192 protein-coding genes, 3 tRNA genes, 1 other RNA gene and 3 pseudogenes (2 of these 199 cut by a window edge) are annotated in these 230,686 nt (G+C 60.7%); 97 read left to right on the forward strand and 102 right to left on the reverse strand.

The window, feature by feature from the left end:
• Positions 1 to 1,612, reverse strand: the 5' portion of a protein-coding gene (locus ACVI9W_RS03745) for an aminopeptidase P family protein (protein WP_461529233.1). 200 nt of this gene lie to the left of the window's left edge; 1,612 of the gene's 1,812 nt are visible here — the first part of the coding sequence; its start codon is at positions 1,610 to 1,612; the stop codon falls past the left edge of the window.
• A 56-nt stretch (positions 1,613 to 1,668) separates the two neighbouring features.
• Positions 1,669 to 2,829, reverse strand: coding sequence for a cysteine desulfurase family protein (locus ACVI9W_RS03750; RefSeq protein WP_461529234.1), 1,161 nt, complete (start codon positions 2,827 to 2,829; stop codon positions 1,669 to 1,671).
• Between the two features lie 254 nt (positions 2,830 to 3,083).
• Here ACVI9W_RS03750 and ACVI9W_RS03755 point away from each other — a divergent pair, with 254 nt between their 5' ends.
• Entirely contained in the window at positions 3,084 to 4,193 is a 1,110-nt protein-coding gene (locus ACVI9W_RS03755) for a DUF3182 family protein (RefSeq protein WP_461529235.1), read from the forward strand.
• On the forward strand, positions 4,180 to 4,950 hold the full coding sequence (locus ACVI9W_RS03760) for an alpha/beta hydrolase family protein (protein ID WP_461529236.1): 771 nt from the start codon (positions 4,180 to 4,182) through the stop codon (positions 4,948 to 4,950). Before ACVI9W_RS03755 ends, ACVI9W_RS03760 begins: the two co-directional genes overlap by 14 nt.
• On the opposite strand, the gene ACVI9W_RS03765 is transcribed toward ACVI9W_RS03760, so the two are convergent.
• The gene (locus ACVI9W_RS03765) at positions 4,926 to 5,309 is read right to left on the reverse strand and encodes an antibiotic biosynthesis monooxygenase (protein WP_461529237.1); all 384 of its coding nucleotides are present in this window, start codon (positions 5,307 to 5,309) and stop codon (positions 4,926 to 4,928) included. The two genes, ACVI9W_RS03760 and ACVI9W_RS03765, sit on opposite strands and share 25 nt — an antisense overlap.
• 88 nt (positions 5,310 to 5,397) lie before the next feature.
• Between ACVI9W_RS03765 and soxR the strand changes: the two genes are divergently transcribed.
• Positions 5,398 to 5,868: a redox-sensitive transcriptional activator SoxR gene (soxR, locus tag ACVI9W_RS03770; protein ID WP_461529238.1), complete on the forward strand. Its 471-nt coding sequence runs from the start codon at positions 5,398 to 5,400 to the stop codon at positions 5,866 to 5,868.
• 33 nt (positions 5,869 to 5,901) lie between these two features.
• Here the strand turns inward: soxR and ACVI9W_RS03775 are convergent, their stop codons facing one another.
• Positions 5,902 to 6,879, reverse strand: coding sequence for a GlxA family transcriptional regulator (locus ACVI9W_RS03775; protein WP_461529239.1), 978 nt, complete (start codon positions 6,877 to 6,879; stop codon positions 5,902 to 5,904).
• Between the two features lie 106 nt (positions 6,880 to 6,985).
• Between ACVI9W_RS03775 and ACVI9W_RS03780 the strand changes: the two genes are divergently transcribed.
• Positions 6,986 to 7,555 carry a cysteine hydrolase family protein gene (locus tag ACVI9W_RS03780; protein WP_461529240.1) on the forward strand — a complete coding sequence of 190 codons (570 nt, stop codon included), beginning with the start codon at positions 6,986 to 6,988 and terminating at the stop codon, positions 7,553 to 7,555.
• On the opposite strand, the gene ACVI9W_RS03785 is transcribed toward ACVI9W_RS03780, so the two are convergent.
• Complete coding sequence (locus ACVI9W_RS03785) at positions 7,552 to 8,115, reverse strand: helix-turn-helix domain-containing protein (protein WP_461529241.1); 564 nt, start codon at positions 8,113 to 8,115, stop codon at positions 7,552 to 7,554. The two genes, ACVI9W_RS03780 and ACVI9W_RS03785, sit on opposite strands and share 4 nt — an antisense overlap.
• 83 nt (positions 8,116 to 8,198) lie before the next feature.
• Between ACVI9W_RS03785 and ACVI9W_RS03790 the strand changes: the two genes are divergently transcribed.
• The 7 genes from ACVI9W_RS03790 to ACVI9W_RS03820 all read left to right on the forward strand — a co-directional run bounded on the left by ACVI9W_RS03790 (position 8,199) and on the right by ACVI9W_RS03820 (position 15,356).
• Positions 8,199 to 9,146 carry a DMT family transporter gene (locus tag ACVI9W_RS03790; RefSeq protein ID WP_461529242.1) on the forward strand — a complete coding sequence of 316 codons (948 nt, stop codon included), beginning with the start codon at positions 8,199 to 8,201 and terminating at the stop codon, positions 9,144 to 9,146.
• 149 nt (positions 9,147 to 9,295) lie between these two features.
• Complete coding sequence (locus tag ACVI9W_RS03795) at positions 9,296 to 12,211, forward strand: monovalent cation/H+ antiporter subunit A (RefSeq protein WP_342622751.1); 2,916 nt, start codon at positions 9,296 to 9,298, stop codon at positions 12,209 to 12,211.
• Positions 12,211 to 12,555, forward strand: a complete 345-nt coding sequence (locus ACVI9W_RS03800) for a Na+/H+ antiporter subunit C (RefSeq protein ID WP_010224297.1) — start codon at positions 12,211 to 12,213, stop codon at positions 12,553 to 12,555. The genes ACVI9W_RS03795 and ACVI9W_RS03800 overlap by 1 nt, the downstream gene beginning before the upstream one ends.
• A complete protein-coding gene (locus ACVI9W_RS03805) occupies positions 12,552 to 14,234 on the forward strand; it encodes a monovalent cation/H+ antiporter subunit D (protein WP_461529243.1) in 1,683 nt (560 codons plus the stop codon). Before ACVI9W_RS03800 ends, ACVI9W_RS03805 begins: the two co-directional genes overlap by 4 nt.
• Positions 14,231 to 14,719 carry a Na+/H+ antiporter subunit E gene (locus ACVI9W_RS03810; RefSeq protein WP_461529244.1) on the forward strand — a complete coding sequence of 163 codons (489 nt, stop codon included), beginning with the start codon at positions 14,231 to 14,233 and terminating at the stop codon, positions 14,717 to 14,719. The genes ACVI9W_RS03805 and ACVI9W_RS03810 overlap by 4 nt, the downstream gene beginning before the upstream one ends.
• Entirely contained in the window at positions 14,716 to 14,994 is a 279-nt protein-coding gene (locus ACVI9W_RS03815; protein WP_038612978.1) for a K+/H+ antiporter subunit F, read from the forward strand. Before ACVI9W_RS03810 ends, ACVI9W_RS03815 begins: the two co-directional genes overlap by 4 nt.
• Entirely contained in the window at positions 14,991 to 15,356 is a 366-nt protein-coding gene (locus tag ACVI9W_RS03820) for a Na+/H+ antiporter subunit G (protein ID WP_461529245.1), read from the forward strand. Before ACVI9W_RS03815 ends, ACVI9W_RS03820 begins: the two co-directional genes overlap by 4 nt.
• 3 nt (positions 15,357 to 15,359) lie before the next feature.
• Here the strand turns inward: ACVI9W_RS03820 and ACVI9W_RS03825 are convergent, their stop codons facing one another.
• Together ACVI9W_RS03825 and ACVI9W_RS03830 are read right to left on the reverse strand one after the other, a co-directional pair.
• Positions 15,360 to 15,569 carry a hypothetical protein gene (locus ACVI9W_RS03825; protein ID WP_461529246.1) on the reverse strand — a complete coding sequence of 70 codons (210 nt, stop codon included), beginning with the start codon at positions 15,567 to 15,569 and terminating at the stop codon, positions 15,360 to 15,362.
• Positions 15,566 to 16,036, reverse strand: coding sequence for a hypothetical protein (locus tag ACVI9W_RS03830; RefSeq protein WP_038612983.1), 471 nt, complete (start codon positions 16,034 to 16,036; stop codon positions 15,566 to 15,568). The genes ACVI9W_RS03825 and ACVI9W_RS03830 overlap by 4 nt, the downstream gene beginning before the upstream one ends.
• A gap of 316 nt (positions 16,037 to 16,352) precedes the next feature.
• Here ACVI9W_RS03830 and ACVI9W_RS03835 point away from each other — a divergent pair, with 316 nt between their 5' ends.
• Positions 16,353 to 16,565, forward strand: coding sequence for a hypothetical protein (locus tag ACVI9W_RS03835; RefSeq protein WP_157193296.1), 213 nt, complete (start codon positions 16,353 to 16,355; stop codon positions 16,563 to 16,565).
• An 8-nt stretch (positions 16,566 to 16,573) separates the two neighbouring features.
• Here the strand turns inward: ACVI9W_RS03835 and ACVI9W_RS03840 are convergent, their stop codons facing one another.
• A complete protein-coding gene (locus ACVI9W_RS03840) occupies positions 16,574 to 16,789 on the reverse strand; it encodes a hypothetical protein (RefSeq protein WP_038612987.1) in 216 nt (71 codons plus the stop codon).
• A gap of 168 nt (positions 16,790 to 16,957) precedes the next feature.
• The gene (locus ACVI9W_RS03845; protein WP_038612989.1) at positions 16,958 to 17,362 is read right to left on the reverse strand and encodes a TraR/DksA family transcriptional regulator; all 405 of its coding nucleotides are present in this window, start codon (positions 17,360 to 17,362) and stop codon (positions 16,958 to 16,960) included.
• 435 nt (positions 17,363 to 17,797) lie between these two features.
• Between ACVI9W_RS03845 and ACVI9W_RS03850 the strand changes: the two genes are divergently transcribed.
• A complete protein-coding gene (locus ACVI9W_RS03850; protein WP_461529247.1) occupies positions 17,798 to 22,330 on the forward strand; it encodes a hypothetical protein in 4,533 nt (1,510 codons plus the stop codon).
• A 49-nt stretch (positions 22,331 to 22,379) separates the two neighbouring features.
• On the opposite strand, the gene ACVI9W_RS03855 is transcribed toward ACVI9W_RS03850, so the two are convergent.
• The 8 genes from ACVI9W_RS03855 to ACVI9W_RS03890 all read right to left on the reverse strand — a co-directional run bounded on the left by ACVI9W_RS03855 (position 22,380) and on the right by ACVI9W_RS03890 (position 34,700).
• On the reverse strand, positions 22,380 to 23,153 hold the full coding sequence (locus ACVI9W_RS03855) for an enoyl-CoA hydratase (protein WP_038612991.1): 774 nt from the start codon (positions 23,151 to 23,153) through the stop codon (positions 22,380 to 22,382).
• Positions 23,154 to 23,167: 14 nt separating this feature from the next.
• Positions 23,168 to 24,295, reverse strand: a complete 1,128-nt coding sequence (locus ACVI9W_RS03860) for an acyl-CoA dehydrogenase (protein ID WP_461529248.1) — start codon at positions 24,293 to 24,295, stop codon at positions 23,168 to 23,170.
• Positions 24,296 to 24,303: 8 nt separating this feature from the next.
• Positions 24,304 to 25,497, reverse strand: coding sequence for an acetyl-CoA C-acyltransferase (locus ACVI9W_RS03865; RefSeq protein WP_157193299.1), 1,194 nt, complete (start codon positions 25,495 to 25,497; stop codon positions 24,304 to 24,306).
• 17 nt (positions 25,498 to 25,514) lie between these two features.
• Positions 25,515 to 26,282 (reverse strand): SDR family NAD(P)-dependent oxidoreductase, encoded by a 768-nt coding sequence (locus ACVI9W_RS03870; protein ID WP_157193300.1) that lies wholly within the window; start codon positions 26,280 to 26,282, stop codon positions 25,515 to 25,517.
• A gap of 12 nt (positions 26,283 to 26,294) precedes the next feature.
• Complete coding sequence (locus tag ACVI9W_RS03875; RefSeq protein ID WP_461529249.1) at positions 26,295 to 27,947, reverse strand: AMP-binding protein; 1,653 nt, start codon at positions 27,945 to 27,947, stop codon at positions 26,295 to 26,297.
• Between the two features lie 128 nt (positions 27,948 to 28,075).
• Positions 28,076 to 32,665 (reverse strand): NEL-type E3 ubiquitin ligase domain-containing protein, encoded by a 4,590-nt coding sequence (locus ACVI9W_RS03880; RefSeq protein WP_461529250.1) that lies wholly within the window; start codon positions 32,663 to 32,665, stop codon positions 28,076 to 28,078.
• Positions 32,666 to 32,740: 75 nt separating this feature from the next.
• A complete protein-coding gene (locus ACVI9W_RS03885) occupies positions 32,741 to 33,766 on the reverse strand; it encodes an AraC family transcriptional regulator (RefSeq protein ID WP_461529251.1) in 1,026 nt (341 codons plus the stop codon).
• Between the two features lie 70 nt (positions 33,767 to 33,836).
• A complete protein-coding gene (locus ACVI9W_RS03890) occupies positions 33,837 to 34,700 on the reverse strand; it encodes a LysR substrate-binding domain-containing protein (protein ID WP_461529252.1) in 864 nt (287 codons plus the stop codon).
• Positions 34,701 to 34,812: 112 nt separating this feature from the next.
• Between ACVI9W_RS03890 and ACVI9W_RS03895 the strand changes: the two are divergent.
• Both ACVI9W_RS03895 and phnX read left to right on the forward strand, forming a co-directional pair.
• A pseudogene (locus tag ACVI9W_RS03895) lies at positions 34,813 to 35,920 on the forward strand (2-aminoethylphosphonate--pyruvate transaminase).
• A gap of 30 nt (positions 35,921 to 35,950) precedes the next feature.
• Positions 35,951 to 36,778, forward strand: coding sequence for a phosphonoacetaldehyde hydrolase (gene phnX / locus ACVI9W_RS03900; protein WP_461529253.1), 828 nt, complete (start codon positions 35,951 to 35,953; stop codon positions 36,776 to 36,778).
• Positions 36,779 to 36,875: 97 nt separating this feature from the next.
• On the opposite strand, the gene ACVI9W_RS03905 is transcribed toward phnX, so the two are convergent.
• On the reverse strand, positions 36,876 to 37,430 hold the full coding sequence (locus ACVI9W_RS03905) for an NADPH-dependent FMN reductase (RefSeq protein WP_461529254.1): 555 nt from the start codon (positions 37,428 to 37,430) through the stop codon (positions 36,876 to 36,878).
• A gap of 145 nt (positions 37,431 to 37,575) precedes the next feature.
• Between ACVI9W_RS03905 and ACVI9W_RS03910 the strand changes: the two genes are divergently transcribed.
• Positions 37,576 to 37,794 carry a hypothetical protein gene (locus tag ACVI9W_RS03910; RefSeq protein ID WP_157193308.1) on the forward strand — a complete coding sequence of 73 codons (219 nt, stop codon included), beginning with the start codon at positions 37,576 to 37,578 and terminating at the stop codon, positions 37,792 to 37,794.
• Here the strand turns inward: ACVI9W_RS03910 and ACVI9W_RS03915 are convergent.
• From ACVI9W_RS03915 to ACVI9W_RS03930, 4 genes are all read right to left on the reverse strand, one after another.
• The gene (locus ACVI9W_RS03915; RefSeq protein WP_461529255.1) at positions 37,778 to 40,039 is read right to left on the reverse strand and encodes an Orn/Lys/Arg family decarboxylase; all 2,262 of its coding nucleotides are present in this window, start codon (positions 40,037 to 40,039) and stop codon (positions 37,778 to 37,780) included. The genes ACVI9W_RS03910 and ACVI9W_RS03915 overlap by 17 nt on opposite strands.
• A 77-nt stretch (positions 40,040 to 40,116) precedes the next feature.
• Positions 40,117 to 40,866, reverse strand: coding sequence for a DNA polymerase III subunit epsilon (gene dnaQ, locus ACVI9W_RS03920; protein WP_461529256.1), 750 nt, complete (start codon positions 40,864 to 40,866; stop codon positions 40,117 to 40,119).
• A gap of 85 nt (positions 40,867 to 40,951) precedes the next feature.
• Positions 40,952 to 41,398 (reverse strand): ribonuclease HI, encoded by a 447-nt coding sequence (gene rnhA, locus ACVI9W_RS03925; protein WP_038613019.1) that lies wholly within the window; start codon positions 41,396 to 41,398, stop codon positions 40,952 to 40,954.
• A 50-nt stretch (positions 41,399 to 41,448) separates the two neighbouring features.
• Entirely contained in the window at positions 41,449 to 42,207 is a 759-nt protein-coding gene (locus ACVI9W_RS03930) for a class I SAM-dependent methyltransferase (protein ID WP_038613021.1), read from the reverse strand.
• A gap of 79 nt (positions 42,208 to 42,286) precedes the next feature.
• Here ACVI9W_RS03930 and gloB point away from each other — a divergent pair, with 79 nt between their 5' ends.
• The 7 genes from gloB (at position 42,287) to ACVI9W_RS03965 (ending at position 52,105) form a co-directional block, all read left to right on the forward strand.
• Positions 42,287 to 43,066, forward strand: coding sequence for a hydroxyacylglutathione hydrolase (gloB, locus tag ACVI9W_RS03935; protein WP_461529257.1), 780 nt, complete (start codon positions 42,287 to 42,289; stop codon positions 43,064 to 43,066).
• Between the two features lie 99 nt (positions 43,067 to 43,165).
• Complete coding sequence (locus ACVI9W_RS03940) at positions 43,166 to 44,587, forward strand: transglycosylase SLT domain-containing protein (RefSeq protein WP_461529258.1); 1,422 nt, start codon at positions 43,166 to 43,168, stop codon at positions 44,585 to 44,587.
• A 127-nt stretch (positions 44,588 to 44,714) separates the two neighbouring features.
• The gene (locus ACVI9W_RS03945; protein WP_461531791.1) at positions 44,715 to 46,544 is read left to right on the forward strand and encodes an extracellular solute-binding protein; all 1,830 of its coding nucleotides are present in this window, start codon (positions 44,715 to 44,717) and stop codon (positions 46,542 to 46,544) included.
• Complete coding sequence (locus ACVI9W_RS03950) at positions 46,541 to 48,394, forward strand: extracellular solute-binding protein (RefSeq protein ID WP_461529259.1); 1,854 nt, start codon at positions 46,541 to 46,543, stop codon at positions 48,392 to 48,394. The genes ACVI9W_RS03945 and ACVI9W_RS03950 overlap by 4 nt, the downstream gene beginning before the upstream one ends.
• A 1-nt stretch (position 48,395) precedes the next feature.
• Complete coding sequence (locus tag ACVI9W_RS03955; RefSeq protein ID WP_038613031.1) at positions 48,396 to 49,469, forward strand: microcin C ABC transporter permease YejB; 1,074 nt, start codon at positions 48,396 to 48,398, stop codon at positions 49,467 to 49,469.
• Between the two features lies 1 nt (position 49,470).
• Positions 49,471 to 50,490 carry an ABC transporter permease gene (locus tag ACVI9W_RS03960; protein WP_038613033.1) on the forward strand — a complete coding sequence of 340 codons (1,020 nt, stop codon included), beginning with the start codon at positions 49,471 to 49,473 and terminating at the stop codon, positions 50,488 to 50,490.
• A gap of 1 nt (position 50,491) precedes the next feature.
• Complete coding sequence (locus ACVI9W_RS03965) at positions 50,492 to 52,105, forward strand: ABC transporter ATP-binding protein (RefSeq protein ID WP_461529260.1); 1,614 nt, start codon at positions 50,492 to 50,494, stop codon at positions 52,103 to 52,105.
• 50 nt (positions 52,106 to 52,155) lie between these two features.
• On the opposite strand, the gene ACVI9W_RS03970 is transcribed toward ACVI9W_RS03965, so the two are convergent.
• From ACVI9W_RS03970 to ACVI9W_RS04000, 7 genes are all read right to left on the reverse strand, one after another.
• Positions 52,156 to 54,027, reverse strand: coding sequence for a SurA N-terminal domain-containing protein (locus ACVI9W_RS03970; RefSeq protein ID WP_461529261.1), 1,872 nt, complete (start codon positions 54,025 to 54,027; stop codon positions 52,156 to 52,158).
• Positions 54,028 to 54,222: 195 nt separating this feature from the next.
• Positions 54,223 to 54,495: an HU family DNA-binding protein gene (locus ACVI9W_RS03975; RefSeq protein ID WP_038613039.1), complete on the reverse strand. Its 273-nt coding sequence runs from the start codon at positions 54,493 to 54,495 to the stop codon at positions 54,223 to 54,225.
• A 148-nt stretch (positions 54,496 to 54,643) separates the two neighbouring features.
• Entirely contained in the window at positions 54,644 to 57,040 is a 2,397-nt protein-coding gene (gene lon / locus ACVI9W_RS03980) for an endopeptidase La (RefSeq protein WP_038613040.1), read from the reverse strand.
• A gap of 150 nt (positions 57,041 to 57,190) precedes the next feature.
• Entirely contained in the window at positions 57,191 to 58,474 is a 1,284-nt protein-coding gene (gene clpX / locus ACVI9W_RS03985; protein ID WP_422415942.1) for an ATP-dependent Clp protease ATP-binding subunit ClpX, read from the reverse strand.
• 107 nt (positions 58,475 to 58,581) lie between these two features.
• Positions 58,582 to 59,223: an ATP-dependent Clp endopeptidase proteolytic subunit ClpP gene (gene clpP / locus ACVI9W_RS03990; RefSeq protein ID WP_038613044.1), complete on the reverse strand. Its 642-nt coding sequence runs from the start codon at positions 59,221 to 59,223 to the stop codon at positions 58,582 to 58,584.
• Between the two features lie 91 nt (positions 59,224 to 59,314).
• Positions 59,315 to 60,625 carry a trigger factor gene (gene tig / locus ACVI9W_RS03995; RefSeq protein ID WP_422415941.1) on the reverse strand — a complete coding sequence of 437 codons (1,311 nt, stop codon included), beginning with the start codon at positions 60,623 to 60,625 and terminating at the stop codon, positions 59,315 to 59,317.
• Between the two features lie 274 nt (positions 60,626 to 60,899).
• Positions 60,900 to 61,202, reverse strand: coding sequence for a DUF6388 family protein (locus ACVI9W_RS04000; protein ID WP_461529262.1), 303 nt, complete (start codon positions 61,200 to 61,202; stop codon positions 60,900 to 60,902).
• Positions 61,203 to 62,332: 1,130 nt separating this feature from the next.
• Between ACVI9W_RS04000 and ACVI9W_RS04005 the strand changes: the two genes are divergently transcribed.
• The 4 genes from ACVI9W_RS04005 to ACVI9W_RS04020 all read left to right on the forward strand — a co-directional run bounded on the left by ACVI9W_RS04005 (position 62,333) and on the right by ACVI9W_RS04020 (position 64,635).
• Entirely contained in the window at positions 62,333 to 62,557 is a 225-nt protein-coding gene (locus ACVI9W_RS04005) for a hypothetical protein (RefSeq protein ID WP_461529263.1), read from the forward strand.
• A gap of 39 nt (positions 62,558 to 62,596) precedes the next feature.
• Positions 62,597 to 62,851 carry a hypothetical protein gene (locus tag ACVI9W_RS04010; RefSeq protein ID WP_461529264.1) on the forward strand — a complete coding sequence of 85 codons (255 nt, stop codon included), beginning with the start codon at positions 62,597 to 62,599 and terminating at the stop codon, positions 62,849 to 62,851.
• Positions 62,852 to 63,040: 189 nt separating this feature from the next.
• Positions 63,041 to 63,427 (forward strand): hypothetical protein, encoded by a 387-nt coding sequence (locus ACVI9W_RS04015; RefSeq protein ID WP_461529265.1) that lies wholly within the window; start codon positions 63,041 to 63,043, stop codon positions 63,425 to 63,427.
• The gene (locus ACVI9W_RS04020; RefSeq protein ID WP_461529266.1) at positions 63,415 to 64,635 is read left to right on the forward strand and encodes a hypothetical protein; all 1,221 of its coding nucleotides are present in this window, start codon (positions 63,415 to 63,417) and stop codon (positions 64,633 to 64,635) included. The genes ACVI9W_RS04015 and ACVI9W_RS04020 overlap by 13 nt, the downstream gene beginning before the upstream one ends.
• 202 nt (positions 64,636 to 64,837) lie before the next feature.
• On the opposite strand, the gene ACVI9W_RS04025 is transcribed toward ACVI9W_RS04020, so the two are convergent.
• Positions 64,838 to 65,881, reverse strand: coding sequence for a phage portal protein (locus tag ACVI9W_RS04025; RefSeq protein ID WP_461529267.1), 1,044 nt, complete (start codon positions 65,879 to 65,881; stop codon positions 64,838 to 64,840).
• The gene (locus ACVI9W_RS04030) at positions 65,881 to 67,635 is read right to left on the reverse strand and encodes a terminase ATPase subunit family protein (protein ID WP_461529268.1); all 1,755 of its coding nucleotides are present in this window, start codon (positions 67,633 to 67,635) and stop codon (positions 65,881 to 65,883) included. The genes ACVI9W_RS04025 and ACVI9W_RS04030 overlap by 1 nt, the downstream gene beginning before the upstream one ends.
• 151 nt (positions 67,636 to 67,786) lie before the next feature.
• Between ACVI9W_RS04030 and ACVI9W_RS04035 the strand changes: the two genes are divergently transcribed.
• From ACVI9W_RS04035 to ACVI9W_RS04045, 3 genes are all read left to right on the forward strand, one after another.
• Entirely contained in the window at positions 67,787 to 68,734 is a 948-nt protein-coding gene (locus ACVI9W_RS04035) for a GPO family capsid scaffolding protein (RefSeq protein ID WP_461529269.1), read from the forward strand.
• A 98-nt stretch (positions 68,735 to 68,832) separates the two neighbouring features.
• Positions 68,833 to 69,999: an Arm DNA-binding domain-containing protein gene (locus tag ACVI9W_RS04040; RefSeq protein WP_461529270.1), complete on the forward strand. Its 1,167-nt coding sequence runs from the start codon at positions 68,833 to 68,835 to the stop codon at positions 69,997 to 69,999.
• Between the two features lie 54 nt (positions 70,000 to 70,053).
• Positions 70,054 to 70,554: a GNAT family N-acetyltransferase gene (locus ACVI9W_RS04045; protein ID WP_461529271.1), complete on the forward strand. Its 501-nt coding sequence runs from the start codon at positions 70,054 to 70,056 to the stop codon at positions 70,552 to 70,554.
• 127 nt (positions 70,555 to 70,681) lie between these two features.
• Here the strand turns inward: ACVI9W_RS04045 and ACVI9W_RS04050 are convergent.
• From ACVI9W_RS04050 to ACVI9W_RS04060, 3 genes are all read right to left on the reverse strand, one after another.
• A tRNA-Leu gene (locus tag ACVI9W_RS04050) sits at positions 70,682 to 70,766 on the reverse strand.
• Between the two features lie 53 nt (positions 70,767 to 70,819).
• A tRNA-His gene (locus ACVI9W_RS04055) sits at positions 70,820 to 70,895 on the reverse strand.
• 41 nt (positions 70,896 to 70,936) lie between these two features.
• Positions 70,937 to 71,013 (reverse strand) — tRNA-Arg (locus tag ACVI9W_RS04060).
• Positions 71,014 to 71,298: 285 nt separating this feature from the next.
• Here ACVI9W_RS04060 and folD point away from each other — a divergent pair.
• A complete protein-coding gene (gene folD, locus ACVI9W_RS04065; protein WP_157193355.1) occupies positions 71,299 to 72,153 on the forward strand; it encodes a bifunctional methylenetetrahydrofolate dehydrogenase/methenyltetrahydrofolate cyclohydrolase FolD in 855 nt (284 codons plus the stop codon).
• A 117-nt stretch (positions 72,154 to 72,270) separates the two neighbouring features.
• Here the strand turns inward: folD and ACVI9W_RS04070 are convergent, their stop codons facing one another.
• The 6 genes from ACVI9W_RS04070 to ACVI9W_RS04095 are packed head-to-tail and all read right to left on the reverse strand — an operon-like array spanning position 72,271 to position 78,207.
• Positions 72,271 to 74,010: an ABC transporter substrate-binding protein gene (locus ACVI9W_RS04070; protein ID WP_461529272.1), complete on the reverse strand. Its 1,740-nt coding sequence runs from the start codon at positions 74,008 to 74,010 to the stop codon at positions 72,271 to 72,273.
• A 50-nt stretch (positions 74,011 to 74,060) separates the two neighbouring features.
• Positions 74,061 to 74,333 carry a DUF2160 domain-containing protein gene (locus ACVI9W_RS04075; protein WP_422415916.1) on the reverse strand — a complete coding sequence of 91 codons (273 nt, stop codon included), beginning with the start codon at positions 74,331 to 74,333 and terminating at the stop codon, positions 74,061 to 74,063.
• A gap of 11 nt (positions 74,334 to 74,344) precedes the next feature.
• The gene (locus ACVI9W_RS04080) at positions 74,345 to 75,145 is read right to left on the reverse strand and encodes a carbohydrate ABC transporter permease (protein ID WP_038613054.1); all 801 of its coding nucleotides are present in this window, start codon (positions 75,143 to 75,145) and stop codon (positions 74,345 to 74,347) included.
• A 10-nt stretch (positions 75,146 to 75,155) separates the two neighbouring features.
• Positions 75,156 to 76,019 carry a carbohydrate ABC transporter permease gene (locus ACVI9W_RS04085; protein ID WP_038613055.1) on the reverse strand — a complete coding sequence of 288 codons (864 nt, stop codon included), beginning with the start codon at positions 76,017 to 76,019 and terminating at the stop codon, positions 75,156 to 75,158.
• Positions 76,016 to 77,113: an ABC transporter ATP-binding protein gene (locus ACVI9W_RS04090; protein WP_461529273.1), complete on the reverse strand. Its 1,098-nt coding sequence runs from the start codon at positions 77,111 to 77,113 to the stop codon at positions 76,016 to 76,018. Before ACVI9W_RS04090 ends, ACVI9W_RS04085 begins: the two co-directional genes overlap by 4 nt.
• The gene (locus ACVI9W_RS04095) at positions 77,113 to 78,207 is read right to left on the reverse strand and encodes an ABC transporter ATP-binding protein (protein WP_422415926.1); all 1,095 of its coding nucleotides are present in this window, start codon (positions 78,205 to 78,207) and stop codon (positions 77,113 to 77,115) included. The genes ACVI9W_RS04090 and ACVI9W_RS04095 overlap by 1 nt, the downstream gene beginning before the upstream one ends.
• A 248-nt stretch (positions 78,208 to 78,455) precedes the next feature.
• Between ACVI9W_RS04095 and ACVI9W_RS04100 the strand changes: the two genes are divergently transcribed.
• The 3 genes from ACVI9W_RS04100 (at position 78,456) to ACVI9W_RS04110 (ending at position 82,057) form a co-directional block, all read left to right on the forward strand.
• Positions 78,456 to 80,249 carry a sigma-54-dependent Fis family transcriptional regulator gene (locus tag ACVI9W_RS04100; RefSeq protein ID WP_461529274.1) on the forward strand — a complete coding sequence of 598 codons (1,794 nt, stop codon included), beginning with the start codon at positions 78,456 to 78,458 and terminating at the stop codon, positions 80,247 to 80,249.
• Between the two features lie 165 nt (positions 80,250 to 80,414).
• Positions 80,415 to 81,461 carry an ornithine cyclodeaminase gene (locus tag ACVI9W_RS04105; RefSeq protein ID WP_422415919.1) on the forward strand — a complete coding sequence of 349 codons (1,047 nt, stop codon included), beginning with the start codon at positions 80,415 to 80,417 and terminating at the stop codon, positions 81,459 to 81,461.
• A 101-nt stretch (positions 81,462 to 81,562) separates the two neighbouring features.
• Positions 81,563 to 82,057 carry an Lrp/AsnC family transcriptional regulator gene (locus ACVI9W_RS04110; RefSeq protein WP_038613062.1) on the forward strand — a complete coding sequence of 165 codons (495 nt, stop codon included), beginning with the start codon at positions 81,563 to 81,565 and terminating at the stop codon, positions 82,055 to 82,057.
• Positions 82,058 to 82,069: 12 nt separating this feature from the next.
• Here the strand turns inward: ACVI9W_RS04110 and ACVI9W_RS04115 are convergent, their stop codons facing one another.
• From ACVI9W_RS04115 to ACVI9W_RS04135, 5 genes are all read right to left on the reverse strand, one after another.
• Entirely contained in the window at positions 82,070 to 83,122 is a 1,053-nt protein-coding gene (locus tag ACVI9W_RS04115) for an AI-2E family transporter (protein WP_461529275.1), read from the reverse strand.
• Between the two features lie 11 nt (positions 83,123 to 83,133).
• Entirely contained in the window at positions 83,134 to 83,931 is a 798-nt protein-coding gene (locus tag ACVI9W_RS04120; RefSeq protein WP_461529276.1) for a DUF4892 domain-containing protein, read from the reverse strand.
• A gap of 115 nt (positions 83,932 to 84,046) precedes the next feature.
• On the reverse strand, positions 84,047 to 84,901 hold the full coding sequence (locus ACVI9W_RS04125) for an alpha/beta hydrolase (RefSeq protein WP_461529277.1): 855 nt from the start codon (positions 84,899 to 84,901) through the stop codon (positions 84,047 to 84,049).
• Entirely contained in the window at positions 84,898 to 85,692 is a 795-nt protein-coding gene (locus ACVI9W_RS04130) for an alpha/beta fold hydrolase (protein WP_461529278.1), read from the reverse strand. Before ACVI9W_RS04130 ends, ACVI9W_RS04125 begins: the two co-directional genes overlap by 4 nt.
• Before the next feature lie 92 nt (positions 85,693 to 85,784).
• Positions 85,785 to 86,132, reverse strand: a complete 348-nt coding sequence (locus ACVI9W_RS04135) for a hypothetical protein (RefSeq protein WP_461529279.1) — start codon at positions 86,130 to 86,132, stop codon at positions 85,785 to 85,787.
• Positions 86,133 to 86,381: 249 nt separating this feature from the next.
• Here ACVI9W_RS04135 and ACVI9W_RS04140 point away from each other — a divergent pair, with 249 nt between their 5' ends.
• The gene (locus ACVI9W_RS04140) at positions 86,382 to 89,360 is read left to right on the forward strand and encodes an RHS repeat-associated core domain-containing protein (RefSeq protein ID WP_461529280.1); all 2,979 of its coding nucleotides are present in this window, start codon (positions 86,382 to 86,384) and stop codon (positions 89,358 to 89,360) included.
• A gap of 26 nt (positions 89,361 to 89,386) precedes the next feature.
• On the opposite strand, the gene sixA is transcribed toward ACVI9W_RS04140, so the two are convergent.
• The 3 genes from sixA to ACVI9W_RS04155 are packed head-to-tail and all read right to left on the reverse strand — an operon-like array spanning position 89,387 to position 91,224.
• Entirely contained in the window at positions 89,387 to 89,839 is a 453-nt protein-coding gene (gene sixA, locus ACVI9W_RS04145; protein WP_461529281.1) for a phosphohistidine phosphatase SixA, read from the reverse strand.
• Positions 89,836 to 90,183: a DUF4389 domain-containing protein gene (locus ACVI9W_RS04150; protein WP_038613076.1), complete on the reverse strand. Its 348-nt coding sequence runs from the start codon at positions 90,181 to 90,183 to the stop codon at positions 89,836 to 89,838. Before ACVI9W_RS04150 ends, sixA begins: the two co-directional genes overlap by 4 nt.
• A gap of 15 nt (positions 90,184 to 90,198) precedes the next feature.
• Positions 90,199 to 91,224 (reverse strand): NAD(P)H-dependent glycerol-3-phosphate dehydrogenase, encoded by a 1,026-nt coding sequence (locus ACVI9W_RS04155; RefSeq protein ID WP_461529282.1) that lies wholly within the window; start codon positions 91,222 to 91,224, stop codon positions 90,199 to 90,201.
• A 171-nt stretch (positions 91,225 to 91,395) separates the two neighbouring features.
• Here ACVI9W_RS04155 and ACVI9W_RS04160 point away from each other — a divergent pair, with 171 nt between their 5' ends.
• The 5 genes from ACVI9W_RS04160 (at position 91,396) to fabB (ending at position 98,282) form a co-directional block, all read left to right on the forward strand.
• A complete protein-coding gene (locus ACVI9W_RS04160; protein ID WP_461529283.1) occupies positions 91,396 to 93,507 on the forward strand; it encodes a TonB-dependent receptor plug domain-containing protein in 2,112 nt (703 codons plus the stop codon).
• The gene (locus tag ACVI9W_RS04165; protein ID WP_461529284.1) at positions 93,507 to 94,400 is read left to right on the forward strand and encodes an ABC transporter substrate-binding protein; all 894 of its coding nucleotides are present in this window, start codon (positions 93,507 to 93,509) and stop codon (positions 94,398 to 94,400) included. Before ACVI9W_RS04160 ends, ACVI9W_RS04165 begins: the two co-directional genes overlap by 1 nt.
• Positions 94,397 to 96,322: an ATP-binding protein gene (locus tag ACVI9W_RS04170; RefSeq protein ID WP_461529285.1), complete on the forward strand. Its 1,926-nt coding sequence runs from the start codon at positions 94,397 to 94,399 to the stop codon at positions 96,320 to 96,322. The genes ACVI9W_RS04165 and ACVI9W_RS04170 overlap by 4 nt, the downstream gene beginning before the upstream one ends.
• Before the next feature lie 212 nt (positions 96,323 to 96,534).
• Entirely contained in the window at positions 96,535 to 97,050 is a 516-nt protein-coding gene (gene fabA, locus ACVI9W_RS04175; RefSeq protein WP_028945338.1) for a 3-hydroxyacyl-[acyl-carrier-protein] dehydratase FabA, read from the forward strand.
• A gap of 11 nt (positions 97,051 to 97,061) precedes the next feature.
• Positions 97,062 to 98,282 (forward strand): beta-ketoacyl-ACP synthase I, encoded by a 1,221-nt coding sequence (gene fabB, locus ACVI9W_RS04180; RefSeq protein ID WP_038613087.1) that lies wholly within the window; start codon positions 97,062 to 97,064, stop codon positions 98,280 to 98,282.
• Between the two features lie 117 nt (positions 98,283 to 98,399).
• Here the strand turns inward: fabB and ACVI9W_RS04185 are convergent, their stop codons facing one another.
• From ACVI9W_RS04185 to ACVI9W_RS04200, 4 genes and pseudogenes are all read right to left on the reverse strand, one after another.
• Positions 98,400 to 99,476: a methyl-accepting chemotaxis protein gene (locus ACVI9W_RS04185; RefSeq protein WP_461531792.1), complete on the reverse strand. Its 1,077-nt coding sequence runs from the start codon at positions 99,474 to 99,476 to the stop codon at positions 98,400 to 98,402.
• Positions 99,477 to 99,530: 54 nt separating this feature from the next.
• Positions 99,531 to 100,025: pseudogene (locus ACVI9W_RS04190) on the reverse strand (MCP four helix bundle domain-containing protein); the annotation flags it as partial.
• Positions 100,026 to 100,163: 138 nt separating this feature from the next.
• Complete coding sequence (locus ACVI9W_RS04195; protein WP_191832719.1) at positions 100,164 to 100,628, reverse strand: DUF3859 domain-containing protein; 465 nt, start codon at positions 100,626 to 100,628, stop codon at positions 100,164 to 100,166.
• Positions 100,629 to 100,713: 85 nt separating this feature from the next.
• Positions 100,714 to 101,719: pseudogene (locus tag ACVI9W_RS04200) on the reverse strand (amidohydrolase family protein).
• 115 nt (positions 101,720 to 101,834) lie between these two features.
• On the opposite strand from ACVI9W_RS04200, the gene ACVI9W_RS04205 reads away from it, so the two are divergent.
• A complete protein-coding gene (locus ACVI9W_RS04205) occupies positions 101,835 to 102,695 on the forward strand; it encodes a pirin family protein (RefSeq protein WP_461529286.1) in 861 nt (286 codons plus the stop codon).
• A 108-nt stretch (positions 102,696 to 102,803) separates the two neighbouring features.
• Here the strand turns inward: ACVI9W_RS04205 and ACVI9W_RS04210 are convergent, their stop codons facing one another.
• The 4 genes from ACVI9W_RS04210 to ACVI9W_RS04225 form a co-directional block, all read right to left on the reverse strand.
• A complete protein-coding gene (locus ACVI9W_RS04210) occupies positions 102,804 to 103,529 on the reverse strand; it encodes a dienelactone hydrolase family protein (protein WP_461529287.1) in 726 nt (241 codons plus the stop codon).
• Positions 103,530 to 103,585: 56 nt separating this feature from the next.
• The gene (gene htpG, locus ACVI9W_RS04215; RefSeq protein WP_461529288.1) at positions 103,586 to 105,490 is read right to left on the reverse strand and encodes a molecular chaperone HtpG; all 1,905 of its coding nucleotides are present in this window, start codon (positions 105,488 to 105,490) and stop codon (positions 103,586 to 103,588) included.
• A gap of 105 nt (positions 105,491 to 105,595) precedes the next feature.
• Positions 105,596 to 106,057 (reverse strand): PaaI family thioesterase, encoded by a 462-nt coding sequence (locus ACVI9W_RS04220; protein WP_461529289.1) that lies wholly within the window; start codon positions 106,055 to 106,057, stop codon positions 105,596 to 105,598.
• Positions 106,054 to 106,530, reverse strand: coding sequence for a PaaI family thioesterase (locus tag ACVI9W_RS04225; protein WP_461529290.1), 477 nt, complete (start codon positions 106,528 to 106,530; stop codon positions 106,054 to 106,056). Before ACVI9W_RS04225 ends, ACVI9W_RS04220 begins: the two co-directional genes overlap by 4 nt.
• Before the next feature lie 156 nt (positions 106,531 to 106,686).
• On the opposite strand from ACVI9W_RS04225, the gene ACVI9W_RS04230 reads away from it, so the two are divergent.
• Positions 106,687 to 106,953 (forward strand): hypothetical protein, encoded by a 267-nt coding sequence (locus ACVI9W_RS04230; RefSeq protein WP_157193381.1) that lies wholly within the window; start codon positions 106,687 to 106,689, stop codon positions 106,951 to 106,953.
• 73 nt (positions 106,954 to 107,026) lie between these two features.
• On the opposite strand, the gene ACVI9W_RS04235 is transcribed toward ACVI9W_RS04230, so the two are convergent.
• The 11 genes from ACVI9W_RS04235 to sdhC all read right to left on the reverse strand — a co-directional run bounded on the left by ACVI9W_RS04235 (position 107,027) and on the right by sdhC (position 120,922).
• Complete coding sequence (locus ACVI9W_RS04235; RefSeq protein ID WP_461529291.1) at positions 107,027 to 107,770, reverse strand: DUF599 domain-containing protein; 744 nt, start codon at positions 107,768 to 107,770, stop codon at positions 107,027 to 107,029.
• A gap of 187 nt (positions 107,771 to 107,957) precedes the next feature.
• Positions 107,958 to 109,271 carry a branched-chain amino acid transport system II carrier protein gene (gene brnQ / locus ACVI9W_RS04240; RefSeq protein ID WP_038613105.1) on the reverse strand — a complete coding sequence of 438 codons (1,314 nt, stop codon included), beginning with the start codon at positions 109,269 to 109,271 and terminating at the stop codon, positions 107,958 to 107,960.
• Positions 109,272 to 109,583: 312 nt separating this feature from the next.
• Positions 109,584 to 110,468, reverse strand: coding sequence for a succinate--CoA ligase subunit alpha (sucD, locus tag ACVI9W_RS04245; protein ID WP_038613108.1), 885 nt, complete (start codon positions 110,466 to 110,468; stop codon positions 109,584 to 109,586).
• On the reverse strand, positions 110,468 to 111,634 hold the full coding sequence (sucC, locus tag ACVI9W_RS04250) for an ADP-forming succinate--CoA ligase subunit beta (RefSeq protein WP_038613110.1): 1,167 nt from the start codon (positions 111,632 to 111,634) through the stop codon (positions 110,468 to 110,470). The genes sucD and sucC overlap by 1 nt, the downstream gene beginning before the upstream one ends.
• Before the next feature lie 174 nt (positions 111,635 to 111,808).
• Positions 111,809 to 113,245 (reverse strand): dihydrolipoyl dehydrogenase, encoded by a 1,437-nt coding sequence (gene lpdA / locus ACVI9W_RS04255; RefSeq protein WP_107025469.1) that lies wholly within the window; start codon positions 113,243 to 113,245, stop codon positions 111,809 to 111,811.
• Positions 113,246 to 113,339: 94 nt separating this feature from the next.
• Positions 113,340 to 114,560: a 2-oxoglutarate dehydrogenase complex dihydrolipoyllysine-residue succinyltransferase gene (gene odhB / locus ACVI9W_RS04260; protein ID WP_157193386.1), complete on the reverse strand. Its 1,221-nt coding sequence runs from the start codon at positions 114,558 to 114,560 to the stop codon at positions 113,340 to 113,342.
• Between the two features lie 42 nt (positions 114,561 to 114,602).
• Positions 114,603 to 117,434, reverse strand: a complete 2,832-nt coding sequence (locus ACVI9W_RS04265; protein ID WP_422419139.1) for a 2-oxoglutarate dehydrogenase E1 component — start codon at positions 117,432 to 117,434, stop codon at positions 114,603 to 114,605.
• Between the two features lie 246 nt (positions 117,435 to 117,680).
• Positions 117,681 to 118,385: a succinate dehydrogenase iron-sulfur subunit gene (locus ACVI9W_RS04270; RefSeq protein WP_038613118.1), complete on the reverse strand. Its 705-nt coding sequence runs from the start codon at positions 118,383 to 118,385 to the stop codon at positions 117,681 to 117,683.
• A 12-nt stretch (positions 118,386 to 118,397) separates the two neighbouring features.
• The gene (gene sdhA / locus ACVI9W_RS04275) at positions 118,398 to 120,170 is read right to left on the reverse strand and encodes a succinate dehydrogenase flavoprotein subunit (protein ID WP_038613120.1); all 1,773 of its coding nucleotides are present in this window, start codon (positions 120,168 to 120,170) and stop codon (positions 118,398 to 118,400) included.
• 3 nt (positions 120,171 to 120,173) lie between these two features.
• Complete coding sequence (sdhD, locus tag ACVI9W_RS04280) at positions 120,174 to 120,542, reverse strand: succinate dehydrogenase, hydrophobic membrane anchor protein (protein WP_028945358.1); 369 nt, start codon at positions 120,540 to 120,542, stop codon at positions 120,174 to 120,176.
• On the reverse strand, positions 120,536 to 120,922 hold the full coding sequence (gene sdhC / locus ACVI9W_RS04285; protein WP_174446946.1) for a succinate dehydrogenase, cytochrome b556 subunit: 387 nt from the start codon (positions 120,920 to 120,922) through the stop codon (positions 120,536 to 120,538). Before sdhC ends, sdhD begins: the two co-directional genes overlap by 7 nt.
• A 350-nt stretch (positions 120,923 to 121,272) precedes the next feature.
• Here sdhC and gltA point away from each other — a divergent pair, with 350 nt between their 5' ends.
• Positions 121,273 to 122,562 (forward strand): citrate synthase, encoded by a 1,290-nt coding sequence (gene gltA / locus ACVI9W_RS04290; RefSeq protein ID WP_038613122.1) that lies wholly within the window; start codon positions 121,273 to 121,275, stop codon positions 122,560 to 122,562.
• A 177-nt stretch (positions 122,563 to 122,739) separates the two neighbouring features.
• On the opposite strand, the gene ACVI9W_RS04295 is transcribed toward gltA, so the two are convergent.
• From ACVI9W_RS04295 to ACVI9W_RS04335, 9 genes are all read right to left on the reverse strand, one after another.
• Positions 122,740 to 123,345 carry an START domain-containing protein gene (locus ACVI9W_RS04295; protein ID WP_461529292.1) on the reverse strand — a complete coding sequence of 202 codons (606 nt, stop codon included), beginning with the start codon at positions 123,343 to 123,345 and terminating at the stop codon, positions 122,740 to 122,742.
• 32 nt (positions 123,346 to 123,377) lie between these two features.
• Positions 123,378 to 123,632 carry a YkgJ family cysteine cluster protein gene (locus tag ACVI9W_RS04300; RefSeq protein WP_038613126.1) on the reverse strand — a complete coding sequence of 85 codons (255 nt, stop codon included), beginning with the start codon at positions 123,630 to 123,632 and terminating at the stop codon, positions 123,378 to 123,380.
• A 128-nt stretch (positions 123,633 to 123,760) separates the two neighbouring features.
• Positions 123,761 to 124,249, reverse strand: coding sequence for a translation initiation factor 2 (locus tag ACVI9W_RS04305; protein WP_461529293.1), 489 nt, complete (start codon positions 124,247 to 124,249; stop codon positions 123,761 to 123,763).
• Positions 124,250 to 124,324: 75 nt separating this feature from the next.
• Entirely contained in the window at positions 124,325 to 125,770 is a 1,446-nt protein-coding gene (locus tag ACVI9W_RS04310; protein ID WP_461529294.1) for an aminotransferase-like domain-containing protein, read from the reverse strand.
• 201 nt (positions 125,771 to 125,971) lie between these two features.
• On the reverse strand, positions 125,972 to 126,763 hold the full coding sequence (locus ACVI9W_RS04315) for an OmpA family protein (RefSeq protein ID WP_157194783.1): 792 nt from the start codon (positions 126,761 to 126,763) through the stop codon (positions 125,972 to 125,974).
• Between the two features lie 14 nt (positions 126,764 to 126,777).
• Complete coding sequence (locus tag ACVI9W_RS04320; protein WP_461529295.1) at positions 126,778 to 127,131, reverse strand: DUF4398 domain-containing protein; 354 nt, start codon at positions 127,129 to 127,131, stop codon at positions 126,778 to 126,780.
• Between the two features lie 9 nt (positions 127,132 to 127,140).
• Complete coding sequence (locus ACVI9W_RS04325) at positions 127,141 to 127,965, reverse strand: substrate-binding periplasmic protein (protein ID WP_461529296.1); 825 nt, start codon at positions 127,963 to 127,965, stop codon at positions 127,141 to 127,143.
• A gap of 115 nt (positions 127,966 to 128,080) precedes the next feature.
• Positions 128,081 to 129,010: an electron transfer flavoprotein subunit alpha/FixB family protein gene (locus ACVI9W_RS04330; RefSeq protein WP_157193391.1), complete on the reverse strand. Its 930-nt coding sequence runs from the start codon at positions 129,008 to 129,010 to the stop codon at positions 128,081 to 128,083.
• Positions 129,011 to 129,760 carry an electron transfer flavoprotein subunit beta/FixA family protein gene (locus ACVI9W_RS04335; RefSeq protein WP_009396278.1) on the reverse strand — a complete coding sequence of 250 codons (750 nt, stop codon included), beginning with the start codon at positions 129,758 to 129,760 and terminating at the stop codon, positions 129,011 to 129,013.
• Between the two features lie 545 nt (positions 129,761 to 130,305).
• On the opposite strand from ACVI9W_RS04335, the gene ACVI9W_RS04340 reads away from it, so the two are divergent.
• The gene (locus ACVI9W_RS04340) at positions 130,306 to 131,970 is read left to right on the forward strand and encodes an electron transfer flavoprotein-ubiquinone oxidoreductase (RefSeq protein WP_461529297.1); all 1,665 of its coding nucleotides are present in this window, start codon (positions 130,306 to 130,308) and stop codon (positions 131,968 to 131,970) included.
• A gap of 62 nt (positions 131,971 to 132,032) precedes the next feature.
• Here the strand turns inward: ACVI9W_RS04340 and ACVI9W_RS04345 are convergent, their stop codons facing one another.
• The 5 genes from ACVI9W_RS04345 to ACVI9W_RS04365 form a co-directional block, all read right to left on the reverse strand.
• The gene (locus ACVI9W_RS04345) at positions 132,033 to 132,434 is read right to left on the reverse strand and encodes a type II toxin-antitoxin system MqsA family antitoxin (RefSeq protein ID WP_461529298.1); all 402 of its coding nucleotides are present in this window, start codon (positions 132,432 to 132,434) and stop codon (positions 132,033 to 132,035) included.
• The gene (locus ACVI9W_RS04350) at positions 132,431 to 132,733 is read right to left on the reverse strand and encodes a type II toxin-antitoxin system MqsR family toxin (protein WP_461529299.1); all 303 of its coding nucleotides are present in this window, start codon (positions 132,731 to 132,733) and stop codon (positions 132,431 to 132,433) included. The genes ACVI9W_RS04345 and ACVI9W_RS04350 overlap by 4 nt, the downstream gene beginning before the upstream one ends.
• A gap of 101 nt (positions 132,734 to 132,834) precedes the next feature.
• Positions 132,835 to 134,160 (reverse strand): MFS transporter, encoded by a 1,326-nt coding sequence (locus ACVI9W_RS04355; protein WP_461529300.1) that lies wholly within the window; start codon positions 134,158 to 134,160, stop codon positions 132,835 to 132,837.
• Between the two features lie 107 nt (positions 134,161 to 134,267).
• Complete coding sequence (locus tag ACVI9W_RS04360) at positions 134,268 to 134,753, reverse strand: histidine kinase (RefSeq protein ID WP_461529301.1); 486 nt, start codon at positions 134,751 to 134,753, stop codon at positions 134,268 to 134,270.
• 187 nt (positions 134,754 to 134,940) lie between these two features.
• A complete protein-coding gene (locus tag ACVI9W_RS04365; RefSeq protein WP_038613140.1) occupies positions 134,941 to 135,417 on the reverse strand; it encodes a sigma-70 family RNA polymerase sigma factor in 477 nt (158 codons plus the stop codon).
• Positions 135,418 to 135,686: 269 nt separating this feature from the next.
• Here ACVI9W_RS04365 and ACVI9W_RS04370 point away from each other — a divergent pair, with 269 nt between their 5' ends.
• The 3 genes from ACVI9W_RS04370 to ACVI9W_RS04380 are packed head-to-tail and all read left to right on the forward strand — an operon-like array spanning position 135,687 to position 140,243.
• Positions 135,687 to 136,865, forward strand: coding sequence for an efflux RND transporter periplasmic adaptor subunit (locus ACVI9W_RS04370; protein ID WP_461529302.1), 1,179 nt, complete (start codon positions 135,687 to 135,689; stop codon positions 136,863 to 136,865).
• Positions 136,866 to 138,833 carry a MacB family efflux pump subunit gene (locus tag ACVI9W_RS04375; protein WP_461529303.1) on the forward strand — a complete coding sequence of 656 codons (1,968 nt, stop codon included), beginning with the start codon at positions 136,866 to 136,868 and terminating at the stop codon, positions 138,831 to 138,833. It abuts the gene before it with no gap.
• Between the two features lie 3 nt (positions 138,834 to 138,836).
• Positions 138,837 to 140,243: an efflux transporter outer membrane subunit gene (locus ACVI9W_RS04380; RefSeq protein ID WP_461529304.1), complete on the forward strand. Its 1,407-nt coding sequence runs from the start codon at positions 138,837 to 138,839 to the stop codon at positions 140,241 to 140,243.
• An 80-nt stretch (positions 140,244 to 140,323) separates the two neighbouring features.
• On the opposite strand, the gene pvdP is transcribed toward ACVI9W_RS04380, so the two are convergent.
• Positions 140,324 to 141,946: a pyoverdine maturation tyrosinase PvdP gene (gene pvdP, locus ACVI9W_RS04385; RefSeq protein ID WP_461529305.1), complete on the reverse strand. Its 1,623-nt coding sequence runs from the start codon at positions 141,944 to 141,946 to the stop codon at positions 140,324 to 140,326.
• A gap of 145 nt (positions 141,947 to 142,091) precedes the next feature.
• On the opposite strand from pvdP, the gene ACVI9W_RS04390 reads away from it, so the two are divergent.
• Positions 142,092 to 143,057 carry a siderophore-interacting protein gene (locus ACVI9W_RS04390; RefSeq protein ID WP_461529306.1) on the forward strand — a complete coding sequence of 322 codons (966 nt, stop codon included), beginning with the start codon at positions 142,092 to 142,094 and terminating at the stop codon, positions 143,055 to 143,057.
• A gap of 95 nt (positions 143,058 to 143,152) precedes the next feature.
• Here the strand turns inward: ACVI9W_RS04390 and ACVI9W_RS04395 are convergent, their stop codons facing one another.
• From ACVI9W_RS04395 to ACVI9W_RS04405, 3 genes are all read right to left on the reverse strand, one after another.
• The gene (locus ACVI9W_RS04395; RefSeq protein ID WP_461529307.1) at positions 143,153 to 144,565 is read right to left on the reverse strand and encodes a diaminobutyrate--2-oxoglutarate transaminase; all 1,413 of its coding nucleotides are present in this window, start codon (positions 144,563 to 144,565) and stop codon (positions 143,153 to 143,155) included.
• 119 nt (positions 144,566 to 144,684) lie between these two features.
• Positions 144,685 to 146,007, reverse strand: a complete 1,323-nt coding sequence (locus ACVI9W_RS04400) for an ATP-binding protein (protein WP_461529308.1) — start codon at positions 146,005 to 146,007, stop codon at positions 144,685 to 144,687.
• Positions 146,004 to 146,687, reverse strand: coding sequence for a response regulator (locus ACVI9W_RS04405; RefSeq protein ID WP_422417968.1), 684 nt, complete (start codon positions 146,685 to 146,687; stop codon positions 146,004 to 146,006). Before ACVI9W_RS04405 ends, ACVI9W_RS04400 begins: the two co-directional genes overlap by 4 nt.
• 172 nt (positions 146,688 to 146,859) lie before the next feature.
• On the opposite strand from ACVI9W_RS04405, the gene dsbD reads away from it, so the two are divergent.
• The 4 genes from dsbD to ACVI9W_RS04425 all read left to right on the forward strand — a co-directional run bounded on the left by dsbD (position 146,860) and on the right by ACVI9W_RS04425 (position 150,733).
• Positions 146,860 to 148,572: a protein-disulfide reductase DsbD gene (dsbD, locus tag ACVI9W_RS04410; RefSeq protein ID WP_461529309.1), complete on the forward strand. Its 1,713-nt coding sequence runs from the start codon at positions 146,860 to 146,862 to the stop codon at positions 148,570 to 148,572.
• Complete coding sequence (locus ACVI9W_RS04415; RefSeq protein ID WP_461529310.1) at positions 148,572 to 149,429, forward strand: TlpA family protein disulfide reductase; 858 nt, start codon at positions 148,572 to 148,574, stop codon at positions 149,427 to 149,429. The genes dsbD and ACVI9W_RS04415 overlap by 1 nt, the downstream gene beginning before the upstream one ends.
• Positions 149,414 to 150,178: a thiol:disulfide interchange protein DsbG gene (dsbG, locus tag ACVI9W_RS04420; RefSeq protein WP_461529311.1), complete on the forward strand. Its 765-nt coding sequence runs from the start codon at positions 149,414 to 149,416 to the stop codon at positions 150,176 to 150,178. The genes ACVI9W_RS04415 and dsbG overlap by 16 nt, the downstream gene beginning before the upstream one ends.
• A gap of 75 nt (positions 150,179 to 150,253) precedes the next feature.
• Positions 150,254 to 150,733: a YkgB family protein gene (locus tag ACVI9W_RS04425; RefSeq protein WP_461529312.1), complete on the forward strand. Its 480-nt coding sequence runs from the start codon at positions 150,254 to 150,256 to the stop codon at positions 150,731 to 150,733.
• A 3-nt stretch (positions 150,734 to 150,736) separates the two neighbouring features.
• On the opposite strand, the gene ACVI9W_RS04430 is transcribed toward ACVI9W_RS04425, so the two are convergent.
• A complete protein-coding gene (locus ACVI9W_RS04430) occupies positions 150,737 to 163,681 on the reverse strand; it encodes a non-ribosomal peptide synthetase (protein WP_461529313.1) in 12,945 nt (4,314 codons plus the stop codon).
• Between the two features lie 338 nt (positions 163,682 to 164,019).
• On the opposite strand from ACVI9W_RS04430, the gene ACVI9W_RS04435 reads away from it, so the two are divergent.
• Positions 164,020 to 164,550: an RNA polymerase factor sigma-70 gene (locus tag ACVI9W_RS04435; RefSeq protein ID WP_038613161.1), complete on the forward strand. Its 531-nt coding sequence runs from the start codon at positions 164,020 to 164,022 to the stop codon at positions 164,548 to 164,550.
• 53 nt (positions 164,551 to 164,603) lie between these two features.
• Here ACVI9W_RS04435 and ACVI9W_RS04440 read toward each other — a convergent pair whose 3' ends face one another.
• Both ACVI9W_RS04440 and ACVI9W_RS04445 read right to left on the reverse strand, forming a co-directional pair.
• Positions 164,604 to 165,617, reverse strand: a complete 1,014-nt coding sequence (locus ACVI9W_RS04440; protein ID WP_461529314.1) for a GNAT family N-acetyltransferase — start codon at positions 165,615 to 165,617, stop codon at positions 164,604 to 164,606.
• Between the two features lie 59 nt (positions 165,618 to 165,676).
• Positions 165,677 to 166,480, reverse strand: a complete 804-nt coding sequence (locus tag ACVI9W_RS04445; RefSeq protein ID WP_461529315.1) for a substrate-binding periplasmic protein — start codon at positions 166,478 to 166,480, stop codon at positions 165,677 to 165,679.
• A gap of 169 nt (positions 166,481 to 166,649) precedes the next feature.
• On the opposite strand from ACVI9W_RS04445, the gene ACVI9W_RS04450 reads away from it, so the two are divergent.
• Positions 166,650 to 167,201, forward strand: a complete 552-nt coding sequence (locus ACVI9W_RS04450; RefSeq protein WP_461529316.1) for a 3'-5' exonuclease — start codon at positions 166,650 to 166,652, stop codon at positions 167,199 to 167,201.
• A 70-nt stretch (positions 167,202 to 167,271) separates the two neighbouring features.
• A complete protein-coding gene (ppnP, locus tag ACVI9W_RS04455) occupies positions 167,272 to 167,556 on the forward strand; it encodes a pyrimidine/purine nucleoside phosphorylase (RefSeq protein ID WP_010225980.1) in 285 nt (94 codons plus the stop codon).
• Positions 167,557 to 167,669: 113 nt separating this feature from the next.
• On the opposite strand, the gene ACVI9W_RS04460 is transcribed toward ppnP, so the two are convergent.
• Positions 167,670 to 168,359: an alpha/beta family hydrolase gene (locus ACVI9W_RS04460; RefSeq protein WP_461529317.1), complete on the reverse strand. Its 690-nt coding sequence runs from the start codon at positions 168,357 to 168,359 to the stop codon at positions 167,670 to 167,672.
• A 49-nt stretch (positions 168,360 to 168,408) separates the two neighbouring features.
• Here ACVI9W_RS04460 and ccoN (ACVI9W_RS04465) point away from each other — a divergent pair, with 49 nt between their 5' ends.
• From ccoN (ACVI9W_RS04465) to ACVI9W_RS04540, 16 genes are all read left to right on the forward strand, one after another.
• On the forward strand, positions 168,409 to 169,833 hold the full coding sequence (gene ccoN, locus ACVI9W_RS04465; protein WP_422417989.1) for a cytochrome-c oxidase, cbb3-type subunit I: 1,425 nt from the start codon (positions 168,409 to 168,411) through the stop codon (positions 169,831 to 169,833).
• 10 nt (positions 169,834 to 169,843) lie between these two features.
• Complete coding sequence (ccoO, locus tag ACVI9W_RS04470; protein WP_038613174.1) at positions 169,844 to 170,452, forward strand: cytochrome-c oxidase, cbb3-type subunit II; 609 nt, start codon at positions 169,844 to 169,846, stop codon at positions 170,450 to 170,452.
• Positions 170,453 to 170,457: 5 nt separating this feature from the next.
• Positions 170,458 to 170,655, forward strand: coding sequence for a cbb3-type cytochrome oxidase subunit 3 (locus tag ACVI9W_RS04475; protein ID WP_038613176.1), 198 nt, complete (start codon positions 170,458 to 170,460; stop codon positions 170,653 to 170,655).
• Complete coding sequence (gene ccoP, locus ACVI9W_RS04480) at positions 170,652 to 171,599, forward strand: cytochrome-c oxidase, cbb3-type subunit III (protein WP_422417991.1); 948 nt, start codon at positions 170,652 to 170,654, stop codon at positions 171,597 to 171,599. The genes ACVI9W_RS04475 and ccoP (ACVI9W_RS04480) overlap by 4 nt, the downstream gene beginning before the upstream one ends.
• Positions 171,600 to 172,086: 487 nt before the next feature.
• Positions 172,087 to 173,529, forward strand: coding sequence for a cytochrome-c oxidase, cbb3-type subunit I (gene ccoN, locus ACVI9W_RS04485; protein WP_038613180.1), 1,443 nt, complete (start codon positions 172,087 to 172,089; stop codon positions 173,527 to 173,529).
• Positions 173,529 to 174,137 carry a cytochrome-c oxidase, cbb3-type subunit II gene (gene ccoO, locus ACVI9W_RS04490; RefSeq protein WP_038613183.1) on the forward strand — a complete coding sequence of 203 codons (609 nt, stop codon included), beginning with the start codon at positions 173,529 to 173,531 and terminating at the stop codon, positions 174,135 to 174,137. Before ccoN (ACVI9W_RS04485) ends, ccoO (ACVI9W_RS04490) begins: the two co-directional genes overlap by 1 nt.
• 5 nt (positions 174,138 to 174,142) lie before the next feature.
• Complete coding sequence (locus ACVI9W_RS04495; protein WP_010225992.1) at positions 174,143 to 174,340, forward strand: CcoQ/FixQ family Cbb3-type cytochrome c oxidase assembly chaperone; 198 nt, start codon at positions 174,143 to 174,145, stop codon at positions 174,338 to 174,340.
• Positions 174,337 to 175,317 carry a cytochrome-c oxidase, cbb3-type subunit III gene (gene ccoP, locus ACVI9W_RS04500; RefSeq protein ID WP_157193414.1) on the forward strand — a complete coding sequence of 327 codons (981 nt, stop codon included), beginning with the start codon at positions 174,337 to 174,339 and terminating at the stop codon, positions 175,315 to 175,317. The genes ACVI9W_RS04495 and ccoP (ACVI9W_RS04500) overlap by 4 nt, the downstream gene beginning before the upstream one ends.
• Before the next feature lie 270 nt (positions 175,318 to 175,587).
• Positions 175,588 to 177,003, forward strand: a complete 1,416-nt coding sequence (gene ccoG, locus ACVI9W_RS04505) for a cytochrome c oxidase accessory protein CcoG (RefSeq protein WP_461529318.1) — start codon at positions 175,588 to 175,590, stop codon at positions 177,001 to 177,003.
• Positions 177,004 to 177,015: 12 nt separating this feature from the next.
• The gene (locus ACVI9W_RS04510; RefSeq protein ID WP_038613190.1) at positions 177,016 to 177,555 is read left to right on the forward strand and encodes a FixH family protein; all 540 of its coding nucleotides are present in this window, start codon (positions 177,016 to 177,018) and stop codon (positions 177,553 to 177,555) included.
• A gap of 101 nt (positions 177,556 to 177,656) precedes the next feature.
• Positions 177,657 to 180,110, forward strand: a complete 2,454-nt coding sequence (locus ACVI9W_RS04515; protein WP_461529319.1) for a heavy metal translocating P-type ATPase — start codon at positions 177,657 to 177,659, stop codon at positions 180,108 to 180,110.
• Between the two features lie 12 nt (positions 180,111 to 180,122).
• Positions 180,123 to 180,335, forward strand: coding sequence for a cbb3-type cytochrome oxidase assembly protein CcoS (gene ccoS / locus ACVI9W_RS04520; RefSeq protein ID WP_038613194.1), 213 nt, complete (start codon positions 180,123 to 180,125; stop codon positions 180,333 to 180,335).
• Complete coding sequence (locus ACVI9W_RS04525) at positions 180,328 to 181,011, forward strand: sulfite exporter TauE/SafE family protein (RefSeq protein ID WP_191832687.1); 684 nt, start codon at positions 180,328 to 180,330, stop codon at positions 181,009 to 181,011. The genes ccoS and ACVI9W_RS04525 overlap by 8 nt, the downstream gene beginning before the upstream one ends.
• 83 nt (positions 181,012 to 181,094) lie before the next feature.
• A complete protein-coding gene (hemN, locus tag ACVI9W_RS04530; protein WP_038613198.1) occupies positions 181,095 to 182,477 on the forward strand; it encodes an oxygen-independent coproporphyrinogen III oxidase in 1,383 nt (460 codons plus the stop codon).
• Positions 182,478 to 182,654: 177 nt separating this feature from the next.
• Positions 182,655 to 183,389: a Crp/Fnr family transcriptional regulator FnrA gene (gene fnrA, locus ACVI9W_RS04535; RefSeq protein ID WP_038613200.1), complete on the forward strand. Its 735-nt coding sequence runs from the start codon at positions 182,655 to 182,657 to the stop codon at positions 183,387 to 183,389.
• 54 nt (positions 183,390 to 183,443) lie between these two features.
• Positions 183,444 to 183,992, forward strand: coding sequence for an adenine phosphoribosyltransferase (locus ACVI9W_RS04540; RefSeq protein ID WP_038613202.1), 549 nt, complete (start codon positions 183,444 to 183,446; stop codon positions 183,990 to 183,992).
• A gap of 84 nt (positions 183,993 to 184,076) precedes the next feature.
• Here the strand turns inward: ACVI9W_RS04540 and recR are convergent, their stop codons facing one another.
• The 3 genes from recR to dnaX form a co-directional block, all read right to left on the reverse strand.
• Positions 184,077 to 184,679, reverse strand: a complete 603-nt coding sequence (gene recR / locus ACVI9W_RS04545) for a recombination mediator RecR (RefSeq protein WP_038613204.1) — start codon at positions 184,677 to 184,679, stop codon at positions 184,077 to 184,079.
• 97 nt (positions 184,680 to 184,776) lie between these two features.
• Positions 184,777 to 185,103 carry a YbaB/EbfC family nucleoid-associated protein gene (locus ACVI9W_RS04550; RefSeq protein ID WP_028945400.1) on the reverse strand — a complete coding sequence of 109 codons (327 nt, stop codon included), beginning with the start codon at positions 185,101 to 185,103 and terminating at the stop codon, positions 184,777 to 184,779.
• Positions 185,104 to 185,172: 69 nt separating this feature from the next.
• On the reverse strand, positions 185,173 to 187,236 hold the full coding sequence (dnaX, locus tag ACVI9W_RS04555) for a DNA polymerase III subunit gamma/tau (protein WP_461529320.1): 2,064 nt from the start codon (positions 187,234 to 187,236) through the stop codon (positions 185,173 to 185,175).
• A gap of 129 nt (positions 187,237 to 187,365) precedes the next feature.
• Here dnaX and ACVI9W_RS04560 point away from each other — a divergent pair, with 129 nt between their 5' ends.
• Entirely contained in the window at positions 187,366 to 188,166 is an 801-nt protein-coding gene (locus tag ACVI9W_RS04560; RefSeq protein WP_461529321.1) for a substrate-binding periplasmic protein, read from the forward strand.
• A gap of 41 nt (positions 188,167 to 188,207) precedes the next feature.
• Here ACVI9W_RS04560 and ffs read toward each other — a convergent pair.
• The 5 genes from ffs to ACVI9W_RS04585 form a co-directional block, all read right to left on the reverse strand.
• Positions 188,208 to 188,304: signal recognition particle sRNA small type (gene ffs, locus ACVI9W_RS04565), an RNA gene on the reverse strand.
• 122 nt (positions 188,305 to 188,426) lie between these two features.
• Positions 188,427 to 190,781: an NAD-dependent DNA ligase LigA gene (gene ligA, locus ACVI9W_RS04570; RefSeq protein ID WP_461529322.1), complete on the reverse strand. Its 2,355-nt coding sequence runs from the start codon at positions 190,779 to 190,781 to the stop codon at positions 188,427 to 188,429.
• Between the two features lie 139 nt (positions 190,782 to 190,920).
• Positions 190,921 to 191,796 (reverse strand): cell division protein ZipA, encoded by an 876-nt coding sequence (gene zipA / locus ACVI9W_RS04575; protein WP_461529323.1) that lies wholly within the window; start codon positions 191,794 to 191,796, stop codon positions 190,921 to 190,923.
• A gap of 204 nt (positions 191,797 to 192,000) precedes the next feature.
• Positions 192,001 to 195,489, reverse strand: coding sequence for a chromosome segregation protein SMC (gene smc / locus ACVI9W_RS04580; protein WP_461529324.1), 3,489 nt, complete (start codon positions 195,487 to 195,489; stop codon positions 192,001 to 192,003).
• A gap of 2 nt (positions 195,490 to 195,491) precedes the next feature.
• Positions 195,492 to 196,151 (reverse strand): GntR family transcriptional regulator, encoded by a 660-nt coding sequence (locus tag ACVI9W_RS04585; RefSeq protein ID WP_461529325.1) that lies wholly within the window; start codon positions 196,149 to 196,151, stop codon positions 195,492 to 195,494.
• A gap of 272 nt (positions 196,152 to 196,423) precedes the next feature.
• Between ACVI9W_RS04585 and xdhA the strand changes: the two genes are divergently transcribed.
• From xdhA to guaD, 4 genes are all read left to right on the forward strand, one after another.
• Positions 196,424 to 197,878 (forward strand): xanthine dehydrogenase small subunit, encoded by a 1,455-nt coding sequence (xdhA, locus tag ACVI9W_RS04590; RefSeq protein WP_461529326.1) that lies wholly within the window; start codon positions 196,424 to 196,426, stop codon positions 197,876 to 197,878.
• Positions 197,871 to 200,267, forward strand: coding sequence for a xanthine dehydrogenase molybdopterin binding subunit (gene xdhB / locus ACVI9W_RS04595; protein WP_461529327.1), 2,397 nt, complete (start codon positions 197,871 to 197,873; stop codon positions 200,265 to 200,267). The genes xdhA and xdhB overlap by 8 nt, the downstream gene beginning before the upstream one ends.
• Positions 200,268 to 200,342: 75 nt before the next feature.
• A complete protein-coding gene (gene xdhC, locus ACVI9W_RS04600) occupies positions 200,343 to 201,188 on the forward strand; it encodes a xanthine dehydrogenase accessory protein XdhC (protein WP_461529328.1) in 846 nt (281 codons plus the stop codon).
• Positions 201,189 to 201,198: 10 nt separating this feature from the next.
• Positions 201,199 to 202,503: a guanine deaminase gene (gene guaD / locus ACVI9W_RS04605; protein WP_038613225.1), complete on the forward strand. Its 1,305-nt coding sequence runs from the start codon at positions 201,199 to 201,201 to the stop codon at positions 202,501 to 202,503.
• 92 nt (positions 202,504 to 202,595) lie between these two features.
• On the opposite strand, the gene ACVI9W_RS04610 is transcribed toward guaD, so the two are convergent.
• Positions 202,596 to 203,363 (reverse strand): GntR family transcriptional regulator, encoded by a 768-nt coding sequence (locus ACVI9W_RS04610; protein ID WP_038613226.1) that lies wholly within the window; start codon positions 203,361 to 203,363, stop codon positions 202,596 to 202,598.
• Between the two features lie 359 nt (positions 203,364 to 203,722).
• On the opposite strand from ACVI9W_RS04610, the gene ACVI9W_RS04615 reads away from it, so the two are divergent.
• Complete coding sequence (locus tag ACVI9W_RS04615; protein WP_038613228.1) at positions 203,723 to 205,072, forward strand: NCS2 family permease; 1,350 nt, start codon at positions 203,723 to 203,725, stop codon at positions 205,070 to 205,072.
• Between the two features lie 141 nt (positions 205,073 to 205,213).
• Here ACVI9W_RS04615 and uraH read toward each other — a convergent pair whose 3' ends face one another.
• The gene (gene uraH / locus ACVI9W_RS04620) at positions 205,214 to 205,567 is read right to left on the reverse strand and encodes a hydroxyisourate hydrolase (RefSeq protein ID WP_038613230.1); all 354 of its coding nucleotides are present in this window, start codon (positions 205,565 to 205,567) and stop codon (positions 205,214 to 205,216) included.
• 385 nt (positions 205,568 to 205,952) lie between these two features.
• Between uraH and puuE the strand changes: the two genes are divergently transcribed.
• From puuE to ACVI9W_RS04655, 7 genes are all read left to right on the forward strand, one after another.
• Positions 205,953 to 206,882 (forward strand): allantoinase PuuE, encoded by a 930-nt coding sequence (gene puuE, locus ACVI9W_RS04625; protein ID WP_038613232.1) that lies wholly within the window; start codon positions 205,953 to 205,955, stop codon positions 206,880 to 206,882.
• A complete protein-coding gene (gene uraD / locus ACVI9W_RS04630; protein ID WP_274296400.1) occupies positions 206,879 to 207,394 on the forward strand; it encodes a 2-oxo-4-hydroxy-4-carboxy-5-ureidoimidazoline decarboxylase in 516 nt (171 codons plus the stop codon). Before puuE ends, uraD begins: the two co-directional genes overlap by 4 nt.
• A gap of 48 nt (positions 207,395 to 207,442) precedes the next feature.
• Positions 207,443 to 207,946, forward strand: a complete 504-nt coding sequence (locus ACVI9W_RS04635; protein WP_038613236.1) for an ureidoglycolate lyase — start codon at positions 207,443 to 207,445, stop codon at positions 207,944 to 207,946.
• A gap of 50 nt (positions 207,947 to 207,996) precedes the next feature.
• Positions 207,997 to 209,322, forward strand: a complete 1,326-nt coding sequence (locus tag ACVI9W_RS04640) for a urate hydroxylase PuuD (RefSeq protein WP_422420732.1) — start codon at positions 207,997 to 207,999, stop codon at positions 209,320 to 209,322.
• Positions 209,323 to 209,442: 120 nt separating this feature from the next.
• On the forward strand, positions 209,443 to 210,798 hold the full coding sequence (locus ACVI9W_RS04645; protein WP_128324412.1) for a nucleobase:cation symporter-2 family protein: 1,356 nt from the start codon (positions 209,443 to 209,445) through the stop codon (positions 210,796 to 210,798).
• 135 nt (positions 210,799 to 210,933) lie between these two features.
• Positions 210,934 to 211,719 (forward strand): outer membrane protein OmpK, encoded by a 786-nt coding sequence (locus tag ACVI9W_RS04650; RefSeq protein ID WP_038613242.1) that lies wholly within the window; start codon positions 210,934 to 210,936, stop codon positions 211,717 to 211,719.
• Positions 211,720 to 212,082: 363 nt separating this feature from the next.
• Positions 212,083 to 212,871 carry an outer membrane protein OmpK gene (locus ACVI9W_RS04655; protein ID WP_461529329.1) on the forward strand — a complete coding sequence of 263 codons (789 nt, stop codon included), beginning with the start codon at positions 212,083 to 212,085 and terminating at the stop codon, positions 212,869 to 212,871.
• A 105-nt stretch (positions 212,872 to 212,976) separates the two neighbouring features.
• Here ACVI9W_RS04655 and ACVI9W_RS04660 read toward each other — a convergent pair whose 3' ends face one another.
• The gene (locus ACVI9W_RS04660) at positions 212,977 to 213,294 is read right to left on the reverse strand and encodes a hypothetical protein (RefSeq protein WP_461529330.1); all 318 of its coding nucleotides are present in this window, start codon (positions 213,292 to 213,294) and stop codon (positions 212,977 to 212,979) included.
• A 184-nt stretch (positions 213,295 to 213,478) separates the two neighbouring features.
• Here ACVI9W_RS04660 and ACVI9W_RS04665 point away from each other — a divergent pair, with 184 nt between their 5' ends.
• The gene (locus ACVI9W_RS04665) at positions 213,479 to 215,425 is read left to right on the forward strand and encodes an LTA synthase family protein (protein WP_461529331.1); all 1,947 of its coding nucleotides are present in this window, start codon (positions 213,479 to 213,481) and stop codon (positions 215,423 to 215,425) included.
• Between the two features lie 18 nt (positions 215,426 to 215,443).
• On the opposite strand, the gene ACVI9W_RS04670 is transcribed toward ACVI9W_RS04665, so the two are convergent.
• Complete coding sequence (locus ACVI9W_RS04670; protein WP_461529332.1) at positions 215,444 to 216,352, reverse strand: DUF808 domain-containing protein; 909 nt, start codon at positions 216,350 to 216,352, stop codon at positions 215,444 to 215,446.
• Between the two features lie 124 nt (positions 216,353 to 216,476).
• On the opposite strand from ACVI9W_RS04670, the gene ACVI9W_RS04675 reads away from it, so the two are divergent.
• Complete coding sequence (locus ACVI9W_RS04675; protein ID WP_038613246.1) at positions 216,477 to 217,085, forward strand: TetR/AcrR family transcriptional regulator; 609 nt, start codon at positions 216,477 to 216,479, stop codon at positions 217,083 to 217,085.
• A gap of 106 nt (positions 217,086 to 217,191) precedes the next feature.
• Here the strand turns inward: ACVI9W_RS04675 and ACVI9W_RS04680 are convergent, their stop codons facing one another.
• Positions 217,192 to 217,632: a GlcG/HbpS family heme-binding protein gene (locus tag ACVI9W_RS04680; RefSeq protein ID WP_157193438.1), complete on the reverse strand. Its 441-nt coding sequence runs from the start codon at positions 217,630 to 217,632 to the stop codon at positions 217,192 to 217,194.
• Between the two features lie 256 nt (positions 217,633 to 217,888).
• On the opposite strand from ACVI9W_RS04680, the gene gcl reads away from it, so the two are divergent.
• From gcl to ACVI9W_RS04735, 11 genes are all read left to right on the forward strand, one after another.
• Entirely contained in the window at positions 217,889 to 219,664 is a 1,776-nt protein-coding gene (gcl, locus tag ACVI9W_RS04685) for a glyoxylate carboligase (protein WP_422421543.1), read from the forward strand.
• 57 nt (positions 219,665 to 219,721) lie between these two features.
• A complete protein-coding gene (hyi, locus tag ACVI9W_RS04690) occupies positions 219,722 to 220,504 on the forward strand; it encodes a hydroxypyruvate isomerase (protein WP_461529333.1) in 783 nt (260 codons plus the stop codon).
• Positions 220,505 to 220,533: 29 nt separating this feature from the next.
• The gene (locus ACVI9W_RS04695; protein WP_157193441.1) at positions 220,534 to 221,427 is read left to right on the forward strand and encodes a 2-hydroxy-3-oxopropionate reductase; all 894 of its coding nucleotides are present in this window, start codon (positions 220,534 to 220,536) and stop codon (positions 221,425 to 221,427) included.
• A 159-nt stretch (positions 221,428 to 221,586) separates the two neighbouring features.
• Positions 221,587 to 222,861: a glycerate kinase type-2 family protein gene (locus tag ACVI9W_RS04700; RefSeq protein WP_038613259.1), complete on the forward strand. Its 1,275-nt coding sequence runs from the start codon at positions 221,587 to 221,589 to the stop codon at positions 222,859 to 222,861.
• The gene (gene pyk, locus ACVI9W_RS04705) at positions 222,858 to 224,273 is read left to right on the forward strand and encodes a pyruvate kinase (protein ID WP_461529334.1); all 1,416 of its coding nucleotides are present in this window, start codon (positions 222,858 to 222,860) and stop codon (positions 224,271 to 224,273) included. The genes ACVI9W_RS04700 and pyk overlap by 4 nt, the downstream gene beginning before the upstream one ends.
• Positions 224,274 to 224,440: 167 nt before the next feature.
• Positions 224,441 to 225,328: an urea transporter gene (locus tag ACVI9W_RS04710; protein ID WP_461529335.1), complete on the forward strand. Its 888-nt coding sequence runs from the start codon at positions 224,441 to 224,443 to the stop codon at positions 225,326 to 225,328.
• 44 nt (positions 225,329 to 225,372) lie between these two features.
• Complete coding sequence (locus ACVI9W_RS04715) at positions 225,373 to 226,197, forward strand: ion transporter (RefSeq protein WP_157193444.1); 825 nt, start codon at positions 225,373 to 225,375, stop codon at positions 226,195 to 226,197.
• Between the two features lie 93 nt (positions 226,198 to 226,290).
• On the forward strand, positions 226,291 to 227,292 hold the full coding sequence (locus tag ACVI9W_RS04720) for a sulfate ABC transporter substrate-binding protein (protein ID WP_342622843.1): 1,002 nt from the start codon (positions 226,291 to 226,293) through the stop codon (positions 227,290 to 227,292).
• A gap of 141 nt (positions 227,293 to 227,433) precedes the next feature.
• Positions 227,434 to 229,455, forward strand: a complete 2,022-nt coding sequence (locus ACVI9W_RS04725) for a mechanosensitive ion channel family protein (RefSeq protein ID WP_461529336.1) — start codon at positions 227,434 to 227,436, stop codon at positions 229,453 to 229,455.
• Between the two features lie 60 nt (positions 229,456 to 229,515).
• A complete protein-coding gene (locus ACVI9W_RS04730; protein ID WP_461529337.1) occupies positions 229,516 to 229,905 on the forward strand; it encodes a DUF2946 domain-containing protein in 390 nt (129 codons plus the stop codon).
• Positions 229,906 to 230,004: 99 nt separating this feature from the next.
• Positions 230,005 to 230,686, forward strand: the 5' portion of a protein-coding gene (locus ACVI9W_RS04735) for a TonB-dependent receptor (protein ID WP_461529338.1). 1,487 nt of this gene lie beyond the right edge of the window; only the first 682 of its 2,169 coding nucleotides appear in the window; the start codon lies at positions 230,005 to 230,007; the stop codon falls past the right edge of the window.

The raw sequence follows: 230,686 nt of genomic DNA on the forward strand, positions 1-230,686 counted from the left end.
GCCCCACCACTTCACGGTTGAAAACCAGGTTTTCGATTCGTACCCCCCACTGCCCTGGACGGTAAGTGCCCGGCTCAATTGAGGTAATCATTCCGGCCTGCATCGCTGTCTGCGGTGCCGTTGCTGCCTGGTAGGCAATGACCTGTGGTCCTTCATGCACATTCATGAAGTAACCGACGCCATGTCCGGTACCATGACCATAATCGACCTGATCGGCCCAGATCGGCGCCCGGGCGATAGCATCGAGCAACGGTGAAAGGATGCCTCGCGGGAACCGCGCACGTGAGAGTGCAATCACGCCCTTGAGCACCCGGGTACAGTCCCGTTTCTGCTCAAGGCTTGGTGTGCCCACTGGCACCATGCGGGTGATATCCGTGGTACCGCCCAGATACTGCCCACCCGAATCAATCAGCAGCAAGCCATCGCCTTCAATACGTGCATGGGACGCTTCGGTCGCACGGTAGTGCGGCATGGCTCCGTTGGCATTGAAAGCGGCGATGGTCGAAAAGCTCAACGACACAAAGCCAGGGCGACGGGCACGGGCAGCACTGAGCTGCTCATCGATGGTCAGCTCGGTAACCGACTCTCGCCCCAGCGCGGCCTCGAGCCAGGCAAAGAACTCGCATAACGCTGCACCATCCTGCTCCATGGCATTGTGGATATGGGTCAGGTCCTGCGTACTTTTCTGCGATTTGGCCAGGGTCGTGGGGTTGATACCTTCGACCAAACGTACTTCAGTCGACAAACTGTCAATCAATCCCTGGGTAACCCGCACCGGATCGATCAGCAGGCTATCGACGCCCGGAACTGCGGCCAATGCCGCATGGATAGCCGTGTAGTCGCGCACTTCAATGCCATCGGCCTCGAGCACTTGGCGCAACGATGCATCCAGCTTGCCGAGCGCAACAAAGAGGATCGCCTTGTCCTGGCCAACCAGTGCGAAGGATACGAACACCGGATTGTAGGAGACGTCACTGCCACGCAAGTTGAACAACCAGGCGATATCGTCAAGGGTGGCAATAAAGTGCCAGTCGGCGCCACGTTCGCGTAGCGTCTGGCGCAGCCGGGCAAGTTTTTCGGCGCGACTCACCGTCGCTTCGGGCGGCAGGTGCTGGTACACCGGGTTGTTTGGCAACTCAGGACGACCATCCCAAACCTGGGCAAGCAGGTCGCTCTTTGTGAGCAGGCGTGCATTGCGGGCAGTAAGGCGCTCCACCAGCTGACGCGCCGAAGCCAACGCCATGACCGCACCATCAACCGCCACCGCACCGCCCTCGGGTACTTGTTCGGCCAGCCAGTCCAGCGGCCCCGGCTTGCCCGGCTGCAACTTCATCAACTGAATACTGCTACCGGCCAGCTCTTTCTCAGCCTGTTCCCAATACCGGCTATCAGCCCACAGGCCTGCGAACTCTGGCGTAACGATCAATGTGCCTACCGAGCCCTGGAAGCCGGACAACCATTGCCGGCCTTGCCAATACTCTGGCAGGTACTCGGAAAGATGCGGGTCGGCCGACGGCACCAGCAGGGCGTCGACCCCTTCCCGATTCATCACCTGGCGAATCGCTGCCAGGCGTGCGCTCACCGCTCCCTGCGTTGAAGACTGAGTGTTCATGCTGACTCCTGCTACCACGGCATCCGTTGTTATAGCCGCAGATAATGGAGCAGGCTTCAGCCCCCGGCAACCGCCCAGAAAGGTTGCGACTGTAACGAGGCTTTGATTGCCGCTGCAGCCTGATCGACATCCTGCTCCCGGGTATAGCGGCCAAGGCTCAAGCGCATGGTCTGGCGCGCAAACTGCGGTGTAAGTCCCAATGCCAGCAACACATGCGAGGGCTTATTGCTGGACGAGTTGCAGGCCGAAGTCGAAGAGAACGCCAGGTTATCGGCAAGGGTCGCAAAGTGCGGACTCTCGCCTTTGAAGGTCAGGCTCAGGGTATGGTCGATGCGTTGCACAGGACTACCGTTGATCTGAAGTCCGGAGATTTCACCAAGAGCTTCAAGCAAGCGCTGGCGCAACTGGCCAATGCGCTGCGCTTCGTCTGCCTGCAGATCACCCGCCAGGGCAAACGCCGCGCCCATACCGACAATCTGATGGGTGGCCAGCGTTCCTGAACGCAAGCCGCCCTCGTGTCCGCCACCATGGATCTGCGCGTGAAGCAACGGCCGGGCGCGCTCACCGACATACAAGGCGCCGATCCCCTTGGGCCCGTAGACCTTATGGGCCGAGAACGACATCAGGTCTACAGGCAACTGCCTCAAGTCGATACCGAGCTTGCCGGCCCCTTGGGCAGCATCCACATGCAGCAACGCGCCATGATCACGAACAAGCTGGCCGATTGCAGCAACATCATTGACGGTGCCCAGCTCATTGTTGACCAGCATCAGTGAGACCAGCACGGTGTCATCGCGCAGCGCCGCAGCTACTGCCTCAGGGCTGATCAGGCCCTGGGCGTCAGGGGCCAGACGGGTCACGGCAAAGCCTGCCTGCTCCAGTTGAAAAACGCTATCAAGCACAGCCTTGTGTTCGATCTGACTGGTGATGATATGGCCTGCCCGGTACCCCTGGGCAACGCCTTTGAGCGCAAGGTTGTTGGACTCGGTAGCCCCCGAAGTCCAGACAATCTGCCCGGCCTCGGCACCGACCAGCGTGGCAACCTGGATACGCGCCTGTTCCACAGCCACGCGTGCTTGCTGACCATAGCGGTGCGACCCGGATGCCGGATTGCCAAAGTTGCCCGAGGCACCAAGGCACTCGACCATCACCTGGATGACTCGCTCGTCGACAGGTGTCGTGGCGGCGTAGTCGAAATACAACGGGAAGCTGTTCATTGCTGCAGGCTCTCTGGTTGTCCATGCCTAGTAAAGAAGACGCTGCTTTTATATGCGCAGGCAAGCATTGACTCTATTGTGCCTCACAATCCATTAGAACAATAAATTATCAATAAATATATTTATATAACCTAAAAACAATTTCGCTTCAGTTCTAGTGAACTTCCGCGCCCTCAGGTCTTCACAACATTACAGTCCTTGCATGGGGAATTACCTCATGCCTGGACGACCTGACGTCGCCGAGGAACTCGCCCATGCCCCGTTCGACCGACCACAAGCAAGGTGTCGTACTGCTCGATACCCGCCAGCACACCCCCGAACACGAACACAACGTGCACCTGAAACTTGCCGAACGCCTGGCGCAGTTGCTCGACACACAGGTGGTTGTGCCAACCCACCCTCCAACCGCACATGACAACTTCTATTACCTGCCCACCGAAACCCTGATCGATCCCGCCCGTTATCAGGAAATCGGCATTGCCTCGACCCAGGACCTGTTCGGTGGTGTGGTGGCCAGACCCTACATGGCCACCAAAGCCATTTCCCACCCCTTGCCCGCCAATGCCCGCTACCCGCTAGGCTGGACCGATGACTTTGCTCGTCAGGCCAGTGATGCCTTGCTGCGCGGCTACACGGCGTTCAGCCTGGAGGACGCTGCGCATGCAGCCGCACTGTTGCTGCGTGACGGCCCATTACGGATCAAACCGGTTCGCGCCACGGCAGGCAGAGGGCAAACCGTGGTCACATCGATGGTGGAGGTCGAACAGGCGCTTACCGGCCTTGATGAGAAAGAGCTCGCGCTCTGGGGGCTTACCCTGGAGGAGAACCTGACCCAGGTGCAGACCTTCAGTGTCGGCCAGGCTCTGGTGGCTGGCATCCTGTGCAGCTACTACGGCACCCAGCAGTTGACTCACGACCATAGCGGCGAAGAAATCTACGGTGGTTCGGACCTGGTGCTGGTACGCGGTGACTACGACACTTTGCTGCAACTCGGGCTCGAAGACGCTCTGCGCCTGGCCATCACCCAGGCCAGAACCTATGAGCAGGCGGCGTTGCAGAACTTTCCCGGTTTTATCGCTTCACGCCGCAACTATGACGTCGCCCGGGGCCTGAACTGTGAGGGCAGACCGCGTAGCGGCGTGCTCGAGCAATCCTGGCGCATCGGCGGTGCCAGCAGCGCCGAAATCCTGGCCTTGCAGGCATTTGCCGCAGACCCTGCACTGACACGCCTGCGCGCCTCGACCCATGAAGTCTTTGGCACACCCGACCTGCCTGCCGATGCGACTATTTTCTATCAGGGGGATGACAGTGAACTCGGAAGATTCTGCAAATATGCACGGTTACGCGACTATGACCATCCATAGCGAGTCCATCGAGATCCACGTCGACGATGAGACAATTGCCGCAACCATCGTCAGCCCCGGCGACAAGGTGCCGGGCATTCTCTTCGTTCACGGCTGGGGCGGTAGCCAGCAGCGCGACCTGGCCCGCGCCAAGCAGATCACTGGCCTGGGCTGCGTGTGCATGACCTTCGACTTGCGCGGTCATGAAAAAACCGAGAGCCAGCGCCTGAGTGTCACCCGTGAGCAGAACCTGGCAGATCTGCTGGCTGCCTATGACCGGCTGGTCAGCCACCCTGCCGTCGACACCCGTGCGATTGCCATAATCGGCAGCAGTTACGGGGGCTACCTGGCGACCTTGCTGACCGCCTTGAGACCAGTCAAATGGCTGGCCCTGAGGGTGCCGGCGCTGTACTGGGACGATGATTGGACAATGCCCAAGCACGACCTTGACCGCCAACGCTTGAACGACTACCGCCGACGCCCGCTGGGACCCACCGATAATCGCGCCCTGGGGGCCTGCGCCGAATTCGCCGGCGACGTGCTGCTGGTCGAGTCGGAGCAGGACGATTATGTCCCGCACAGCACGCTGATGAGTTACCGCTCAGCGTTCGTCAGCGCCCACTCCCTGACCCATCGAATCGTTGACGGCGCTGATCATGCGCTGTCCAGCGACCGCAGCCAGAAAGCCTACAGCTCGATTCTCGGCGCCTGGGTCAGCGAGATGGTCATCGGTGCCCGCCTGGACCACTACCCTCACCACTCGCCCTGGTATTCCTGAGCGACCGGCAGCTGACAATGCAGCCCCTCCGTCGCGCTGCGTGACAAGCTGCTCAAGGTCTGGAAAGCGGCGAAATTCACACCTTTGGCCTGATGCTGCTGAATCAATTGCAGGAAGGGTTCCTGTGCAAAGCTGCTGGCCGCCGCCTCCCAGGCGCTACGCGACTGCCATTGCAGGTACTGCAGTACACGGCAACCATCGACACTGGCCTGGATGCTCGCACCCAGCAAGCCCGAATGGCGCATTACCAACGCTTCACTTCTCTCGTTCAGCGCCTGGGCCAGAGCATGCTGACGCTCTGGCATCACCTCGAATTCGATCATCTGGATAAAGCACAAGCTGCGCTCTGAAACCATCATCGGCATTTTCTCCCTGCCATTGAACTTGCGACGCGACGGCAGGCAGGGTAAAACCTCTAGTTAACTCAAGGTCAAGAGATTTATCACCATGCCTCAACCTTGCACCGCCGAGAAGATCATGACCGTCGGCCAGCTGGCTGCCCGCAGCGGGGTTGCGGTCACCGCCCTGCACTTCTACGAAAGCAAGGGGCTGATCCACAGTACCCGCAGCAGCGGCAACCAACGGCGCTACCCCCGCGAAACCCTGCGCCGGGTGGCGGTGATCAAGATGGCGCAGCGCCTGGGTATCCCTCTGGCCACTATTCATGCCGCACTACGGACACTGCCCGTGGGGCGTGCGCCCAGCGTCACGGACTGGCAACGGTTGTCCGAGCAATGGCGCCAGGACCTGACCCGGCGTATCGACAAACTGCTGGTGCTGCGCGACCAGCTTGATGGCTGCATTGGCTGCGGCTGCATGTCGCTGCAGAGTTGCCCGCTGCGCAATTGTGATGACCAGTTGAGTGAGCACGGACCGGGTCCGCAGTTACTGGAGCCCGGACCGGAAGCAGCCGATTAGGCCAGGTTCAGGACCAGCCCCCAGCAAGGAGGATCAGCCGATGCTGCCCGCCACCCGCCGCCGATAGTCACTGGGCGCAAGCCCGGTGACCTTGTGGAAGACCTTGCGAAAGGCACCCGGGTCTTGATACCCCACTCCCCAGGCGATCTGGTCGATGCTGCGGTTGGTGAACTCGAGCATCCGGCAAGCACGACCAACCCGCACCTGCTGGCAGTACTCGGTGGGTTTGAGGCCCGTGGCGTTGCGGAAACGACGCAGAAAAGTACGCGACTCCAGGCCTGCGCAATCAGCCATGACTTTCAGGTTCACATCCCGCGCACCGCTGCTTTGCAACCAGTGCTGAACCTTGAGCACCGCTTCGTCGCCATGATCCAGGCGCGGACTGAAAACACTGCCGGGGGCGCTGCCACTCACACGCTCCACCGCAAGGAACCGTGCGGTCTCGGCTGCCAGGGTCTCGCCCAGGTAACGCTCAACCAACCTCAAACCCAAGTCTGTCCAGGCCATCAGTCCGGCTGAGGTAATGATGTCACCGTCATCGAGCAGTGGCAGATTGGCCTCGACTTTCACCGCCGGGAAGCGCTCAGCCAGAGATTGAGCGAAATTCCAGTGAGTCGTGGCTGGCCGTCCATCGAGCAGGCCGCTGGCGGCAATGAAAAACACCCCGACACACACCGACACCAGCAAGGCACCATCGCGATGCCACTGGCGCAGATTCTGGCGATAACGTTCGAGCAACTCAGGGGACGGTGTCTGGGTCAGGCTCGGCGGAATGATCATTACCCGCAGCCGATGGTGGCCACCTGGATGACTATCGAACACCGCTGTCAGCTGCTGGCCTGCGGTTTCGCTCCAATGACTGATACGCAGCTCTGGGCGCTCCAGCGCACCCAGCTCATGACGCAGGCGATTGGCGATAGCGAACAGATCGGTTAACCCATGCACCGCTGCCGCCTGTGCGCCAGGGTAGACCAACAGACCGATTTCCAGCGTGTCGCAGCCTTTTGTCATTGTCAGTTTTTCCCGCCAATTTGTCGTTCGCGCCAATCTGCAAGCCTAGCGCTCAAGCCTATAACTATCACCAGGCCACAACCACTCACCGATAGAGGCTTTTGAAATGAGCAAGCACGCCCTGATCATCATCGACATTCAGAATGACTACTTCCCAGGTGGCAAATGGACTCTGGATGGTGCCGATCGCGCCGCCGACAATGCCGCCAGGATTCTTGCCGCAACCCGGACCAAAGGTGATCTGGTGGTGCATGTGCGCCATGAGTTCGAATCGGCTGATGCACCGTTTTTCACCCCGGGGTCAGAAGGCGCGCAGATCCACTCCAAGGTTGCCACGCGGCCAAGTGAACCCGTCGTGCTCAAGCATAAAGTCAATTCGTTCCTGAACACTGAGCTCAAGGCCCTGCTGGACGAGCACAAAGTCGAAGCGGTGACGGTGATCGGCAGCATGAGCCATATGTGCATCGACGGCTTCACCCGTGCCGCCGCCGACTTCGGCTATACCGTCACAGTGATCCATGATGCCTGCGCCAGCCGTGACCTGGAATTCAATGGTGTGGCCGTGCCTGCCGCCCAGGTGCATGCGGCCTACATGGCTTCACTGGCATTCGCCTATGCCCAGGTGATCACCACCGAGGACTATCTGTCTGGCAACCACCGCGATGCGGCTAACTAGATCACTACGTTGCGCACAAACCGCGTAGCCACCTCGCCATCGTTGCGATAGGCATGAATGCAATTGCTGGCATAACTGAAAAAGTCACCGGCCCGGAGCACGTGTTGCTGATCGCCGATGGCCAGGGTCAGGCAACCCTCGGCCACATACAGTTGCTCGCTCCAGCCATCGGCGTCAGCTTCGCATTGATAAACCTCGCCCGGCTCCAGTCGCCACTCCCACAGCTCCACCTCGCGACTGGCGACCGAACTGGCCAGCAAAACCGCGCGGCTGCCGGGATGGACCCCGGCCCAGGCCAGCTCGTTGATGCGGCTCGGGTCACGGTTGTCAGGGGCCTGGATCAGATCGGTAAAGGCCACTCCCAGCGCCTCGGCGAGGCGATCCAGGGTGGTCAGGCTGACATTGTTCTCCCCAGCCTCGATGGCCACAAGCATGCGTCGGCTGACGCCGGACTTTTCTGCCAGAGTATTCTGACTGAGTTCAGCGGCGTGGCGCAGGCGACGAACGTTTTGGCTGACATGCTGCAGCACCGAGGCGCGCTGGCTGGAATGTTTGTGCACTATATTGCTCACCAATAGTATTTGCGCAGTATACTGCCCACTTCGCCGCAATTGTGCGTCGCCCTTCTTCCGTGTGCAAGGCCATGACTTCCATTAACCGCGCAGATCGCCCTTCCGTTTCGTTCCGGCTGAGCAGGGCCGAACTGGTCCTGGTGTTTATCACCATGCTCTGGGGCGGAACCTTCCTGTTGGTACATAACGTCATGACCGTCAGCGGACCGATGTTCTTTGTCGGCCTGCGTTTTGCCGCTGCCACCCTGTTCGTCGGCCTGGTCTCGGCCCGTGCTTTGTCGGGACTGACTGCTACCGAATTCAAAGCCGGCGTACTGATCGGGATCTCGATCATGCTCGGCTATGGCTTGCAAACCTATGGACTACAGACCATCAGCAGCAGCCAGTCGGCCTTTATCACTGCCTTGTACGTGCCCTTTGTGCCTTTGCTGCAATGGCTGGTACTGGGCCGGCGTCCAGGCCTGATGCCAAGCCTGGGGATTGGCCTGGCCTTTGTCGGCCTGATGTTGCTGGCTGGCCCGGAAGGCGGCTCGCTGCAGTTGAGTACCGGCGAGATCGTCACGCTGGTCAGTGCCGTGGCAATCGCCGCGGAAATCATCCTGATCAGCCGCTATGCCGGCAAGGTCGATGTACGCCGGGTCACAGTGGTGCAACTGGCAACGGCCTCGGTGCTGTCGTTCTTGATGGTGCTGCCTACCCAGGAACCACTGCCGGATTTCTCCTGGCTGCTGCTGCTCAGCGCCCTGGGTCTTGGCGCCATGAGCGCGGTCATTCAGGTGGCCATGAACTGGGCGCAGAAATCGGTTTCACCGACCCGGGCAACGCTGATCTATGCAGGCGAACCGGTCTGGGCCGGTATCGTTGGACGCATCGCAGGCGAGCGCTTGCCGGGTATCGCGCTGTTTGGCGGGTTGCTGATCGTCATTGCCGTGATCGTCAGCGAACTGAAAATCAAACGCCGGAAACAGGCGCCCAACGTACTTGAAACGCCTGAACAAGGACAAGAAGCAGGGTTGTAGCGGCCAAAACCGGTCTATCCTTTGAAAAAAACTGTTATAAAAAAAACGTTTGATACAGCGCCTTTGTAGAATTCTGCCACAGCTTCTGTGTTGGTGATCGACGGTACGCCACGTATGATCCCTTACAAACTCCTGCAGATTAGAAATCTATGTCCTTGATAGTGCTACTGCTTCTGCCGTTCATCGGCAGCTGCCTGGCGGCTGTCTTGCCGCACAACGCCCGCAACAGCGAGTCGTTGCTTGCCGGGCTCGTCGCTCTGGTCGGTACCGTCCAGGTAGCCCTGCTGTACCCGCAAATTGCCCATGGAGGGGTGATCCGCGAAGAATTTCTCTGGCTGCCGAGCCTGGGCCTGAACCTGGTCCTGCGCATGGACGGCTTTGCCTGGCTGTTCTCCCTGCTGGTGCTGGGTATCGGCACCCTGGTGTCGTTGTATGCGCGCTATTACATGTCGCCGCAAGATCCGGTACCGCGGTTCTTCGCCTTTTTCCTGGCGTTCATGGGCGCAATGCTCGGCCTGGTGATCTCCGGCAACCTGATCCAGATCGTATTCTTCTGGGAACTGACCAGCGTTTTCTCGTTCCTGCTGATCGGCTACTGGCATCACCGCGCCGACGCCCGCCGCGGTGCCTACATGGCCCTGATGGTCACCGGTGCTGGCGGTTTGTGCCTGCTGGCGGGGGTGCTGCTGCTCGGCCATGTGGTTGGCAGCTATGACCTGGACAAGGTCCTCGCTGCCGGTGAGCTGATTCGCAATCATGCCCTGTATCCCGTCCTGCTCCCCCTGATTCTCCTCGGCGCCCTGAGCAAAAGCGCACAATTCCCCTTCCACTTCTGGCTGCCACATGCCATGGCTGCGCCGACGCCAGTTTCGGCGTACCTGCATTCGGCGACCATGGTCAAAGCCGGGGTATTTCTCCTGGCACGTCTGTGGCCGGTACTTTCCGGCAGCGAAGAATGGTTCTGGATCGTCGGCGGCGCCGGGGCCTGCACCCTGTTGCTGGGTGCTTTCGCGGCCATGTTCCAGAACGATCTCAAGGGCCTGCTGGCCTATTCGACCATCAGCCATCTGGGGCTGATCACCCTGCTGCTGGGGCTGAACAGCCCGTTGGCGGCAGTGGCGGCAGTGTTCCATATCCTCAATCATGCCACCTTCAAAGCCTCGCTATTCATGGCTGCAGGCATCATCGACCACGAAAGCGGCACGCGTGATATCCGGCGCCTTAGCGGCCTGTTCCGGCTGATACCGTTCACTGCGACCCTGGCCATGGTAGCCAGCGCCTCGATGGCCGGGGTCCCGTTGATGAACGGCTTCCTGTCCAAGGAAATGTTCTTCGCCGAAACCGTGTTCATCAACTCCAGCGCCTGGATCGAAGCCGCCCTGCCGGTAATCGCCACCCTGGCCGGCACGTTCAGCGTGGCCTACGCCTTGCGCTTTACCGTCGATGTGTTCTTCGGCCCGCCAGCCACGGACCTGCCCCATACCCCGCACGAGCCGCCGCGCTGGATGCGCGCGCCGGTCGAGTTGCTGGTGCTGACCTGCCTGGTGGTCGGCATGTTTCCGGCCCAGTCGGTCGGGCCGCTGCTGGCTGCCGCCGCCCTGCCGGTAGTGGGCGGTACGCTGCCTGAATACAGCCTGGCGATCTGGCATGGCTGGAATGCGCCGCTGATCATGAGTCTGATCGCCATGAGCGGCGGCATCCTGCTCTACCTGCTACTGCGTAACCAGCTCAAGCTGGGCCGCTTCCCTTATCCGCCACTGATCGAACGATTCAATGGCAAGCGTCTGTTCGAACACGGCCAGGTGCAGCTGATGCGCATGGCCCGCCGCTTTGAGCGCACCATGACCACCCGGCGCTTGCAAAAGCAGCTGTTCATGCTGGTGCTGGTAGCGTTCCTGGCAGGCCTGCTGCCGATGCTGCAAAGCGGCCTGAGCTGGGGTGACCGGCCGAAAATCCCGGGCTCCGGGGTGTTCGTCACGCTCTGGCTGATCGCTATTGCCTGCGCCCTGGGCGCCGCCTGGCAAGCCAAGTACCACCGGCTGGCAGCCCTGACCATGGTCAGTGTCTGCGGCCTGATGACCTGTATCACCTTCGTCTGGTTCTCGGCACCGGACCTGGCCCTGACCCAACTGGCGGTTGAAGTGGTCACCACGGTGCTGATCCTCCTCGGCTTGCGCTGGTTGCCACGACGCATCGAGGGGGTATCGCCCTTGCCTGGCAGCCAGGAGCAGGCACGCCTGCGGCGCCTGCGCGACCTGATTCTTGCGGTGCTGGTGGGTGGTGGTATGGCGCTGTTGTCCTATGCGATGCTGACGCGCCCGACCCCCAACGACATTTCTTCGTTCTACCTGAGCCGCGCTCTGCCCGAGGGCGGCGGCAGCAACGTGGTCAATGTCATGCTCGTGGACTTCCGCGGCTTCGACACCCTGGGTGAAGTTACCGTGCTGGTTGCCGTGGCGCTGGCGGTGTTTGCCCTGCTGCGGCGCTTCCGTCCTCCCCGCGAGAGCATGCAACTACCGGCCCAGCAACGCCTGCTGGCACCTGACGTGGTCACCGATCTGGTCAACCCGCGCCAGGCTGCCGACACGGCGCTGGGTTTCATGATGGTTCCGGCGGTGCTGGTGCGCCTGCTGCTGCCAATTGCCCTGGTGGTATCGATGTACCTGTTCATGCGCGGACACAACCAGCCCGGCGGCGGTTTTGTCGCGGGGCTGGTGATGTCGGTGGCCTTCATCCTCCAATACATGGTCGCAGGCACCCAGTGGGTGGAAGCGCAAATGAGCTTGCGTCCGTTGCGCTGGATGGGTACCGGCCTGCTCTGCGCCACCCTCACTGGCGGCGGCGCCATGCTGCTCGGCTACCCCTTCCTGACCACGCACACCGCACACCTGCATCTGCCGCTGCTGGGCGATATCCATTTCGCCAGTGCATTGTTCTTCGATGTCGGCATCTTCACCGTGGTGGTCGGTTCGACCCTGTTGATTCTTACTGCCCTGGCTCACCAGTCGGTGCGCGGACACCGTCCGGCCAGCCAGCCCAAAGCCACCCAGACAGGAGCCGCCTGATGGAAGAAGTCATCGCAATCGCCATTGGTGTACTCGCTGCCTCCGGGGTCTGGCTGATCCTGCGCCCGCGAACCTTTCAGGTGGTGATGGGCCTGTGCCTGCTGTCCTATGGCGTCAACCTGTTTATCTTCAGCATGGGTAGCCTGTTCATCGGCAAGGAGCCGATCATCAAGGATGGCGTGCCCCAGGACCTACTCAACTATACCGACCCCCTGCCCCAGGCCCTGGTGCTTACCGCCATCGTCATCAGCTTTGCCATGACCGCACTGTTTCTGGTGGTGCTGCTGGCATCGCGCGGGCTGACCGGCACCGACCACGTGGACGGCCGGGAGCCCAACGAATGAGCTTCATGAATCAACTGATTGTCGCGCCGATCCTGCTGCCGCTGCTCACTGCGGCACTGATGTTGCTGCTGGGCGAAAAACGCAGGCCCCTCAAGGCCCGCCTTAACCTGTTCTCCAGCCTCCTGGGGCTGGCGATCTCGATTACCTTGCTGCTGTGGGTTCAGGCCCAGGGGCAAGCCAGCTCGATTGGCGTCTACCTGCCTGGCAACTGGCCGGCACCGTTTGGCATCGCACTGGTGGTTGACCGTCTTTCGGCATTGATGCTGGTGCTTACCGGGATCGTCGGCGTCAGCGCGCTGATTTTCGCCATGGCCCGCTGGGACGGCGCCGGGGCCAGCTTCCATGCACTGTTCCAGATTCAGCTGATGGGCCTCTACGGGGCATTCCTGACTGCCGACCTGTTCAACCTGTTCGTATTCTTCGAGGTACTGCTGGCGGCGTCTTACGGTTTGCTGCTGCACGGCTCCGGGCGGGCTCGGGTAAAGGCCGGCCTGCATTACATCGCCATCAATCTGTTCGCCTCGTCGCTGTTCCTGGTCGGCGCCGCGATGCTCTATGGTGTCACCGGTACCCTTAACATGGCCGACCTGGCCCTGAAAATACCGCTGGTGCCGGAAGCCGACCGCGGCCTGCTGCACGCAGGTGCCGCGATCCTGGCCACGGCCTTCCTGGCCAAGGCCGGGATCTGGCCATTGAACTTCTGGTTGGTGCCGGCCTACTCCGCCGCCAGCGCACCCGTGGCGGCGCTGTTCGCAATCATGACCAAGGTTGGCATCTATACCGTGCTACGCCTGTGGACGTTGCTGTTTTCCGGCCAGGCTGGCGCCTCATCGTTCTTTGGTGGCGAATGGCTGGTCTATGGCGGCCTGGCAACGCTGGGCTGCGCAGCCGTGTCGATCCTTGCCGCCCAGCGCCTGGAGCGCATGGCGAGCATAAGCATCCTCGCTTCGGCGGGCACGCTCATGGCGGCCATCGGCTTTGGCCAGGCCGCATTGACGGCCGGGGCGCTGTTCTACCTGGTCAGCTCAACTCTGGCTTTGTGCGCCCTGTTCCTGCTGGCCGAGCTGATCGAGCGTTCGCGCTCGGCCAACGAACTGCCACTGGATGACGACGACTGCCACCCTTCACCGCTCGAATCCTTGCACCCACCGAAAGGCATCAACCTCGATGACGAACAGAAGGCCGTCATCGGCCAGGTGATCCCCTGGACCATGGCCTTCCTCGGTTTGAGCTTTATCGCTTGCGCGCTGCTGATCATCGGCATGCCGCCACTCTCAGGCTTTATCGGCAAGATCAGCCTGATTGCTGCACTGTTCAATCCCCAAGGTCTGGGCACCGCCCCCGAGCAACCGCTCTCGGTCCAGGGCTGGACCCTGGTAGCGCTGCTGATACTCTCCGGCCTGGCCTCGTTGATTGCCCTGGCCCGCGTCGGTATCCAGCGCTTCTGGACACCTCAGGAGCGCCCCTCGCCGGCGCTGCGTCGCTTTGAGTGCATTCCCATCGTGGTTCTGCTCGGGCTGTGTATCGCCTTGAGCGTACGCGCCGAACCGCTGCTGCGTTATACCCAGGACACCGCTGCGAGCCTTCAGGACCCTGAGCAATATGTCAGCGCGGTGCTCGCTACCCGGCCAATCCCCGGCCCCACCAGCCAGGCCGCCAGCGCACAGGTGCAACCATGAAGCGCCTGTTTCCCGCTCCGCTGCTGTCGTTGTCCCTGTGCCTGTTGTGGTTGCTGCTGAACCTCTCGGTAAGCCCGGGCAACCTGTTGCTTGCTGTCTTGCTGGGCGTGTTTGCGCCACTGCTGATGGCGCCGTTGCGGCCCGTGAGAGTACGCATCCGCCACCCCTGGACGGTCCTGCGCCTGATCATGCGGGTCGGCATTGACGTGCTGATCTCCAACCTGCAGGTGGCTCGTGGGGTCTGGTCTGCCAAGCGTCGTGCGCCGCGCTCTCGCTTCGTGCACATTCCACTGGACCTGCGCGATGCCCACGGCCTGGCGGCGCTGTCGATGATCACCACGGTGATCCCCGGCACTATCTGGTCGGAGCTGGCACTGGATCGCAGCATCCTGCTGCTGCATGTATTCGACCTGGACGATGAAGCGCAATTTATCGAACACTTCAAACAGACCTATGAACGTCCGCTGATGGAGATCTTCGAATGACTGGCCTGCTTGCCAATGCCATTCTCGCCAGCCTGTTCATCTTTGCCCTGGCCATGGCCCTGACCCTGTTCCGGCTATTCCGCGGCCCTTCGGCCCAGGACCGGGTTCTGGCGCTGGACTACCTGTACATCCTGGCGATGCTGATGATGCTGGTGCTGGGTATTCGTTATGCCAGCGACACCTACTTCGAGGGGGCACTGCTGATTGCCCTGTTCGGCTTCGTCGGCTCGTTTGCCCTGGCTAAATTCCTGTTGCGTGGCGAGGTGATCGAATGAACAACCTGAACGAACTGCCCTTCTGGGTCGAGTTGCTGGTTGCCGCATTACTGTTGCTGAGCAGCCTGTTCGCCCTCAGCGGGGCGCTGGGCCTGATTCGCCTGAAACAGTTCTTTCAGCGCATGCACCCGCCGGCCCTGGCCTCGACCCTGGGAACCTGGTGCGTCGCACTGGCCTCGATCCTGTATTTCTCGGCGCTCAAGCAAGGGCCTGTGCTGCATGCCTGGCTGATCCCGATCCTGATGGCCATCACGGTGCCGGTGACCACCTTGCTGTTGGCACGCGCTGCACTGTTTCGCAAGCGCATGGCTGGTGATGACGTACCGGAGGAAGTCAGTAGCGGGCGTGATCGTGGCCACTAAGCGCTATTGGGTCAGCGCCTGCAGTTCGCGGCGGACCATGGCTGCATACTCAGGCGGGCTCAACTGATACAACTGGCTGGCCACCCAATCGAACCAGCGCCCCTGCAGCCGCTCACGTTGCGCAAGCCACTGCTCGGCTTGCTCACGGGCCTGGGCCTGATGCCGCACATGAAAATCGGCACGCCCCAGTGATGCATCATCCGGCTTGCTCACTCGCTGGCCTTGAACGTGGTCAGCTCGCCTTTGCGCCATTTCGCCGCCTTGCCGGTGGCAGCCTTGAGGATCTTGCCCAGGCCTTCCTGCAGTTGCTCGTGAGCAGCAAAGATCATCACCACGCCCTGGCCTTCACGCAAGACGATACCCTCACCTTCGGGTACCGAGACAAATGCATAATCACCCAGACCGTAGACGGTAAGTTTGATATCACGGAAACGAACTTCCAGCTTGCCACCTTCGCGACTGGGCAATACCGCAGCGCGGAAATGATCACCGACCTTGAGCTCCAATCGCTGTTTGTCATCGACAACCAGCGCGGTTTCAGTGTCGATTTCGGCCATGTACAGGCCTTCCGCGTTCTGTTCGGTGACATAAACAAAACGCGATTGAAACTGTTTGACCAGTTTGGCCCGAAGATCGCCAAGCACAAACAAGGCGTGTGTATCCAGATTACTGACTGCCAATGAAGAATTCCTCAAACCGATTACACGACGCCTCCCCACAGGAGCAGATGGCTCCGTGAAGGCAACGTCACTTCAATGTCGAAGTCTGAAAGACTAATGGGTATAAGCACGAAGCGTCTGTGCGGGCGGGTGCTGCAGCCTGAAGGATTCGTCATCCTTGCAGGCCAGCCAAAACCTCACGACAGGCATTCGGCGGATTTCCGTCAACGGAAACGTACTTTCTGACATCAAAACTGCCAGGAAAATGCGATAGATACATCCAGGCCCCTCGGCAGAACGGGCCCCCGGATCAATCTACACATCACAGGGAAGGAATATGCACGAAAATACCGAAATCCGTCGAGAGGCAAGCAACATTTCTTACCTCAATATTACAAACCAAGGTTCAAGCGCGCATAGCACGCGCTACATCGTGGTGCCTGCCGGGATCAACTTCTTCCACATCACCGAGCACACTACCGGGCAAGTGAAAGGTTTTCGCTGCCGGCACATCGATGCCTGCGAACTGGCGCGAACACTGGAGCGTTGAGCCCGTCTTCAAACAGCCTGGCGTACTGCTCCAGGCTGTTGCTTACCGCGTAATTGCTCGAGCCATGCAAGCCGGCATTCCTCAGCCTCATCACGGCTGGCGAACGCAGTGCCACGCCGCTCGCCATTGACCAGCACTACCCAACAAACACGCTTGCCAACCGTTTGCAGGGACGCAGGAACGCCGCTGCCAATCATCACGGCGACATCGACTCGGCTATCCATCATTCCCTCCGGAATTTAATTAGCAACCTAACGATATCACCATCATACGCCCGCTTCCGCGGCGGAAAAAGCTATTGCCGGTATAGCTGTATTGCATCGCAAGCAACAAACAGACGAAAAGCACCAAGGCCCCGGGATCGCTCCACGGGGCCTTGGAAAGACTACCGGTCAGGCCTGACGCTGGTGCTTGTCGATCTGCTCGTGACGCTCCTGAGCTTCGATGCAGTACTTGGTGGTCGGGCTGATCAGCAGGCGCTTGAGGCCAATTGGCTCACCGCTGTCGTCACACCAACCAAAGCTGTCGTCCCTGATTCGCTCCAGGGCCATCTCCAGTTGTGGCAACAGGCGCTGGTCGCGATCGATAGCGTTAACCAACCAGGTACGTTCTTCTTCAACAGAGGCAGCATCTGCAGGGTCAGCTGGAGTGTCCAGACTCTCGATAGCTATGCGGCTCTGTTCGATGCGCTCCTGGGTCTCGATTTTCATCGACTGCAGCAACTTGGTGAAGAACGCATGTTGCTCGGCGTTCATGTAGTCATCGGCCGGCATGGCCAGCAACTTTTCCTTGGTCATCGATTTCTCTATGAAAATAACGTGCATTTAAGCGATTGGATTGCCATCACCGACAGTTCGCCGACGGCGGAATTCTTCAAGCACCCTACGGCACTCTATTTACGAGGGGCGGGAGTCTAAGGCGCCACGTCGCACTGGGCAACAAAAATGACAGCGCAACAGGCTTAAACGGCCTGGAATCCGCCAATCGGCCCCGTAGACCTGCCCGCCAGCGCTCCAAGACATGCCTGTTTACCCGTCCTTGGAGCAGAAAATACCTAACATGCAGTAACAATTGCCCTGCTGCCAGCCCAGCAACGGGCACTGAGCACAGCTCAAACAAGAGTCGCTTGCCGAAACTGAAAGTCCTGTCGCCGCGGGTGCTATCCCGTTACGACCCTGTTGACCAATATCTACGGCTGAATCAGCGCTTCACCCTTTGTGGAGCCGCCCCCTATGAGCCTGCAAGAACGTCTCGCTCTCAACACCGATCTCGATTGCGCTGTCGCCGATCATTTCAGTCTGCGCCCGACCCTGTTCGAGGTATGCGCACGCCTCCTGGTCGAGCAGTGGTCCGAGCGCAAGATAAGTCATCACGACCCTCTCTTGCTCTTTCTGGTCAGCATCGACAGCACGCCGCAAAAGACTTACGTGCGGCCCTTGTACCAAACCCTGGCGGAGCGATTTTGCCGTCGCGCGACACTTAACCTTACCGCAGAGGAGGACTTTCTCAGCCTCAATGAAGACGCAGACCCGCAAGGCGCCGTTGACATCGACCTGCATGCAATTGAACAGTTGATCAATGAATGCGGTCCTTTCCTGCTGGAGCAATACCAGCGTGCCCTGGTGTCGTTCTGGAGCGAATCGGACCGATCAGGACAGACGCCTTGGCAATGGTATGCCGACTATCTCAGACAACACTTCAAGTCAGCCATCGACAGCAACTTCGACGCTGGCACGTTGAGCCAGACCACCGCCGCCATGGCCAGGCTGATCTACAGCTATCCTGCCCCTCAGGACCGTAGCGCTTGGCCCAATGCCAGTAAACTTGACCTGCTGCAACTCGAACTGGACACCTCAGCCAGCGCCTACCTGGATATTGATCTAGCCAGTGCGCTACTGCTCGAACATCCAGACAGTGCCCCGGAACGCTCTGTCACACTGATTTACACAACGTCCGGACAGCTGGTTCCGATTGCCTCACGCCCAGCACTACTCGACGGGCTTGGTCGACTATGGCCGAAGCTGACCGCCTCGCGCCCGAAACTGCAACTGACGCAAACAACAAACAACAATTTCGAGGCCCAGGCCCAGGGAGTACTCCATCAACAATTGCGGACCATTGCCGCACTGGCGCAGCAGTATCAATCCGAATACAGCGCCCCGCTGATGAGTCTCGACATGGACCGCCTGACTTCCATGATCACCCTGTGCAGTGTCACGGAGCAGAGTCTGCGCAAGCAACTTGTCGAACACCTTCCGGACTGGCTGCGCAGCACCACAGGTCCACTCATGCGCCGCTATGGCGCGATGCTCCTCGATGCAGCCCAAAGCTACGACGACGCAGCGGGGCAATTCTGGCTCGATGGGATAGACGACGCCGAATCGTTCAGCTACCAGCAGCTGGCGAAGCAAATCAATACTGACCATCCGGGCAGCGATCTGGCGGTTCGCGACGTCGTGGTCATCAACCATCAGGTCGAAGCGTCAGCGATACCCGGCCAGGACGCGTTGATCATCGATGGAACGGTGCATCCAGTGCGCTTCTCGCTGGCCCAGCTGGCAATCGGCAACCTCGGCCTGCTAGCACCCGGCCGGATCGAACTGACCTCGGCTTCAGGGCAGACCTTGCCTACCTGGCTGGACGAACGCTACATGCGTCAGTTGATCAGCAGGCTGGACATCGGGACGTCCTACCCGCAGATGCTCAAGCACAACATGCTCGATGATGCTGACCAGCGACAACTACGCCAGCGCCTGTTCACTGCCCAGTTACGCACACAGATCCCCGCATTCGCCCTGGAACTGCACCTGCGTGACAACAGCTTGAGCGAGACCGCGGTGAACGGCATCTGCCAAGTGTTCCAGGCGTTGCCCCCGGCTACGCCGGATGACTGGGTGATGCGCCCGCTGGGCTTGATCAGCGAGGCCGGGGCGACGCCGGACCTGCTGCACAACGCCTGGGTGATCGAGCGCAAAAATCCGGCTGAACACCCTTGTGTGCTCTATCGCCCCTTGCATCCACAACCCTTGCTGGAGTTCTCTGACCGCCTGGCCCTGTTCGTTGCCATCAGTCTCCCGGGAGAGCTGCAGGACGATCTGCTCCAGCGGCTGCCCGAAGCATCCCGCCGCATTTATGCACACGGCGGGCTTATGGAGCCGCACCTGTACCACTCCGTCGAGGATGATTTCAGCGTGCCGTTCGGTACACCGGCTCCAGCCAGGCTTTCGCTCGAAGTCCCCGTACCTGACATCGGTACATCGCTCTACCAGGCGTGCGTCGAGGAAACTATCCAGCACTTCAAGGCACAATCCAGCAGCACTGCGGCGACGCGCTGGCAGACACTGGGCTGGCTGCTGTTCAACACGCTCCTGCCACTGGCAGGCAGCACTCTGGCCAAAGCCGCCTGGCTGGTACAGATGAGCGTCGCCCTGGCCGACTTCATCCGCACGGATGCCCAGCGCGACCCGGTGGGCCAGCGTATCAGCCTGATCAACCTGCTGGTCAACGTCGCTGTGCTGTTGTTCTCCCATTCCTACCAGAGCGTGAGCCTGGACACGCAGGAGGTTGAACCTCTTCCGGCGGTCCCCGCCGAACCGCCGCCACCCCCACTGATACCCATCCAGGCCAGTGAAAGCCCGTTGGAATTCAGCTGGGCGCGCCCCGATCACACGCTTAGCGCAACGCAACGCATCGCGCTGGCAAAGCTGCAGGCCGACATCCCCCTGTCACAGTTGCGCAGCCCGATACCAAGCGGTCCCCTGCGCGGTCTGTTCCTGCACAACGATCAGCTCTGGGCAAGTCTGGACAACCAGGTCTACCGGGTCGAGATTGACCCGCAGCGCGAGCAGCCGCGCGTCGTCGGGGCATCCACCACAGATGACGCCGGCCCCTGGCTGGCCCGAGACGAGGCCGGTCGCTGGCGGTTCGACCTGGCGCTGCGGTTGCGCGCAGGTATGCCGTTGAGCAAGCAACTGGAGCAGCGTAAACAGGAAAGAGCGCAAGCAAGCAATGCTCTGAAGACCAAACTGCTCAGCGACGTTGAACAGATCAAAAGCCAGAAAGCGACACGCGACAGGGTACTGGAGATGGCCTTAACCGCCACTGATGAACGCCTGGTGCGCAGTTTTCTGGAGAAAACCCAAGGCTATGCCAGGTTCTGGAGTGAACATCTGCACACTCTGCAGGAAAGCAACAAAGACGAATCGTTCCAACAGTACAAAGTGGTGCGGGCAACGGCGCTGTACGAGCTTATTCGTTGCGAGCGATCAAGCTATAGCTCACTGAAAAAACTCTATCGTCCACTGCGTTTGCAACTGGTCGCCCTGGTCAATCAGGCGCCTGAGCTTGAAGGGCTTCCCGAAGCCGATAAGCGAATCAGCAGAAATCGCCTGGACACCATGAAGTCGCTGCTTGACCAATTGATCATCGGTACTGAGGCGCTGAACGACGCTCGCGGGCAACTAAAGCGTTTGGCCAGCCGACACCAGGCAAAGATCGCCGAGCTCAATCAAGAAGTACAGTCAAACCAGGAACCCAGCTCAGAGCATCTGAGGTGGCATTTCCTGCGGGCGGAAAACAACTTCAACCGGTTGACCCTGCTCTATTCACTGGACGACCTGGGCACCTACTGGCTTGACCGTGCCTGGAAAACCCTCAACCTGAGTATTGCGCAAAGACTGCGTCTGACCGATCTTGAGCAGCCTGCGGTCGAATTGAAGGTACGCCTGCTGCGTAGCATCGATGAGCAGCTCAGTGCCACGTTGCGCCAGCTCGACAACCTGAAAGCACTGCTCAATGACCCCGCTGAATTGCAGGTACTGGGCGAGCTGCGTGGTGATGTACAACATATAACCGATGGTGTGCAGCAGGAACTGACCGATTTTCCTGACTACCCGCCCAGCAGCACGGTCAACCAACTGCGCAATCAGGCGCCCGGCTTGATCGAGACAACAGAGAATGGCCTGCTGCTGGCACAACCCCGGGCAGGTAATGATTCGCTGGTCGACATTCCAGGCCCGGACAACAAAACACCATCACGCACCTATCGACGGCAGCAGGATGACTGGATCGAAGTAGCAGCCCACCCGGCCACTAGCCTTTCGCAAGGCTCATCACGCTCGCTGAAACGCTTGCTCAAGGACAGCCGTACGCGGATGGCAAACGCGCGCCAGGTCCTTGAAAGTCTGCAAACGACAGCGTCGGCCAGCTATCTGCCGATCGAGATCGAGGAGCTGCTTGAACACCAGCAATCGCTGTTGGAAACCGAGCGTCAGGCCATCGAACAGCGCTTGACCGATACAAACCAGACCGATGAAGCAACCCGCGCTGAGGATGCTGCGCTGACGATGAAGGCGCTCGACGAGCTGGCCCAAACCCTCGTAGCTCAGGCTCTGGAGCTGCGGACCCAAGCTGCGTTAAGACAGAACCCGAGAATGGGTGAGGTGCAGTACCTGATTGATCACGATCAGGTCCAGGTACGCGCTGCAGGCCCGCGCAGACAACTGGCCAAGGTCAAAGGCCGGGCAGACGATTTTCTCGACGAGTACGAGATCAGCCACCATGACACGGGGCTGTGGTATGCCCACTTCCACTATCCAGCCATGAGCACACCACGCGAAGGCTTCATCGTCGGGCACCTGAAAACTGCCGCCCAGCGCCATACCGCCGGGTCCAGCATGATCGATGCCCGTACTGGCAAAACCGTCGACGTCTACCGCGCGCCCATCAATGCGGCATCAGCGGCAAAGTACTTCTTCAACCTGTAGCGAGAAAAACAGGGGCTGGTTCGCACCGGTGCGTAGCAGCCCCTTGTTTTCAACGGTCCTTGAACTGCGCTTCGCGCTTGGCGATGAACGCCGCCATGCCTTCTTTCTGGTCTTCGGTGGCGAAGGCGGCATGGAACACCCGGCGCTCGAAGCGCACGCCTTCTGCCAGATTGACCTCGAAGGCACGGTTGACGCTTTCCTTGACCATCATGGTCATCGGGATCGACTTGCTGGCGATGGTTGCCGCCACTTTCAAGGCTTCTTCGAGCAACTCGGCCTGCGGTACTACGCGCGCCACCAGCCCTGCCCGCTCGGCTTCCTCGGCGCCCATCAGACGACCACTCAAGCACAGCTCCATGGCCTTGGCCTTGCCGACGGCACGGGTCAGACGCTGGGTACCGCCCATGCCGGGCAACACGCCGAGGTTGATTTCCGGCTGGCCGAACTTGGCATTGTCGGCGGCGAGAATGAAGTCGCACATCATCGCCAACTCGCAACCGCCGCCAAGCGCGAAACCGGAGACCGCCGCAATGACCGGCTTGCGACGGTTGGCGATACGGTCGGCATCGCTGAACAGGTCATCGACATAGATCTGCGGATAGCGCAGGTCAGCCATTTCCTTGATATCGGCACCCGCGGCAAAGGCCTTGGCCGAGCCGGTGAGCACTACACACCCGATGTTCGGGTCGGCTTCCAGCTGATCCAGGGCCTGATTGATCTCACCAACGATCTGCGCATTGAGCGCATTGAGTGCCTGCGGACGGTTGAGGGTGATCAGACCGACCTTGCCGTGGATGTCCAGCAAAATGGTTTCAAATGACATGCAAGCTGCTCCCTTCAAAGATTGCGCGCAATAACCATGCGCTGAATATCGCTGGTGCCTTCATAGATCTGGCAGACCCGCACATCGCGGTAAATACGCTCCAGCGGAAAGTCGCTCAGATAGCCATAACCACCGAGCGTCTGCAAGGCGTCCGAGCAGACCTTTTCGGCCATTTCCGAGGCAAACAGCTTGGCCATCGATGCTTCGACCAGTGCCGGGCGCCCGGCATCACGCAGCGCGGCGGCATGCAGGACCATCTGCCGGGCGACAGCAATACGGGTGGCCATGTCGGCCAGGCGGAAGGCCACGGCCTGGTGCTCAATCAGTGCTTTACCAAAACTCTGGCGTTCGCGCGCATAGTCGCGGGCTACCTCAAAAGCGGCGCGGGCCATGCCCACCGACTGCGAGGCGATGCCGATACGGCCGCCTTCGAGGTTGGCCAGGGCGATCTTGTAACCTTCGCCCTCCTCACCCAGGCGGTTGCCAACCGGCACCCGCACATCGTCGAAAACGATCTGACAGGTGTCGGAGGCGTGCTGGCCGAGCTTGTCCTCGACCCGGGCAACCTGATAGCCGGGTGAGTCGGTCGGGACGATAAAGGCGCTGATGCCGCGTTTGCCGGCAGCGGGATCAGTAACAGCAAAGACAATCACTACCCCGGCATTCTGCCCGGAGGTGATGAACTGCTTGCAGCCGTTCAATACGTAATGATCACCGTCGCGACGGGCGCGGGTTTTCAGGCTGCTGGCATCGGAGCCGGCCTGGGGCTCGGTCAGCGCAAAGGCACCAAGCATTGCGCCACTGGCCAGAGGCGTGAGGAACTGCTGCTTCTGCGCATCGCTGCCAAACTTGAGGATTGGTACGCAACCCACCGAGTTGTGCACGCTCATGATCGTCGAGCACGCGCCATCGCCAGCGGCAATCTCTTCCAGCGCCATGGCGTAGGCCACGTAGCCGGTATCGCTGCCGCCCCATTGCTCCGGCACCAGCATGCCAAACAGACCCAGTTCGGCCATCTCCTCGATGGCCTCCTTGGGAAAGCGATGCTCACGGTCCCATTGTTCGGCAAACGGCCGCAGGCGCTCCTGAGCGAACTGACGGACTGCGTCACTGATTTGCTGTTGTTCGTCATTGACTAGCATGGTGCACCTCAGTACAGACACTCGACGGCCATGGCGGTTGCTTCACCGCCACCGATGCAGATCGCCGCAATACCGCGACGCAGGCCTTTCTGGCGCAGGGCGGCCAGCAGGGTGACCAGGATTCGTGCGCCCGAAGCGCCAATCGGATGGCCCAGGGCGCAGGCGCCACCGTGGATATTGACCTTGTCGTGCGGCAGGTCCAGATGCTTCATCGCCGCCAGCGTGACCACGGCAAACGCCTCGTTGATTTCGAACAGATCGACCTCGGCCAGGTTCCAGCCGGTGCGCTTGATCAGTTTGTCGATGGCGCCAATCGGTGCAGTCGGGAACAACGCCGGGGTATCGGCAAAAGCGGCGTGACCATGGATGACCGCCAGTGGTTTGAGTCCGTGCTTTTCAGCCTGGGAACGGCGCATCAGCACCAGGGCCGCAGCGCCGTCGGAAATGGAGCTGGAGTTGGCTGCCGTGACCGTACCGCCGTCACGGAACGCCGGTTTGAGCTGGGGAATCTTGTCCAGGCGCGCCTTGGGCGGCTGCTCGTCGTCACTGACCAGGCGCTGGGTCTTGCCCTCGGTCACTTCTACCGGGACGATTTCGCTGGCAAAGCTGCCGTCCTTGATTGCCTGCTGGGCACGAGTCAGCGAGGCAATGGCGAAGTCGTCCTGCTGCTGACGGGTAAAGCCGTTGCCCTCGGCGCAGTCTTCAGCAAAGGTGCCCATCAGGCGCCCCTTGTCGTAGGCATCTTCCAAGCCGTCGAAGAACATATGGTCGATGATCTTGCCGTGGCCCATGCGATAGCCGCTGCGCGCCTTGTCCAGCAGGTACGGGGCGTTGGACATGCTCTCCATGCCACCGGCCACCACCACATCGGCGCTGCCGGCCAGCAGCAGGTCGTGCGCCATGATCGCCGCCTGCATGCCCGAGCCGCACATCTTGTTCAGGGTGGTGCAGGTGGTGCCCTTGCTCAGCCCTGCGCCCAACGCCGCCTGGCGTGCTGGCGCCTGGCCCAGACCGGCTGGCAACACGCAGCCGAACAGCACCTGTTCGACGCTATCCGGGGCAACCCCGGCACGCTCGACCGCAGCACGGATGGCCGCAGCGCCCAGTTGTGGAGCAGTGAGGCTTTTCAGGTCGCCCTGCAGGCCACCCATGGGGGTGCGCACGGCACTGACGATTACAATCGGATCATTGGCGAGGGTCATGATAGGTACTCCTGCAATTACTTGGCGGCCATACGCAAGGCACCGTCAAGACGGATCACCTCGCCGTTGAGCATGCTGTTTTCGATGATATGCCGCGCCAGCGCAGCGTATTCCTGTGGACGGCCGAGGCGTGGCGGGAACGGTACTCCGGCGGCCAGCGAGTCGCGCACTTCCTGGGTCATACCAGCCATCATCGGGGTCTCGAAAATACCCGGGGCGATGGTCATCACGCGGATGCCAAAGCGCGCCAGTTCACGCGCCGCCGGCAGGGTCAGGCTGGCGATCGCGCCTTTGGACGCAGCGTAGGCGGCCTGACCGATTTGCCCGTCGTAGGCGGCAATCGAGGCAGTATTGATGATCACCCCACGCTCACCATCGGCAGCCGCTTCGCCTTCGGCCATGGCCGCGGCGGCCAGGCGCAGCAGGTTGAAGCTGCCAATCAGGTTGACGTTGATCACCCGGCTGAAGCTTTCCAGTCCGTGTGGGCCGTTCTTGCCCAGGACTTTCTCGGCGCCGACGATGCCTGCGCAGTTGACCAGCCCGTGGAGACTGCCGAAAGCGCCAATGGCAGCATCCACCGCAGCCTTGGCGGCGGCTTCCTGGCTGATGTCGGCGACCGCAAAGCGCGCCTTGGCGCCCAGTTCCTGGGCCTTGGCGGCTACGGCTTCGGCATTGAGGTCGACCAGCATCACCTGAGCACCGGCCTCGATGAGCATCTGCGCGGTAGCAGCGCCCAGACCTGAGGCGGCGCCGCTGACGATAAAGTTCTTGTTGGCAATCTGCATGATGGTCTTTCCTCAGGCGCCGGCGGTCGAGGCCAGCGCAGCTTGTTGTTTGGCTATTTCCTGGTTGCGCAGGATGAAACGCTGCAGCTTGCCGCTCGGGGTCTTGGGCAGCTCGCTGACAAATTCGATTTCGCGTGGATAGGCGTGGGCATAGAGGCGCTGACGCACATGCTGCTTCAGTGCCTCAGCCAGCTCCTCGCTGGGCTGCTGACCGCCAGCCAGCACCACAAAGGCCTTGATCAGTTCGGTGCGCTCCGGGTCTGGCTTGCCGACTACGGCAGCCTCGATCACTGCCGGGTGCTCGATCAGCGCACTCTCGACATCGAAAGGCCCGACCCGGTAACCGGAGGTAGTGATCACGTCATCGCTGCGGCCGACAAAACTGATGCTGCCGTCGCTGTTGAGTTCGACAGTGTCACCGCTGAGGTAGTACTTGCCGACGAAGGATTTGGTCGGCAAACCGTGATAGCCAGCGAACCAGCACAACGGCGACTGTTCACGGTCCACAGCCAGAATGCCTGGTTGGCCGGCCGGCAGCTCGTTGGCTTGCTCGTCCAGAACGACGATGCGGTGACCGGGAATGGCAAACCCCGCCGAGCCCAGGTGCACCGGGTGCTGCAGGCCATGGTGGTTGCACAGCACCATACCCAGCTCGGTTTGCCCGTAATGGTCGTGAATGGTTACCCCCAGCTCGTCGGCAAACCAGCGGATGACTTCCGGGTTGAGCGGCTCGCCGGCGCTACTGACCACCCGCAGACGGCCCTTGATCGGCGCGCTAAATTCACTGCCGGCTGCAATCAACAGTCGATAGGCAGTAGGCGAGCCAGCCAGATTGCTGATGGCGTATTTATTGATGACCCGGCAGGTGCTTTCGACGCTGAACGGGCCATCGAAAAAGGTCGTGGAATGGCCCAGTGCCAGCGGTCCGGTCACGGCGTAGTAAAGACCATAGGCCCAGCCCGGGTCGGCGAGATTCCAGAAGTTGTCTTCAGGACGCAAATCGATGGCATCGCGCATGTAGCCCTGGAAGGCAACGATGGCACGCAACGGTACTTCCAGCGGCTTGGCCGGGCCGGTGGTACCGGAGGTGAACATCAGCAGGAACGGCGCGTCAGCACCCAGCAACACCGGCTCGCAGCGATCACTGGCAGCCGCCAGCGCCTTGTGGAAGTCGACATCACTGGATCCGTCCCCGGCACCGACGCAGATGATCGTCGGGCAGCCATGCACATCGTCGAGCTTGCTGCGGTTGAGTGGCTCGGTGACCACTACCCTGGCGCCCGACTGCTCCAGCCGGTGCTCGATGGCTTTAGGCCCGAAGGCAGTGAACAAAGGTTGATAAACCGCACCCAGGCGCCAGGTGGCCAGTACGGTGATCAGTAACTCGGCGGTACGCGGCATCAACCCGGCGACCCGGTCCCCGACACCCACCCCCTGGGCCTTGAGCACATTGGCCAGGCGCGCAGCGGACTGTTGCAACTGCTCGAAGCTGTACTGGGCGCTGCTGCCATCGCGGCCCTCCCAGTTCAGTGCAACACGATTGCCGCCGACATGCCGGTCACAGCATTCGACACAGGCATTGAGCGCATCGAGACTGCCAAACAGGGTTGCGCTGGCTACCCCGGGATAGTCGAAGCCGCTTGCGGCCGTAGCGTAATCACGCATCGTCAGACTCCTGATTTTTTATTGTTGGAGTATCACCTTTGATCTGACGATGTTGTCGCCGCAAACGGCGCTCGGCAATGGCCAAAGCGCTCAATAGGGATGAGCGGTTTGGCCGGCGCATGGACCATTCAGTCGTCCGCAGGCAACGTCCGCAGGGCTTCGCGGGTCAGCTGCTCAATCAAGTCGCCTTCAGTTTTCTTGAAGTCTTTTTTGATCTGCTCGCTACGTGCCAGTACCTCTCCTTCCGGCAAGTCGTGCAGAGCCTCCAGTTGATCCCAGAGGGGCCGCTCAACCTGCAGGAACCGCGCAGCCTGCTCGCGCTTCAGATACGCTATCCAGAAATCCCTCTTACTGATGTCAGTCACCAGGGCGTCGGTGGCTGACTCCCATCGCACCGTAGCGGCGGCGTTGTTTAGCTGCTGCTGCGTCACCCCGGCGATTTGCTCAAATTGCATGGTCCTTGGTTGACCAGGCAGGTCCAGGGTTCGGGCAACACCGATACGGTAAGCCAGGTCGACCTCAACCTCATCCACGCTCGCGCGCGCTCGCGCCGCAGCATCTTCCACGGACAATCCGCGACTACGCAGCCTGTCCGTCTCTAGCGTCACCCGGCGCTCAATGTCCAGACGTGCAATCGCCTCGACTCTTTCCAGCCGAAACAAGCCTCGCGCCAGACCAAGCAGCGATCCCGACTCTTCCACTGATGCGCGCCCGCGTAGCGCCTGAGCAACCAGCATACGCACCTCCAGCGCGCTGAAGCACGAGATCACTCTATCCACACATCCGCGCTCGCCTGCCAGATCGAACATGTCCTGGCGCAGCAGCTGTTCGTCACTGGCAGCTTCGATTACCGCCCACACCCGTCGAGAGAGGTCCTGTCGGGCTTGCCGATAATCACTGGTTTCGGTCAAGTCCTCAAGCAAGCGAAAAAACTCGACACTGCCGGGTTGTGCCTGCAGCTCATCCCATTGTTTTTCGCGATCCGCTCTTGCCGATGCCTCCAGGGTTGCAAGCCAGGTCTCCCTGGCCTGCGTTTGCGCAACCACTGGCGGTGGCAGCGCAACCGGCACAAGGTCGGGTGCGTACAGACGGTCAAGCATGTCCACCGGTACAGGGTTGTTACGCAGCTCCACGGCACGGCGCGTCTCAAGCGGAGCATTGAGCAAGGCTTCCGGCAACACCGCGATCTGATTGTCACGAAGGTCAGCCAACTCCAACAATCCGCACCACTCCAGCCCAACGGGTACCGTCTGCAAATGCGCCCGACGCAGGTTCAGCTCGCGAAGCCGAGACAGCTGGCGGAACTCAAGGCTGATTACACCCAGCGGATTGGCACTCAAATCCAGGGTGTGCAAGCGGGATAGCCCGTGCAAGGACTCGACGGCTGTCTGAGTCATACGTATCCGGTTACCTGACAGACGCAGGGTAGTCAATTGGCTCAAGTGGCGGATTTCTGCAGGCACATCAACCAGCGCGTTGTTGCTCAGGTTGAGCCAACGCACCCCGGAAAAACAGCGCAGGAACCCTACCGGTATTGCGTCCAGATGCAGACCTACCAGGACCAGTTCGCTGATGTGGTTAAAATCCGCGTTTGCAGGCAACGTCGGCAGGGTTCTGATGTCCATGCCGACCAGGCTCAGACGATTACCGGCCGATTGCCCGCTCGGCGTTACAAGCCGTCGTCCCTCCAAACGCCAGCTCCGACGCAACTCGTCGGCAAAGTGTCGGCGAGCCCCGGAAAGATTGTCGGCACGCCCTTGCACCACCCAGGTATGCAGCGCTTCATCAAGCTGACGGTACTCCCGGAACTGCTGAATCAGCCTGATGTAGGCTGTTTCCGGCGTCGCCAACAGATCCGTGACTATGTTGTCCAGAATCCGGGAGCCTAACGTTGGATAGAGTGAGCGTGCCGCTTCGATGAGTGCACGCCGCGAGGGGTGTTGGCCTTCGCCACGCCCGCTGAGCAGGTAGCCGAAGCGCCCATCGGGAAGCCGTCGGAGCGGACTGTAGCGCGGTTTTATCTCGCTCAGCCCGGTCAGTTCGAGAAGGGCCTTGCGTCCCGAGGGTAACCAGGTCCGCAAGGCGTTGTCGATCTGATCCCTCGCCCCGCTGCCATCCCATGTCAAACGCCTGAGATCATCCCTGGACAGGTACCTGGCCAATACTTCGGCCAAGCTGCCAGGATTGTCTAGAAGGGTGTCCAGCTCACCGCCCTCTCGGCCATAGCAATAGAAACTGCCCGAGCCTCGCACCAGGATGACAGTGACATTCCCCGGGTCATTGTCTGGATGTAAACGCGCCAGCACACGCCCGGTATCGGAACCTTCACGCAACTCGATGTCGACCGCGCCTGATAATCTGGCATGTTTGCGCAACAGGGCGAACACCAGTGAGACCGTTTCTGGCCTGTAACTGCCCTTCAGGTACAAGCCTTCACGTATGCGAGTCAGCTGTGCGAGCTGTAAGTGCGCACGGGCCTGCTCGGCGACTGCCAGGGGAATCCGCTTGTCCGCGACCATCCGCAGACGGTGCGCGTCAGTGGCATGTTTCAGCACATCCAGCGCATAGGCGTCGGGCAGGCCTTTGAAGTCCCGCTGGATCAATGCCAGCATCGCTTTGATATCCTGCGATGTCTGTGTCAACAGCGGATCCTTTGCCACATATTGACGCGAGAAGTACTCGAGCAATTGCTCGCGTAGCGCCGGCGCATCATCAAGGAGGTCTACCCTTTGCTCCTCGATCGACAGCGTGTCAATCTTCAAGGCATCAATGCACCATTGAAACAACTCCGAGTCGTCTTCTCGCCCCTCGCCCAGTTGCTCGAAGAATGTATCTACGCGGGCATCCACGGCAAAGCGCTCCAAGCTGTCACGCAACTCCACCGGTAACGGCCGACGTTCCACCAGCAGACCGCGAAGCTGCGCTTCATCTACATCCGCGACCTTCAGTATCTGCTCGATACGCTGAGCACTCAGGCTCGAAGCCGGCGGCCATAAACGCCCCAGCATCAAGCCGGCCCCTTGCCACTCAATGGGATGTTCGGTGAACAGCTTCCAGCATCGTTCGCCGTTGAATTCTAGCAACGGCCCGAAGCTCGCCTCACGTTGCGGATGACGCAGCTGCCATACGCTACGTCCCTTGACGGACCTGACCTGATAATAGGTTTCGCCGTTACGCCACCAATGCCCGGTGCCATCGGACAACAGACCATTATCCAGCTCAATCAGGTCGCCGGGCGGGGCAGTGTCCTCATAAGCCGTCACATCACCGGAGCACAATCGTGGCTTTCCCGCATCATTCAGCACAGGGGTCAGTTGATCGACCACCGCGCTACGTGTGAAACCCCGGGCCACCAGCGCCGTGCCGGCCACCAGCGCGGCGCTGACCACTACCGTCTCGGCAACCCCGAGCAGGTGATCGATAGCTTCATGCTGGTGACCTTGACTCCAGTCCTGGACCCCTTCGCACACCTCGCAGAGGGTCTGGGCGACCAGGTCGGCCGCCAGCACGGCACCGATAGCCGGGACGAACAAACCTGCCAGGTTGAGTACGGTCAGCCCAGCGGACTCGAGAGACTGCAGGCGCTCGGCGCTGGCGCGGGCATTGACCTGGGCGGTAGGCACCGCGAGAAACTGCGCGTTGTCGCGAATACGTTGCAATTGCTGGGTGGCCAGTGCCTGAAACAGCGGATCATGAATGACCTCGCAGGTCGCTGTTACATCGCTCTTCACATCAGCCAGGCGCTTACGCAATGTCGCCAGATAGTTCGGGCGATCCGCCAATGCTATGCGCTGATTGAACCCTCGTTGATAACCTGGATCGCGCAGCAGATTACCGAGGGCCAGACTGGCTTCGCGCCAGGAGTCATACGCACGCAGGGATTGCGCATGATCGCCAGGCAGAAAGAGGATCACACCCTGCACTTTGGTTCGCGGAAAACCGCCAGCTACAGGAATGATCTCTTGCAGCTCAAATGCCAGGGCACCTTCCACACGATGGCCCAGTGCCTGCAGAGCACCGGCATGAACCCTGTCACTTTGCGCGTGGGTCGGGGGCTTATCAGCGACTACCCGACGCAGCATGTCCAGGTCATCACCCTTCAACTGCTTTTTCAGCGCCGCTATTTCAGTGGCCAGTGCCAATTGCAGGCGCTTGTCCTCGGTAAGCGTGGTCGTGCAATCAGCGTCGAGTACGCTGTCCAGGTGTTGCTGGTATTGCTTGCCCACATCCAGCTCACGACAGAGTCTGACGAGCTGGGCACTGTCTGTCGTCAGCACTTGCTCCGTATGCTCCGCCGACATATCAGCCGGATAGACCAGGCCGGTCTGTTCGAAAAATGGCTCGGCGTCCTTGAAGTTCTGCAGGAACTTCTGCAAAGCCGGCACACGGACAAAATAGGTACTGTGTTCCGTGGGCCCTGTTGCATCGACGCCCAGTTTACGGCGCTCTTCCCGCCATTGTGCCTTATCAAGCTCGACCGTCAGGGAAAGGGACGAAAGCAGCTTGGCCTCCAGCAGAGGTGTGGCGAAGCTGTCCAGCGATTGCAGCTTGGCAAGTACTTTTTGCACTTCCTGCTGGCTTTGCACATGCTTCTCGAAGCGGGTGCGCAAAGTCTCGAACTGTTCATGACTGGTGTCTTTCAGCCAGGCAGGCAGTGTTTGTGCGATGAACGCATCGGTGGCTTTTTCGAGCGGGGTATCTTTAGCTGATTCGGACATGGTCGGTACCAATAGGTTGACAAGCTGTCACTCTGCAGTCGCTTGACAACCCCCGGCACCGGGAAAACCACCCGTTCAGCCGCCCTCGTCTTCGCGCGCCTGCACCAGCGCGCGATAGTGCCCAGGGTTGCAGCCGAACCACTTGCGAAAGGCTTTGTAGAACGAACTGCTATCGGCAAACCCCAGCCGCTCGGCGATATCGCTCAAGCCTGGCTCTGCCTGGGCCAGCCAGGCGATCGCCAGCTCACGACGCACACTGTCCTTCAAACCCTGATAGGTCTGCCCCTCCTCGGCCAGTCGTCGGCGCAGGGTCGCACTGGACAGGCACAAGAGGCCGGCCAGACTGCGGGCGTCCGGCCATTGGGCGGGATCGAGGCCAAGAAGGTTGGCGCGGATACGCCTGGCCAGGCTTGCCGGGTCACGGTACTTGACCAGGATGTTACCCGGCGCCTCGGCAAGAAAGCGCTGCAGCTCCTGTGGCGTGCGCTTTATCGGCAGTTCCAGGCAGTCCGCAGCGATGATCATGCGGGTGCGTGGACGGTCGAATTGCAGGTTTTCCGAAAACATTACCCGGTAGTCATCACAGAACGGTGGCTCCGAGCAGCGCAGATCGATGGCCAGTATCGGGATACGCCGCCCTGCCAGCCAACAGGCCACGCCATGCACGATCATCCAGAAGGTAAAGTAGGTAAAGGCACGGCGCGGCTGTTCGCGTGGTTCGTTGACGACGATCTCGGCCAGACTCTGTTGACGCACCAGTCCTGGCTGCAAGTCTTCAAGCATCAGTGAGAGAAAGCCCAGGGCAATATCAAGGCCGGCGCCCAAACTCGGTTGAGCCATGGCAGCGCGGGTCAGAAAAGCCAGACTGCCATTGGGCAGACCGCGCTGGTCCATGGCGAAGAATTCATCGTTGCAGCGCCGCGCCAGCAACCGCCACAGCCGTGCATAGGCGTCCGCGGAAACCCGTGCCTGGGGCAACTCGAGCTGTTCCGGATCGATACCGGCACGCAGCAGCATTCCGGCATCGGGCAATCCCGATGGACAGGTCTGCAACAGCGCTTCGCGCACAAGCTGCATGGAAATCGTGTCTTTCTCGCTCATCGGCCATCCAGCGCCAGGTTGCTCGGTGCCGGCCATCTTAGGCCGACCGCTGAAGAATGCCAGCGCTGCATCAATGCTGCTCAGCCAGACTCAGGAACGCCTGGATCAGCCGCAGTTCACGACGCCGTTGCAAACAACCGATCATGTGCCGGTTGATCAGGCCGTTGCCGGCAATCGGACGCGCCACCACCCGCGGATCATGAGCCACTTCCACCGACGAGACGATGCCAATGCCCAGCTCCGCCGCCACCGCCTCGGTGACCGCTTCGCGGCTGTCCAGCTCCAGCAACACCCGTGGCTGCACCTTGGCCTCGGCGCAGGCCTGATCGAATGTGCGCCGGGTAATCGAACTGGGTTCGCGCAGCACCATGATCTGTCGATCAAGCTTGGCCAGCGGCAACTCGCCCTTGCCGTCCGCCCACGGATGGCCGACGGGCAACAGGGCACACATTCGCGATTCACCCAGGCTTTGCAGATGCAGCCCCTTGCGCGGCTCGACTTCGGTCAACACGGCCACATCCGCATGTTCGCTAAGCAGTGCGGCCAGGGTTTCCTGGGCATTGCCCAAACGCAGGTTGACGGTAATGCCAGGGTAACGCGCACGGAGCTGGGCAAGCATCGGCATGACCCGATGTGGTCCATCGGCAGCCACCTCCAGGCGCCCGGTAAGCAACTGGCGATTGGCCTCAAGCATGGCCTGGGCCTCCTCGGCCAGACCAAACATCGCCCGGGTGATCGCCGCCAGACGCGTGCCCTCCTCCGTCAGCTCGACGCGCCGAGCGGTGCGCCGCAGCAAAGTGATCTGGTAGTGCTCTTCCAAAGCCTTGATATGCCCGGTTACTGCCGGCTGGCTGATGAACAGCCGCACTGCAGCACGGGTAAAGCTGCCCTCACGGGCCACGGCGTCAAACGCGCGGAGCTGGAACAAATTCATATCTATCGGCCTGACTTATGGCTGGCATAACAACAAACAATTTGATTGATGACGCGCAGAATTGCAACTTAGGCCCCGTAGTTTCAGCCCACCGCTTGTGAGGAACTTCGGAATGAGCAACGCCCCTATCCTGCTGACCCCTGGTCCTTTGACCACCTCGTCCCGCACCCGCCAAGCGATGATGGTGGACTGGGGTTCCTGGGACCGTGACTTCAACCAACTGACCGCCAGCCTGTGCGAGCAATTGCTGGCCATCGTCAACGGCGCCGACAGCCACCACTGTGTGCCCCTGCAAGGCAGGCGGCACCTTCGCCGTCGAAGCCGCCATCGGCACCCTGGTGCCTCGCGATGGCAAGGTTCTGGTACTGATCAACGGTGCCTATGGTCAGCGCCTGGCGAAGATCTGCAAGGTCCTGGGCCGCGCCTACAGCACCTTTGAAACTGCTGAAGACCAACCGACCACCGCTGCCGATGTCGATCGCCTGCTGAGCGCTGACGCCAGCATCACCCATGTGGCGCTGATCCACTGCGAAACCAGCACCGGCATCCTTAATCCGCTGCCGGAAATCGCCGAGGTGATTGCCCGTCACGGCAAGCGTCTGATCATCGATGCCATGAGCTCATTCGGCGCACTGCCGATCGATGCCCGCGAAGTGCCGTTCGATGCCCTGATCGCCGCCTCCGGCAAGTGCCTGGAAGGCGTGCCTGGCATGGGTTTCGTCTTCGCCAACAAAGCCTCCCTGGCCGCCGCCGAAGGTAATTCGCCGTCCCTGGCCATGGACCTGCAGGATCAACATGCCTACATGGCCAAGACCGGCCAGTGGCGCTTCACTCCCCCCACCCATGTGGTCGCCGCGCTGCACGAGGCGTTGCTGCAATACAACGAGGAAGGTGGCCTGCCTGCCCGTCACCAGCGCTACGCCAGCAACTGCAAAGTGCTGCTCGACGGCATGGCGGCGATCGGCCTGCGCAGCTTTCTGCCGAGCGAGATCCAGGCGCCGATCATCGTGACCTTCCACGCCCCGAACGACCCACGCTATCAGTTCAAGGATTTCTACGAACGGGTCAAGACCAAGGGTTTCATCCTCTACCCGGGCAAGCTGACCCAGGTCGAAACCTTCCGCGTCGGTTGCATCGGCGTCGTCGGCCCGGACGGCATGCAAGCCGCAGTGAATGCGGTGGCCGAAGTGCTGCGGGAAATGGAAGTACTGGATATCTGAAGCGTTGCCACTCTCTCTAGGAATTCGCACATGAACTACAGCAACCCAACGCAACTGCAAGCCGCCATCCTCGACTGGGCCGGCACCGTGGTCGATTTCGGCTCCTTCGCACCGACCCAGATCTTCGTCGAAGCTTTCGGCGAATTCGACGTCGAAGTATCCATCGAAGAAGCCCGTGGCCCGATGGGCATGGGCAAGTGGGACCATATCCGCACCCTCTGCGACCAACCGCAGATTGCCGAACGTTATCGCAAGGTGTTTGGTCGCACCCCGACCGACGACGATGTCACAGCCATCTATGAGCGCTTCATGCCCTTGCAGATCGAGAAGATCGCCGTGCACTCGGCACTGATCCCCGGCGCCCTCGACACCCTGACCGGCCTGCGCAAGGACGGCCTGAAGATCGGCTCCTGCTCCGGCTACCCGAAAGTGGTGATGGACAAGGTGGTTGAGCTGGCCGCACAGAATGGCTATGTCGCCGATCACGTCGTGGCAACCGATGAAACCCCTAACGGCCGCCCTTGGCCTGCGCAGGCACTGGCTAACGTGATTGCCTTAGGGATCGACGATGTCGCGGCCTGCGTCAAGGTCGACGATACCGTGCCCGGTATTCTCGAAGGCCGCCGCGCCGGCATGTGGACGGTGGCGCTGGTGTGCTCGGGCAATGCCCTGGGCCTGACCTACGAAGGCTACCGTGCCCTGGCCTCGGACACCCTGGACAGCGAGCGCAAGCGCATCCACGCACTGTTCGAAGGCTCACGCCCGCATTACCTGATTGACACCATCAATGAGCTGCCGGAAGTGATCGCTGATATCAACAAGCGTCTGGCACGGGGCGAGATGCCTCAAGCGGTGTAAATCCTCAGGTCCCAATCGCCGGCAAGGCCGGCTCCCACAAGACTGAAGACATCAGGCCACTGTGGGAGCCGGCCTTGCCGGCGATGAGGCCACTGGACTATTTCTGATGCTGGTCAACCCACGCCGCATACTTATCAATGAAAGTCTGCAAAAACGGCTGGACCTTCTCCGACAGTTTGCCATTTTCGTCGAACAGGCTCGCTGCCCCACCGATATACGCCTCAGGCTGCTGCATGCACGGCACATCGAGAAACACCAGTGACTGGCGCAGGTGATGGTTTGCCCCAAAACCGCCCACCGCTCCTGGCGAAACACTGATCACCGCACCCGGCTTGCCGCTCCAGGCACTCTTCCCATAAGGCCTTGAGCCCACATCAATCGCGTTTTTCAACACCCCCGGCACCGAGCGGTTGTACTCCGGGGTGACGAACAGCACCGCATCACTGTTGCGGATCTGCTCGCGGAAAGCCTTGTAAGCCACTGGCGGGTCGACATCAATGTCTTCGTTATAGAGAGGCAGATTGCCGATTTCGACTATCGTCAATTTGAGGTTCGAGGGCGCGAGCTCCGCCAGCGCCAGGGCGACTTTGCGATTGAAGGACTCCTTGCGCAAGCTGCCGACGACAACGGCTACCGAATACACCTGGCTCATGGCAATTTCCTGACATGTAGGACAAAGGAACTTGTAGGTATAGATGATCTACCCAGCGCCTGAAGTTTTTTTCCACACAAGCAAAACTTACCCGGCAAATCAGTGGTCTATGCCTGACAGAAAACTTTTAGAGGTTGCACGGTAAATGACAGCAGTACTGGTCGGACAGTTTCATGCACGGGACGCAGAAGGCCGCATCTACCCTGTTCATGAGTTTCAGGAAGCCACCCTTGAGGCCGACGGTAGTGCCGCATCCCTGCCTATTACCACTTACAAGCTGGCCATCGGTGACAAGGTCAACCACCTGGGCGACAACCGCTTCGAGTTGGCGCGCAGCGGTGTCGAGATCATCCGCATCCCGTGATGCAATCGACGGTGTAGATCCGCCCTTGCCCGCTGGTTTCATGTTGCAGGCCATGAACGTCGGCAACAAAGCCTGGAAAGCCGCTGTCGAACGCGGCGGCAAAGGCCAGATAGTCAATGATTGAACGGGTCGCCTCGGTAAAGCGTTCGCCTGGCATGACCAGCGGAATCCCCGGTGGGTACGGCACCAGCATCACGGCGGCAACACGCCCGAGCAATTGGTCAATCGGTACCGCCTCTACCTCCCCACGCACCATCCGGTCATAAGCATCGGCAGGTTTCATCACCACTTCCGGTAAACGCGTGAACAGCCGTTTGAGCTGCTTGGCAGTAGCATTGCTGCGGTAACAGGCATGCAACTGATCGCACAGGTCGCGCAGGCCCAGCCCCTGATAGCGCTCAGGGTCAAGACGGGCGACGCAGGGCAGGCTTTCGAGCAGGTCGGTGTTGGCGTCATAGTTGCGTTTGAACTCCAGCAGCTCGGTCAGCAAAGTGCTCCATTTGCCCTTGGTGATACCCATGGAGAACAGTACCAGGAAGGTATAGAGCCCGGTCTTTTCCACCACCAAGCCACGCTCCCAGAGAAATTTGCTGACCACCGCCGCCGGGATCCCATGCTCGCTCAAGGCACCGCCTGCGTTAAGCCCTGGCATGACCAGAGTGACCTTAATCGGATCAAGCAGCACATAGTCATCGCTGACCTCACCAAACCCGTGCCAGTCCGCTTGCGGCACCAACAACCAGTCACTTGTACTCACCTGCTGCACACCCTCGACCTGCGGCGGTTGCCAGATACTGAACCACCAGTCGTCGGCGGCAATATGCTTGCGCAAGTTGGCCATGGCCCGACGAAAACTCAGCGCTTCGTCGAACATTTCCTGCAACAACGAACGCCCGGCCGGCCCTTCCATCATTGCTGAAGCCACATCCAGAGAGGCCAGGATGCTGTACTGCGGCGACGTGGAGATATGCATCATGAACGCTTCATTGAAGCGGTCACGGTCCAGCTGTCGTGCGCCACCATCCTGCACATGGATCATCGAAGCCTGGCTGAAGGCCGCCAACAGCTTGTGGGTCGAGTGGGTGCTGAACACCAGAGGGCTGTCAGCAGTGCATGAAGTGCCCATGGCATAGCGGCCGGCAAAGAATGGATGAAACGCCGCGTAGGCGTACCAGGCCTCGTCGAAATGCAGCACCTCGACACTGTTGCCCAGCATTTGCTTGATCAGTTCGGCGTTATAGCAAAGCCCGTCATAGGTGGAATTGGTTACCACTGCCAGTTTCACCTTGGGCGCCCGCCCCTGGGTCAGGGGGTTGGCCTCTACCTTGGCGCGAATCGACTCGGGGCTGAACTCGCTCAGCGGAATCGGCCCGATGATGCCCAGCTCATTGCGCTCCGGGCACATATACAAGGGAATGGCGCCCGTCATGATGATCGCGTGCACCACCGACTTGTGGCAATTGCGGTCCACCAGCACGAGGTCATCGCGGCCGACCATCGAATGCCAGACGATCTTGTTGGCGGTGGAAGTGCCGTTAATGACGAAAAAAGTGTGATCGGCGCCAAAATTTTTTGCCGCCCTGGCCTCAGCCGCCGCCAAAGGGCCGGTGTGATCCAGCAACGAGCCGAGCTCAGGGACTGACACCGAGAGATCCGAGCGCAAAGTGTTCTCACCGAAAAACTGATGAAACGCCAGCCCCACCGGGCTCTTGCGATGGGCCACCCCGCCGCCGTGCCCCGGCGTGTGCCACGAGTAGTTGGATTGTGCGGTGTGCTGCACCAGTGCTTTGAAAAACGGTGGCAGCAAACCGTCCAGGTAGTTGTGTGCCGCGCGCGCCACTTGCCGGGCCAGGAACGGCACGGTGTCTTCGAACAGATAGAGAATGCCACGCAGCTGGTTCAGCTCGCTCATGACATCGGCAGGGGCATTTTCCAGGGTCACCTGCTCGCCCAGGGCAAAGATCGGCAGGTGCGGCGCACGCAGCCGGGCCAGGCGAATCAACTCGACCATGTTCTGCAGCAAATGAGTGTTTTCGCCAGCGCCTTCGGCAGCAATCAACATGCAGGCCAGGCCATGATGGGTCGAGGCCAGCAAGCGGCCTTCGGCGTAATCGATCGCCGGAAGAATGCTGAAGCCATCCTGGGCCAGTTCCTCGGCAATGCCGCGCACGCGCTCACCGGCTAAGGTATCGGCCTTGATGTCGCGGTGAACGATCAGAACAGGGAACTTGAGGTCCTTGTACATGAGGGGGCGCCTGCTCCGAATGACGGGTCGGTCATTTCAGGGTAGAAGCTCGCCAGCCCCCTTGCGCGGATTCTGCCTCAGTTGGCCTCGGACAATTGCTGCCACAACGCCGGACCACCCGCCGATTTGGCAATGGCTTCCAGGCGTGCCAGATGAGCTTCCAGTTCCTGCTCGGTAGCCGGAATGATGCGTCCCGGCTGACGACCGATGAGGCGGCGGATTTCGCTGCCACGGCTGTCTTCGCCGTTTTCCTCGCCATCGGCGCCCTGCCCGGCCAGTGACAGGCTGGTCTGGCCGCCGGTCATGCTCAGGTAGACGTCGGCAAGCAACTCCGAGTCGAGCAACGCGCCGTGCAACTCACGGCCGGAGTTGTCGATGCCGTAACGCTTGCACAATGCATCGAGGCTATTGCGCTGCCCCGGATGCCGCGAGCGGGCCATCATCAGGGTATCGAGGATGGTGCAATGCTGTGAGATATCGGCGCGGTCGTGCTGGCCGATCAGGGCGAATTCGTTGTTGATAAAACCAACGTCGAACGCCGCGTTATGGATGATCAGCTGGGCGCCCTGAATAAAGTCGAAAAACTCATCGGCCACTTCAGCGAAACGCGGTTTGTCGATCAAGAACCCGTCGGTAATACCATGTACGCCGATGGCACCCTCGTCACTCTCACGATCCGGCTGCAGATAGACGTGGAAGTGCCGCCCGGTCAGACGCCGGCCCATCAGTTCGACACAACCGATCTCGATGACCCGGTGGCCGTCGGTAACCGGCATACCCGTGGTTTCGGTGTCGAGGACGACCGACCTGTTGCTCTGAATCTCCACGCCGGTGGTCTCCTGTCGCGTACAGCTTGTCTGGTGAAAGCCGGGCATTCTACCTCAGCTGGTGGGCAAGTGGCGGCTGGTGTGTTCAGCGCAGCCCGCGTACTTCGTCAACGCCGCGGTTGGCCAACTGGTCGGCGCGCTCGTTGCCGTGATGGCCGATGTGCCCGCGCACCCACTTCCAGGTCACCTTGTGGCGCCCGACCTGCTCATCGAGTAATTGCCAGAGGTCAGCGTTCTTCACCGGCTCCTTGGCAGCGGTTTTCCAGCCGCGTTTTTTCCAGTTGACCATCCACTCGTTGATGCCTTTCATCACATACTGGGAGTCGGTGACCAGCAGCACTTCACACTCGCGCTTGAGCGCTTCCAGGCCCTTGATCGCCGCCATCAGCTCCATGCGGTTGTTGGTGGTCTCCGGCTCGCCGCCCCATAGCTCCTTTTCGACGCCCTTGCAGACCATCAGCACTCCCCAGCCGCCCGGGCCAGGATTGCCCTTGCAGGCACCATCGGTAAAGATCTCGACGCTATCGCTCATTTACAGCCTATTCATCAATGATTGGAGCCCGCGCCTTGCGGGCCCGGAACTCAGGGTTCGGAATGGCGCCGGTTGACCTTGGCCATCGGCAATGGCAGCAATTTGCCCATCGGTTCACGACGTTCCAGGCGCAGTGGCCGCAGGCCGACCACCATTTTGCGCGCCACCAGCAGGTAGACGCCGCCACCCGCGCCTTGCCAGCCACCGGCGACCCGCTCCCAGCCCGCCAGGCGCTGTTGCCAGGCCGGCGATGCGAGCGGCGGACGATAGCACCCGAAGCGGCGTTTCTCCAGCGCGAAGCCCAGCAGGTTAAGCCAGTCTCCGACCCGTGACGGGGAAATGCAGCGTGCCTTGCGCAGGGCATCATGGGCAAACACCCGACGCACACCCCAACTGCTCCAGGGGTTGATACCGATGATCACCAGGTGCCCACCCGGACGCACGCTACTGGCGGCTTCACGCAGCAGGCCGTGGGGCGACAGGCTGAAGTCCAGGCCATGCTGCAGCACCACCACATCGGCGGCGTGCTCGCTCAGCGGCCAGGCCTGTTCTTCGCAGACGATCTCGACCCCGGGCAACGGTGCGCCCAGACGCACGTTGCGTTGCACTTGCGGGGCCTTGGGCGGCGCTTCGGCACAAGGACCATAGTGCACCAGATAGCCGCCGAAGTAGCGCCCCAGCTCTTCTTCGAGCAGGCGTTGTTCTTCATGCAGCATCAACTGCCCCAGGGGGCCGGCGAACCAGTCGCGGGCCAGGCTGATCAGCTCCAGCCACTGCGGATCGGCCTGGGCGAAGGCTTGATCGGTCATTGCAGTCTCCCTTGAAGGTTCTCGACAGCGTGCATAACTACTAAGATGCACCCATGTCCAACGTTTGGCGAATCGCACCATGATACAGATCGATGCCCTGCCCGCTTTCAGCGATAACTACATCTGGTTGTTACAGGATTCTGCCAACCAGCGCTGTGCGGTGGTCGACCCGGGCGATGCGGCACCGGTGCTGGCATGGCTCGAGCGTCATCCGGGCTGGCAGCTGAGCGACATTCTGATCACCCATCACCATCACGACCATGTCGGTGGTGTCGAGCAGCTCAAGAAAGCCACCGCAGCGCGGGTTTGCGGCCCGGCCCACGAGCGCATCCCGGGGCGGGACCTGGCCCTGGACGACGACGCCAGCGTGCGCGTCCTGGGTCTGGATTTCCAGATCATTGCAGTACCTGGACATACCTTGGGACACATTGCTTATTATTGCGGGCAAACTGCCAGCCCGCTGCTATTTTGTGGCGATACCTTGTTTGCGGCGGGCTGCGGTCGCCTGTTCGAGGGCACCCCCGAGCAGATGCACCATTCCCTCGAGCGCCTGGCGGCCCTGCCTGCCCAGACCCTGGTGTACTGCACTCACGAATACACCCTGAGCAATCTGCGTTTTGCCAGGGCAGTTGAACCCGATAACCAGCACATTGCCCAACGCTTCGACGACGTTACCCAACTGAGGGCGCACGATCGCATCACGTTGCCATCAACCTTGGCCCTGGAAAAGCTGACCAACCCCTTTTTACGCACCACCGAAACATCCGTTAAAGAAAAATTAGACGAACGGAATGCCCTGATAAACCCTACGCCAAGTACTGTTTTTGCTGGGTTGCGGGCTTGGAAGGACAACTTCTAAACAGCCGCTGCTAGGTCCTGAAAGTTCTCAAAGGTTGACCACAGAGGGGCTGCTTTCTAGAATCGCCCGACATTTTTGCCCGGAACTTTGTCCCAGCCAATGTCGTCCAATAGCCGCAGAACCTTCAATTCCGTCGTCCTGACGCGCCTGGCCCAAGCCAGTGCGCTGGCCCTGGCCGCCACCCTGGTGGGTTGCCAGAGCACCCGTCAGCTCGACGAATCCGAGAGCGTTCGCGCGCACAACTACCAGGCACGGATGAAGCAAAAGCCGGTGTTTGTGCCGGCCAAGCAAGCCGAGCAGGCACCCCAGGATGTCTGGGAGCGCATGCGCCAGGGCTTCGCCCTGCAGGACGACATGGCGGCCAACCCGCGCATCGAGCAGCAACGCCTGTGGTTCGCCAGTAACCCCTCGTTCCTGGAAACCGCCGGCGACCGAAGCAGCCTGTACATCCACTACATCGTCGAGCGCCTCGAAGAGCGCAACATGCCGCTTGAGCTGGCTTTGTTGCCGGCCATCGAAAGCGCCTACAACCCCATGGCCTATTCCCGGGCCCATGCGGTAGGTTTGTGGCAATTCATTCCGTCCACCGGTCGCCACTTCAACCTGCGCCAGACCCGTTTCTACGACGGCCGTCGCGACATCACCGCCTCGACCAACGCCGCACTGAACTACCTGAGCCGCCTGCATGACATGTTCAATGGCGACTGGTTGCTCGCCCTGGCCGCCTACAACGCCGGTGAAGGTACTGTCAGCCGGGCCATCGAACGCAACGAGAGGCTCGGCCTGCCGACCGACTACTGGAACCTGCCACTGCCTCAGGAAACCCGCAACTATGTGCCCAAGTTGCTGGCCCTGTCGCAAGTAGTGATGACACCGCAGGCCTATGGCGTGAATCTCAACCCGATTGCCAACGAACCCTACTTCGAAGCCGTCGCCATCAATGACCGCCTGGACCTGTCGCGGGTCGCCGAGCTGGCCGATATCGACGAAGACGAGATGTTCCAGCTCAACCCGGCGTTCAAGAAACGCATGACCGTCGATGGTCCCAAGCAACTGCTGGTACCGACCGCCAAGGCGCAGTTGCTGACCGCCAGCCTGTCGAACATGAAACCCGAAGAGCTGCTCTCGCTGCAGCCGAAAAAGGCCGTATTCGAGGCCGCACTGGCCGAAGCCGCACCGCGCACAACCACAACCCGCAACAGCCGTTACCGGGTCAAACGTGGCGACAGCCTGGGCAGCATCGCCAAGGCCAACAAGGTCAGCGTCAAAGACCTGCAGCGCTGGAACAAACTGTCTGGTCATGGCCTCAAGGCCGGACAGACACTGGTCATGCAAAGCGCCCAGCCGGTGCAGGAGCAGAACCAGAAAAAATCCACCCAGTACAAGGTCCGTAAAGGCGACTCGCTGTACCTGGTGGCCAAGCGTTTCAACGTCGAAATGCAGCACCTCAAACGCTGGAATCCGCGCAGCGGCCATGCCCTCAAGCCAGGCCAGACTCTGACTGTTTACCTGCCACACTGAGCAGCAGGCTCCGCCCCCTAGACCGGAGCCACACCGACCGTCCTGGCGGACCTCTTTTTCCAGCCGATACAAGCTGTTACTGTAGCTGGAACAAAGCCCAAGCCGCCTGGATCGGATCGCCGACTTGATACGTCCCCTCCTGTTGCTGTCAATCAGCCTGGTCTTGAGCTTTCCCGCGGGCGCAACAATCAGCGAAAGCCATGGTTACGCCCAGTTCGGCACGCTCAAGTATCCAGCCAAATTCACCCACTTCGACTGGGTCAATCCGCAAGCGCCCAAGGGCGGCACCTTGCGCGCCATGGCATTCGGCACGTTCGATACGCTCAACCCCTACACTTTCAAGGGTTCAAGCCCGGTCACCACCCCAAACTTCTTGCAGTACGGGGTAACCGAGCTGAATGAACCCCTGATGGTCGGCACCGGTCAGTACGATCCCTCGGGCGACGAGCCGACCTCAAGCTACGGCCTGATTGCAGGCTCCGTGGAGTACAGCGAGGACCGCAGCTGGGTAGTGTTCAACCTGCGCCCGGAAGCGCGCTTTCATGACGGCCATCCCATCACGGCCAGCGACGTGGCTTTTTCCTACCGCACCCTGCTCAAGGAAGGTCACCCGATCTACCGTACCAACCTGCAGGAAGTGCAGCGGGTCGACATCCTCAACCCAAAGCGTATCCGCTTCGTGTTCAAGCGCGCCGGCAATCCGTTGCTGATCCTGCGCCTGGGCGAGATGCCGGTGCTGCCGGCGCATTACTGGAAAGGCCGCGACTTCAAAGCCACCACCTTCGAGCCGCCGCTGGGCAGTGGTCCCTATCGCATCACCCAGGTCCAGCCGGGGCGGCGCCTGGTGTTTGAGCGGGTCAAGGATTACTGGGGCAAGGACCTCGCGGTCAACCGCGGCAAATACAACTTCGCCCGGGTCGAGTACGAGTTCTACCGCGACAGCGCCGTGGCCTTCGAAGCGTTCAAAGCCGGCGAGTTCGATATTTACATCGAGCACCAGGCCAAGAACTGGGCCAACGGTTATAACTTCCCGGCGGTGCGCCGTGGCCAGGTGATCAAGGCGCAGATTCCACACAAGATCCCGACCCAGACCCAAGGCCTGTTCATGAACAGCCGCCGCGCAGCCTTCAGCGACGCAAAGGTGCGCCAGGCCCTGGGACTGATGCTGGATTTCGAGTGGACCAACCGCGCCCTGTTCAGCAGTGCCTATCGCCGCGCCAGCAGCTACTACCCCAACAGCGAATTCGCGGCCAGTGGCCTGCCGGTAGGCAAAGAGTGGCTGCTACTTGCGCCCTATCGCGAGCAGTTGCCTGCCGCCTTGTTCACCGAGCCCTACAAAGTCAGCCACACCGACGGGCGCGGCATCAACCGCCAGACGCTACGCCAAGCCCTTAAGCTGCTCGGTCAGGCTGGCTGGAAACTCAATGGTCAGCGCCTGCTCGACAGCAAAGGCAACCCGCTGAAGCTCGAGCTATTGCTGGTCAATCCGAACCTGGAGCGGATCCTGCAACCTTATGTCGAAAATCTTGCCAGCATCGGCATCGATGCGCGCTTGCGTACCGTGGACCGGGCCCAGTACAAACAACGTCTGGACCAGTTTGACTTCGACATGATTCTGATGACCCTGAACCAGACCCTCAGCCCCGGCCTTGAGCAATGGTTGTACTTTCACTCCAGCCAGGCCTCGACCAAAGGCAGCAAGAACTACGCTGGGGTCAAAGACCCGGTGGTCGATCACCTGCTCGATACCCTGCTCGCCGCCCAGAGCCGCGACGAACAAGTGGCAGCAGCACGGGCCCTGGACCGGGTGTTGCTGTGGCACTACTACATGATTCCCAACTGGTACCTGGACAATCACCGTCTGGCCTACCGTAACCGGTTCGCCTTCGTCACCACGCCGCCCTACACCCTGGGGCTCAACAGCTGGTGGATAAAGCCTTCGGAGAACGCCCAATGATGTCACTGCCCGGCCTGCGCCTGAAGGCCTTCGCCCTGCTGCTGGCCTGCTTCAGTTTCCAGGCACTGGCTGCCCCGCAACATGCCCTGACCCTGTACGACGAAGCACCGAAGTACCCAGCCGACTTCAAACACTTCGACTACGTCAACCCGGACGCCCCAAAAGGCGGCACTTTCCGCCAGGCCGGTTTTGGTGGCTTCGACAGCCTCAACCCGTTCATCAACAAGGGCGTCCCGGCCGATGACATCGGCCTGATCTACGACACCCTGATGACCCAGAGCCTGGACGAGCCCTTCACCGAGTACGGCCTGGTGGCCGGCAAGATTGAAAAGGCGCCGGACAACAGCTGGGTACGCTTCTACCTGCGCCCGGAAGCCCGCTTTAATGATGGCCACCCGATTCACGCCGAAGACGTCGTGTTCACCTTCAACACCCTGATCAAGAGTGGCGCACCGCTGTTTCGTGGTTACTACGCCGATGTCGCCGAAGTGATCGCCGAAGACCCGCAGCGGGTACTGTTCAAGTTCAAGCACAACAACAACCGCGAACTGCCGTTGATCCTCGGGCAGTTGCCGGTACTGCCCAAGCACTGGTGGGAGGGGCGCGACTTTACCAAAGGCAACCTGGAGATTCCGCTGGGCAGCGGCCCGTACAAGGTCGCCGAGGTCAAGGCCGGACGCTCGGTCCGCTATGAACGGGTCAAGGACTACTGGGGCAAGGACCTGGCGGTCAATCGCGGCTTTTACAACTTTGACGTGATGACCACCGATTATTACCGCGACAGTACCGTATCTCTGGAAGCGTTGAAGGCCGGTCAGTTCGACTACCGCCTGGAAACAGCGGCGAAAAGCTGGGCCACCGCCTATGACGTGCCCGCCGTCCGGGAAAAGCGCCTGATCATGGAGGAGTTGCCCAATGGCAACCCGACCGGCATGCAAGGCTTCGTCTTCAACCTCCGCCGCCCGGTGTTCCAGGATGTGCGGGTGCGCGAGGCCCTGAGCCTGCTGCTGGACTTCGAGTGGACCAACAAACAACTGTTCAACGGTGCCTACACCCGCACCGGCAGCTACTTCGAAAACTCCGAAATGGCCGCCAAGGGCTTGCCTGATGCAGCCGAGCTGAAAATTCTCGAACCCTTGCGCGGCAAGGTCCCCGAACAGGTCTTCAGCCAGGCCTTCGCCAATCCGGTCACCGATGGCAGCGGCATGATCCGCGAACAGCAACGCAAAGCCTACAAGCTACTGCAGGAAGCCGGCTGGCGCATCGTCGACGACAAGATGGTCGACGCTCAGGGCAAACCGGTGTCCATCGAATTTCTCCTGGCCCAGACTGAATTTGAACGGATTCTGCTGCCGTTCAAACGCAATCTGGCTGACCTCGGTATCGACCTGGTGATTCGCCGGGTCGACGTCTCCCAGTACATCAACCGCTTGCGTTCGCGTGATTTCGACATGATTGTCGGTGGCTACCCGCAGTCCAACTCGCCGGGTAACGAGCAACGCGAGTTCTGGCAGAGCGCCGCTGCCGACAATCCGGGAAGCCGCAACTTCATCGGCCTCAAGGACCCGGCCATTGACGTCCTGGTCGAAGGCCTGATCAATGCCGACTCCCGGCAAAGCCTGATCGAGCATTGCCGCGCCCTCGACCGGGTCCTGCAGTGGGGCTACTACGTGATCCCCAACTGGCACATCAAGACCTGGCGAGTTGCCTACTGGAACCACATTGGCCACCCGAAGGTATCGCCCAAGTACGACATCGGCATCAACACCTGGTGGATCAAACCGGACGTCGAACCGGCCGTACCGCTGAATCCAGCGCCAGATGCGCCACCGACCGCAGGGGCGCAATAACATGCTGGCGTACATTTTCCGTCGTTTACTGCTGATCATTCCGACCTTGCTGGGCATCCTGATCATCAACTTCGTGATCATCCAGGCCGCACCCGGCGGCCCGGTCGAGCAGATGATCGCCAAGCTCGAAGGCTTCGAGGGTGCCACCAGCCGCATCGCCGGTGGCGGTGCCGAAGTCTCGGTGGCAGGCTCCAACTACCGCGGCGCGCAAGGCCTGGACCCTGCCCTGATCAAGGAAATCGAAAAGATGTACGGTTTCGACAAGTCGGCGCCGGAACGTCTGTGGATCATGATCAACAACTACGCCCGCCTGGATTTCGGTGACAGTTTCTTCCGCGATGCCAAGGTCATCGACCTGATCATCGAAAAGATGCCGGTGTCGATCTCCCTGGGCCTGTGGAGCACCTTGATCATGTACCTGGTGTCGATTCCTCTGGGAATCGCCAAAGCCACCCGTCACGGCAGCCACTTCGACGTCTGGACCAGCTCGGCGATCATCGTCGGCTACGCGATTCCAGCGTTCCTCTTCGCGATCTTGCTGATCGTGGTGTTTGCCGGCGGCAGCTACCTTGACTGGTTTCCCCTGCGCGGCCTGACCTCGAACAACTTCGACGAACTCAGCACCACCGGCAAGATCCTCGACTACTTCTGGCACCTGGTCCTGCCGGTAACCGCACTGGTGATCGGCAACTTCGCCACCATGACCCTGCTGACCAAGAACAGCTTCCTCGACGAGATCAACAAGCAGTATGTGGTCACTGCCAAAGCCAAAGGGCTGAGCCCGAACCGGGTGCTCTATGGCCACGTGTTCCGCAACGCCATGCTGCTGGTGATCGCCGGTTTCCCCTCGGCCTTCATCGGCATCTTCTTCACTGGCTCGCTGTTGATCGAGGTGATCTTCTCCCTCGACGGCCTGGGCCTGATGAGTTTCGAAGCGGCCATCAACCGTGACTACCCGGTAGTCTTCGGCACCCTGTTCATCTTCACCCTGCTCGGCCTGGTGGTGAAACTGATCGGCGACCTGACCTATACCCTGGTCGACCCCCGTATCGACTTCGACAGCCGGGAGCACTGAGATGACCTTGTCCCCTCTCAACCGTCGACGCTTCGAGCGTTTCAAGGCCAACCGCCGCGGCTGGTGGTCGCTATGGCTGTTCCTGATCCTGTTCGGCCTGAGCCTGGGCGCCGAACTGATCGCCAACGACAAGCCCCTGGCTGTGCGTTACGACGGCGAATGGTATTTCCCGGCACTCAAGCGCTACCCGGAAACCACCTTTGGCGGCGAATTCCCGCTGGAGGCCAATTACAAGAGCCCCTACATCCGCGAATTGCTGGCCGCCAAGGACAGCTGGGTACTCTGGGCGCCGATCCCGTTCAGCTACCAGAGCATCAACTACGACCTCAAGGTGCCCGCGCCGGCACCGCCTTCGACCCAGAACTGGCTGGGCACCGACGATCAGGGCCGTGACGTGCTGGCGCGGGTGATCTACGGCTTCCGCATCTCGGTACTGTTCGCCCTGACCCTGACCATTCTCAGCTCGATCATCGGCGTGATAGCCGGTGCCCTGCAGGGCTTCTACGGCGGCTGGGTGGACCTGGCCGGGCAACGCTTCCTGGAAATCTGGTCGGGCCTGCCGGTGCTGTACCTGCTGATCATCCTTGCCAGCTTTGTGCAGCCCAACTTCTGGTGGCTGCTGGGGATCATGCTGCTGTTTTCCTGGATGAGCCTGGTCGATGTGGTGCGCGCCGAATTCCTGCGTGGCCGCAACCTGGAGTACGTTCGTGCGGCGCGCGCCCTGGGCATGCAGGACGGCCCGATCATGTTCCGCCACATCCTGCCCAACGCCATGATCTCGACCATGACCTTCATGCCGTTCATTCTCACCGGTGCCATCGGCACCCTGACCGCCCTGGACTTCCTCGGCTTCGGCCTGCCACCCGGAGCGCCTTCGTTGGGCGAACTGGTGGCCCAGGGCAAGTCCAACCTGCAAGCGCCCTGGCTAGGCATCAGCGCCTTTGCCGTGCTGGCGCTGATGCTCAGCCTGCTGGTATTCATTGGCGAATCCGCCCGCGACGCCTTCGACCCGAGGAAATGACATGAGCAATGAAACCTTGATCGAAGTGCGCAACCTGGCGGTCGAGTTCATCACCGGCGAGCAGAGCCAACGGGTGGTCGAAGGCATCAGCTTCGACATCCGCCGCGGCGAAACCCTGGCCCTGGTCGGTGAGAGCGGTTCAGGCAAGTCGGTGACCGCCCATTCGATCCTGCGCCTGCTGCCCTACCCGCTGGCGCGTCATCCGTCCGGTACGATTCACTACGAAGGGCGCGACCTGCTGACCCTGGATGAAAAGCAGATGCGCCATATTCGTGGCAACCGCATCGCGATGATCTTCCAGGAGCCGATGACCTCGCTCAACCCGCTGCACAACATCGAAAAGCAGATCAACGAGATCCTCCTGCTGCACAAGGGCCTGCGTGGCAAGGAGGCCACTGCGCGCACGCTGGAGCTGCTTGACCTGGTAGGCATCCCTGAGCCACACAAACGCCTCAAAGCCCTGCCACACGAGCTCTCAGGCGGCCAGCGGCAGCGGGTAATGATTGCCATGGCCCTGGCCAACGAACCGGAACTGCTGATTGCCGACGAGCCGACCACGGCGCTGGACGTCACCGTGCAGTTGAAGATTCTCGAATTGCTCAAGTCGCTGCAGGCGCGCCTGGGGATGGCCCTGCTGCTCATCAGTCATGACCTCAACCTGGTCAAGCGCATTGCTCACCGGGTGTGCGTGATGCAACGCGGCTGCATCGTCGAACAGGCCGACTGCGAGACCTTGTTTCACAGCCCGCAGCACCCGTACACACAGATGCTGCTCGGTGCCGAGCCCAGCGGCGGCCCAGCTGACAACCCGGCAGGCAAGCCCATGCTGGAAGTCGAAGACTTGCGCGTCTGGTTCCCGATCAAGAAAGGCCTGCTGCGGCGCACCGTCGATCACGTCAAGGCGGTGGACGGTATCAACTTCAGCCTGCCGCAGGGGCAAACCCTGGGAATTGTGGGCGAAAGTGGTTCGGGCAAATCCACCCTCGGCCTGGCGATCCTGCGTTTGCTCGGCAGCCAGGGTGCCATTCGCTTCCAGGGCACCGCGCTTGAAAGCCTGAATCAACAACAGGTGCGTCCGCTACGCCGGCAGATGCAGGTGGTGTTCCAGGACCCGTTCGGCAGCCTCAGCCCACGTATGTGCGTCAGCGACATCGTCGGCGAAGGCCTGCGTATTCATCGCATCGGGACTGCAGCCGAACAGGAACAGGCAATCATCGCCGCCCTGCACGAAGTTGGCCTGGATCCCCAGGCTCGCCATCGCTACCCGCATGAGTTCTCTGGCGGCCAGCGCCAGCGCATCGCCATTGCCCGCGCACTGGTATTGAAGCCGGCATTGATCCTGCTGGACGAGCCGACCTCGGCGCTGGACCGGACAGTGCAACGCCAAGTGGTCGAGCTGTTGCGTTCACTGCAGAGCAAATACAACCTCACCTACCTGTTCATCAGCCATGACCTGGCGGTGGTCAAGGCGCTGAGCCATCAGTTGATGGTGGTCAAGCAGGGCAAGGTAGTGGAACAAGGTGCAGCGGCGGATATCTTCGCTGCACCGCAACATGCCTATACCCGACAGCTCCTGGAGGCAGCCTTTCTCGCTCCCGGAGGAGCCAGATACTAGAAACAGAAAAGGCCGCATAAGCGGCCTTTTCTGTTTCTGGCGTGGATCACTCAATAGCGAGTGATGTCCGCCTTGGCTTCCAGCTGCTTGCGGTAAGCAGCGAAGTCCTGTTGACCAGCACGCGAAGCGAGGAAGCGGCGGTATGCCGATTTCTCTTCGTCGGTGGCCGCAGCGCCTTCGTTGACGCCATTGAGGCGCAATACAACCAGACTACCGTCGTTGAGCGTCACGCTGCTGTAGACCGGCTTGTCCTTGGCCTCTGGTTTGGCCATACGGAACACTGCCTGCAGCTCGACCGGATCAATGCCCTCCTGGCTGCGCGAGACCGCTTCCTGGACCTTCCAGCTCTGACCTTCCTGGGTAGCACCCAGTGCGATGCTGCCGTCACGCAGACCGGCGATCAGCTTGTCAGCCTTGGCTTTCAGGGCGGCAGTCGCCTGCTCTTTGGCCAGGTGCTTACGGATGCTGTCAGACACCACGTCCAGCCCCAGTTGCTCAGGCTTGCGGTGTTCCTTGACGCGCAGGACCACGATGGTTTCCGGATCCAGTTCGATGGCAGTGCTGTTGGCACCCTCTTCCAGCACTTCAGTGCTGTAAGCGGCCTGGAGCACGGCACGGTTGGCAGTGATGCCTTCGCCACCTTCACGACCGAAGGCCGCCGAGGTGTGAACCTTCAGACCCAGATCCTGAGCCGGCTGAGCCAGGTCGGACGCTTCGAATGCAGAGTCTTCCAGTTGCTTGGTCACTTCGACAAAGCGCTGCTCGACCTGCTGGGTCTTGAGTTCGCGGGTCAGCTTGTCTTTCAGGCTGGCGAAACTCGGCACTTCAGGTGCCTGCACGTCCAGCAGCTTGATCAGGTGGAAACCGTATTCGGTGCGCACCGGCGCCGAAACCTGGTCTTTGTTCAGCGCATACAGCGCCTCTTCAAAGGCCGGGTCGTAAACGCCCTGCCCGGCATAACCGAGGTCACCGCCGTTGTTGGCCGAACCCGGGTCCTGGGAGAATTCCTTGGCCAGTGCGGCAAAGTCTTCACCTTTGGCCAGACGCTGCTGGATCTCTTCGATCTTCGCCTTGGCCTGCGCTTCGTTCACCTTGTCGTTGACTTCGATGAGGATGTGCGCGGCATGGCGCTGCTCGGCCAGGTTGGCGATTTCCTTCTCGTACAGCGCTTTGAGTTCGTCTTCGTCGACAGTGACCTGATCGAAGAACGCCGACTTCTTCAACTCGATGTAGTCAATGACCACCTGATCCGGGCTCATGAACTCTTTGGCGTGCTCATCGTAGTGCGCCTTGACCTGCTCATCGGTCACCTTGACCGCAGCCGGATCGGCCTTGAAGGTCAGCGAGGCGAAATCGCGGGTCTGCTTTTCCAGACGGGCGAAAGCGTTGACCTGATCATCGGTGACAAAACCGCTGCCGGCCAGGCCTGCGCGCAGTTGCCCAATGAGCATTTCCTGAGCCAGCATTTCGCGGAATTGCAGACGGCCGTAGCCCATCTGACGAATCACCTGATCAAAACGCTCGGCGCTGAACTTGCCATCAACCTGGAACTCAGGCGTTTGCAGGATCAACTGATCAAGCGCAGCTTCGGAAAAGGCGAACTTGGCGTCTTCGGCGCCTTGCAGCAGCAACTTGCGGTCGATCAGCCCTTTGAGCGCCGCTTCACGCAGCATGTTCTCGTTGAGCAGCGACGGATCGAAATCCTTGCCCAGCTGTTGCATCAGCTGTCGGCGTTGCATGTCGACAGCCTGGCTCAACTCGTTCTGGCTAATGGTTTGACCATTGACCTTGGCAGCGTCCTGGCTGTGGGTGGTGGCCTGGAAGATGGCATCGAAGCCGGTCAGTGCCATCAAGGCTACGATGACACCGATGATGGTCTTGGCAATCCAACCTTGTGAATTGTCCCTGATATTCTGCAGCATGCGTCCCCCAGAAACGGCTGTACTGAATGAAACAACCGTGGAGCGTGGGTAGATTCCTGATAGAAGAAAGGCGCATCCGAAGATGCGCCTTCTCGTAACCGGCCAGGCATCAGGCGCTTTTCAGCGTGTCCCGATGCTCAGCAGCCAAGCCAGGCATGAGCCAGGCTCGGTTAGGCGTAAGCCTGAAGGAAGGTCTTAGTTGACGGCTTCTTTCAGTGCCTTGCCAGCCTTGAAGCCTGGCTTCTTGGCAGCAGGGATTTCCAGAGTCTTACCGGTTTGCGGGTTGCGGCCGGTGCGAGCTGGGCGATCGGTAACGGAGAAGGTACCGAAACCTACCAGTACCACGGAGTCACCTGCCTTCAGGGCGCCGGTGACGGATTCGATTACTGCGTCCAGCGCACGGCCAGCTACAGCTTTCGGGATGTCAGCAGATGCGGCGATAGCGTCAATCAGTTCCGACTTGTTCACTCTAAGTCCCCTTATATCTCTATTGAGTTTGTTTCTAAGTATGTAATGAAAAGCTAAACGAGCGCTGGGTGGCCTATTGACGCTTAGGCGTCGCTTTATAACAAGGGCCTGAAAATACTGTCAAGAAAGCCCCCCAGCCAAATACGTACTAATGCGTGCTAATTCTTTCCTTGGAATCGCTGTCGCGCTTTTCATCCTTGGCGACAATCTCGGGAGCCACATCTGGTAAGGGCTCCGGGGCGTATTGCAGCGCAATTTGGAGGACTTCGTCAATCCATTTGACCGGTTTAATCTGAAGATCCTGCTTAATATTCTCAGGAATTTCTTTCAAATCCCGCACATTCTCTTCAGGAATGATCACGGTCTTGATCCCACCACGGTGCGCGGCCAACAGTTTCTCTTTCAAACCACCGATGGCCAACACCTGTCCACGCAGGGTGATTTCACCGGTCATGGCAACATCTGCGCGTACCGGGATCTGCGTCAGGGCCGAGACCAGGGCGGTACACATGCCGATACCGGCACTTGGACCATCCTTGGGCGTCGCGCCTTCGGGCATGTGGATGTGGGTATCACGCTTCTCGTGGAAGTCGGTCGGAATACCCAGGCTTTTCGCCCGGCTACGGACAACCGTCTGCGCCGCAGTGATCGACTCGACCATGACATCGCCCAGGGAGCCGGTCTTGATCAACTGGCCTTTACCGGGAATCACCGCCGCTTCAATGGTCAGCAACTCACCACCGACCTGAGTCCAGGCCAGGCCAGTGACCTGCCCCACCTGATCTTGCTGCTCGGCCAGACCGTAACGGAACTTGCGCACCCCGAGGAAGTGCTCCAGCTGCTCGCCAGTGACCTTCACAGCCACTTGCTTGAGGCCTGAGTGTTCCTTGACCACCTTGCGGCAGACCTTGGCGATCTGGCGCTCCAGGCCCCGTACACCGGCTTCGCGGGTGTAGTAGCGGATGATGTCGCGAATCGCCGTGACGTCGACTTCCAGCTCGCCCTTTTTCAGGCCGTTAGCCTTGATCTGCTTGGGCGTCAGGTACTTCACCGCGATGTTGATCTTCTCGTCTTCGGTGTAACCCGGCAGACGGATGACTTCCATTCGGTCCAGCAGCGCTGGCGGGATGTTCATCGAGTTGGAGGTGCAGAGGAACATCACATCGGAAAGATCGTAATCGACTTCCAGATAGTGATCGTTGAAGTTGTGGTTCTGCTCGGGGTCGAGCACCTCAAGCAGCGCCGAGGCCGGATCGCCACGCATGTCGCTGCCCATTTTGTCGATTTCGTCGAGCAGGAACAGCGGGTTGCGCACACCGACCTTGGTCATTTTCTGGATCAGGCGACCCGGCATCGAACCGATGTAGGTACGCCGGTGACCACGAATCTCGGCTTCGTCACGCACGCCACCCAGGGCCATGCGCACGAACTTGCGGTTGGTGGCACTGGCGATCGACTCGGCCAGGGAGGTCTTGCCCACCCCGGGAGGACCGACCAGGCACAGCACCGGGCCACGGATCTTCTTCACCCGCTTCTGCACGGCGAGGTACTCAAGGATGCGCTCCTTGACCTCTTCCAGACCGTAATGGTCGGCATCGAGAATCTCTTCTGCCTTGGCCAGGTCCAGGCGCACCTTGCTCTGAGCCTTCCACGGCACCTGCACCAGCCAGTCGAGGTAGGAACGCACCACGGTGGCCTCGGCAGACATCGGCGACATCTGTTTGAGCTTGTTCAGCTCGGCCTGAGCCTTGGCATAGGCATCTTTTGGCAGGCCAGCGGCGTCGAGGCGTTTTTTCAGCTCTTCGACTTCGTTATGACCTTCTTCACTGTCGCCCAGCTCTTTCTGAATGGCCTTCATCTGCTCATTCAGGTAGTACTCGCGCTGGCTGCGCTCCATTTGTTTCTTGACCCGGCCACGGATGCGCTTTTCCACCTGCAGCAGGTCAATTTCAGCGTCCAGCAGCGCCATGACATGCTCGACACGGGTAGTCAGGTCGAGGATCTCGAGGATTTCCTGCTTTTGCTCGATCTTCAGCGCCATGTGCGCAGCCATGGTATCGACCAGGCGCCCTGGCTCGTCGATGCTGTTGAGCGACGAGAGGACTTCAGCCGGGACTTTTTTGCCCAGCTGAACGTATTGTTCAAATTGTGACAACAAACTACGAACGAAGACCTCAGACTCGCGCTCGGCGGTCTGCGATTCGTCGATCAACGAAACTTCGGCGCGGATATGGCCATCGACTTCGTTGAAACGCTCGACTGCACCGCGCTGCTCGCCCTCGACCAGGACCTTGACGGTGCCATCGGGCAGTTTCAGCAGTTGCAGAACAGTGGCAATGGTACCGACGCGGTACAGGGCGTCTTCGCCTGGATCGTCATCAGCAGGGTTCTTCTGGGCCAGCAGGAGAATCTGCTTCTCGCCCGTCATTGCGGCCTCGAGGGCTTCGATGGACTTCTCGCGCCCCACGAACAGTGGGATAACCATGTGCGGATAGACGACGACATCGCGCAATGGCAAAAGAGGCAAGTCGAGGGTGGTCTTCATGATTTCGCCTCTACAGCGGCCTTGTGGCCGGAAACCGGTGGAATTTGAGCGTGGGTTTAATGTGGGGGCAGCCCCGCAAAAAAACAAGCTCTACGACAGGAAAAGCAAAGGGGCCCGAAGGCCCCTTGCAGACTCGAGCCGTTTGGCGACTCAGACGTCGGGTGCAGCTTTGGCTTGCGGCTCGCTGTTCTCGTAGATCAGCAGCGGCTGCGAAGAGCCTTCGATGACGCTCTCGTCGATCACCACTTTGCTGACATCCTTCTGCGAAGGAATCTCATACATGGTGTCGAGCAGGATGCCTTCGAGGATCGAACGCAGGCCACGGGCACCGGTCTTGCGCTCCAGGGCCTTGCGAGCCACGGACTTCAGCGCATCGCTGCGGAATTCCAGGTCCACGCCTTCCATCTCGAACAGCTTGGCGTACTGCTTGGTGAGGGCGTTCTTCGGCTCGGTGAGAATCTGCATCAAGGCAGCTTCGTCGAGCTCGTCGAGGGTTGCCAGCACCGGCAGACGGCCGACGAATTCCGGGATCAGACCGAACTTGACCAAATCGTCAGGCTCGACTTCACGCAGCGATTCACCCACCTTCTTGCCTTCCTCCTTGCTGCGCACTTCGGCACCGAAGCCGATACCGCCGCGGGTGGAACGGTTCTGAATGACCTTTTCCAGGCCCGAGAACGCACCGCCACAGATAAACAGGATGTTACGCGTGTCGACCTGCAGGAACTCCTGCTGTGGATGCTTGCGACCACCTTGCGGCGGTACCGAGGCAACCGTGCCTTCGATCAACTTGAGCAGCGCCTGCTGCACGCCTTCGCCCGAGACATCACGGGTGATCGACGGGTTGTCCGACTTGCGCGAAATCTTGTCGATTTCGTCGATGTAGACAATGCCCATCTGGGCCTTCTCAACGTCGTAGTCGCACTTTTGCAGCAGTTTCTGAATGATGTTCTCGACGTCTTCACCGACATAACCGGCTTCGGTCAGGGTGGTGGCATCGGCGATGGTGAACGGTACATTCAACAGACGTGCGAGGGTTTCGGCGAGCAGGGTTTTACCCGAGCCCGTCGGACCGATCAGCAGGATGTTACTCTTGCCGAGCTCGACATCGTCGTTCTTCTTGTCGCGTTGGTTCAGGCGCTTGTAGTGGTTGTACACCGCTACCGCCAGTACCTTTTTCGCACGCTCCTGACCAATGACATACTGGTCCAGGATGGTGCTGATTTCTTTCGGCGAAGGCAGTTTATGCGCGCTGCTTTCGGCCTGGGCTTCCTGCACCTCCTCGCGGATGATGTCGTTGCACAGGTCGACGCACTCGTCGCAGATAAATACCGAGGGGCCGGCAATCAACTTGCGCACTTCATGCTGGCTTTTGCCGCAGAAGGAGCAATAGAGCAATTTGCCGTTGTCCTCGCCGTTACGGGTGTCAGTCATTCGATCGATCCAATCCGGTAGGCTTGCAACACAAGATGAAGGCAATTGCGGGCTTTTTCAAGTCCACAGGTGGCGGGAAAGCCCAACCACCTGCTTTAGCGCCTTAATCAGACAGCCATTTGCCGCTTCTCGTGTACCGAGTCGATCAGACCGTACTCGGCAGCACGTTGCGCGCTCATGAAATTGTCGCGCTCGGTGTCACGCTTGATGGTTTCCAGCTCCTGACCGGTGTGGTAGGCCAGCAGTTCGTTCAACCGCGACTTGATGGAGAGGATTTCCTTGGCGTGAATTTCGATATCCGTCGCCTGCCCCTGGAAACCGCCCAGTGGCTGGTGAATCATCACCCGCGAGTTCGGCAGGCAGTGACGCTTGCCCTTGGCACCGGCGGCGAGCAGGAAGGCGCCCATGGAGCAGGCCTGACCGATGCAGGTGGTGGAGACGTCTGGCTTGATGAACTGCATGGTGTCGTAGATCGACATGCCTGCAGTCACCGAACCACCCGGCGAGTTGATGTAGAGATGGATATCCTTGTCCGGGTTTTCCGCTTCAAGGAACAGCAATTGCGCCGCGATCAGGTTGGCCATGTAGTCCTCTACCGGGCCGACCAGGAAGATCACCCGCTCCTTCAGAAGGCGCGAGTAGATGTCATAGGCACGTTCGCCACGAGCGGATTGCTCGATAACCATCGGGACCAGGCCGCCTGCGGCCTGGATGTCAGAGCTCTGCTGATAATAAGAATTGCGGGACATGTCCTGCACTCACTCCCAAATAGTCATGTCTTGAATACGCACAAGCCAGCTCGAAGGCTGGCTTGTGGTGTTTTCCTACGAGAGAAGGAAATCAGTCAGCGGCAGGAGCCTGCACTGGCTTGATCGCTTCTTCGTACGAGACCGATTTGTCGGTCACAGTCGCTTTCTGCAGAACAGTATCCACAACTTGTTCTTCCAGCACAACCGAACGAACTTCGTTCAGTTGCTGGTCGTTCTTGTAGTACCAAGCTACGACCTGCTCAGGCTCCTGGTAAGCGGAGGCCATTTCCTGGATCATCTCGCGAACACGGGCTTCGTCCGGCTTCAGCTCGTTCTGCTTGACCACTTCAGCAACGATCAGACCCAGCACGACGCGACGCTTGGCTTGCTCTTCGAACAGCTCGGCCGGCAGTTGCTCAGGCTTGATGTTGCCACCGAACTGCTGAACGGCTTGAACGCGCAGGCGGTTCACTTCGTTTTCCAGCAGGGCTTTTGGCACTTCGATCGGGTTGGCAGCCACAAGGCCGTCCATTACCTGGTTCTTGACCTTGGTCTTGATGGCCTGACGCAGTTCACGCTCCATGTTCTTGCGAACTTCGGCACGGAAACCTTCCAGGGAAGCTTCTTTGATGCCGAACTGGGCGAAGAACTCTTCGTTCAGCTCTGGCAGCTTAGGCTCGGAAACGCTGTTGACGGTAACGGTGAACTCGGCGGCTTTGCCAGCCAGGTCCAGGTTCTGGTAGTCCTCAGGGAAGGACAGGTTCAGAACGCGCTCTTCACCGGCCTTGGCGCCAACCAGACCTTCTTCGAAGCCCGGGATCATGCGGCCGGAACCCAGAACCAGCTGGGTGCCTTTGGCCGAACCACCGGCGAACACTTCACCGTCGACCTTGCCGACGAAATCGATGTTCAGCTGGTCTTCGTTCTGGGCAGCGCGATCAGCGGCTTCGAAACGAACGTTCTGCTTGCGCAGTACTTCCAGCATGTTGTCCAGGTCGGCGTCAGCCACTTCGGCGCTCAGGCGCTCGACGGCGATCGAGTCGAAACCGGCAACGGTGAACTCAGGGAACACTTCGAAAGTGGCGACGTATTCCAGGTCTCCGCCTTTCTCGAACGATTTTGGCTCGACGGCAGGGGCGCCAGCCGGGTTCAGCTTCTGCTCGACCACAGCTTCGTAGAAAGAAGCCTGGACCAGGTCGCCGAAGGCTTCCTGACGGGCAGCATCTTCATAACGCTGACGGATCACGCTCATCGGCACTTTGCCAGGACGGAAGCCTGGAACCTTGGCGCGACGGGCAGTCTGTTGCAGACGCTTGTTGACTTCGTTCTCGACGCGCTCTGCCGGAACGGCGATGGTCATGCGACGCTCGAGAGCAGAAGTATTTTCAACAGAAACTTGCATGGATATTCCTCGTTGCACAGACGTTAGCCGGCGATACCCGACTCCAGAATCAAGGGCAAGCATTCTAGTGGCTCAAAGGCCAGAAGTCACCCCGTTCAAGACGACGGGAAAGTACGCCGGTCCATTTCATTTACAGCCCCCGGCAAAAACCTTGCCCAGGGACGCTCAAGACCCGCCGCTCAAGGCCTGCACGCCGCCTTTGATCATGGCGGCGCGCCTAACCTCGAACAGCCAGAAATACTTGCCAAAACACTACCGGATCACGGCTCGGCGCTCAGGGCGCCGCATCGTCGATCTCGTTGATACTGCAATACTCTTCCCATTCCATGCCCAGCGCCTCAGCGACCTCCCGATGCACTTCCAGGCGCATGGCCTGAAGCTCTGCGTCGGAGCCGGCGATCAGTTGCAGGGTCAATTCCCAGGGCTCAAGCCCCTGCTCCTGTGCGGCGTCTTCGAAGGCCCACTCGATCTGCTGTTGCTGCTCATGGGCGCTGAGCCCGGCAATTTCTTCGAGTAGCTGCGGATTGGCTGCGGCGAAGCGCTGCAATGCGCTGGCCTGGCGTTCGTTTGAAATCATGGAGCTGTCCTCACTACCTTGCCGTTGGCCACGGCCTCAACCGGCTGAAATCTATCAGCTTTTGAGTACTTGTCACCAGTGCACCGCAGCACCGGCGCAGCAAATGGAGCAACGGCATAGCATCCTGACGAAAGCCACGGGCGAGCCTGGAAAAGGGTAATACAGCTAAAAAGGTTTCAGGCAGGCGACGGATGCCCAGATAAATGGACGCCGAGGCATAAAAGGAAAGGTCACGCACTTGCTCAAGCCCGGAAACGAAAAAAGCCGCACTAGGCGGCTTTTTTCGAGACTTTCTCACACTTCAGCGAAGGGCGGTGAAAGCTTAGATGGTGCGGACGAAGAGACTCGAACTCATCAACCACGCGCCAGCCGGGCTGGAGCCCTTGATTTCCGTGGGGCAGAGCGTGCGTTTGTGAGTGTTTTTGTTCCCAGAGTGTTCCCAGTGCGGGCGTGTACGTCACTTCGCAGGACGGCCCCCATAGGGGTGATCGCCGTTTCATGTTGACCCATCAAAAAAAGGTAATTTTGGTAATTTTATTTTTTAAACGCCTTAAAAGCCTTTAAAATCAATGAGTTAAGAGATTTTGTGAAAGGTAATTTTAGGGTAATTGAAAGGTAACCGAATTACCCTTCTGTATGGTTGGAATGGGGAATATGGAAACCCTTTAAAATCAGTCACTTATGAAAAAATTACCTTTACCCTTACCTTAACTTACCATTTGGGGTAATCGCTGAAACCCTTGCAGAACAAGGCCTAGAGCATGGTCAGGATACCCACCTAACCGAAATTACCTTTTTTCGAGGGGTGTCCCCAGAAATGGCACAGGCGAGACCGTAGCGCCGTGAAATGCCCCTCACCGCAGGGATTCGCAGGGAATGCCAACCACCGCCAGCACCCAGCCCGTCCACTGACTGCACTCTTTATATAGCTACGCGGGGGTGCAGAAAAAACGACACATTTAGACCGCCGGCGTGGCGGGGGGACGAGTGCGCGCGCCAGATGTAGGATGTAGAGGCGTAACGTCTAGGCGCAGCGCCTTCTGCACTTTTACGCTTCACCCGGCACACCAGCCGGAAGCGCAGCACACTATTGTCTGGAAGGACGGTTAAATGAAGGAAGGAACCCATGTATGCCCTTAATGATTGATGCCATGCCCCTGTTGGGGCACCTTCAAGCGGTGGAGCTGTACCAAGACATGTGTCGGCTCTCCCTGGACGTAATGGCGTTCAGTGAAGGTGATGAGTTCGAATCTGCGCTTGCCGCGAGCGAACAGGCTCTGCAGAAGCAGAGCGAAGCGCAGCGCGCCCTCATTGAGCAGCTCAAGCTGTTGATTGCGCAGGCTGACGTGGTCTAGCCTTAGCCCCCACCCAAAGGAAAGGAAAGGAACCCCACTATGCCGATGATCGACACCGACCAACTCAAGCCCGCTAGTGAGGATGTGCAGGCGGCCTATCAGGCGTGGCACGAGGCTGGCCAGTATCAGCACAGGGTGGAGAAGAGTAGGCCGTATGATGCAGAAGGGATTCGCCGGGCTGAGGCTGCAAAGAATCGGGCCGAATACAGCTACGACCAAAAGAATCGGGCTCTATCCGGGCTGGTGGCCCGGGTGATCGCCCAGGCCGAGCGCAAGGCAGGCGCCGAGGGTTAGCCCGACTACTGCGCATAACGGGTCTTTAGTTGAATCGGGCCCCACACCGAAACCCGCTACGGCGGATTTTTGTCGTCTCGCGGTTATCACTACCCTTATATTTGGTATTGCAAGAAGAACGGTTTCCCGCTTACCTTCTATCGTTTCCTGATGGCCTAATGCCTTCAATGCCGACTCATGGAGAGAGCTGTGCCATACACCCCGAACCCCCAGCACCGTCATGGTGGTTATGCGGCAGTAAAGTCGCAATGGTCTATCTCGCAGCCAGAAGAGATCGCGTGCTTCGACCTCGCGGTTGATGCCGACTGGACATTTAGAGACAGTTTTTGGGGGTTACACATCGGTGCGGCCGGCCTTGGGCCTTTAGGCATAGCCCCTCCCCCTTCATCTTGCCAACTGCATATCGCTAAATTTGTAGGCGATGCTATTGGAAACTGGCATGGTTACCCTGTTGCCCATTGGCTATCCCCTTATGACAAACCAAGTGAAGCGATTCTCTTTGCTTGGTTTGAATTAGGCCTGATTAGCAAACCAAAAATGGCAAAAATTCATAGGGGCAAACAATGCGCTCTGTAAAGCTAACTATTGCAGGCAGCTATTGGGATTCGCAAATTTATTCCGGAGAGCTATTGCTTTTCGACAATGATGGCGGGTTGCACCGTATTGATTGGTCGAATTTTGTTGACCAAATAGCCTCTAAAAACGACAACATCCGGACAGCCGTCCGTGTCGCATTTTCCGATAGCGATCTTTTCTACAATCCAAAAGTTGTAAAGATATTGCGCGACCCAGATCTGGAGTCACCTATCAAAGCACAACTTTCTAAACTATCAGACCTAGAACTTAGCGAAACCAAAGAGTCCTGGAAAAATATCTGGACAACAGAAAGCACACCTTTCGATTTTTTACCTACCGACACTGAAATCTACTACAACAATATTTTTGCGGGCGGAAATGAAGGCTTATATTCTGCACCTCGCCAAGGGCGCACTAGCAGTCGAGCTTCTTCAACTATTAGATCAAAGCGTCATCATGACGCGGCAGTACTTCAAGTAAAAGCATCCGACAGCTATACGGCCATTGCTACTGCGTCTGGTGCCGACGGACTATTCGACTATTCACTGTTGAAAAACTCTGGAGAAACACTGAGCAAAGCACGAAGAATCGCTGAGAGACCATGCAACGCATGTGATTGGGCTTTTCAAAGCGTGCTTGGCTGGAGCGCAAACTCAGCTTTCATGGCGTCCTTCAGGGAAGAAAAACAACATGACTCAAAGAAAGTCGTTAGAGTAATAGACAGAGTAATTGACCAGGATGAGATTTTTCAAAGCCCATCTGATAAAGACAGCTTCACTTGGGGAGCCCGCGAAAAGCTTTATAAGCTCACAGACGGCCATATAGAAGTTAAACACTATCGGGCAAACGAAAAAAAATCCAAAAAAAAATACAATGAAAAATTTAATAACATTGGAGCATTGAGCTTTACCAACCCACCATCCGTTGTCATTGCCTCGGGCACGGCCTCTTTCGGAACCGTACTCGAATTTGACGACAGAATCCTTGTTATTCGTAGCGATGGTTTCACAGAAGAATTTCTAGACGAGCCAGTTCACTGGCGAATCTTCCCAAGATCTGAACATTACAGCAATCAGCTACATATAATCTATGAAGATCGGCTAGTGGTTATATCCTTCGTTCATGATTATTTCGTTGATCAAAACTCAAAACTATTTGGGTTTTCGAAGGGTAGAAATGATTACTCAGACTTTGATATAGACAGTTGAGAGTCGCAACTTTCGTTTTAAACCGAGAGTCAGCTTCCGCCAATTGTGTCGGTTGACAGAATCTCTGACCCAAATATCTAACTTTTAACATTAGCTGCCCTTACCTAAGGGCAGTTTTGGTCGGGGGCAACTGGCTGGGGTTTACCGCTACTTACCTCTCTCCGCCGGTCATGCTCACGAATCGAGTTGTGCAATATTCAGATTAGTGACTGCTCGGCACCTCATAGGGCCTAAAACGCACGACCTCCTCCCCCAGCCATTCGTTGATTTGCAGCAGTCTTGCCTGCTCTGGTTCCAACTCGTTAACGGCCCACACCTCAGCCGCATCGCGAATCGATCCGAAGCCTCCAGCATTCTGCGGAACTACTCCCATCAATTGAGGCGGGATACGCAGCATCGCCAGTTGGTCGTCGCGGCTGATGTTCTTGATCGCCCCAAAGTCGTCCTTCGCCGCCACCTCACTGATGGGAATCAGCTGCAGGCCGTCCTTTTTCCCACCTGGTGCGTACATGAACAGGTTGCGGAAGTTGCCCGGGCCCTTGCTGTTCTTCATCGCCGTGCGCAGGTCGTTGACGAAGTCCTCGTTCTGGGCAGCGTCGGTCATGTACATGATGAAACCGGCATGACTGCCGTTCTGGTAGTACTTGCGACGGAACAGGGTGGCGCTCTCATTGAGCAGCGCACTCTGCAACGCCGGGAGCCATTCGGGTAGGCCGTAGATCTCCTGGTTGATATCCGCCACCCGCAGGTGGCACACGCTCCCCGCCTTGAATTCGTGTTCATCCTTCCAGCCGCGCACCTGGTAGTAGGTGGCCAGGTCTGTACCCCTGCGCATGTACTTGGCCAGGCAGGGTTGCAGGCCGATCGCCTGGCGCAGCATGTTGTCGCGCTTCTCCAGGTAGAGATTGCCCGACCAGCCCCAGTCCATAACGATCTGCTCGAAGGCCTGTCGGCTCAACAACCGGTGCGGTATGAACGTGCGGGCCAACGCGTTGCGCTTGAAGATTAGGCCCGACTGCAGGTAGACGCTTGCCTTCGACGACTTCGCCAGGCCATCCAGCGAAACCGGCGGCTCGTACCATCGCCCGTTGGACCAGCACTCCAGGTAGTCGAGAATTTCCCGACCATCGAGCACCGGTACCGGATCACCAAAGGTGAACGCCATCGACTGCCCGCCCCCGGCCTGTGCCAAAAGCTCACCTTCGGTGGATTGCGGCACGCTGGCCTGTTCCTGGGGGCTGTTCATCAGTAAATCTCCATGATGCCGGTGTTAGCCACGGTCTGGCCCTCCAGCGGCTCGTTGTGCAATGCGTGGAAAAGCGCCCATGCCAGATCGGCGTGGCCGGTGTTGTCGTTGCGCCCGGCGACGAAAGTGAACTGCCGCCCGCCAGGGGTCACTGTCTTGCGAATGGCCATCAGCGACTGGGCAAGGTCTGTCCACCCGGCGTCGAACTCGAGTCGGCCTTTGCTGATCACGTCCCACGCCTTCATCACCAGGCGTGCCTTGATCTCGGGGTTGTAGGAGAACGTCCGCAGAGCTGGGAAGAACGGTCGCACCAGCTGGGCCACCGCGCTTCCGAGTCCCGTGGTGTCGATGCCGATGTAGGTGACCCAGAAGCGGCGCGTCACCTGCCGGATCGTCTCGGCCTGGGCGGTGAAGTCCATCCCACGGAACTGGTGGCGCTCAAGCACGCGAAACTTTCCCCCCGGTACCAGAGGCGGCGCTACAACGATCAGCCCCGCAGAGTCACCATTCTCAGCCGGGTCATACCCGACCCATACCTGGCGATCAGCGAATGGCCGGGCGGCGAACGGCTTGTAGTCCTCCCAGATCGACCAACTGTCAACCATGCAGGGCTGCAGCATGTTCAGGGGAAAGATGCTCGCCCCGTCGTCGACGAATTGACACATCAACAGGTTCTGGAATGCCGCGGCATCGTATTCAAGCCGTAGCTCATCGATGTCGAACAGGTCGCAGCCCCGCTCTTCCGCGTCCAGGATGGTGACGATCTGGCGCCAAATCCGGTCGTCGCAGAGCTTGCCCTGCTGCAGCGAGTCATGACTGACGTCCAGTTTCAACTGCTGAGCAGTTGGTTTGCCCTTATTGAAGCGCTCCCCAGTCCAGAAGGTATACGCCTCGTGCGCCATCGAGCTTGGGGTCGAGAAGTAGGTCCGGCGGTACTGCTTCTGCATCGCCATGCCGGAGGCGACCTTGTTCAGCTCGTTGAACTTGAAGGTCCAGAAGAATTCATCGAAGTAGAAATTGCCGTGATAGCCCTGGGCAGTCCGTGCGTTGGTACCGAGGAAGTGCATCTCGGCCCCATTGGGCAAGATGATCGGGTCGCCGGTGAGCTCAACCCCAACCGTTTCGCGGGCGAACGCCTGAATGTAGGCCTTGAAAATGTGAGCCTGCGCCTTGCTGGCCGACAGGAAAATCTGGTTGCGCCCGGTGGTCAGTGCATCGATCAGGGCTTCTCGGGCGAAGTAGTAGGTCGCACCGATCTGCCGGCTCTTCAAAATGGCGCGGGTACGCTGATTGCCCGCGCGGTACCAGTCTTTCTGGTAATCGAAGCAACCATCAAGAAACGCCTCGATCAACTTCTCGACGTGTTCCTCTGGGATATCGTTGCGCTTGGGTTTACGCTTCTCCCCAGCGTTGCGCTTGGCCAGTTCGGGGTTGAGGTCAGTCTCGGTACCGCCGTCCTGGTAGCGCTGTATTCGGGCCTGCCGTTCCATTTGCCGGTGGAGCAGGTCGATTTCCTTGTAGTCCGCGCCAGACTTGGGGTCCTTGAGGATCAGCTGCACCAAGCGAGCCTCAGTGGCTGCCTGGATGCGTTCCAGTGGCGTTGCCCGGTCCCATTCGTCGCGGGCCTTCCAGCTGTGGAGGGTCTTTTCCTTCTCGTCGAGCAGCTCGGCGATCTCGCACACACGGTAGCCCTGCCAATACAGGTGCTTGGCATGCCGGCGGTGATCAGTAGGTAGGTCGACGATAGCGTTCATGGCGCAGATGCTGCCGTTCGCACGCGCGCGGCCCTATCACCTGCCACTGTAGGCCGCCCCGCTACAACTCCCCCACGTTGCCGCGCCATCGCGCGATGCCGACCATGCCCTCATCGCCAGGCACAACGCCACCGCAATGAGGACTCCCAGCATGGCCGGCAAAACCGACACCCCAGCCAAGAAATACCGCTCCAAATGGACTCGCATCGCCGTTGAAGGCGCCACCACCGACGGACGCAACATCGAGCGTAGCTGGATCGAGGACATGGCCAGCACCTACAGCCCCAACACCTACGGCGCTCGGATCAACTGCGAACACATCAAGGGTTACTGGCCCGGTGGCGAATTTGGCGCCTATGGCGACGTCCTGGCGCTGAAGGCCGAAGAAGCCGAAATTGCCGGCGTCAAGAAGCTGGCTCTGTTCGGCCAGCTTCAGCCCAACGACGCCTTGCTCGCCCTGAACAAGGCCGGCCAGAAGATCTACACCTCGATCGAAGTCCGGCCGAAGTTCGCCGATAGCGGCAAGGCCTATCTGGTCGGCCTCGCCATCACCGATACCCCGGCCAGCCTCGGTACCGAAGCGCTGTCCTTCAGTGCGCAGCACGGCACCCTAGCCAGTCGTAAACAGGACAAAGACAACCTGTTCACCGCTGCGGAAGAAACCCCTCTGGAATTCGAGGAAGTCACCGACACCCCCGGCATGTTCACAGCGCTGAAGGACAAAGTTGGCGAGCTCCTCGGCAAGAGCAAGGAAAAAGATGGCAAGGACGCCGCCAGCTTCGCCGCCCTCGGCGAACTGATCGAAAGCCTGGCCACACACGGCAGCGAGCAAGCCACCGCCTTTGCTGCTGAACAGAAAGCCCGCCAGGAGCTGCAAACCAAGTTCGAGAAGCTCGAAACCTCGTTCGCCGACCTGGTCAAGCTGAGTGCTAGCTGCACAGCCGGCCCCGCCCAAGCGGCTGAGGTTTTGGCTCACAAGCTCGGACTTGCGCCTGATCTCCTTCAGGAGGCACCGAGCCGGGACCTGGGTTACGGCTGCTCGCGCTTCGAACATCCAGGATGCTCGAGCAACGACACCACGCCCCAAGGGCAGACATAGCAAGAATCTCGCCCCACATCTTCTAGGCCTCGCAATAGGCCATCCTCTTACAACGGCCCATACACTGGGCCGTTCTTCTGTTTCGAGTGACAAAGAAAATGGCAGATGGAGTTGAAGTCCGCGGCAAGCATGTCCGCGTGTATTTCCGTTACCAGGGCGAGCTATGCAGGGAGACGATTCCTGGCGATGCGTCGCCGGCAAGCGTGGCCAACGCCGAGCGCCTGGTCGGCATCATTAACTACGAAATCCAGGCCGGCACATTCAGCTATGCCCGGCACTTTCCCGATTCACCCAGGGTGAAAACCAACACCTTCGGGCACTTCATCAACCTGTGGCTCGACATCAAGCGCAATGAGATGGCCACATCAGGATTCTTGGCCTATCAGAGCAAGGTAAAGAACCACATCCGACCGATGTGGGGCAGCCGGCAGGCCGACCAGATCGACCACCTGGACCTGCAGACTTGGGTCCAGAAGACCTTGATGCCCAAACTGCACAACAAGACGGTACGGGAGATCCTCAGCATCATGAGGCAGATCTTCACTCTGTACCGCACCCGCAACAAGTCGGCTCACGACCCGACAGTAGGCATCACCGTCCGGCTCCCCGACGCCGACGACCCTGCCCCATTCGAGCGAAGCGAGATCGATCTCATCCTTGCCGAGGACCTGGACTTCCAACAGGAGATCAACCTCATCCGCTTCATGATCTGGACCGGGCCGCGTGTTTCCGAAGCGATGTCACTGGCCTGGGAGGATGTCGACCTGGACGCCGGAACAGTGAAATTCCGCCGTTCGCAGGTGCGTAGCAACTACCGGGTGACCAAGACCCGTCGATCGACGCGCGAAGTGCGCTTAATGCGGCCGGCGCTGGAGGCGTTACGGGCACAGATTCGCTTCACCAAAGGACGCCCGCCGGTGGACGTCGATGTCACCGATCGCGATAACCGGACGGTCAAGCGGCTAAAACTAAGATTCGTCTTTCACAAGACCACCACCGACGCCGCCTGGAGCAGCTCAGACGTGCTGGTAAAGACCTGGTGGCGCGGTCACTTGGAGAAGGTGGGGGTTCGATACCGCGGCCCAAACAACTGCCGACATACATTCGCCAGCCAGGCACTCAGCACCGGCGTTGTCTCTCTCGACTGGATCGCAGACCAGATGGGCCACACGTCCACAGCCATGATTTGGAAGCACTATGGAAAATGGATTCACCACGACGGACCTGACATGATCGGCATGCTAGAGCTAGCCCTCAGACTTTAAGCTCAGCAATAGGGACTTTGATATCATTGAGCCTAAATCGGAGAGAAAATAGCAATGCCATCCATTGTTGATCCACACGTCTCATTCCTGACCTTCCAGAAAGCTGTTCGGGAGGGTCAAATTAAGCTTTCTCCCTGCGCCGGACACCCTGACTTACATGTGATGAGTGATGAACTCGAGGACGGTACACCGCGCTTAACGTATGCGCTGATTTCTGGCTCCCACGCAAAGGCCTACGCGGTGTATTTCCTAGATAAGTCGATGAACGGCAAACCTTGCTTCGAGGTCGGGTATGCCACGGACGACCAACTCCGCAACCAAGGCCTAGCTACGGAAGTGGTAAAAGCGAGCATCTCTGACCTATACGGTGGAATGTCACGGCATCTGCCTACCCCCGTCTTCTACGTCGAGGCAATCGTAGGCAGGGACAATCTGGCTTCCCAGAAGGTGGCGGCTCGCGTTCTGAATGCGGAGCCTGACGAAATCACAGACAAAGTCTCCGGGCTGCCGGCTTTCCATTACGTCAAGCTCATTCGCGGAAGCCAAGCTGCTTGAACCCACCGAAACGAAAAAAGGCAGCCCTAATGGCTGCCTTTTTTGTGCCTGAATTCCCAAAGTGTTCCCAAAACGCTCCCAATTAAAGGGTTGTTTTGAAAAACGCCTTTCAAAACAGACGCTTAGATGGTGCGGACGAAGAGACTCGAACTCTTACAGCTTGCGCCGCTGGAACCTAAATCCAGTGTGTCTACCAATTTCACCACGTCCGCGTGAAGCTTTTAAAGCAAAGGCGCCAGATTTTCATCGGGCGCCTTTTGGAATATGGGGTGGACGATGGGGATCGAACCCACGACAACAGGAGTCACAATCCTGTGCTCTACCAACTGAGCTACGCCCACCATATTGCATTTACCGCTTTACTTGTGCCAAAGCTGCCTATTGGCGCACCCGGCAGGACTCGAACCTGCGACCATCCGCTTAGAAGGCGGATGCTCTATCCAGCTGAGCTACGGGCGCATATTTAATCTGCTTTCTGTTACGATTACAAATTAACTTTTAGCCGTACCGAACAAGCTACCAAATCCGCTCATTCTGCCTGACCTTGCTAACCAGTGCTAGGCTCTGCCCGACAAGTGCGACGAATGTTATAGACGAGTGGTTAGGTCGTCAACTCTTTTTTGAAAAAAATTCATTTTATTTAAGGGCTTAGGGGAATAGCCGGACCAAGCGCCTTTGCCCTCGGCCCCCTTCATGCGAGAATGCGCGCTCTTTTTATTCCCTCTCGATGGTTAATCACGCGTCATGACTGCACACCTTATAGACGGCAAGGCGATCGCCGCCAGCCTGCGCCAGCAGATCGCCCAACGTGTTGTGGAGCGTCGCCAGCAAGGCCTGCGTACTCCAGGCCTGGCGGTGATCCTGGTCGGCACCGACCCCGCTTCTCAGGTCTATGTTTCGCACAAGCGCAAGGACTGTGAAGAAGTCGGCTTTATCTCCCAGGCATTCGACCTGCCCAGCGAGACCACCCAGCAGACCCTGACCGACCTGATCGATCGCCTCAATGATGATGCGAACATCGACGGCATCCTGCTGCAGTTGCCACTGCCGGCTCATCTGGACGCGTCGCTGCTGCTCGAGCGCATTCGCCCGGACAAGGATGTCGATGGTTTCCATCCTTATAACGTCGGCCGCCTGGCCCAGCGTATCCCGCTGCTGCGCCCGTGCACGCCGAAAGGCATCATGACCCTGCTGGAAAGCACCGGTCAGGATCTGTACGGCATGAACGCCGTAGTCGTCGGTGCTTCGAACATCGTCGGCCGGCCAATGGCCATGGAGCTGCTGCTGGCCGGCTGCACCGTTACCGTCACCCACCGCTTCACCAAGGACCTGGCCGGTCACGTTGGCCGCGCCGATCTGGTCGTGGTTGCCGCTGGCAAGCCGGGCCTGGTCAAAGGTGAGTGGATCAAGGAAGGCGCGATCGTCATCGACGTCGGTATCAACCGTCAGGAAGATGGCAAGCTGGTCGGCGACGTGGTCTACGAGACCGCCCTGCCCCGCGCCGGCTGGATCACCCCGGTGCCAGGTGGTGTCGGGCCGATGACCCGCGCCTGCCTGCTGGAGAACACCTTGTATGCGGCGGAAGAGCTGCATAAGTAAGGTTTGAAAGCAGAAATGAAAAACGGCACCTGTGAAGGTGCCGTTTTTTTGTGCCCGGCTGTAGGGCCTCATCGCTGGCAAAGCCAGCTCCCACAAGGTTTACCGCTCGTCACACCACTATTCGCGCGCCGCCTCCCACGACTTGAGCAGTTCGCTGTAGCTGACGGTCTCACCCTTGGGCTTCTCGTTAGCCAGCTTCGGCTTCGGTGCACCCGGCTGGTCGAACCAGTACTGGGCATCACGCTCCGGATTGAGCTTGGGCGCGCAGGTCGCCTGGGCCTTGGAGCGTTCCAGCCGTTCGAGGATCTTGTCCTGGTCACGGGCCAGACCATCCAGCGCCTCTTGCGGCGTCTTGTCACCGCTGGCCGCCTCGGCGATATGGCTCCACCACAGCTGCGCCAGGCGCGGGTAGTCCGGTACGTTGGTGCCGGTCGGGGTCCATTGTACCCGCGCCGGGCTGCGGTAGAACTCCACCAGGCCGCCGAGCTTGGGCGCCAGGTCGGTCATGGCCTGGGAGTTGATGTCCGACTCGCGGATCGGGGTCAGGCCAACGATGGTCTTTTTCAGCGAAACGGTCTTGGAGGTGACGAACTGGGCATACAGCCAGGCCGCCAGGCGCTGTTTTTCCGGGGTCGATTTGAGGAAGGTCCAGGAGCCGGCATCCTGATACCCCAGTTTCATGCCCTCCTCCCAATACGGGCCTTTGGGTGACGGCGCCATACGCCACTTCGGCGTGCCGTCGGCATTCATCACCGGCAGGCCCGGCTTGGTCATGTCAGCGGTAAAGGCGGTGTACCAGAAAATCTGCTGAGCGATGTTGCCCTGGGACGGCACCGGGCCAGACTCGGAGAACGTCATGCCCTGGGCTTCCGGCGGCGCGTAGGCACGCATCCAGTCGACGTACTTCTGGGTCGCGTAGACCGCCGCCGGGCCGTTGGTGTCGCCACCACGGGTGACGCTGGAGCCAACCGGATGACAGTCCTCGACACGAATCCCCCACTCGTCCACCGGCAGACCATTGGGCAGGCCTTTGTCGCCGCCACCGGCCATGGAGAACCAGGCATCGGTGAAGCGCCAGCCCAGCGACGGGTCTTTCTTGCCGTAGTCCATGTGCCCATAGACGCGCTTGCCGTCGATTTCCTTGACGTCTTCGCTGAAGAATTTGGCGATGTCTTCGTAAGCCGACCAGTTGACCGGTACACCCAGCTCATAGCCGTACTTTTCCTTGAACTTGGCTTTCAGGTCCGGCCTGTCGAACCAGTCGGCGCGGAACCAGTAGAGGTTGGCGAACTGCTGGTCAGGCAATTGGTAAACCTTGCCATCGGGCGCGGTGGTGAAGGAAATGCCGATAAAGTCCTTCAGATCCAGGGTCGGCGATGTGTAGTCCTTGCCCTCATTGGCCATCAGGTCAGTGATGGACTCGGTCTTGCCATAGCGAAAGTGCGTACCGATCAGGTCCGAGTCGTTGACCCAGCCGTCATAGATGTTCTTGTCCGACTGCATCTGGGTTTGCAGCTTCTCCACCACATCGCCTTCCTGCAGCAGGTCATGGGTCAGCTTGATTCCGGTGATTTCACTGAAGGCCTTGGCCAGCACCTTGGACTCATACTCGTGGGTGGCGATGGTTTCCGACACCACGTTGATCTTCATGCCACGGAACGGCTCCGAGGCTTTGATGAACCATTTCAACTCTTCGAGCTGCTGCTCCGGCGTCAGGGTCGACGGTTTGAATTCGCTGCCGATCCATTTCTTCGCCGCGTCTTCATAGGCATCGGCCCAGGCGCTGGCGTGGAAACTGCCGAGCACGAGCAAGGCAGCCAGAGTCAAATGTCGCCGGTTCTTGTTGTTGTCGAACATCGTGATCTCCCGATTGAGTATTCCCATGGAGCCTGACCGAATCTGTTCGGCTAACCCCAGCGCATCACCACCAACAGCCACACCACCGACAGCAGTGAGGCCACCCAGAGACTCCAGTCACTGACCCCGATGATCAGCAGATGCAGGTAAGCGCTGACCAGAAGCCCGATGAACAGCCGATCGCCGCGGGTCGTGGCAATCGGCAGAAAGCCGCGACGCTCGACACACGGCCGGCGCAATTCAGCCAGGGTCATGCCTACCAGCAACAGGCCGATCGCGGAGAAGAACAAGGCGGTCGGCAGGGTCCAGGCCATCCAGTCCATCGTGCGTCTCCTCAGACCCGGCCCAGGGCAAAGCCCTTGGCCACATGGTTGCGAACAAACCAGATCACCAGCATGCCCGGCAGAATGGTCAGCACCCCGGCAGCGGCCAGCACGCCCCAGTCGATACCCGAAGCCGACACGGTGCGGGTCATCACTGCGGCAATCGGCTTGGCATTGACTGACGTCAGAGTGCGCGCAAGCAGCAACTCGACCCAGGAAAACATGAAGCAGAAAAAAGCCGTGACACCGATGCCCGAGCCAATCAGCGGCACGAATATCTTCACGAAGAACCGCGGGAAGCTGTAGCCATCGATGTAGGCGGTTTCGTCGATTTCCTTGGGCACCCCGGACATGAATCCTTCCAGGATCCACACCGCCAGCGGCACGTTGAACAGGCAGTGCGCCAGGGCCACGGCGATGTGGGTGTCGAACAGGCCGATCGACGAATACAGCTGAAAGAACGGCAGCAGGAACACCGCCGGCGGCGCCATACGGTTGGTCAGCAGCCAGAAGAACAGATGCTTGTCGCCGAGAAAGCGGTAGCGCGAAAACGCATAGGCCGCCGGCAAGGCCACGCTCAGGGAAATCACCGTATTCAGGCACACGTAGTACAGCGAGTTGATGTAACCGGTGTACCAGCTGGGGTCGGTGAAAATTACCCGGTAGTTGGCCAAGGTGAAGTCCTGCGGCCACAGGGTCAGGCCGCCGAGGATCTCGGTGTTGCTCTTGAACGACATGTTCAGCAGCCAGTAGATCGGCACCAGCAAAAACAGGATGTAGAGCAGCAAGGGCAGCGTTTTGCGCAGGTTCATGGCCGCCTTCCTAGTCTTTGTCGGCATGGGTCATGGCCGTGTAGAACAGCCACGACACCAGCAGAATGATGAGGAAATACACCAGCGAAAACGCCGCGGCAGGCCCCAGGTCGAACTGCCCTACCGCCATCTGGGTCAGGGTCTGACTGAGGAAAGTGGTGGCATTGCCCGGTCCGCCTCCCGTCAGCACGAAGGGCTCGGTGTAGATCATGAAACTGTCCATGAAGCGCAGCATCACTGCGATCAGCAGTACGTTCTTCATCTTCGGCAACTGGATGTGCCGGAACACCGCCCAGGCCGACGCGCGATCGATACGCGCGGCCTGGTAATAGACATCCGGGATCGCCCTCAGCCCCGAGTAACACAGCAGCGCCACCAGCGAAGTCCAGTGCCAGACATCCATCACCAGCACCGTAACCCAGGCGTCCATGGTGTTGGCTGCGTAGTTGTAGCTGATGCCCAGCTGGTTCAACGACGCCCCGAGCAAGCCGATGTCGGCACGGCCGAAGATCTGCCAGATGGTGCCAACCACGTTCCACGGAATCAGCAACGGGATAGCCATGACAATCAGGCACAGCGACGACCAGCGCCCCTTGGTCGGCATGGTCAGGGCAATAGCGATCCCTAACGGAATCTCGATCAGTAACACGCAGCCCGAATAAACAAACTGGCGCAGCAAGGAATCGTGCAGACGCGGATCCTGCAGCACCTGGCGATACCAGTCGGCGCCGACGAAGTAGCGGCTGGACTGGTCGAAAATGTCCTGCACCGAGTAGTTGACCACGGTCATCATCGGTATCACCGCACTGAAAGCCACCAGCAGGAACACCGGCAACACCAGCCACCAGGCCTTGTTGTTGGGCACCTTGTTCATGGTGTGACCTCCAGCAACACGTCGTCGGCATACAGCATCAACCACTGTGCCGGAAAACTGATCCAGGCCTGGCCCTGCGGCACCACGCGGTCTTCCCCAAGGCGTACCTTGAGGGCCACACCGTCCAGCTCGAGGGTCAAAATCCGGTAGGTCCCCAGGTCTTCGACATCCACCACCCGGGCGGTAAAAGCGTCATCAAATGGCGCCTCGCGCACTTGTACGAACTCCGGGCGGATCCCCACCTGCAAACGCGCAACCGGCGTGCCAGCCAGGCGTGCTTGCAATGCTTCCGGCAGCGGTAGATGGACACCGGCAAAGCCGACACCGCCCGGCTGTGGCTGCACATCGATCAGATTCATCCCCGGACTGCCGATGAAATAGCCGACAAAGGTGTGCCGCGGTCGCTCGAACAATTCCCGCGGCGTGCCGAACTGGACGATCTGCCCGCTATACATCACCGCGATCTTGTCGGCGAAGGTCGAGGCCTCCAACTGATCGTGGGTCACGTAGATCATGGTGATATTGAACTGCTCATGAATCTGCTTGAGTTTGCGCCGCAGCTTCCATTTCAGGTGCGGGTCGATCACCGTCAGCGGCTCATCGAAGAGGATCGCGGAAACGTCATCGCGCACCAGGCCGCGACCCATGGAGACTTTCTGCTTTTCATCGGCACTGAGGTTGCGAGCCTTCTTTTTCAGCGCCGGACCGAGTTCGAGGACCTCGGCGATCTCCTCCACCTTGCTACGCACCCGGGCCTCGTCCATGCCCTGGTTACGTAAAGGAAAAGCCAGGTTGTCGAACACCGTCATGGTGTCGTACACCACCGGAAACTGAAAAACCTGGGCGATATTGCGTGCCTGCGGCGACAGCTCATTGACCACTTTGCCATCGAACAACACCTGGCCCTGGGAGGGGCTGAGCAGCCCGGAAATGATATTGAGCAAGGTCGACTTGCCGCAGCCCGAAGGCCCGAGCAAGGCATAGGCGCCGCCCTGGGCCCAGATATGTTCCAGCTCGCGCAAGGCATAGTCATCGGCGCTGGCGGGGGTGCGGCTGTAGCTGTGGGCCAACTGCTGCAGGCGAATTTCGGCCATCAGGCAACCCTCGCTTCACGCGCGCCCGGCGCCTGGACCAACACACCTGCACTGTCGAAGACGAACAGCTTGTGGGTCGGGATAAACACCCGAATCGGTGCATCGACGTGGTATTCGTGCACCCCGGACAGGTGCAGGATGATGCGAAAGTGCTCGCTGCGCACATGCAGGAAGGTTTCCGAGCCACTGATCTCCGCCAGCTCCACCAGCACCGCCAGCTCAAGGTCATCGTCATTCGACGGCACCAGGCTGATATGGCTGGGACGCACGCCAAAGCGGTATTCACCATCACCGATACGGCGCAGGTCGGCGTTCATGGCGAAATGCACAGCTCCGGCGAAACTCACTTCATTGCCGCTGATGCGCCCGGCAATCAGATTGATCGGCGGCTCTGAAAACAACTCGGCAGCCAGCACCGTACGCGGCTGGTGATAGACCTGAGCGGTCGCACCACTCTGCACGATGCAACCTTCATGCAGGATGGTGGTGGTGCCACCCAGGGCCAATGCCTCGTTCGGCTCGGTGGTGGCATACACGGCAATGCAGTGGCGGGAGGCGAACAGCTCGCGCATCTCCTGGCGCAGTTCTTCACGCAGTTTGTAATCCAGGTTGACCAGTGGTTCGTCGAACAGGATCAGCTCGGCATCCTTGACCAGCGCGCGGGCCATAGCCGTGCGCTGCTGCTGACCACCGGACAGCTCCAGCGGCAGGCGCTGCAAGAAGGGCTCGATGCGCAGCATCTGCGCCGTCTGATGCACTTTGTGGCGAATCTCCTCTTCGCCCATACGCGCCTGACGGAGCGGTGAAGCGATGTTCTCGAAAACGCTGAGGGTCGGGTAGTTGATGAACTGCTGATAGACCATCGACACATTGCGCTGGCGCACCGGCCGACCCGTGACATCTACGCCATTCATCAGCACCCGCCCTTGATCAGGGCGGTCCAGCCCGGCCATCAGGCGCATCAGGCTGGTCTTGCCGGACAAGGTGCGGCCGAGCAGGACATTGAACGAGCCCGGCTCGAAACTGAGGCTGGCATCGACAATCCAGCGCTGGTTGTCGACGGTGCGGCTGACGTGCTCCAGCGTAAGCGACATGGGGCGGCCCTGATTGTTGTTACCGGACAGGCCTTCGCTGCAGAGCCAGATTCGTGCCAGCGCAGGTGACCTTCGATAAGTCGTTGTCGTAGCGCTACTTTTTGTTTCGCCATGGCAACTGACGATTCACACCTGAACAGAAATGAACAGTAACCGCTGAACACCTGAACAGCCCTGACATTGACAATGAACAGGACTGAACAACACTGGTTCACACAAAAACAACAACGCTGGCAGAGGAAACGCCCATGGCCGTCTCCATTGCATCCCATGAGCAATTAATCCAGGCCTCCTGGGCGCGCTGCCGTGACTACGGTCTCGACCATCAGTCAGCACCCGACTTCGGCGAGCTCTCCGCTGCCTGCCTGGGCGAGTTGCTCGAACGCCAGCAGATCCTGCTGCGCACCACCCGTGACGAAGTGATCCCGCAGTTCAATCATCTGCTGGGCAATTCCAGCTACCTGATCATGCTCAGCGATGACCAGGGCCAGCTCCTGGAAACCTGGGGCACCCGGCGTTTTATCGACCCGCGTCAGCAGCACGGTTTTGTCGCCGGCGCCCGCTGGCTTGAACAGGGGGTTGGTACCAATGCCATCGGCACCGCCCTGGCCTGCAGCGAGGCGGTGCATGTGGGTCAGGATGAGCACTTCCTCAAGCGCAACCGCTACATGGCCAGCGCCGCCGCGCCGCTGTTCGACGCCGAACGGCGCCTGATCGGCGTACTGGATGTGTCATCCGACAGCTACCTGCCTGCCTCGCAAACCCTGGGCATGGTAAGGATGATGAGCCAGAGTCTGGAAAACCGCTTGATCATCGCGCGCTATGCCGGGCAGTACCGACAATTGAGTTTCAATACCGGCTCGAACAACCTCGACAGCCAATGGGCCGGGCTGCTGCTGTTCGACGACCGCGGCCGTGTCCTGGCGGCCAATCGCCGAGCGGACAGCCTGCTCGGTCAACCAGCCTTGCAGCACAACCTTGAACACCTGTTCCAGACACCGCTGCCGGAGCTGTTACAGCATGCTGCGGGGCTGCCTTTTGCCGTGCAGGTGCCTGGGCGCAATCGCTTTCACTGCCTGTTGCGTGAACCGCTGACAAACCCTTCGATCGCTGCCAACCGTCACCCACCCGCCGACTGCGATCCACGTATAGCCAAAGCCCTGCGCCAGGCGGGGCTGCTGCTGGAGAAGGACATTCCACTGTTGATCCAGGGCGAAACCGGGGTTGGCAAAGAGGTCTTCGTCAAGGCCCTGCACGAAGCCAGCAGCCGCCGCAGCCAGCCGTTGATCGCGGTGAACTGTGCAGCGATTCCGGCCGAGCTGGTGGAGTCTGAGCTGTTCGGCTATGAAAAAGGCGCGTTCACCGGTGCCCACCACAAGGGTAACCCTGGCCTGATCCGCAAGGCCGAGCATGGCATCGTTTTTCTCGACGAAATCGGCGACATGCCACTGCCAACCCAGGCGCGCTTGCTGCGTTTTCTGCAAACCCGCTGTATCCAGCCGCTGGGCAGTGGCGATCCGCTGCCGGTGGATATCCGGGTCATCTCCGCCACCCATCAGGACCTGTCCGAACGGGTGCGCCAGGGACGTTTCCGCCAGGACCTGTACTATCGAATCGCCGGTCTCAGCCTGACCTTGCCACCGCTTCGCGAACGCAGTGACCGCCTGGCGCTGATCGAGCAGATCCACCAGCACTACCGCGATGCCGACGCGCCCCCACAGCTGGACAACAAGGTAGTGCAGCATCTGTTACAGCACCCGTGGCCGGGCAACCTGCGTCAGCTTGCCAGTACCCTGCAAGTCGCCCTGGCCCTGGCCGGACAGCAGCCCGTCGCCCTGGAGCACCTGCCGGACAGTTTTTTCAGCGAGCTGCCTGCTTCGCAAACAGTCGAGTCTTCCCCGCCCTGCGTATCCGATGAGCACGACCTGAACCTGCGCCTGCAAGCGCTCAAGGGCAACGTTTCGGCCCTGGCCCGCGATCTGGGCATCAGTCGCACCACCCTCTACAAACGCCTGCACGCCCAGGGTCAGGCCGAGGGTTGAGTATCGCCTGAAGCCAAGCAGCCGATTCTGCTGTCAAATCGCATATTTCAGCTGAAGCCGCTGAGCACCTGCCACGCTTCAGCCGAGATGTACCCGGCGCTGGATCGACAATAGGCACACTGCCCCCGAATACGTGCCTCGATGCCAATAACAAAGGAGTTCATCATGACCCGCTATATCGATGTGACTGACCTCAGCCGCCTGGTTGCCCGTAAAGGCCTGAGCACCTGCATCAGCGAAATGGCCGAGTACATCCGTGAGGACTACCTGCGTTGGCACGACTTCGAAAAATGCCCGCGCCTGGCCAACCACTCGCCCGATGGCGTGATCGAGCTGATGCCGGTGTCCGACCGCAACCTGTATGCCTTCAAATACGTCAACGGTCATCCCAAGAACACCCAGCGCGGCATGCTTACGGTGATGGCTTTCGGCGCCCTCGGCGACGTTGATACCGGCGCGCCGGTGCTGCTCAGTGAAATGACCCTGACCACCGCCATTCGCACCGCCGCCACTTCAGCCCTGGCTGCCCGCTACCTCGCCCGCCCGGACAGCCGGCGCATGGCACTGATCGGCAACGGCTCACAAAGCGAGTTCCAGGCCCTGGCTTTCCATACCTTGCTGGGTATCGATGAAATCCGCCTGTACGACCTCGACCCCAAGGCCAGCGCCAAGCTGGTCGCCAACCTCAGGGCATTCCCGGAATTGCGGGTGAGCATCGCCGGTTCCGTGGCCGAAGCGGTACGCGGCGCCGATATCGTCACCACAGTGACTGCCGACAAGGCCTTCGCCACCATCCTGACCCCGGACATGATCGAGCCAGGCATGCACCTGAATGCCGTGGGCGGCGACTGCCCGGGCAAGACCGAACTGCACCGGGACATCGTCGATCGCGCGCGAGTGATTGTCGAATACGAACCGCAAAGCCGTGTCGAAGGCGAAATCCAGCAAATGCCCGCCGACTCGCCAACCACGGAGTTCTGGCAAGTGGTCAACGGCCAGGCGCCCGGCCGCGAAAGCGCTGATCAGGTGACCCTGTTCGACTCGGTCGGTTTTGCCCTGGAAGACTACTCGGCTCTGCGTTATGTGTTCGATGTCGCCAAGGCGCTGAACATCGGCCATGAACTTGCCCTGGTACCGGAGCTTGCCAATCCCAAGGACCTGTTCGCCGTACTGCGCCAGCCGCTTGCCGACACCCGCAAGAAAAGCGCCTGAAACCGAGCGGGTTGGGCTGCTCAATGGGGGTACAGACGCTGACCAAGGAAGGTCGTACCATATTCAGCGTCACCCACCGTTTGAAGTGAAGCCGAACCTGTATGGATACCAAGGTCAACAGCCCACACGCCGCACCACCGTTGGACCGGATCGACGAAGCAATCATCGAAGTGCTGCGCCATGACGGGCGCATCACTTACGAGAAACTGTCCTCGCTGGTGCACCTCACTCCCCGCCCCTGCCTTGAGCGCGTGCGCAAGCTGGAACGACGCGGGGTGATTCGCGGCTATAGCGCGATCATCGATGTGCAGAAGGTATCGCCCGGGTTGTCACTGCTGGTGCTGGTGGCCTTGTCCAATCAGAGCGGGCGCGCGGCGCAAAAAGCGTTTGAAGCCTGTGTGAACGCCTGTCCGCAGGTCTTCGACTGTCAGTTGATCAGCGGCCATTTCGACTACAGCCTGCGCATGCGCTGCCGCGACATGGAGCATTACCGGGTGCTGACCGAAACCTGGATGAACAACGACGAGCTGCACATCGATAAGCTGGTGGCGCACCCAGAGCTGGCGGTGGTGAAAAACACCGCCCCGCAGCTCTGAGCTGCACGTGTATCAGGGATGCGGCGGTGCCACCGGCTCGCTGCGCGACCAATCCAGCAACAGGGCATAGGCGACGGCCAACAGCGTCGGGCCAATGAACAGGCCGATGAAACCGAAGGCCAGCAAGCCGCCAAACACCCCCAGCAGCACGATCACCAACGGCAGGTTGCCACCCCGGCTGATCAGGTAGGGCTTGAGCACGTTATCGACGCCGCTGATGATGAACGTACCCCAGATCCCGAGAAACACCGCCATACCGTACTCACCCTGCCAGGCCAGCCAGGCCGTGGCCGGAACCCAGGCCAGTGGCGGGCCCATGGGGATCAGGCTGAGCATGAACGTGACGATACTCAGGACCAGCGCCCCCGGCACACCTGCGATCAGGAAGCCAATCAGCGCCAGGACGGCCTGGGCCGCCGCAGTACCGATCACGCCGTTGACCACCCGCTGCACCGTGCCGGCAACCAGCCCCAGGTAATACTCGGCGCGATCGCCGATCAGCCGATCCAGCAAACGCAGGACAAACGCTGACAAACGTGGACCATCGCGGTAGAAAAAGAACACGAACACCAGGCTCAAGGTCAGTTCGAGCATGCCGCTGCCAATCTGCGCGCTACGCGCCAGAAACCAGTTACCGACCTGGCCCAGGTAGGGCTTGATTGTGGTCAACAAGGCGGCGCCCTGCTGATCAATGGTGTTCCACATACGCACCAGGCGTTCACCCACCAGCGGTACGCCTGCCAGCCAGTCCGGCGCATCCGGCAGACCGTCAACCTGGACGTCACGCACGAATGCAGTGGCATCGCGAACATGATCGGCCAGGTTAAAACCCAGCCATACCAGCGGCAGCGCCACCAGCAATATCCACAGGGTGGTCAACAGACCCGCGGCGAGGGTTTCGCGACCGCCCAGCACTCGGGTCAACAGGCGCATCAGCGGCCAGCTGGCGTAGGCCAGGATCGCCCCCCAGAGCAGCGCCGACATGAATGGGGCCATCACCCAGAGACCAGCCCCGAGCAGGGCCAGCAAGATGATTTGTACTAGCAGGCGATCATTGTTGGGCATGCAGCACTCACTTAGCGAATCAGTTCGACGTGAAAACCGTCGGTCTTGGCATCACCCACTTCCAGCCGGGCCGCAAGCACTCCGGCCTTTACCAGTTGCTCACGCCAGGCCTCGGCCTGAGTGCCGCTGAGACTCACGCGCAAAGTAGTATTGTTTTTCAAGCTACGCCCGAGCAAGGTGACCCAGGCTTCGGGCGGCTCACCGCTCAGGTCAGGGTAGTCCAGCTTGCCGGTGTCGAGCAGCTCGCGCATTACCGTGGCCGGCGTTGGCAGCAGTTCACCCAGAGGCGCTTCGGCGACAAACTGCTCGACATGCAGGTATGCACGTTTGTTACCGCGAGTAATGCTATACAGCGCGATCAACGTGTTGTTCTGCTCGGCGGAGCGGCGCAACAGGATGAACGCCTGCTGTTCGTCCGAACCAGACAACTGGCGGTTCTTGAACACCTCGTTGGCCCACAGGCTGTTTTCACCACAATCACGCGCCTGGCACCAGAACAGCGGGTAGCCGCCATCTTTCTGCAGAGTCTCGCGCGCCGCGGTGAACGCTTCATTGGCGGAGCGCTCGCGGGGTAGTTCATAGGTGACCGAACTGACCTCGCCCCGGCTTTCAATCTTGCCTTCGACGCGCAGCTGGTTACTGATCTTGCGCAAACCACCCATAGGATAGACGCGCTCCTGCACCTGCGCCGGACGCTCATCGACGACTTTGCCATCGACCGGCACCGGCAGCCCTTCAGCCAGCGACTGCGCGCTGACGAACAAGCCCAGTCCGGCAATCGTTGTACGGATGCATTGTTTGAGATTCATAGGCACGCCACACTGTAGGCGGCGCCAAGGGGCTCAAAGGATGTGGCGTTGTCTTGCTCGTTCATGGTTGTCTCCCTGTTCAACCCGCCAAGCCTCGACAGTTGCCCGCCGCAAGTCAAGGAATGCCAAAGAAGCGATTGAAACAGTCTGCAACAAGGGTTGCACCAGATTCGTCATTCATATGCAGATGATGCCCACCGGGCAAGACCTCGCGGGTAAAGGGTAGCTGCTCAAGCAGCGCGGTGTGACGGGCGAGCATGCCGTCGGCAGCCACTACCAACATGGCTGGGCAGGCGACGCGCTGAACGAAGCTCAAGGCCTGCGCTTCGTTCAAGCGCGTGGGAGATGGCAGGGTCAGGCGGCTATCGCTACGCCAGGTGTAACCACCCGGCACCGGCATCAGGCCGCGCTGAGCGAGCAATTCGGCGGCCTCACGACTGACCGCGACCAGGCCTTTCATACGCGCCTGGATCGCTTGCTCAAGGGTTGGATGCACGGCCTTGCGTTTGCTGTCTAGGCGCAGCTGTGCCTGTAACGCCATGCCCATGCGTTCGGCGGCATCCTGGGGGCCACTGGTGGGCGGAATTACTCCGTCGATCAGCGCTAAATGGGTAATGCGTTCGGGCAGCGAACCGGCCAGTACCACCGAGACAATCGCCCCCAGCGAGTGACCAAGCAGGGCAAAGCGCTCCCAGCCCATTTGCTCGGCAGCACGCAGCACATCATGGGCGTAATCCCACAGGGCGTATCCCGCGCCAGCCGGCCGATGCCCGGAGTGACCATGACCGGCCAGGTCCAGGGCCAGGATCCGAAGTCCTCGCAATTTAGGCGCCAGCAGGGCAAAACTGTTGGCGTTATCCAGCCAGCCATGCAGGGCAATCACCGGAACTCCGTCGGCTGGGCCGAACAAGTGCCCGGCCAGCTCGATATGGCCCAGACTCAGGCGGACTTCTTCCATCTGCGTATTCATCCCGACACCTGCTGCCAGCGTTCGAACAGCCCCTTGATCAGGCTCGCGGTGTCTGTAGGACGTTCGAGCGGGAACATGTGACCGCCCGGCAGGCTGTGGTACTCACCCCGAGGCAGGCCGCGCACGGCCAGGGCGTGATGATGCCTGACGATCCGGCTGCTACTGCCACGCACCATCGCCAGTGGCAGTTCCAGGCGCTTGGCCGGTGCCGGGCGGGTGTGCGGTATGTTGCGGTAAATGCTGATTTCCGTCGCCGGATCGAAGCGCAGGCGCAAACCTTCTTCGGTCGCTTGCAGGCCGTGTTCCAGATAAGCGTCGAGGCATTCCGGATCGAAATGGCGGAACAGCGATTTGCTGGCAAAATAGGCCCGGGCACTGTCGCGGTCAGCGAACGCCTCGCGACGCCCCAAGGTACGCCCCGCCGGGGTAATGCGGTCGATGAAGCCCATGCGCTTGGCTGCCTGCAGCACCCACTGATCAACCCGGGTCAGCACCGGAGAATCGAGCATGACCACCCCCCGGTAATATTGCGGGCAGCGCAGCGCCGCATGCAGGTGCAATACACCGCCGAGGGAGTGGCCCACGCCCCAGACCGGTTCGGGCTGTTGCTGCAGGTGATGAATCAGCTCATCGACCAGGTTCTGCCAGTTGGCATCGACTGGAAAGCGCGGGTCATGGCCGTGTTGTGGCAGGTGGAACACCCGGTAGTCAGGTGCAAGCGCGGCAAACAGCTTGCCATAGGTCGCCGAAGGAAAGCCGTTGGCATGGGCGAAGAAGATTTGCTGCGACATGGCCGCCTGTCCGTAGGGGAGTGATGGTCCATTGTCGGCAAGCAGCCCGCAACCGGCAATGTCCGGAAAAGCCATCGCCAAGGGCAATCAGGTCAATACTCGCCAAAACTGGCCATGGAGCGCCGCAGGCAAGCCTGCATGGACGCCAGTTGCTGCTCCAGGGCTTCACGGGCGCGGCGTTTGTCTTCAGGGGCGAGATCGAGCTGACGCAATGCCAGGCAACTGCTTTGCAACAGATGCGCCATGCGAATGCTGGCCTGACGCAGTTGCCCCAGCTCGTACTGGCCTTCGAACTTGCACAACAGGTAGTCGAGCTTGGCGTCGGCACTGGCCTGGAGCAGGCGATACTCGGCAAAGTCCAGAACCTGGTCACCTTGCACTTTGGCCAATGTCGGCCCGAGGTCTGCTGAATACACCAATTGCGGATACTTACTGCTCATTGCCTGATCCCCTGGGCCACCTTGCCCACACCGTTGGCGAACGCTAACAAGCCGGCCAAGAATCGACAACTGATAAAAATACAAGTTCGATCGGCGGGCCGCCGCACAGAAGTACCTGACATTTTTACCAGTTACCGGATGCCGGGATTCTGCGCAGAATGGCTGTGACAGGCGCACAGCTGTCGCAGGCAGCGTCATTTCGACAAAGAATTTTTCACCCCCAGGGCAGTAGCGATGAGCAACCTCACCGTGTTCAGCCACACCCCGACACTCGCTGTGTGCGGCCCCGATGGTAGAGCCCTGCGTAGCGTCGCCTATGAACGCATGCTCGCCAATGACTCGGCGATGGCACGAATCACCCGCACCTGGTCCCGTACCGATAAGCGGGTAACACGTCTGTATGACCCGCGGCTGTTTGCCTTGAGCCAGGCAGAAACACAATCGCCTGCCAATCTGGAAACGCTGAGCAGCCTGTCCGGCGCCGTGCTGCTGAACGAGAGCGTGGACGGCGGATGGAACCTGACCCTCAACGCCGAGTCAGGCCACGCCAGCGACAGTTGGGACAGCCGCGGCAGCCATGCCTGGATGGACTACGACACCTTGCAGCGGCCACTGGCTCAGCACGAGCAGGCCCAAGGCAGCACCGCGCGTATCAGCACCCGTTTCAGCTACGCCGCCGGTAACGACGCAACTGAAGCCGCCATCAACCGCTGCGGTCGCCTGACCCGGCTGGACGACGATGCCGGCACTGAGCATTACCTCGACTACAGCCTGGCCGGGGCAGCGATGCGTACGAGCCGCCAATGGACCCGGCACAACGAACTCCCGGACTGGCCTCACGAGATCCCGGCCCGCGACGCCCTGCTGCGCGAGACACCAGCCGCCATCTCTGCGGTTCGCCACAATGCCCTGGCCGAGCCGATCAGCCAGACCGATGCCCGGCAAAACCGGCAAACCTTTGGGCAAACCCGGGACGGTCAGTTGCATGGCATCCGCCTCTCACCTGCCGATGCGCAGCCGGTGCTGGTCGCCAGCGATATGCGCTACAACGCCCATGGCCAGCTCGTCCAGCAGCGTCTGGGCAACGGCGTATCGAGCAGCCTGGAGTATGACCCTGCAAACGGCCAGCTGCTGCGGCACCGCACAGTACACCCCGACAATAGCCTGCTCCAGGACCTGCAGTACCAGCGCGATCCACTGGGCAACATCGTCGTCATTGAAGACGCCGCCCAACCGATACGCTTCTTTCGCAACCAGACGATTAGCGCGCGCCGTACCTTTGTTTACGACAGCCTGTATCGCCTGATACAGGCCACGGGCTTCGAGACCGCCGAGAATCTGGCCGGCCCCGAGCTGCCAGGCTTTCAGTCGCCGCCCGACTCCACACAACTGGCCAACTACAGCCGCCACTACCGCTACGACGGCGCGGGCAATCTGACCACAGTGCGCCATGTCGGGGCCCGCAATTTCACTCGCCATCAGGTCAATGCCCGGACCAGCAACCGCGGCCTGAACCACGACGCCGATGCGCCGCCACCCAGCGAGGCGGCCATCAGCGTCGCCTTCGATGGCAATGGCAACCTCAAGGCCCTGCAGCCGGGTCAGGCGCTGAGCTGGTCGGTAAAAAACCAGTTGCTAGAAGTCAGCCAGGTGACACGGGAAACCGCTAACGATACCGAGCTGTACCGTTACGACTCCAGCGGCATGCGCCAGCGCAAACTGCGCACCTGGCAAACCGCCCGGGTCGAGCATGTCGAAGAGGTGCACTATCTGCCGGGCCTGGAGCTGCGCTGTAACAGCGCCCGCAGCGAAGAGTTGCAGGTCAGTATCGTCTCGACGCCGCTTGGTGAGGTGCGCCTGCTGCATTGGCAGGCCGGTCTGCCGAGCGGGATGACCAACGACCAGTACCGTTATGGTATCGCCGACTACCAACGTTCTTGTGGCCTGGAAGTGGACGCCCAGGCCCGGCTGATCAGCCAGGAAGCCTACTACCCCTATGGCGGCACCGCCTGGTGGGCTGGGCATGACCAGGTGCAGGCGCAGTACAAGGTGATTCGCTACTCAGGCCAGGAACGGGATGCCACCGGGCTTTACTACTACGGTATGCGCTACTACGCGCCGTGGCTGCAGCGCTGGATCAATCCGGATCCGGCGGGTGTGGCCGATGGTTTGAACCTGTATGCGATGGTGCATGGCAATCCTGTGGGGAATGTCGACAATCAAGGGCTTGAGACTTTCTCCGAGGTTGCTACCACTGCCGGCCACGCAGCCCTGCGAGACGGACTATCCTTACTCCTTGGTGCATTGTTAAGCATCGGGATTGGCGAGGTTCTTGACCAAATATTGGTCAATGATGCTGCCAATCTTGCTTTCACGATATCGGTAGGAGTTGGAGCAGGTGCGGCAGCCGCTTTACTGACACGCCCAACTGCAGAGCTGTTAACTAATCGTTTAAGAGGCATTTTACCAAACGCTAACAGCACCGCTATTGGGGTGGCTGTGGGGACTACAGCCTTTGCTTTAGGGGCCGCACCGGCACTTGTCGACATTGCCTATCCGCAACAAGACGAACAAGGTAACCCCTCGATCAGCAACACCGCACGCGCCTTGATCCAGTCCGTGGGGCTCAATGCTGTCTACCAGATATTCCAACAAGCTACTGCAACCAGCGGCAATCGCTATAGCTGGGACAATAGACCGGAATTTCGTACGTCTGCCTTAGTTACCGGTGTCAGTGCAACAGCGCGAACCGCTGTGAGCTATGCCGGCCTTGACCGCTGGCAAGCACTAGGGACTGGCACTGCGGTTGAGATTGGCGAATCGGTTGTCGGCACGCTTTCAAGATCACGTTCTGATAACGCTGCTCTGGTACCCGGGTCCGGTCTGAATTTATCCCGGTCGTGGGAGTCAGCAGCCAATTCTGGGCTGGAGTTCTTAAACGCAATGGTCGGTCGAGTCACCACCAGTGCGGTGGTAGCAGGCGCTCGCCAGGCGACAAGACTTCTACCTGATGTGATCGGCAGTCCTTTCAGGGCGGCACTTGGCGCGCTAACGAATATGCGCACCTTTGCCGTAGCACATGTTGGCGGGCAAAGTGCTAGCAGCAACATAGACCCTGGCACCATGCGCAGCCCTGGCGACAGGGCCCTGACAAATACGCTGGCAAGCCCCGAACGAGGTACACCGGAACAGATAGCTACACCGCGATTCCGGCGCAGTCAACGATGAGTAACTATGATGACGGCAAAACCACCCTAAGGATGGAACACGTGCTGCAACGTCATCAACCCGGCCAGCGGCCAGTCACCTTCGAGTTCCGCCAGGCTCGCCGTGGACATCGAAGGCCCCTGCCGGTGCCCTTGCTCCAGCATGCCGACCAGGCAGCTCACCAGCGGCTGATGACTGACCAGCAACACCTGTTCCAGGCCCAGCTTGTCCAGCTCGGCAATGACCTCCTGGGGATCGGTGTCCGGGGTCAGCCAGGTGACTGTCTGCAGCGGTTTATCAAACCCTAGCGCCTCGTGCACCAGCCCGGCAGTCTGCTGGGCGCGCACGTAAGGGCTGGCGATGATCGCCTGCAACGGCTGGCCGAGCAGCTCTGCGGCGCTGCGCAGTACCTGCTCACGGCCATGCGCGGTCAGCCGGCGCTCGGCATCGCTATTGGCCCGGGGCTCGGCTTCGCCATGACGCAACACCCAGAGCTTCACAGCTTGGGCTCCTCGTCACGTACCGGATGCGGCGCTGGCGGTACGCTATGGGCGGCTTCACCTTCTGGCGCGCGCGGTGCTGGCCAGTCGGCGAACGGCCAGGGCTTCTGGTCGCTGTGGAAGCTGCCGAAGCGGCCAATCTGCGCCAGAAACTGGCTGAGGCTGTCACCGAAGTTCATCAAGCTGGCACTCGGCGCGCCGTAGATCAGGCGGTAGATCAGCTGAACCAGCACCAGGCCGCCCAGCAGCAGTTCGGCCAATTGCCAGACCACCAGGAATACCAACATCCACAACACGCGCAGGATGATTGACTCGCGTTGCGACTGGTTCGGGGATTCGTTCATGTCTTGCTCCTGTACTCAGTTGAAACCGCTGGTGGAGATGAAGTCGACATCGGTTTTCGGCTCGGCGCGCATCAGCAGCTCGATCACCTGGGTCAAGGTCCGGCCTTCGAAAAGAATCGCATGCAAGCCCGCTACCAATGGCATGTATACCTGCACTTCCTGAGCCTTGACCTTGAGCACCTTGAGCGTATTGACGCCTTCGGCGACCTCGCCCAGACGGCTGACCGCCTCTTCCAGGCTCAAGCCCTGGCCCAAGGCGTGACCGACCTGGTAATTGCGGCTCTTGGGCGAAGAGCAGGTGACGATCAGGTCGCCGACCCCGGCCAGGCCGAGAAAGGTCATCGGGTTGGCGCCCTGGCTCACCGCAAAACGGGTCATCTCCGCCAGGGCGCGGGTGATCAGCATGCTCTTGGTGTTCTCGCCCATGCCCAGGGCCACCGCCATGCCGGCAATGATCGCGTAGACGTTCTTCAGCGCGCCGCCCAGTTCGACACCGAACCGGTCGCTGCTGGCATACACGCGGAAAGTGCGCCCGTGCAGCACGTCCTGTACGCGCTGGCACAGTGTTTCGTCTTCACTGGCAACCACGGTGGCGGTCAGTGCATGCTCTGCCACTTCGCGGGCCAGGTTCGGCCCCGACAGCACACCGATGCGCGCCTCGGGGGCGATTTCTTCGAGAATCTGGCTCATCAACTTGAAGCTTTGCGCCTCGATGCCCTTGGTCAGGCTGACCAGCATTTTGCCGCTCAGCAGCTGCGCATGGGGCGCCAGCACACTGCGCAAGGCGCTGGAAGGCAGGGCGACGAAGATCAGCTCGCAGTCCTGCAGGGTCGCCAGCAGGTCATTGACCGGATCAACGCCCGGGTGAATTTTCACCCCTTTGAGGTAACGCGGGTTTTCCCGGTTGTTGCGCATGGCCTCGGCCTGCTCGGGGTCGCGCATCCATTGCCGTACGCCGATGCCGTTTTCCGCCAGCAGATTCGCCACGGCAGTGCCGAAACTCCCGCCTCCAAGCACTGCAACAGGCTGCTGTTCAGTCATATCCGATCCGTTAAAACCAATTAAAGTGGCGACTCCCGCATTATACGGAGCGCCCGTGCCAGAGCCAGCGCCAGTTGTATGAATTGACTGCGATATCGCGCCATACAGCACTGAAAAATGCTGGCCACTCGGTTAACATGCCCGGTTTGAATTCGCTACCAAGGCCGCACCGTGTCATTTGGCCCCCCGGCTTCACGCCCCCTCCTGCTGTTGACTGCCTTTTTTGGCGGTGCCGCGCTGGCTGACGACCTGTTCGTCGACAGCCAGGCCCTGCCCCAAGTGCTCACCGCCACCCGGCTCAAACAGTCACCGGCGGCCGTGCCGGGCAGCATGACCGTGCTCGACAGCGCCTTGATCCGCGCCAGCGGCGCCCGCGACATTCCGGAATTGCTACGCCTGGTGCCGGGGATGATGATCGGCTACGGCGCCGGCAACCAGCCCTCCGTCAACTACCACGGCAGTAACGCTAACGACGCCCGGCGCATGCAAGTGCTGATCGATGGCCGCTCGGTGTACCGCGCAGGGCTGGCCACGGTGGACTGGAGCGACATTCCCCTGGCCATGGAAGATATCGAGCGCATCGAGGTCTTTCGCGGTCCCAATACCGTCAGCTACGGCGCCAACGCCCTGATGGCTGTGGTCAATATTCTTACGCGCAAACCGGTCGACAGCCAGGGTACGCGGCTGAAGGTGACCCGTGGCCAACGCGGTATCAATGACTGGTATGCCAGCCAGGGTAGCGGTTGGGACGGCGGCGACCTGCGTCTGTCGCTGTCCGGCATGCAGGATGATGGCTTCGATCAAACCCGCAATGGCCAGGATTACCGCGACAGCCGTCGCCTCAACCGCCTGAACCTGAGCGTCAGCCACAGCCTGGCAAGCAATCAGAGCCTGGATTGGCAGTTCGCTGCCAAGGAAGGCAGCAACCAGCGCCCTTACACCTACAAGCCGGTGTTCTACGGCGTCACCGCCAGTGGCGACAATTCCGACGCCAAGGCCAAGGACTATGCCGGCTCGATGCGCTGGAACATTGACTTGAACCCCGAGCACAGCCTTTACCTGCAAGGTTCTGCCCAGCACTGGGATCGGCAGCAGGTCTGGCGTGCGTGCGATGCAGCATTGTCGTTCAGCCCGGAACTGACCCGCCTGTGGCAGGTCAACCCGAACTACGCGGAGCAAGTGGCCCGCAACATTCGTTCGCCGGTTCCCAGGGGCAGCGCCGAAGAACAGACGCTGGGCCGCCAGGTGCAGCAACAATGGCGCAATGGCGGTTCCAGCCAGGTCTGCGGCGACATCGACCAGAGCACCCGGGAAACGCGCTACGACCTGGAGCTGCAGGACACCCTCAGCCTGTCCGACAACCTGCGTCTGGTCAGCGGTGCCAACTACCGCTACGACCGCGCCGACTCGCAGACCTTCTTCAATGGCAGCCTGGACGACAGCACCTGGCGCCTGTTCGGCCACCTGGAGTGGCGCGCCGACGAACACTGGATTGTCCAGGGCGGAGCGATGTACGAAGACGCCCGGCTGTCCGGCAGCTCGCTCACACCACGCCTGGCGGTGAACTACCTGATCACCCCGCGCCACGGTTTGCGCGCGGTGTACTCCGAAGCGGTACGCTCGCCGGACATGTTCGAAAACAACGTCAACTGGAGTTATCGGGTCAACAACCTGCGCCCGGGCGCTTTCGGCCAGAACAGTGCCCAGTACTTCGTCAAGACCCGCGGGCCGGGCGACCTCGAACAGGAACGGATGCGCTCGCGGGAACTGGGCTATAACGGTTACTTCGCCGACGCCGACCTCAGCGTTGACCTCAAGCTGTTCTACGACGAAATCACCGGCATGATCAGCGAGCCGCTGCGCAACAACCAATACATCGCCAGCAACAGCAACAAAACCCGTTTCAGCGGCAGTGAAGCACAACTGGACTGGCGCCTGACGCCCGCCGATCGTTGGCGCCTGACCTACGCCCATGTCGACGCCTGGGCCAGCAATCCCGCCGATCGCCGCCTGAGCGCGCACAACAGTGGCTCGGCCGGCTGGCTGCGCGACTGGGGACAAGGCTGGTCCAGCGCGCTGTTCTACTATGGTGACGATGAACTGAACCAGTACCGTTTCGAGCGTGTCGACCTGCGCGTGGCCAAACAGCTGCGCTGGCAGCGCACCCAGCTTGAACTGGCGGGTGTCGTGCAGCAGCGCCTGGACGACGAGCCCACGACCTTTGCAGATAACCGCTACGACAGCCGTCACGTTGTGTACTTCAGTGCGGAGCTGGAATTCTGATGCGCATGCTGCGGCGCTGGCTGCTGCTGGTCTGTTTGTGGCCGGCGGGAATGCTCTGGGCCAGTGAAATCCTCCTCACCGGCAGCCAGGACAGCCCCGGTGTCGAGCAATTCGTTCAAGCCCTGCGCGAACGCCGCCCTGCCGACACTATTCACTTCGTTCCGGTCACCGAGCTTGCCCGCCCGTCCCGGCTCAATCCGTCCATCCGCCTGATTCTGCTCGACAGCACCGGGCTGGAATGGCGCCTGAGTGAAACAGCAGGACCGCCAGCACTGGCCATGCGGGTCAGCCGGGTTCAGGCCGAACAGCGCCTGGGCAAGCTGCGCCCGGCTTACCTGAGCCTGTTGTGGAGCGATCCGCCGCTGGACCGTCAGCTACGCCTGACCCGTTACCTGCTGCCCGAGGCCCGGCGGATTGGCGTGCTCTACGCCGAGCACAGCCGTTTCCTGGTCGACGAAGCGCGCCGCGCCGCCAAGCCCATGGGCCTTGAAATCATTGCCGAACCCTGGCCCGACCTGCGCGACAATCGTCCGCTGCAAACCCTGCTGCAAAGCAGTGATGTATTGCTGGGCATCGACGATCTGCAGCTGTACAACTCCAAGACCGCGAAGAGCCTGCTGCTCAGCAGCTACGGGCGGCAAATGGCATTGATCGGCCCCAACGCGGGCTTTGTCCGCGCCGGTGCCCTGGCCAGCACCTTGAGCAATCAGGACGATTGGCTGGCGGTGCTTGACCGCTTGCTCGATCAAGCGCCAGGCAAGTGGCCACGCGCCCTGTACCCCGAACATTTCAGAGTCGTCGGCAACCAACAGGTCGCCCGCGCCCTGGGCATCGGTACCATCGATCCCGAAGGCGCCGCACTGGCGCTGGCCGAAGGAGAACGCAGACCATGAGGCGTCGTCTGAGCTGGGACATTCATACCCGCACGCAAATCATCAGCCTGGGCCCGGCCCTGCTGCTGACGCTGCTGCTGATCAGCTTCTTTACCTTCGTGCGGATCCAGGACCTGCGCCAGGAGCTCAATCACACCGGCCAGCTGATCGCCAACCAGCTGGCGCCAGCGTCCGAGTACGGCGTGATCGCCGGTAACGACGAAGTACTCGAAAGCCTGATGCGTGCCACCTTGAGCATCCCGCATGTACGCTTTCTCGAGGTACAAGACAGCAGCAACCATATTCTGGTGTACGTCGAACAGCCGGACGAACACGACAACCGCGCCCAACAGGTCGAGGTGTTCCAGGCCCCTATCCGTCTGCAGCAGATCCGCCTGGACAACGATTTCCTGCATAACGGCAAGCAACCCTTGAAACATATCGATGATGATTACCTGGGCCGGGTCATCGTCGGTATGTCCAATGATGCGTTCAGCCAGCGCCAGCAGGAAATCGTGATCAAGGCCGGGATCCTGGCGCTGTTCGCCCTGCTCTTCACCTTCCTGCTGGCCCGCCGCCTGGCCCTGAGCCTGGCCAAACCGATCAGCGACATGGGCCATGCGGTCAAGGCCATCCAGCAAGGCGACTTCAATGCCCCCTTGCCGGTAGTCGATGACAGTGAACTCGGCCACCTCGCCCGCCACATCAATAACCTGGCCCGCGCACTGGCCCAGGCCAGCCATGAGCAACAGCAGGCGATGTCGCAATTGATCCAGGCCCGTGAAGAGGCCGAACAGGCAAACCGGGCCAAATCCGACTTCCTGGCCATGATGAGTCATGAACTGCGCACCCCCATGAACGGTGTGCTGGGCATGCTGCAGTTACTGGAAACCACGGCCTTGAGCGAGGAGCAGGTCGAATACACCGCCGTGGCCAGTGAATCGACCGGTCACCTGCTCAAGGTGATCAACGACATTCTCGATTTCTCGCGGATCGAGCGCACCCACCTGGAACTGGAGCACATCGATTTCAACCTCGGTGAACTGATCGGCAGCTGTGCGCAATCCTTCCAGCACCTGGCCGCCCAGCGCGGCTTGAACCTGCAACTGCTGTTGCCACCCGGTATGGAGCAGTTGCAGGTGATCGGCGACCCGACACGGATTCGCCAGATCCTGCTCAATCTGGTGGGCAATGCGCTGAAATTCACCGAGCAAGGCAGCGTCCGCATCGAACCCCGCTGGCAGGTGCTCGACCGCCAGCTGATCTGGTTCGCCTGCGCGGTGCACGACACCGGCATCGGCATCGACAACGAGCGCCTGGAAACCATGTTCGTCGCCTTCCAACAGGCCGACAGTTCGATTTCCCGGCGTTACGGCGGCACCGGCCTGGGCCTGTCGATTGCGCGCACGCTGGCGGAACGCATGGGCGGCACCTTGCGCGGTGAAAGCCGCCAGGGCCAGGGCTCGACCTTTACCCTGGAGATGCCGCTGACGCTGTCGGTGCAGCCAGTGCCATGCCTGCCCAGCCAGAACAGCGAGCAGGAAGAAGCAGGCCTGGGCCGGAAAATCCTGCTGGTGGAGGACAATCCGGTGAACCAGACCGTGATCGAAGCCATGCTGCGCAGCCTGGGATACGAGGTGCAGATTGCCGTGGACGGTGCCCAGGCCGTGTCGCAGGTTGCCCGACAGCGTTTTGCCGCAACCCTGATGGATTGCCGATTGCCGATTATCGATGGCTATGAAGCCACCCGGCGCATCCGCCAGCTGCCCCAGGCGGCGGCCATGCCGATCATCGCCCTGACCGCCAACGCTTTGCAGGGTGATCGCGAACGCTGCCTGAGCGCCGGCATGAACGATTACCTGGCCAAGCCGTTCAAACGGACTGATTTGCAGCAAATTCTGCAGCGTTGGCTGCCCGATCAGTCAGCTGCGACTGGCGATTAATCTGAAATTGCGGCAGTCTTATGGACTGGACAGGCTGCTTTGAAAGCCTGAAAATAAAATTTCAGTGCACAAGTGTACTTCTTTGCCCCGTGCGCTGTGACTTTCACTACAACGCAATAGTCTATGTGTAGGCTGCCGCCCCAAGCACAAGCGTTTTGGGTCGGCCGGGAAGATTTGCCCCCCTGCCGCACGGGGATTATTGAGGAGCTCGCATGACCAAACAAAACGCCTTTACTCGGGAAGACCTGCTGCGCTGCAGTCGCGGTGAGCTGTTCGGCCCAGGTAACGCGCAACTGCCCGCCCCGAACATGCTGATGGTGGATCGTATCACCCACATCAGCCAGGAAGGCGGCAAGTACGGCAAAGGTGAATTGGTCGCCGAGCTGGATATCAATCCAGACCTGTGGTTCTTCGCCTGCCATTTCGAAGGTGATCCGGTGATGCCGGGCTGCCTGGGCCTGGATGCCATGTGGCAGCTGGTTGGCTTCTTCCTCGGCTGGCAAGGCCTGCCGGGCCGTGGCCGTGCCCTGGGTTCGGGCGAAGTGAAATTCTTCGGCCAGGTCCTGCCGACCGCTCAGAAAGTCACTTACAACATTCATATCAAGCGCGTCCTCAAGGGCAAGCTGAACATGGCCATCGCCGATGGCTCGGTCAGCGTCGACGGCCGTGAGATCTACACCGCCGAAGGCCTTCGGGTCGGCGTATTCACCTCCACTGACAACTTCTAAGGGTTATCCGCATGCGCCGCGTCGTTATCACTGGTCTGGGCATCGTATCGTGCCTGGGCAATGACAAAGAGACCGTCTCCGCCAACCTGCGTGCAAGCCGCCCTGGCATCCGATTCAACCCGGAATATGCCGAAATGGGTCTGCGTAGCCAGGTTTCCGGCTCCATTGACCTCAACCTCGAAGAACTGATCGACCGCAAGATCTTCCGTTTCGTTGGTCACGCTGCCGCCTACGCCTATCTGGCCATGGCCGACGCGATCAAGGATTCGGGCCTGACTGAAGAGCAAGTGTCGAACCCACGTACCGGCCTGATCGCAGGCTCCGGCGGCGCCTCGACTCTGAACCAGATGGAAGCGCTGGACATCCTGCGCGAAAAAGGCGTCAAGCGCGTTGGCCCGTACCGCGTCACCCGGACCATGAGCAGCACCGTTTCGGCGTGCCTGGCCACCCCGTTCAAGATCAAGGGCCTGAACTACTCCATCGCCTCCGCTTGCGCTACCAGTGCGCACTGCATCGGTACCGCGATGGAACAGATCCAGATGGGCAAGCAGGACATCGTTTTCGCCGGTGGTGGTGAAGAAGAGCATTGGAGCCAGTCGTTCCTGTTCGACGCCATGGGCGCGCTGTCCAGCAAGCGCAACGACACCCCGGAAAAGGCCTCCCGTGCCTACGACGCCGACCGTGACGGTTTCGTCATCGCCGGTGGTGGCGGTATGGTTGTAGTCGAGGAGCTGGAGCACGCTCTGGCCCGTGGCGCGAAAATCTACGCCGAGATCGTCGGCTACGGCGCGACCTCCGATGGCTACGACATGGTTGCCCCAAGTGGCGAAGGCGCCATCCGCTGCATGCAGCAGGCGCTGTCCACCGTCGACACCCCGATCGACTACCTGAACACCCACGGCACCTCGACGCCGGTTGGCGACGTTGCCGAAATGAAGGGTGTACGCGAAGTGTTCGGCGACAAGGCACCAGCCATCAGCTCGACCAAGAGCCTGTCCGGTCACTCCCTGGGCGCCGCCGGCGTTCATGAAGCGATCTACTGCATGCTGATGATGGAAGGCAACTTCATTGCCGGTTCCGCCAACATCGACGAGCTGGATCCAGAAGTGGCTGACCTGCCGGTTCTGCGCGAAACCCGCGAAAACGCCAAGATCGACACCGTGATGAGCAACAGCTTCGGTTTCGGCGGCACCAACGCCACCCTGGTGCTCAAGCGCTGGGAAGGCAAGTAAGGGCTAGCCCCTTATGCTGAAACGCCCCGACTCGTCGGGGCGTTTTTGTTTATGTATCGCGGGGCAAGCCCGCTCCCACTGGCGTACTCTGTGGGAGCGGGCTTGCCCCGCGATAACTTACACCGAAAAACGCCCTACCAAGCCATTCAAATCAATCGCCAACTGCGACAACGCCTGACTCGCCGCATTGGTCTGATTGGCCCCCGCCGAGGTCTGCAACGCCAGATCGCGGATATTGGTCAGGTTGCGATCCACCTCCCGCGCCACCTGTGCTTGCTGTTCGGACGCGCTGGCGATCACCAGATTGCGCTCGTTGATCAGGCTGATCGCCGCGGCAATTTCTTCCAGCGCCGCCCCCGCGGCATGTGCCCCTTCCAGGGTACTTTGGGCACGCTCGTTACTCTGCTGCATGCCCTCCACCGCGCGCTCAGTGCCTTGCTGGATACCATGAATCATCTGTTCGATTTCCCGGGTCGACTGTTGCGTACGATGCGCCAAAGCCCGCACCTCATCCGCCACCACGGCAAAACCACGCCCGGCATCCCCGGCCCGGGCCGCTTCGATCGCGGCATTGAGGGCCAGCAAGTTGGTCTGCTCGGCAATGGCACCGATCACATCCAGCACTTTGGTTATACCGTGCACCTGTTGCGCCAGTTGCTCAACCTCCTCGGCATTGGAGGTCACACCTGCCGCCAGCGACTCGATCGAAACCACGGTCAGACGCACCTGTTCCCGGCCCTGGCGGGCAATGCGGTCTGATTCGCGCGATGCTTCGGAGGTGACCACCGCATTGCTCGCCACCTCCTCCACCGCCGCGGTCATCTGATTAACTGCCGTAGCCGCCTGCTCGATCTCCTGGCTCTGCTGCATCAAGCCGCGTGTGGCATCTTCGGTCACTGCGCTGAGCTCCTCGGAGGCCGAGGCCAACTGACTGGAGGAATCGGAAATTCTCCCGATGGTCTCGCGCAAGCTTTGCTGCATCTGCTTGAGCGCCGCCAACAGCCGCGCCGGTTCGTCCGCCCCCTGCACGGCAATCTGCGGAGTCAGGTCGCCGGTGGCCACTATCTCGGCCACCTGCAGTGACTGGGCCAAAGGGTGAACGATACTGCGGGTCAGAGTCAGCGCCAGGATAACTGTCATCACCAACGCGCCGAGCAAAAGCGCGATCACCCAGACCCGAGCGTTGTTGTACACGGCTGCGGCCAGGTCGGTAGCCTTGTTGGCATGGAGGTTATTGAGCGCAATCAGTTCGTTGAGCGTGGCGGTGAGCTGATCGGCCAGCTGGTTCATTTCGCCGTTGACCACGGCGGTCGCGGCATCGATCTGGCCCTGCAGCGACAGCTGGGTCACCTGAGCCTGCAACCCCATGTACTGTTGCTCGATCCTCAAATAGCGATCGAACAGCGACTGCTCTTCAGGCAGGACAATCAGCGCCTGATACTGCTGTTGCGCCTTGCTCAGGCCGGCCTTGATGTCCTCGATGCGCGCCTTGTTCTGCTGCAGCGACTGCGGGTCGCGATTGATCAGCAAGCGCAGGGTCAGGGCGCGAATGCGCAGAGTGTCCTGGGTCATCTGCCCCACTGCGACGACACTGGGCAACCAGTTGCTGTCGACCTGCTCGGATTGCTGGCGCATGCTGGTCATCTGCATCAGGGCGAAAACCCCCAAGGCAAGCACCAGCAAGGCCACCAAACCGAAGCCCAGGCCCGCCCTGGGCGCGATATTCATGCTTCTCAAGTTCATCTTCCGGCTCCCTCCAAAAGCGCTGCACAAGGATGCAGCTGTCCCTTGCTCTAGACGATATCGGGCCGTGGAAGATTTGCCTTAGACGAAAACATGATATCAAAATGCCTGCTCATCGCGACGGCAGGCGCAATCTGCTCAGCGCACGGTAAAACGCTGCTCGGCGAGCAGGCGGTCACCCTGAAAGACCATGAAATGCCATTGCCCCGGCACCACTTCGTGGTTTTCAGTGAACTCGTAAGCCATGACATCCTGGGCCGCCCCAGGCACCAGTTTCTGCACCACTTCAAATTTGTCGTGGCGTTTGCCATCCGGCGTGCGCACCCCGGGGGTGAGGTACAACAGGGTCAGCGGCGTGTCGTCCGCCACTTTGCCTTCCAGGCGGTAGCGCATGCCAAACTTGCTGCCCAGGCGCGCCGGGATCTGGTCGGTGGACTGGATAGTCTGGTTGCTCTGGGTCAGCACCCGCTCACCGGGCTGAAAGTTCTGGTGGCGGGTTTCAAACAGGCCATATTCAATCGGGCCTTCGACCCGGACCTCTGCACCGGCCAGGCCACTGACCAGCAAAAGCCCGCACACCGCACTGAAACGACTGAAAAACATGATGCACTCCATCAGGATTGATGGCGGCAGGCTATGACGCTGGCATGACAGACTGATGACAACTGCACATCCGACAGCGGCGGCCCTAGCGCTGCTTCGGCAGTACCGCGAGAAAATTGTCCCGCGCAACCTTCTGCGCCACATCCGCTGGCAAGGCATCGAGGAAAGGATCGAAGCCGTGCAACTGCTCACCCAGGCTGTCGAACCGTCCGACCACGTCAGAGCCGAGCATGAAGCGCTCCGGAAAGCGCTTGACCAGCGCCAGCCACTCAGCCTTGGGGTTGCCCTGCTCGTCCAGCAGATAAGGCTGCAGGACGCTCCAGGACAGGTCGATGTACAGGTTGGGATAGGACTCGAGCAGACGCGACAGAGTCGGCAGGAGGAAATCCAGCCGGGTCTGGTGACGGTGGATTTCCATGCTGCTGCCAGCATGCGCCCAGATGAAGCGGGTGTGCGGATGATTGCGCAACGGCTCTTCGATTTCGGCCAGGTACAGCGGATTGCGCTCACGCTTGGAGGTGATGTTGGAATGGATCAACACCGGCAGGTCCTGCTCGGCCGCCAGGTGATAGATACGGGTCATGGCTTCGTTGTTGGCCCGTGGCGTATCGCCGCTGGTCAGCGCCGTCAGATCGTCATGCCGGGTGAAGACCTCACCAATGCCCTGCCAGAGCCCGGGGTACAGTTCGAGCATCCGCTCGATGTGCGCCACTGCATTCTTGTCCACCGGGTTGAAGCCGGTCAGGAACGGATGAAAGCGCTGACGCTGCCTGGGCTCGAGTTTCTCCAATGCAGCGGCGACGTAGATATCGGTGGCGCTGTACCAATAGGCATCGGCATCGTCACCGGCGTAATAGCGCGGGCGTTTGGGGTTCATCCTCGTGCCATTTTTTCGCCACCGCCACACCGGAGATCATCGACTGATCGATGCGCGCCTGGTCCATGGCCTTGAGCAATGCATCCATGCCTTCGCTTTCCTGAAAGAAGTCTACGTAGTGCAGGTGTGCATCGCTGTAGCGGTACTCCCGCGCCTGCACGCTTTGCAGAGTCAGCGCCAGCAACAGGATCCAGCCCAGACTTCTGGCAAACATTGTGTATTCCTTGTTGGCGATTCAGACAGGGTAGACCGGTCAAGCCGCAGCGCAGTTCAGACGCTGCCTGTAACAGGTTATGCTCAAGCTCATCATCCCCGGCCTGGAGCCCACCGTGAGCAATCCCCTGGTCATCCGCCCTCGCACCGAATCCGTCGAGGGCCAACCGATCCTGCGCCCCCTGCCGTCGGCACAATGTCGCAGTGTCGGACCGTTCGTGTTCTTCGATCACATGCTCGAAACCGATTACACCGCCGGTAATGGCGTGAACATTCGTCAGCACCCGCATATCGGCCTTTCTACCCTCACCTACCTGTTCGAAGGCGAGATCCTGCACAAGGACAGCCTTGGCTCGGATCAACGGGTCAGGGCCGGGGACGTCAGCTGGATGACCGCGGGTAGCGCCATTGCCCATGTCGAGCGCACGCCGGCTGATCTGCTGGAAAAAGGCTCTCGCCTGCATGGCCTGCAAATCTGGCTGGCGTCTCCCAAAGACAAGGAACAGGGGCCCGGGCATTACAGCCACCACCCGGCTGCAACCCTGCCGGTCAGCGATAACCTGGGCGTTAGCATCCGTATGATTGCCGGTAGCGGCTTCTGCCTGGAGTCTCCGGTGCCGGTACTGTCGCCGACCCTCTACGCCCTGGTGCAGATGCAGGCTGCGACTACCCTGACCATCCCCAACGAGCATGCCGAGCGCGCGCTGTATGTGCTGGACGGTGAAGTGAGCCTTAACGACCAATCCGTCGAGCCCCACAGCCTAGTGGTATTACCTGAAGGCGAGGAAATGAGTTTGTATGCCGACAGTGAGAGCCGGCTGGTGCTGTTCGGCGGCGCAGCACTGGACGGACCACGGCGGATGAACTGGAACTTCGTGGCCAGTGATCCGGCGCTGATCGAGCAGGCCCGGGCGCGCTGGGCGGCTGGCGATTGGCCGACGGTGCCGGGGGAAAGCGAGCGGATCGAGTTGCCTTGAAATTATTGCGACCGCTATGCGGTCGATCGCCGGCAAAGCCGGCTCCCACAGGTTATGCATTGCCCTTGTGGGAGCCGGCGTTGCCGGCGATTTGGCGGCGTGCGGTCCTCAGCGCTGGAACACTTCATCCAGCAAATTGAACATCGCCCGGAACGCGCGCTTGGAGGTTCTGGCGTCGTACTTCATCTTGCCCGGCATGTTCGCTGCCGTATCGGTGAACGAGTGCACCGCGCCACCGTAGCTGATCAATTGCCAATCGACCTTGGCTGCGTCCATCTCGGCCTCGAAGGCCGGCAATTGCTCCTTGGGCACAAACGGGTCAGCCGCACCGTGCAATACCAGCATCGATGCCTTGACCTTGCCCTCCTGCGCCGGCAACGGGGTGTCGAGCGTGCCATGGAAGGACACTGCCGCCAGCAGGCGTGCATCTTCACGGGCCAGCTCCAATGCACAGCATCCGCCAAAGCAGAAGCCGAAGGTGCCCAGCTTGGCTGGCTCCAGCACCGCCTTCGATTGCCCCAGCAACTGATCCAGCGCCGCTTTCATGCGTTTACGCAGCTCAACCCGGTCATTCTTCAGCGGCATCATCGCCGCACCTGCTTCATCCATGTTCGACGGTCGCAGGGTCTGCCCGTAGATATCGGCGAGCAGCACCACATACCCCTGGGCGGCAACCTCGCGGGCAATCCGCTCGGCGCCTTCGCCAACCCCCATCCAGTTTGGCGCCATCAGCAATCCAGGCTGCTCCTTGGCACCCTGGGTATAGAACAAACGACTCTCATAGGCTTTGCCGGCAACATGATAGACCAGCGATTCGACGGTAACCTTGCTCATGCACTCCTCCTTGCACCATGAAAAAAGCCCGCCGAAGCGGGCTTTCCTGAGTCTACTTAAGCCGACAATTCGACCAGCAGCTTGTTCAGGCGACGAACGTACGCCGCCGGGTCCTTCAAGCTGTCACCTGCCGCCAGTGCGGCCTGATCGAAGAGGATGTGCGAGAAGTCCGCGAAACGGTCTTCGCTCTGCTCGTTGTCCAGCTTCTCGATCAGCGGGTGACCCGGGTTGAATTCGAAGATCGGCTTGGAGTCCGGCACCTTCTGCCCGCTGGCTTCGAGGATCTGGCGCATCTGCAGGCCGAGGTCCTGTTCACCAATGGCCAGGATCGCTGGCGAATCGGTCAGGCGGTGCGATACCCGCACTTCGCTGACGTTTTCGCCCAGGGCGGCCTTCAGACGCTCAACCAGGCCTTCCTTCTCCTTGGCGACTTCTTCCTGGGCTTTCTTGTCCTCTTCGGAGTCCAGCTTGCCCAGGTCCAGATCGCCACGGGCGACGTCGACGAAGTTCTTGCCGTCGAATTCGCTCAGGTAGCTCATCAGCCACTCGTCGATACGATCGGTCAGCAGCAGCACTTCGATGCCTTTCTTGCGGAAGACTTCCAGGTGCGGGCTGTTCTTGACCTGCGCGTAGGATTCGCCGGTGAGGAAGTAGATCTTGTCCTGACCTTCCTTGGCGCGGGCCAGGTAGTCGGCCAGGGAGACGCTCTGCTCGCCGCTGTCGTCGCTAGTCGAGGCAAAACGCAGCAGGCCGGCGATCTTCTCTTTGTTGGCGAAGTCTTCGGCAGGACCTTCTTTCATCACCTGACCGAAGTTTTTCCAGAAGCCCTTGTACTGCTCAGGCTCGTTCTTGGCCAGCTTCTCGAGCATGTCCAGCACGCGCTTGGTCAGCGCCGATTTCATCGAGTCGATGATCGGGTCTTTCTGCAGGATTTCCCGAGAAACGTTCAGCGACAGGTCGTTGGAATCGACTACGCCCTTGATGAAGCGCAGGTACAGCGGCAGGAACGACTCGGCCTGGTCCATGACGAACACGCGCTGAACATAGAGCTTCAGGCCGCGCGGCGCTTCACGCTGGTACAGGTCAAACGGTGCACGTGCAGGCACGTACAGCAGCGAGTTGTACTCAAGCTTGCCTTCGACCTTGTTGTGGCTCCAGGCCAGCGGGTTCTCGAAGTCGTGACCGATGTGCTTGTAGAACTCCTGGTATTCCTCGTCCTTGATCTCGGTACGCGGACGGGTCCACAGGGCACTGGCACGGTTGACGGTTTCCCACTCTACGGCCGGTTTCTCTTCGCCTTCAGCGGCTTCGACCTGTTTTGGCAGCTCGATCGGCAAGGCGATATGGTCGGAGTACTTCTTGATGATGTTGCGCAGACGCCAGCCGTCGGCAAACTCTTCTTCACCTTTTTTCAGGTGCAGGACGATACGGGTGCCGCGCTCAGCCTTGTCGATGGTGGCAACGTCGAATTCGCCTTCGCCCTTGGAGGACCAGTGCACGCCTTCAGCGGCCGGTGCGCCGGCACGACGGCTGAACACATCGACCTTGTCGGCGACGATGAAAGCCGAGTAGAAGCCCACGCCGAACTGACCGATCAGGTGCGAGTCTTTCTTCTGGTCACCGGTAAGGTGCTTCATGAAGTCGGCAGTGCCGGACTTGGCGATGGTGCCCAGGTGAGTGATCACCTCCTCACGGCTCATGCCGATGCCGTTGTCTTCGAGGGTGACGGTGTTGGCGTCTTTGTCGAAGCTGACGCGAATCTTCAGCTCGGCGCCGCCTTCGAGCAGCTCAGGCTTGGCCAGGGCTTCGAAACGCAGCTTGTCGACCGCGTCGGAGGCGTTGGAAATCAGTTCGCGAAGGAAGATTTCCTTGTTCGAATACAGGGAATGGATCATGAGGTGCAGCAGCTGCTTCACCTCGGTCTGGAAGCCCAGGGTTTCTTTTTGAGTTTCCACACTCATGGTCTTCAACACTCCAATCTGATGGCAGTTGTCGCTCGGCAGGCGGGCACGGCGGCCCGGGCCTGCTTTCACGGCGGGATGAGCAACAGATGGGGGCGCGAGAAGCTATTTCAAGGGCGCATTGATTTCTTCAATCTTGAAATGCGCCCGTGCGGTGGCAATCGGCTCATCCTGGTTGCCCTGCCAGGCGGTGATCGCAACGTTGGTCACCCGTCGCCCCTGGCGCCAGAGCTGGCAGCGGGCGTAGGTGTCGCGAAAATGTCCGGCGCGCAGGTAATCGATTGAAAAATCGATGATCTTCGGAATCGTCGCGCTCTCGGTGAAAATCAGCAGGTACAGGGCCGCCGACAGCTCCATGAAACCGGCGATCACACCGCCATGGATAGCGGGCAGCAACGGATTGCCGATGTTGTCCTTGTTGGCTGGCAAACAGAACAGTAAGTCGTCGCCCTGACGACTGCACTGGATACCAATCAATCCCGCATACGGGATCAGCTGCAACAATGGCTGGTAGTTTCCTTGTGCGTGAGCCTCTCGCAATTGCTGATGCACATGAGGAGGAATCATTGCGCACTCCCCTTCAGCGCGTTGCCGAAGTTCAGCCCGCCCTTCACACCTTTGCCCAAGCGCATGAAAGTGCCGACCACCTGAGCAATCGGCTGCTCGGGATCGTCCTGATAGGCCATACCGCGGGTAAAGATCACATCGCGGGTCACCCGGTAGCAGTGGGCGTGGCCGTAGATGTCCAGTCCGGCTTTGGCCGGGTGCATGTAGTCGATGCGCAGGTCGAGGGTCGGACAGACTTCGAACTCAGACAGCGCACAGAGCGTGGCCATGCCGCAGGTGGTGTCCATCAGGGTGGTCAAGGCACCTCCGTGAATGGCGCCGGTCTGCGGGTTACCGATGATTTTCGTCGAATACGGCAGCAACAGGGTCATGCCCTGTGCATCGGCGTGTTGCACACGCATCTGTAATATCTGGCAATGACGCAAGGCACCGAGGAATCGCTCAGCCATGGCCATCAATGCGGTCTCACTCATATCATTAAGGCCCTTGTGGTTATCAAGACAATGCACAAGCCTAGAAAAAAGTCTATATAGATCCAGTACTTATATATCTGTAATGTGAGTGGAACTTCTGTCCGTTACTTGAGCTCAAAGGAACAAGTAACTTATTTCCCCAAGGAGAAACACCCCATGCGTAAACCTTTTGCTTTTGCCGTAATGCTGGCCGCCGCTCTGGGTCTCGCTGCTTGCGATAAAGCCAGCGAAGACAAGGCTCAAGATGCTGCGCAACACACCGAGAACGCCCAGCAGAAGATGGACGAAGCTCAGGATAAAGTGAACGAGGCTGCAAAAGAAAACGCTGAAGCCGCCAAAGACAGTGCTGAAGCGCAACAGAAAGCCGCTGAAGAAGCCGCTAAAGAAGCTGCTCCCGCTGCTCCGGCCGAGCCTGCCAAGTAAGCAAGCGCCCTGGAACGAAAAAACCCGACAATTGTCGGGTTTTTTTATACCTGAGCGATTTAGCTTTAACGGTTCAGTTAGCAGCAGTTTCTTTATTCGCGTCCACCACCGGCGCTTCGGTCGGGGTATATACCATCACATCAAGCACATCGGAGTGAAACTCACGCCGGTACAGTACCAGGACAACCCCGGCACTCATCAGCATGAACAACCAGGGACTGATAAACCAACTGAGCATGGCCATGCCGAAATAATAAGAACGCAAGCCGAAGTTGAACTGGTTGGCAGCCATGGAAATGACCCGGGCAGCACGCTGGGCGAATGCCTTGCGTTCCATCTCGGTGACATGCCGCTCACCGATCATCGGTGCCGAGCCTACCAGCACCGCGGCAAAGTTGTATTGACGCATGCACCAGCTGAAGGTGAAAAAGGCATAGACAAACACCGTGGCCAGGCACAGCAGTTTGATTTCCGACATGCCCTGGGTCGCCTGCTGGACCAGCGGCAGGTCCGCCAGCAGCGATACAGCGCGATCCGAAGCACCGAGCACGGTGAGGATACCGGCAAGGATGATCAACGTACTGGAGGCAAAGAACGAGGCGTTACGTTCCAGGTTGGCGATCACGCTGGCATCGGCGATACGGTTGTCACGCATCAGCATGCGGCGCATCCAGTCTTCGCGGTACAGGTGCAGCACGCTGGCCAGGCACGCAGTATCACGGCCCTTCCAGGTGGCATAGCGGGTATAGCCGCCCCAGCAGACCACGAACCAGCAAGCCGCCAGCAGATGATTGAGATTACTTTGAATAAAGCTCATGCAAGGTCCCGGTAAAGTTTCGTGCACAGTAAAGCGCATTGACCGGCTTTCGACGCTTAGTCGCAGAAAAAGACACGTCCTCGAGCAAAAAACAAAAAAGCCCCGCATCCTTATGGATACGGGGCTCGGAATCTGCCCTGCCCGACGCGCTATGGCTTGTGGCCGACGTCAGGCGTGTGGCTTATTCTCAGGCCAGCGCTTCGCGCGGCTTGCCCAGCATGCGGTCACAGACTACCGCTACCGCCAGGGTCGCCACCGAAGGCACCAGCCAGGCCAGGCCCTGATCGCTCAATGGCAGGTGTGCCAGGGCATCTGGCAGCAGGTGCGCCAGGGTGGTGCCCTTGATGGCGTCAACCATGCCGAACAGCAGCGATACCAGCATCACCGGGGCCAGGATGCGTACCTGGGAGTTCCACAGTTCTTTGCAGAAGCTCAGACCCACCACCACGATGCATGGCGGATAGATAGCGGTCAGCACCGGAATCGAGAACATGATCAGCTTGGTCAGGCCCAGGTTGGAGATCAGCAGCGAGAAGCCGCACAGGATCACCACCAGGGCGCGGTAGGACAATGGCAAAACCTGGCTGAAGTACTCGGCACAGGCGCACGTCAGGCCCACGGCGGTAACCAGGCAGGCCAACGCGATCAGCACAGCAAGGAAGCCGCTGCCCAGGGAGCCAAAGGTGTGCTGCACATAAGCATGCAGAACCGCCGCACCGTTGGTAGCGCCAGCAGCAATTTCATGGCTGCTCGCGCCCAGACGGAACAGGCTGATGTACACCAGCGCCAGGCCGACACCGGCGATCAGGCCGGCAATGATGGCGTAACGGGTAATCAGCCTCGGCGACTCGACGCCACGGGAACGAATGGCATTGACGATAACGATACCGAACACCAGCGCGCCAAGAGTATCCATGGTCAGGTAACCATTGATAAAGCCCTGGGAGAACGCCGATGCCTCATAGGCTGGCAGTGCGTCACCGCTGGTGCCGGCCGGCAGCATGAATGCGGCAATGCCCAGGGCGGCCAGGGCGATGATCTTCAGCGGCGCCAGGAAGCGGCCTACGGTATCGAGCAACTTGCCCGGGTACATGGACACGGCCAGCACTACCAGGAAGTACACCAGACTGTAGATGAACAGCGCCGTCGGGCTTTCGCCGGTGAGCGGCGCCAGGCCTACCTCAAACGACACCGTAGCGGTACGCGGGGTGGCGAACAGCGGGCCGACCGACAGGTAGCAGACAGCCGCAAGCAAACCACCGGCAATCTTACCGATAGGACTGCTCAGCGCGTCCATGCCACCGCCAACTTTGGCCAGGGCGATAACCGTGATGACCGGCAGGCCAACAGCGGTGATCAGAAAGCCCAAGGCTGCCATCCACACATGCGGACCGGATTGCAGACCGACGATCGGAGGGAAGATGATATTGCCCGCACCGACGAACAACGCGAACGTCATAAAACCAAGCGCCAGGATGTCCTGGCCTTTCAACACTTTCATTAAGGAAATACCACACTTCTGAAATCGGGATTTAGAGAGGGATTTCCCCTTGGGTGAGGGAAATATGTAGCCCGTCCGGATGAGACAAGCCCTTTAAAGCATGCCCGTGCCCTTTTGGGGCACCGACACGAAAGTGCGCACAGTGTAACCAAGTTGCACCAACAGCGCACCGCTGCCAGACAAGGTGTCCGATGAGCGCATCTGTTTGTCGCCTTGATGACAGCAATCCGGGTGCCACCTGGTGCAACCCATAAAAGCACAAAGGCCACCCGAAGGTGGCCTTTGTGTCTGGAACGAAGGTTCAGCCGTAGCTTACTTCTTCACTTCCCAGCCAGTCAGCTCGGCCAGGGCCTTGCCGATGTCTGCCAGCGAACGCACGGTTTTCACACCAGCGTCTTGCAGTGCAGCGAATTTCTCGTCTGCAGTGCCTTTGCCGCCGGAGATGATTGCGCCGGCGTGGCCCATACGCTTGCCCGCAGGAGCGGTAACACCAGCGATGTAGGAAACCACAGGCTTGGTCACGTTGGCCTTGATGTAGGCAGCCGCTTCTTCTTCAGCCGAACCGCCGATCTCACCGATCATGACGATCGCTTCGGTCTTCGGGTCTTCCTGGAACAGCTTCAGGATGTCGATGAAGTTCGAGCCTGGGATCGGGTCACCACCGATACCAACGCAGGTGGACTGACCGAAACCGGCGTCAGTGGTCTGCTTGACCGCTTCGTAGGTCAGGGTGCCGGAACGCGAAACGATACCGACCTTGCCTGGCAAGTGGATGTGACCTGGCATGATGCCGATCTTGCACTCGCCCGGAGTGATGACGCCTGGGCAGTTAGGGCCGATCAGGGTAACACCCAGCTCGTCGCACTTGACCTTGGCATCCAGCATGTCCAGGGTAGGAATGCCTTCAGTGATGCAGACGATCAGCTTGATGCCGCCGAAAGCCGCTTCCAGGATCGAGTCTTTGCAGAAAGGAGCCGGAACGTAGATGACCGAAGCGTCAGCACCGGTAGCCGCAACGGCTTCCTTAACGGTGTTGAACACTGGCAGGCCCAGGTGAGTGGTGCCGCCTTTGCCCGGAGTCACGCCGCCAACCATCTTGGTGCCGTAGGCGATGGCTTGTTCGGAGTGGAAAGTACCTTGCGAGCCGGTGAAGCCCTGGCAGATGACTTTGGTGTCTTTATTGATCAGGACGCTCATTACTTGCCCTCCGCAGCTTTGACAACTTGTTGAGCAGCGTCGGTCAGGCTGGTTGCCGCAATGATGTTCAAACCGCTTTCTGCCAGTACTTTAGCACCCAGTTCAGCGTTGTTACCTTCCAGGCGAACAACAACCGGCACTTTCACGCCGACTTCTTTCACTGCACCGATGATGCCTTCGGCAATCATGTCGCAACGAACGATGCCGCCGAAGATGTTGACCAGAACGGCCGCAACATTGCTGTCGGACAGAATGATCTTGAAGGCTTCGGTAACGCGCTCTTTGGTAGCACCACCACCTACGTCGAGGAAGTTGGCTGGCTTGCCGCCGTGCAGGTTGACGATGTCCATGGTACCCATGGCCAGGCCAGCACCGTTGACCATGCAGCCAATGTTGCCTTCCAGGGCCACGTAGTTCAGCTCGAAGCTGGCAGCGTGAGCTTCACGAGGGTCGTCTTGCGACGGGTCGTGGAAGGTTTTCAGCTTAGGCTGACGGTACATGGCGTTAGCGTCGATGTTGATTTTCGCATCGAGGCAGTGCAGATCGCCGTCGGCCTTGATGACCAGCGGGTTTACTTCCAGCAGGGCCAGGTCGTGTTCTTTGAACAGCTTGGCCAGGCCGACGAAAATCTTGGCGAACTGTGCAACTTGCTTGCCTTCCAGACCCAGCTGGAACGCCAGTTCACGACCTTGGAATGGCTGAGCGCCAACCAGAGGATCGATAGTAGCCTTGATGATCTTCTCAGGAGTGTCGTGAGCGACTTTCTCGATGTCCACGCCACCTTCGGTGGAAGCCATGAACACGATACGACGGCTCGAACGGTCGACTACAGCGCCCAGGTACAGCTCTTTGGCGATGTCAGTGCAGGATTCGACCAGGATCTTGGTCACTGGCTGACCGTTGGCATCAGTCTGGTAAGTCACCAGACGCTTGCCCAACCACTGCGCAGCGAACGCCTTGGCGTCTTCTTTGCTGCGAACCAGCTTGACGCCGCCCGCTTTACCGCGACCACCGGCGTGAACCTGGGCTTTGACAACCCACTCGGTGCCACCGATCTTTTCGCAGGCTTCTGCGGCAGCTTCAGGGGTGTCGACTGCGAAACCCTTGGAAACTGGCAGGCCGTATTCAGCGAACAGCTGCTTACCCTGATACTCGTGAAGATTCATGCTTTTTACCGTCTTCGTTAGGTACTGCGCTTCGGCGCTGCCTCTTTACGAGTGCCGCGCCACCTGTGACCACTTGCCCCCGGTATGCTCCGGGAGTTCGAGTCCGGCGGACTTTCCGCGGTGAGTCATGCACGCAAGACTCACGACGGGCCACCCGCCGTGGTTTCTTATTGTTTAACGCTTCTTACGGTTGGCTACGTGAATGGCACCGCCATTCACAGCCAGCGCGGCTTCATGCAGCGCTTCGGACAGGGTCGGATGGGAGAAAACCATCATGCCCAGATCTTCGGCGCTGGTGCCGAATTCCATTGCGATTGCACCCTGCTGCACCAGTTCGGCAGCCGATGGGCCAATCACGTGTACACCCAGAACGCGGTCGGTCTTGGCATCGGCGATGACCTTGACGAAACCACCGGTGTCGTTGGCAGCCATCGCACGGCCGCTGGCCGCGAACGGGAAGGTGCCCACGTTAACCTCAACGCCTTCAGCCTTCAAGGTTTGTTCGGTTTTACCGACCCACGCGATTTCCGGGTGAGTGTAGATAACCGAAGGGATCAGGTCGTAGTTCATCTGGGCTTTGTGGCCCTTGATGCGCTCGACAACCATGATGCCCTCTTCCGAGGCTTTGTGCGCCAGCATCATGCCACGAACCACGTCACCAATGGCGTATACGCCCGGTACGCTGGTCGCGCAATGATCGTCGACGAAGATGAAACCACGCTCGTCGATGGTCACGCCGCTGTCGGCAGCCAGCAGATCAGTGGTCACCGGACGACGGCCGACCGCAACGATCAGCTTGTCGAAGGTGATTTTCTGTTCGCCGTTGGCATCGGTGTAGGTCACTTCGACTTCAGCGCCGTTGACCTTGGAGCCAGTCACGCGAGCGCCCAGCTTGATGTCCAGACCTTGTTTGGTCAGGGTCTTCAGGGCTTCCTTGGAGACGGCGGTGTCAGCAGCCATCAGGAAGGTGTCGAGGGCTTCCAGAACGGTAACTTCTGCGCCCAGGCGAGCCCAGACCGAACCCAGTTCCAGACCGATAACGCCAGCACCGATAACGCCCAGGCGCTTAGGTACAGCTTGGAATTCCAGGGCGCCGGTGGAGTCGACGATGACGTTCTGGTCGACCGGAGCCGGTGGAATGTCGATCGGACGCGAACCGGAAGCCAGGATCACGTTTTCGGCTTCGATGATTTCGGTGGTGCCGTCAGCCTTGGTGACTTCGACTTTCTTGCCAGCCAGCAGTTTGCCGTGGCCCTGGATCGAAGTAACGCCGTTGGCCTTGAACAGGGTGGCAACGCCGCCGGTCAGGTTCTTGACGATGCCAGCCTTGCGGCCAACCATCGCAGCGACGTCCATTTTGACTTCGCCGGTGGAGATACCGTGGACGTTGAAGCTCTCTTTGGCTTCCTTGTACTTCCAGGAGCTGTCCAGCAGCGCCTTGGACGGAATGCAACCCACGTTCAGGCAGGTACCGCCGAGGGCCAGTTTGCCTTCGCCGTCAGTGTACTTCTCGATACAGGCAGTGCTCAGACCGAGTTGCGCGGCCTTGATTGCAGCTACGTAGCCGCCAGGACCTGCGCCAATCACTACCACGTCGAATTTCTGGGTCATAAAAGATTCCTTTTAGCTTCAAGCCACAAGCTGCAAGCAGCAAAACGACCGGCTTCCGGGGGAAGCATGGCGCTTGCGGCTTGCAGCTGTTTTTTTAGATGTCCAGCAGCAGACGAGCCGGGTCTTCCAGCAGGTTCTTGATGGTCACCAGGAAGGTCACGGCTTCTTTACCGTCAATCAGGCGGTGATCGTAGGACAGTGCCAGGTACATCATCGGACGGATAACGACCTGACCGTTGACGGCCATTGGACGCTGGATGATGTTGTGCATGCCCAGGATAGCAGCCTGTGGCGGGTTGACGATCGGGGTCGACATCATCGAGCCGAAGGTACCACCGTTGGTGATGGTGAAGGTACCGCCGGTCATTTCGTCGATCGACAGTTTGCCGTCACGTGCCTTCTTGCCGAAGGTAGCGATGCCGTTTTCGATCTCAGCCAGGCTCATCAGCTCGGCGTTACGCAGAACCGGTACCACCAGGCCACGGTCGCTGGAAACGGCAACGCCGATGTCCGCGTAACCGTGGTAGACGATGTCGGAGCCGTCGATCGAGGCGTTGACAGCCGGGAAGCGTTTCAGCGCTTCGGTGGCGGCCTTGACGAAGAACGACATGAAGCCCAGGCGAACGCCGTTGTGAGTCTTCTCGAACAGGTCCTTGTACTTCGAACGCAGAGCCATGACTTCGGTCATGTCGACTTCGTTGAAGGTGGTCAGCATGGCCATGTTCGACTGTGCTTCGACCAGACGCTTGGCAACGGTGGCACGTACGCGAGTCATCGGTACACGCTTCTCGGTACGATCGCCAGTAGCAACGATCGGCGCAGCAGCGGCAGCGGCAGGCTTGGCAGCTGGAGCGGCAGCCGGAGCGGATTTCTTCGCTTCGATGGCAGCTACAACGTCTTCCTTGGTGATGCGACCGTCTTTGCCGGTGCCCTTGATGCTGTTCAGCGCGATGCCGTTCTCTTCGGCCAGCTTGCGAGCAGCCGGAGCGCCGATGGCGTCTTCGTCGCCGGCAGCAGCGGCAGGTGCAGCAGCGGCAGCAGGAGCGGCGGCAGCGGCAGGTGCAGCGGCAGCAACGCCACCTTCTTCGATCGAGCCCAGGACTTCGTCGGAGAGAACGGTTTCGCCCTCGCCCTTGACGATAGCGCCCAGTACGCCGTCAGCGGTAGCCAGTACTTCCAGGACAACCTTGTCAGTCTCGATGTCGACGATCAATTCGTCACGCTTGACCGCTTCGCCCGGTTGCTTGTGCCAGGTGGCAACGGTGCCATCGGCAACCGATTCCGGGAAAGTAGGGGCTTTGATCTCGATAGCCATTATCAGTGGTTCCTTAAATTCGGTTTCTAGTGCGCGATGGCATTAAACGGTGAAGGCATCTTGCAGCAGTTTTTCCTGCTGCTCGGCGTGCATCGATGCGTAACCACAAGCAGGTGCTGCCGAAGCATCACGACCGGCGTATTCCAGGACCAGCTCTTTATTGTGGCGGGTCAGGATACGACGCATGTGGTGCTGGCTGCTGTACCAGGCGCCCTGGTTCATCGGCTCTTCCTGGCACCACACCACATCCTTGAGATTGGTGTACGGCGCGAGAATTTCGACCAGATCGTCCTCAGGGAATGGATACAGCTGCTCGATACGCACGATGGCGATGTCTTCGCGGCCTTCGGCACGGCGTTTTTCCAGCAGATCGTAGTAGACCTTGCCCGAGCACAGGACCAGGCGGGTGACCTTTTTCGGATCGAGGGTATCGATTTCCGGGATCACAGTCTGGAACGAGCCTTCGGCCAGATCTTCCAGGGTCGAGATGGCCAGCTTGTGGCGCAGCAGCGACTTCGGAGTCAGTACGATCAGCGGCTTGCGCAGCGGACGGATGACCTGACGACGCAGCAGGTGGTAGATCTGAGCCGGCGTGGTCGGTACGCATACCTGGACGTTGTGCTCGGCACACAGCTGCAGGTAACGCTCCAGACGTGCCGAAGAGTGCTCAGGCCCCTGCCCTTCATAACCGTGTGGCAGCAGCATGGTCAGACCGCACAGACGGCCCCACTTGTGCTCGCCGCTGGTGATGAACTGGTCGACAACTACCTGGGCGCCGTTGGCGAAGTCGCCGAACTGGGCTTCCCAGATCACCAGCGCGTTTGGCGTGGTGGTGGAGTAGCCGTATTCGAAGGCCAGGACCGCTTCTTCGGACAGGAACGAATCGAACAGGTCGAAACGTGGCTGGCCTTTGTAGAGGTTCTGCAACGGAATGTAGGTGCTGGCGTCCTTCTGGTTGTGCAACACCGCATGGCGGTGAGAGAAGGTGCCGCGACCGATATCCTGACCCGTCATGCGAATCGGGTGACCTTCGAAAGCCAGGGTGGCGTAAGCCATGGTTTCGGCGTAGCCCCAGTTGATCGGCAAGCCACCGGCCTGCATCTTCTGGCGATCTTCGTAGATCTTCGAAACCTGACGCTGAACCACGAAGCCTTCCGGCAGCTCCAGCAACTTGGCCGACAGCTCCTGCAGGGTCTTCAGATCGAAGCGGGTGTCGTGACGCGCGGTCCAGGCGTGGCCCAGATACGGACGCCAGTCGACGAACAGCTCTTTGTTCGGCTCTTTGACCAGGCTCTTTACTACATGCAGACCGTTGTCCAGCGCGTTGCGGTACTCGTCGACCTTGGCCTGGACGCGTGCGGCATCAAGGCTGCCCGACTTGGTCAGGGCGTCAGCGTACAGCTCGCGGGTGGTGCGCTGCTTGGCGATCTGCTGGTACATCAGCGGCTGGGTGCCATTCGGCTCGTCGGCCTCGTTGTGGCCGCGACGACGGTAGCAGACCAGGTCGATGACCACGTCACGCTTGAACTGCATGCGGTAGTCAACGGCCAGCTGGGTCACGAACAGCACCGCCTCTGGGTCATCACCGTTCACGTGCAGGATCGGCGCCTGAATCATTTTGGCGACGTCTGTAGCGTACTCGGTGGAACGCGAGTCCAGCGGGTTGCTGATGGTGAAACCAACCTGGTTGTTGATCACGATGTGCACGGTACCGCCGGTCTTGAAACCGCGGGTCTGCGACATCTGGAAGGTTTCCATGACCACGCCCTGACCTGCGAATGCAGCGTCACCGTGGATGGAAATCGGCAGTACCTTGTCGCCAACGCTGTCGTTGCGACGGTCCTGACGGGCACGTACCGAACCTTCAACCACTGGCGAAACGATTTCCAGGTGCGAAGGGTTGAACGCCATGGCCAGGTGAACTTCACCGCCGGCGGTCATCACGTTGGACGAGAAGCCCTGGTGGTATTTAACGTCACCGGAACCCAGCTCGACCTTCTTCTTGCCTTCGAACTCGTCGAACAGCTCGCGCGGGTTCTTGCCGAAGGTGTTGACCAGCACGTTCAGACGGCCACGGTGGGCCATGCCGATGACAACTTCCTTGGTACCGTAGGAGCCGGAGCGCTGAATCAGCTCGTCCAGCATCGGAATCAGGCTTTCGCCGCCTTCCAGGCCGAAACGCTTGGTGCCCGGGTATTTGGTACCCAGGTACTTTTCCAGACCTTCTGCTGCGGTTACGCGCTCGAGCAGGTGGCTCTGGACATCCGCAGAGAAAGCCGGGCGGCCACGAACGCTCTCCAGACGCTGCTGGAACCAGCTGCGCTGCTCGGAATCGACGATGTGGGTAAATTCGGCGCCAATGGTGCGGCAATATGTCTGCTGCAAAGCGTCGAAAATTTCGCGTAGGCTCGCTTCCTCTTTGCCGATGAACAGGTCGCCGGCACGGAAGGTCGTATCAAGATCGGCATTGGTCAAGCCGTAGTGATTGATCGACAGGTCTACTGGCGCAGGGCGCTGCCACAACCCCAGGGGGTCGAGCTTGGCGGCTTGGTGGCCGCGCATACGGTAGGCCTGGATCAGTCGCAGAACTTCAACCTGCTTCTTCTCGTGTTCACTGCTCACGCTCCCGGCGGAAACCGGTTGGGCGCGGCGCTGGTTCTTTGCCAGCAGTACGAAATGGTCGCGGATTGTAGAGTGCGATACATCGGTAGCGGTGCTGCCTTCGGCGGGCAACTTCTGGAAGTAAGTGCGCCACTCTTCTGGCACAGCGTTAGGGTCGTGCAGGTAGAGCTCGTAGAGCTCTTCCACATATGCAGCGTTACCACCTGAAAGGTGGGCGCTTTCCCACATGCGCTGCATCACGCTTTCTTGCATGCTTGGTCACCCTCGGTTAGGGGACGGATCGGCGAGAGCCATAGCAAGCCTGGAAAAGTCCCAATGCAGCGACCGAACCAAGCCACCAAGGATCCCACAGATTTTCCGGGTACCAGCCCGGAAGCCCCTGCTGGTCTCATATCTTCATAGGTAAAAGCTCGGGCTTTTTGAGCCCTCGCTCGAGTTTCACCTTGGTGCGGGCAAGGGCCCGCACCTTGGCGTGCTACGGGTACAACACTTTAAAAATCAGACACCGCTCTGCAGCAACATGTTACGTACGTGGCCGATCGCCTTGGTCGGGTTCAGACCTTTAGGGCAAACGTTTACGCAGTTCATGATCCCGCGGCAGCGGAATACGCTGAACGGGTCGTCCAGCGAAGCCAGACGCTCCTGGGTCTTGGTGTCACGGCTGTCGGCCAGGAAACGGTAGGCCTGCAGCAGTGCAGCTGGACCGAGGAACTTGTCAGGGTTCCACCAGAACGATGGGCAGGAGGTCGAGCAGCAAGCGCACAGGATGCACTCGTACAGACCGTCCAGCTTCTCACGCTCTTCCGGCGACTGCAGACGCTCGATGGCCGGAGCCGGCGTGTCGTTCTGCAGGAATGGCTTCACCTTCTCGTACTGCTTGTAGAAGATGCTCATATCAACGACCAGGTCACGAATGACCGGCAATCCAGGCAGCGGACGGATGATCAGCTTGTTACGCTTGACCACTGCCGACAGCGGCGTGATGCAGGCCAGGCCGTTCTTGCCGTTGATGTTCATGCCGTCGGAGCCGCAAACACCTTCGCGGCAAGAACGACGATACGAGAAACCTTCATCCTGTTCTTTGATCAGTGCCAACACATCCAGCACCATCAGGTCTTTGCCACCGGTATCGACCTGGAACGTCTGCATCTTCGGCGCAGAGTCGGTATCGGGGTTGTAACGATAGACTTCGACTTGCAACATAGCGACCACCCCTTAGTAAGTCCGGACTTTTGGCTCGAACGCCGGTACGGTTTTCGGCGCGAAGTTGACGGCGCGCTTGGCAACCCGTTTTTCGCCCGGGAAGTACAGGGTGTGGCACAGCCAGTTTTCGTCGTCACGGTCTTCGAAGTCTTCACGGGCGTGGGCGCCGCGGGACTCTTTACGCACTTCTGCAGCGATTGCAGTGGCTTCAGCGACTTCCAGCAGGTTCTGCAGCTCCAGCGCTTCGATACGCGCGGTGTTGAAGGCCTGGGACTTGTCGTTGATCTTGACGTTGGCGATACGCTCACGCAGTTGCGCCAGCTGCTCGATACCCTTCTGCATGTATTCGCCAGTACGGAATACACCGAAGTAGTTCTGCATGCAGCTTTGCAGCTCGCGACGCAGGGTAGCCACGTCTTCACCGGTATTGCGCTCGTTGAGCTTGTTCAGACGGCTCAGGGCAACATCGATATCGGTGTCGCTGGCGTCGAGGTATTCGATACCGTCGGACAGCGCTTTTTCCAGGTGCAGGCCAGCAGCACGGCCGAAGACAACCAGGTCGAGCAGCGAGTTGCCGCCCAGACGGTTGGCACCGTGAACCGATACGCACGCCACTTCACCCACCGCGAACAGACCCGGGATGATCTGGTCAACGCCATCGGCGTCCTGAGTCATTGCCTGACCATGAATGTTGGTGGCAACGCCGCCCATCATGTAGTGGCAGGTTGGAACAACAGGAACCGGAGCAACAACCGGATCAACGTGAGCGAAGGTCTTGGACAGCTCACAGATACCTGGCAGGCGGCTGTGCAGAACTTCTTCACCCAGGTGGTCGAGCTTGAGCATCACGTGGTCGCCGTTAGGGCCACAGCCGTTACCGGCGATGATCTCTTTAACCATGGAACGGGCCACAACGTCGCGACCGGCAAGGTCTTTGGCGTTAGGCGCGTAACGCTCCATGAAACGCTCGCCGTGCTTGTTGATCAGGTAACCGCCTTCACCACGGCAACCTTCAGTAACCAGTACACCGGCACCGGCGATGCCGGTCGGGTGGAACTGCCACATCTCGATGTCCTGGACCGGAACGCCTGCACGCAGCGCCATGCCGATACCGTCACCGGTATTGATCAGCGCGTTGGTGGTGGAGGAGTAGATACGACCTGCACCGCCAGTGGCCAATACGGTGGCCTTGGCTTTGATGTACATGGTTTCGCCGGTTTCGATGCAGATCGCAATCACACCGACGAAAGCGCCTTCCTTGTTCTTCACCAGATCAACGGCGTAGTACTCGTTCAGGAAGGTGGTGCCTGCTTTCAGGTTGCCCTGGTACAGGGTGTGCAACAGCGCGTGACCGGTACGGTCGGAAGCGGCACAGGTACGGGCGGCCTGGCCACCTTTACCGTAGTCCTTGGACTGACCACCGAACGGACGCTGATAGATACGGCCGGTTTCGGTACGCGAGAACGGCAGACCCATATGGTCCAGTTCGAAGACCGCAGCCGGGCCTTCCTGACACATGTATTCGATAGCGTCCTGGTCACCGATGTAGTCGGAGCCCTTGACGGTATCGTACATGTGCCAGCGCCAGTCATCGTTCGGGTCGGCCGAAGCGATGGCGCAGGTGATGCCACCCTGGGCCGATACGGTGTGCGAACGGGTCGGGAAGACCTTGGTGATCACGGCAGTCTTGTGACCACCCTGAGCCAGCTGCAGCGCAGCGCGCATACCGGCACCACCACCACCAACGATGATGGCGTCGAATGAAATCGTAGGAATGTTAGCCATGAATCAGATACCCCAGAGAATCTGCACACCCCAGACGAAGTACGCGAACATCGCGACACCACATACCGCCTGGAACAGGAAACGTACGGCAGTCGCCGACTTGCCCAGCGCCATCGGCGTCAGGTAGTCGGTAGCAATGGTCCACATGCCGACCCAGGCGTGAGCGCCCAGGGCAACCAGTGCCAGCAGACTGAAAATACGCATCGCGTTGTTGGAGAACAGAGCGTGCCACTGGGCAAACTCGATGCCCGGGTGCGCGACCAGGTATCCGATCAGGAAAATGAAATAAGCCGCGAGAACGACCGCAGAAACGCGCTGCGCCATCCAGTCATAGAGGCCCGAACGCGAGAGGTTCGTGACGTTGGTTACCATATCCAAACTCCTGCCAGCACAATCACCACCACGGAAACGGCGATGATAATTTTTGAGCCCAGTCGGCCGCCTTCCAGCGTTTCACCGATGCCCATGTCCATGATCAAGTGGCGCACACCGGCTACCAAGTGATACAGCAAGGCGGACAGGAGGCCCCATGCCACGAACTTGGCCAGCGGACTGGTCAAGCATGCCTTCACCTCGGCGAAACCTTCCTCCGAACCCAGGGATTTGCCCAATGCATAAAGCATGATGCCAAGGCCCAGGAAGAGGATGATGCCGGATACACGGTGAAGAAATGACGTAACGCCGGTAATGGGGAGTTTGATGGTCCTTAGGTCTAGGTTTACAGGTCGTTGGCTTTTCACGGCTTTTTTCACACTGAAGAGCCCCTAGCAAGCAGGGCAAAGTTGTTGGTAAGTGTACTGGTCAGGTACCCACCACCCAGGGAGTGACGACCCCAGCAACACGGGCTTGCAAGCCCCTGGCGGTCGGGGGCCGATTATAGACAGTTAGGCTACTAATGACAACGCAAGGCCCTAGCCCAAATAGCGCATTGCCTTTAGCGGATAAAAGGCGTAAACGGACGGCAATTTCGAGGAAAAACCGTGCCCAAAGCCCTTTACAACCGTGCTTTAGGCAAATTGACATTCGAATTTATCTCACTATAGTGGTGCGGGCCCTGCGTGGGGGGTCTGTCTGATGATTTCAAGCATTAATAGGAGGCCACATGGCTGACAAAAAAGCGCAGTTGGTCATCGAGGGCGCAGCCCCCGTCGAGCTGCCCATTTTAACCGGCACCGTTGGTCCCGATGTTATCGACGTTAGAGGGTTGGGGGCCACGGGTCACTTCACTTTCGACCCTGGTTTCATGGCGACCGCATCCTGCGAGTCGAAGATCACTTATATCGACGGCGACAAGGGTATCCTGCTGCATCGCGGCTATCCGATCGAACAGCTCGCTGAAAAATCCGATTACCTCGAGACCTGCTACCTGCTGCTCAACGGCGAACTGCCGAATGCCGAGCAGAAGGCCCAGTTCGTCAGCACCGTGAAGAATCACACCATGGTGCACGAGCAGTTGAAATCCTTCTTCAACGGCTTCCGCCGCGACGCCCACCCAATGGCCGTCATGTGCGGTGTGGTCGGCGCCCTGTCGGCGTTCTACCACGACTCGCTGGACATCAATAACCCGCAGCACCGCGAAATCTCCGCGGTTCGCCTGGTCGCCAAGATGCCGACTCTGGCGGCGATGGTGTACAAGTACTCCATGGGTCAACCCATGATGTACCCGCGCAACGACCTGTCGTACGCGGAAAACTTCCTGCACATGATGTTCAACACCCCGTGCGAGATCAAACCGATCAGCCCGGTACTGGCCAAGGCAATGGACCGGATTTTCATCCTCCACGCCGACCACGAGCAGAACGCATCGACCTCTACCGTCCGTCTGGCAGGTTCCTCGGGTGCCAACCCGTTCGCCTGTATCGCTGCCGGTATCGCTGCACTCTGGGGCCCGGCACATGGCGGCGCCAACGAAGCCGTACTGACCATGCTCGATGAAATCGGCGATGTCTCGAACATCGACAAGTTCATCGCCAAGGCCAAAGACAAGAACGATCCGTTCAAGTTGATGGGCTTCGGTCACCGCGTCTACAAGAACCGTGACCCACGTGCCACCGTAATGAAGCAGACCTGCGACGAAGTCCTGCGCGAGCTGGGCATCAAGAACGATCCGCAGCTGGAACTGGCCATGCGCCTGGAAGAGATCGCCCTGACCGATCCATACTTCATCGAGCGCTCGCTGTACCCGAACGTCGACTTCTACTCGGGGATCATCCTCAAGGCGATCGGCATTCCGACCAGCATGTTCACCGTGATCTTCGCCCTGGCGCGTACCGTCGGCTGGATCTCGCACTGGAAAGAAATGCTCTCCAGCCCGTACAAGATTGGCCGTCCACGCCAGCTGTACACCGGCTACGAGTCGCGTGACATCACCAAACTGGAAGACCGCAAGTAAGCCCTGCGCTGAACACGAAAAAAGGCTGCCCTCGGGCAGCCTTTTTTTATTGCGGTGGGAGCGGGCTTGCCCCGCGATCGCGATTTGGACTGACACACCGCAATCGCGGGGCAAGCCCGCTCCCACAGGGATACAGTCACCGCAAATCACAAACCTCGATCAACTGTACACCTCAAATCAAGGCTTCTCAGCCTTCGCCTTCAACGCTTTCAAGGTATTGAATGGCGCATCCACGACAAACTTGTTCGCCACCATCGACGGCACACTGCCACCTGGCTCGGTGTGCACCTGGTACGTCACCTCGGTACCACCGTCCCTGGGCTGCAGCTTCCAGAAACCCTGAACCTTGGCCACGCGCACAAAGCCTTTTTCTTCAGGCAGATACTTCGGCACACCTTCAAGTTTGCGGGTCAAGCTGCCATCCGCTTCCTCAGTGGTGGTGACGTGCAGAATGGAGTCGCGCGGGGTGACCGGCCATGGCGTATTGAACTGGGTGTAGGTCCAACTCTGATTGCCCTCGGTCTTGAGCAGCTTTTGCGACTTGCACTCATGAATCCAGGCGCAAGCACCCACGACGTCTTCCTGCAGGGCCCTGACTTTTGCCAGCGGCGCCTTGATCAGCGTTACGCCGCGATAGGCCTTGTAGTCGGAACCGGCAACCTCAGTCAGATCGACCTTGATTCCGTCTTCGCTCTTGGCCTGCTTCCAGTCCTCGGCCTGGGCCAACGGCAGCAGCGCTGCGCTAAGGCCCATGATCAGTGCCACTTGCTTAAACGATCCCATTCTGTTGTTCCTTATTGTCGAAGATCCACGTTTCAAGCCGCCGTCATTTGCTCCAGCCATCCGAGGATCCTGATCGCCTCATCGCGATCGCTGCCGCACACTTCCACATCAGCCTTGAAGCCGCCACACACCGCGGGGCGTTCGGGCTTGCCGAACAACCCGCACAAATTAGCGAGCGACAGATGCAAGCAGCGCTCACCCGCCGGCTTGCCCTTGGGCATACCGGGAATCGGTGAGCTGATGGAGGGCGCGATGCAGCAAGCGCCACATCCTTCACGGCAGTTCATGACAACAGAATCCTCGGCACAGCAAATGATCAATGAATCGGAATAGTAACCGCTTAAACGGTCGTTTGAAATTGCTGGAAACATGAAAACTGGCCTGACCCGCCATGACTGACGGGTCAGTGCGACAACTACTGCTTGAACTCGAACTCGATCGCCGCACCCTCGATATCCTGCTGGCGCGCATCATTGCGCAGCTGCAGCTGCATTTCGTTGCTCAGCAGGCGACCGTTGAGCTGAAACGGGCTGTCGGCAGGAGGCTTCTCGCCAAACAGGTAAGGCAGCAGGGGCTTGGGCGTAGACACCGGATCCTGGGTCGCCGGCTTGAGGTCCTTGACCATTTCGACCGGCAAACGCAGGTCCACTTTGGCTCTCGGCAAGGGTGCCGGGGCAGCCCTGGATGACTTTGCCGCTTTATGTCGGACCGGTTTGGCAGCCGGCTTTTTACTCACCGGTGCCGGCTTGACCTGCTTTTGCTGGACGTTCGGCTTGGCTTTTGTCGAAGTGTTGGCCGGCTTGCCTGGTGTTGCGGCAGGTGGCGTCTGGGCCACAGCATTCCCGGTACCTGCCAGAAGACCCAGCAATGACAGGAACAGGCCAACCCGAGACAAGGCTTTCATAGACACCGAAAATCATCCGCAAAGAGCTATATGCTCCTCGTTCCCGAGAGGGCTGGCAAGTTTATGGCATAACACCTAGAAAAAGTTTGCCGCCCCCGACTCCTGACACAGCTGACTGGCCAACAGACCCAGGGTCATCAAGGCGCGGTCCGCTTCGCGGTTCCAGGGAATCCCGCAGTTCAGGCGGATACAATGGTTGAACTGCTCGGTATTACTGAATATCAGTCCCGGCGCGATACTGATCCCCTGCTGCAGCGCCCGCACATGCAGCTCCTGGGTATTGACTCGCCCAGGCAGGCTCACCCAGAGAATGAAACCGCCGGTCGGCCGGGTCATCTGCGTGCCTTCAGGGAAATGCTGCTGCACCGCCAACTGATAGGCGCTGAGGTTCTTCCGGTACTCCTGGCGGATGTAACGCAAGTGCCGGTCGTAGCCACCATTTTCAAGATATGAGGCAACCCCCATCTGCGTCACACTGCAGGCCGAGTGCGTGGTGAAAGTCTGCAAGCGCTGGATTTCCGCCTGGTATTTACCGGCAATCATCCAGCCGATACGCACCCCGGGCGACAAGGTCTTGGAAAAGCTCGAGCAGTAAATCACCCGCCCCAGGCGATCAAACGCCTTGAGCGCTTTGGTCTTGCCCTGCTCGAACATCAGTTCGCCATAAATATCGTCTTCGACAATCTGGATATCGAAGTCCGAAGCCAGACGCAGCAATTGCTTCTGCCGATCTTCCGGAATAGTGCCACCGAGCGGATTGCTTAGCCGCGCGGTCAATACCAACGCCTTGATCGACCACTGGTTGGCCGCAAGCTGCAGAGCCTCCAGGCTGATACCGGTAGACGGATCGCTGGGAATCTCGATGACCTTCAGCCCCAACAGATCGGCCAGTTGCAGCAAGCCATAATATGTCGGCGACTCGGCGGCGATCAGGTCACCCGGCTTGGTCAACACCCGCAGCGACATCTGCAACGCATCGACACAGCCATGAGTGACCACCACCTCGCTGGGGTCAACCACCACGCCGGCATCACGCATGCGGATGGCGATCTGCCGGCGCAACGGCTCAAAGCCCGGGCTGAACATATAGCTGAACGCCCGCGGGCTATGGAAACGGGTGACCTTGGCCAATTGTTGATGCAGGGCCCGCACCGGTAAATAGTCGACATGGGGCACCGCCGCGCCGAACGGGAACACGCCGTCGCGCCGGGCCTCGGTCAGCACTTGCTGGATGATGCTGCTGCGGGTGACCAGACCGGGGCGCTCGACCCGGGCGATATCCGGGGTCTGCGCAGTCAGCGCCGGGGTCTGGTGCACATAATAGCCAGACTGCGGACGAGCCCGGATCAACCCCTGGTCTTCCAGGTTGGCATAGGCCTGCAACACCGTGGCATGACTGACGTTGAGCTGCGAACTCATCTTGCGCACCGACGGCACCCGCTCACCTGGTTGATAGACACCACGACGGATGTCTTCGGCCAGTTGCTGGGCGATACGCTGATAGAGCAGCAGGTTGGTCATGATCGGTTCTCGACACGCAGGCAATGTAGTTATTTTTGTACGACTCGAAGATTGAGTCAGAATACCGGAACAGTTGCAAAGTGTACTGGGACAGATTGCAGAATAGTCGACAATACAGTTGTGTGACAGCCCCCTGCCGGCACTTTCCGACGCCCATAAAAAAACCCGGTGAGCGGTACTCACCGGGTTTTCCAGAGGGTGTTAGCGCGCTGCGCCAAGCTTGCCCTTTTCGTCGGAAAAGACGATCTCGACGCGACGGTTCTGCGCCCTGCCCCGCTCCGAAGCGTTGGCTTCGACCGGGTATTGGTCGCCATAGCCCTCGACCTGAATGCGCTTTTCGTCGACCCCAAGATCGACCAGCATATCCGCCACCGCCTGCGCCCGGTCGCGGGACAACTTGAGGTTGTCCTCCGCAGCACCCGTGCTGTCGGTGTAACCCTCGATACGCACAACACGCTTGGGGTTGAGTTGCAGGAACTGCACGAGCTTGAGCACGGTTCGATTGGCCGAATTCTTCAACTCGGCGCGACCGGTGTCGAACAGCACATCGCCCAACGTCATGACCAGGCCGCGATCGCTCTGGGTGGTGGCCAGGCTGACAATCTGCGCCTCCAGCCACTTGCCCTGCTGCTGCACACTGGCAAGCTTGGCCTCACGCAGCGCCAACTGCAGGCGTTGACGCTCGAGTTCAAGCTTGGCCAGACGTTCCTGATTGAGCACCAGATTGCTGTGCTCACGGGCAATATCACTGTAGCGCTGGCTCAGGTAGGCGTAGTGGCGCACATCGGCACCGGTTCCGAAGTAGCTGGACAGCCGGTCGGCCCGCGCCAGCGACTCACCCGCACGAATGACATCGCGTGGTGCACTGCGCAGCACATCGGAATCGTCCTTGACGGTCTGGAATTTGGCCGTCGCTTCATCCAGTGCCGTCTCGCTGCGCTGACTGGCGCAACCCTGTAGACCGACGAGCCCGAGCAACAGCAAGGCTGCCATAGGTTTGATCGAACTCACGGCTGTTCTCCCAACTGTTTACGCAGGCGATTGACCCGCGATTGCAGCAGGTCGAGCTGCTCTTTGCTTTTGCTGGTCAACACCCGCGCCTCGGCCAGGCGCGCGTCGAGCTCGGCCTGTTCGGCGCGCATGCGTGCATCGCGATAAGCCTCATGGCTCATGTTGACCTGGGCCCGGGCCATTTTGTCTTCGGCCAGCTTCAGCTCTGCCACTTCATCGGTCGCACCGACGGCCTTGGCCTGCGCCAGCGCCTGCTCGGACAGGCGCAGCTGTTCATGGGGGGCCGGGTCATTGGCGCATCCGGCCAGAGCCAGCAGCGCCAGGGCGGCGAATAGTGAATGAGTTCTCACACAATCTTCCTACTGTTTAGGGGCATCCAGCGGCACCTGCATCTGCGCCTTCCAGCGCTCGACATTGCGTTGCAGTACCGCCTGGGACACGCCGGAGGCCGGCAATTCTGTCAGCTTTTTTGCCAGTTGTCCGCGCAACCAGGCGTCATTGCATGCCGAATTATGCGAAAGCGCCAAATACAGTCCAGGGCGATCCAGAGGCAAGCCGCGGGCGATCAACGCATTGCTCATACCCAAGGTCTGGGCCATGGCCATACCGGCATAACGTCCGGCCAGCACGTAGTCGACCTGGCCCAGCAACAGCTTCTGGAACGCCTGGGTCAGATTCTGCGCTGGCGTCAGCCGCAACTGGCTCTTGGCGTAGGCTGAAAATTCGGGGGTAAGGCGCGCTTTTTCCGAAACACTGCCCTGATGCTCGCGCAGATCGGACAAGGTGTCGTAGACCAATGATGAATCGTGGCGGGTCCAGACCACGTACTCATTGCTTAGCAACGACGGGTGTACATAGTCCACCGTAGTGAGCTCAGCCACGGCGAAGGGCGAATCAATCAGCAGATCCACACGACCGCTACGCACCTCTTCCAGCGCCTGGTTGCGCGTTCCGCTATCGAGCACTTCAACTTTCAGACCCAACTCGCCGGCAACCTGCCTGAACAGGTCGACGTTGGCGCCGATCAGGTGTTTGGGGTCTTGTGGATCGCGCCAGGAATAAGGCGGAGCGTCAGGGCTGCCGGTAGCCACCAGCCGCTCACATTTACCCACGGCCCACGCCGGCAACGGCATCAGCAGCGCAGCGAACACCAGCGCCGTGTTGATCCGGCCATGCCATCCCATGCAACCCCTCCCTACCCTTTGTACCCTGAATGAAAAAGCCCGATCGGTCGGGCTGTGCGAGGCAGGCCTGCACAGCCCGAACGGATCGGGCTCTTTTATAAGTGAAGCGGCTGGATTAAACCAGCTTCTCCAGCTCAGGGATGGCTTCGAACAGGTCAGCGACCAGACCGTAATCGGCCACCTGGAAGATCGGCGCTTCTTCGTCCTTGTTGATCGCAACGATCACTTTGGAGTCTTTCATGCCGGCCAGGTGCTGGATCGCGCCGGAGATACCGACGGCAATGTACAGCTGTGGCGCAACGATCTTGCCGGTCTGACCGACCTGCATGTCGTTCGGTACGAAACCTGCGTCGACTGCGGCGCGCGAAGCACCCACTGCGGCGCCCAGCTTGTCGGCCAGGGCGTACAGGTGTTTGAAGTTGTCACCGTTCTGCATGCCACGGCCGCCGGAAACGACGATCTTGGCAGCGGTCAGCTCTGGGCGGTCGGACTTGGCCAGCTCTTCGCCAACGAACGCCGATTTGCCAGCGTCGTGAGCAGCTGCGACAGCCTCGACCGCAGCCGAACCACCTTCCGCGGCAACGGCATCAAAGCCGGTGGAGCGTACGGTGATGACTTTGACGGCAGCGTTCGATTGCACGGTGGCAATGGCGTTACCGGCATAGATCGGACGCTTGAAGGTGTCAGCCGATTCCACCGAGATGATCTCGGAGATCTGGTCAACGTCCAGCAGCGCAGCAACGCGTGGCAGGATGTTCTTGCCGTTGGAGGTAGCAGGTGCCAGCACGTGGCTGTAGCCCTTGCCCAGCTCGGCTACCAGCGGCGCGACGTTTTCCGGCAGTTGGTGCGCGTAAGCGGCGTTGTCGGCAACCAGCACCTTGGCAACGCCAGCAATCTTGGCTGCAGCTTCAGCAACGCCACCGACATTCTGGCCAGAGACCAGCACGTGGATGTCGCCACCGATTTTGGCGGCAGCAGCAACAGTGTTCAGGGTGGCCGGGGCAACGGCACCGTTTTCGTGTTCAGCGATAACCAGGATAGTCATTTAGATTACCTTCGCCTCGTTCTTCAGTTTCTCGACCAGTTCAGCAACCGACTTGACCTTGATACCCGCGCTGCGTGCAGCTGGCGCTTCGACTTTCAGGGTCTTGTTGGTGGAGGCGGTGGAAACGCCCAGCGCGTCTGGAGTAACGGTTTCCAGCGGCTTTTTCTTGGCCTTCATGATGTTCGGCAGCGACGCGTAGCGCGGCTCGTTCAGACGCAGGTCGGTGGTGACGATCGCTGGCAGGTTCAGCGCAACGGTCTGCAGGCCGCCGTCGATTTCACGGGTAACGTTGACCTTGTCGCCAGCCACTTCAACCTTGGAGGCGAAAGTGCCTTGAGCGAAGCCAGTCAGCGCCGCCAGCATCTGGCCGGTCTGGTTGTTGTCGCTGTCGATCGCTTGCTTGCCAAGGATCACCAGCTGAGGCTGTTCTTTGTCGACCACCGCCTTGAGCAGTTTGGCCACGGCCAGCGAGGTCAGCTCTTCTGCGGACTCGACCAGCACGGCACGGTCGGCACCCAGTGCCAGCGCGGTACGCAGTTGCTCCTGGGCAGTGGCCGGGCCGACGGTAACGACGACGATCTCGCTCGCAACGCCCTTTTCTTTCAGGCGTACGGCTTCTTCTACGGCGATTTCGCAGAAGGGGTTCATGGACATCTTGACGTTAGCAAGGTCGACGCCGGAGTTGTCCGCCTTGACGCGAACCTTGACGTTATAGTCGACCACTCGTTTGACAGCTACAAGAACCTTCATGGATTCCTCGTTACTCTCCGGTGAAAAGAATGTCGCCTGGGGCAAACCCGGCGATTGCGCGTGGGTACAAGGGCACCTCTAAAAACGATTGCAGCCGATAGAATTTAACCCTGACCCAGCAGTCCCAATTCGACCTTGCAACAGCAAAACCCGTGAGTCATTTTCTGTCGTGGTGTGTAAACTCCACTACAAAGCGGCCCGCGGCCCAGCTGCCCTGCTTTTCGCCTGGTTTTTAGGGGTGCACCTGCATCCGGCGGTCAGCCTACGGCGAGCGCAAAACCGCTCGTATCTTGACCGTAACGCCCAATCCGGTCAATACGGCAAACCGGTCAGATTCACGCCGTGCGTCTTTGATTTTACTGGCCTGCGGCAAATTCAAACAAACGTTTGTATTGGACCCCGTGAGTGGTGTAGATATAATGCGCGGCCAAGAGAAAGCGGTGTAGTCCGTCATCACTCGAGCTACAGCTTACACGTACCGAAAAATGACCGCCTGACACCCGCCAACAAAGAAAAACCGATGAGCCTTGAGTAGGAGAGAACCTGTGGAACGCGAATACATGGAATTCGACGTGGTCATTGTCGGCGCTGGCCCGGCTGGCCTGTCCGCCGCCTGCCGACTGAAGCAGAAGGCCGCCGAAGCCGGTAACGAAATCAGCGTCTGCGTGGTCGAGAAAGGCTCGGAAGTCGGTGCCCACATCCTCTCCGGCGCAGTTTTCGAACCGCGCGCCCTGAACGAACTGTTCCCGGACTGGAAAGAGCTCGGCGCCCCGCTCAACACCGAAGTCAAACGCGACGACATCTACGTGCTCAAGGATGCTGGCAGCTCGATCAAGGTCCCTGACCTGTTCGTGCCCAAGACCATGCACAACGAAGGCAACTACATCATCTCCCTGGGCAACCTGTGCCGCTGGCTGGCCCAGCAGGCCGAGAACCTGGGCGTGGAGATCTACCCTGGCTTCGCCGCCCAGGAAGCCCTGTTCGACGAGAACGGCGTAGTCCGCGGGATCATCACCGGCGACCTGGGTGTCGACCGTGAAGGCAACCCGAAAGAAGGCCTGTACACCCCGGGCATGGAGCTGCGCGGCAAGTACACCCTGTTTGCCGAAGGCTGCCGTGGTCACATCGGCAAGCAACTGATCAAACGCTTCAACCTGGACAACGAATCCGACGTCCAGCACTACGGCATCGGCCTGAAAGAAATTTGGGAAATCGATCCGGCCAAGCACGAGCAAGGCCTGGTTGTGCACACCGCTGGCTGGCCGCTGGATGTCATGGCCAAGGAAAACACCGGCGGCTCGTTCCTCTATCACCTGGAAAACAACCAGGTGGTGGTTGGCCTGATCGTCGATCTGTCGTACAGCAACCCGTTCCTGTCGCCGTTCGACGAATTCCAGCGCCTCAAGCACCACCCGGTGATCAGCCAGTACCTCGAAGGCGGCAAGCGCATCAGCTACGGCGCCCGCGCCCTGGCCAAAGGCGGCCTCAACTCGCTGCCGAAAATGGTCTTCGCCGGTGGCGCCTTGATCGGTTGCGACCTGGGCACCATGAACGTGGCCAAGATCAAGGGCAGCCATACCGCAATGAAGTCCGGCATGCTCGCTGCCGACGCAGTGGCCGATGCCCTGCTGGCCGGTGGTGAAGGCGGCGATCAACTCAACAGCTACGTCGAAGCCTTCAAGGCCAGCTGGCTGTATGAAGAGCTGTTCTCCAGCCGTAACTTCGGCCCGGCCATGCACAAGTTCGGCCCGATGCTCGGCGCGGCGTTCAACTACCTCGACCAGAACTGGTTCGCTGGCAAACTGCCGTTCACCCTGCACGACACCAAGCCGGACTACGCCTGCCTGAAGCTGGCCGCTGACTCGAAAAAGATCGACTACCCGAAACCGGATGGCAAACTCAGTTTCGACAAGCTCAGCTCGGTGTTCCTCTCCAGCACCAACCATGAAGAAGAACAACCCTGCCACCTGAAACTGGCCGATGCGAGCATCCCGATTGGCACCAACCTGCCGCTGTACGATGAACCGGCCCAGCGCTACTGCCCGGCTGGAGTATACGAAGTGGTGACCCAGGAGGACGGCAACAAGCGCTTCCAGATCAACGCCCAGAACTGCGTGCACTGCAAGACCTGTGACATCAAGGACCCTTCGCAGAACATCACCTGGGTAACGCCGGAAGGCGCTGGTGGTCCGACTTACCCGAACATGTAAATCAGGCTGCCAACAAAAAGCCCCCTCGCCTTGCGGCCAGGGGGCTTTTTATTCAGGGTGGATCAGGCCGTCCTTACCTCTTCGAACAGTTCGGGATGACGATCAAGCAGCTTGAGCAACTTGACCAGCGCCAAGGGAGGCCTGGTTTTGCCATTCTCATAACGGGAAAAGGCATTGACTCCACCGCCAAAAATCTCCGCAGCTTCGCGCTGATCCAGCGCCAGTTTCTTGCGGACCGCCGCGATAAAGCCGGGATCGACAGTCGTTGCGTTAACCTGGCGGTTGAACGCGAGCATGGCCGCACTGACGCGTCGAGACTCCTGAGCATCAAGCACTGCCTCACCGCAACTCGGACAGAAATCTCCCACCACACCTGGCACTTGGGTTGATTCGCCCTTGTAGGTGTAAGGCAGATCACGGGTGGAATTTACCAGCTCGGCTGCGCCACAGGCTGGGCATTTCATGCTTGCAACTCCTTGAAGGATACGATGAGCAGATCATCGATAACCGTCAGCTTCAGATAGATCCAACCGGCCTTGGTAAACGGCCGGTAGACGTCTTGCCAGATGCGATGATCACCATGAGTGGTCATGCTTTTATAGAAGTCCGTGATAGTCAGGCTGCCAACCACTTCTATCATCTGGTCGTAATCCAGGCCAAGCGCCGCGCCTCCAGCCATTGCAGCAGCTGTCGTTCGAATTTGACCTGCCTCCAGCAGCGCTTTGATCCTTGAAAGCCTGCAATGCGGAACCCGCTTCTCCATGAGCAAATTAACCTAGTAGGTTTAATTTGGCAAGTTGGTTAGTCCAACCGCCCTGCTCTGGAAGTCTGCCTGATCAGCGCCCGAAACGACGGACACCATTGTCACAACACATTAAGAGAAGCCTGTGGAGCGTCATCCTCGCAGCGCGCAGGCTCCTTCGCAGCAAAATACATCGCAGTCAGTAGTCCCACAGCCCCCATAATGAAGCTGAACCCCACACACACCCACGGGCTCCACGGCATCAACGCAATCAACATCATCGGTGTGGTACTGGCCCACAGCGCATAGGCGATGTTGTAGGTAAAGGAAATCCCCGACACCCGGATCGGTGCCGGGAACAACCCGACCATCACCGACGGCACCACGCCCACCACACCACAGGCCAATCCTGCCAGGGCATAGGCCAGCCCGGGCCACTGCCAACCACTCACCAGACTCGCATACAGGGCACCGATGCCCAGCGGCAGCAGCAGACTGTAGAACATCAGCGCGCGCCAGGCGCCGATCCGGTCGACCAACAGCCCGGCCAGCACGCAACCAATGTTAAGAAAGACGATGCCCATGCTGCTCAACGCGAAGGTGTGTCCGGCACTCATGCCAAAGCGCTGCTGCATCACCGTCGGGGTGATGACCACCAACACCACCACCGCCGAGGTCAGCACACAGGTCAGCAGCACAGCAGGAAGCAGCGCCCGCCGGTGCTCACTCAACACCGTGCGCAGCGGGAATGCTACGGGCTGCTCACGGCGCTCGCGCAAGGCCAGGAACACTGGCGTCTCGCTCAACCAGCGGCGCAGCCATACACCAATTACACCGAACACCCCACCCAACAGGAACGGGAAGCGCCAGGCGTAGTCGAGGATCTCTTGTGGCGTGAACAGTTGCGCCAGCAGCGTGGCCGTCAAGGCGCCAAGCAGGTAACCGAAAGTCAGGCCTGCCTGGAGAAAGCCCAGGGCGTAGCCGCGCCGTCCGGCCGGTGCGTGCTCGGCAACGAACACCCAGGCACTGGGCACTTCGCCGCCTACCGCCGCCCCCTGGAGAATCCGCAGTGCGAGCAGAATCAGCGGGGCGAAATAGCCGATTTCGGCATAGGTCGGCATCACCCCGATCAACAGGCACGGCAAGGCCATCATCAGGATACTCAGGCTGAAGACCTTCTTGCGTCCCAGGTGGTCGGCAAAGTGCGCCATCAGGATCCCGCCCAGGGGTCTGGCCAGGTAGCCGGTGACAAAGATCCCGAAACTCTGCAACAGACGCAGCCACTCGGGCATCTGCGGCGGGAAGAACAACTGGCTGAGGGTCAGGGCGAAGAACACGAAGATGATGAAGTCGTAGATTTCCAGCGCGCCACCCAATGCCGCCAGGCTCAGGGTTTTGTGATCGCTGCGCGTCAGGCGTAGCGCTGGCGCAGGCGTGATGGCTGTCATAAGGGCATCCGTCAATCGATGGGCATCGACGCGCTCTGCGGCGCGCCTGGGCGAACGCCAGAGAATAGCAAAACACACCACAAGGGTGCGCCAACTGTTGCCACGGTTCAGGATTGACGGGAAAAAATCGACGGCGCAAAACTCATCCGTCGCGGTGAATACCCCGCCGGGGATGCCCGGTCGAACACCCCCGGCAGCTGCCCGATGACTTTCGGCGAATCGATGATCGCCATGAAGGTATGCATGGTCTCGTCGTCGGGGACCTTGGGCAGACTGACATTCACCGCTTCGCGCTGGGCGCTGGGAATGGCCGGCACTTTCAGGTGCTGGGACTGGTACAGCAGGGCGTGCTGGATCTGGGCGCTGCCCCGGCAAAAGCGTTCCAGGTCGACCCCGACATGGCTGGCCAGGTCAATGTTGCCCACCAGCAGGTTGAATGGTTGCAGTGCGCTCAATACCAGGCGCTGCAGGTCTTCAAACGATTCGACCGGAGCAATGCGATAGTAGCCCATGCCATTGAGGATTTTCTCCAGCTGCAGCAATTGCATCGGATGCTCGTCGGCGATCAGGATCCGCAGTGATTTGTTTGGCATCGTCTATGACCAAGGCTGGAGAGCGTTAGTGGCATTCCTTGACCATAACTGCGCCAATAACTCAACTACAGGCTGGAGGCGAGCACTTCGCCAGATATAGGGTCTTTCTTGATAGTTGTTGGGAAATCCGCAGAAAGCAAGCGCGCTCACAACGAAATTTTCACACTCCCCCACTAACGCGCGCCTATCAGGACTCCCAAAGCCGCATGCGCACACGACAGTGTTTCATCGCATTGACGATGTGTTTTTCCACCAGGCTGCGGGAAATACCCAGACGTTCGGCGATTTCCTGATGTGACAGACCTTCGAGCTTGCGCAACAGAAAACTGTCGCGACAGGGCTTGCTCAATTCACCGAGGGCTCGCTGCATCAGCTCCAGGCGCTGTCGCAGCTCCATCTCCTGAGACGGTGCCGGGGAAAAGAAGCGTTCGTCACTGTCGAGCACTTCCAGTGGCTCGGCCCGGCGCAACAGACCCCGGCGATGGCCATCGATCACCAGGTTCAGGGCCGTACGATAGAGGAAAGCCCGCGGATGCTCGACGTCGCTATCGGCCGTGCGCTCCAGCACGCGGGTGTAGGCATCATGGGCGACGTCTTCAGCCGCCTGACGGTTACCCAGGCGGGCGCAGAGGAAACTCACCAGTTCGCGATAGTAGTTTTCCAACACAGCACCTGGCCGCGGCGTCGCGGGGTTTTCCCGGCTCTGGGTGAGCGGAGTTGAATGATGGCAGATTGGAATAATACAAATTATAATTATTCTCAGCAAGGTCGAGCGAGCGGCTCTGCTGCCAGCCCCCACCCGATCACCTGCTGAACCTCAATAGCCACGGTAAATTCCGCCGCCAGTCTCTCGTTTACCTGGGAGCCGCCCGTGTCTGTCGTGTTTGTCTGCCAGCGTGACCCACGGCTCAACCCCTTTGGCTGGAACCCTGCATGAGACGTCCTTCGAACAAACGCCGCCTGCTGCTTTGTGGCCTCGGCCTGCTCAGCCTGACTGCCCTGCTCGCCTGGAAAACCCTGCCCGGTCGTGGCGACCCGCTCAGCACCGTCAGTGTGACGCGCAACGATATCGAAAGCAGCGTAACCGCGCTGGGCACCTTGCAACCGCGGCGCTACGTGGACGTTGGTGCCCAGGCCTCAGGGCAGATCCGCAAACTGCATGTGGAGGTCGGCGACCAGGTCAAGACGGGGCAACTGCTGGTCGAGATCGACCCCTCGACCCAACAGGCCAGGCTCGATGCCGGGCGTTTCTCGATCGACAACCTCAAAGCTCAGCTGGCTGAACAGCAAGCCCAGTACCAACTCGCCGAACAACAATACAAACGCCAGCGCAACCTGGCCGCCGGCGGCGCCACCCGCGAGGAAGATGTGCAAAGCGCCCAGGCTCAGTTAAAAGTGACCCAGGCCCGCATCGACATGTACCGCGCGCAGATCCGCCAGGCCCAGGCCAGCCTGCGCAGCGATGAGGCGGAACTTGGCTACACGCGCATCTATGCGCCGATGTCCGGAACCGTAGTCGCCGTGGATGCGCGCGAGGGCCAGACTCTCAACGCTCAGCAACAGACACCCTTGATCCTGCGCATCGCCAAACTGTCGCCGATGACCGTCTGGGCGCAGGTATCAGAAGCCGACATCGGTCATGTCAAACCGGGCATGTCGGCCTACTTCACTACCCTGGCGGGCGGCAAGCGCCGCTGGACCAGCACCGTACGCCAGATCCTGCCGGTCCCCCCCAAGCCCCTGGACCAGTCCAGCCAGGGTGGTGGCAGCCCGGCCAGCGCCAGTGGCACAGGCACGGCAAGCAAAGTGGTGCTGTACACCGTGCTGCTGGACGTGGACAACCCCGATAACGCCTTGATGGCGGAAATGACCACCCAGGTGTTTTTCGTTGCCGGCCGCGCCAGCAAGGTGCTGAGTGTACCGGTGGCCGCACTGGATGAAGATGCCAGCGACGAAAACCTGCGCATTGCCCAGGTGCTCGATGCCAGCGGCAAGATCGAGCCACGCCGGGTACGCACCGGGCTAAGCGACCGCCTGCGGGTGCAAGTGCTTGAAGGTTTGAACGAAGGTGAGCAGCTGTTGATCGGCGCACCTGCTGCCAGCGGAGGTTGAATGAGTACGCCGCTGATCGAACTGCGCGAGATCCGCAAATCCTACGGCGGGGTCGATACCCCGAAGGTCGAAGTGGTGCGAGGTATCAGCCTGGCGATCCACCCGGGCGAGTTCGTCGCCATTGTCGGCGCGTCCGGCTCCGGCAAGTCAACCTTGATGAACATTCTCGGCTGCCTGGATCGTCCGACTTCCGGTAGCTACCTGTTCGCCGGCAAGGATGTCGCCGAGCTGGACAGCGACGAGCTGGCCTGGGTGCGCCGTGAAGCCTTCGGTTTCGTGTTCCAGGGCTACCATTTGATCGCCTCAGGCTCGGCCCAGGAGAACGTCGAGATGCCGGCCATTTATGCCGGTACCCCGGCTGCCGAACGCCATGCCCGCGCCAGCGTCCTGCTCAATCGCCTGGGGCTCGCCAGCCGCACCGGCAATCGCCCACACCAACTCTCCGGTGGCCAGCAGCAGCGGGTGTCGATTGCCCGTGCGTTGATGAACGGCGGCCATATCATCCTTGCCGACGAACCCACCGGTGCCCTCGACAGCCAGAGCGGCGCTGAAGTCATGGCCCTGCTCGATGAACTGGCCAGCCAGGGCCATGTGGTGATCCTGATCACTCACGATCGCGAAGTGGCGGCCCGGGCCAAGCGCGTCATCGAGATTCGCGACGGCCTGATCGTCAGTGACTCGGCCAACGAACAGTCCAGCGTACCCGTAGGCGCCCCCGGCCTGCAGGCTGAAGACCTGCGCCAGCGCCTGGACCAGGGCGCCACCCACAGCGGCGCCTGGAAAGGCGAGATGGTCGAAGCACTGCAAGCGGCCTGGCGGATCATGTGGATCAACCGTTTTCGTACCGCCCTGACCTTGCTCGGTATCGTTATCGGCGTGGCGTCGGTGGTAGTCATGCTTGCCGTCGGCGAAGGCAGCAAGCGCCAGGTCATGGCGCAAATGGCCGCATTTGGCTCCAACATCCTTTACCTCAGCGGGAGCGCGCCAACCCTGCGCGACCCCGCGGGCGTCATCACCCTGGACGACGTTGCTGCCGTGGGCAGTCTGCCTCAGGTGAAGATGATCATGCCGGTGATCGGCGACAAACTGATGGTGCGCTACGGCAACAACAACCAGCAATTCTATGTCGGCGGCAATAACACCTACTTCTGCGAAATCTTCAACTGGCCGGTGGTCCAGGGCAGCTTCTTCACCGAAGCCGATGAACAGGCCGCTGCCGCCGTCGCGGTGATCGGCCAGAAGGTCAAGGAAAAGCTGCTCGGCGCCCAGGTTGATCCGATCGGCCAGTACATCCTGGTAGAAAACGTCCCCTTCCAGGTAGTCGGCATCCTTGCCGGCAAAGGCGCCAGCTCTGGCGATCAGGACAGTGACGAGCGCATCGTGGTGCCCTACTCGGCGGCGGCGATCCGTCTGTTCGGTAGCCGCGACCCGGAGTACGTGACCATCGCCGCGGCCGACTCACGGCGGGTGGCCGAAACCGAAGCTGCGATCGACAGATTGATGCTCAAGCTGCACCACGGCAAGCGCGATTTCGAGTTGAGCAACGACGCCGCCCTGATCCAGGCCGAGGCGCGCACACAGAACACCCTGTCACTGATGCTTGGCTCTATCGCCGCAATCTCTCTGCTGGTCGGCGGCATCGGCGTGATGAACATCATGCTCATGACCGTACGCGAGCGCACCCGCGAAATTGGTATCCGCATGGCCACTGGTGCCCGTCAACGCGACATCCTGCGCCAGTTCCTCAGCGAGGCAGTATTGCTATCGATGGTCGGCGGCCTTACCGGCATTGCCCTGGCCTTGCTGATTGGCGGCGTGCTGCTGCTTGGCAACATCGCCGTGGCCTTTTCCCTGGCGGCCGTGCTCGGCGCCTTTGCCTGCGCAGTGGTCACCGGGGTGGTGTTCGGCTTCATGCCGGCGCGCAAAGCCGCCCGTCTCGACCCGGTCAAAGCCCTTACCAGCGAATAATCAATGAACCTGCCCAGCCGTCTCAGTGTGTTGTCCATCAGCCTGTTCATCGCCGCTTGCAGCAACACACTCACGCCACCACAAAGTGGTCTGCAAGCTCCGGATGCCTGGCAAAGCCATACCGCCACACTCGATCAGCCACTGCCGCAACAGGACTGGTGGCAGCAGTTTTCCAGCGTCGTACTCGATCAACTGATCGAGCAAGCGCGGCAAAACAGTTTCGACCTCGCCGCTGCCGCCGCCAGGGTCCGCCAGGCCCAGGCCTCGGCAGTGATCGCCGGTGCCCCGCTGCTGCCGGAGGTCAAGTTCGGCCTGGATGGCAGCCGCCAGCGCCTGCTGCACGGCAATGGTTTCAATCAGCTCGACGCCAGCAGCCGCGAACGTACCAGTACCTCGTTCAATACCCGCCTGAGCGCCAGCTACGAGATCGACTTCTGGGGCGGCAAGGCCGCCGCCCGTGACAGCGCCCTGTTTGATCTGGACGCCAGCCGTTACGACCGGCAAACGGTCGAGCTGACCCTGCTCAGCGGCGTTGCCAACAGCTACCTGCAAAGCCTGGCGCTGGCCGAGCAGGTGCGTATTGCCCAGCTCAACCTGGCCAACGCCGAGGACGTGCTACGCCTGGTGCAGACCCGCTACGACTCGGGCTCGGCCACGGCCCTGGAGTTGGCCCAGCAACGCAGCCTGGTCGCAGGCCAGGCGCGCCAGGTACCGTTGTTCGAACAGCAACTGCAGGAGGCCCGTATCACCCTGGCGACTCTGCTGGGCGAACCGGTACAGACGCTGGCACCGATCCAGGAGTCCCTCGACGGGGTGCACTGGCCGGAGATTGGCAGTGGCGTACCCAGCGAGCTGCTCAGCCGTCGCCCCGATATTGCCGCCGCCGAAGCACGCCTGGCCGCCGCCCAGGCCAATGTCCAGGTAGCGCGTGCGGCGATGCTGCCAAGCCTGACCCTGGGCGCTGACCTGGGCTCAGGCGCCGACACCTTCGCCCAGATTCTGCGCAGCCCCTACTACACCCTGAGTGCCGGCCTGGCCGCGCCGATTTTCAACAATGGGCGTCTGCGGGCCGAGCGGGACAAGGCCCGGGCCCAGCAGGAAGAGCTGTTGCAGAACTATCGCAGCAGCATCGTGGCCGGCTTTGCCGATGTCGAGAAAGCCCTCAATGCTATCAGCGGTGTGGACGATCAGCGCCAGTGGCAGGATCAGGAAGTCGAGCAGGCGCGTACGGCCTTTACCCTGTCGGAAAGCCGCTATCGGGCGGGTGCCGAAACCTTGCTGACCGTGCTGGAGACCCAGCGCACCTTGTACCAGGCTCAGGACCAGCAGGCGCAGCTGCGCTTGGCGCGACTGCAAGGCAGTGTGGCGTTGTACAAGGCGTTGGGTGGGGGTTGGCAGGTGCCACAGTAAACGCGTTATCGCGGGGCAAGCCCGCTCCCACCGGCCCGAAACTGAACCTGTGGGAGCGGGCTTGCCCCGCGATCAAATGCTCAGGAAATGATCCCACGCAACGACAGATGCCGCGCATACCATGGCCGTTGCGGCACTCGACGGGTCAGGTCACCGATCTTTTCGTCTTCGCCATAGGTGATACGCAGCGCCAGTTTCATGGTTTCCACATCCATCTCCACCGACTTGCCAGGCAAGGTCCCGGGCACGGTGCTGCAGCCATGGGTCACCGGCCCCAGCCAGGGATCGTCGACCTCGACCCAGCGCCCCGGGGCAAACCATTTCACGCCATTGACCTCAAGCCTGCGCACCTGGCCTGGGTTGTGCCGCTCATGGGCGCGATACCAGTCTTCGATACGGTCGTCGATCCAGCCATGAAAGCCCCAGAATACCGGGTTCACATGCGAAGAGAACGGATCGCCAAGGAAGTCGTTTTGCGCGCCGAACCAGCGCGAAGCAAAGTCAGCCGGATCGCGGGCAAAAGGTACCGGTGCACCGTTGACCGGATCCCGAGGTATCGAGGCCCAGCACATGTGCAACCAGTCATGCAGGTTCATCTCCAGCTCTGAGCCGAACGTACCCAGCGTCAGTTTCGACAGGTAGAGCGGATCCTGGTACTGCGACTCCCAGACCTGGAAGTTACTGCAGAACGTTTCACCGGTCTTGATCGCCGATACCCACTGGCCATAGGCATCATCGCCCGGCGCCTGCCAGGTCGGCGGTACGCAGTAGCCATCATGGTTGTCGAAGTAGCGGGCGAAGCCCTGACGGTCCTGCTCGACGTTGGGTTTTGGCAAGGGGAAATGGCTCCAGGACGGCAGGTCCTGCAGGGTGCGGGCAGTCGCGAGCATGTCCCGGTGCATGAACAGAAAATCGATCCCCGATCCATTGCGATGTTTGCGTGGGCCACGGGCATCGCGCTCCTGGTCCCGAGGCCCGGGTTGCCAGCCCAGCCCACGCAAGGCGCCGCGCTTTTCTTCGGACAGGGTGTGCCACTTGTCCCGGGTCGCATGCCAGAGCTGGTGAAACAGACGGTGCTCGGCGCTGATCACCCAGGCCTGCATTTGCGGGGTATAGGGCAAGCGTTCACGGGCCTCGGGGAACAGACGCTTGACCGCGACAAAGTGGCTGTCCAGCAGTGGCAAAGCCATGGAGCGGTCCAGCGGCTGCAGGCGGCCGCTCAAAGTGCCGCTGCCGGCATTGGCAAAACTGCCCCAGACTTCATCCAGACTGGCAATGCACTCATAGTCGGTGCCGCCCTGATTGCTCAGCAGACGCCAACGCACTTGCGCGCTGGAGGCACCAACCAGGTCACCCACTACCCGATACGCCACCGGCCCCGGCCCCTCAAGGCGGCTCTTTTCATCGACGAAGCCACGCAGTCCACGGCCCTTGCTTGCAACGTCCAGGTACAGTTGCAACCCTTGCTCAGGCAAGCCGGTAAGCCCGCCCTGGCTGCCGTAAACGCGCAGATCCCAGACCCCGCGCAGCTGGTCCGCCAATTGCTGACCGGCGACATCGGCCAATTCGACACTGGCCTCACCTGGCGTGACGATATCGTCCTCAGGGTCATGGGTCAGTTCCTTGTACGCGTAATAGGCCGCTGGCACCGCTGCACCCGCCACTGCCAGGCCCGCTATGAATCCTCGTCGCGATATCGTCATTGTCCTACCCGTGTCCGCCATAAAGCAGGCTTTATCCAAGCTAGGACGTATCCTGGAACGGAAAATTTAACGGCTGGACCGGCGGCTAATTCAGCTGTGCAGGGATTCGTTTCTCAGGTGAATTCTCTGCAAAAGGGTATCGCTCATGTCCTCTTCCACCTCCTTGGCCAGCGCTTTGGGCAACGGCCTGCGCAAGCTGGTTGGCAAACCGGCCAGGCCCAGTGGCTACCGCATGTTCGACGTCCAGCTCAAGGCAATAATTCGCCTGAGCCCATCGCTCACCCGCTTTGTTTTCAGCGGTGACGACGTCGCGCAAATGCACACCCTGGCCGCCGACCAGCGCATCAAGATTTTCTTTCCCGGCGCCAACGGCCAGCCACCGCAATTGCCCAAGCAAGGCTCCTGGCAAGAAGCCCGGCGTGGCCTGGATGCCCAGAGCAGCCCGCCGATGCGTACCTACACCATCCGCGCCCTGCGGCGTGAGGCGCTGGAGGTGGATGTCGACTTTGTCCTGCATGGCGTCAACGGCCCCGCCTCGGCTTGGGCGACCCAGGCCTGCATCGGTGACCGCCTGCAGATGGTCGCGCCCAATCTGGCCTTCGCTGGCGACCCCGGTGGTTACGAATGGCGACCGCCCAAGGACCTGCGCACCTTGCTGCTGGTCGGAGACGAAACCGCCCTGCCCGCCATCGCCGGCATTCTCGAACAAATGGTCTTGGACTATCCCAAGGTACCGGTGCAGGCATTCATTGAAGTGCCCGGCGAACAGGACTGTCTTGATTTGACCTGCAGCGCGGCGACTGAGCTGCACTGGCTACCGCGCGACGTGCTCAACGGTGAACATGGCGATGCGATGATTCATGCCGTGCGCGAACTGGCACGACTGCCTCGTAGACAGCTCGACAACACCGATGCACTTGAGGACGTCGATATCGACCAGCAGATTCTCTGGGAGCGTGGACTGCCCGGCGATGGTGAGTTCCATGCCTGGATTGCCGGTGAGTCTGCTGCGGTAATGGGTATCCGCCGCTTCCTGGTCCAGGAGCGGGGGTTGGACCGCAAAACATTGACCTTGATGGGTTACTGGCGTGCTGGGCGCTCGTTCGATTGAGGAACTGATCGCGGGGCAAGCCCGCTCCCACAGGGGTTGTGTGATCTCTGTGGGAGCGGCGGTGCGACGATTCGACTTGCCCCGCGATCGCGCTGTCAGCGGCTGGCCACAGCCGCAGCCAGCGCCCGCCCGAATCGCGCAGCCACTTCATCGATCTGCTCGGCAGTGATCACCAACGGCGGTAGGAAGCGCACAACAGCCCCCTGACGCCCTCCCAGCTCAAGAATCAGACCACGCTTGAGGCACTCACGCTGAACCAGCGGTGCCAACTGCGGGCACGCGGCCGGGTGGCCCAGGGCATCCTTGGCACTTTCCGGATCGACCAGCTCGACGCCGAGCATCAGGCCACGGCCACGAATATCGCCCAGTTGCGCAAAGTCCTTCTGCAGATGGCGCAGATGCCCGCTCAGGCGTTCACCCATTGCCTGGGCATGGGCGCACAGATCGTGATCCTTGATGTATTTCATCACCGCCGAACCGGCAGCCATGGCCATCTGGTTGCCGCGGAACGTCCCGGCATGTGCCCCCGGTTGCCAGGTATCCAGCCACTGGCGGTAGACCACTACCGCCAGGGGCAGGCTGCCACCAATGGCTTTGGACATCACCACCACATCAGGAACGATGCCTGCGTGTTCGAAGGCAAACATCTTGCCGGTACGCGCAAACCCACTCTGGATCTCATCGACGATCAAGGCCACACCGGCTTTCTCGGTAATCCGCCGCACGCCGCGCAGCCATTCCAGATCCGCCGGAATCACCCCGCCTTCGCCTTGCACCGCCTCGACGATGACCGCGGCCGGCAATTGCACACCGCCTTCCGGGTCGGTCAGCAAGTTCTCCAGATAATGCAGGTTGACCTTGACCCCCGCCTCGCCGCCCAGACCGAACGGGCAACGGTAGTCATAGGGATACGGCAGAAACTGCACGCCATTGCTCAGCAGTCCGGCCAACGGCTTTTTCGGTGCCAGGCTGCCCATCAGGCTCAGGGCTCCCTGGGACATGCCGTGATAGCCTCCCTGGAACGACAGCACGGTGGTGCGACCGGTCGCGGTGCGCACCAGCTTCAGGGCCGCCTCCACTGCATCGGTACCGGTCGGCCCGCAGAACTGGATCTTCGCTTCGTCACGCAACGCCTGCGGCAACAGGCCGAACAGGTCCTGGACGAACTGGTCCTTGACCGGTGTGGTGAGGTCGAGGGTATGCAGGGGCAGTTCGTCAGCCAGCACCTGCTGGATTGCCTCGATCACCACCGGGTGGTTGTGGCCCAGCGCCAGAGTCCCGGCCCCCGCCAGGCAGTCGATGAACTGACGCCCTTCGACATCTTCGACATACAGGCCACGAGCCTTTTTCAGCGCCAGGGGAATGCGTCGCGGGTAACTGCGGGCATTGGACTCTTGCTGTTTTTGCCGGGCCAGCAGGGGCGATTCTTCGAAGTGATAAAGCGTTTCGGCAGCGGCCACGTCCGAAGACTCCGGCAGCGGCTGGGCAAGGCTGATAGCGACTGACATCTGGGAAAACCCTCGCAAGCAAGCGGATGTGCCCGTCACGCGCCTGTCACCAGATGTGTGTCGGGTTGTTATCGCTTGAAAAACGCTTCAGCGCCTTGCGGATTTAGCCCCCCGTTCAACTACTGCGCACGTAAAGGGATACGCAAGAGCACCCGCAGACCATCATTGCGGCTGTCGAAGCGCAAGGATCCGGCACAGCGCTGAACGATGGCCTGGACAATCGCCAACCCCAGCCCGCAACCGCCGCTCTGGCCATTGCGCCAGAATCGCTCGGTAAGGTGTTCAAGGTCCTGCTCGACGATACCCGGGCCGTGGTCACGCACCAGGAAGGCCACCTGACCCTTGTCCATCTGCACCGCCAGTTCCACCGGCGCCGGGCCACGGGTGTGGCGCAAGGCATTGTCCAGCAGGTTGCGCAAGGCAGTCACGGCCAGTGGCGAAGGCATACCAAGGTAGGCCTGGGCGGCCTCCGGCGCCAATTGCAGGTCAATGCGCTGCGAATCACCGAGCCCGGTGTCCTGGATCGCCTGGCGAGCCACTTGTTCGGCGCTGCACTGCACCCCGTCCTCAAACGACAGGCTGCCTTCAACCCGCGCCAGCAGCAGCAACTGTTCCAGGGTCCGGTGCAAGCGGTCAGCACCCTGCTCGGCGTGCTCCAGGGCCTGCTCACGAACCGCGCCATCGGTCATTCGGGCCACCTGCAGGTGGGTCTTGATGGCGGTCAGCGGCGTGCGCAACTCATGGGCGGCATCATCGGTCAGACGCCGTTCGCGTTCGATTGTCTGGGCAATACGCAAAAACAGCTGGTTCTGGGTATCCAGCAGCGGTTGCAATTCGCTGGGCAAGGCGCGTACTTGCAACGGTTCAAGCGCATCAGGGCTACGCCTGCGCAGGGCATCACGCATGCGGTTGAGCGGTGCCAGGCCCTTGCCGATACCGATCCAGAGCAACCCAAGGGTGCCAAGCAAGGCGACAAACACCGGCGCCGAAGCCGCCAACAAGATCGAGCGATTCAGCGCCTCACGCTCCTGGTGACGGTCGGCCGTGGTGATGCGGACATCACCGCGGTAATAGGTAAACGTGCGCCAGCGCGCGCCCTCGATAGTCTGGTCGCGAAAACCACTGCGATCGTCGTCGAGGGTGTGTCCCTGACTATGATTGCGGGCAATGATCTCACCACGTAACGAGCTGACCTGACAGGCCATGCCATCCGGCACACTGAGCTGGTCGGCACTCAACTTTGTGCCCTCGCCCTTGGCCGTCAGTGGCTGCGGCAACTGATCGATCAGGCCGGCAACCATACGCGCCGAAGCCACCAGACGCTGATCGAGGGAAAACATCATCTGATAGCGCAGGTCGCGCAGCATCCAGGCCGCCGCCAGGGCCCAGATGAGCACGAAGGCGGTGCCGAGGATCAGTGTCAGGCGTACACGCAGGCTCATGACTGCTCGACCTCCGGCAACTGCGCCGGCCCCAGGCGATAACCCAGGCCGCGTACGGTTTCGACGATGCCATTGCCCAATTTGCGGCGCAGGTGATGAATGTGCACGTTCAAGGCGTTGCTCTCGACCTCGTCACCAAAGCCGTAGACGCTGTCCTTGAGCTGCTCGCTGGACAGCACCCGGCCACGGTTGTGCAACAGCGCCTGCAACAGCGCCTGCTCGCGTCGTGACAGGTCGACCGGCGTACCTCCCAGACAGGTTTCGCGACTGCTGGGGTCGTAGCTGAGCGGGCCGTGCTCGATGATATTGACCGCGCGCCCGGCCGAGCGGCGCAACAGGGTATGCAGACGCGCGGCCAGCTCACGCAGGTCGAAGGGCTTTAGCAGGTAATCGTCGGCACCGGCCTGCAGGCCGTCGACCCGGTCGGTAACCGCGTCGCGGGCAGTGAGCACCAGCACCGGCAGGCTCTCGCCCTGCTGACGCAGGCGCTGCAACAGTTTGAGACCGTCTTCGTCGGGCAAGCCCAGGTCCAGCACCATGACATCGAAAGCTGCAGCCTGGAGCATGGCCTGGGCCGCAGCCGCTGTGGCAACCCTGTCCACGGTCATGCCCTGGGCAGTCAACCCCGCGGCGATACCGCTGGCAATCAGGTCGTCATCCTCGCAGAGCAGTACGTGCATGGTCGGTCTCGATGCTAAAAGTGGCAGTGAAGCGCAGGCGGATTAAGTCAGGATTATGCCGCGCCAGCAGCGGATCGTCGCGGTCCGGGCGACAATCGACGCTTATGGGTTAACACTCGGTTAATCGCGCTCGGCCAGGATCGGGCACTTATCGCACTACCAAGGCTTAGAGATGCGCACGTTACTAATTGCCCTGATGCTCCTGTTCAGCAGCCTGACTCAGGCCAACCCCTTTGCCCAAAGCGACTTTCTGCCGGTGGACAAGGCGTTCGTGTTCAGCAGCGAGCGCCTGGATTCCGGACAGATGCGCCTGCACTGGAAAATCACCGATGGTTACTATCTTTACCAGAAGCGCCTGAAGTTCGACGGCCTGCCCGTCGAGCAGCAGCCCGCCTTGCCAGAGGCCTTGCCCCATCAGGACGAGTTCTTCGGCGAGACCCTGGTATATCGCGGCGAACTTGAACTGATCCTGCCCGCCTCCGCCACAGGCCAGTTGCGCATGGGCTGGCAAGGCTGTGCCGATGCCGGCTTGTGCTATCCGCCGCAGACCAATCTGGTCAGCTTGAGCAGCGCTGCTGTCGATGAGCAAGAACAAGCCAGCGATCAGGCCCTGGCCGGCGGTCTGCAGCAGTCGGGCCTGGCCTGGAGCCTGCTGGCCTTTTTGGGCTTGGGCCTGTTGCTGGCCTTTACCCCCTGCTCGTTGCCGATGCTGCCGATTCTCGCCGGGCTGGTCCTCGGTAATGGCGTGAGTGCCCGCCGTGGCTGGGCGCTGGCCAGCGTTTACGTACTGAGTATGGCGCTGGTGTACGCCGCCCTCGGGGTGATTGCCGCGTTGCTGGGGGGAAGCCTTCAGGCCTGGCTGCAGCAGCCCTGGTTGCTCGGCAGCCTGGCCGGCCTGTTTGTGTTGCTGGCCTTGCCGATGTTCGGTGCTTTCGAGCTGCAGTTGCCGGCCTGGTTGCGTGATCGCCTGGAACGCGCCGGCCACGGTACCCGCGGCGGCAACCTGTATGGCGCAGCCTTGCTCGGTGCACTTTCGGGGCTGTTGATGGGCCCGTGCATGACCGCGCCCCTGGCCGGCGCCCTGCTGTACATTGCCCAGAGCGGCAATGCCGTGCACGGCGGGTTGGTGCTGTTCACCCTCGGCATCGGCATGGGCTTGCCGCTGTTGCTGCTGGTGACCCTGGGCAATCGCTACCTGCCGCGCCCCGGCCCGTGGATGAACCTGGTCAAGGGTCTGTTCGGCTTCGTGTTCCTGGCCATGGCCCTGTATACCCTGCGCACCGTGCTGGAGCCTTCGCTGTGGCTGGGCCTGGCCGGCGCCTGGCTGATCGCTCTGGCCTGGGCGGCATGGCCCGCATTGCATGGTCTGCGGCCAATCCGCGCGTTGCCGCTGCTGCTGGGCTTCTGGGGCAGCCTGCTGGTGATCGGTGCCGCCGCCGGTGGCGACGACCCCTGGCAACCGCTACAGCCCTTCCGCGCCGGTAGCTCCACGGTGGTTGCCAGCGCTGTCCACAGCGATGCATTCATCACCGTCAGTCAGCCGGCTGACCTGCAACGCGAACTGGACACCGCCAAGGCCCAGGGGCAGTGGGTGATGCTTGACTACTACGCCGACTGGTGCGTGTCGTGCAAGGTCATGGAGAAACAGGTATTCGCCCGCGCCGATGTGCTGGCCGCGCTGAACGGCGTACGCTTGCTACGCCTGGATGTGACCGCCGATGCGCCCTCCAGCCGCGAATTGCTGCAGCGTTACCAGGTGCCCGGCCCGCCCAGCCTGATCTGGATCGGCCCGGAGGGCAACGAGCGCCGCAGCCGGCGCATCACCGGTGAAATCGATGCGAAGAACTTCCTCGAACAGTGGGCCCAGACCCGGAGTCAAGGCTGATGCTGACGGTAAACCTCGGGCCGCTGACCATGGCCGTCGATCATCTGTTGCTAGTCTGCGCACTGGCTTTGGCCACCCTGGTCGGCTGGCGTGTGGCCAAACGCGGTGGCGACAACCCTGAATCGGTGCTGTTCGGCCTGTTCCTGCTGGGCCTGCTGGGGGCCCGCCTGGGGTTCGTGCTCAGCTACTGGCCGATGTACCGCGACGATCCACTGCAGATTGTCGACCTGCGCGACGGCGGTTTTCTGCTCTGGCCGGGTTTGCTGGTGGTGGCCATCGGTGCGTTGTGGCAAGGCTGGCGCCGCTCGAGCTTACGCCGTCCGCTGGGCTGGGGCCTGTTCAGCGGTGTGCTGTTCTGGCTACTCGGCAGCCTGGCCAGCCACCTCTATGAACAAGGCACGCAATTACCGGAGATGAGCCTGCACAAGGCCGATGGTCAGGCGGTGCAACTGACTTCCTACCGAGGCCGGCCGCTGGTCATCAACCTCTGGGCCACCTGGTGCCCGCCCTGCCGTCGGGAAATGCCGGTATTGCAACAGGCGCAACACGAACACCCGGACATCACCTTCCTGTTCGTCAACCAGGGCGAAACCCCGCAGACGGTCAGCACCTTTCTCGCCACCACCGGGCTGAACCTGTCCCATGTGCTGTTTGACGGCGGTGGCCAGCTGGCCCAACAGGTCGGTTCCATGGCCCTGCCCACCACCCTGTTCTACGACGCCGACGGGCGCCTGGTCGGCAGCCATCTGGGCGAGCTGTCGCGGGCAAGCCTGAGCCACGCCCTGGAATCTTTTGAGCGCACTCCTGCGCCCGTCGCCACCCACCCTTCAAGGAATGACACATGCACCCTTTGCTGAAACTGCCACTGACTCTGACCTTCGGCCTGCTGGCCAGCCAGGCTGCCATGGCCGAAACCCTGCCCAAGGCCGTGCAGCAAATGGAAGCCAAGGGCGTGAAGATCAAAGGCAGCTTCGATGCCCCCAACGGCCTGCGCGGTTACGCGGCCGAGTACCAGAACCGGGGGATGGCCCTGTACCTGACACCCGATGGCAAACATGTGCTGGTCGGCAGCCTGTTCGATGAACAAGGCCAGGACCTCAGCGAAGCACCGCTGGAAAAGCTGGTCTATGCGCCGATGTCCAAAGAGGTCTGGGCGAAGATGGAAAAGGCCGCCTGGATCGCCGACGGCAAGGCCGATGCACCACGCGTCGTCTATCTGTTCAGCGACCCCAACTGCCCGTACTGCAATATGTTCTGGGAGCAGGCACGTCCCTGGGTCGAGTCGGGCAAAGTGCAGTTGCGCCACATCATGGTCGGCATCATCCGTGAAGACAGCCCGGGCAAATCGGCGGCGCTGCTGGCCAGCAATGATCCGGTCCAGGCCCTTAAGAAACACGAGAGCGCTGGCAAGGCCAGCACGCTCAAAGCACTGGAGAAGATCCCCGCTGCCGTGCAAAGCAAGCTCGACGGCAACCAGGCATTGATGGAGGAACTGGGATTGGCGGCGACCCCGGCGATCTTCTACCTGGATGAGCAGCAGCAACTGCAAACGCAGCAAGGCGCGCCACGCCCGGAACTGCTCGGGAAGATTCTGGGTAAACGTTAAGCCACTGACAGCAGGTTGTAACACCAGCACGAGCAAGGCGTCTGGAGAGTACCCCTAACCGAAAAGGAACTCTCCATGACCCGCCCCGCCTACCTCAACGCCTTTGTGCGCTCTTCCCTCGACATCACGTTGCTACGCCTGAGCCTGATCGTGATTTTCATCGGTTTCGGCTACACCAAATGGTTCGCCTATGAAGCCCAGGCGCTCATTCCGCTGATCGACAACAGTCCATTGCTGTCCTGGATGCATCCCGCCTTCGGGATCCAGGGCGCCAGCTATGCCCTTGGCGTAGCCGAGTGGGCAATCGGCGCCGCGTTGCTGATCGGTTTCTGGCAACCGCGCTGGGCGGTGGCCGGGGCGCTCGGTTCGGCGATCACCTACCTGACCACCCTGACCCTGATCCTGAGCACTCCCGGTGGCTGGGAGAGCAGCGCCGGCGGCTTTCCGGCCATGGGTAGCTCGACGTCCTTTCTGATCAAGGACGCCGTGCTGCTGGCCGCCTCGGTCGTGTTGCTCAAACACGACCTGCAACGTACCTGCCCCACCACCGCCTAGCCACTAGAGCGCCTCAAGCTCGGCCATCAGGTCACTGAGCCGGTCGACCTTGTCGTCGCTCAGCTCACTGGCCTTGAGGCCTTCCACGTAGCTCGCCAGCGCCTCAACGGTGCTGCACTCGAACATCGCCCGCAACGGCACGTTCAGTTGCAGCGCCTTCTGCACCCTCGAAGCGATCTGCGTAGCCAGCAGGGAGTGGCCGCCCAACTCGAAGAAGTTGTCGCGCACCCCGACCTGCCCGACCTTGAGCACCTCGGCCCAGATCGTCGCCAGTGTCTGCTCCAGTTCGTTGCGCGGAGCGAGGAAGTCCTGACTCTGCTGAGCGGCGAAATCAACGCTTGGCAGCGCCTTGCGGTCGAGCTTGCCGTTGGCATTGAGCGGCAGTTGCTTGAGCCAGGCCCAGTGCAGCGGAACCATGTACTCGGGCAGTTCAGCACGCAAGCGTTGCTTGATCAGGTCGAGCAGTACACTGCTGTCCGCTGCCGCATCGCTGGCCACCAGATAGCCCACCAGATGCTTGCCATTGACCCCTTCCTGAACCCCCACCGCTGCGTCGCGCACCTCGGCCTGTTCATGCAGGCGCGCTTCGATCTCACCCAGCTCGATACGGTAGCCACGGATCTTCACCTGATGGTCAATGCGCCCGACGTATTCGAGCACGCCATCCGCACGGCGCCGCGCCAGGTCACCTGTGCGGTACAGGCGTTCGCCCGCTGCCCCGAATGGATGCGGAATGAATGCCAGGGCGGTGCGCAGCGGGTCGCTGACATAACCGCGCCCGACGCCGGTACCGGCCACACAGAGCTCACCGACGGCCCCCAGTGGCACCAGTTGCTGATCGTCACCGAGCAGGTACAGGCGGTTGTTGTCGGTCGGCGTACCAATTGGCAGATAGCTGCCTCGGGTCGAAGCGGCATCGACACGGAAAAACGCCACGTCATCGGAACATTCTGCCGGGCCGTAAGCATTGACCAGGCCGATCTGCGGATAGCGCTGCAGCCACTGCGACGCCAGCTCGGGTGGCATCGCCTCCCCGGTTGGCAGCATCCAGCGCAAGCCGTCGAGTTGCTGATGCTCGTTGACGAGCATGCCCTGGATCAGTGACGGCACGCTTTCCAGCACCGTGATCCCGCAGGCCTGAACGTGCTCAAGCAGGCCCTGGGGATCGTGGGCAATGCTGTTGGGCACAATCGCCACCTGAGCACCGAACAACGGCGCGGCGAGGAACTGCCAGACGGAAATGTCGAAACTCTGCGAGGCGGTCTGGGCAATCACGTCGTGTTCGTCCAGTTGCAGGTACGGCACCTTGCTCAACTGGTTGTTGAGCATGCCGCGCTGCTCGACCATCACGCCCTTCGGCAAGCCCGTGGAGCCGGAGGTGTAGATCACGTAGGCGAGGTTGTCCGGGGCGCTGTAGATGCCTGGGTTGACCTCGGATAGCTCGGCGTTCTGCACCTGCTCCCAGACCAGCAACTTCGGCCGCCCCGCGCAGGCCAGTTCATCCAGCAGCGCGCGGCCCTGCTCGGCGCAGGCCTGACTGCAGACCAGCACTGGCGTACGGCTGAGTTCGACGATGCGTTGCAGGCGCGCCGTCGGCAAGCCCGGATCAAGCGGCAAGTACCCGGCACCCGCCTTGAAGCTGCCGACGATCATCCCCAGCAACGGCAAATCGCGCTCGGCCAGCAGCGCCACCGGCTGGTCGATACTCACCCCGGCAGCCAAAAGCGCATGCCCCAGGCGGTTGGCCTGGCGATTGAGCTGCGTATAGCTGATCGACTGTTCCAGACACCGTGCGGCAGTACGCTGCGGATGGACAGCGACCCGCGCCTCGAACAGCGCTACGTAACTCTGCTCCAGCGGGTAATCCCGTTCGCTGCGGTTGCAGTCTTCCAACAGCAAACGGCGCTCCTGTTCACCCAGCAACGCCAGCTCGCTCATGTCGCCGTGGAAACCATCGGCCAGGGCCAGCAACAGACGCTTGAACTCGGCCAGCAAGCGCTCGACCGTCGAGGTGTCGAAATAGCGCTGATCGAACGACAGGTGCAGCCCCAGGTCATCGCCGGGGTAGCAGACTGCAGTCAGCGGGAAGTTGGTGTGGGTGCGACCGGAGTCGGAGCTGGCATTCAGGTGTTGCGCACGGTCCAGTACCGAGACTTCCACCGGAGCGTTCTCGAACACGAACAGGCTGTCGAACAATGGCTGGCCCTTGGGCAGCTCACTGCAGTCCTGAATGCTCACCAGCGGCAGATACTCGTATTCGCGCAACTCCATGTTGCGTTCGAACAAGCCCTTGAGCCATTGGCGCACACTGCAACGCTGACCCGCCGCCGGCAGTTGCACGCGCAGGGCGATACTGTTGATGAACAGCCCGACCGTGCGCTGCATCTGCGGCATGCTCACCGGACGACCGGCCACGGTGACCCCGAACAGCACGTCGCGCTCGCCGCTATAACGGCTCAATACCAGCGCCCAGGCCGCCTGGGCAAAGGTGTTGACGGTCAACTGATGGGCCTGGGCCAGCTCACGCAGGTGCGCCCCTTCAGTCACATCAAGGCGGGTGTAACAGTCACCGACGATCATCCCGGCGTTCTCGGCGCCATGATCACGCAGCAGCGGCCGGTCGCTCGGCACCGCGGTGCTGCGCTCGAAGCCCTGCAGGTTGTCGCGCCACCACTGACGCGCAGCGTCGAGGTCCTGGTGCTGCAGCCAGCTGATGTAGTCGCGGTAGCGCGGCGGCACTGGCAACTGCGCCTCGCGGCCTTCGCCCAGGGCCATGTACAGCTCGAAGAAATCGTTCATCAGCAACGAGCGGCACCAGGCATCGATGAGGATGTGGTGGTTGCTCATCATGAACCAGTAGCGGTCCTCACCGACGCGGATCAGACGCAAGTGGAACGGCGCCTGTTGCAGCAGATCGAAGCCTGCTTCGCGCTCCCGCTTGTGCAGGGCCTGCAGGCGCACTTCCTGCTCGACTTCGCTGATGTCGGTCCAGTCCAGATAGTCGAGCGCAGTACCGCCCGGTTTGTGGATGATCTGCAGCATGGCTTCGCCAGCGTTCCAGCTGAACGACGCACGCAGGGCTTCGTGGCGCGCAACCACCGCTTGCCAGGCCTGGGCAAAGCGCTGCGGGTCGAGGGCGCTGTTGATCCGGTAGCGGTCCTGCATGTAGTAGATGCCGGTGCCGGGCTCAAGCAGGGTATGCAGCAACAGCCCTTCCTGCATGGGCGTCAGTGGGTACACATCTTCGATCTGCGCCGCAGGCACGGGCAGGCTGTCGATCTGCTCCTGGGTCAGTTGCGCCAGGGGGAAGTCCGAAGGCGTGAAGCTGCCGTTGCCGGGGTTCAGGCAGTGCTCGATCAGGCCGAGCAGTTCGGTTTTATAAGCCTCGGCCAGTTGCTCAATGGTGCGTTGCTCATAGCGCTCACGGCTGAAAGTCCAGCGCAGCTGCAATTCACCGGCGTAGACCTGGCCATCGACACTCAACCAGTTGGGCAGCGGCGCCTCCGGGTCATGGGCCTCGCCGGCTGCTTCATCCACCGGCTGGAACAGCGCATCGGCCTGGAATTGCTGGTCGAACTGGCCGAGGTAGTTGAAGGTGATCCGCGCTTGCGGCAAGGCCGCCATGCTTTCGCGTACCGCAGTATCGGCGAGGTAACGCAGCACGCCGTAACCCAGGCCCTTGTGCGGCACCTGACGCAGTTGTTCCTTGATTGCCTTGATCGACGCACCGGCGTCAGCCGCAGGGCTCAGGCTCAATGGATAGGCACTGGTGAACCAGCCGACACTGCGGGTCAGGTCCATGTCCTCGAAGAGGTTTTCCCGGCCATGGCCTTCCAGTTGCACCAGCACCGAAGTGTCGCCGCTCCAGCGGCACAGCACCCGGGCCAGGGCGGTCAGCAACAGGTCGTTGACCTGAGTATGGTAGGCCGCTGGCGCTTCCTTGAGCAGTTGCCGGGTCTGTGTGGCATCCAGGCGCAAGCTCAGGGTGTGTGCCTGCTTGTGCAGGTTCGTCCCTTGCGGATGGTCGCATGGCAGTTCACGGTGAGCGGCGCTCAGTTGGTTCTGCCACCAGTGCTGTTCTTCGCGCAATGAATCACTGCCGGCATAGGCCTGCAGGCGTGTGGCCCAATCGCTCATGGCGCGGGTTTTGGCCGCCAATGCCTGGCCACGGTAAAGCGCCTGCAAATCCTCAAGCAGCACCCGCCACGACACCCCATCAACCACCAAATGATGGATCGCTAACAGCAAGCGCTGCTGCCCCTCAACGTCTTCGACCAGCAACGCCCGCAACAGTGGACCGTTGCCCAGGTCCAGGCTGCGCTGCACGTCGCTGTACAGCGGCTGGCAATCGGCAAAGCTGTTGACCGACACCTGCCAGAACAGCTCACGGCTTTCACCCTGAACATAGTCGCCCTGCCACTGGCCATCCGGCGCGCTAAAGCGCAGGCGCAGCGCGTCGTGATGTTCGACCAGTTGCTGCAAGGCCTGCTCCAGCGCCTTGGGCGTCAGACGCTCGGCCGGCGCCAGCAATACCGCCTGGTTCCAGTGCTGGGGCTGCGCTACATCGCTGTCGAAGAACCAGTGCTGGATCGGCGTCAGCGCCGCACGACCACTCAGTGGCCCTTGATCGACCGGGTTGTCGTCGCTGCGGCGCACCACACTGGCCAAGGTCTGGATGGTCTGGTGCTGGAACAGGTCGCGCGGGGTGAAATGCAGCCCTGCCTGACGCGCACGGCTGACCACCTGGATCGACAGGATCGAGTCACCACCCAGTTCGAAGAAGTTGTCCTGCAAGCCGACCCGCGGCACGTTCAACACATCGCGCCAGAGGTCGGCCAGCTGCTGTTCCAGCACACTGCGCGGTGCTTCATAGTGCTCACGCCCGTGCTCCAGATCAGGTGCAGGCAGGGCACGACGGTCAAGCTTGCCATTGCCCATCAGTGGCATCTGCTCCAGCAGTACCAGATGGCTGGGCACCATGTAGTCCGGCAGGTGCAGTCGAAGCTGGGCCTTCAGTGCATCACGCAGCACAGCCTGCACAGCGCTATCGCCATGAGCCTGATCGCAGACCAGGTAACCGACCAACTGTTTGCCGCCCGGCATGTCCAGGGCCTGCACGACTGCCTCGCGAACCGCTGGATGCTCCAGCAGGCGCGTCTCGATTTCCCCCAGTTCGATACGGAAACCACGAATCTTCACCTGATGGTCGATTCGGCCAACGTACTCGACCAGCCCATCGGCGCCCTGACGCACCAGGTCGCCGGTACGGTACAAGCGCCCGCCTTGAGTACTGAACGGGTCGGCGACAAAGCGTTCGGCACTGAGCCCCGGCCGTTCATGGTAACCCTGGGCCAGGCCGGCGCCGCCGACATACAGCTCGCCGATACCGCCCTGGGGTAACAGCGCCAGATCGGCATCGAGAATGTACGCCACCCGGGCACCGACCACGCTGCCGATCGGCACGCTGCCGGCACCGGCTGGCAACTGTTCCGGCGCCAGGCACGCCAGCGGCATGACCACGGTTTCGGTCGGCCCATAGGCGTTGAAGAACTGCTGTGGCGTGAACGCCTGGCGGATCCGCTGCAGGTGCTCAGCGGTCAGGGCTTCGCCACCGGTGATGCACAGGCGCACCGGCAGGGTCTCGTTGCGGCTGGCCAGCCACTGCGCCAGTTGGCTGCCATAGCTCGGGGTAAAGCCGAGAACCGACACCTGCTGTTCGCGAATCAAGGTGCAGATCTCTTCGGCGTCCCATTGCCCCTGGGCGCGCAAGACCACACGCGCGCCACACAGCAGCGGCACCAGCAAGCGCTCGGTAGCGGCGTCAAAGTTGATCGAATAGAAGTGCAGTTCGCAGTCGTCACTACGCATGCCGAAACGTTCGATGACCGCCTGGCAATGCATGGCGATCTCGCCACGGCTGACCACCACGCCCTTGGGCTTGCCGGTGGAGCCTGACGTGTAGATCAGGTAGGCCTGATGGCCCGGCAGACTCTGTGTGATCAGCGGCTCGCGACTGACATTGGCCAGCGCTGGCCCGTCGTCTTCCAGGCTCCAGCGATCGACCCAGTCCGGCAGTTCGCCCAGCGCCGCGAACAGGCTGCGCTGCCCCAGCAACAGGCTGATGCCGCTGTCTTCTATCATGTAGTGCAGGCGTTCCAGCGGGTACTCCGGGTCCAGCGGCACATAGGCGCCACCGGCCTTGAGGATCGCCAGCAAGCCCACGACCATTTCCAGCGAGCGCTCCACTGCCAGGCCTACCCGTACCTGCGGGCCCACCCCGCGCTCGCGCAGGACCCGGGCCAACTGGTTGGCCCGGGCGTCCAGCTCGGCATAGCTCAGGTGCTGAGCGGCAAAGGTTAGTGCCAGGGCCTGTGGCTGAAGTGCCGCTTGCGCACTGAATAGGCCTTCGATGGTCTGCCCCAGGTCTGCATCAAGGTCGCCTTCGAGGCTGGCACGCAGCTGCTGTTGTTCAGTGCTGGCCAGCATCGGCAACTCGCACAGGCGCTGCTCGGGATTGTCGAGCATGGCCGCCAGCAGGTTCTGCCAGTGGGCCGCCATCTGCGCGATGCGCGGCTCGTCGAACAGGTCGCAGCTGTAGGTCAGGCAGCAGCCCAGACGCCGGTCGAGGTCGGTGACTTCCAGGTTGAGGTCGAACTTGGTCGCCCGCGCGTCGTTGACCAGGTAATCCACCTGCATGCCCGACAATTGCCGGCTCTGCTGGAACTCCCAGCGCTGCACGTTGCACATCACCTGGAACAACGGGTTGTAGGCGGTGCTGCGCGCAGGTTGCAAGGCTTCGACCAGTTGATCGAACGGCAGGTCCTGGTGCGACTGGCCTTCGATCACGGTCTGGCGGACCTGATCGATCAGCTCAGCGACGCGCATCTGCCCAGTGAGCTGGCAGCGCAGCACCTGGGTGTTGAGGAAGGCGCCGATCAGCCCCTCGCTTTCCGGACGGATGCGGTTGGCCACCGGCGCGCCGATGCGCAGGTCTTGCTGTGCGCTGTAGCGATAGAGCAGCACCGCCAGGGTTGCCGTCATGGTCATGAACAGGGTCAGGCCGCGCTCGGCATTGAAGGCGCGAACCCGCGCTGCCAGTTGCGGGCTGAGGTCAAAGCGATAGAGCTCGCCACGGTGACTTTGCAGTGCTGGCCGTGGACGGTCGGTGGGCAGCTCCAGCACCGGGTGCTCATCACCAAGCCTGGTTTTCCAGTAATCCAGCTGACGCTGGCCTTCACCGGCCTCCAGCCATTGGCGCTGCCAGACGCTGTAATCCAGGTACTGCACCGGCAACGCCGGCAGCGGCGATTCACGCTCATCGACAAAGGCTTCGTACAGCTCGCCCAGCTCGCGGGCGAAGATGTCCATGGCCCAGCCTTCAGTGACGATGTGGTGCAAGGTCAGGACAAAATAGTGCTCATGCTCGTCGGCCTTGACCAGGCAGGCACGCAGCAGCGGGCCGCGCTCCAGGTCGAAGGGTTGATGCGCCTGCTCATCGGCGAAGGCCTGCAGACGCTGCTCGCGCTGGGCGGGGTTGTCGGCGGAAAAATCCTGCCAGTGCATTTGCAGCGTGCTGTCGCTGTGCACGCACTGGTATGGCACGCCGTCGATGCTCGGGAAGGTGGTGCGCAGGGTCTCATGGCGCACGATCAGGGTTTGCAAGGCCTGCTCGAAGCGGCTGACATCCAGCACCCCACGCAGTCGGGCCATACCGCCGACGTTGTAGGCCGGGCTGTCCGGTTCCATCTGCCAGAGGAACCACATGCGTTGCTGGGAGTAAGACAACGGCACAGCCTGGCGACGGTCGATCCGCGCGATCTCGCCCTGCAGGTTATGTGCGCCGCTGTGCTGTATACGTTCGACCTCGCGGGCAAATGCGCCCAGCTCGCTGGCGTCGAACAATACCCGCAGCGGCAACTCGACGTTGCACGCCTGGCGGGTGCGAGAAATGATCTGGGTCGCCAGCAGCGAATGGCCGCCGAGGGCAAAGAAGTCGTCCTGCAGGCCGACCTGTTGCAGCCCCAGCACTTCGCGCCAAATCGCCGCGATCTGCTGTTGCAGCGCGGTGCTCGGTTCGATGTGTTCACGGGTGGTCCAGAGCGGTTCCGGCAGTGCTTTGCGCTCGACCTTGCCGCTTGGGCCCAGGGGCATCTGCGCCAGGTGCATCAACAACGCCGGGACCATATAGGCCGGCAGTTGCTCTGCCAATGCCGCCAACAGTCCGGCATTGTTTTCCACGCCGCTGTAATAGCCAACCAGTTGCGCCCCGGCGACGGTCTGGCGAATCAGCACCAGCGCCTGCTCAACACCTGGCTGGTTGAGCAGACAGGCCTCCACTTCCTCAGGCTCGACGCGAAAGCCGCGCAGTTTCACCTGCTGGTCAAGCCGGCCCAGGTACTCCAGGGCTCCCAGCGACGCCACCCAGCGCGTCCGGTCACCACTGCGGTAGAGACGCTGGCCATCACCTTCCGGGTGCGGCACGAAACGTTCGGCAGTCAGCCCCGGCCTGCCGAGATAGCCGCGTGCCAGCCCGGCCCCACCGAGCAACAACTCGCCCGGAACGCCCGGGGCAGTGAGCTGCAACTCCTCATCGACAACCCGGCAAACGACGTTGGCCAACGGCCGGCCAATCGGCGAGCGCGCGCCATCGGCCTCGCTGCACTGCCAGTGAGTGACGTTGATCGCGGTTTCGGTCGGGCCATAACGGTTATGCAGCGCCACCTGCGGCAGCACTTGCAGCACCCGGTCACGCAGTGCGGCAGACAACGCCTCACCGCCGGAGAACAGACGGCGCAAACTGGTGCAGCTCGCCGCCAGTGGCTCTTGAACAAAGACCTGCAGCAAGGCTGGAACAAAGTGCAAGGTGGTCACGGCATGCTCGCGCACCAGCGCGGCAATACGCTGTGGATCACGGTGCTCGCCGGGGCCTGCCAGTACCAGTTTGCAGCCACTGACCAGCGGCCAGAAGCACTCCCAGACCGAAACGTCGAAGCTGATCGGCGCTTTCTGCATCAGCACGTCGTGCTCATCCAGCGCATAGCGTTCCTGCATCCACTGCAGACGTTCGGCCAGTGCCGCATGGGTGTTGCCGACGCCCTTGGGTTGCCCGGTGGAGCCGGAGGTATAGATCACATAGGCGAGGTTATCGCCGTGCAGGTGCAGCCCCGGTGGCTGGCACGGCCAGCTGTCGAGATTGAGCTGATCCATGGCAATGGCACTGACCCCATCCACTTGCGGCAGGCGCTCCAGCACCTCGCTGTGGCTGAGCAACAGGCTCGCACCACAGTCGGCGAGCATGTAAGCCAGGCGTTCGCCCGGGTAATCGACGTCCAGCGGCACATAGGCGCCACCGGCCTTGAGAATCGCCAGCACACCGATCAGCAACTGCGGCGAACGTTCGGCGGCAATCGCCACGCAGACATCCGGGCCGACGCCCTTGTCGCGCAGATAATGGGCCAGGCGGTTGGCCTGCTGGTGCATGCCGGCGTAGTCGAGCGCGCCGCCCTCCCACACCAGCGCAGTACGCTGCGGCGTCAGCCGTGCCTGCTCATTGAGTTGCTCGACGACCCACTGTTGCGCTGCAGGCGCCGGTGCCTGCCCCCACTGCAGCAGTTGCTCACGCGCTTGCGCATCGAGCAGTTGCAGGTCGCCGATCGCTAACGTCGGCAGCGCACAGACCTGCTCCAGCAAGCTCAGCAGGTGTGCGGCCAGACGCTGCACGCTGGCGGCGTCGAACAGCTCGCTGGCGTAGTCGAAGGACAGCGACAGGCGCCCCTGGTGGTCTTCCTCGCTGTGCAGTTGCAGGTCGAACTTGGCCTCGCGGCTGTGCCATGGCAGCTCTTCGGCGAGCAACCCGGGCAGGCGGCGCAAAGCACTCAGATCGCGCTGCTGGTGGTTGAACATGACCTGGAACAGGCCCTGCTCACGAGCATCCGGGAAGGCTGCCAGCAATTGCTCGAACGGCAGGTCCTGATGAGCCTGAGCTTGCAGGGTTGTCTGCCGGACCTGGGCCAGCAGGTCGGCGAACGACAGGCGCGAGGTGAACCGGGCACGCAGGACCTGGGTGTTGATGAAAAAGCCGACCAGCCCCTGGGTTTCCAGGCGTGGACGGTTGGCATTAGGCACCCCGACACGGATATCGGCCTGACCGCTGTAGCGGTGCAGCAGGCTCTGGAAACCGGCCAGCAAGATCATGAACAGGGTACTGTCGTACTGGCGGGCGGTACTGCGCAGCGCCTCGGTCAACGCCGTCGGCACCCGCAGGCTCAGGCGTGCAGCCGACTGGTGCTGCTGACTGGAACGCGGGTGGTCGGTGGCAAGGTCGAGCACCGGCTGTTCATCGCCCAGTTGCGCCTGCCAGTAGCTCAGTTGCCGTGTGGCTTCACCCTCGGCCAGCCATTGCCGTTGCCAGCTGCCATAGTCGGCATAATCCAGGGTCAATGCCGGCAACTCGGCCTGTTGCCCCTGGCAGTGGGCGGCGTACAGACGCGAGAATTCGTCGATGAGGATATTCATCGACCAGCCATCGGCAATGATGTGGTGCATGGTGACCCACAGCTGATGCGCTTCGCTGTCCAGGCGCGCCAGGGTCACCCGCAGCAATGGACCGGTTTGCAGATCGAACGGTTGCTGCGCTTCGGCTTCACGTCGCGCCAGTACTGCTTCGCTGTCGAGGTCGCTCAGGTCCAGGTGCTGCACAGTGAGCTCAAGCGCGGGCAGGATACGCTGCAGCGCCTGGCCATCAATCTCGGCAAACACCGTGCGCAGAGATTCATGACGCTCGACCAGGGCCTGGAAGCTGGACTGCAGCGCCGCCTGGTCCAGCTCGCCGCGCAAACGCAGCGCCCCCGGAATGTTATAGGCGGCGCTCTGCGGCTCCAATTGCCAAAGCAGCCACAACCGATTTTGCGCCAGTGACTGCGGCAACGCCTGGGCACGGGCGAGGCGCTCGATCGTCCCCTGCGCCACGCCCGCCTGCTGCGCGGCGGCGACAGCGCTGCAGAAATCGCCCAGCAGAGGCGCATCGAACAGCACGCGCAGGCTCAACTGCAGGTCCAGTTCATCACCCAGGCGGGCGGTTAGCTGGGTGGCGGCAATCGAGTTGCCTCCAAGCAGGAAGAAATGGTCATCGTCGGCGACCTGCTCCACGCCCAGTTGCTCGCACCACAAGCGCGCGATCAGACTGTGCAACGGGTTGCCTTGTAGCGCTTGCGCGACCGCCACCGATTGCCGGGCATCCGGGAAACGCGCATAGCAGTCGAGGCTGCCATCATTGATCCGCAGCCGGCAGGCAGAACGCTGCAGCTTGCCACTGGAAGTCTTCGGCAATGCCCCCGGGTTGAGTAGCAGGACCACCGCCGGGGCTTGCTGGCAGGCATCGGCAATGACCTGACGCAAGGTCTTGATCAGGCTTTGCGGGCTGACGATCTTCTGCACATTGCGGCTGATTTCGACGGCGACACCAATGCCCTCCTCGCCCTGGTCATCGACGGCAAACACCGCCACCCGGCCTTTGCGCAAGACCTCGACTTCACGCTCCAGGGTCTTCTCCAGATCCTGCGGGTAGAGATTGTGCCCCCGTACAATCAGCAAGTCCTTGAGCCGGCCGGTGACAAACAACTCCCCCTCACGGACAAAGCCCAGGTCGCCGGTGCGCAACCAGGTCTGTCCGCCTTGTTCGACAAAGGTCTGCGCAGTCGCTTGCGGGTTGCGCCAGTAGCCTTTGGCAATGCTCGGACCGCAGGCCCAGATCTCGCCAACTTGATTGTCGCCCAGCACCGTCATTTGCTGCGGATCGACGATCTGCACGCCATGCCCGGGCTGGCTGCGCCCGCAACTCATCTGCACCGAGTCATGGCCAGGTTCGGCGCTGTTGCGTGCCAGGGCACCGGCATCCAGGGTCAGCGCAGCAATACCCTGGCCACGGCTACTGCCGCTGACAAACAGGGTTGCCTCCGCCAGACCATAGCTGGCAAAGAAGCTCTGGGCGCTGAAGCCACAGTCAGCGAACTTCTCGGCAAAGGCCTGGAGGCTGTCCTGACGGATCGGCTCGGAACCGGAATAGGCCACCCGCCAGCGGCTCAGGTCGAGCTTGGCTAGCGCCGCACTGCTGACCCGCTCGCTGCACAGCCGATAGGCAAAATCGGGGCCGCCACTGATGGTGCCGCCGTGATCGCTGATCGCCTGCAGCCAACGCTGTGGGCGGGCGAGAAAGTAGGCCGGGGCCATCAGCACGCAAGGCACACCGCTGAAGATCGGTTGCAGCAAACCGCCAATCAGGCCCATATCGTGATACAGCGGCAACCAGCTGACGATGACATCGTCCGGGTTGAGGTCGATGCCGAAGCCATGGCGGATCAGCACCTCGTTGGCCACCAGATTGCCGTGGCTGACCTGCACGCCCTTGGGCAACGCCGTGGACCCGGAGGTGTATTGCAAGAAAGCGATGTCATCGGCTTGCAGCGCGGGTGCCTGCCAGGCATCGGCCAGTGCTGTGTCCAGATGATCGACCGCCAGCAGCTGCGGCGCAGCCTCCTCGGCCAGCACCTCCAGGGCCTGCAGGCTGTCATGCAGGGCGCTGGTGGTCAGCAGCAGGCGCGGTTCGGCATCGTCGATGATCGACAGCAGACGTTCCTGGTGATGACGACGGGCAGACTCTGGCGGGTATGCCGGCACGGCAATGACCCCGGCGTACAGGCAGCCGAAGAAGGCGGCTACGTAATCCGCTCCGCTGGGAAACAGCAGGATGGCGCGGTCACCAAAAGTCGTACGCGCCTGCAAGGCGCCGGCAATGGTCCGCGCACGCAGGTCCAGCTCCCGGTAGGTCAGCACCGCCTCCTCTTGCGGGTCATCGGCCAGAAAGCGCAAGGCAACCCGCTCCGGGGTTTGCGCAGCACGTTGTGCCAGTGCCTGGACCAGCGTAACCGGGAGTTCGAAGGCGTCCGTCATGGGAGGGTTCCTGCCAGAGTCTGTACGTGAAATCAGGGCTCGACAGTGGCGCGTAGCGGCTATGCGCTTGCACGTTGCGCCTGCCGAGCGCCGGGTGATGTACACAGAGGAACGGATGGCCAGGGCAAATAATTAAGCGTTGGCTGCAGCTTGGGCGGGGCGCGGGGCGGTGGCTTTTTTGAAGTGGATCACAGGCTCGGACTTATAACCAAACCACCTCGGTACTAATTACTTTTCTCATTTGACAACAATTATCATTAAGAATAGCTTGTCGCACGTCGTAGGAAGCCTCCCGGCTTGGAGTGCTCCCCCTCCCTCTTAGAGACAAGGTGATTTCCATGGCGGAACAACTATCCACAGGTAAGTGCGATTCACCGTTACTCCAGGCGTTTGTCGACAACCGCAGCATTCTGGTGAAGATCGCCGCGCGCATCACTGGCTGTCGCTCCCGCGCTGAAGATGTGGTGCAGGACGCTTTCTTTCGGCTCAGCTCTGCGCCGCAGATCACCTCCTCGTTCAAGGCCCAGCTGAGTTACCTGTTCCAGATCGTGCGCAACCTGGCCATCGATCACTATCGCAAGCAGTCCATGGAGCTCAAGTACTCCGGCAGCGAAGAAGAAGGCCTGAACGTGGTCGTCCAGGGCGCCTCGCCCGAAGCCACGCATATCAACTTCGCCACCCTGGAGCACATCGCCGACGCGTTGAACGAGTTGCCGCAGCGCACACGCTATGCCTTCGAGATGTATCGCCTGCACGGCGTTGCACAAAAAGACATCGCCAAAGAACTGGGCGTCTCACCGACCCTGGTCAACTTCATGATCCGTGACGCCATGGTGCATTGCCGCAAAGTTTCAAATCAGAGGACTTAAACGTTGCAAGCTGCAAGTTGCGCACTCCCCGTCTGCAACTTGCAGCTTGCAGATCACGCCAGCTTGCAACGCTCGAAGAACCGCTCCCGCCCCAGGATCATCAAAGCCGCGCGCTTATGCGGGAAGTCGAATTCCTTTTCGCAATGAAAACACTGATCGTGCATGTAGCCGATCATCTTGCTGTTGTCGGCACGCGGCTCGGCCACCACTCGCTGGGTGCGCGGGTCGTCGAGAAACAGATAGTGCACCAGGGCCGACAACCAGCTGGCAACTTTATGCGGCCCACGCTGATGCTCTTCACCGACCAGCATGTGAATGCCACGATCATAGTCATCGACTGCATAGAAAGGAGCGATGCGGTCTTCCTTGGCCCAATAGGCTTCGAAGTAGGCGAATGGCTGATCGTCGAAACAACCGATCAACGTCAGGCTGTGAGGATCGGCTTGCAGCTTGTTCAGGTAGTCACGGTGCTGCTCGAGGCTGCCGCCCTCCTGCCAGAAATTCAGGACCCGCGGGTTGTTCTGCCAGCGGTTGAAACGCTCCAGATCGGTATCGATTTCCAGGGTACGCAGCGACACCCAGGCCCCTAGGCGTGCATCGAAACGACGATACACCTCACCCCGTGGTTTCGGCGCGCGGCGCGGATGGCGCTTGCCTTCTGTGATCTGCATCTGTTGCGGGTAGACACCGGCAAACGCCTGGCCTAACCAGGGCTGCGGCAATTGCCAGAACTGCGTCCTTTCACAGCTGTACACCCCGTTCTGGGCTTGCTCGACCAGCAAACCGCTGAGCAGCGCGTCGGCCGGTGCCGGACTCAGGTGCCAGGTCAGACGCTGGCAACCGGGGTCGCGGGCGAACAGCCAATAGCATGCCGCCCACAAGGCTTGCTGTGGCCGCTCGTGGGCAAACTCTTCAAGGTGGACGTGCAGCGTTTCACCACGCACCAGGCGCACCCGGATCAACGGGCTGCCTTCAAGCACAAGGCTCAGGTGGCAGTCACTTTCATCGGCGTCCAGGCTATGCCAGCGGGGTAAGGATAAGGATTGCGAAGCAGTGTCGAAGGGCATGATCTTGGCTCACGAAGGAAAGATGCTCACCTTTGTGAACGTGGCCGCCCGGGGGAAATTTAGTTTGCCTGAGGGGTGCTGACGCTGATGCGGTAAGGCTGGAAGATCCGCAACAGTTCGCCCTTGTCGCGCAACAGTTGCAACAGACCGGCAAAAGCCGGACCACTGATCGGCGCGCCGGGGCGCAACAAAGCGTAATGGTGATAGACCTGATCGACCCGATGGGATATCAGCAACTGCCCGACGCTTTTCGGATTGCGCGCGAGAAAATCGCTGAGGTAGGAGCGGGTCACCAGGGCGACATCGGCCCGACCGCGCTGAACCATCAGCAGGTTGCTGTCGTGGGAATAGGTCAAGGTCGCGTTGTAGTGATCGGCGAGGTATTGCGGGTCCGGATTGAAACCGGCAAAGGCGTAGTGATAACCGCTGTACAGGGCCAGACGCTTGCCCTTGAGGTCGGCAAAATAGCGCTCATCACGGTCTGGTTGCAGATGGGTGACGAATACCTCGGCATCTTCCAGGCCCATATCGACTGCTACATGGTCGATGTTCTTCCAGCCCCACTGCGGGTTCTCGAAAATCGCCATGTCGGTGCGCCCCTGGCGGAAATCGCCGAATCGACGCGGAATCGAGGTAGGTACCAGGACGAAACGGTAGTGCTGCTGGGCGTTGTTCAAGGCCTCGACCAATTGCGGCAACAGCCCGGTCTCGGCGCCCTTCTCGGGACGCACAGTATAAGGAGGGAAATGCGCGGCACCGACCTTGACCTCGATTTCCTCGAATGCCTGGACCGGCGACGCCAGCCACAGGGTGGCGAGCATGAACAGGAAAGACACAGCCTGTGGCATGGGCGTTGGAGTCAAAGCAACACACTCTTTGCGGGTTTTAACCGGAATCCGCCTAAGCTAGGCGTTTTCCTGGCGCTGTACAACCATCGATTGTGCCAAATTCCAGTTACCGGCAAAAGGCCAGGGGATACCCCAAGCGTTGAAGTTTGGCTACGCTCTAGCGAGTCTTGCAAGGGAGCCTACTATGGGGCATTGGCTGGTGATCGACCTGGAAGCAACCACAGACGATGGGGGCTGGCCGGTCACGGATATGGAAGTTATCGAAATCGGTGCGACGCTGGTCAATCGGCAAGGCCGGGAGGTCGATCATTTCCAGCGCTTCGTCAAACCACGGCGGCGCCCGCAACTGACGCCTTTTTGCCGTGAGCTGACGCATATCAGCCAGGCCAATGTCGATGCGGCCGCCTCCTTCGCAGAAGTGTGGGGACAGTTCGAACGCTGGATCGGCCATCATCGCGGGCATCTGCAGGCCTGGGTCAGCTGGGGCGACTATGACCGTCAGCAATTGCTGCAGGAGTGGCAGTTGCATCAGTTGCACAGCGTGCTCGCCGACCTGCCGCACATCAACCTCAAGCAACGCTTCGCCAAGACGCGTCAACTGCAACGGCCACTCGGCCTCAACGGCGCCTTGCAACTGGCTGGCCTGCAGTTCAGCGGTCAGCAGCACCGCGCGCTGGAAGATGCCCGCAATACCGCGCGGTTGCTGCCCCTGACCCTCCCGGCCAATGGCACCTGAAAGCGGATGACGGCGCCAGGCGCCTTGGGCATACTGGCCAACCTTTTCAGCCCCTTTTCAGGAGTCGCCCATGTTTAAGGTCAACGAGTACTTTGATGGCACCGTCAAGTCGATCGCCTTCGGCACCGCCGAAGGCCCGGCCACGGTTGGCGTAATGGCCCCCGGCGAGTACGAATTCGGCACTGCCCAGCGTGAAATCATGCATGTGGTGTCCGGCGCCCTGACCGTCAAGCTGCCTGACAGCGACAACTGGGAAACCTTCTCGGCAGGCAGCCAGTTCAACGTGCCGGCCAACAGCAAGTTCCAGCTGAAGGTGGCCGTGGATACCGCCTACCTGTGCGAATACCGCGGCTGAGCCCGGTGCTGCACTGACCTGTAGGAGCGGATTCATCCGCGATGGCCTACGTAGCAGGCCCATTTTTGGGGCCGCTACGCGCCCCATCGCGGATGAATCCGCTCCTACACCCATCACCGCACAAACGCCGTGATCTTCTGCGCCGCCGTCGCCAGATGATCCCCCTGACTGAACCCCGAAACCTTCAACGGCTTCAGATCATGATCCCCCGCTTCCAGCCAGCACAGCTCGATCGCTGGCGATAGTTCATAGCCTTCCACCGTCTGCCGATTGCCCAACGCATCGCGTTCGCCCTGGACGATCAGCGTCGGCGTCTTCAGCCCGGCCAGATGCGCTACCCGCGGTTTTTCCGGTTTGCCGGCGGCATAAAAGGGATAGCCCAGGCACACCAGTGCATCCGCCCCCAGCTCATCGGCCAGCAGGCTAGCCATTCGCCCGCCCATGGACTTGCCACCAATGGCCAGCGTCCCAGTGACCAATGGTCGCACCTGTTGATACACCTCGCGCCAGCATTCGAGCAGCTTGGCCTGCGGATTTGGGGGCCTTTTGCCACCATCGAGGCGCCGTTGCGCCATATAAGGAAACTCGAAGCGCACCACCCCCAGCCCTTGTGCCGCCAGCCTTTGCGCGATTTCTTCCATGAACCCGCTGTCCATCGGCGCACCCGCGCCATGGGCCAGGATCAGACAGCGCAAATGTTCGCCATCCCCCTGATTTTGCGGGGCATTCCAGCGCCAGCCACGGTTTTCGATCAACCGCGCCCATTGATCCCCGTCAATACCGGCCACTTGCCCATTACTCATGCTTACCTCGCTATTTAGCCTGCCTATAACCGTGGATGGGAACCCATACATGAACACAACCAGCAGTACCGCCTACAACTACAAGGTGGTCCGCCAATTCGCCATTATGACGGTGGTGTGGGGAATCGTCGGGATGGGGCTCGGCGTTTTTCTTGCCGCGCAACTCGTCTGGCCTTCGCTCAACTTCGACCTCCCCTGGACCAGCTTCGGGCGCCTGCGCCCGCTGCACACCAACGCGGTGATCTTCGCCTTCGGTGGTTGCGCGCTGTTCGCCGCCTCCTACTACTCGGTCCAGCGCACCTGCCAGACCACCCTGTTCTCACCACGCCTTGCCGCGTTTACCTTCTGGGCCTGGCAACTGGTGATCGTGCTTGCCGCGGTCAGCCTGCCGCTGGGCTTCACCAGCTCCAAAGAGTACGCCGAACTGGAATGGCCGATCGATATCCTGATCACCATTGTCTGGGTCGCCTACGCCGTGGTGTTCTTCGGCACCCTGATGAAGCGCACCACCAAGCACATCTACGTGGGCAACTGGTTCTTCGGTGCATTCATCATCACCGTGGCGATCCTGCACATCGTCAACAACCTGGAACTGCCGGTCAGCCTGACCAAGTCCTACTCGCTGTACGGTGGCGCCACTGACGCCATGGTCCAGTGGTGGTACGGCCACAACGCCGTGGGCTTCTTCCTGACCGCAGGCTTCCTCGGCATGATGTACTACTTCGTGCCCAAGCAGGCCGAGCGTCCGGTGTACTCCTATCGCCTGTCGATCGTGCACTTCTGGGCACTGATCACCCTGTACATCTGGGCAGGTCCTCACCACCTGCACTACACCGCCCTTCCCGACTGGGCACAGTCGCTGGGCATGATCATGTCGCTGATCCTCCTGGCCCCGAGCTGGGGTGGCATGATCAACGGCATGATGACCCTCTCGGGCGCCTGGCATAAGCTGCGCAGCGACCCGATCCTGCGCTTCCTCGTTGTCTCGCTGGCGTTCTACGGCATGTCGACCTTCGAAGGTCCGATGATGGCGATCAAAACCGTTAACGCCCTGTCCCACTACACCGACTGGACCATCGGCCACGTACACGCCGGCGCTCTGGGCTGGGTTGCGATGATCTCGATCGGCGCCCTGTACCACATGATCCCGAAAGTCTTCGGCCGCGAGCAGATGTACAGCCTGGGCCTGATCAACGCGCACTTCTGGCTCGCCACCATCGGCACCGTGCTCTACATCGCCTCGATGTGGGTCAACGGTATCGCTCAGGGCCTGATGTGGCGCGCGGTCAACGCCGACGGCACGCTGACCTACTCCTTCGTCGAAACCCTGGTGGCCAGCCACCCTGGCTTCATCGTGCGCTTCGTCGGCGGGGCGATCTTCCTCACCGGCATGTTCCTGATGGCCTGGAACACCTGGCGCACCGTGCGTGCCCCGGTAGCCGCCACTGCACCTGCCGCTGCGCAGCTGGCCTGAGGAGATCGAGATGAAACACGAAGTAATCGAGAAAAACGTCTTCCTGCTGGTGCTGTTGATGGTCTTTGCCGTCAGCATCGGCGGTCTGACCCAGATCGTCCCGCTGTTCTTCCAGGACGTCACCAACAAGCCGGTCGAAGGCATGAAGCCTTACACCGCGCTGCAACTGGAAGGCCGTGACATTTACATCCGCGAAGGCTGTGTGCAGTGCCACTCGCAGATGATCCGTCCGTTCCGTGCCGAAACCGAGCGCTACGGCCACTACTCGGTCGCCGGTGAAAGTGTCTGGGACCACCCGTTCCTGTGGGGCTCCAAGCGTACCGGTCCGGACCTGGCGCGTGTCGGCGGCCGTTACTCCGATGACTGGCACCGTGCGCACCTGTACAACCCGCGCAACGTCGTGCCCGAGTCGAAGATGCCGGCCTACCCATGGCTGGTCGCCAGCCCAGTAGACAGCAGCCACACCGAGACCAAGCTGCGCACCATGCGCACCCTGGGCGTGCCCTACACCGACGCGGATATCAGCGGTGCGGTGGAGTCGATCAAGGGCAAGACCGAAATGGATGCACTGGTTGCCTACCTGCAGGTGCTCGGCACCGCGATCAAGAACAAGAGGTAAGTGCCATGGACTTCACACTGGATATCGGCCAGCTGCGCGGCCTGGGCACCCTGCTGGTGGCCATCGCCTTCATCGGCCTGTCGTTGTGGGTGTTCAACGGTCGGCGTGACCGCGAGTTTGCCGAGGCAAGCCTGTTGCCGTTCGCCGATGACCGCCTAGCACCTGCCGCCAACGAACCCGCATCGAGGAGTAACGGGCAATGACCACCTTCTGGAGTACGTACATCTGCGTACTGACCATCGGCAGCCTGATCGGCTTGACCTGGCTGCTGCTGGCCACGCGCAAGGGCGAAAAGCCCAACGGCGGCGACCAGACCATGGGCCACAGCTTCGACGGCATCGAGGAGTACGACAACCCGCTGCCCAAGTGGTGGTTCTGGCTGTTCGTCGGCACCTTGGTGTTCTCGGTCGGCTACCTGATCCTCTACCCTGGCCTGGGCAACTGGAAAGGCATCCTGCCGGGCTATCAGGACGGCTGGACCCAGGTCAATGAATGGCAGAAAGAAATGGACAAGGCTGACGCCAAGTTCGGCCCGATCTTCGCCAAGTTCGCCGCCATGCCGGTAGAGGAAGTGGCCAAGGATCCGCAAGCGCTGAAGATGGGTGGCCGCCTGTTCGCCTCCAACTGCTCGGTGTGCCACGGCTCCGACGCCAAGGGTGCCTACGGTTTCCCTAACCTGACCGACAAGGACTGGCGCTGGGGCGGCGATCCGGACACCATCAAGCAGTCGATCATGAGCGGTCGTCACGGCGTCATGCCGGCCTGGGCCGAAGTGATCGGTGAGCAAGGTGTGGCCGACGTAGCCGCTTTCGTCCTCACCAGCATGGATGGACGCAAGCTGCCAGAAGGCACCAAGGCCGATGTCGGCAATGGCGAGAAGCTCTTTGCAACCAACTGTGTGGCCTGCCACGGTCCGCAAGGCAAAGGTACCCCAGCCATGGGCGCACCGGACCTGACGCACCCGCAAGCCTTCATCTACGGTTCAAGCTTCGCCCAGTTGCAGCAGACCATCCGTTACGGCCGTCAGGGCCAGATGCCCGCCCAGGAAGCGATCCAGGGTAACGACAAGGTCCACCTGCTGGCCGCCTATGTCTACAGCCTGTCGCAGGATGAACCGGCTCAAGGTGAGAACCTCTCTGCCAAGTAAAATCATCCCTTAACTGAGCCTTGACTCAAACCGCCGCAGCCACCCGGATGCGGCGGTTCCACTTCCCCCTTGCGACCAAACGTCGCACCTCCCCCGCCACCCCGCCTTGCACCCGCCTTGATCGGAACTAAGCTTGTTGCCACAGCGACCGCAACCCGGGGCCTGATAATCCCGTTGGTCGGTCGTGGCTGTTGAAGAATGCGTGCAAAGGCAGATGGGATCGGCTCGACCTCTTTGTACCCGCTTCTGGATAACGGAAAACGGTTACAACAAGCCTGACCGATTGGACAAGAAAAGATGGATAACGGTACACATATCAAACAGATAATTGTGTACACTTTGTCCGCCAACAAGGCCCGGAACAGCGGTAGATCGGGCTTTGGCAAAGGTCGGCGCGAGAGCCATCGCGTTGCAATAACCACACGGTTTATACATACTTGCGCCGATTTTTTAACCTACAAAAACACCCAAACCGTGGAACCTTAGAATGAGCACAGCAATCAGTCCGACTGCTTATAACTATAAGGTCGTCCGCCAGTTCGCCATCATGACGGTGGTCTGGGGGATCCTTGGCATGGGGCTTGGAGTCTTCATCGCCTCGCAACTGGTATGGCCCCAGCTGAACCTGGACCTGCCATGGACGAGCTTTGGACGGCTTCGCCCACTGCACACCAACCTGGTGATTTTCGCCTTCGGTGGCTGTGCACTGTTTGCCACTTCTTATTATGTCGTGCAGCGTACCTGCCAGACGCGACTGATTTCCGACAGCCTCGCGGCCTTCACCTTCTGGGGTTGGCAAGCGGTGATCGTCGGTGCGCTCATTACCCTGCCGCTGGGTTACACCACGACCAAGGAATACGCCGAGCTGGAATGGCCGATCGCCATTTTGCTGGCGATTGTCTGGGTCACCTACGGTGTGGTGTTCTTCGGCACCATCGTCAAGCGTAAAACCAAGCACATCTATGTAGGTAACTGGTTCTACGGTGCGTTCATCGTGGTGACCGCGATGCTGCACATCGTCAACCACGCTTCGCTGCCGGTCAGCCTGTTCAAGTCCTACTCGGCTTACTCGGGCGCCACCGACGCGATGATCCAGTGGTGGTACGGCCACAACGCCGTGGGCTTCTTCCTGACCACCGGCTTTCTCGGCATGATGTACTACTTCGTGCCGAAACAGGCCGAGCGTCCGATCTACTCCTATCGCCTGTCGATCGTGCACTTCTGGGCACTGATCACCCTGTACATCTGGGCCGGCCCGCACCACCTGCACTACACCGCCCTGCCGGACTGGGCGCAGTCGCTGGGCATGGCCATGTCGATCATTCTCCTGGCACCAAGCTGGGGCGGCATGATCAACGGCATGATGACCCTCTCGGGCGCCTGGCATAAGCTGCGCACCGACCCGATCCTGCGTTTCCTCGTGGTGTCCCTGGCGTTCTACGGCATGTCGACCTTCGAAGGTCCGATGATGGCGATCAAGACCGTCAACTCGCTGTCGCACTACACCGACTGGACCGTAGGCCACGTACACGCCGGCGCTCTGGGCTGGGTTGCGATGATCTCGATCGGCGCCCTGTACCACATGATCCCGAAAGTCTACGGCCGCGAGCAGATGCACAGCATCGGCCTGATCAACGCGCACTTCTGGCTGGCGACCATCGGTACCGTGCTGTACATCTCCTCGATGTGGGTCAACGGCATCACCCAGGGCCTGATGTGGCGTGCAATCAACGATGACGGCACCCTCACCTACTCCTTCGTCGAAGCCCTGCAGGCCAGCCACCCAGGCTTTATCGTCCGTGCCCTGGGCGGTGCGTTCTTCGCCTCCGGCATGCTGCTGATGGCGTACAACGTCTACCGTACCGTACGCGCCTCGAAGCCGGCCGAAGCTGAAGCCGCGGCTCAGATCGCTGTAGTTGGAGCTCACTGATGAAGCACGAAACACTCGAGAAGAATATCGGCCTGCTGGCCTTCTTCATGGTCATCGCCGTGAGTGTCGGTGGCCTGACCCAGATCGTCCCGCTGTTCTTCCAGGACGTCACCAACAAGCCGGTCGAGGGCATGAAGCCACGTACCGCGCTGGAACTGGAAGGCCGTGACATCTACATCCGCGAAGGCTGCGTGCAGTGCCACTCGCAGATGATCCGTCCGTTCCGTGCCGAAACCGAGCGCTACGGCCACTACTCGGTTGCCGGTGAAAGCGTCTGGGACCACCCGTTCCTGTGGGGTTCCAAGCGTACCGGTCCGGACCTGGCACGTGTCGGCGGCCGTTACTCCGATGACTGGCACCGTGCGCACCTGTACAACCCGCGCAACGTCGTGCCCGAGTCGAAAATGCCGGCCTACCCATGGCTGGTAGAGAACAAGCTCGATGGCAAGGACACCGTCAAGAAAATGGAAGTCCTGCGCACCCTCGGCACACCGTACACCGATGAAGACATCGCCGGTGCCCGCGACGCGGTCAAGGGCAAGACTGAAATGGACGCTCTGGTGGCCTACCTGCAAGGCCTGGGCACCATCATCAAAAGCAAACGGTGACATTGATGGATATCGGGATGATTCGTGGCCTGGGCACCGTCGTGGTGATGGTGGCCTTTATTGGCCTGGCGTTATGGGTGTTCAGTTCTCGGCGCAAGTCTGAGTTCGACGAAGCGACCATGCTGCCCTTCGCGGATGATCCCGAAGCCAGCAAGCACGTCGAGCAAGCGCAAGCGAAAGCGTCTAGGAGTAACAACGAATGACTACCTTCTGGAGTCTGTACGTCACCGTTTTGAGTCTGGGCACAATCTTCGCCCTGACCTGGCTGCTGCTGTCCACCCGCAAGGGCCAGCGCAGCGAAACCACCGAAGAAACCGTGGGCCACGCCTACGACGGCATCGAGGAATATGACAACCCGTTGCCGAAATGGTGGTTCATGCTGTTCGTCGGCACCATCGTTTTCGCCCTGGGTTACCTGGTGCTGTACCCGGGTCTGGGTAACTGGAAAGGCATTTTGCCGGGTTACCAGTACGTGGATAACGAGAAAAAGACCGAGTTCGCCAACGGCCAGCCTGGCTGGACCGGCGTACACGAGTGGGAAAAGGAAATGGCCCGCGCTGACGCTAAATTTGGGCCGATCTTCGCCAAATTTGCAGCCATGCCCATCGAAGAAGTGGCCAAGGATCCGCAAGCCCTGAAAATGGGTGGGCGCCTGTTCGCCTCCAACTGCTCGGTGTGCCACGGTTCTGACGCCAAGGGTTCCTATGGCTTCCCTAACCTCACCGACAACGACTGGCGCTGGGGCGGTGATCCGGCAACCATCAAGGCCACCATCATGGGCGGTCGTCACGGCGTGATGCCGGCCTGGGCCGAAGTCATTGGTGAGCAGGGCGTTGCCGACGTTGCCGGGTACGTGCTGACCAACCTTGATGGCCGCAAGCTGCCAGAAGGGGCGAAAGCCGACGTTGCCAACGGCCAGAAGCTCTTCGCCGCCAACTGCGTGGCCTGCCACGGTCCGGAAGGCAAAGGCACCCCGGCCATGGGCGCGCCGAACCTGACGCACCCACAGGCGTTCATCTACGGTTCGAGCTTCGCGCAACTGCAGCAGACCATCCGTTACGGCCGTCAGGGCCAGATGCCTGCTCAGGAAGCGATCCAGGGTAACGACAAGGTCCACCTGCTGGCCGCCTATGTCTACAGCCTGTCGCATCAAGGCGAAAAGGCGGCTGAGGCGAAGTAATTCGCACAGCCACCAAAAGGCCCCGTCAGTGCAGACTGGCGGGGCTTTTTTATAGGCGCTGCCCCCACCAGGTCAAGACAGTTCGCATGACCCAGATCAATTGACACGCCCACTACACTAATCACCAGGCAAACCCAACGCGACTAAAGGTCGCAACCATGCCCCATGCTGCCACTACAGGCGTATTATCCGACCTGGAGCAGCATAAACTTCTGACTGCGGTCGGCACGCACTGATCGCGGCGTTATTCCACTGCCGTGGGACTCAATGATGAGCAAGCAGATTCCAGTACATGATGTCACCCCGCCTGCCAATAAAGACAAAGACAGCGTCGATCTCTACGCCTCTCGGGAAAAAATCTACACCCGGGCCTTCACCGGCTTGTTTCGCAATTTGCGCATGGCCGGCGGCGCCGTCCTGTTCCTGCTGTATTTCGGCACGGTGTGGCTGAACTGGGGCGAGCACCAGGCGGTCTGGTGGAACCTGCCCGAGCGCAAGTTCTACATCTTCGGTGCCACCATCTGGCCCCAGGATTTCATCCTGCTGTCCGGCCTGTTGATCGTTGCCGCCTTCGGCCTGTTCTTCATCACCGTATTCGCCGGCCGGGTGTGGTGCGGCTACACCTGTCCGCAGAGCGTCTGGACCTGGATCTTCATGTGGTGCGAAAAGGTCACTGAAGGTGACCGCAACCAGCGCATGAAGCTGGACAAGGCGCCCATGAGTGGCAACAAACTCCTGCGCAAACTGGCCAAGCACAGCCTGTGGCTGCTGATCGGCTTTGTCACCGGCATGACCTTCGTCGGCTACTTCTCGCCGATCCGCGAGCTGGTGGTGGAGTTCTTCACCGGCCAGGCCGATGGCTGGGCGTATTTCTGGGTCGGTTTCTTCACCCTGGCCACCTACGGTAATGCCGGCTGGCTGCGCGAGCAGGTGTGCGTGTACATGTGCCCCTATGCGCGCTTCCAGAGTGTGATGTTCGACAAGGACACGCTGATCGTCTCCTACGATCCACGTCGCGGCGAAACCCGTGGCCCACGCAAGAAAGACCTCGATTACAAAGCCAAAGGTCTGGGTGACTGCATCGACTGCACCATGTGCGTTCAGGTCTGCCCGACCGGCATCGACATTCGCGATGGCCTGCAGATCGAGTGCATCGGCTGCGCCGCCTGCATCGACGCCTGTGACACCATCATGGACAAGATGAACTACCCCAAAGGCCTGATCAGCTACACCACCGAGCACAACCTCTCCGGGCAGAAAACCCACATGTTGCGCCCGCGCCTGATCGGTTATGCGGTGGTCTTGCTGGCCATGATCGCCCTGCTCGCCAGCGCCTTTGTGCTGCGCCCGCTGGTCGGTTTCGATGTCAGCAAGGACCGCGTCCTGTACCGCGAAAACGCCCAGGGCCGGATCGAAAACGTCTACAGCCTGAAGGTCATGAACAAGGACCAGCGCGACCACGTCTACGTGCTCGAAGCCGCTGGCCTGCCCGACCTCAAGCTTGAAGGCGCCGGGGAAATTCGTGTCGCCGCCGGTGACATCGTCAGCCTGCCGGTACAACTGTCGATGGCCCCGGAGAAACTGCCATCGAGCACCAACGAAGTCACTTTCACCCTCAAGGACGCTGACGACAGCGCCACCCAGGTTGAAGCCAAGAGCCGCTTCATCGGCCCGCAAATTCGATAAGAGACTGAGTCTATGCCTTCTGCAACAGCCGCCAGCCCCTGGTACAAGCACCTTTGGCCATGGATCATCATCGGGGTGCTGGCCACCTCGGTGACCCTGAGCCTGACCATGGTCTACATCGCGGTCAACAACCCGGACAACCTGGTCAACGACAACTACTACGAGGCCGGCAAAGGCATCAACCGCTCGCTGGACCGTGAACTGCTGGGCCAGACCCTGAACCTCAAGGCCAGTGTGCACCTGGACGAGCTGACCGGTGAAGTCGAACTGCGCCTGAGCGGTAACAGCCAGCCGAAAACCCTGGAACTCAACCTGATCTCGCCGACCCAGCCGGAGAAAGACCGCAAGATCATCCTGACCCAGAGCGCCAGCGAAGCCGGACGCTACGTCGGCCAGCTCAGCGACAAGATCGAAGGCCGTCGCTTCGTCGAGCTGCTCGGCAGCCAGGACGAGCATGTCTGGCGTCTGTTTGAAGAAGAACAGGTTGGCCATGATGTAACCCTGCAGCTGGGCGACGAAGCGCTGCAAGGGGCTGAACACCTCGAAAAATGAGTCGGCCTTGATCGCGGGGCAAGCCCGCTCCCACCGAGACACACTGTGGGAGCGGGCTTGCCCCGCGATCAGGTTCACCCCGGACCTTGCGATAGATTGCCATGACCAGCCCCACGCCTTGCTACCACTGCGCCCTGCCCGTTCCCGCCGGCAGCCACTTCACCGCCGTGGTACTCGGCCAGGACCGGCTGTTCTGCTGCCCGGGTTGCCAGGCCGTGGCCGAAGCCATTGTCGCTGGCAACCTGGAAAGCTATTACCAGCACCGCAGCGAAGCCAGCGCCAACCCCGATGCCCTGCCCCAGCAACTGGTCGACGAACTGGCCCTGTACGACCGAGCCGATGTGCAAAAACCTTTCGTCCGCCACAGCGGTGAACTGGCCGAAACCACCCTGCTGATCGAAGGCATCAGCTGCGCCGCGTGCGGCTGGCTGATCGAAAAACACCTGCGTAACCTGCCTGGCGTTGCCGAGGCGCGGCTGAACCTGTCCAACCACCGCCTGCACGTCAACTGGGCCGACAGTCAGTTACCGCTGTCCAGGCTGCTGGCCGAACTGCGCCACATCGGTTACGCCGCGCACCCCTACCAAGCCGACCGCGCCGCCGAACAGCTGGCCAATGAAAACCGCACCGCCCTACGCCAACTGGGGGTCGCCGGCCTGCTGTGGTTCCAGGCGATGATGGCGACCATGGCCACCTGGCCGGAATTCAACATCGACCTGAGCCCGGAGCTGCACACCATCCTGCGCTGGGTCGCGCTGTTCCTGACCACCCCGATCGTCTTCTACAGCTGCGCGCCGTTCTTCCGTGGCGCCGCCCGCGACCTGCGCACCCGGCACCTGACCATGGACGTTTCGGTGTCGCTGGCCATCGGCCTGGCCTATGGTGCCGGGATCTGGACCGCGATCACCGGCAGCGGCGAGCTGTATTTCGATGCCGTGGGCATGTTTGCCCTGTTCCTGCTCGCAGGCCGCTACCTGGAACGCCGCGCCCGTGAGCGCACGGCCGCCGCCACGGCACAGCTGGTCAACCTGCTGCCGGCGTCCTGCCTGCGCCTGGGCGCGGCGGGCCAAAGCGAGCGGATCCTGCTCAGTGAGTTGCAACTGGGTGATTGCGTCCTGATTCAGCCCGGCCATGTCGTGCCTGCCGACGGGCGTATCGTCAGCGGCCAGTCGAGTGTCGATGAGTCGCTGCTGACCGGTGAATACCTGCCCCAGCCGCGCCGTGCGGGCGACGCGGTAACCGCCGGGACCTTGAATGTGGAAAGCGCACTGACCGTCGAAGTCCAGGCCCTCGGCCAGGACACGCGCCTGTCGGCCATCGTCCGCCTGCTGGAGCGAGCCCAGTCGGAAAAACCGCGCCTGGCGGAAATCGCCGACCGCGCCTCGCAGTGGTTCCTGCTGTTCTCCCTGGTCGCCGCCGCGGCCATCGGCCTGCTCTGGTGGCAGCTGGACCCGTCGCGGGCGTTCTGGATTGTCCTGGCGATGCTGGTCGCCACCTGCCCCTGCGCCCTGTCGCTGGCCACGCCAACCGCGCTGACCGCCGCCACTGGCACCCTGCACAAACTCGGCCTGCTGCTGACCCGCGGCCATGTGCTCGAAGGCCTGAACCAGATCGACACAGTGATCTTCGACAAGACCGGCACCCTCACCGAAGGCCGCCTGACCTTGCGCGCCATTCGCCCGCTGGCCGCCGCCGACGCCGATCAGTGCCTGATGCTTGCCGCCGCCCTGGAAAACCGCTCCGAGCACCCGATTGCCCGTGCCTTCGGGCGTGCCAGCGTTGCTGCCGACGAGGTACACGCCGAGCCTGGCCTCGGGCTTGAAGGCGTGGTGCAAGGGCAACGCCTGCGCATCGGCGAAGCGGGTTTCGTGTGCGCCTTGAGCAACACTGCTGCCCCCGAAATGCCCGCAGAGCCGGGCCAATGGCTGTTGCTCGGCGACACCCAGGGCGCCCTGGCCTGGCTAGTGCTCGACGACCGCCTGCGCAATGACGCCGCCGACCTGCTCACGGCCTGTCGCGCCCGCGGCTGGCAGACCTTGCTACTGTCCGGCGACAGCTCACCGATGGTGCAGAGCGTGGCCGCCGAGCTGCAGATTGACCAGGCCATCGGCGGCTTGCGCCCGGATGACAAATTGGAAAAACTCAAAGCCCTGCAGTTGCAGGGCCACAAAGTGCTGATGCTCGGCGACGGGGTCAACGACGTACCGGTGCTGGCCGCCGCCGACATCAGCATCGCCATGGGCTCGGCCACTGACCTGGCCAAGACCAGCGCCGACGCAGTACTGCTGTCCAATCGCCTCGACGCGCTGGTGCAGGCCTTCAGCCTGGCCCGGCGCACCCGCCGGATTATTATCGAGAACCTGCTCTGGGCAGCGCTGTATAATGGCCTGATGCTGCCCTTTGCCGCCCTGGGCTGGATCACGCCGGTGTGGGCGGCCATTGGCATGTCCGTCAGTTCGCTGATCGTGGTGCTCAACGCCCTGCGCCTGACCCGCATCAGCGGTCCGGCCGCCAGCGCCACAGCGACCCGCGACTCACACCCGGCCACGGCCTGATCAGGAGCTTCCATGCCCGCGCTATACATCATGATTCCGGCCGCGCTGCTGATCGTCGCCATCGCTATCTACATCTTCTTCTGGGCGGTGGACAGCGGTCAGTACGACGACCTCGACAGCCCGGCCCACAGCATCCTGTTCGACGATCAGGACCCACAGCACACCGCCGCGATGGACGAAGCCGACGGCAAGAAACCCGACGACGGCGCCCCACCCCGTGCTTGAGCTGCTACCCCTGCTCAGCTCGGCGCTGATCCTCGGCCTGCTCGGTGGTGGCCACTGCCTGGGCATGTGCGGCGGGCTGATGGGCGCCCTGACCCTGGCCATCCCCAAAGAACAGCGCAGCCGGCGCTTTCGCCTGCTGCTGGCCTACAACCTGGGCCGCATCTTCAGCTACGCCCTGGCCGGCTTGCTGCTGGGCCTGGCCGGCTGGGCCGTGGCCAACAGCCCGGTGGCCCTGGGCATGCGTGTGGTCGCAGCATTGCTGTTGATCAGCATGGGCCTGTACCTGGCCGGCTGGTGGAGCGGCCTGACTCGCATCGAAGGCCTCGGACGCGGCCTGTGGCGCCACATACAGCCCGTGGCCAACCGCCTGCTACCGGTTTCCAGCCTGCCCCGCGCCCTGCTGCTGGGCGCCCTGTGGGGCTGGCTGCCGTGCGGCCTGGTCTACAGCACCCTGTTGTGGGCTGCGAGCCAGGGCAACGCCGCTGACAGCGCCCTGCTGATGCTGGCCTTCGGCCTTGGCACCTGGCCTGTGCTGCTGGCCACCGGGCTTGCCGCCGAACGCACCAGCACCCTGCTACGCAAACGTGGGGTACGGGTCGCCGGCGGCATACTGGTGATCCTGTTCGGTCTGTGGACCCTGCCAGGGCCGCACCAGCACTGGCTGATGGGCCACTGAAGCGCCGTTGATACAAATCAAGACGGGCTGTTTGCCACCCCCCTAGACTTCGGGCACTGCTGCTCATTCTGGGGACTGCCCACATGCTCGACGCACTCCGTTGGGACTCCGACCTGATCCGTCGCTACGACCTGTCTGGCCCACGCTACACCTCCTATCCAACCGCAGTGCAACTGCACAGCGAAGTCGGCTCCTTCGACCTGCTGCACGCCCTGCGTGACAGCCGCCGGGCCGTTCGGCCGCTGTCGCTCTACGTGCACGTGCCGTTCTGCGCCAACATCTGCTACTACTGCGCCTGCAACAAGGTCATCACCAAAGACCGCGCCCGCGCCCAGCCCTACCTGCAACGCCTGGAGCAGGAAATCCAGCTGATCGCTTGTCACCTGGACCCCAAGCAGAGCGTCGAGCAATTGCACTTCGGTGGCGGCACCCCGACATTTCTCAGCCACGTCGAACTGCGCCAGCTGATGGCGCATTTGCGCCAGCATTTCAACCTGCTGGACGACGATTCCGGCGACTACGGCATCGAGATCGACCCGCGCGAGGCCGACTGGCCGACCATGGGTCTGCTGCGCGAACTGGGTTTCAATCGCGTCAGCCTGGGTGTACAGGACCTCGATCCGGCCGTGCAACGGGCGATCAACCGCCTGCAAACCCTGGAACAGACCCGGACAATCATCGACGCGGCACGCACCCTGCAGTTTCGCTCGATCAACCTCGACCTGATCTACGGTCTGCCCAAACAAACGCCAGAAGGCTTTGCCCGCACCGTGGACGAAGTCATCAAGCTGCAACCGGACCGCCTGTCAGTGTTCAACTATGCGCACTTGCCGGAACGCTTCATGCCCCAGCGGCGCATCGACAGCAATGACCTGCCGGCGCCCGCCGCCAAGCTGGAGATGCTGCAAAGAACCATTGAACAACTGACCGCCGCCGGCTACCGCTACATTGGCATGGACCATTTCGCCCTGCCCGACGACGAACTGGCCATCGCCCAGGAAGAGTCGACCCTGCAACGCAACTTCCAGGGCTACACCACCCACGGCCACTGCGACCTGATCGGCCTCGGCGTCTCGGCCATCAGCCAGATCGGTGACCTGTACTGCCAGAACACCAGCGACCTGAACACCTATCAGGACACCCTGTCCAGCGCCCAGCTGGCCACCAGCCGCGGCCTGCTCTGCAGCGCCGACGACCGCCTGCGCCGCGCGGTGATCCAGCAGTTGATCTGCCACTTCGAACTGGACTTCGAGGTCATCGAACAAGCCTTTACCATCGATTTTCGCGGCTACTTCAAGGACCAGTGGCCAGCCCTGCAAGCCATGCACGACGATGGCCTGATCCACCTCAGCAACCAGGGCATCCAGGTATTGCCCGCCGGTCGCCTGCTGGTGCGCTCGGTATGCATGGTATTCGACGCCTACCTCGGCCTGCACAGCCAGCAACGCTTCTCTCGGGTGATCTGAAGCGCAAAGCACGGACACTGTTTACAGTCATACTTGTAAAGCACACTATGTTTATCGGAGGTCGGACGATACGCCGCACCTCATCCACCCCACCCTATCCGGGTGCGGGCTGGCCGAAACCCCATGCCCTGAGTTACCCTTACGGCTTATGTGTGCTTTCCCCCAAGGAATGAAGAAATGTCCGAGCCAGTCAAACTGCGCCCCCATAACCAGGCCCACTGCAAGGATTGCAGCCTGGCGCCTCTGTGCCTGCCATTGTCGTTGAACATGGAAGACATGGATGCATTGGATGAAATCGTCAAACGCGGGCGACCGCTGAAGAAAGGCGAATTTCTGTTCCGCCAGGGTGACAACTTCGCTTCGGTCTACGCAGTGCGCTCCGGTGCCCTGAAAACCTTCAGCCTGAGCGATGGCGGTGAAGAACAGATCACCGGCTTTCACCTGCCCAGCGAACTGGTCGGCCTGTCCGGCATGGACACCGAAACCTATCCGGTATCGGCCCAGGCCCAGGAAACCACGTCGGTCTGTGAAATCCCCTTCGAACGCCTCGATGAACTTTCGGTTCAGTTGCCTCAACTGCGTCGCCAGCTGATGCGGGTGATGAGCCGCGAAATTCGCGACGACCAGCAAATGATGCTGCTGTTGTCGAAGAAAACCGCCGACGAACGCATCGCCACCTTCCTGGTCAACCTCTCGGCGCGTTTCCGTGCCCGGGGCTATTCGGCCAATCAGTTCCGCCTGAGCATGTCGCGCAACGAAATCGGTAACTACCTGGGTCTGGCTGTAGAAACTGTTTCACGGGTTTTCACCCGCTTCCAGCAGAACGGCCTGATTGCCGCCGAAGGCAAGGAAATCCACATCCTCGACCCGATCCAGCTGTGTGCGCTGGCCGGTGGTGCTCTGGAGAGCTGAGGCCACGGGATAAGGGTATACTGGCGGGCATTCGTTTCTCAGGATACCCGCCCCATGCACAGCGATACCTTCGACCTCAAAGCCCTGATCCGCCCAGTACCAGACTTCCCGAAAGCCGGCGTGATCTTTCGTGACATCACGCCGCTGTTCCAGTCGCCACGGGGCTTGCGCCATGTGGCCGACGCCTTCATCGAGCGCTATGTCGAGGCCGAGTTCAGCCACATCGGTGCCATGGACGCCCGCGGCTTCCTGATCGGCTCGATCATCGCCCACCAACTGAACAAGCCACTGATCCTGTTCCGCAAGCAGGGCAAGCTGCCGGCTGACGTGCTCGCCGAAGGCTACCAGACCGAATACGGTGAAGCGTTCCTCGAAGTGCACGCCGACAGCCTGTGTGAAGGCGATTCGGTGCTGATTTTCGACGACTTGATCGCCACCGGCGGGACCTTCGTGGCAGCAAGCAACCTGGTGCGCCGCATGGGTGCGCAAGTGTTCGAGGCCGCAGCGATTATTGACCTGCCGGAACTGGGTGGCTCGCAGAAACTGCAGGCGCTGGGTATTCCGACCTTCTGCCTGACCGAGTTCTCGTTGAGCGAATACTGAGTTTCAATCGCGGGGCAAGCCCGCTCCCACAGGATGGTGGAAATCCTGTGGGAGCGGGCTTGCCCCGCGATACAATCTCCAGATCTACAACGAAATCGGCTTGCGCCCCGCAAAGGAGTGCGCCAGCGTCCCGCCATCCACCAGCTCCAGCTCTCCGCCCAACGGCACGCCATGAGCGATGCGCGAAGCCACCAGGCCCTTGTCGGCCAGCAGCTGCGCAATGTAATGAGCCGTCGCCTCACCCTCCACCGTCGGGTTGGTCGCCAGGATCACCTCGGTAAAGGTGCCCTGCTCCTCGATACGCGCCATCAGCTGCGGAATACCGATCGCCTCAGGCCCCAGCCCGTCCAGCGGCGACAGGTGCCCTTTGAGCACGAAGTAACGGCCTCGATAACCGGTCTGCTCCACCGCATAGACATCCATCGGCCCTTCGACCACGCACAGCAGCGTGTCGTCACGGCGCGTGTCGGCGCACTGCGGGCACAGCTCCTGCTCGGTCAGGGTACGGCACTGGCGACAATGGCCAACCCCTTCCATGGCCTGGCTCAGGGCCTGAGCCAGGCGCGTGCCGCCACTGCGGTCGCGCTCGAGCAACTGCAGTGCCATGCGCTGAGCGGTTTTCTGGCCGACGCCGGGCAAGATGCGCAAGGCATCGATCAGTTGGCGAATCAGGGGACTGAAGCTCATGGGCAATAACCTGGATATTCAATAAGCGCGAGAAAAACGACGATGGGAGCAACGACCTCACAGCCGTGCTCCCACCGTAGGTACTACGAGTGCTGCCTTAGAACGGCATTTTGAAACCAGGTGGCAGCTGCATGCCAGCGGTCATGCCACCCATTTTTTCCTGGCTGTTCTGCTCGACCTTGCGCACCGCGTCGTTGACGGCGGCGGCGATCAGGTCTTCCAGCACTTCCTTGTCTTCCTGCATCAGGCTGTCGTCCAGGCTGATGCGCTTGACGTCGTGACGACCGGTCATCACCACGCTCACCAGGCCGGCGCCGGACTGACCGGTCACTTCGGCGTTGGCCAGCTCTTCCTGCATCTTGGCCATTTTTTCCTGCATCTGCTGGGCCTGCTTCATCAGGCCGGCCATGCCACCTTTCATCATGGGGATCACCTCAAATTTAGTCTTACGGGGTGCGGCGCGGGTCGGGCCCGGGCCGCTTGTGTCATTCGGTCATTCGCCCTGGGTTACCGGGGCGTCTACAGGTTCAATGGTATCGTGTCGCACCATGGCACCAAACTGCTTGATCATCTGCTGGATGAGCGGGTCAGCCTCAATCGAAGCCTCTGCCTCACCCTGACGCTCGGCACGCTTGCGAGCCGCCGCCTGGGCCGGGGTTTCCTGCTCCGGGCGGATCAGCTCGATGGACAGCTTCAGCGCACGCCCGAAATGTTGGTTCAGGGCATCGTTCAGGCGGCGCTGCTGGGTAGCGTTGAACAGCGCACTGTGGGCCGGGTCCAGGTGCAGCAGCCAGTCATCGCCTTCGGCGGCAATCAGCGTACAGTTGGCGGCGATACTGCCGGTCATCCCGGAGATCGGCAACTGCGGGAATAATTCCAGCCATTGCAAAGCCAGGCCGGTGGCCGGCATGGCCGCTGGCAACGGCTCGGGAGCAGCGACCGGCGCCTCTTCGTGCACATGCTCGATCGCCAGTTCATCCAGGTAACTGTAGCTGGCCGGATCCAGCTCCGGCTCGTAGTAATCCTCGTCCAGCGGCGGCTCGTCGTCACGCTCCATGCCTGCCGGGCTGTAGGCGATGCTGTCGTCGTGAGGCGGTTCGTCCTGGCGCACCACCGCCTGAACCGGCGCCGGTTGCGGCGATTCGACTACAGGTTCGGACGCAGCAGGTGCAGCTTCAGGCTCGGCAACAGGCTGGACCGGAGCTGGATCATTCCAGGGCAGGTCGACAACCGGCTCAGGATCAGGCTCTTCAGCTTTGACCTCGACTGGCGCGGGCTCAGGCTCAGGTTCAGGTTCCGGCTCAGGCTGAGCAACAACCGCCGGCTCAGGAGCAACAGGCGCAGGCTCGACAGCCGGCGCAGCAATCACCGCAGGCGCAGCGGCACTCGCTGCTGCCACCGCACTTGCCGAATCAGCTGTGGCCTGGCTGATCCCCACCGGCTTTAGTACCGGCGTCGGTGCGTCATCGGTATCGGCGGGACGGAACGCCAGCATGCGCAACAGCACCATCTCGAAGCCGCCGCGCGGATCCGGAGCCAGCGGCAGGTCACGACGACCGATCAAGCCCATCTGGTAGTAGAACTGTACGTCTTCGGCCGGCAGCGCCTGGGCCAGGGCCAATACCCGGTCGCGATCGCCCTGGCCGTTGTCCACGGCTTCAGGCAGTGCCTGGGCAATGGCGACGCGATGCAGCACATTGAGCATCTCGGCCAGCACGCCACTCCAGTCCGGCCCCTGCTCGGCCAGGTGGCGTACCGCTTCGAGCAAGGCCCGAGCATCGCCTTCGAGCAGCGCCTGCAGGACGCCATAGACCTGGCCATGATCGAGCGTGCCAAGCATGGCCCGCACATCGGCGGCCAACACCTTGCCTTCACCGAAAGCAATGGCCTGATCGGTCAGGCTCATGGCATCGCGCATCGAGCCATCGGCGGCGCGGCCAAGCAGCCACAGCGCGTCGTCTTCGAACGGGACGTTCTCGGCACCGAGCACATGGCTCAGATGCTCGACCACCCGCTCGGGGGTCATGTTCTTCAGGGAAAACTGCAGGCAACGCGAGAGGATGGTCGCGGGCAGCTTCTGTGGATCAGTGGTGGCAAGGATGAACTTGACGTAGGGCGGCGGCTCTTCCAGCGTCTTGAGCAAGGCGTTGAACGAGTGGCTGGAGAGCATGTGCACTTCGTCGATCAGGTAGACCTTGAAGCGCCCACGGCTCGGCGCGTACTGCACGTTGTCGAGCAGCTCGCGGGTGTCTTCGACTTTGGTGCGACTGGCGGCGTCGATCTCGATCAGGTCAACGAAACGGCCCTCGTCGATCTCCCGGCACACCGAACAGGTGCCGCAGGGGGTCGAGGTGATGCCGGTTTCACAGTTCAGGCATTTGGCGATGATTCGCGCGATGGTAGTCTTGCCCACGCCGCGAGTACCGGTAAACAGGTAGGCATGGTGCAGGCGCTGGTTGTCCAGTGCGTTGATCAAAGCCTTGAGCACATGGGTCTGGCCGACCATTTCGCGGAACGAGCGCGGACGCCATTTACGTGCAAGAACCTGATAACTCATCGAAAACCGTCAAATAGATAGACCAAAGACCGCTAATCCTAGCGGAGCAGGCCTGAAATTGCATCCGCTATGCAGCCTGACGTATAAGCTTTGTTCGCCAGGATGCCGATACCACGCAGGGAGAAGTGGATGCGCTGGGTTTTGAGCCTGTTAATGCTGTACATCGGCCAACTGCCGGCCGCCGAGTTACCCCCCTTGCGTTTTGCCGTCGCCGATAGCTGGACCATGCCGCTGGTGCGCCTGGAAAACAACCAGCCTGTCGAAGGCATCATGTTCGACCTGATGAACACCCTGACCAGCCGCGTGCAGCGTCGCCCTGAATTTCACGTAATGCCGCGCTTGCGCCTGCAGGCGGGGATGGAGCGTGGCAGCGTCGATGTGCGCTGTTTCGTCATGCCGTCCTGGAGCGGCGGGCAGTCGGGCAACTTCAGCTGGAGCTCGCCGCTGTTCCAGCAGCGCGACTGGCTGGTGGCTCATCCCCGCGAACCAGCACCAGCAAACCTGGAGCAGCTGCCCAGCCAGGTTATTGGTGCCGTGCTTGGATTTCACTACCCTGCCCTGCAGGCGCATTTCGACAATGGCCACTTCAAGCGTGACGATGCGCGCAACCAGTTGCAGGTGCTGCAGAAGCTGCAGGCAGGACGCTACCGCTACGCGGTCAGCAGTCAGTTAAGCCTGGATTGGTTCAATCGCTCGCTGCCCGCCGAGCAACGCTTCAAGCCAGTGGCACTACTGGAGGAGCAGGCACTGAGCTGCTATGTGCGAAATGATCCGGGCGTACCCACGCAAGGGATTCTGCGCAGCCTTGAGGCCATGAAAAAATCTGGGGAGATTGAGCGGATGGTCAAACGCCATACAGCAGCGCTGGACAGCCAGACGCAAGCAGACGGAATTGCACGCGCATCAGAAGAGGGTAAAGAAACAAGATAGGTAAAGCAGGAACAAGCGCATGGCTTGAAGATAGGTGGCGACCCCACCAGCCACACCCCGGCACTCGATGTTCCCGCTATGGCTGCTCCCTTCCGGGCCTGACCAGGTTAACGGGTAATCAATGCGGGGGGACCGATGGGGTCACCATAACGCAGCTCATCTGGCGACGAGCCGCGCCATTGTACCGGCATCAAGTGAAGATACAACCTCTAATTCAAAAAAAACCATCAGCACTCAATGACTTGGCGGTGTTCCTGGGCTTAGATGGCAATGCCGTGCTCACCCATAAAGGTCACAAATGCATCTTCATCCAGCACCTTGAGCCCCAGTTCATTGGCCTTGGCCAGCTTGGAACCGGCCCCCGGCCCCGCCACCACGCAATGGGTCTTGGCCGACACCGAGCCCGCGACCTTGGCGCCGAGGCTTTCCAGCTTGTCTTTGGCGATATCGCGACTCATGCGCTCCAGGGAGCCGGTCAGCACCCAGGTCTGACCGGTCAGCGGCAAACCGGCGGCGACTTTTTTCTCGCTCGACCAGTGCATGCCGAACTCACGCAACTGCGCCTCAATCGCCAGGGCCAGCGCGGCATTGGCCGGATCCTGGAAGTAACTGCGCACCGCATCGGCCTGCTTGGCCGCCAGGGCCTGGCGCAGATCGATGCCGTCGGCGGCGATGATTTTTTCCAGGCTGCCGAGTTTGGCCACCAGCTTTTCCGCCCCCGTCGGCCCCACCGAGGGAATATCCAGCTTGGCGATCAAGCCGGCCAGGGTGGTGCTGGCCGCGAACTCGGCGCCCAGATCGCCCTCGTCCTGCAACTGCAGCCCACGCTCTAGCAACTGACTGATAACGGTGCGGTTGTGCTCATCTTCAAAGAAGCTATGGATCTCGTGAGCCACCTCCAGGCCGATGTCCGGCAGGTAGGTCAGCACCTGCGGCAATGCCGCCATGACCCGCTGCAACGAACCCAGGGAACGCGCCAGGACCTTGGCCGTCTCCTCACCCACATCGGGAATGCCCAGGGCGTAGATGAAGCGTGCAAGGCCCGGCTGCTTGCTGGCAGCAATGGCCGCCAGCAGGTTCTTGCTCGACAGTTCGGCAAAGCCTTCCAGGTCGACAATCTGCTCGAAGGTCAGCTGATAGAGGTCGGCCGGCGAACGGATCAGGCCTTCATCCACCAGTTGCTCGACGCTCTTTTCGCCGAGCCCTTCGATGTCCATGGCGCGCCGCGAGACGTAATGAATGATCGCCTGCTTGAGTTGCGCAGCGCAGGCCAGACGACCGACGCAGCGGTACACCGCGCCTTCACTGACGGTTTCCTTGCCCTTGCTGCGCTTGATCAACTGCGTGCGCTCTACCTGTGAGCCACAGACCGGGCACTGTGTGGGGATGTGCACCGGCCGGGCATCATCAGGACGACGCTCGGTCACCACCTGCATCACCTGCGGGATGACATCGCCAGCCCGGCGAATGATCACCGTATCGCCGATCATCAGCCCCAGGCGCGCCACTTCGTCCATGTTGTGCAACGTGGCATTGGACACGGTCACTCCAGCCACCTTCACCGGCTTGAGCCGGGCCACCGGGGTGACCGCGCCGGTACGTCCGACCTGGAATTCCACATCCAGCACTTCGGTCAACTCTTCCATGGCCGGGAACTTGTGGGCAATGGCCCAGCGCGGTTCGCGAGCACGAAAGCCCAGCTCGCGCTGGGAAGCCAGACTGTTGACCTTGAACACCACGCCATCGATCTCGTAAGGCAGGTCATTGCGGCGCGCGCCGATATCGCGGTAGTACTCCAGGCATTCGGCAACGCCCGCTGCATGGCGCAACTCGCGGCTGATCGGCATGCCCCAGGCCTTGAGCTGTTCCAGGGTGCCAATATGGGTATCTGCCAGCGGCGCCGAGACCTGGCCCAGGCCATAGCAGCAGAACTCCAGCGGGCGGCTCGCGGTGATCTTCGAATCCAGCTGACGCAGGCTGCCCGCCGCGGCGTTGCGCGGGTTGGCGAAGGTCTTGCCGCCCGCTTCGATCTGCGCCTGGTTCAGACGCTCGAAGCCGGCCTTGGACATGTACACCTCGCCGCGCACTTCGAGCACGGCTGGCCAGCCCTCGCCTTGCAGCTTCAGGGGAATGTTGCGCACGGTACGCACGTTGACGCTGATGTCTTCGCCGGTGGTGCCGTCACCGCGGGTGGCGCCCTGCACCAGCTGCCCGTCGCGGTACAGCAAGCTGACAGCCAGGCCATCGAGCTTGGGCTCGCAGCTGTAGTCCACCGCCGCGCCGTCACCGAACAGATCGCCTGCCGGCAGATCCAGCCCTTCGACCACGCGCCGGTCGAACTCGCGCAGGTCGTTTTCCTCGAAGGCGTTGCCCAGGCTCAGCATCGGCACTTCGTGACGCACTTGGCTGAAGGCGGACAAGGCTGCACCACCGACACGCTGGGTCGGCGAATCAGCGGTCACCAGCTCTGGGTGCTCGGCTTCCAGCGCTTTGAGCTCGTTGAACAGACGGTCGTATTCGGCGTCCGGAACGCTGGGCTCGTCGAGCACGTAGTAGCGATAGTTGTGCTGGTCGAGTTCGGCACGCAGTTCGAGGATTCGGGATTCGGCGGTCATTTTCGTATTCTCTTGCAAAGCAAAAGAGCAGCCTTGGCTGCTCTTGCGTGTTCGGGGTCGGCTTTGAGGGCCTCATCGCGGGGCAAGCCCGCTCCCACAGGGAGGCTGTTTGTGGGAGCGGGCTTGCCCCGCGATGCTGTTAGCGCTTCTGAGTCAGGGCACGGCGCTCGAACTCGACGATGCGCTGACGGTAATGCTCGATGGTCTGGGCAGTCATAACGCTGCGCTGGTCGTCCTTGAGCTCACCGTTGAGCTCATGAGCCAGCTTGCGCGCAGCAGCAACCATGACATCAAAGGCCTGTTTGGGATGACGCGGCCCTGGCAAGCCCAGGAAGAAGCTCACCGCACGGGTGCTGAAGTGATCGATATCGTCCAGGTCGAACACGCCCGGCTTGACCGCGTTGGCCATCGAAAACAGCACTTCGCCATTACCGGCCATGCTTTCGTGACGATGGAAAATATCCATTTCGCCGAAACGCAAACCGCTTTCCAGAATGTTCTGCAGCAAGGCCGGGCCCTTGAAGCCGCCTTCGTCACGGGAAATCACGCTGATCACCAGGACTTCTTCAACCGGTGGCAGGTCACGGGTTTCGGTGCTGGCAAAGGCATTGCCGTTGTTACGGCTTTCATCCGGGTAATCGTCGTCAGCGCTGGCAAACAGGTCCGGCTCACGCTCACGCGGCTCAGCCGCCAGGTTCAGGTCGCCCTGCTGCGGCTCGCTACCACGCTTGCGCTTGGAAGCCTTTGGCTTGCTGCTATTGTCGCGCTCGCGCGCAGCACTCATGGACGGCAGGTCGTGCTCGTCCAGCTCAGGCTCCTTGTGGGTGTCCAATACCCGCGGCGGGCCGATCAATTCGGGGCTGTTATCGTCATCAGGGGCATTGGAGAAGCTACGATCCAGACGAAACTTCAGCTTGCCCTTGCCGCCGCGCATACGACGCCAGCCGTCAAAAAGAATACCGGCAATGACAATGATGCCGATGACGATCAGCCACTCGCGCAGACCGATTTCCATGTAATCCTGTGCCTCTGTAAAAAATGCTGAAAAATAAAGGGTTTAAACCCCTTTAAAACGTGGCGCCAACTCTATGTTCTGACAGGCGTTTTTACCCACGCAAAAAATAAGTGACATTAAGCTAGCACGACCAAAGATAACTTTACACCGTCTGTCGCAACTGACAGGGCCATTTAGCGCAGGTTCACGCCTTATCGCCTCCAGTCAGGCGTCGACCATGGCCATCGCCTCCTCCACATCGACCGCAACCAGACGCGAGCAACCCGGCTCATGCATGGTAACCCCCATCAACTGATCAGCCATCTCCATGGCGATCTTGTTGTGGGTGATATAGATGAACTGCACTGTCTGACTCATCTCCTTGACCAGCCGGGCGTAGCGTCCGACGTTGGCATCGTCCAGTGGCGCATCGACTTCATCGAGCATGCAGAACGGTGCCGGGTTCAGTTTGAAAATGGCAAATACCAGGGCCAGGGCGGTCAGCGCTTTCTCCCCGCCCGAGAGCAGGTGGATGGTGCTGTTCTTCTTGCCCGGTGGCCGCGCCATGATCGTTACCCCTGTATCGAGTAAATCTTCGCCCGTCAGTTCCAGGTAAGCACTGCCGCCACCGAAAACTTTTGGGAAAAGTGCCTGTAATCCGGCATTTATCTGATCAAAGGTATCTTTGAAGCGGTTGCGGGTTTCCTTGTCGATCTTGCGAATGACGTTTCCCAGGGTATCCAGGGCTTCGACCAGGTCGGCATCCTGAGCATCCAGATAGCGCTTGCGCTCTGACTGCTGCTGATACTCGTCGATGGCCGCCAGGTTGATCGCGCCCAGGCGCTGGATACGGGCGTCGATGCGCTCCAGCTCCTGCTCAGCTTCTTGCTCGCTGGCCGCCTCATTGAGGGTACCGAGCACCCCTTGCAAGTCATAGCCGTCGGCTTGCAACTGCTCCTGAAGCGTCTTGCGCCGTACGCTCAGCCCTTGCCATTCCAGGCGGTGCTGCTCCAGTTGGCCGCGCAGCAATTGCGCTTGCTGCTCGGCCTGGGTCCGGCGCTTCTCCGCATCACGCAGTTCACGGTCAGCCTCGTCCATATGCAGGCGCGCCTGGCGCATTTCGTCATCGACGCTCATGCGCTTTTCCAGCAGTTCTTCGAGTTTCAGGCGCAACTCTTCCAGCGGTGCCTCACCCTCTTCCAGGTTGAGGCTCAGCTGTTCACGCTTCTCCGTCAGGCGCTCCGACTGCAGCTCCAGACGCTCAAGAGCCTGGCGGGTGGAATCGTGCTGGGCGCGCAACGAGCCCAGGCGCACGGCCAGTTGATGAGCGTGATCCTTGTGCTGACGGGCCTCCTGGCGCACTCGGTCGAGGCGCTCACGCAGGCTGTCGCGCTGGGCCAGAAGCAGTTCGCGCTGTTCGGTGTCCTGGGCCATCAGATCGAGGGCCTCCTGCAGTTGCAGGCGCGATTCACCGAGATTCTCGCTTTCGAGGGCGCGTTGCTCCAGCAGTTCGGCCAGCTCTTCTTCCAGACGCCGACGCCGCAAGCTCAATTGCTCGGCGCGCGCCTTGCCGGCTGACAGCCGAGCGTTGAGCTCACTCTGCTGGCGGGCCTCGTCCTGGGCGCGACGACGCAATTGTTCGCGGTGCTCCTCAAGGCCCTGCTGCTGTTCGCGCTGCTCCTGCAACCGGGCTTCAAGCAATTCGAGCGCGGCCTCCAGTTCCTGGTGCTCAAGCCCCAGGCGTTCCAGTTCCTGACCCCGGGCCAGCAGCCCGCCTTCAGCATCGCTGGCGCGATTGACCCGCAGAAAATGCCGCCCGACCCAGTAGCCATCACGGCTGACCAGACTTTGACCGTCATTCAAGCGGCTGCGCTGGGCCAGCGCCTGCTCAAGGCTTTCCACCGGCAAAACCTGCCCCAACCAGGGCGCCAGATCGACCCGGCCTTCAACCTTGTCGAGCAAGCTGCCCGGAATGCGCGCACTTTCGGTCGTTGAATCAAGCAAGCGCAGATCGCCCTGGCTGAACGCCGCCAGATCAAGGCTACTGAAATCATCCACCAGCACGGCCTGCAAATCAGCGCCCAGCACGGTTTCCACCGCCAACTCCCACCCTGGCTCGACCCGCAGGCCCTCAGCCAGACGCGGACGTTGCTCCAGGCCCTGCTCGCGCAACCATTGCGCGGTGCCGGTGCCTGGGTCCAGCGCAGCCTGCTGCAAGGCCTCAAGCGATGCCAAGCGACCACCCAGGCGCTGCAACTCGCCCTGGGTCTGTTGCTGTGCCTGGACGGCCTGCTGCAGTTGCTCGCGCAGGGTTTCCAGTTGCTCGACCACCTGCTGTTCCTGCAGTTGAATCTCTTCTAGCACCAGCTCGCTGCTGGCCACTTGCTCACCCAGCTCCAGAATCGCGGCATCTTCAGGGTCGGCGCTGAGCTGGTCGCGCTCCTCAGCCAGCTTGCGCTGGCGCTCGGCCAGACGCTCAAGTGCCTGTTCGAGCTGCTGAATACGCGCCTGCTGCACTTCGGCCTGGCGACGTGGTTCGGCCGAACGGGTGTTGAAGGTGTCCCACTGTTCCTGCCAGCCGTGCATGGTGCCTTCGGCTTCTTCCTGGGTGGCCGCCGATTCTTCGGCGGCGGCCAGGGTCATTTCCTGCTCAGGCTCAAGCATTGCCAGCTCTTCGCCGAGGGTCGCCAGCAAGGTGCGGTCATGCCCCAGGTGCGATTCGGTCTCCAGGCGCGAGCGCTCGGCTTCCTTGAAGTCGTCCTGAAGCTGGCGCAGACGCTGCTGGCCATGCTGGATGCTTTGCTCAACCCGGGCGATATCGCCGCCGACCGAATAGAAGCGCCCCTGCACCTGCCCAAAGCGCTCGGACAGCTCATGATGGCCATCACGCAGGCGCTCGATGCTGGCATCGGCATTGCGCTGCTCGGCCACCAGGGCCTCAAAGGCCACTTCCTGGTCACCGATCACCACTTCACGCTGACTGACCTGCTGATCCAGCGCCTGCCAGCGCAAGGTCGCCAGCTGCGCCTTGAGCTGGCGTTCCTCGGCCTTGTACTCCTTGTACTTCTCGGCAGCCTGGGCCTGGCGATGCAAGCGTTCGAGCTGGCGCTCCAGCTCTTCGCGCAGGTCGTTCAGGCGCTCAAGGTTTTCATGGGTACGGCGGATGCGATTCTCGGTCTCGCGCCGACGCTCCTTGTACTTGGAGATCCCGGCCGCTTCTTCGATGAAGTTGCGCAGGTCTTCCGGCTTGGCCTCGATCAGCTTGGAGATCATCCCCTGCTCGATGATCGAATAGCTACGCGGGCCGAGGCCGGTGCCGAGGAAGATGTCGGTGATATCACGGCGCCGGCACTTGGTACCGTTGAGGTAATAGGTGTTCTGCCCGTCGCGGGTGACTTTGCGGCGGATGGAGATTTCCGCGTAGGCGGCGTATTCACCGACCAGGGTGCTGTCGGAGTTATCGAACACCAGTTCGATACTGGCCTGGCTCACCGGTTTGCGGCTGGTCGAGCCGTTGAAGATGACGTCGGTCATCGACTCGCCACGCAGGTTTTTCGCCGAGCTTTCGCCCATCACCCAGCGCACCGCATCGATGATGTTGGACTTGCCGCAGCCATTGGGCCCGACCACCGCCGCCATGTTGCTGGGGAAGTTGACCGTGGTCGGATCGACGAACGACTTGAACCCGGCCAGACGAATGCACTTTAGGCGCATGCTCAGGCGGTCGCCAGAGCCGCCAGCACCAGCTCGCAGCTGCGCTGGCAGTATTCGACCAGCACCGTGCGGATGCGCGTCTGATCGCGGGCAACCACGGCCTCCAGCAGGTTGGCGAACAACGCCAGGAAGTCGCTCATTTCGGCCTTGCGTTGATCCAGCGCCAGGTAATAGGCGCGGCTCATGGCCGGCTGCAGGTTCTCGACGGTTTCCTGCAGGTAAGGGTTGTTGGCGAACGGGTAAGCCGCGCGCATCACCGCAAAGCTTTCTTCGACGAAAACCTTGATGTCCTGGCGCTGCAGGGCACTGGTCAGGCTTTGCTGGATGTTCAGAAATGCCAGCAGGTCGCTTTCATTGCGCCAGTTCTGTGCAACCGCATTGCCCAGCAGGATGTAGAGCTCGCCCATCAAAGTGCACAGGCTGCGCACGCCATGTTCGTCAAGTTCGGTCACATGGGCGCCACGGCGCGGCAGGATGGTCACCAGATGCCGACGTTCGAGGATCAGCAAGGCTTCACGCACCGAGCCGCGACTGACGTTCAATGCCTGGGTGACCTTCTGCTCCTGGATACGCTCGGCAGGCTTGAGCTCGCCGCGGATGATCCGCTCGGCCAGGTAGTGGGCAATTTGCTCGGAGAGGCTGTCCGGCGCCTTGAACGTCATGGTTTTCCTTCAAAATCATTGAACTGTGCAAAGGGCGCAATTGTAGCGCACTTGCCCCCGCGCCGCGCAGGGGCCTGGAAGCAGAAGTTGGCAGCAATGGCGCAAAAAATTCGGCCATGGGCACAGCGGACTATGCTCTATAGAGAGACGCCTGTGGCGGGTGGGTAATGGCGCGTAATTTTTCCTGACCCAGAAGTCAGAAAATTGTTGACCTAAAAATCAAGTCTGCTTACAGTCCGCTCAACAACAATAAACCGCGTGTGAGGCCTTCCGTGATCCAGTTTCTATTAAACCAGGAGCTGCGCAGTGAGCATGCCCTGGATCCCAACCTGACAGTGCTGCAATACCTGCGCGAGCACTTGGGCAAGTCCGGTACCAAGGAAGGCTGCGCCAGCGGCGATTGTGGTGCCTGCACAGTGGTGGTCGGCGAACTGGCCGTGGACGACGACGGCCGTGAGCAGATCCGCTACCGCAGCCTGAACTCGTGCCTGACCTTTGTTTCGTCGCTGCACGGCAAGCAATTGATCAGCGTCGAAGGTCTCAAGCACCAGGGCCAGCTGCACAGCGTGCAACAGGCCATGGCCGACTGCCACGGCTCGCAGTGCGGCTTCTGCACCCCCGGTTTTGTCATGTCGCTGTTTGCCCTGCAAAAGAACAGCGATGCACCAGACCTGCACAAGGCCCAGGAAGCGCTGGCTGGCAACCTCTGCCGCTGCACCGGTTACCGCCCTATTCTCGCCGCTGCCGAACAGTCCTGCTGTCAGGCCAAGCCCGACCAGTTTGACAGCAACCAGGCACAGACCATCTCCCGCCTCAAAGCCATTGCCCCGAGCGAAACCGGTGAACTCAACAGCGGCGACAAGCGCTGCCTGGTACCGTTGACCGTCGCCGATCTGGCCGACCTCTATGGCTCGCACCCCGAAGCACGCTTGCTTGCCGGCGGCACCGACCTGGCGCTGGAAGTCACTCAGTTCCACAAAACCCTGCCGGTGATGATCTACGTCGGCAACGTCGCCGAACTCAAGCGCATCGACAGCCTTGATGAGCATCTGGAAATTGGCGCGGCCACACCGCTGACCGACTGCTACGACGCCTTGAGCCGCGAATACCCGGACTTCGGCGAGCTGCTGCACCGCTTTGCTTCCCTGCAGATCCGCAACCAGGGCACCCTCGGTGGCAACATCGGCAACGCCTCGCCGATCGGTGACTCCCCGCCCCTGCTGATTGCCCTGGATGCGCAGATTGTCCTGCGCAAAGGCAGCAGCACCCGCACCCTGGCGCTGGAAGATTACTTCATCGACTACCGCATCACTGCCCGCCAGGAAAGCGAGTTCATCGAGAAGATCATCGTGCCGCGCGCTCGCAGCGCCTGGACGTTCCGCGCCTACAAGGTTTCCAAGCGCCTGGACGACGATATTTCCGCCGTCTGCGCCGCCTTCAACCTGCGCATCGAAAACGGTGTGGTTGAAGCCGCACGCATCGCCTTCGGCGGCATGGCCGCAATCCCCAAACGTGCCCGCGCCTGCGAAGCGGCGTTGGTCGGTAAAGCCTGGAACCAGGCCAGCATCGAACGTGCCTGCCAGGCCTTGGCCGAAGACTTCACCCCACTGTCGGACTTCCGCGCCAGCAAGGAATACCGCCTGCTCAGTGCGCAGAACCTGCTGCGCAAATACTTCATCGAACTGCAAACGCCGCACATCGAGACCCGGGTGACCGCTTATGTCTAACCATCACGTCGCCAAAAGCCAGGCACAAATGGCCGAGCTGTTCAGCCAGGACCTGACCACCGGAGTCGGCCGCAGCATCAAGCACGACAGCGCCGACAAGCAGGTCAGCGGTGAAGCGCAGTACATCGATGACCGCCTGGAATTCCCCAACCAGCTGCACGTGTATGCGCGCATGTCCGACCGCGCCCATGCGCGGGTGCTGAAGATCGATACCAGCCCCTGCTACGCCTTCGAGGGTGTGCGCATCGCCATCACCCACGAAGACATTCCGGGCCTCAAGGACATTGGCGCGATCATGCCCGGCGACCCGTTGCTGGCCATCGACAAGGTCGAGTTCGTCGGCCAGCCGGTGCTCGCCGTCGCCGCCCGCGACCTGGACACCGCACGCCGCGCAGCAATGGCCGCGATCGTCGAATACGAAGACCTGGAACCGGTGCTCGACGTGGTCGAGGCCCTGCGCAAGCGTCACTTCGTGCTGGACAGCCACACCCACAAACGCGGCGACTCGGCCACGGCCCTGGCGAACGCGCCGCACCGCCTGCAAGGTACCCTGCACATCGGCGGCCAGGAACATTTCTACCTGGAAACCCAAATCTCTTCGGTGATGCCTACCGAAGATGGAGGGATGATCGTCTACTGCTCGACCCAGAACCCCACCGAGGTGCAGAAGCTGGTCGCCGAAGTGCTCGATGTGCCGATGAACAAGGTACAGGTCGACATGCGTCGCATGGGCGGCGGCTTCGGCGGCAAGGAAACCCAGGCAGCGAGCCCGGCGTGCCTGTGCGCGGTGATCGCGCGCCTGACCGGCCAGCCGACCAAGATGCGCCTGCCGCGGGTCGAGGACATGCTGATGACCGGCAAGCGTCATCCGTTCTACGTCGAATACGACGTCGGCTTCGATGACAGCGGCCGCCTGCACGGTATCAACCTGGAGCTGGCCGGCAACTGCGGTTACTCACCAGATCTTTCGGCATCCATCGTCGACCGCGCCATGTTCCACTCCGACAACGCTTATTACCTTGGCGACGCCACGGTCAACGGTCATCGCTGCAAGACCAACACCGCGTCGAACACTGCCTACCGGGGCTTCGGCGGCCCGCAGGGGATGGTCGCCATTGAAGAGGTGATGGACCATATCGCCCGCAGCCTGGCACTCGACCCACTAGAGGTACGCAAGGCCAACTATTACGGCAAAACCGAGCGTAACGTCACCCACTACTACCAGACCGTCGAGCACAACATGCTCGAGGAAATGACCGCAGAACTGGAAGCCAGCGCCGACTACCATGAGCGCCGCGAATCGATCCGCCGCTTCAACGCCCACAGCCCGATCCTCAAGAAAGGCCTGGCGCTGACTCCGGTGAAGTTCGGCATTTCGTTCACCGCCAGCTTCCTCAACCAGGCCGGTGCCCTGGTACACGTTTACACCGACGGCAGCATCCACCTGAACCATGGCGGCACCGAGATGGGCCAGGGCCTCAACACCAAGGTTGCGCAGGTAGTGGCCGAGGTATTCCAGGTCGACTTCCAGCGTGTACAGATCACCGCGACCAACACCGAGAAAGTGCCGAACACCTCGCCGACGGCGGCCTCCTCCGGCGCTGACCTGAACGGCAAGGCGGCGCAGAACGCCGCAGAGACCATCAAGAAGCGCCTGGTCGAGTTCGCTGCGCGGCAGTACAAAGTGACCGAAGAAGACGTCGAGTTCCGCAACAACCATGTGCGTATCCGCGACGAGATCGTCAGCTTCGACGCACTGATCCAGCAGGCTTATTTTGCCCAGGTGTCACTGTCGAGCACCGGTTTCTACAAGACCCCGAAAATCTACTACGACCGCAGCCAGGCCCGCGGTCGTCCGTTCTACTACTTCGCGTTCGGTGCGGCCTGTGCCGAAGTGATCGTCGACACCCTGACCGGCGAATACAAGATGCTGCGCACCGACATCCTGCACGACGTCGGCGCCTCGCTGAACCCGGCCATCGACATCGGCCAGGTGGAAGGCGGTTACGTCCAGGGCATGGGCTGGCTGACCACCGAAGAGCTGGTGTGGAACGCCAAGGGCAAGCTTATGACCAACGGCCCGGCCAGCTACAAGATCCCGGCGGTGGCCGATATGCCGATCGACTTTCGGGTGAAGCTGGTGGAAAACCGCAAGAACCCGGAAGACACCGTGTTCCACTCCAAAGCCGTGGGTGAACCGCCGTTCATGCTGGGTATCGCCGCCTGGTGCGCGATCAAGGATGCCGTGGCCAGCCTGGCGGACTACCGGGTGCAACCGAAGATCGATGCGCCGGCGACACCTGAGCGGGTGCTGTGGGGTTGCGAGCAGATGCGCAAGGCGGTGGCGGCACAACAGCCGGTTGCCGAGGTTGAGACCGTAGCACCGTAGTGTGCTCATCGCGGGGCAAGCCCGCTCCTACCTGTGGGAGCGGGCTTGCCCCGCGATTAAAGAGGCAATTTAACTATGCACACCTGGATCAACGCCCTCGCCGACCTGCAAGCCCGCGGTGAAGCCTGCGTACTAGTGACTATCATCGAAGAACGCGGCTCGACGCCACGCAATGCCGGTTCGAAGATGGTAGTCAGCGCCGATCAGCTGTTCGACACCATCGGCGGCGGCCACCTTGAATACAAGGCGATGAGGATCGCCCGCGAGATGCTCGCCGAGCGTCGCGAATCACCGCATCTGGAGCGTTTCAGCCTCGGCGCCAGTCTTGGCCAGTGCTGCGGCGGCGCTACCGTGCTGCTGTTCGAGCCCATGGGCCAGGTGCAGGCGCAAATCGCCGTGTTCGGCGCAGGCCATGTCGGCCGCGCTCTGGTACCCTTGCTCGCCGCGCTGCCCTGCCGGGTGCGCTGGATCGATTCGCGCGAGCAGGAGTTTCCCGAGCAGATTCCAGCTGGTGTCAGCAAGATCGTCAGCGAAGAGCCGGTCGATGAAGTCGACGACCTGCCCGCTGGCAGCTATTGCATCGTCATGACCCACAACCATCAGCTGGACCTGGAACTGACCGCTGCAATCCTTAAACGCAATGACTTCACCTGGTTCGGCCTGATTGGCTCGAAAACCAAACGGGTCAAGTTCGAACACCGCCTGCGTGAACGCGGCTACACCGAGGAGCGTCTACAACGCATGCGTTGCCCGATGGGCCTGGCCGAGGTCAAGGGCAAGCTGCCGATCGAGATCGCCGTGTCCATCGCCGCTGAAATCATTGCCACCTACAACGCCAGCTTCGGTCAGCACGACAGTGCGACCAATGCCGGCCCCATTGCCCAATTGCTGCCGCCCTCGCGGCGCAGCCAAGCCATATGACGAGAGCCCTATGAGCGCAACCCGCAAAGCCTACCGTGCCGCCATCCTGCACAGCATCGCCGACCCTGCCGAGGTGGGAATCGAAGCGTCCTATCAGTATTTCCAGGACGGCCTGCTACTGATCGACAACGGCAAGATCAGCGCCCTGGGACACGCCAGTGAACTGCTGCCGACTCTGCCCGCCGACATCGAGGTGCAGCACTATAAAGATGCCCTGATCACTCCTGGCTTTATCGATACCCACATCCACTTCCCGCAGACCGGCATGATCGGTTCCTACGGCGAGCAACTGCTGGACTGGCTCAACACCTACACCTTCCCGTGCGAAAAGCAGTTTGCCAACAAGGAGCACGCCGACAAGGTAGCGAAGATTTTCGTCGAAGAGCTGCTACGCAACGGCACCACCACGGCCCTGGTGTTTGGCAGTGTGCACCCCGAGTCGGTCAATGCCTTCTTTGAAGAAGCCGAACGTCTTGACCTGCGGATGATCGCCGGCAAGGTGATGATGGACCGCAACGCCCCGGACTACCTGACCGACACCGCTGAATCGGGCTACACCGAAAGCAAGGCACTGATCGAACGCTGGCACGGCAAGGGTCGCCTGCACTACGCCGTGACCCCACGCTTCGCCCCGACCAGCACCCCGGAGCAACTGACCCTGGCCGGGCAACTGCTGAGCGAATTCCCTGACCTGTACATGCACACCCACTTGAGCGAAAACCTCAAGGAGATCGACTGGGTCAAGGAACTGTTCCCTGAGCGCAAGGGTTACCTGGACGTCTACGATCACTTCAAGCTGCTCGGTGAGCGCTCGGTATTCGCCCACGGCGTGCACCTGTGCGACGAAGAGTGCCAGCGTCTGGCCGAAACCGGTTCGGCCGTGGCCTTCTGCCCGACCTCCAACCTGTTCCTCGGCAGCGGCCTGTTCAACCTGCCGCAGGCGGAGAAGTTCAAGGTCAAGGTCGGTCTGGGGACTGACGTCGGTGCCGGCACCAGCTTCTCGCTGCTCAACACCCTCAACGAGGCCTACAAGGTCATGCAACTGCAGGGCGCGCGCCTGAGCCCGTTCAAGTCGCTGTACCTGGCTACCCTTGGTGGCGCTCAGGCGCTGAGCCTGGATGACCGCATCGGCAGCCTCAAGCCTGGCAACGATGCCGACTTCGTGGTGCTCGACTACAAGGCAACGCCGCTGATGGATTACCGCATCCAGCAGTCGAACAGCATCGACGAAACCCTGTTCGTGCTGATGACCCTGGGTGACGACCGTACCGTCAAACAGACCTTCGCCGCCGGGCGTTGCGTACACCAGCGTTAATCTTCAAAAACATCGCGGGGCAAGCCCGCTCCCACAGGTTCGAGTAACTCCTGTGGGAGCGGGCTTGCCCCGCGATTGTTTTGAGCCGGTTATCAGCCCTTGATCGGTACCGAACTACCGCGCTTCTTGGTCTGCAACAAATGCGAGAACACCGCATGCAGATCATCCGAAGCGCTGTCCTCGTCGAGGTTGAGCTTGCTGTCGATGTGATCCATGTGGTGCATCATCAGGCTGACCGCCTGATTGACGTCACGCGCCTCGATGGCGTCGATCAGTTGCATGTGCTCGTCGTAGGAGCAGTGCGAGCGGTTGCCGCTCTCATATTGGGCGATGATCAACGAAGTCTGCGACACCAGGCTGCGCTGGAAGCTGATGAGCGGTGCATTGCCGGCGGCTTCGGCCAGCTTCAGGTGGAACTCGCCGGACAGGCGAATACCGGCACCACGGTCGCCCCGGGAGAAGCTGTCGCGCTCTTCACGCACCATCTGGCGCAGTTCGTTGAGCTGCTCGGCTGTGGCGTGCTCGACCGCAAGTTCGGTGATGGCGCGCTCAACCATACGCCGCGAGAAAAACACCTGGCGCGCTTCCTCAACGGTCGGGCTGGCCACCACCGCACCGCGGTTAGGCCGCAGCAGTACCACGCTTTCATGCGCCAGGCGCGACAGTGCGCGGCGAATGATGGTGCGGCTGACGCCAAAGATTTCGCCCAGGGCTTCCTCGCTCAACTTGGTACCCGGCGCCAGGCGTTGTTCGAGAATGGCCTCGAAAATGTGCGCATAGACGATATCGTCCTGGGTTCCGCTGCGCCCGGCCTTGCCGGTACGCACTGGTTTCTTGAGAGGTTGCAGCTGTTCGTTCATGGGCACTCGAGCACGGGGATCGGCCTGTCGGACCCTGACTGTAATACCAGCCAGTGGGGCGGAGGCAAGTCTTGGTAAGAAAATTAAACGATTAAGGTATGGGCACATTGTACACAGCCGCAGCGATTTCTGCAGGGGGTGATGGCCTTTATAGCGATGCGGCGAAATTATTTGCGCACAACAACGAAAACATTATTTGCATTCTTTGTATACAAACGCATAATCCATCCGTGCAACTTCCTGACTCAGAAGTCAACAAAAGGTCCGGTCGCCTGCCATCCCATCCGCCTCACAGAGCTTCCCAGTGCGTGCGCAGGACTGGCTCTGAAAAACAAGAAAAGACTTGAGGAGTACATGCTGTGGAAAGCCGCAAATCCGAAGCCCCTACGCTGGATCTTGCCCCACCGCTCGAAACGAGCTGGCTGGAGCGGATTTTCAAACTCAAGCTACATGGCACCACCGTCAAAACCGAGATGATCGCCGGGTTGACCACCTTTATCACCATGGCCTACATCATCTTCGTCAACCCCAACATCATGGCCGATGCCGGCATCGATCACGGAGCGGCTTTTGTCGCCACCTGCATCGCCGCCGCCCTGGGCTGCCTGTTGATGGGCCTCTATGCCAACTGGCCAGTAGGCCTGGCGCCGGGCATGGGGCTCAACGCCTTCTTTACCTATACCGTGGTCGGGACCATGGGCTACACCTGGGAGGCGGCGCTGGGCGCGGTATTCGTCTCCGGGGTGTTGTTCATGCTGCTGACGCTTTCGCGGGTGCGTGAATGGCTGCTCAACAGCATTCCCGTGAGCCTGCGTCATGCGATGGGTGCCGGCGTCGGATTGTTTCTCGGACTGATCGGTCTTAAAACTGCCGGAATTGTCGTCGACAGCCCGGCCACCCTGATCAAGCTCGGCTCCCTGCACGAGCCAGGCCCGCTGCTGGCGGCGATCTGCTTTTTGATGATTGCGGTACTCAGCTATCACCGGGTGTTCGGCGCGATCCTGATCAGCATCATCAGCGTCACCCTCGCCGGTTGGGGCCTGGGCCTGGTCGAATACGGCGGCCTGTTCTCTCTGCCACCGAGCCTGGCACCGACCTGGATGGCCATGGATGTCGCGGGCGTGTTCAACGTCAGCATGATTGCCGTGGTGTTCGCCTTCCTCTTCGTGCACATGTTCGACACCGCCGGCACCCTGATGGGTGTAGCCCAGCGCGCCAACCTGGTGAATGCTGACGGGCGCATCGAAAATCTCTCGCGCGCATTGAAGGCAGACAGTGCTTCGAGCGTGTTCGGTGCAGTGGTGGGCGTACCGCCGGTAACCAGCTATGTGGAAAGTGCTGCGGGTGTTGCCGCAGGTGGCCGCACCGGCCTGACGGCGGTGGTGGTCGGCCTGTTCTTTATCGCCGCGATGTTCTTCGCACCGCTGGCCGGGATGATTCCTGCCTACGCTACGGCGGGTGCGCTGATCTATGTCGCGATGCTGATGATGGGCAGCATGGCGCACATCAACTGGGATGAAGCCACCGACAGCATCCCGGCGATCGTCACCGCGATCATGATGCCGCTGACCTTCTCGGTTGCCGACGGTATTGCCCTGGGCTTTATCACCTACGTGGTGCTCAAGGCCGGTACCGGTCGCTTCAGCGAGATCTCGGCAAGCCTGTGGGTACTGACGGCGATCTTCATTGCCAAGTTTGTGTTCCTGTAAGCAGCGCTGCAGCCAGACAAAGCCTCACCTTCGGGTGGGGCTTTTTTGTTGCCCCGCGATAAAGGCAGCACAAAACCCCAGACAAAAAAAAGCCCGCAGTGTGAGCGGGCAAGGACCTACGAAGATTCTTCTAGCGACCAACTAGCTTCCACGATAGGTCGAGTAACTGTACGGCGAGATCAACAGTGGTACGTGGTAGTGATCCTGCTCGGCGCTGATGCCAAAACGCAGTACCACAACATCCAGGAATGCATGCTCAGGCAGCTGCACGCCACGGGCGCGGTAGTAGTCGCCGGCATTGAACTGCAGCTGGTAGACGCCGCTGCGGTAATCGTCACCTTGCAACAGTGGCGCGTCGCAACGGCCATCGCTGTTGGTCAGGGTGGTGTGCACCAGCTCAAGCTGCTGGCCTTCGACCCGGTACAGCTCGACCTTGATCGAGCTGCCAGGGCAGCCGTGAGCGGCATCCAGTACATGCGTGGTCAAACGTCCCATTGCTTGCTCGCCTCTGTTCTATCTGTGGGCAAAAAATCCCGTACGGCGCCGTCAGAAGACCCGGCAGCGTACGGCTGTCGGATTATTAAGACATTTTTCTGTAAAATTGTACACAATAATTCGGTATTCTTTCCTGACATGCCCACCACCTTCTGTAAATACGCCATCAGTCGCAAAACCACGCCACTGGCCGACGAGCACGTCATTAACTGACCAACTGGGCAGGTTTCTTGCAGAGGGTTTCCGACGGTAAAAACAGGAAGAAATAGGAAAAAACAGGCTTACAAACCGCAAACAAAGTTGTATACAATCACCTCATCGTCGTGGCCGATACCCTACCCGGGCGCCACGCCCTCCGTTTACACGTATAAGAAGGAAGACTGCAGTGAGCGCTGACTATCCTCGCGACCTGATCGGTTACGGCAATACCCCACCCCATCCGCGCTGGCCGGGGAATGCCCGCATTGCTTTGTCTTTCGTGCTCAATTACGAAGAAGGCGGTGAACGCAACATTCTTCACGGGGACAAGGAATCAGAAGCCTTCCTCTCGGAAATGGTTGCCGCCCAGCCCCTGCAGGGCGCTCGTAACATGAGCATGGAATCGCTCTACGAATACGGCAGCCGCGCCGGCGTCTGGCGCCTGCTCAAGCTGTTCAAGGACACCGGCGTGCCGCTGACCATCTTCGCCGTCGCCATGGCCGCCCAGCGTCACCCCGACGTGATTCGCGCCATGGTCGAAGCCGGCCACGAGATCTGCAGCCACGGCTACCGCTGGATCGACTACCAGAACATGGACGAGGCCCAGGAACGCGAGCACATGCTCGAAGCCATCCGCATCCTCACCGAACTGACCGGCGAACGTCCGCTGGGCTGGTACACCGGCCGCACCGGGATCAACACCCGTCGCCTGGTAATGGAGGAAGGCGGCTTCCTCTACGACAGCGACACTTACGACGACGACCTGCCCTACTGGGAACCGAACAACCCGACCGGCAAGCCGCACCTGGTGATCCCGTACACCCTGGACACCAACGACATGCGCTTCACCCAGGTGCAGGGTTTCAACTGCGGCGAGCAGTTCTTCCAGTACCTCAAGGACGCCTTCGACGTGCTCTACGAAGAAGGCGCCGAAGCACCGAAGATGCTCTCGATCGGCCTGCACTGCCGCCTGGTCGGCCGTCCGGCGCGCCTGGCCGCGCTCAAGCGCTTCATTGAATACGCCAAGAGCCATGAGCAGGTCTGGTTCACCCGGCGCGTGGACATCGCCCGTCACTGGCATGCCACCCACCCTTACAAAGCCGAGAACGCCCAATGACCGCTTTCAAGACCCTCAAGCCTTCGTCCCTGGAGCGCAGCGCGTTCGTCGAAGCCTTTGCCGACATCTACGAGCACTCGCCCTGGGTCGCCGAAAAGGCCTACGACCTCGGCCAGTTGCAGGAAATCGACCAGATCGAAGCCCTGCATCAACGCATGAGCGACATTCTGCTGAGCGCTGATCACGCCGCCCAGCTGGCCCTGATCAATGCTCACCCGGACCTCGCCGGCAAAGCTGCGATCCAGGGTGAACTGACCGAGTCGAGCACCAACGAGCAGGCCGGCGCCGGTATCCACCAGTGCACCGCCGAAGAGTTCGAGCGCTTCACCGAACTCAACGATGCCTACAAAGAGAAATTCAAGTTCCCGTTCATCATGGCGGTCAAAGGCAGTAACCGGCACCAGATCCTCGCCTCGTTCGAGAAGCGCATCCACAACTCGGTCGAGGCCGAGTTCAAGGAAGCGCTGGCGCAGATCAACCTGATTGCCCTGTTCCGCCTGCTGCAACTTTAAGGGTAAGCCCGGCCTTACCCTCCACAACACAGAATAAAGAGAATCCGCATGCGCACTTTAGTGATTGAGCCCTTGACCAAAGAAGCCTTCGCCCCTTTCGGTGACGTGATCGAAACCGACGGCAGCGACCACTTCATGATCAACAACGGTTCGACCATGCGCTTCCACAAGCTGGCAACGGTACAAACCGCCCAGCCCGAGGACAACGCGATCATCAGCATCTTCCGCGCCGACGCGCAGGACATGCCGCTGACCGTTCGCATGCTGGAGCGCCATCCGCTGGGCAGCCAGGCTTTCATTCCGCTGCTCGGCAACCCCTTTCTGATCGTGGTCGCGCCCGTTGGCGATGCACCTGTATCAGGCCTGGTCCGTGCCTTCATCAGTAATGGAAGGCAGGGCATCAATTACCATCGCGGCGTCTGGCACCACCCGGTGCTGACGATCGAAAAGCGGGATGACTTCCTGGTGGTTGATCGCAGTGGCACTGGCAACAACTGCGATGAGCATTTTTTCAATGAGGATGAGCAATTGATCCTCGCCCCCCACCAATAAGAGAAGACCTGAGCACCCGGCTACAGGGTGCCAGGGTAGAGGTAAAGACTGTGGAAGCACATCTGTTGGAATGGCTGAACCTGAGCGTGCGTTGGGTTCACATGATCACTGGCGTCGCCTGGATTGGCGCGTCGTTCTACTTTGTCTGGCTGGAAAACAACCTCAACCGGGCCAACCCGCGCGATGGTCTGTCCGGCGATCTCTGGGCGATTCACGGTGGCGGGATCTACCACCTGGAGAAGTACAAGCTGGCTCCGCCGAAAATGCCGGAGAACCTGCACTGGTTCAAATGGGAAGCCTATTTCACCTGGATGTCGGGTATCGCCCTGCTGTGCCTGGTGTTCTACTGGAACCCGACCCTGTACCTGCTGGCCCCTGGCAGCACCCTGAGCGGCGCTGAAGGGATCGCCATCGGCGTTGGCTCGCTGATCGCCGGCTGGTTCATCTACGACTTCCTGTGCGACTCGCCACTGGGCAAGCGCCCTGGCCTGCTCGGCCTGGTGCTGTTCGTTCTGGTGATTGCCGCCTGCTACGGTTTCAGCCAGGTGTTCAGCGGTCGTGGTGCGTACCTGCACACCGGCGCGATCATCGGCACCATCATGGTCGGTAACGTGTTCCGCATCATCATGCCGGCCCAGCGTCAGCTGGTCGCCGCCATCGAAGCCAACCAGACCCCGGATCCGCTCCTGCCGGCCAAGGGCCTGCTGCGCTCGCGGCACAACAACTACTTCACCCTGCCGGTGCTGTTCATCATGATCAGCAACCACTTCCCGAGCACTTACGGTAGCCAGTACAACTGGTTAATCCTGGCCGGTATCGCAGTGGCTGCAGTATTGGTTCGTCACTACTTCAACACCCGTCACGACAGCAACAAGTACGCCTGGACCCTGCCGGTCGGTGCCCTGTCGATGATCTGCCTGGCTTACGTCACTGGCCCTGCGCCAATGCCGACCGCGCCAGAACAGGCCGCCGCCAAGGTCGAGTACCAACCGCTGCCGGAAACCGCTCTGGGTGGCAAGACCGCTGCCGAGAAAGCTGCAGAGCAAGCCGCCGCACCTGCCCAGGCTGCTGCCCCGGCCGAAGCACCGGCGGCCAACGTCGCCAAACTCGACGATGCCGGTTTCGACAAGATCCACAGCGTCATCCAGGAACGTTGCGCCGTGTGCCATTCGGCCAAGCCGACCAGCCCGCTGTTCAGCGCTGCACCTGCCGGGGTAATGCTCGACACCCCACAACAGATCCAGCAACAGGCCGCGCGTATCCAGGCTCAGGCTGTTGCCACGCAGATCATGCCGTTGGGCAACATCACCCAGATGACCCAGCAGGAACGTGAACTGATTGGCGCCTGGATCGCCAAAGGTGCTCCAACCAAGTAAGTAACAGGCTTCAAGCGACAAGCTGCAAGCTGCAAGCCAAGCGCCACCACCTGCTTCTCCTCGAGGCGTGGCGCTTGAAGCTTGCAGCTCTAAAGAATAAAAACAAAACCGAGGTGTTGCATGTCCGAGTCACGCAAGGCGTACATCCCCGTTGCGCCCCCACGACAGCCACTGCCAATGCTCCAACTGTTCCTGGTGGGTCTACAACATGTCTTGCTGATGTACGGAGGCGCGATTGCCGTGCCGCTGATCATCGGCCAGGCCGCCGGCCTTTCTCGTGAAGAAGTCGCTTTCCTGATCAATGCCGACCTGCTGGTCGCTGGTGTCGCCACCATCGTCCAGTCGTTCGGCATTGGCGCAGTCGGCATCCGCATGCCGGTAATGATGGGTGCAAGCTTTGCTGCAGTCGGCAGCATGGTGGCCATGGCCGGAATGCCCGGCGTCGGCCTGCAAGGTATTTTCGGTGCGACCATTGCCGCCGGTTTCTTCGGCATGCTGATCGCCCCGTTCATGTCCAAGGTGGTGCGTTTCTTCCCACCGCTGGTGACCGGCACGGTCATCACCTCGATTGGTCTTTCGCTGTTTCCGGTTGCCGTTAACTGGGCCGGTGGCGGCGCCAGTGCCGAAACCTTCGGCTCCCCTATCTACCTGATCGTCGCCGGCCTGGTGCTGGCCACCATCCTCCTGGTCAACCGCTTCATGCGCGGCTTCTGGGTCAATGTCTCGGTGCTGATCGGCATGGGCCTGGGTTATATCCTCGCCGGCTCCATCGGCATGGTCGACCTCTCCGGCCTCGACGAGGCGCCCTGGGTGCAAGTGGTAACGCCGCTGCACTTCGGCATGCCAACCTTCAGCCTGGCGCCGATCCTGTCCATGTGCCTGGTGGTGGTGATCATCTTTGTCGAGTCCACCGGCATGTTCCTCGCCCTGGGCAAGGTCACCGACCGTGAAGTCACTCCGGGCATGCTGCGCCGCGGCCTGATGTGCGACGCCGGTGCATCGTTTGTCGCCGGTTTCTTCAACACCTTCACCCACTCCTCGTTCGCCCAGAACATCGGCCTGGTGCAGATGACTGGCGTGCGCTGCCGCTATGTCACGGTGGTTGCCGGTGGTTTCCTGATCCTGCTCAGCCTGCTGCCCAAGGCGGCCTTCCTGATTGCCTCGATTCCGCCTGCGGTATTGGGCGGCGCCTCGATTGCCATGTTCGGCATGGTCGCTGCCACCGGCATCAAGATCCTCCAGGAAGCCGACATCGCCGACCGCCGCAACCAGTTGCTGGTTGCCGTCAGCGTCGGCATGGGCCTGATCCCTGTGGTGCGTCCGGAGTTCTTCGCGCAGATGCCGCAGTGGATGGAACCGATCACCCACAGCGGTATCGCCATGGCCACGGTCAGCGCGCTGATCCTCAACCTGCTGTTCAACATTCTCGGCGGCGCCGAACGCGCTGCGCACAACGAAGCCGCCCACCAACACTGAGTCTTTGGGCGGCGCTTGCCGCCCGGTAGCACCCCGAGCAATACGCAGGACCGTCGACCCGTGGGAGCGGGTCGGCCGGGGCGTTTCGCGCCGAAAAAACCGAAAACCAACAATAACAAAGCCGGGAATCACAACATGAAAGGCATCACCACTTCCCTTCTGTTGGGTAGCAGTCTGTTGGCCACTTTGCCAGCCGCCGCAGAAGACCTGCTGCAATGGCACACCAACAGCCTCTCCTACCTGTATGGCAAGGACTTCCAGGTCAACCCTGCGATCCAGCAGACAGTGACCTTCGAACACGCCAACCGGTGGAAATACGGCGACACCTTCCTGTTCGTCGACAAGATCTTCTACAACGGCGGTACCGACCGCAACAAAGGCAACAACACCTACTACGGTGAGTTCAGCCCGCGCCTGTCGTTCGGCAAGATTTTCGACCAGAAGCTGGAGTTCGGTCCGATTACCGACGTGTTGCTGGCCATGACCTACGAGTCGGGCGAAGGCGACAACGAGGCCTACCTGATCGGCCCCGGCTTCAACCTGGCGATTCCCGGTTTCAATTACTTCACCTTGAACTTTTACTTGCGCAACACCGAAGGCAGCCGCCCAGGCGATAACGTTTGGCAGATTACCCCGACCTTTTCCTACACCATCCCTGTAGGCAAGTCCGACATCCTCATCGATGGCTACATGGACTGGGTGGTCGATAACGACGAGACCCGACGCGGTACTTACCACGCCAACCTGCAGTTCAACCCACAGGTCAAATACGACCTGGGCAAGGCCCTGAACCTGGGCGCCAAGCAGTTGTACGTGGGTATCGAATACAGCTACTGGAAAGACAAATACGGCATCGAGAACAGTGGACGGCTGGACACCAATCAGAGCGTGACCAGCGCCCTGGTTAAGGTTCACTTCTAAAACCTGACCAAACGCACAGTTTTAGCCACACCCGCTCCACGACGGAGCACTTGAGGACCCGCGCGCAAGCCAGTAATCTGCGCGCCCCCTCGCTCAGGGCAGGATGGATCCTGCCTGCGTTTGCTGACCGCTCAGTCAATGAATTCGGGCGGTTGGCAAGCGTCACGCCAACCTGAAATACCCTTTTTCAGCTGTTCAGAAAGACGTCGAGCAGGACTGTTGCGCCATTGCGGAAAAGTTGGCGCAGCACTTGCCAAATTGTTGTGGCCAATCGAAAAAAACTGACTCAAAAGACAAGTATTTGAACTCAACGGTGCCGCTCAGAGCACCGACAACAGATTCAATCAAGGGAGCAACACAGCGATGCGCATGACCAATAGCCTGATCCTCGCCGGCGGCCTGCTGGCGGCCAGCACGGCCGCTACCGCCGGTGATCTGCTGCAATGGCAGAACAACAGCCTGACCTACCTGTGGGGCAAGAACTTTGCGGTCAACCCGGAAATCCAGCAGACCGTGACCTTCGAGCACGCCGATGCCTGGAAATACGGCGACAACTTCTTCTTCGTCGACAAGATCTTCTACAACGGCGATAAAGACTTCAACAACGGTCCCAACACCTACTACGGCGAGTTCAGCCCACGCCTGTCGTTCGGCAAGATCTTCGATCAGAAACTGGAGTTCGGCCCGATCAAGGACGTGCTGCTGGCCATGACCTACGAATTTGGCGAGGGCGATACCGAGTCCTACCTGATCGGTCCTGGTTTCGACCTGGCAATCCCGGGCTTCGACTACTTCCAGCTGAACTTCTACCAGCGCAACACCGAAGGCAGCCGCGCCGGTGACAATGTCTGGCAGATCACCCCGGTCTGGTCCTACACCATTCCTGTGGGCAAATCCGACATTCTCATCGATGGTTTCATGGACTGGGTTGTGGATAACGACGCTACCAGCCGCCGTGGCACCTACCACGCCAACCTGCACTTCAACCCGCAGGTCAAATATGACCTGGGCAAGGCGCTGAACTGGGGCGAGAAGCAGTTGTATGTCGGTTTCGAATACGACTACTGGAAGAACAAGTACGGGATCAAGGACAGCGACGCATTTGATACCGACCAGAACACGGCAAGCTTCCTGGTTAAAGTGCACTTCTAATCAGCTGAAACTAAAAGGCCGCGCGCTCAAAAGGCGCGGCCTTTGAGCAAAATCTTGGGCTACAGCAATTTTCCCACATTAAAAACAGAAACTTCCTACAGACTTTCAAGACAAAGTCTCACGACGAACATACAAGTATACGTAGAGCACAGCAGAAATTACGCCAGGCGTAATCACGCCAAACACAAGTACACCGAACAGTACGACGCTCTCGCTAACAAGCCGTAGCACATCCACCAGCAGAAAACCCAGACAGATAATAGCGCCAGCTGCTGCGACCCACAGGCTGCTTGCACCCGAGGTATAGGGCATGCGCCTGCGCGCATTGAGCAGGACCAGAACACACAGCGTCGTCCAGGCCAGCGCAGCGGTTAAATACAATCCCAGGTGAAAAGCATCATAAGTCAGTGTTTTGAAAGGCACACGCAAGCTCCTTAAACAAGCAACAAGGGCGACCAACAACTTTCGCCATCGCGCACTCCTGTGCACTCAGCGCTGCCACTATATATCAGCCACAAACTTTATCATTGCATTTATTTGACAAATTTTTCTCATCTCAAACGCTAGCGTGCACGCCAAACTGTCCACCAACAACAAGGCAAACGCCATGCACGTTTCTCGTTCAGCGCCGGTGCGCTACTTACTGCTATTGACAGCACTCTGGCTGATTACTTTCTTATTGACACGAAGCGTCCTGCTCTTCGCTCACCTGAGCGAGGCCGGGGGGCATTTTTTCTCGATCTTCGGTACCGGGCTGATCTATGACCTGAGTTTCCTGCTCTATGCCGCCCTGCCGTTGGGCTTTTACTTGCTGTTGTGCCCTCCGGCGCTATGGCGTACCCGCCTGCATCGTGGCTTGTTGCGCACGGTACTGTTCACCAGCCTGTTCATCATGCTGTTCGTGGCCGTTGCCGAATGGCTGTTCTGGGATGAGTTCGGCGTTCGCTTCAACTTTATCGCTGTGGACTACCTGGTGTACTCGGATGAGGTTGTGAACAACATTCTCGAGTCCTACCCCATCGGCGTGATCCTCAGTGTGCTTGCGGTCGCCGCCCTGGTATTGACGCTCGCCGTACGCACACCCCTGCGCCAGGCACTGGACGCACCATTGCCCTCCTGGCGTCAGCGCCTGCTGGCTCTCGGCACGCTGGCACTGCTGGCGGGCATGGCGGGTTTGCTAATCAACCAGGACACACCTCGCGGTCAAGGCGGCAATGCGTATGCCCGCGAATTGGCCAGCAACGGGCCTTATCAGTTTTTTGCCGCGTTCCGAAACAATGAACTGGACTACTCACAGTTCTATGGCAGCCTGTCCGAAAGCGATTCGACCCGCCTGATCCGCGCCGAACTGCAAGAGCCCAACGCCCGCTTTGTCGATCAGGATCCGATGAGCATTCGCCGTGTCATCACCCACTCCGGTCCTCCACGTACGCCCAACATCATCCTGGTCACCATCGAAAGCCTGAGCGCCAAGTACATGGGCAGCAACGGTGACACGCGCAACCTTACGCCGAACCTCGATGCCCTGCGTAAACAGAGCCTGTACTTCAACAACTTCTATGCCACAGGCACACGCACTGACCGCGGTCTTGAGGCCATCACCCTGTCGATGCCGCCAACCCCGGGGCGCTCGATCGTCAAACGCATCGGGCGTGAAAGTGGCTTTGCCAGCCTTGGCCAGCAATTGTCGGAAATTGGTTATGACAGCGTGTTTGTTTATGGCGGGCGTGGTTATTTTGACAACATGAACGCGTTTTTCAGCGGCAACGGTTACCGCATCGTCGACCAGAGCAGCGTCGATGAGGCGGACATCAGTTTCAAGAATGCCTGGGGCATGTCTGACGAAGACCTCTACAAGCAAGCCATCAAACTGGCGGACGCTGACCATGCCAATCAAGTGCCGTTCCTCCTGCAACTGATGACCACCTCCAACCATCGTCCCTACACGTTCCCCGATGGCCGCATCGACATTGCCTCAGGTAATGGCCGCGACGGTGCCGTGAAATACACCGACTATGCCATTGGACACTTCCTTGAACAGGCACGCAGCAAGCCCTGGTTCGACAATACCCTGTTCATCTTCGTCGCCGACCATACGGCCGGCAGTGCCGGCAAGGAAGACTTGCCAGTCAGCAATTATCAGATTCCGCTGCTCATCTATGCACCGAAGTTGATCGAAGCACGCGAGGAGTCGAAACTGGCCAGCCAAATCGATCTTGCGCCGACCCTGCTCGGCATGCTCGACACCAGCTACACCTCGACCTTCTTTGGCCGCGACCTGCTGCAGGAAGACAGCCTGCCGCCCAGAGTGCTGATCGGCAATTATCAGCACCTGGGCCTGTTCAATGGCCAGGACCTGGCGATCCTCAGCCCGCGTGACGGCCTACGCCGGCATAATCAGGCCCTGGGTGAAAGCAGCGAGGTGGCCGCGGACAAGAGTGATCCGCTGATCCAGCGCGCCATCGCTTACTACCAGGTTGCCAGTTTCGGCTTTACCCATCATTTGCTCGATTGGTTGCCAGAGCCGGCAGAGCAGGCTGCGTTGAAAAACTGACGCGACAACCCCCCGGATTCAAGCTCTGGCAAACCGCCAGAGCTTGCCGATGACGGCCACCACCGCCAGCACCACGGCGCCAGCTACGATACCGACACCGGCATTAAGCAAGGCCCCGGTCAACGCGCCACCTCGTCCGTCACTAAACGCTTCGATAGCGTGATGCAGCGGCGCCACGCCATGCACCAGAATCCCGCCACCGACCAGGAACATCGCCGCGGTACCAATTACCGACAGGCTCTTCATCATGTACGGCGCCGCACGCAGGATGCCGTTACCCAGCACCTGTGCCGCACGCGACGCTTTCTGGGTCAGCCACAATCCCAGGTCATCGAGTTTGACGATACCGGCAACCAGGCCATACACGCCGATGGTCATGACAATGGCGATGCCCGAGAGCACGATGATCTGCTGGCTCAGCGGCGCAGCGGCAACGGTGCCCAGGGTGATCGCAATAATCTCTGCCGAGAGAATGAAGTCGGTGCGAATCGCGCCCTTGATCTTGGTTTGCTCGAAGGCCACCAGATCGACGTCAGGGTCCGCTACCGCTTCTACTAACGCTGCGTGCTCGGCCTGACCTTCCGCCTTGCTGTGGAGGAACTTGTGGGCAAGTTTTTCGAAGCCTTCGAAACACAGAAAAGCGCCACCGATCATCAACAGCGGCGTTACCGCCCAGGGGATGAACGCACTGATCAACAGCGCTGCCGGCACCAGGATCAACTTGTTGATGAACGAGCCCTTGGCCACTGCCCAGACCACCGGGATTTCCCGCTCGGCACGCACGCCGGTGACCTGCTGGGCATTGAGCGCCAGGTCGTCGCCCAGCACCCCTGCGGTCTTTTTCGCCGCGACCTTGGTCATTACCGAGACATCGTCGAGTACCGTGGCGATATCGTCGATCAATACCAGAAGACTGCTTCCTGCCATGTTTGCCTGATTCCAGCGGGTTGAGAGGCGTTCAGTCTAGCTCAAAGTCGCCACCTTGAGCCCTTTGCAAACGCGGTGCTACCATGCGCAACCGCCCTTTCAGGCCCGAGGATTAGCGTCAACCATGAGCAGCATTCGCGAGCGCAACAAAGAACTGATCCTGCGCGCGGCCAGTGAAGAGTTCGCCGACAAGGGCTTCGCCGCCACCAAGACCAGCGACATCGCGGCCAAGGCCGGGCTGCCCAAGCCGAACGTGTACTACTACTTCAAGTCCAAGGAAAACCTCTACCGCGAGGTCCTGGAAAGCATCATCGAGCCGATCATGCAGGCGTCTACGCCGTTCAATGCCGACGGTGACCCGAAAGAAGTATTGAGCGCCTACATCCGCTCCAAGGTACGTATTTCCCGCGACCTGCCGTTTGCATCCAAAGTGTTCGCCAGCGAGATCATGCACGGTGCCCCGCACCTGAGCCCGAGCCAGGTCGAACAGCTCAACGAGCAGGCCCGGCACAACATCGAATGCATCCAGGCATGGATCGACCGTGGCCAGATTGCCAAGGTCGACCCGCACCACCTGATGTTCAGCATCTGGGCGGCGACCCAGACCTACGCTGATTTCGACTGGCAGATCTCGGTGGTTACCGGTAAAGCCAAGCTGGAAGACAGCGACTATGAAGCGGCGACGCAGACCATCATTCGTCTGGTGCTCAAGGGTTGTGAGCCGGACGCTTGACCTGAGAGAACAGATTCATCCGGTGGGAGCGGGCTTGCCCCGCGATGCAATGTGACTGAACAATCGCAATCGCGGGGCAAGCCCGCTCCCACCGGGGGATAAAGCCTTAAGCTGCTACCCCGGCATCCGCCGTCAATCCTGCCTCTTCGATCGCACTGATCGCGCACTGCTCATCGATATCCGAGGTATCGCCACTGATACCGATCGCCCCCACCACCACGCCCTGCTGATTACGGATCAGCACGCCACCTGGCGCCGGCACCACCGGGCTCTGCCCCAGACCATTGAGCGCGGCGAAAAACGCCGGGCGTTGTTGTGCATCCAGGGCAATCAGGCGCGAGCCCTTGCCCAGGGCAATTGCGCCCCAGGCCTTGCCCATTGCCACTTGCGGGCGCAACAGGCTGGCGCCGTCTTCACGCTGCAGGGTCAACAGATGGCCGCCAGCATCAAGCACCGCCACCGTCAGGGGCGCGGCGGAGATCTTGCGGCCTGCGGCCAGCGCGGCGTTCACCAGGCTGACGGCGACTTTCAGGGTCAATGTGGTCATGGAAAGGTCCTCTTGTTGTTAGAAGCCCTGAGGGCAGGTGTGAAAGCAATAGAACAAATAGAACACAATGGCGAATATTTTTGTATACAATAATTCGAGAGCGATAACCCAATTCTGACGAAACGCCTTTTTTATGGCCTTCCCGACGAAAGCACCCATCGCCGATGAAAATGGATTGACCAGAGTCGCCTGGCGTGAATACACTCTGACGAAAAGCCATTTGTATACAATTACAAAATCAAAGAGGCACAAAACCATGAGCAAAATGAGAGCAATTGATGCAGCCGTTCTGGTGATGCGCCGCGAAGGTGTTGAAACCGCGTTTGGTATTCCGGGTGCTGCAATCAACCCGCTGTACTCGGCCCTGAAGAAAGTCGGCGGTATCGATCACGTCCTCGCTCGTCACGTTGAAGGCGCCTCGCACATGGCCGAGGGCTACACCCGCACCAAAGCCGGCAATATCGGCGTGTGCATCGGCACCTCCGGCCCTGCCGGCACTGACATGGTCACCGGCCTGTACAGCGCCTCGGCCGACTCCATTCCGATCCTGTGCATCACCGGCCAGGCGCCGCGTGCCCGTATGCACAAGGAAGATTTCCAGGCCGTCGACATCACCAGCATCGTCAAGCCGGTGACCAAGTGGGCGACCACCGTTCTGGAACCAGGCCAGGTGCCTTATGCGTTCCAGAAAGCCTTCTATGAAATGCGCTCCGGCCGTCCAGGCCCGGTGTTGATCGACCTGCCGTTCGACGTGCAGATGGCCGAAATCGAATTCGACATCGATGCCTACCAGCCGCTGCCAGTACACAAGCCTGCCGCCAACCGCATCCAGGTCGAGAAAGCCCTGGCCATGCTCGACTCTTCCGAGCGTCCGCTGCTGGTTGCCGGTGGTGGCATCATCAACGCCGATGCCTGTGACAAGCTGGTCGAATTCGCCGAACTGACCGGCATTCCGGTGATCCCGACCCTGATGGGCTGGGGCATCATCCCGGACGATCACCCGCTGATGGTCGGCATGGTAGGTCTGCAGACTTCGCACCGCTACGGCAACGCCACCATGCTCAAGTCCGACGTGGTGCTGGGTATCGGTAACCGTTGGGCCAACCGCCACACCGGTTCCGTCGACGTCTACACCGAAGGCCGCCGCTTCATTCACGTCGATATCGAACCGACCCAGATCGGCCGGGTATTCACCCCTGACCTGGGTATCGTCTCCGACGCCGGTGCTGCTCTGGACGTGTTCCTGGAAGTGGCCCGCGAGTGGAAAGCCGCCGGCAAGCTCAAGGACCGCAGCGCCTGGCTGGAAGATTGCCAGCAGCGCAAATCGAGCCTGCAGCGCAAGACCCATTTCGACAACGTGCCGGTCAAGCCGCAGCGCGTGTACCAGGAAATGAACCAGGTGTTCGGCAAGGACACCTGCTACGTCAGCACCATCGGTCTGTCGCAGATCGCCGGCGCGCAGTTCCTGCACGTCTACAAGCCGCGTCACTGGATCAACTGTGGCCAGGCCGGCCCGCTGGGCTGGACCATCCCTGCCGCCCTGGGTGTGGTCAAGGCCGACCCGAGCCGCAAGGTAGTAGCGCTGTCGGGCGACTATGACTTCCAGTTCATGATCGAAGAGCTGGCGGTGGGTGCGCAGTTCAACCTGCCGTACGTCCACGTACTGGTGAACAACTCCTACCTGGGGCTGATCCGTCAGGCGCAGCGTGGCTTCGAGATGGATTACTGTGTGCAGCTGGCGTTCGAGAACGTCAACGCCCCTGAACTCAACGGTTATGGCGTCGACCACGTCGCTGTGGTCGAGGGCCTGGGTTGCAAGGCCCTGCGCGTTACCGAGCCAGGCGAGATCGCCCCGGCCCTGCTCAAAGCGCAAAAACTGGCTGAAGAGTTCAGGGTTCCGGTGGTGGTCGAGGTTATCCTCGAGCGCGTGACCAACATTTCCATGGGCACCGAAATCAACGCGGTCAACGAATTCGAAGACCTGGCCCTGGTCGGCAACGACGCGCCAACCGCGATTTCCCTGCTCGACTGATTGCTGCAGCGGCCCTGCTGCGTTACGCACAGGGCCTACTTTTGCAAGGAGACAACCATGCCACGTTTCGCCGCCAACCTGTCCATGCTGTTCACCGAGCAGGACTTTCTCGCCCGTTTCAAGGCTGCCGCCGACGCCGGCTTCAGCGGTGTCGAATACCTGTTCCCGTACGATTACAGCTCGGCTGAAATCAAGCAGCAGCTCGATGCCCACGGCCTGACCCAGGTCCTGTTCAACCTGCCGGCCGGCGACTGGGCCAAAGGTGATCGCGGTATCGCTTGCGATCCGGCCCGCGTCGAGCAGTTCCGCGCCGGTGTCGACCTGGCCATCGCCTACGCCCAGGTGCTGGGCAACACCCAGGTCAACTGCCTGGCCGGTATCCGTCCGCAAGGTCCGGATTGCGCCAGCGTGCGCAAGACCTTCGTCGACAACCTCAAGTACGCCGCCGACAAACTGCAGGCTGCCGGGATCAAGCTGGTCATGGAAATGATCAACACCCGCGACATTCCTGGCTTCTACCTGAACAACACCCAACAGGCCCTGGAAATCCAGGCCGAAGTCGGCAGCAGCAACCTGTTCCTGCAATACGACATCTACCACATGCAGATCATGGAAGGGGATCTTGCCCGCACCATGGAAAGCAACCTGGCCAAGATCAACCACATCCAGCTGGCCGACAACCCGGGCCGCAACGAGCCGGGTACTGGCGAGATCAACTACCGCTTCCTCTTCGAACACCTGGACCGCATCGGCTACCAGGGCTGGGTGGGCTGTGAATACAAGCCGCTGACCACCACCGAAGCTGGCCTTGGCTGGTTGAAATCCCATAACGCGATCTGACCTGCAAACAATTACAAGAGGCATCTCTCATGGCTAAAATCGGATTTATCGGCACCGGCATCATGGGCCGCCCAATGGCGCAGAACCTGCAAAAAGCCGGTCACAGCCTGTTCCTCTCCACTCACCACGATGCAGCCCCGGCCGACCTGGTCGCCGCTGGCGCCGTGGCCCTGGCCAACCCGAAAGAAGTGGCCCAGGAAGCTGAATTCATCATCGTCATGGTGCCGGATACCCCACAGGTCGAAGCGGTCCTGTTCGGTGAAAACGGCGTCGCCCAGGGCGTGGGTCCAAACAAGGTAGTGATCGACATGAGCTCGATCTCCCCTACCGCTACCAAAGCCTTCGCCGAAAAAATCAAGGCCACTGGCGCTGCCTACCTCGACGCGCCGGTGTCCGGCGGTGAAGTCGGTGCCAAAGCCGCGACCCTGAGCATCATGGTCGGTGGTTGCCCGAACGCTTTCGAACGCACCCTGCCGCTGTTCCAGGCCATGGGCAAAAACATCACCCGCGTCGGTGGTAACGGCGATGGCCAGACCGCCAAGGTCGCCAACCAGATCATCGTTGCCCTGAACATTCAGGCCGTCGCCGAAGCGCTGCTGTTTGCCGCGAAAAACGGTGCCGACCCGGCCAAGGTACGTGAAGCGCTGATGGGCGGCTTCGCCTCTTCGAAGATCCTCGAAGTGCACGGCGAGCGCATGATCAAAGGCACCTTCGATCCAGGCTTCCGCATCAGCCTGCACCAGAAGGACCTGAACCTGGCCCTGCAAGGCGCCAAAGAGCTGAACATCAACCTGCCCAACACCTCCAATGCCCAGCAAGTGTTCAGCACCTGCGCGGCCATCGGTGGTGCCAACTGGGACCACTCGGCGTTGATCAAAGGCCTTGAGCACATGGCCAACTTCTCGATCCGCGGCGACGAGTAAGCTGCAAGCTTTACGCCGTAAGAAAATCCAGGTCGCGCATCGATCCGCATTTTCTTGAGGCTTGCCGCACAAAGAGCACCACCGCCCCTGGGTCGGCCTGCACGGAGGCAGAACCAGGGGCGTTTTCGATTTTGAAGAACAATAAGATTGGAGCCTGCCATGTCGCTCGATCCGCAACACTTTCTGCGCGACTTGTTCGCTACGGCCATCGATGCCGCGCACCCTCGCCAGGTTCTTGAAGCACACCTGCCCAGCGACCGTAGCGGTCGCGTTATTGTCATCGGCGCCGGCAAGGCTGCAGCTGCCATGGCCGAAGTCGTCGAACGCAATTGGCAAGGCCCGGTTTCCGGCCTGGTGGTGACCCGTTACGGTCACGGCGCCAGCTGCTCGAAAATCGAAGTGGTCGAAGCCGCCCACCCGGTCCCCGATGCCGCTGGCCTGGCCGTGGCCAAACGCGTGCTGGAGATGGTCAGCGATCTGAATGAAGACGATCGGGTGATCTTCCTGCTTTCCGGTGGCGGCTCTGCGCTGCTGGCGCTGCCTGCTGAAGGTCTGACCCTGGCCGACAAGCAACAGATCAACAAGGCGCTGCTCAAGTCCGGCGCCACCATCGGCGAGATGAACTGTGTGCGCAAGCACCTCTCGGCGATCAAGGGCGGGCGTCTGGCCAAGGCCTGCTGGCCGGCCACCGTTTACACCTATGCGATTTCCGATGTACCGGGCGACCTGGCCACGGTCATCGCCTCCGGCCCCACCGTGGCCGACCCGAGCACCTCGGCCGAAGCACTGGCGATCCTCAAGCGTTACAACATCGAAGCCCCGGCTGCAGTCACCGCCTGGCTGAACAACCCGGCGTCCGAAACCGTCAAGGCCGACGACCCGGCGCTGGCCCGCAGTCATTTCCAGTTGATCGCCCGTCCCCAGCAGTCGCTTGAAGCGGCGGCGGTCAAAGCCCGCCAGGCCGGCTTCAGCCCGCTGATTCTAGGCGACCTGGAAGGCGAATCGCGGGAAGTGGCCAAGGTTCATGCCGGCATCGCCCGGCAGATCGTCCTGCACGGCCAGCCGCTGTCGCCGCCCTGCGTGATCCTCTCCGGTGGCGAGACCACCGTGACCGTGCGCGGCAATGGCCGTGGCGGGCGCAACGCCGAATTCCTGCTGAGCCTGACCGAAAGCCTCAAGGGCTTGCCCGGGGTCTACGCCCTGGCCGGTGACACCGACGGCATCGACGGCTCGGAAGACAACGCCGGTGCCCTGATGACCCCGGACAGCTACGCCCGTGCCGCGGCCCTGGGCCTGTCGGCCAGCGACGAACTGGACAACAACAATGGCTATGGCTACTTCGCCGCGCTCGATGCCCTGATCGTCACCGAGCCGACGCGGACCAACGTCAACGATTTTCGCGCCATTCTGATCCTTGAGAGTGCCAAACCATGACGCCTGATAAAAAAGTCAAAATCCTCGCGACCCTCGGGCCTGCCATCAAGGGTATCGACGACATCCGCCAGCTGGTCGAGTCCGGAGTCAACATCTTCCGCCTCAATTTCAGCCACGGCGAACACGAAGACCACGCCCTGCGCTACCAGTGGATCCGCGAAGTAGAGAGCCAGCTCAACTACCCGCTGGGGATCCTCATGGACCTGCAAGGGCCGAAGCTGCGGGTTGGCCGTTTCGCTGAAGGCAAGGTCCAGCTGCAACGCGGCCAGGCCCTGCGCCTGGACCTCGACAGCACCCCTGGCACCCTTGAGCGGGTCAACCTGCCGCACCCGGAAATCATCGCGGCGCTGGAACCAGGTATGGACCTGCTGCTCGATGACGGCAAGCTGCGTCTGCGGGTGACCGCCAAGCACAGCGACGCCATCGACACCGAAGTGCTCAACGGCGGCGAGCTGTCCGACCGCAAAGGGGTCAACGTACCGCAAGCGGTTCTGGACTTGAGCCCGCTGACCGCCAAGGATCGCCGCGACCTGACCTTCGGCCTGGAGCTGGGTGTCGACTGGGTGGCCCTGTCGTTCGTGCAGCGTCCGGAAGACATCGTCGAGGCGCGTCAGCTGATCGGCGATCGCGCCTACCTGATGGCCAAGATCGAGAAGCCGTCGGCCGTTACCCAACTGCGGGCGATTGCCGAGCTCAGTGATGCGATCATGGTTGCCCGTGGCGACCTGGGCGTGGAAGTGCCGGCCGAAAGCGTGCCGCAGATCCAGAAGAGCATCATCAACACCTGCCGCGAGCTGGGCAAACCGGTGGTGGTCGCCACACAGATGCTCGAATCGATGCGCTTCTCGCCCGCGCCGACCCGTGCCGAAGTCACCGACGTAGCCAACGCCGTGGCCGAAGGTGCCGATGCGGTGATGCTCTCGGCCGAGACCGCCTCCGGCGACTACCCGCTCGAAGCCGTGCAGATGATGAGCAAGATCATCCGCCAGGTTGAAAACGGCCCGGACTACCAAGTGCAACTGGACGTCGGCCGGCCGAAGGCGGAAGCGACGGTTTCCGATGCGATCAGCTGTGCGATCCGTCGTATCAGCGGCATTTTGCCGGTGGCGGTGCTGGTCAACTACAGCGAGTCGGGCGCCTCGACCCTGCGCGCTGCACGCGAGCGGCCACGGGCACCGATCCTCAACCTGACCCCTAACCTGTCCACCGCCCGTCGCCTGAGCGTGGCCTGGGGTGTACACTCGGTGGTCAATGATCGCCTGCGTCAGGTCGATGAAATCTGCTCCACCGCACTGGAAATCGCCCAGGCCCAAGGCATGGCCAGCCGTGGCGATACCCTGTTGATCACCGCCGGTGTGCCTTTTGGCAAGCCGGGATCGACTAACACGCTGCGGATTGAAACCTTGATCTGATGTAAACCCCATCGCTGGCAAGGCCAGCTCCCACAGGTACTGCATGCACTGCACCTTGTGGGAGCCGGCCTTGCCGGCGATGAGGCCAGACCAGCCAACACACACTCATGTGGGAAAACCCGGCCCGATAGAGGCTCCCCCACTCCACATCAACCCAGACTGCCCCCATGTACACCAAGAATTTCGTCAACCCGTGCCCCGACTGGGCCACGGCCTTGCTCAACGGCTTCAGCCAGGTCCTGCTGCAGCGCAATCCGCTGTGCGGCCTGTTGTGCCTGCTGGCCATCACCCTGACCGCCCCCGATCTGGTCGGCGGTGCCCTGCTCGGTGCCCTTGCCGGTCTGCTCACCGCCCAGCGCCGCGGCTACAACCGCACCGACCGCCAGGCTGGCCTGTACAGCTACAACGGCGTGCTGATCGGCCTGCTGCTCAGCTATGCCCTGCCCTGGTCGGCCATCCTGCCGCCACTGATCATCGCCGCCGGTGGCCTGAGCAGCATGCTCGTGCACCAGTGGCTCAAACGCGCCAGCTCCAACCTGCTGCTCCCGGCTTACACCGCACCGTTCGTATTGATCGGCTGGGCCGTGCTGGCAGTCAGTGAACCTGGCGCCAGCGCCTCCAGTCCGGTTGAACCCAATGCGCTCTACGCGCTGGCGCGCGGGCTGGGCCAGATCTTCCTGCTGGACAACCCGCTGGCCGGCCTGCTGATCGCCATCGGCCTGTTGATCGCCAACCGCTATGCCGCGGCCTGGGCATTGCTCGGCGCGGCGCTGGGCGGCAGCGTCGCACTGCTCGGCGGTGAAGCCAGTGCTGCGTACGCCGGCCTCTACGGCTTCAACGCCGCACTCGCCGCCCTGGCCTTCAGCCAGACCCGCAAACAACCCTGGCTGCCGTTGCTGGCGATGATCCTGGCAATCATCCTGCAACCGCTGGTTGCGCAACTGCCGGTACCCGGCCTGACCGCACCGTTCATCTTCGCCTGCTGGCTGGTGCTAATCGGCCAGCGTCTGCTGCGCCAGCCACTGGCTCGCCGTACCGGTCGCTTGCATAGCTGAGTCGCTGCCCCTAGGCTCAGCTCCATTGTGTAATGGAGCTGAGCATGGACACCCCTTCGAGCTGGCGTGAGCGGCTCTACGTCATCGTTTTTCAAACCGATACCGTCGCTGGCCGACGCTTTGACAGCATCCTGCTGCTGATCATCCTCGCCAGCCTGATCATTGTGATCATGGACAGCATCGACGAAGTCCACCAGAACTACGCCGGGCTGCTGGCGATGATCGAGTGGGGCTTTACCGCGATCTTTCTCGCCGAGTACCTGGTGCGCCTGTACTGCTCACCCAAGCCGCTGCGCTATGCCTTCAGCTTCTACGGCCTGGTCGATCTGCTGGCGATCGTGCCGGGGATCATTGCCTTGTACTACAGCGACGCCCAGTACCTGCTGATCATCCGGGTCATCCGCATGTTGCGGATCTTTCGCGTGCTCAAGCTCAGCCCCTATCTCAAGCAGGCGCACTACCTCCTTGAGGCACTGCGCGGCAGCAAGCAGAAGATCATTGTCTTTCTGGTCAGTGTCTCGACCCTGGTGACGGTGTTCGGCACCTTGATGTATGTGGTCGAAGGCCCGGAACATGGCTTTACCAGCATTCCCAAAGGGATCTACTGGGCGATTGTCACCCTGACCACGGTCGGCTTCGGCGACATCGTGCCGAAAACCCCGCTTGGCCAGGTGATTTCTTCGATGGTGATGATCACCGGTTACTCGATCATTGCCGTGCCCACCGGGATTTTCACCGCTGAACTGGCCAATGCCATGCGCGGCGAACAGCTCAAGCACGACTGCCCGGTGTGCCGCAAAGGCCACCATGAGCACGGCGCAGCCTTCTGCTCGCGCTGTGGCAATGCCCTTTTCAAGAAAATGGAATAAGCAAAGTACTTTTTAATCTTTTAGCGCCTAAGGCCCAACCGCTATAGTCGCTGGCATAATGCCTTTAACGCCAATTCGAACAAGGAATGCGCAGTGAAAAAACTCTTTAGTGCCTCGCTTCTGGCCGCTGGCCTCGCCCTGGGTTCCCTGGCCCACGCCGCCCCGGCACCGCTGCTGAACGTCTCCTATGATGTGATGCGCGACTTCTACAAGGACTACAACGCCGCCTTCCAGAAACACTGGGAAGCCGAGCACAAAGAGAAAATCACTGTACAGATGTCCTTCGGCGGTTCGAGCAAGCAGGCACGCTCGGTGATCGATGGTCTGCCTGCGGATGTCATCACCATGAACATGGCAACCGACATCAATGCCCTGGCCGACAACGGCAAGCTGGTGCCGGACAACTGGGTCACGCGCCTGCCGAACAACAGCGCACCGTTCACCTCGGCCACGGTGTTCATCGTTCGCAAGGACAACCCTAAAGCGCTCAAAGACTGGCCAGACCTGCTCAAAGATGGCGTCCAGGTCATCGTCCCCAACCCGAAGACCTCGGGTAACGGCCGCTACACCTACCTGTCGGCCTGGGGTTATGTGCTGAAGAACGGCGGTGACGAGAACAAGGCCAAGGAGTTTGTCGGCAAGCTGTTCAAACAGGCACCGGTACTCGATACCGGTGGCCGTGCCGCCACCACCACCTTCATGACCAACCAGATCGGTGACGTGCTGGTGACCTTCGAAAACGAAGCCGAGATGATCGCCCGCGAGTTCGGCCGTGATCAGTTCGAAGTCATTTACCCGAGCGTTTCCGCCGAAGCCGAACCACCGGTGACCGTGGTCGACAAAGTGGTGGACAAAAAAGGCAGCCGCGCCACGGCCGAAGAGTACCTGAAGTACCTGTGGTCACCAGAGGCCCAGGAAATTGCCGCCAACAACTACCTGCGCCCGCGTGATCCGGCGGTACTGGCCAAGTACACCGACCGTTTCCCGAAAGTCGATTTCCTCTCGGTAGAGAAGACCTTCGGTGACTGGCGCACCGTGCAGAAGACCCACTTCAACGACGGTGGCGTGTTCGACCAGATCTACACCGGGCAGTAACAGCTCTATCGCGGGGCAAGCCCGCTCCCACGGAGGATTTCCACCCTCCCTGTGGGAGCGGGCTTGCCCCGCGATCGTTTCACCACCCTTGATTCGTTCATTGACTACCCTTTCCGTCATCCACGGTTCAAGGAGTATCCAGTGACCCGATCCCTGTTCGCCCTCCTGCTCGGTTGTCTGCTGAGCCTCCAGCTGGCGACCGCTGCCCCCTTGCTGCCCGCTGCGGCAAAATCGACAGAGCCTGCCGAGCCTGTGGTTCAAGGTGGCCTGCTTGGCGCAATTGCCGATGGCCTGGACGACGTCAGCCAGGAACTGGATGTCGACAACCACCTGATCGATAACTGGCGCCTGCGCGCCGATCGCGCTGTCGATGAAGTCGATCAACTGGTCAGCCAGCCCTCAGGGCTCAGCTCTCTGGAGCTGTGGGGCGACTTTGCGCTACTGACGATCACCTGGCTGCTCGCCTTTGCCCTGCTCACCAACGGCGGCCGCCTGCTGGCCGGCAAGAGCAGCCATTCACGTCTGCTGCGCGCGCGACCGCGTCCCAGCCGCGTGGTCAAATATCTGCTGGTTTACACCCTGCCAGCCATGGCCAGCCTGATCATCACTCTCTACGTCAGTCATTTCCTCGCGCTCTCCGCCGGTCGAGCCCTGGGCATGAGCCTGGCCTACGCGACCAGTAGCGGTATTTTCTCAACCTCGATCATCCTTTGCCTGATCACCCTGTTCGACACCGGACATAAACGCACGGCGGTCCGGATCATTCGCCGGGTGGCGCCGCGGCCCTTGTTTCTGATCGGCTTTCTCGCCGCCTGGAGCGATGCCCTGACCAGCCCGCAGATCGCCCGGCACCTGGGTGGCAACATCACCAGCAGCGTCGCGGCCGTGACCGGTTTGCTGGCGACCCTGTCGTTTGCCGTGCTGGTGCTCAGGCTGCGCCGCCCGGTGGCACACCTTATCCGCAACCGCGCCTTGCCCGACCGCCTGCAGCACCGTGCCGTGCAGGAAACCCTGAGAATCTTCTCGGCCCTGTGGTTCCTGCCGATCCTGATGATGATCCTGGTCTCGGCCATCCACTTGATCGGCGCCGGCGAAGAGAGTCAGCGTGCTCTGCAAAAGGCCTTGCTGACCTCGATCCTGCTGATCGGCACGGTGTTTCTCAGCACCGTGTTCCAGCACATGTTCAAACATCAGGAGCAGGAGGATGCCAGACAGCGCCTGCGCCCCTACAAGGAGCTGTTGCGCAACCTGGCCCGCGCCCTGCTGCGCATCGCCATAGCGGTGGCCTTCATCGTACTGCTGGGGCGCATCTGGGGCTTTTCGGTGCTCGACTTCGCCCTGCGCAACAGCCTGGGCCGCGCCATCAGTGACTCGTTGAGCAGCATCGGCCTGATCCTGCTGGTGACCTGGCTGCTCTGGGTGGTGATCGACACCGCTATCCAGGAAGCACTCAAGCCCACGGTCGGACGCCGTGCGGCACGCCAGCCCAGCACGCGGGTGCGGACCATCCTGCCGATGCTGCGCAACGCGATCAAAATCATCCTGATCGTGATCTGTACGATCACTACCATGGCCAACCTGGGCATCAACGTTGCCCCGCTGCTGGCCGGTGCCGGGGTGGTTGGCCTGGCCATCGGCTTCGGCTCCCAGCAACTGGTGCAAGACGTGATCACCGGGCTGTTCATCCTCATCGAAGACACCATTGCCATCGGCGACTGGGTAGTGCTCGACTCCGGGCATGCCGGCACTGTCGAGAGCCTGACCATCCGCACCTTGCGTCTGCGCGACAGCAAAGGCTTCGTGCACTCGGTGCCGTTCGGCCAGATCAAGGCGGTCACCAACCAGTCCCGGCAATTTGCCTATGCCTTTTTCTCGGTGCAGTTCAGCTATGAAACCGACATCGACAGCGCCTTGAAGCTGATCCGCGAAGTCGGCCACTCGATCAGCGAAGACCCGATGCTGCGCCACAGTCTGCAAGGGCCCTTGCAGGTGTTCGGGGTCGACAGCATGAACCTCAATGGCATCACCCTGACCGCACAGTTCCGTACCACTTCGGGCGGACAATATGCGGTCAACCGCGCCTTCAACGAGCGCCTGAAAAAACGCGTCGACCAGACCGATGACGTGAGCTTTGCCCAGTACAATCCAACACCTCGCAGCTAGGTGAAGGTCAGGTTTGATTCGGCTTTCTAGCCCCCTGAGATCAGTGATAAAGTCGCGGCCATGAACGCCTCCCCCGCCAACCGCCCGCTGATTGCCTGGACCCTGTACTTCAGCGTCCTGTTCAATCTGTTCGCCTGCGGTATCGGCCACGGGCAGATGGTCGGCCTGCAACTCAACGGTATCGGCGGCGCCTATTGTTCAGCCATGGGCAGCGCCGGGCCAACGCTGAAAAGTGATTTCAGCGACCAGTCGGTTTCTGGCTGGGACAGTATGCAAACCTGTCCGGTGTGCGCCGCCGCGGTTGTCTGCCTGGGCCTGATGCTGGTCATTGGCTGGCTGCTGGCTGCCACCCGCACCCGACGCTATCACCGCGAACTGCGCAGCAAGGCGCCACCGCGCTATTGCTGGCCCGCCGCCAACCCTCGCGCCTCCCCTCCTCTTCTGGCTTGAACCCTGCGGCAGCCTGCGTGGCTGCCGGTAACCGGCCTTTTTGCCGCACCTGTGTGACAGGCGCCGCTGGCCGCTGGCTCAATTTCCAGAGTTTGCTCCATGCCCTACTCCTATCGCTTTTCCGGTTGCGCGGCGCTGCTGTGCGCGCTGTCCTTCAATGCCTCGGCCGAAGCGCCGCTGACCCTGCCCGACCTGCGCATCGATGGCCGCGCAGACGCCGACGACGGCGTGTTGCTCGACACCCCCTCACAAACCGGCTCACGCCTGGGCCTGACCCCACGGGAAACCCCGGCATCGGTCAATATCGTCAACCGCCAGCAGATCGAACAACGCGGCGCCCAGACCACCCAGGACATGCTCGCCGGGGTACCCGGCATGACCGCCGCCTCGCCACCCGGCTCGGCAGGGTCGGTGGCCTACCGCGGTTTTTCCGGGGCGCAGATCACCCAACTGTTCAACGGCATCAGCGTGCAGTACGACTCGATTGCCGCGCGCCCGGTGGACAGCTGGATCTATGACCGCGTCGAAGCCATCGGCGGGCCTTCAAGCTTTCTGTTCGGCGCCGGCGCCGTCGGTGGCTCGATCAACTACATCACCAAGCTGGCCAGCCGCGACGAAAACTTCAACGAAGGCCGCATCAAGTACGGCTCCTACGACAGCAGCGAAACCTCGTTCGGCTTCAACCACGCCCTCAATGACGGCGACGGCATCCGCAACTATGCCCGCCTGGACTTCAGTCACACCCACAGCAATGGCTACGTAGACCGTGAAGAACGCGATG

Source organism: Pseudomonas sp. 210_17 TE3656, assembly GCF_054821965.1.

Excerpts from the sequence above, each read along its gene's own strand:
- ACVI9W_RS04670 (WP_461529332.1), bottom strand. The coding sequence starts at position 216,352 with ATGGCAGGAAGCAGTCTTCTGGTATTGATCGACGATATCGCCACGGTA.
- ACVI9W_RS03810 (WP_461529244.1), top strand. The coding sequence starts at position 14,231 with ATGAAGCGCCTGTTTCCCGCTCCGCTGCTGTCGTTGTCCCTGTGCCTG.
- odhB (WP_157193386.1), bottom strand. The coding sequence starts at position 114,560 with ATGGCTATCGAGATCAAAGCCCCTACTTTCCCGGAATCGGTTGCCGAT.
- ACVI9W_RS04330 (WP_157193391.1), bottom strand. The coding sequence starts at position 129,010 with ATGACTATCCTGGTTATCGCTGAACACGAAAACGGTGCCGTTGCCCCG.
- ACVI9W_RS04135 (WP_461529279.1), bottom strand. The coding sequence starts at position 86,132 with ATGAGCAGTAAGTATCCGCAATTGGTGTATTCAGCAGACCTCGGGCCG.
- fnrA (WP_038613200.1), top strand. The coding sequence starts at position 182,655 with ATGTCCGAGCCAGTCAAACTGCGCCCCCATAACCAGGCCCACTGCAAG.
- ligA (WP_461529322.1), bottom strand. The coding sequence starts at position 190,781 with ATGACCGCCGAATCCCGAATCCTCGAACTGCGTGCCGAACTCGACCAG.
- ACVI9W_RS03790 (WP_461529242.1), top strand. The coding sequence starts at position 8,199 with ATGACTTCCATTAACCGCGCAGATCGCCCTTCCGTTTCGTTCCGGCTG.
- ACVI9W_RS04390 (WP_461529306.1), top strand. The coding sequence starts at position 142,092 with ATGTCCTCTTCCACCTCCTTGGCCAGCGCTTTGGGCAACGGCCTGCGC.
- ACVI9W_RS04125 (WP_461529277.1), bottom strand. The coding sequence starts at position 84,901 with ATGAATACGCAGATGGAAGAAGTCCGCCTGAGTCTGGGCCATATCGAG.
- ACVI9W_RS04085 (WP_038613055.1), bottom strand. The coding sequence starts at position 76,019 with ATGAACAAGGTGCCCAACAACAAGGCCTGGTGGCTGGTGTTGCCGGTG.
- pyk (WP_461529334.1), top strand. The coding sequence starts at position 222,858 with ATGACGCCTGATAAAAAAGTCAAAATCCTCGCGACCCTCGGGCCTGCC.
- ACVI9W_RS03970 (WP_461529261.1), bottom strand. The coding sequence starts at position 54,027 with ATGCTGCAGAATATCAGGGACAATTCACAAGGTTGGATTGCCAAGACC.
- ACVI9W_RS04310 (WP_461529294.1), bottom strand. The coding sequence starts at position 125,770 with ATGACCAACCTGCTGCTCTATCAGCGTATCGCCCAGCAACTGGCCGAA.
- ACVI9W_RS04155 (WP_461529282.1), bottom strand. The coding sequence starts at position 91,224 with ATGACTGAACAGCAGCCTGTTGCAGTGCTTGGAGGCGGGAGTTTCGGC.
- ACVI9W_RS04300 (WP_038613126.1), bottom strand. The coding sequence starts at position 123,632 with ATGAACTGCCGTGAAGGATGTGGCGCTTGCTGCATCGCGCCCTCCATC.
- ACVI9W_RS03860 (WP_461529248.1), bottom strand. The coding sequence starts at position 24,295 with ATGCTAGTCAATGACGAACAACAGCAAATCAGTGACGCAGTCCGTCAG.
- ACVI9W_RS04090 (WP_461529273.1), bottom strand. The coding sequence starts at position 77,113 with ATGGCCGAAATTCGCCTGCAGCAGTTGGCCCACAGCTACAGCCGCACC.
- uraH (WP_038613230.1), bottom strand. The coding sequence starts at position 205,567 with ATGGGACGTTTGACCACGCATGTACTGGATGCCGCTCACGGCTGCCCT.
- ACVI9W_RS04105 (WP_422415919.1), top strand. The coding sequence starts at position 80,415 with ATGACCCGCTATATCGATGTGACTGACCTCAGCCGCCTGGTTGCCCGT.
- ACVI9W_RS04515 (WP_461529319.1), top strand. The coding sequence starts at position 177,657 with ATGACCAGCCCCACGCCTTGCTACCACTGCGCCCTGCCCGTTCCCGCC.
- ACVI9W_RS04695 (WP_157193441.1), top strand. The coding sequence starts at position 220,534 with ATGGCTAAAATCGGATTTATCGGCACCGGCATCATGGGCCGCCCAATG.
- ACVI9W_RS03755 (WP_461529235.1), top strand. The coding sequence starts at position 3,084 with ATGCCCCGTTCGACCGACCACAAGCAAGGTGTCGTACTGCTCGATACC.
- ACVI9W_RS04540 (WP_038613202.1), top strand. The coding sequence starts at position 183,444 with ATGCACAGCGATACCTTCGACCTCAAAGCCCTGATCCGCCCAGTACCA.
- pvdP (WP_461529305.1), bottom strand. The coding sequence starts at position 141,946 with ATGACGATATCGCGACGAGGATTCATAGCGGGCCTGGCAGTGGCGGGT.
- ACVI9W_RS04035 (WP_461529269.1), top strand. The coding sequence starts at position 67,787 with ATGGCCGGCAAAACCGACACCCCAGCCAAGAAATACCGCTCCAAATGG.
- ACVI9W_RS04045 (WP_461529271.1), top strand. The coding sequence starts at position 70,054 with ATGCCATCCATTGTTGATCCACACGTCTCATTCCTGACCTTCCAGAAA.
- clpP (WP_038613044.1), bottom strand. The coding sequence starts at position 59,223 with ATGTCCCGCAATTCTTATTATCAGCAGAGCTCTGACATCCAGGCCGCA.
- ACVI9W_RS04550 (WP_028945400.1), bottom strand. The coding sequence starts at position 185,103 with ATGATGAAAGGTGGCATGGCCGGCCTGATGAAGCAGGCCCAGCAGATG.
- ACVI9W_RS04665 (WP_461529331.1), top strand. The coding sequence starts at position 213,479 with ATGCACGTTTCTCGTTCAGCGCCGGTGCGCTACTTACTGCTATTGACA.
- ACVI9W_RS04115 (WP_461529275.1), bottom strand. The coding sequence starts at position 83,122 with ATGCCCAACAATGATCGCCTGCTAGTACAAATCATCTTGCTGGCCCTG.
- folD (WP_157193355.1), top strand. The coding sequence starts at position 71,299 with ATGACTGCACACCTTATAGACGGCAAGGCGATCGCCGCCAGCCTGCGC.
- ccoG (WP_461529318.1), top strand. The coding sequence starts at position 175,588 with ATGAGCAAGCAGATTCCAGTACATGATGTCACCCCGCCTGCCAATAAA.
- ACVI9W_RS04360 (WP_461529301.1), bottom strand. The coding sequence starts at position 134,753 with ATGCCAAACAAATCACTGCGGATCCTGATCGCCGACGAGCATCCGATG.
- ACVI9W_RS04040 (WP_461529270.1), top strand. The coding sequence starts at position 68,833 with ATGGCAGATGGAGTTGAAGTCCGCGGCAAGCATGTCCGCGTGTATTTC.
- ACVI9W_RS04370 (WP_461529302.1), top strand. The coding sequence starts at position 135,687 with ATGAGACGTCCTTCGAACAAACGCCGCCTGCTGCTTTGTGGCCTCGGC.
- ACVI9W_RS03820 (WP_461529245.1), top strand. The coding sequence starts at position 14,991 with ATGAACAACCTGAACGAACTGCCCTTCTGGGTCGAGTTGCTGGTTGCC.
- ACVI9W_RS04335 (WP_009396278.1), bottom strand. The coding sequence starts at position 129,760 with ATGAAGGTTCTTGTAGCTGTCAAACGAGTGGTCGACTATAACGTCAAG.
- ACVI9W_RS03950 (WP_461529259.1), top strand. The coding sequence starts at position 46,541 with ATGATGTCACTGCCCGGCCTGCGCCTGAAGGCCTTCGCCCTGCTGCTG.
- ACVI9W_RS04435 (WP_038613161.1), top strand. The coding sequence starts at position 164,020 with ATGGCGGAACAACTATCCACAGGTAAGTGCGATTCACCGTTACTCCAG.
- ACVI9W_RS03780 (WP_461529240.1), top strand. The coding sequence starts at position 6,986 with ATGAGCAAGCACGCCCTGATCATCATCGACATTCAGAATGACTACTTC.
- ACVI9W_RS04210 (WP_461529287.1), bottom strand. The coding sequence starts at position 103,529 with ATGAGCAAGGTTACCGTCGAATCGCTGGTCTATCATGTTGCCGGCAAA.
- ACVI9W_RS04450 (WP_461529316.1), top strand. The coding sequence starts at position 166,650 with ATGGGGCATTGGCTGGTGATCGACCTGGAAGCAACCACAGACGATGGG.
- fabA (WP_028945338.1), top strand. The coding sequence starts at position 96,535 with ATGACCAAACAAAACGCCTTTACTCGGGAAGACCTGCTGCGCTGCAGT.
- soxR (WP_461529238.1), top strand. The coding sequence starts at position 5,398 with ATGCCTCAACCTTGCACCGCCGAGAAGATCATGACCGTCGGCCAGCTG.
- ACVI9W_RS03845 (WP_038612989.1), bottom strand. The coding sequence starts at position 17,362 with ATGACCAAGGAAAAGTTGCTGGCCATGCCGGCCGATGACTACATGAAC.
- ACVI9W_RS04020 (WP_461529266.1), top strand. The coding sequence starts at position 63,415 with ATGCGCTCTGTAAAGCTAACTATTGCAGGCAGCTATTGGGATTCGCAA.
- ACVI9W_RS04635 (WP_038613236.1), top strand. The coding sequence starts at position 207,443 with ATGCGCACTTTAGTGATTGAGCCCTTGACCAAAGAAGCCTTCGCCCCT.
- ccoP (WP_157193414.1), top strand. The coding sequence starts at position 174,337 with ATGACTACCTTCTGGAGTCTGTACGTCACCGTTTTGAGTCTGGGCACA.
- ACVI9W_RS03800 (WP_010224297.1), top strand. The coding sequence starts at position 12,211 with ATGGAAGAAGTCATCGCAATCGCCATTGGTGTACTCGCTGCCTCCGGG.
- ACVI9W_RS04510 (WP_038613190.1), top strand. The coding sequence starts at position 177,016 with ATGCCTTCTGCAACAGCCGCCAGCCCCTGGTACAAGCACCTTTGGCCA.
- phnX (WP_461529253.1), top strand. The coding sequence starts at position 35,951 with ATGAACTACAGCAACCCAACGCAACTGCAAGCCGCCATCCTCGACTGG.
- ccoN (WP_422417989.1), top strand. The coding sequence starts at position 168,409 with ATGAACACAACCAGCAGTACCGCCTACAACTACAAGGTGGTCCGCCAA.
- ACVI9W_RS04610 (WP_038613226.1), bottom strand. The coding sequence starts at position 203,363 with ATGAACGAACAGCTGCAACCTCTCAAGAAACCAGTGCGTACCGGCAAG.
- ACVI9W_RS03930 (WP_038613021.1), bottom strand. The coding sequence starts at position 42,207 with ATGACCGATCAAGCCTTCGCCCAGGCCGATCCGCAGTGGCTGGAGCTG.
- ACVI9W_RS04070 (WP_461529272.1), bottom strand. The coding sequence starts at position 74,010 with ATGTTCGACAACAACAAGAACCGGCGACATTTGACTCTGGCTGCCTTG.
- ACVI9W_RS04295 (WP_461529292.1), bottom strand. The coding sequence starts at position 123,345 with ATGGGATCGTTTAAGCAAGTGGCACTGATCATGGGCCTTAGCGCAGCG.
- ACVI9W_RS04710 (WP_461529335.1), top strand. The coding sequence starts at position 224,441 with ATGTACACCAAGAATTTCGTCAACCCGTGCCCCGACTGGGCCACGGCC.
- ACVI9W_RS03815 (WP_038612978.1), top strand. The coding sequence starts at position 14,716 with ATGACTGGCCTGCTTGCCAATGCCATTCTCGCCAGCCTGTTCATCTTT.
- ACVI9W_RS04380 (WP_461529304.1), top strand. The coding sequence starts at position 138,837 with ATGAACCTGCCCAGCCGTCTCAGTGTGTTGTCCATCAGCCTGTTCATC.
- ACVI9W_RS04095 (WP_422415926.1), bottom strand. The coding sequence starts at position 78,207 with ATGTCGCTTACGCTGGAGCACGTCAGCCGCACCGTCGACAACCAGCGC.
- ACVI9W_RS04110 (WP_038613062.1), top strand. The coding sequence starts at position 81,563 with ATGGATACCAAGGTCAACAGCCCACACGCCGCACCACCGTTGGACCGG.
- ACVI9W_RS03915 (WP_461529255.1), bottom strand. The coding sequence starts at position 40,039 with ATGTACAAGGACCTCAAGTTCCCTGTTCTGATCGTTCACCGCGACATC.
- ACVI9W_RS04225 (WP_461529290.1), bottom strand. The coding sequence starts at position 106,530 with ATGAGTGAGACCGCATTGATGGCCATGGCTGAGCGATTCCTCGGTGCC.
- ACVI9W_RS03870 (WP_157193300.1), bottom strand. The coding sequence starts at position 26,282 with ATGCAGATTGCCAACAAGAACTTTATCGTCAGCGGCGCCGCCTCAGGT.
- xdhB (WP_461529327.1), top strand. The coding sequence starts at position 197,871 with ATGTCTAACCATCACGTCGCCAAAAGCCAGGCACAAATGGCCGAGCTG.
- ACVI9W_RS04075 (WP_422415916.1), bottom strand. The coding sequence starts at position 74,333 with ATGGACTGGATGGCCTGGACCCTGCCGACCGCCTTGTTCTTCTCCGCG.
- guaD (WP_038613225.1), top strand. The coding sequence starts at position 201,199 with ATGAGCGCAACCCGCAAAGCCTACCGTGCCGCCATCCTGCACAGCATC.
- ccoS (WP_038613194.1), top strand. The coding sequence starts at position 180,123 with ATGCCCGCGCTATACATCATGATTCCGGCCGCGCTGCTGATCGTCGCC.
- hyi (WP_461529333.1), top strand. The coding sequence starts at position 219,722 with ATGCCACGTTTCGCCGCCAACCTGTCCATGCTGTTCACCGAGCAGGAC.
- ACVI9W_RS03885 (WP_461529251.1), bottom strand. The coding sequence starts at position 33,766 with ATGAGCGAGAAAGACACGATTTCCATGCAGCTTGTGCGCGAAGCGCTG.
- ACVI9W_RS03890 (WP_461529252.1), bottom strand. The coding sequence starts at position 34,700 with ATGAATTTGTTCCAGCTCCGCGCGTTTGACGCCGTGGCCCGTGAGGGC.
- ACVI9W_RS04415 (WP_461529310.1), top strand. The coding sequence starts at position 148,572 with ATGCTGACGGTAAACCTCGGGCCGCTGACCATGGCCGTCGATCATCTG.
- ACVI9W_RS04345 (WP_461529298.1), bottom strand. The coding sequence starts at position 132,434 with ATGAAATGCCCAGCCTGTGGCGCAGCCGAGCTGGTAAATTCCACCCGT.
- ACVI9W_RS04150 (WP_038613076.1), bottom strand. The coding sequence starts at position 90,183 with ATGAACGAATCCCCGAACCAGTCGCAACGCGAGTCAATCATCCTGCGC.
- ACVI9W_RS03865 (WP_157193299.1), bottom strand. The coding sequence starts at position 25,497 with ATGACCCTCGCCAATGATCCGATTGTAATCGTCAGTGCCGTGCGCACC.
- ACVI9W_RS03775 (WP_461529239.1), bottom strand. The coding sequence starts at position 6,879 with ATGACAAAAGGCTGCGACACGCTGGAAATCGGTCTGTTGGTCTACCCT.
- ccoO (WP_038613174.1), top strand. The coding sequence starts at position 169,844 with ATGAAACACGAAGTAATCGAGAAAAACGTCTTCCTGCTGGTGCTGTTG.
- ACVI9W_RS03940 (WP_461529258.1), top strand. The coding sequence starts at position 43,166 with ATGTCGTCCAATAGCCGCAGAACCTTCAATTCCGTCGTCCTGACGCGC.
- fabB (WP_038613087.1), top strand. The coding sequence starts at position 97,062 with ATGCGCCGCGTCGTTATCACTGGTCTGGGCATCGTATCGTGCCTGGGC.
- sucC (WP_038613110.1), bottom strand. The coding sequence starts at position 111,634 with ATGAATCTTCACGAGTATCAGGGTAAGCAGCTGTTCGCTGAATACGGC.
- htpG (WP_461529288.1), bottom strand. The coding sequence starts at position 105,490 with ATGAGTGTGGAAACTCAAAAAGAAACCCTGGGCTTCCAGACCGAGGTG.
- ACVI9W_RS04585 (WP_461529325.1), bottom strand. The coding sequence starts at position 196,151 with ATGACGTTCAAGGCGCCGGACAGCCTCTCCGAGCAAATTGCCCACTAC.
- ACVI9W_RS04120 (WP_461529276.1), bottom strand. The coding sequence starts at position 83,931 with ATGAATCTCAAACAATGCATCCGTACAACGATTGCCGGACTGGGCTTG.
- gltA (WP_038613122.1), top strand. The coding sequence starts at position 121,273 with ATGGCTGACAAAAAAGCGCAGTTGGTCATCGAGGGCGCAGCCCCCGTC.
- ACVI9W_RS04430 (WP_461529313.1), bottom strand. The coding sequence starts at position 163,681 with ATGACGGACGCCTTCGAACTCCCGGTTACGCTGGTCCAGGCACTGGCA.
- ACVI9W_RS04400 (WP_461529308.1), bottom strand. The coding sequence starts at position 146,007 with ATGAGCCTGCGTGTACGCCTGACACTGATCCTCGGCACCGCCTTCGTG.
- ccoN (WP_038613180.1), top strand. The coding sequence starts at position 172,087 with ATGAGCACAGCAATCAGTCCGACTGCTTATAACTATAAGGTCGTCCGC.
- ACVI9W_RS03795 (WP_342622751.1), top strand. The coding sequence starts at position 9,296 with ATGTCCTTGATAGTGCTACTGCTTCTGCCGTTCATCGGCAGCTGCCTG.
- ACVI9W_RS04235 (WP_461529291.1), bottom strand. The coding sequence starts at position 107,770 with ATGAGCTTTATTCAAAGTAATCTCAATCATCTGCTGGCGGCTTGCTGG.
- ACVI9W_RS03760 (WP_461529236.1), top strand. The coding sequence starts at position 4,180 with ATGACCATCCATAGCGAGTCCATCGAGATCCACGTCGACGATGAGACA.
- ACVI9W_RS04005 (WP_461529263.1), top strand. The coding sequence starts at position 62,333 with ATGCCCTTAATGATTGATGCCATGCCCCTGTTGGGGCACCTTCAAGCG.
- ACVI9W_RS03965 (WP_461529260.1), top strand. The coding sequence starts at position 50,492 with ATGAGCAATGAAACCTTGATCGAAGTGCGCAACCTGGCGGTCGAGTTC.
- sdhA (WP_038613120.1), bottom strand. The coding sequence starts at position 120,170 with ATGGCTAACATTCCTACGATTTCATTCGACGCCATCATCGTTGGTGGT.
- ACVI9W_RS04220 (WP_461529289.1), bottom strand. The coding sequence starts at position 106,057 with ATGATTCCTCCTCATGTGCATCAGCAATTGCGAGAGGCTCACGCACAA.
- ACVI9W_RS04270 (WP_038613118.1), bottom strand. The coding sequence starts at position 118,385 with ATGTTGCAAGTCGAAGTCTATCGTTACAACCCCGATACCGACTCTGCG.
- sdhD (WP_028945358.1), bottom strand. The coding sequence starts at position 120,542 with ATGGTAACCAACGTCACGAACCTCTCGCGTTCGGGCCTCTATGACTGG.
- ACVI9W_RS03835 (WP_157193296.1), top strand. The coding sequence starts at position 16,353 with ATGCACGAAAATACCGAAATCCGTCGAGAGGCAAGCAACATTTCTTAC.
- sucD (WP_038613108.1), bottom strand. The coding sequence starts at position 110,468 with ATGAGCGTCCTGATCAATAAAGACACCAAAGTCATCTGCCAGGGCTTC.
- ACVI9W_RS03955 (WP_038613031.1), top strand. The coding sequence starts at position 48,396 with ATGCTGGCGTACATTTTCCGTCGTTTACTGCTGATCATTCCGACCTTG.
- ACVI9W_RS04265 (WP_422419139.1), bottom strand. The coding sequence starts at position 117,434 with ATGCAAGAAAGCGTGATGCAGCGCATGTGGGAAAGCGCCCACCTTTCA.
- lon (WP_038613040.1), bottom strand. The coding sequence starts at position 57,040 with ATGAAGACCACCCTCGACTTGCCTCTTTTGCCATTGCGCGATGTCGTC.
- ACVI9W_RS04000 (WP_461529262.1), bottom strand. The coding sequence starts at position 61,202 with ATGATTTCAAACGAACGCCAGGCCAGCGCATTGCAGCGCTTCGCCGCA.
- ppnP (WP_010225980.1), top strand. The coding sequence starts at position 167,272 with ATGTTTAAGGTCAACGAGTACTTTGATGGCACCGTCAAGTCGATCGCC.
- ACVI9W_RS03910 (WP_157193308.1), top strand. The coding sequence starts at position 37,576 with ATGACAGCAGTACTGGTCGGACAGTTTCATGCACGGGACGCAGAAGGC.
- ACVI9W_RS04715 (WP_157193444.1), top strand. The coding sequence starts at position 225,373 with ATGGACACCCCTTCGAGCTGGCGTGAGCGGCTCTACGTCATCGTTTTT.
- ACVI9W_RS04700 (WP_038613259.1), top strand. The coding sequence starts at position 221,587 with ATGTCGCTCGATCCGCAACACTTTCTGCGCGACTTGTTCGCTACGGCC.
- ACVI9W_RS03855 (WP_038612991.1), bottom strand. The coding sequence starts at position 23,153 with ATGTCATTTGAAACCATTTTGCTGGACATCCACGGCAAGGTCGGTCTG.
- ACVI9W_RS04230 (WP_157193381.1), top strand. The coding sequence starts at position 106,687 with ATGCGTAAACCTTTTGCTTTTGCCGTAATGCTGGCCGCCGCTCTGGGT.
- brnQ (WP_038613105.1), bottom strand. The coding sequence starts at position 109,271 with ATGAAAGTGTTGAAAGGCCAGGACATCCTGGCGCTTGGTTTTATGACG.
- ACVI9W_RS04305 (WP_461529293.1), bottom strand. The coding sequence starts at position 124,249 with ATGAAAGCCTTGTCTCGGGTTGGCCTGTTCCTGTCATTGCTGGGTCTT.
- ACVI9W_RS04315 (WP_157194783.1), bottom strand. The coding sequence starts at position 126,763 with ATGGCAGCCTTGCTGTTGCTCGGGCTCGTCGGTCTACAGGGTTGCGCC.
- ACVI9W_RS04560 (WP_461529321.1), top strand. The coding sequence starts at position 187,366 with ATGCGCTGGGTTTTGAGCCTGTTAATGCTGTACATCGGCCAACTGCCG.
- ACVI9W_RS03960 (WP_038613033.1), top strand. The coding sequence starts at position 49,471 with ATGACCTTGTCCCCTCTCAACCGTCGACGCTTCGAGCGTTTCAAGGCC.
- hemN (WP_038613198.1), top strand. The coding sequence starts at position 181,095 with ATGCTCGACGCACTCCGTTGGGACTCCGACCTGATCCGTCGCTACGAC.
- ACVI9W_RS04100 (WP_461529274.1), top strand. The coding sequence starts at position 78,456 with ATGGCCGTCTCCATTGCATCCCATGAGCAATTAATCCAGGCCTCCTGG.
- ACVI9W_RS04375 (WP_461529303.1), top strand. The coding sequence starts at position 136,866 with ATGAGTACGCCGCTGATCGAACTGCGCGAGATCCGCAAATCCTACGGC.
- ACVI9W_RS04405 (WP_422417968.1), bottom strand. The coding sequence starts at position 146,687 with ATGCACGTACTGCTCTGCGAGGATGACGACCTGATTGCCAGCGGTATC.
- ccoO (WP_038613183.1), top strand. The coding sequence starts at position 173,529 with ATGAAGCACGAAACACTCGAGAAGAATATCGGCCTGCTGGCCTTCTTC.
- ACVI9W_RS04645 (WP_128324412.1), top strand. The coding sequence starts at position 209,443 with ATGTCCGAGTCACGCAAGGCGTACATCCCCGTTGCGCCCCCACGACAG.
- ACVI9W_RS03840 (WP_038612987.1), bottom strand. The coding sequence starts at position 16,789 with ATGGATAGCCGAGTCGATGTCGCCGTGATGATTGGCAGCGGCGTTCCT.
- dsbG (WP_461529311.1), top strand. The coding sequence starts at position 149,414 with ATGCACCCTTTGCTGAAACTGCCACTGACTCTGACCTTCGGCCTGCTG.
- ACVI9W_RS04425 (WP_461529312.1), top strand. The coding sequence starts at position 150,254 with ATGACCCGCCCCGCCTACCTCAACGCCTTTGTGCGCTCTTCCCTCGAC.
- ACVI9W_RS03875 (WP_461529249.1), bottom strand. The coding sequence starts at position 27,947 with ATGCGTGATTACGCTACGGCCGCAAGCGGCTTCGACTATCCCGGGGTA.
- ACVI9W_RS04170 (WP_461529285.1), top strand. The coding sequence starts at position 94,397 with ATGAGGCGTCGTCTGAGCTGGGACATTCATACCCGCACGCAAATCATC.
- ACVI9W_RS04025 (WP_461529267.1), bottom strand. The coding sequence starts at position 65,881 with ATGAACAGCCCCCAGGAACAGGCCAGCGTGCCGCAATCCACCGAAGGT.
- ACVI9W_RS03880 (WP_461529250.1), bottom strand. The coding sequence starts at position 32,665 with ATGTCCGAATCAGCTAAAGATACCCCGCTCGAAAAAGCCACCGATGCG.
- recR (WP_038613204.1), bottom strand. The coding sequence starts at position 184,679 with ATGAGCTTCAGTCCCCTGATTCGCCAACTGATCGATGCCTTGCGCATC.
- uraD (WP_274296400.1), top strand. The coding sequence starts at position 206,879 with ATGACCGCTTTCAAGACCCTCAAGCCTTCGTCCCTGGAGCGCAGCGCG.
- rnhA (WP_038613019.1), bottom strand. The coding sequence starts at position 41,398 with ATGAGCGATAGCGTCGAGATCTTTACCGATGGTGCCTGCAAGGGCAAT.
- ACVI9W_RS03765 (WP_461529237.1), bottom strand. The coding sequence starts at position 5,309 with ATGATGGTTTCAGAGCGCAGCTTGTGCTTTATCCAGATGATCGAATTC.
- xdhC (WP_461529328.1), top strand. The coding sequence starts at position 200,343 with ATGCACACCTGGATCAACGCCCTCGCCGACCTGCAAGCCCGCGGTGAA.
- ACVI9W_RS04680 (WP_157193438.1), bottom strand. The coding sequence starts at position 217,632 with ATGACCACATTGACCCTGAAAGTCGCCGTCAGCCTGGTGAACGCCGCG.
- ACVI9W_RS04675 (WP_038613246.1), top strand. The coding sequence starts at position 216,477 with ATGAGCAGCATTCGCGAGCGCAACAAAGAACTGATCCTGCGCGCGGCC.
- ACVI9W_RS04030 (WP_461529268.1), bottom strand. The coding sequence starts at position 67,635 with ATGAACGCTATCGTCGACCTACCTACTGATCACCGCCGGCATGCCAAG.
- ACVI9W_RS04325 (WP_461529296.1), bottom strand. The coding sequence starts at position 127,965 with ATGGGATGGCATGGCCGGATCAACACGGCGCTGGTGTTCGCTGCGCTG.
- ACVI9W_RS04460 (WP_461529317.1), bottom strand. The coding sequence starts at position 168,359 with ATGAGTAATGGGCAAGTGGCCGGTATTGACGGGGATCAATGGGCGCGG.
- ACVI9W_RS04440 (WP_461529314.1), bottom strand. The coding sequence starts at position 165,617 with ATGCCCTTCGACACTGCTTCGCAATCCTTATCCTTACCCCGCTGGCAT.
- ACVI9W_RS03850 (WP_461529247.1), top strand. The coding sequence starts at position 17,798 with ATGAGCCTGCAAGAACGTCTCGCTCTCAACACCGATCTCGATTGCGCT.
- ACVI9W_RS04130 (WP_461529278.1), bottom strand. The coding sequence starts at position 85,692 with ATGTCGCAGCAAATCTTCTTCGCCCATGCCAACGGCTTTCCTTCGGCG.
- clpX (WP_422415942.1), bottom strand. The coding sequence starts at position 58,474 with ATGACTGACACCCGTAACGGCGAGGACAACGGCAAATTGCTCTATTGC.
- smc (WP_461529324.1), bottom strand. The coding sequence starts at position 195,489 with ATGCGCCTAAAGTGCATTCGTCTGGCCGGGTTCAAGTCGTTCGTCGAT.
- ACVI9W_RS04355 (WP_461529300.1), bottom strand. The coding sequence starts at position 134,160 with ATGACAGCCATCACGCCTGCGCCAGCGCTACGCCTGACGCGCAGCGAT.
- ACVI9W_RS04195 (WP_191832719.1), bottom strand. The coding sequence starts at position 100,628 with ATGTTTTTCAGTCGTTTCAGTGCGGTGTGCGGGCTTTTGCTGGTCAGT.
- ACVI9W_RS03905 (WP_461529254.1), bottom strand. The coding sequence starts at position 37,430 with ATGAGCCAGGTGTATTCGGTAGCCGTTGTCGTCGGCAGCTTGCGCAAG.
- ACVI9W_RS04395 (WP_461529307.1), bottom strand. The coding sequence starts at position 144,565 with ATGTCAGTCGCTATCAGCCTTGCCCAGCCGCTGCCGGAGTCTTCGGAC.
- ACVI9W_RS04730 (WP_461529337.1), top strand. The coding sequence starts at position 229,516 with ATGAACGCCTCCCCCGCCAACCGCCCGCTGATTGCCTGGACCCTGTAC.
- gloB (WP_461529257.1), top strand. The coding sequence starts at position 42,287 with ATGATACAGATCGATGCCCTGCCCGCTTTCAGCGATAACTACATCTGG.
- ACVI9W_RS04495 (WP_010225992.1), top strand. The coding sequence starts at position 174,143 with ATGGATATCGGGATGATTCGTGGCCTGGGCACCGTCGTGGTGATGGTG.
- ccoP (WP_422417991.1), top strand. The coding sequence starts at position 170,652 with ATGACCACCTTCTGGAGTACGTACATCTGCGTACTGACCATCGGCAGC.
- ACVI9W_RS03750 (WP_461529234.1), bottom strand. The coding sequence starts at position 2,829 with ATGAACAGCTTCCCGTTGTATTTCGACTACGCCGCCACGACACCTGTC.
- tig (WP_422415941.1), bottom strand. The coding sequence starts at position 60,625 with ATGCAAGTTTCTGTTGAAAATACTTCTGCTCTCGAGCGTCGCATGACC.
- zipA (WP_461529323.1), bottom strand. The coding sequence starts at position 191,796 with ATGGAAATCGGTCTGCGCGAGTGGCTGATCGTCATCGGCATCATTGTC.
- gcl (WP_422421543.1), top strand. The coding sequence starts at position 217,889 with ATGAGCAAAATGAGAGCAATTGATGCAGCCGTTCTGGTGATGCGCCGC.
- ACVI9W_RS04475 (WP_038613176.1), top strand. The coding sequence starts at position 170,458 with ATGGACTTCACACTGGATATCGGCCAGCTGCGCGGCCTGGGCACCCTG.
- ACVI9W_RS04165 (WP_461529284.1), top strand. The coding sequence starts at position 93,507 with ATGCGCATGCTGCGGCGCTGGCTGCTGCTGGTCTGTTTGTGGCCGGCG.
- dsbD (WP_461529309.1), top strand. The coding sequence starts at position 146,860 with ATGCGCACGTTACTAATTGCCCTGATGCTCCTGTTCAGCAGCCTGACT.
- ACVI9W_RS04650 (WP_038613242.1), top strand. The coding sequence starts at position 210,934 with ATGAAAGGCATCACCACTTCCCTTCTGTTGGGTAGCAGTCTGTTGGCC.
- ACVI9W_RS04010 (WP_461529264.1), top strand. The coding sequence starts at position 62,597 with ATGCCGATGATCGACACCGACCAACTCAAGCCCGCTAGTGAGGATGTG.
- dnaX (WP_461529320.1), bottom strand. The coding sequence starts at position 187,236 with ATGAGTTATCAGGTTCTTGCACGTAAATGGCGTCCGCGCTCGTTCCGC.
- ACVI9W_RS03805 (WP_461529243.1), top strand. The coding sequence starts at position 12,552 with ATGAGCTTCATGAATCAACTGATTGTCGCGCCGATCCTGCTGCCGCTG.
- ACVI9W_RS04655 (WP_461529329.1), top strand. The coding sequence starts at position 212,083 with ATGCGCATGACCAATAGCCTGATCCTCGCCGGCGGCCTGCTGGCGGCC.
- ACVI9W_RS04350 (WP_461529299.1), bottom strand. The coding sequence starts at position 132,733 with ATGGAGAAGCGGGTTCCGCATTGCAGGCTTTCAAGGATCAAAGCGCTG.
- ACVI9W_RS04080 (WP_038613054.1), bottom strand. The coding sequence starts at position 75,145 with ATGAACCTGCGCAAAACGCTGCCCTTGCTGCTCTACATCCTGTTTTTG.
- lpdA (WP_107025469.1), bottom strand. The coding sequence starts at position 113,245 with ATGACCCAGAAATTCGACGTGGTAGTGATTGGCGCAGGTCCTGGCGGC.